The organism is Actinoallomurus sp. CA-150999 (assembly GCF_050942425.1).
Taxonomy (GTDB): domain Bacteria; phylum Actinomycetota; class Actinomycetes; order Streptosporangiales; family Streptosporangiaceae; genus Actinoallomurus.
Genome location: NZ_CP192063.1, coordinates 3,093,413 through 3,315,420 on the forward strand (window position 1 = coordinate 3,093,413; position 222,008 = coordinate 3,315,420).

Sequence of the window (222,008 nt, forward strand, 5' to 3'; positions counted from 1 at the left end):
GCTCCTTCTTGGGCACCCCGATCCCGATCCCCTGCAACCCCAGGCCGATGAGCAGGAACATCATCACCCACCACGCCTGGACGACGCTCTCCGACAGGAAGTCGGCGCCGATCGCCATGAGCGCGCAGAACAGCAGCGAGTGCGTCGCGTGCCGGTGCCCGCCGGACACCACGCTGATGCCCTTGCACAGGACGCGGGTGACCGGGCCGAACGTGTTGGCGATCGTTCCGTCGTGGTGGTCGAGGTCGGGAAGCAGCGCCGCCCCGGCGCAGACGACGGCTCCGGCCGCGATCTGGCCGGGAGTCATCCGCATGCCGTAGTCCGCGAGGAACGGCGCGGTCCCGAACCAGGCCGCAGCCCCGGCCAGCGCGTGCGTATGGCCCATCATGTGAAGATCACCCGCTTTGTTGACACGCGCGGACTGTAGCCCGCTTCGGGGAGTACGGACGCGCGACGCGCCGGAGCGGTTCCACGATCGACCCGAATCAGTCCGGAGTGTGGACGCGCCATGGCCCGGACCCGGTCAGGACCGGGTCCGGGGGGACGTGAACGCGTCCCGGAGAGCGCGCTCATCGGAAGGTCAGGCGGGCTCCGGCAGGCGTTCCTCCGTGGCGCGCTCCCGCGCCGGGCCGAGGTTCACCGGCAGGGACAACGGCCCGTGCGTGATGGCGGACGGGTTGTACTGAATGGCGTCGGAGTCGGTGGCCAGGCTGAGCTCCGGGAAGCGCTCGAACAGCGCCTTCAGGGCGATGCGGCTCTCCAGCCGGGCCAGCGGCGCGCCGACGCAGAAGTGCGGGCCGAACCCGAACGCCAGGTGACCGTTCTGCTCGCGCGTGATGTCGAACCGGTCGGCCGTGTCGCCGTACCGTCCGTGTTCCGTCCCGTGGAGCGCCAGGCTCAGCCAGAGGGCCTCACCGGCGGGGACGGGCACGCCCGCCAGGATCGTGTCGGTCATGGTGTACCGGAACGGCGAGCCGAGCACGGGGCCGCCATAGCGCAGGGTCTCCTCGACCACCTTGGGCCACAGGTCCTGTTCGATCGCCAGGGCGAGCTGATCCCGGTGGGCGCACAGGGTGATGATGGCGTTGCCGAGCAGGTGAACGGTCGTCTCGTGGCCGGCGATGAGCATGACCCACAGGGCGCTGACGAGTTCGTCGTCGGAGAGACGGTCCTCGTCGTCGTGCGCCCGGACGAGCCCGGTCGTCAGGTCGTCCCCCGGTTCGCGGCGTTTGAGATCGACCAGCGACGCCAGGTAGGAGTTCAGCGCCGCATTGGCGGCGGCGGCCTCCTCGCCGGTGGCGGTGTGCGACAGCAGCGTGGTCGTCCAGCCGCGCAGCTGGGCCCGTTCGTCGTGCGGGACGCCGTACAGGTCGCAGATGACCGACATCGGCAACGTCTCGGTGAGGGCGGGCACGAGGTCGACGCCGTCTCCGGCCGCGGCGATGCCGTCGATGAGCTCGGCCGTCATCTCGGCGATCCGGGGCCCCATCGCCTCCACCCGGGCGGCCGTGAAGGCCCGGGCGATCAGGGTCCGCAGCCGCCGGTGGTCCACGCCGTCCTTGACCTGAAGGTGGTCGCCGGAGACGAGGGGACGCAGCGGCCAGGTCTCGGGCACCCTGCCGTCGTGCAGGGCGGTCCAGTGCCGCGGGTCCGCGGAGAACACCTTGTTGTCTCGGGCGAACACGTCCGCGAGCGCGTCGTAGCTGTTGACCGCCCACGCGTGGACGCCGTCTGGAAGCTCGATGGGAACGACGGGCCCGGCATCACGGAGCCGGGCATAGGTGTGAAGGATCGGCTCTCCCGGTGTGGGGAAGGGGAAGCGGGAACCGCCCACGTATTGCCTCCAGGTGCATGGGAATGACGACCGTAGCGTAATTAGCCACTGACATTCCGGCTAGGGAGATTTCCGTTTTAATGCTGATTCGTCCTGATTCGGACAGAACGTTTGACAGGATCGGGTCACGACGACGGATCGGGGGTGTCGTCCCTCATTCCGCCGGTATGAGACGCCAGTCGGCCTTCCCCGGGCGGTAGGGCGCGTCGAGACGCTTGGCGACGACCCCGGGCAGACGCTGCTGCCGGGCGGCCGCCCGCACCGCCTCGCCGTCGTCGAAGCAGGGCGCGGTCTGCCACCGGGGCCCGGCGAGACGCAGGCCTTCGAGGAGCTCCCGACGCCGTTGGTACGGTTCGTCGAGCAGCGAGCGGCCGTCCAGGTGGAGCACGTCGAAGATCATGTAGGTCTCGTGGTCCTCGACGACGGCCACCTCGCCGTCCAGGACGACCCGGTGGGCGGCGAGCGACTCCCCGAGCCCGGACGGGGCCTTGGCGGCGTCGCCGTCGGCGTCCTGAGCGCGCGTCGTGCCGCGGTCGGAGAACACGATCAACCGGCGCCCGCCCCACGCGAACTCGAAGCCGTACGCCTCCGCGCGGCGGGGAAGGCGTTCGCGCACCTCGGGCCGTACGGGGTCGACCCTCTCCGGCATCGGGTCGGCGTCCGGGTCGACCGGCGGGTCCATCCGGTGGATCATCCAGTTCTTGCCGTTCGTCCGAAACAGGACGTATCGGCCGGACACCCGGTTTCCGTGCAGGACGACCTTGACCTCGCGGTCGGTCCACTTCTCGGTCTCGTACGTCCCGCGGTCCCAGATGGTGACCTGACCGCCGCCGTACTCGCCCTGCGGGATCTCCCCGGCGAACGACGCGTACTCCAGCGGATGATCCTCGGTGTGCACGGCCAGATGGTTGGTCCGCGGATCGTCCGGTACGCCCTTCGGCAGCGCCCAGGACACCAGCACACCGTCGCGCTCGAGCCGGAAGTCCCAGTGCAGCCGCCGCGCGTGGTGCTCCTGGATCACGAACGTGTCGTCGTTCCCGCGGGGGAGCGGCCCCTCTCCCGGAACCGGCTCCGGCGTACGGCGCGCGTCACGCTTGCTGCGGTACGTCCCGAGTCTGTCGGCCACGGCGCGGTACGTACCCGCGACGCGCTTTATCTCACGGGAGGGTGAGGATCTCCGTGCCCGCGTCGGTGACGAGGAGCGTGTGCTCGAACTGCGCGGTGCGCTTGCGGTCCTTCGTCACGACCGTCCAGTGGTCCGGCCAGATCTCGTAGTCGATCGTGCCGAGCGTCAGCATCGGCTCGATCGTGAACGTCATCCCCGCCTCGATGATCGTGGTCGCGTGCGGGTCGTCGTAGTGCGGCACGATCAGCCCGGAGTGGAACGTCGTGCCGATGCCGTGTCCGGTGAAGTCGCGGACGACGCCGTAGCCGAACCGCTTGGCGTACGACTCGATGACCCGGCCGATGACGTTGAGCTGCCGGCCCGGGCGGACGGCCTTGATGGCGCGCGTCATCGCCTCGCGCGTGCGCTCGACGAGCAGCCGTGACTCCTCGTCCACCTCGCCGACCAGGAAGGTCGCGTCGGTGTCCCCGTGCACGCCGTCCTTGAACGCGGTGATGTCGATGTTGATGATGTCGCCCTCCCGGACGACCGTGTCATCCGGGATGCCGTGGCAGATCACCTCGTTCAGCGAGGTGCACAGCGACTTGGGGAAGCCCCGGTAACCCAGCGTCGAGGGGTACGCGCCGTGGTCGAGCATGAACTCGTGCCCGATCCGGTCGAGCTCGTCGGTCGTGACGCCCGGCCGGATGTTCTTGCCGACCTCCTCGAGCGCCTGCGCGGCGATCCGGCCGGCGACCCGCATCCGCTCGATGATCTCGGGCGTCTTGACGTCCGACTCCCCGGTGCGGGGCACCTTCTTGCCGACGTACTCCGGCCGCGGGATGTCCGCCGGCACTTTGCGCATCGGGGAGACGTGACCGGGGCGGAGTTGCGTCGTCATGCTGTTGGAGTGTAGTCAGCCCGCCGGGGCACGATGACACCATGATCGGAGAGCGCGATGAGTGACGAAGGCAAGTGGTTCTTCTGCCTCAAGCACCGCAGGGTCGAGCACGGGCCCGGCTGCCCGAACCGTGACCGCATGGGCCCCTACGCCACCGAGGAAGAGGCGGCGCACGCGTTCGAGCGCGCCGCGGAGCGCAATGAGGAGTGGCGCCGCAAGAGCTGAGACCAGGGGTTGTCTCACGGGCCCGCCATCCGAATGTCGGGCTCGTGGAACAGCCTTCAGGACACGGTGGGGCCGCTGATCGTCTCCAGGAGACGGGCCAGGCGGTCGCGCAGGCCCCGTTTGGGGAGCGGCTCCCCGGCGGCCGCGCTCACGAGGTGCTGGGCGGCGTCGAACGACACGAGCCGGTCGTCGGCCGGCACGGTCAGCGCCTCGTGCGCGAGGCCTTGCAGCTCCCGGTCGCCGGTGTCCAGCGCGAAGATCGTCGCGCCGATGCGCCGCGCGTCGTCCACCCGCTCGAGCAGCGGCGCCGCCGACTCCTCCTCGGAGACGACGACCAGCGTCTCCCCGCGCCGGGCCGCCTCCAGGCGCTCCAGGCCGACCCGCAGGTGCGGCGGGGCGCCGGGCGGCGGCTCCCAGCGCACCAGCGTGGGCGACAGCTCCGGGACGCCGCCGAGCCGGCTCTCGTCGTCGAGGTGGGCGGCGAGGTGCCACGGCTCGTCGTCGGGCGGGCCGAACACCAGCAGGCCGCCGGGCTCCCGGGTGGACGAACGCAGCGCCCAGGCGAACTCCCGGGTGCGCTCCGGCCAGCCGGTCGTCGCGAGCAGCTCCCGCAGAGCCGCCACCTGACTCGCGTCCATGGCCCCCATGGTGCCGTACGGAGCGTGAGATCACGTGCGCTTTGTTAGGGCCCGGCGATGTCAGGTAGGTATAGCCCTATGGAGATACTCGGTGTCGACATCGGCGGGTCCGGGATCAAGGGCGCGCCGGTCGACGTGGAGAAGGGCGAGTTCGCGCAGGAGCGGCTGCGCCTGGCCACCCCGGAGGGGGCGCCGCCCCGCGAGGTGGCACGGATCGTCGCCGAGATCGTCGCGCACTTCGGCTGGACGGGCCCGGTGGGCGTCACCTTCCCGGGCGTGGTCACCGGCGGCGTCGTCCGTACGGCGGTCAACCTCGGCGAGGCGTGGATCGACCTGGCCGCGGGCGACCTGTTCGCGGAGACCGCCGGGGTGCCCGTGACGCTGCTCAACGACGCCGACGCGGCCGGCGTGGCGGAGATGACCTTCGGCGTGGGGCGCGGCCGGGCCGGCACGGTGCTCATGCTGACGCTCGGCACCGGTGTGGGCACCGCGCTGTTCGTCGACGGGCGGCTCGTGCCCAACACGGAGCTCGGGCACATCGAGATCCGCGGCAAGGACGCCGAGCGGCGGGCCTCCGCGCACGCCCGCGACGTCCACGAGTGGGACTGGCAGCAGTGGGCGAAGCGGCTCGGCGAGTACATGCACCGCGTCGAGGACCTGCTGTGGCCGTCGCTGATCGTCCTAGGCGGCGGGGTCAGCAAGAAGGCCGACCGCTTCCTGCCGTACCTGGAAGAGGTGCGGACCCCGGTCGTGGCCGCCGAGCTGCACAACGACGCCGGCATCATCGGCGCCGCCATGGCCGCGGTACCCGGGAAGGAGCCGGTCTGAGGTGCCCTGGCAGGATCGTCCACTATGAGCACTCAGCACGCAGACGCACCGGATGTCAGTGGCCTGTCCATCGGCATCCTCGGCGGCACCGGCGACCAGGGCAAGGGGCTGGCACGCCGGTTCGCCCTCGCCGGTCATGAAGTGATCATCGGTTCCCGCAACGCCGAACGCGCCCAGCAGGCCGCCGACAGTCTGGGGGAGGGGGCGACCGCTCGAGGCGCGGAGAACGCCGCCGTCGCCCGCGAGGCCGACGTCGTGATCGTGGCGGTTCCGTGGGACGGCCACAAGGCGACCCTCGAGTCGCTGCGCGCGGAGCTGGCCGGCAAGATCGTGATCGACTGCGTCAACCCGCTCGGCTTCGACAAGCAGGGCGCCTACGCGCTGCCGGTCGAGGAGGGCAGCGCCGCGCAGCAGGCCGCCGCCATCCTGCCCGACAGCACCGTCGTGGCGGCCTTCCACCACGTCTCGGCCGTCGTCCTCCTCGACCCGGAGATCGACCAGGTCGACCTCGACGTGCTGGTGCTCGGCGACGACCGGGAGGCCACGAACACGGTCCAGGCCCTCGCGGACCGCGTCAAGGGCATGCGCGGCGTCTACGGCGGCAGGCTCCGCAACGCCCACCAGATCGAGGCGCTGACCGCGAACCTGATCTCCATCAACCGCCGTTACAAGGCCCACGCCGGCCTGCGGGTGACGGACGTATGAGGTTCGTCGTCTACGGCGCGGGCGCGGTCGGCGGCGTGATCGGGGCACGCCTGTTCCAGCAGGGCCACGACGTCACGCTCATCGCCCGCGGCGCGCACTACGAGGCCGTCCGTGACCGCGGCCTGCGCCTCGACACCCCGGAGGAGAGCGTCACGGTGCCGGTCCCGGTCGTCGACCGGCCCTCGGCGGTGACGTTCCGGCCCGGCGACGTCGTCCTGCTCACGATGAAGACGCAGGACACCCTGCCGGCGCTGGCCGAGCTGGCGGCCGTCGCGCCACCGGACATCGTCGTCGCGCCCGCCCAGAACGGCGTGGAGAACGAGCGCCTCGCCCTGCGGCTGTTCCCCCACGTGTACGGCGTCTGCGTCCTACTGCCGTCGGCGTTCCTCGAACCCGGCGTCGTCGAGGCGTACCTGGCGCCCCAGACGGGCGGCCTCGACGTCGGCCGCTACCCCGAGGGCGTGGACGACACCGCGGAGTCCCTCGCGGCGGCCTTCGCGGGTGCGACGTTCGCGTCCGAGGCCCGGCCGGACGTCATGCGCTACAAGTACGGCAAGCTCCTGACGAACCTCGGCAACGCCGTCGAGGTCGTCATCGGCCCCGGTGAGCAGGGCGCGGACATCGCCCGGCTCGCCCGGGAAGAGGGCACGGCGTGCCTGCGCGCCGCGGGCATCGACGCGCCGAGCGGGGTGGGCATCGCGAGCCAGATCCGCCCGGTCCGCGGGCGCAAGCGCTCCGGCGGCTCCTCCTACCAGAGCCTGCAGCGGGGGACCGGCACGATCGAGGCCGACTACCTGAACGGCGAGATCATCCTGCTCGGCCGCGAGCACGGCGTGCCCACCCCGGTCAACGAGCTGCTCCGGCGGCTGGCGAACCGGATGGCCCGCGAGGGCCGGCAGCCCGGCCTGATGACCCCCGAGGAGTTCCTGGCCGCGCTCGACGAGGCCGCCCCCCGATGACCGGATCGCCGCGCGGTGGCCCGGCACCTCCGATGGTCGACGACCTGGGAGTGCTGTTCCGGGCTCCGCGCGGGGTCCGCCGGGTCGTCTCGCTCGTGCCGTCCCTCACGGAGGCGGTCGCGTGCACGGCGCCGGACCTGCTGGTGGGCGCCACCGACTGGTGCGTCGAGCCGCCCGGCCTCGACGTCGTACGCGTCGGCGGGACCAAGAACCCCGACCTGCGGAAGGTCGTCGAACTCGCCCCGGACCTGGTGCTGGCCAACTTCGAGGAGAACCGCGAGGCCGACCTCGACGCCCTGCGGACGGCCGGCGTCGCCGTGTGGGTCACCGTGATCCGCACCCTCCCGGAGGCGCTGACCAGCCTCGAGCGGATGCTGGCCGCGTGCGGGCAGGGCACGCCCGCCTGGCTGGCGGGCGCCCATACCGCCTGGGCCGACGTCCTGCGCGACCTCCCGCCGTCCGGCGCGGTCGCGGTCGTGCCCGTCTGGCGACGCCCCTGGATGGTGCTCGGCCGCGACACCTTCGCCGGGGATCTCCTCGCCCGACTGGGCGTCGGCAACGTCTACGCGCGGGCCGCCGAGCGGTACCCGAAGGTGTCGGTCGAGGAGATGCTGCACCGGCGGCCGGACCTCGTCGTCCTGCCGGACGAGCCGTACGCCTTCTCCGCCACCGATGGGCCGGAGACGTTCCCCGGCCTCCCGGTGGCGCTGGTGAGCGGCCGTCACCTGGAGTGGTACGGGCCCTCGCTCACCGAGGCGCGGCGCGTCCTCAGCGCGTCGCTAGAAGGCTCTGGCCCTGCCTCCAGTCCGTCGCCATGATGTGCCGTGCGCTGGCGAGCGTCATCGAGCCGGCGCAGACCTTCTTCTTGAGCGCGTTCTCCACCGTGTCCTTGTCACCCGCGGTCGATCCGCCGGCGTCGTAGCGCGGCTCGGGCCACAGGTTCTTCGGGTCCTTGGGCGCGCCGCCCAGTTCCAGGGGGATGAGGTGGTCCTCCTCGTAGTCGGCGGTGCTCGTGTCGCTGTAGCCGTACTCGGCGATCTGCTTGACCTTCAGCGGGTTCGTGTACGACGTCGGCGGCCGTACCGTGCTCGTCCAGCCGGACACGCAGATCGTCGAGTTGATGGTGGACTGCGTGACGTCCGGGTTGGTCGCGCCCGGCTGGCAGGACGGGTCGGGCAGCGGCAGGTAGCTCTGCGAGCAGGTGGCGGCGTACGCCGGGGTGGCGACGGCCGAGACGGGAACGACCAGGGCCACGGTCATCGAAACGGTGGTCAAGGCGACTGTCAGGACTCGCGGCATGGCGATGCCTTCCGATAGCGGGGGGTTTGCCCCACCATCCGGACAGTCGTCCCTGACGGCTATGGAACCGGCAGACGAATATGTGGTTATTTAACGGCGAAGTGTGACAAACGCGTAAAAAGCCTCCAGGTCAGGGGCTTGTGTCACCATTGGCGTGCGAGGCCGGCCACCATCGGGCTTTCCGCTCAGGTGCCGTGAAGGTGCAGCGGCCCGACATCCCGCACGATCTGGGCGAGCGCGCGGATGGGATCGTTCTCGGCTTCGGCCCGCCACACCATGGCGTAGGGCAGGGGTGGCATGTCGGGGATGGGCAGCCATCGGATGTGCGGCATGGCCCAGTACCTGGTGACGTGGGCGGGGAAGCTGTGGACGATCTCGCCCGTACCAACGAGGTTGATCAGGTCGTCGCCGTTGGTGATGCTCTGGCTGCGTTCGATGGGGCGGCCCCGCGGGGTCTGGAACGGCAGGTAGCGGTCCTCCCAGTAGTCCGGCATCCGGGGGGCCGTGGCGTGCGGGCGGTCGGCGAGTGTTTCCAGGGATATCGACGATCGTGTGGCCAACTCGTCCTCGATGGAGACGGCGAGCAGCCGGGAGTCGGTGAACAGGACCGGGCCCACGGTGAGGTCGGGTTCTTCCACGGGCAGCCACACGATCAGAGCGTCCAGCCCGCCGTCGCGGAGTGCGGCGAACGGGTCGACGAAGGGGGCGCGGCGGATCTGCAGCTCCCACTGCGGGTGCCGTGAGCGGAAGGTCTTCCAGTAGAGGTGCAGGTCGGCGATGTTGAACGGCAGCATGCCGACGCTCAGCGTGGCGGTGACGCCTTGGGCGGTCAGACGGGCGCGTTCCAGGCTGTCGCGCAGGCCCGCGTAGACCGGCTGCAGGTCGTCGCGGAGCTGGCGGCCGAGTGGGGTGAGGTGGATCCGGCGGCGGTTGGAGCGGTCGAACAGCAGGCCGCCCAGGCGGCGTTCCTGCTGGCTGATCGCCTGGCTGATGCGGGCCGTGGAGACGAGGAGCCGGGTGGCGGTCCGGCCGAAGTGCAGTTCCTCGGCCAGGGTCAGGAAGATCTCGATGTCCCGCAGTTCCACCGATGCTCCCCTTCCGTCTTAACCCTCCGGTTAACAGTACGTGCGCGAAGTTTACGTTGATCCACGCCGGCGCCTGGATCAGGGTTGGTGACGGTCACAGCGGCGGCCCGCCACCCTGGCGGGGCCGTATACGAGGGGATTCATGATGGGAAATGGCAACAGCGGTTTTTCTGAAGCAGGGCTGCGCAGAGTGCGTGACGTGCTGGCGCGGCATGTCGAGTCCAAACGAATTCCCGGGCTTGTTGCGCTGGTCGGCCGGGGCGGTGAGACGCATGTGGAAGCGCTCGGGACGATGCGTCATGACGGTGGCGCGTCGATGAGTCGGGACACGATCTTCCGGATGGCCTCGACGTCCAAGCCGGTCACGATGGCGGCGGCGATGGTCCTGCTGGATGAGTGCAGGCTGCGGCTGGACGACCCGGTGGAGTCGTGGCTGCCCGAGCTCGCCGATCGTCAGGTGCTGAGGCGGATCGACGGTCCGTTGGAGGACACGGTGCCGGCGCGGCGGCCGATCACCGTGCGGGACGTGCTGACCTCCACGTTCGGGCTCGGCATGGACATGACGGCGCTGGGCACTCCGATCATGGGTGCGGTCTTCGAGCAGGGGCTCACGCCTAATCTGCCGGAGCCGATGCCCGAGCCGGACGAGTGGATGCGCCGACTCGGCGAACTGCCGCTGATGCACCAGCCCGGAGAGCAGTGGCAGTACCAGATCAGCAGCGATCTGCTCGGCGTACTGGTGGCCAGGGTGACAGGGCAGTCGTTCGAGACGTTCCTGCGTGAGCGGATCTTCGATCCGCTGGGGATGAAGGACACCGGTTTCCACGTGCCCGCCGACAAGATCGACCGGCTGCCTCCCCTCTACACTCCCGACCCGCAGACCGGGGAGTTCCTCGTGTGGGACGAGGCCGAAGGAGGACGCCACAGCAAGCCTCCGGCGTTCCAGGACGGCGGCGGTGGCCTGGTCTCCACCGTCGACGACTACCACGCCTACTTCCAGATGCTGCTGAACCACGGCGTGCACGGCAGTGAACGGATCCTGTCCCGGCCGGCCGTGGAGCTGATGACCACCAACCGCCTCACGCCCGAGCAGAACGCCCCCCGAACCGCCATGGCACGCGACAACGTCCATATCTCGTTCGGCCAGGGGCAGCACGGCGGCTGGGGCTTCGGGATGGCGGTGCGCACCTACCGCGGCGACTACGCGCCCATCGGCCAGTTCGGCTGGGACGGCGGAAGCGGCACCTCGACCTACGCCGACCCGCACAACCGGCTCACCGGAATCCTGCTCACCCAGGTCGGAATGTCCACCCCGGATTCCGCGCGGGTCATCCACGACTTCTGGACCACGCTCTACCAGTCACTCGACGACTGACACCAAGCCAGCGTCCCGGTGGACGCGACGAGAGGGTGGGCGGACGCCGTCGGCCCCCGGCGGACCGGGGGCCGACGGTGAAACGTCGGGAAGGTCAGCGGTAGGCGTGCTCGGGGCCGGGGAAGGCGCCCGAGACGACCTCGGCCGCGTACTCCTGGACGGCGCCGCGCAGGACACCGGCCACGTCCGCGTACTTCTTGACGAACTTCGCGGTGTGCGGCGTGAGGCCGGCCATGTCCTGCCACACGAGCACCTGCGCGTCGGTGCCCGGGCCCGCGCCGATGCCGATGGTCGGGATCGACAGCGCGGCGGTGACCCGGTCGGCCAGTTCGGAGGGGACGCATTCGAGCACGACCGCGAAGGCGCCCGCGGCCTCGAGGTCCTTGGCGTCGGCCATGAGGCGTTCGCCGTCCTCGCCGCGTCCCTGGACGCGGTAGCCGCCGAAGGCGTTCACCGACTGCGGCGTCAGCCCGAGGTGCGCCATGACCGGGATGCCGGCGGCGACCATCGCCTCGACCTGGGGGAGCACCCGCCGGCCGCCTTCGAGCTTGACCGCCTGCGCGCCGGCCTCCTTGAGGAATCGGGCGCCGTTGTGCAGGGCCTCGGGCACGCCGGTCTGGTACGCGCCGAAGGGCAGGTCGGCGACGACCATGGCGCGGGAGGTGCCGCGCACCACCGCCGCGGTGAGGGGGATGAGATCGTCCACGGTGACGGGGATCGTGGATTCGTGGCCGAAGACCACCATCCCGGCGGAGTCGCCGACGAGCAGCACCGGGATTCCGGCGTCGTCGAAGACCCGCGCGGTGAGCGCGTCGTACGCGGTGAGCATGGGCCACTTCTCGCCGCGTTCCTTCGCCGCCGCGATGTCGCGGACGGTCACGCGGCGTCCCGTCTGGCCGCCGTACAGGGTGGTCGGCCGACCGGTCGATACAGACATCGGAAACCTCCTGCCTCGAGGCGCCACGGTGGCGTCCCCGGACGGAATCGATGATCCCACGAGGTCAACGACGCGTACAGCCCGGACCTTCCCGACGTCTGATATGAAACGCTACGGTTGCGTATCGGATCGGGAATAACCTAAGGTTGGCAGCGTTAAGAAACGCAACAGCATCGTATCGATATCTCTGAAGGGCCTCATGGATCCGCAGACCATCCACAAGAGGCGCTGGACGATCCTCGGCGTCCTGATCGTCAGCCTGCTCGTGATCGTGCTCGACAACACGGTCCTCAACGTCGCGCTGAAGACGATCGCGGACCCGCGCGACGGCCTCGGCGCCACCCAGGGCCAGCTCGAATGGGCGATCAACTCCTACACCCTCGTCTTCGCCGGCCTGCTGTTCACGTTCGGCGTGCTCGGCGACCGGATCGGCCGCAAGCGCATGCTGATGATCGGCATGCTGCTGTTCGGCCTGGCCTCGCTGCTCTCCTCGTACGCCCAGACCCCCGGCCAGCTCATCCTCGCCCGCGCGGCCATGGGCTTCGGCGGCGCGGCGGTCATGCCGCAGACGCTGTCGATCATCACGAACGTCTTCGAGCCGCAGGAGCGCGGCCGGGCCATCGGCGTCTGGGCCGGCGCGGTCGGCATCGGGATCGCCGTCGGGCCCATCACCGGCGGCCTGCTGCTCGACCACTTCTGGTGGGGCTCGGTCTTCCTCATCAACGTCCCGATCGTCATCGCCGGCGTGATCGGCATCGCGATCGTCGTGCCGGAGTCCAAGAACACCGTGCGCGCCAAGATCGACTTCGGTGGCGTGCTGCTGTCGATCGCCGGCCTGATCCTCCTGACGTACGGGATCATCGAGGGCGGCGACAAGGCGACCGTCACCGCGCCGACCGTGTTCGGCCCCGTGCTCGCCGGAGCCGCGCTGCTCGCCCTGTTCGTCTGGTACGAGTCCCGCATCGAGCACCCCTCGCTGAACGTCCGGCTGTTCCGCGACGGGCGGCTGTCGGCGTCCGTCGGCGCCATCGCCCTCGTGTTCTTCGCGCTCGGCGGCGTGTTCCTGTTCATCTCGCTGTACCTGCAGGACGTCCGCGGCTACTCGCCGCTGCAGGCGGGCCTGCTCACGCTGCCGCTGGCCGTCGGCCAGATGATCTTCTCGCCGCGCAGCGCCGGGCTGGTCAAGCGGTACGGAGCCAAGCTGGTCGCCGCGACGGGCCTGACCATGGTCGCGCTGGCGCTGCTCAGCTACCACTTCACCGCCGTCCACAGCCCCATCTGGATCCTGGAGATCACCTTCTTCGTGCAGGGTTCCGGGATGGCCCTGGTGATGCCCCCTGCCACCACCGCCGTCATGGCGGTGCTGCCGAGGGAGCAGGCCGGATCCGGGTCGGCCATCAACAACATCGCCCGCCAGGTCGCGGTCGCGCTCGGCGTCGCCGTCCTGGGCTCCCTGGTCTCCTCCATCTACCGCAGCGGTCTGAAGCCGCACCTGACCGCGCTGCCCGAGCGCGTGCGCGACGTCGCCGGAGCGGACATCGGCACGACCACGGGCGTGGCGGAGAAGTTCGGCGCGGCGGGCCGGGCGATCCTCCCGCCGGCGCACCACTCCTTCGTGCACGCCATGCACATCACGTCCGCGATCTCGGCCGCGGTCGCCTTCGTCGGGGCGCTCGTCGTCCTGAAGTGGATGCCCGGCCAGCCGGAGCGGGACGTCGAGATCCCGCCGGTCGAGCAGCGTGAAGCCGTCGAGGTATGAGACGGTGATGCGCGATGACGCAGACGAGTGATCAGCTCGCCGCGCGGCCGCCGGGCCGGCCGCGCAGCGAGCGTGCGGACAAGGCGATCGTCGACGCCACCCTGGCCATCCTCGCCGAGGAGGGCGGGGTGGCCGGCGTGTCCATCGAGGCCGTCGCCGCGCGGGCGGGAGTCGGGAAGACGACGATCTACCGACGCTGGCCGAACAAAGAGGCCCTCATCATCGACGCGCTCGCCGCGTTGAAGGAGCCGATCGCCGAGCCGCGCGGCGAGTCGGTGCGCGAGGACCTGATCGTCTGGGCCCAGGCCCTGATCGCGGACAAGACCCAGAAGAAGCGCGTGGACTGCTACTGGAGCATCCTCAGCAGCGCCGAGCGCTACCCGGAGCTGATGGACCGGTTCAACCGCGAGGTCATCGAACCCCGGCGCGAGATCATGCGGAAGGTGCTGCGACGCGGCATCGCCACCGGAGAGCTGCGCCCCGACCTCGACATCGAGCTGGCCCTGTGGATCGTCACCGGAGCCATGGCCCATCGGGCGAGGGCGGTCGGCGCCGGACCCGTCCCGGAGGACTTCGCCGAGCGGGTCGTCGACGAGCTCATCGCCGGTCTCGGGCGGCCCTGAGCATGAGACGCGTGATCTTCCTTCCCTCCAGTCCCCTTTTGGTCATACTTTTACTCGAGGGCTGATGGGCCACAGGAAGGACTCCGGAGGATGGCCGATTCCTCGGCAAGGACCCTCGTGCTCGGCATCGGCCGGGCCGGCGAGGTCCTCCAGTGCGGGCAGAACTCCTCCGGCGTCCTCGACCGGCCACCGGAGGAGGTCGTCGGCACCGACGTGACCGGCCTGTTCACCGAGGAGAGCAAAGAGGCCCTGACCGGGCTTCTCGACGCCCTCGCGAGCCGCCACGAGCGGACCGCCGTCCTCGGCGTGCGGACCGGGGACGGCGAGGCGCGCAACGCCGTGGTCACCGTCCAGCCGATGCACGTCGCCGGCGACGACCCGACCGATCTGATGATGATCCGGGTCGCCGTGATGGACTTGGAACGCTTCACCGATCCGGCGCTGATGCGCCGGGCCATGCTCGACGACGCGCTCGTCCGGATCGGGGCGACGCTCGACCTGGACCAGATGGCGCGGGAGCTCGTCGACTTCGTCGTGCCGCACTTCTGCAACGCCGCGGGCGTCCTCATCCAGGAGAGCATCGTCGGCGCCGACGAGCACCCCTCGATCGCCGCCGACGGCACCACGGTGCTGCGCCGCGTGGCGCTCGCCACCGACGCCTCGGACCCGAAGTGGAACGCCGCCTTCCCCACCGGGGAGGTCCTCACCTACCCGCCCGACACGCCGTACACCCGCTGCATGGCCACCGGCGAGCCGGTGCTGGAGGCGCACCTCGACGCCAAGGCGGCCAAGCGGATCGCCCGGCTGTGGCGGCGCAAGCCCGTCGCCAAGCTCCTGGCCGACAGCTCCATGGTGCTGCTGCCGCTGATCGCGCGGGGGACCACGCTGGGGTTCGTCGTCTGCACCCGGAGCGCCGCCCACCGGGCCTTCGACGCGTACGACGTCGAGATCGGCATGGAGTTCGCCGCCCGCGCGGCCCTCTACATAGACAACGCCCGCCACTACAGCCGCGAGCGCGCGACCGCGCTGACCCTCCAGCGCAGCATGCTGCCCACCGGCCTGACGGCCCCGTCCAGCGTGGCGGTACGCCACCGCTACCTCCCGGGCAACCAGCTGATCGAGGTCGGCGGCGACTGGTACGAGTCGATCGCCCTGCCGGGCGGCCGCGTCGCCCTCATCGTCGGCGACGTCGCCGGGCACGGCGTGCGCGCCGCCGTCACGATGGGGCGGCTGCGCACCGCCCTGCGGACCATCGTCAACCTGGAGCTGTCCCCGGCGGACGGCCTGCAGCAGCTCGACGCGCTGATGCGCGAACTCGGCGAGCGGGAGCCCGCCTTCGCCACCTGCATCTACGCCGTGTACGACGCCACGGACGGCACCTGCGAGATCGCCTCCGCCGGGCACCTGCCACCGCTGCTGCTGCGCCCGAACGGCACCAGCGAGTTCCTCGACGTTCCGCCCGCGCCGCCGCTCGGCGTCGGCGAGGGGATGATCGAGACCCGCACGTTCACGATCGGGGACGGCAGCGTCCTGGTGCTCTACACCGACGGCCTCGTGGAGAACCGCGGTCAGGACATCGACGACGGACTCTCCCGGCTGCAGGGACTGTTCGGCGCGGACGCGCTGTTCCGGCCGCTGGAGGAGCTCGCCAAGGCCACCCTCGACAGCGCGTACGCCGACCACGACCGGGACGACATCGCCGTGCTCATCGCCCGCCTGCGGCGGCTGCCCGACGACGAGATCGCCTCCTGGAAACTGCCCGCGCTGCCGTCCGCCGTGCGCGACGCCCGCGCCCGGGTGCGCGAGACGCTCGAACGCTGGGAGTGCGAGGAGCTGTCCTTCAGCACCGAGCTGGTCGTGTCGGAGCTGGTGACCAACGCGCTGCGGTACGCCTCCGGCGACATCGAGTTGCGGTTGCTGCGCGACCGTACGCTCGTCTGCGAGGTCCGCGACGACTCCGACGCCCTGCCCCGGGCCCGCCAGGCGGCCGACGACGACGAGGGCGGTCGCGGCCTGCAGGTCGTCCACCGGCTCGCCAAGCGCTGGGGCGCCCGTCCCAGCGGCGACGGCAAGGTCGTCTGGTGCGAGCTGGACCTGCCCGGCCAGGGCGACGTCTTGGAAGGCTCCTGGCCCGGCGAGGCCCACCACCTCCCCTAGGAAACGCGGCGGCGAAGTTCAGCTCGTCTCCGGGGGCGCGGCGACCTCCTGTTCCAGTTCGGCGGCGACCTGGCGGATCTTCGGGTCGGTGCTGGTGCGCTCCAGCTCGTGGCTGAGTTCGTCCAGTTCGGCGCCGCCGGCCATCAGGCCGGTGAGCTCGTCGCGGGTGATCTCGCCCTTCGCGTGGTAGCCGATGCTGCGGCCGCGGTTGAGCAGCAGGAAACGGTCGCCGACCGGGTAGGCGTGGTGCGGGTTGTGGCTGATGAAGATGACGCCGAGCCCGCGATCCCTGGCCTGGACGATGTAGCGGAGTACGACGCCGGCCTGCTTGACGCCGAGTGCGGCGGTGGGTTCGTCGAGGATGAGGACCTTGGCGCCGAAGTAGACGGCGCGGGCGATGGCGACGCACTGACGTTCGCCGCCGGACAGGGTGCCGATGGGCTGGTCGACGTCGCGCAGGTCGATGCCCATGTTGGCCAGTTCGGTCTTGGTGGTGTGCCGCATGAAGCCGATGTCGAGCCGGCTGAGCGGGCCTGCGCCCTTGCGGACCTCCGAGCCGAGGAAGAAGTTGCGCCAGACCGGCATGAGGGGGACCACGGCCAGATCCTGGTGCACGGTGGCGATGCCCCGGGTCAGGGCGTCGCGGGGCGAACCGAAGCGGACCGGCTCGCCCTCGACCTCGTAGGTGCCCTCGTCCAGCGGATGCACACCCGCGATGATCTTGATGAGGGTGGACTTGCCCGCGCCGTTGTCGCCGAGGACGCAGGTCACCCGTCCGGCGTCCACGTCCATCGACACGTCCGCGAGGGCGATGATGTTGCCGTAGTGCTTGCCCGCCTTGGCCAGCCGGACGAGCGGGGTCTCCGTGGTGGTCATCGGCTGGCCTCCGTCCGGCGGCGGATCCAGAGATTGAACAGGGTGGCGAAGAGGAGCATCGCGCCGAGGAAGAAGAAGAACCAGTCGGGGTTCCATCCGGCGTAGACGATGCCCTGGGTGGTCATCCCGAAGACGAACGCGCCGATCGCCGCGCCGACCGCGGAGCCGTACCCGCCGGTGAGCAGGCAGCCGCCGATGACGGCGGCGATGATGTACCGGAACTCGTTGCCGACGCCCTCACCGGACTGGACCGTGTTGAAGGAGAACAGCAGGTTCATGCCGGTGAACCAGGTCGTGAAGCCCACGGCCATGAACAGGCCGATCTTCACCCGCCGTACCGGCACTCCCACGGCCCGGGCGCTGGTGGAGGCGCCGCCCACCGAGAAGATCCAGTTGCCGGTCCGGGTGCGCAGCAGCACCCAGGTGGCGATGGCGACGAACAGCAGCCACCACAGGACGCTGATGCGGATCGACAGGCTGCCGAAGTCCCACTCGGAGGCGAAGATCTTCTGCGCCGACGTGAAGCCGCTCATGTCGGAGATGTTCGGGCTGGCGACATTGCCGGTGATGATCTTGGTCACCGCGAGGTTCAGTCCCTGCAGCATCAGGAAGGTCGCGAGGGTGACCAGGAAGCTGGGAATCCCGGTCCGGACGACCAGGTAGCCGTTCAGGGCGCCGATCCCCAGCGCCACCAGCAGCGAGACGCCGACGCCGACCCAGATGTTCGCGGTGAGCTGGAAGCTGAGCATCGAGGCGACCAGCGCGGAGCTGGTGACCGCGACGCCGGCCGACAGGTCGAACTCGCCGCCGATCATGAGCAGGGCGACCCCGACAGCCGGGATGCCGAGCGTGGAGCTCGCGTACAGGATCGTCGCCAGGGAGTCGAGCCCGCGGAACGGCTCGGCGACGGCGAAGAAGAAGACGTAGATGACGATCGCGCCGCCCAGCGACCCGATCTCCGGCCGTCCGAGCAGCCGGGCGGACAGCGGCTTGCGGGTGAACCGCTCGTCCCGTACTGGCGGCCGGACGCCGGCATCCAGTGTCTGACTCATCGAAACCTCCAGAGTCCAGGGCGCCCGGGGCGGGCGCCCTGGAGGGTCGTTAGCGCGTCCCCCGGCTTGCGAACTTCAGGACATCGGCGACGTTGCTCTTGTTGACGACGTACGGCCCGGTGGGCGTCGTCTTCCCGCCGCCGATGACGTTGCCGTTGGTCTTGTAGAGCCACAGGGAGTCGACCGCGAGGTAGCCCTGGAGGTACGGCTGCTGGTCGATCGCCCACTCGACGTCGCCCTTCTGGACCGCCTGGACCAGTTCGGGGTTCATGTCGAAGGTGGCGACCTTGGCGCTGCTCCCGGCGTCCTTGACCGACTGCACCGCGGTGAGGGCGAACGGGGCGCCCAGCATGATCACCCGGTCGATGGTCTTGTCCTCCCGCAACTTGGCGGCGACGGTGGTCCGTACCGACGGCATGTTGGTGCCGGTCACGTACACCTTGTCCGTCTTGCCGGAGAAGCCCTTCGCCACGCCGTCACAGCGCGCCTCGAGGGCGACCTGGCCCTGCTCCTGCGGCACGCACAGGACGTGCTTGGCGCCTTCCGCGGCGAGCTGCTTGCCGGCCGTCTCTCCCGCGAGGTGCTCGTCGGAGCCGAAGTACTCCAGTGCCCCGGTCTTCTGCCAGTCGTCCAGCCCGGAGTTGAAGGCGACGACCGGGATTCCCGCGGCCTTGGCCTTCTGCACCACGCCGGTCATCGCGGAGGGGTGGGCGAGGGTGACGGCGATGCCGTCGACCTTGCTGTCGATGGCGTTCTGCACGAGCGTGGACTGCTTGCCGGCGTCCGGGTCGGAGGAGTAGACGAGCTGGATGTTGTCCTTGGCGGCGGCGGCCTGGGCGCCCTTCCGCACGATGTCCCAGAACGTGTCGCCCGGGGCCTCATGCGTGACCATCGCGACCTTCATGCGAGGCGTGCCGGCCTTGCCGGCCGTGACCGCCTCCGCCTGTGCCTGCGCCTTCTTGCCACCGGTGCTGCTGCATGCGGCGGCGGTGAGGGCGAGCGCTGCCAGAAGAGCGGTCCCCGCCGCTCGCTTGGTTCTCCGCATGGACGTCTCCATTGATCGTGTTCCGTCGTTCAGGGGTGGGCCGGTGGTCCGCGGACGGCGCTCACCAGGTGGCGATGAGTCGATCGTTGATCACGGATCGTGGTCGGCTGATGAGGTGTTCGCTGAATCGGGGCGTATCGGAGTTGTCGCCCCGCCGCTCTACGGAGGCGGGCGGCGCGATGCGTCGTGGGCGCTCCCGGGTCACGGGAGCGACTGTCGCTAGAACGCTCTAAGTGGTAGACCGTCACCGGGAGGGTGTTCCCTGGTCGCGGGTGTCCTTCTGGATATTGCGCTTAGAGCGCTCTAGTGCCATCACTATGATGAGCGTCACAGGAACATGTCAACACGTCCGCGGCAACTTGTCGCAACATGTTGGACACGAAGGGGAGGGCTGTGACCGGGCAATCCGCAAGAGGCAGAGGCGCCAAGCGGCCCACGCTGGAGGATGTCGCCGCGCGCGCCGGAGTGTCCCGGGCGCTGGTGTCGATCGTCATCCGTGGAGTCGCCGGCGCGAGCGAGGAGACCCGGGAACGGGTGCTCAAGGCGGCCTCGGAGATCGGCTACCGGCCGGACACGCGTGCGCGGCTGCTGGCCCGCAACAGCTCACGGCTCCTCGGCGTGACGTTCAACGTGCAGCACGCCTTCCACACGGACCTCATCGAGGGGATCTACGCCTCGGCCGACAGCTCCGACTACGAGGTGGTCCTCAGCGCGCTGACCCCACGCCGCGACGAGCGGCGCGCCGTCGAGACGCTGCTGGGCTATCGCTGCGACGCGCTCATCATGCTCGGCCCCGAATCCCCCGCGGCGATGCTGGAGGATCTCGGACGACGGCTGCCGGTCATCGCCGTCGGGCGCCGGCTGCGGGACTCGTCGATCGACCTGGTGCACACCGACGAGGAGGCGGGGATGCGCCAGGCAGTGGATCACCTGGTGAAACTCGGGCACCGCGACATCGCGCACATCGACGGAGGCCGCAGCCCGAAGGCGACCGACCGGCGGCGCGCCTACCGCACCGCGATGCGGAGGCACGGCCTCGGCAACTGCATCCGCATCGTCCCCGGAGGCCAGACGGCCGAGTCCGGGGCCAGCGCCGCGCGGCTGCTCCTGGCGGACGGGGAGTCCCCAACCGCCGTGATCACCTACGACGACGACGGCGCCGCCGGTCTGCTCGACTCGTTCCTGCGGGCCGGGATCGGGGTTCCCGAGGACGTCTCCGTCATCGGCTTCGACGACAGCCGGCTGTCCCGCCTGTCCCACGTCAACCTCACGACCGTCAGCCAGGACGCCGGTCGCATGGCGAGCCTGGCCGTGGACCGGGCCGTCGCGCGGCTGTCCGGTGACGAGATCGCCGACAGGGACCTCGTCATCCCTCCGCACCTGGTCGTCCGCGGCACGACCGCGGCGCGCTGACGAAGGCAACGTGCGCTCCGGCTCTTGACATCGCCGAGTGACCCCGCTCATAGTGAGCGAGAGACTAGAGCGCTCTAGTAGAGCGCTCCAGCCCTGTATCTCAGGCCGGCGCCAGGGGTCGGCTTCCCCGCCGCGGGTTGGGCCTGCTCACCTCTCGAAAGGACTCACGCGATGACGACGATCTCCGGCCCCGTCGTGGGCAACCTGTGTCTCGGCTCGGCACCCGACTCTTGGGGCGTCTGGTTCCCCGAGGACGAACGCCAGGTCCACTTCACCCGCTTCCTGGACGAGCTCGCGCAGGCCGGATACCAGTGGCTGGAGCTCGGCCCGTACGGCTATCTGCCGACCGACCCGGAGCGGCTGGCCGAGGAGGTCGGCTCGCGTGGCCTGAGCGTCTCGGGTGGCACCACCTTCGGAGCCCTGCACCGCCCGCACGAGTGGGACACGACGCTCGCCGAGGTCGGCCGTGTCGCCGAGCTGACCGCCGCCGCCGGCGCTCACCACCTGGTCTTCATCCCGCCGATGTTCCGCGACGAGAAGACCGGCGAGTTCACCGAGGAGCCCACCCTCACGCCCGGCCAGTGGAGCACCCTCACGGCGGCCGCCGACGAACTCGGCAAGATCCTCCTGGACCGGTACAACGTCCGGCTCGTCGTCCACCCGCACGCCGACAGCCACATCCAGACCCAGGCCGAGATCGAACGCCTCCTGGACGGCACCGACTCCCGCTACGTCAACCTGTGCGTGGACACCGGCCACGTCGCCTACGGCGGCGGCGACACGGTCGACCTGATCCGCCGGTACGGCGAGCGCGTCGGTTACGCGCACATCAAGCAGATGGACCCCGAGGTGCTCGTCCAGGTCCGTACGGAGAACCTCGGCTTCGGCGAGGCCGTCCGGCGCGGCGTGTGCGTCTCGCCTCCGGCCGGTGTTCCCGACCCCGCCGACGTCATCGCCGAGTTGTCGAAGCTCGACGCCGAGCTCTTCGTGATCGTGGAGCAGGACCTCTACCCGTGCGCGCCGGACGTCCCGCTTCCCATCGCCGTGCGCACCCGCGACTACCTGAGCCGCCAGGGCCTGTCCGGAAGCCGCCGCCCCGCGATCCGCTAGGACCTGTCTCGAAGTCGCGCAATAGGACAGCGGGACTTCGAGACAGGCCCCAGCCCCACATGTACGGGTCGTGAGCGCGCCCTCCGAGCATCCCCACCCATGGACACCCAGACCGAATGACCGAAGAGGAGGACGCGATGACCTTGCGCGTCGGAGTGATCGGGGCCGGAATGATCGGCCAGGAACACACCCGCCGGCTGACGACCGTCGTCACCGGCGCCGAGGTGGTCGCGATCACCGATCTCACCGCCGACCGGGCCGAGCGGCTCGCCGCCGAGACCGGCGCCCGGGCGTACGCCTCCGGCGCCGAGCTGATCGCCGGTCCTGACGTGGACGCCGTGCTGGTGACCTCATGGGGGCCGACCCACGCCGAGTACGTGCTGGCCGCCATCGCGGCCGGCAAGCCGGTCTTCTGCGAGAAGCCCCTCGCCACCGCCGCGGCCGACTGCCTGCGCATCCTGGAGGCCGAGATCGCGCACGGCGGGCGGCTCGTCCAGGTCGGCTTCATGCGCCGCTACGACGCCGCCTACCGGCGGCTCAAGGAACTCGTCGACGCCGACGGGATCGGCACACCGCTGATGGTGCACTGCGCCCACCGCAATCCCACGGTGCCGGTCTCCTACACGTCCGAGATGGCCATGCTGGACACCGCCGTCCACGAGGTCGACGTTCTGCGCTGGCTGCTGGGGGAGGAGATCGTCTCGGCGCAGGTGCTCACGCCCCGTCCGACCGGACGGCGGTTCGAGCACCTCCAGGACCCGCAGATCATGCTGTTCGCGACCTCCGGTGGCGTCCGCATCGACGTGGAGGTCTTCGTCAACTGCCAGTACGGCTACGACATCCGCTGCGAGATCGTCGGCGAGACCGGGGCCGCCCGGCTGCCCGACCCCGCCCGGCCCGCCGTACGCCACGACGGGCGCGAGAGCACCGCGATCGTCTCGGACTGGCGCGATCGGTTCGGCGACGCCTTCGACACCGAGATCCAGGCCTGGGTCGACGCCGCGGCGGCCGGCACCGCCACCGGTCCCACCGCCTGGGACGGATACGCGGCGACCGCGGTCGCCGACGCCACCGTGGAGGCGCTGAAGACACAGGAGATCGTCGCCGTCGACATGGAAGCCCGCCCCGCCTTCTACACGGGAGCACCGCAGTGAAGATCGCCCTCGACCCGTACATGTTCCGGGCCCTGCCGCTCACCGAGGTGGTGCGTACGGCCGCCGACCTCGGCTACTCCCACATCGAGCTGTCGCCCCGGCCCGACTTCATGCCGTTCTTCCTGCACCCCAGGGCCGACGACGCGAAGGTCGCCGAGCTCCGGACCGCCCTGCGCGAGACCGGTGTGGAACTGGCCTCCATCCTCCCGCTGTACAAGTGGTCCAGCACCGACGAGACCGAGCGGCAGGCCGCCGTGCGCTACTGGAAGCGCATGATCGAGGTCGCCGTCGAGCTGGAGTGCACGCTGATGAACTCCGAGTTGGGCGGCCGTCCCGAGCGCGCCGCCGAGAGCGAGGCCGCGTTCTGGCGGTCCCTCGACGAGCTGCTGCCGATCCTCGAACGGGAGGGCATCGCGCTCAACCTCGAAGCGCATCCCGACGACTTCTGCGAGGTCAACGACCAGGCCGTGAACCTGGTCAGGGCCATCAACAAGCCGTGGGTGAACTACCTGTACTGCGCGCCGCACACCTTCCACCTGTCCGGCGAGGACCCGGGAGCCGACATCGCCTCGATGATGCGCTACGCCGGGGAAAAGCTCGCCCACGTGCACATCGCCGACTCCTTCGACCACAAGGGCTCCTCCGGCCTGCGCTACATCCTCAACCCGCCCGGCACACCGGCTCGCGTCCACCAGCATCTGGACATCGGCCAGGGCGAGGTGGACTGGGACGTCTTCTTCGGTACGCTCCGCGAGCTGGAGTTCGACGGTGTCGCCACGGTCTGCGTGTTCGCCTGGGAGGAACGCGCCCGCGAGTCCTCCGCCTTCATGCTGGAACGCGTCTCCAAGGAGCTGGTGGCACCCTCCTGAGCCCGCCGCTCAGGCATCCGTGACCACCGGGGTTCGCGACTCTCCCAATGGGTCTCCAGCACTATTTCGAGAGTTGGGAATTGGGGTCACAGTCCCTTGTATTTTCACCATTGACATGCGGATCGACCGATGATTGCGGTTCTGGATTAGGGTCTGCCTCGAACGATCCTTGGGAATCGTATTAATTCCATTCCCTGGATCGTGACGAAGGGCCGGTTGAAGTGCGCTCGGTACCACCCTGGGCGCCTGGCCGGAGTACCCAGAGAAAGGACGACATAGTGCAGTCATCGATTCGCGTGGCCCTCGTGGCCGGAGCCATCGCCTCGATCGCGGGGCTCGCCGCGCCGGCGGCCGGTGCGGACACCGTGACGAGGACGCAGACCGCTTCGACGGCCCGTTCTGCCGCGCCGGTCGAGGCCGCGACCAAGTGGCGCTACTGCCAGGGCAAGAAGCCTCAGGTCTGCGGAGCGCAGGAGGGGCGGGCCTTCAAGGCCAGGGCCCTCAAAACCGGCTCCATGATCAAGGGCCACATCGGCATCCGGCGCTGGAATCCGAAGACGAACACCGGAAAGACGTACTGGAAGACCGGTTGGGTGACGCTGGGCGGGTTGTACCCCACCGTGGCCTACTCGAACAGCAAGGCCCCGTGCACGAAGGGCTGGTACCTGCAGGGGGTCTGGAAGCCCCAGCACGGCAGTTACACCTACAGCGCCCCCCACAAGTGCTCGTAGGACGCCGGCGGTCCGTACTGTGATCGTCGAGCGGCGGGCCCGCCACCGGGAATCCTCGGTGGCAGGCTCGCCGCCGCAGGTCGGTCAGGCATCTTTCGCGGTCCGCTCCTTCGCCACGCGGGCGGGGTCGGTGGTGTGCGGGGCGACGACCTCGCGCCACTTGCTGGTGATGGGGAGCCGGCGGTCGCGGCCGAAGTTCTTCGGGGTGATCTTCGGGCCGGGCGGGTACTGGCGGCGCTTGTACTCCGCCGCGTCGACCAGCCGGATCACCCGCTCGACCAGCCCTGGATCGTGGCCCGCCGCGATCAGCTCGTCGCGACCCAGGTCCCTCTCGACGTAGTCGTCCAGGAGCGCGTCGAGGACGTCGTACGGCGGGAGGGAGTCGGTGTCGAGCTGGCCGGGACGCAGTTCGGCGGACGGCGGCTTGTCGATGATGTTCCGCGGGATCGGCGGGGCCTCGGAGGGGCGCGCGAAGGGGTGCCCGCCGTCGGTCCGCTCGTTGCGCCAGCGGGACAGCGCGAACACCGTGGTCTTCGGGACGTCCTTGATCGGCCCGTATCCGCCGGCGGAGTCGCCGTACAGCGTGGAGTAGCCGGTGGCCAGCTCGCTCTTGTTGCCGGTGGTGAGCACCAGGTGGCCGTGCTCGTTGGACAGACCCATGAGGATGTTGCCGCGGACGCGCGCCTGGAGGTTCTCGGCGGCGAGCCCGTGCAGCTCCAGCTCCGCCTCGTAGGCGTCGACGATGCCGCGGATCGGCACGGTGCGCTCGTGGAGGGCCTGCCGCTTGACGAGGTCCTCGGCGTCGGTGATCGAGTGGTCGCTGGAGTAGCGGCTCGGCATGAGGACGGCGTGGACGTTCCCGGGGCCGATCGCGTCGGCGGCGATCGTGGCGACCAGCGCCGAGTCGATGCCGCCGGACAGCCCGAGGATCACCGAGCGGAAGCCGTTCTTGCGGACGTAGTCGCGCACGCCGAGCACCAGCGCGCCGTACACCTCGCCGAGGTCACCGAGGGGTTCGGCGCAGGGCGGCTCTTCGGGGGAGTACGGCTCGACGGGTTCGGCGGACAGCAGCACGCGCTCGATCGTGATGGTCGTCCCGTCGTGGCCGTCGGCGGGCGTCTCGCCCGGCGTGAACTCCGCCGGCGCGGGCGGCAGCTCGAGGTCGGCGACGAGCAGGTCCTCCTCGAACTGCGGACCGCGGGCGATCAGCTCGCCCTCGCCGGTGACGATGACGGAGTCGCCGTCGAAGACGAGCTCGTCCTGCCCGCCGACCAGGTTGACGTACGCGAGGGCGCAGCCGGCCTCGCGGGCCCGGCGCGCGCACAGCGCCAGCCGGACGTCGTCCTTGTCGCGCTCGTACGGCGAGGCGTTCGGGACGACCAGCAGCTGCGCGCCGGCCTCGCGGGTCACGGTGACCGGGCCGCCCTCCTGCCAGAGGTCCTCGCAGATCGCCACGGCGACGTCGACGCCGTGCAGCCGGAACACCGGCAGCCGGTCGCCGCGGACGAAGTAGCGGTATTCGTCGAAGACGCCGTAATTGGGCAGGTGGTGCTTCGCGCTACGGACGACGACCCGGCCCCGGTGGAGCACTGCCGCCGCGTCGAGCGGCGCGCCGGCGGGCTGGCCGACGCGATCGACGACGTCGGCGCGCCGGTCGAGGTGGCCGAGCACGACCGGCAGCCCGCCGAGCCCCTCGTCGGCGAGCCGCCGGGCGGTCGCCTCCAGGGCGGCGATCGACGCGTCCACGAACGACTTGCGCAGCGCGAGGTCCTCCACCGGGTAGCCGGTGAGGAACATCTCAGGGAAGACGACGAGGTGCGCGCCGCGGTCGGCGGCGCGCCGGGCCCACTCGACGGTGCGGTCGGCGTTGCCCGTGAGGTCGCCGACGGTCGCGTTGACCTGGGCGAGTGCGATACGAAGGCGTGCCACGTCTCCGAGACTAAGCCGGGCATGCCCCACCGCGTTTCCACGGATCCCCCGTCGATGGGCCGACCGACCGACCGACCGGTCCGGCCGCCGCATGGCGAGCGCGGCCTATCGAAGGCCCGGGGCGACCGCGACCCGAGCACTTCGCGAAATTTAGGCCGTTCTAACCTATTTCGTTAACGGAGATTTAGCGAAACATCAGATTTGATGCAAATGCCCGTTAGGTGGGCTCTTGTTCCTGCTAGGGATTCTCTCGATCTACCTTCGCCGGTCCGCTCGGACCGCGGTCCCCAGAACCGCACCGTTCCGTCGGACCCGAATCCCCCGGGAGCCCCCTCATGCCTCGTGCCCTCATTCGGCGCGTCGCGCTCGCGGCCTGTGCCACGACGGTCGTCACCGCGACCGCCTCCGGCACCGCCAACGCCTCGGGCACCTTCCGCCTGCTGGTGTTTCCGAACCAGAGCCACTCCGCCGTCTACGGCTTCATCAAATCGGCCGCCCGCTCGATCGACATGACGATGTACGAATTGCACGACAACGCTGTGGTGACAGATCTCGTCAAACGCCGGAAGGCGGGCATCAAGGTCCGAGTCATCCTCGACCGCCGGCGCACCTCGGTCAACGCGTCCGCCTACAAGGCGCTCAAGGCGGGCGGTGTCGGTGTGACCTACTCGTCCTCGGCCTTCGTCTACACCCACCAGAAGACGATCACCGTTGACCGTGCCAGGTCCCTCATCATGACCGGCAACCTCAACTCCAAGGACTACGCCCACTATCGCGACTACGCGGTCTTCGACACGGACACCGCCGACGTCTCGGCCATCGAGCGGGTCTTCAACGCCGACTACGCCAAGACCTCCGTCACCCCGTCCGACGGCCACCACCTGGTCTGGTCCCCGACCGACGCCCAGAAGCGGCTGCTCCCCCTCATCAAGGGCGCACGGCACTCGCTCGACGTCGAGGAATGGGAGTTCGACGACACCGCCCTCGTCGACGCGATCGTGGCGGACGCGAAACGCGGTGTGGCCGTCCGCGTGGTCGGGATGAACCGGAGCAACTACCGGGGCTGGTTCCGGAGCGTCGTCGACGCCGGCGGGAAGGTGGTGACCTACAACGGGAAGACCGGCCGGTACATTCACGCGAAGGCCATTGTCGTGGACTACGGCACCGCGACCGCGAAGGTCTTCGAGGGCTCGGAGAACTTCTCCGACAACTCGCTCAACCACAACCGCGAACTGGGGCTGATCGTCAACGCCTCCGGTGTACTGCGCGGTATCGAGACGGCATTCCGCTCCGACTTCGCCGGCGGGACCCGGTTCGGCGGCGCTGTGCCACTCCTCCGCGACTAAACGGGACGTTCCTGGAGGTGTCCGGCGGTGTTCGGGGCGTCGGATTCGCTGGCGGCCCCGAGGTCGGCGGCGGCCTGGGCCAGGGCGCGGATGAGCGGGCTCTCGTCGTCGGTGCGCCAGACGAGGGCCCACTGGCACGGTGAGGCGTCGTGAATGGGCACGAAGGCCAGGCTGGGCCAGGGGTAGAAGTGAGCGGCCTCGGCGGCGACCCCGGCGGCCGCCTGACCGGAGGAGACGGCGGTGAGCGCCTCCTGCCAGGTGGCGACCTTGGGGTCGTGCCGGATCGGACGGCCCGAGGGGGTGCGGTAAGGCGCGAGGGTCTCTTCCATGTACGCGGGGATCGACCGGCCCCCGACCAGGGCGCAGTCGCCGAGGTCCTCCAGGCCGACGGAATCGCGCCCGGCGTAGGGATGGTCGGCGTCGACCATCAGCAGCACCCGCGAGGTGTGTACAACCGGGCCGACGGTCAGGTCGGGCTCGCGGACCGGCAGCCACAGCACCGCCGCGTCGACCTCGCCGGAGCGGAGCAGGTCCAGCGGGGAGGGCGGCTGGATCTCGCGATGCTGTAGCCGTGCCGCCGGGTGGCGGGTCCGGAACAGGGCGAGAAGGCCGCTGATCATCAGGGTCATCGGGCCCATGGTGCCCAGGGTGAGGCTTCCCGACGTGCCGTGGACGGCGTCCTTCGCGGCCTCGATGCCTTTCAGGATCTGCCGGTATCCCGAGCCCAGTTCATCGCGCAGCTGCTCGCCGAGCGGGGTGAGACGGACCACGCGGGAGGTGCGGTCGAACAGGGGTGCGCCGATGCCGCGCTCTTGTTTCTTGATCGCCTGGCTGACGCGGGACGGGGTGATGTGGAGCCGCTCGGCGGTCCGGCCGAAGTGCAGTTCCTCGGCGAGGGTCAAGAAGATCTCGATATCCCGAAGCTCCATCCGTCCCCCCGGATCGTGAACCTGTAGGTGAACAATCTCTCGATCATGGCGTGCACCGTGAATCTATCGGTCAACGGTTCGTCCCGATACCGCGTTCTGGCAGGTCCCTGGCGCGGCGGGGGTGAAGCGCCGGATGCGGGCGGGCACGCGATGATCCGCGTTCCGAGTGCGGTCAGCCGGGCCGGGACCCCAGCGTCCGCACCTCGGAGAAGAGCAGCGGGGTGAGGACGACGAGGATCTGGAGCGTCCCCGCCGTCCAGAGGGTGGTGTGCAGGCCGACCTGGCCGGCCACGGGCGCCACCAGCGCGAGGCCCAGCGGCTGGCAGGCGATCGCGCCCGCCCATTCGTAGGCGCTGACGCGCGACAGCGCGGTCGCCGGGATGTGCTGCTGCAGGGCGGTCTCCCACAGCGTGTTGAAGACCATGAGGACCACGCCGCCGCAGAACGCCGCCACGGCGATGCCGATCACCGTGAGACCGGCGGCGAGGGCGAGGGTGGGGAAGGCGAACATCGCCATCATCGCCACGCCGGAGCGCAGCGGGAACCGCGGCCGTACGCACAGGGCGATCACGCCGCCGCCGAGGCAGCCGGCGCCGAACATCGCCGAGATCAGCGCCCACGCCCCCGCCCCGCCGAACGACCGGGCGCTCATCGTCGGGCCGAGCACGGAGAACGCGCCGTAGAGCAGGTTGACGAGGGAGGCGGCGACGATGACGCTCCACACCCAGCGCCGGGACCGGAACTCCCGCCAGCCGTCGGCCAGGTCGCGGGTGAACCGTCGCGCCCGTTCGTGACCGGCCCGCCGCAGGCGGAGCCGGGACAGGCAGGCGGCGCTGACGGCGAAGGTCGCGGAGTCGGCGGCGATCGCCCATCCGGGGCCGACGCCGACGACGAGGGCGCCGGCGACCGCGGGCCCGGTGAGCAGTGACGTCGAGAGGGCCAGGACGCGCAGGGCGTTGGCGGACTGCCGCTGCTCCGGCCTGGTCGTCGCCTGCACGATCCCGGGCACGGCCGGCCCGGACAGCGCGGCGGCGATCCCGTGCACCGTCTGGAAGACCAGCAGGTGCCAGATCCGGGCGGATCCGGTGATCAGAAGGGTCGCCGAGACGCCCTGGACGACGGCGCGGACGAGGTCGGTGCCGAGGATCAGCGCGTGCCGGGGCAGCCGGTCGGCGATGACCCCGCCGGCCAGTGTGAACAGGACCTGGGACGCCGACCCGGCGGCGAGGACGACGCCGAGGTCGAAGGCGCGCCCGGTGAGGCCGAGGACGGCGAAGGCGAGCGCCGGCGCGACCATCCCGTCGCCGAGCATCGAGGTGCACTGGCCGAGGAAGAACCAGCGGAAGTCCCGCTCCCGGAGAACGGACAGTCCGCGCGCCAGGACACAGGAGCTCAGAGCCTGCACCATTCAGCTCGTATGCCGCCTCGGAGGGGATTAACCACCTGAAGTTAGACATTCCGGACTGGTGTGGTCAACCCCTCTCCGAGGATCAGGCGCGTTTATTAGTTGAACGCGACAATTCGGGCTGAACCAGCATGTGTTCATGCCTTGACCTCATTTGTCGAAAGGGGGACAGTGAGGCCGCAGCCTCCTGACTGCGCGCTCATGGCCCCGCCCCGCTCTCGAAGAGAGGTCCCGATGAGTGCGTCCCCCGTCAGGCACGACCGGCGCGTGCCCCGTGCCCTCCTCGCCCTCCTGTCCGCCCTGGCCGTCGCGGGCGCCGCGGCGACGGCCGTCTCCCGCCCGGCGCACGCGTCCGCGCCCGGCGCCCCGCCCGGCTGGACGACGGTTTTCACCGACGATTTCAACGGCCCCGCCGGCTCGGGCGTCGACACCGCGAACTGGCAGTACACCACCGGGACGAGCTATCCCGGCGGCCCCGCGAATTTCGGCACTGGGGAGGTGGAGACGATGACCTCTTCGACGTCCAACGTCTCCCTGGACGGCTCGGGGAACCTGCGGATCACGCCGCAGCGCGACGGCGCCGGCAACTGGACCTCCGGCCGCATCGAGACCCGTCGCACGGACCTCCAGCCGCCCGCCGGCGGGAAGCTCCGGGTCGAGGCGCGGATCCAGATGCCGGACGTCACCGGCGCGGCGGCGCACGGCTACTGGCCCGCGTTCTGGATGCTGGGCGCCCCCTACCGCGGGAACTGGTGGAACTGGCCGGGCATCGGCGAGCTCGACATCATGGAGAACGTTCAAGGCATCAACAATGAGTGGGCCACGATGCATTGCGGCACCAGCCCCGGCGGCCCGTGTAATGAGACCACCGGGATCGGCGGCCAGCGGGCCTGCTCACCGACGACCTGCCAGGCCGCCTTCCACACCTACGCCCTCGAGTGGGACCGGAGCACGAGCCCCGAGGAGATGCGCTTCTACCTCGACGGCGTGAACTTCCACACCGTCCGCGCCGACCAGGTCGACGCCACCACCTGGGCCAACGCGACGAACCACGGATACTTCATCATCCTCAACGTCGCGATGGGCGGCGGCTTCCCGGCGGCGTACGGCGGCGGCCCGGACTCCGGCACCGTCCCCGGCCACCCCATGCTGGTCGACTACGTCGCGGCCTGGCAGACCGGCGGCGGAGGCACCACCCCGCCCCCGTCGGGGAGCCACGACGCCTACGCCCCCATCCAGGCCGAGTCGTACGACCAGCAGTCCGGCCTGAGCACCGAGACGACGACCGACAGCGGCGCCGGGCAGGACATCGGTTCCATCGCCAACGGCGACTGGGCGCTGTACAAGGGCGTCGACTTCGGCTCCACCGCCGCCACGCAGTTCTACGCGCGGGTCGCGAGCGGCGCCGCCGACGGGGTGAGCGGTCTGGTCGAGGTGCGCCTCGACAGCCGATCGAACGCGCCGATCGGAAGCTTCGCCATCGCGAACACCGGCGGCTGGCAGAGCTGGCGCACGGTCCCCGCCAACATCGCCGGGGTCACCGGCGTGCACGACGTGTACCTGACCTTCACCAGCGGCCAGCCCGCCGACTTCGTCAACGTCAACTGGTTCGACTTCGGCCACTGAGACGTGCGGGCGCGGGGCGCGAGACTCGGATCCCGCCCCGCCCGCTCCGCGCCCGCGCTCATACCGAGTCACTGATCGGGAGAGCCTGCCGCCGGCGTCGTACGGCCGGGCCGAGCGCGAGGGCGCCGGTGGCGGCCGTCCCGCACAGGAGCGCGCAGACGAGCCACGGCGACCAGGAGGCCACGCCGAGCAGCCAGCCGCCCGCCGGCGGGCCGAGCAACGACGCGACCGAGAACGCCGTGCCGTACAGCCCGCTGTACCGGCCGCGTAGGTGCGGCGGCGCGAGGTCCGCGATGATCGCGTTGGACACCGACGCGAACAGCACCTCGCCCAGCGTCCACACCAGGACCGCCGCCGCGAACGCCCACGCCGACGAGGCGAACGCGGTCAGCCCGAACCCGGCGCCCACCACGGCCACGCCCCCGGCCAGGACCCGGCTGTGGTCGCGGCGGCCGAGCCAGGCGCCGATCAGCGGCTGGACGATGACGATCCCGATGCCGTTGACGGCCATCGCGTAGCCGTACGCCGACGGGGGCAGGCCCGCGTGCCGCATCGCGAGCGGCAGCGTCGAATAGGCCTGCAGGTAGACGAACGCGTAGCACAGGGCGACCAGCACCGAGCCGACCGCGACCCGGTCCCGCAGCACGTCCGCGAAGCCGCCGGGTTCGCGTTCCGCGCGCCGGCCCCGGGTCTCGGGCACCGCCCGCCAGACCAGGACGCCGCACACCACGGAGGTGGCCGCGTCCACCCAGAACAGCCAGGTGAACCCCGCGCGCGCCAGCGTCCCGCCGAGCACCATCGCCACCGCGAAGCCGAGGTTGATCGCCCAGAACAGCAGCCCGAACGCGCGGGTCCGCTCGGCGGGGCCGATCAGGTCGGCCAGCAGCGCCTGCGAGGCGGGACGGTACGCGTCGATGGTCAGGCCGAGCACGAATACCAGCGCGATCAGCACCGGCGTCGTCGTGGCGTACCCGAGCGCGAGCATCGCCGCCGCGGTCGCCAGCATCCCGCCGGTCAGGGTGGCGCGCCGCCCGACCCGGTCGGCGAGCACCCCGCCGACGACCTGCGACACGATCGAGCCGAGGCCGAACAGCGCCAGCACGAGCCCGGTCGCGGCGACCGACAGGCCGCGCACCCCCGTGAGGTAGAAGGCGAGGAACGGCTCGACCATCGTGCCGAGCCGGTTCACGAAGCTGCCGGTCCACAGCACCCAGAAGGCGCGCGGCAGGCCGCCCACACGCGTGTACAGGAAGGCGGGGAGGCGGGTGGGCGGGGGAGCGGGGATCTCCTCGACGGACGTCATAGGGGAATGGTCGACAACCGGTGGGCTCGCGTGAAAATCTTTTAGCGGTGCCTAAATGATCGAGTTTCTCTTCACTCCGGACGACGTCGCGCGCGTCCGGTTCGCGTTCTCTCCGCTCTGGGAGCTCGCGCACAGCCTCCGCGTGCTGGCCGACCCCTCGCGGCGCGCGCTGCACATGCCGTGGGTGCGCGCGGTACGGCCCCGGCTGCGCCGGCTCGACCTGACGCCGCTGCACGCGCTCGTCCCCGCAGAGGGGTACATCCCCGACTTCCTCACGCCGCCGCCGGAGTCCCCGCTGCCCGACTTCGCCACGGAGCTCGCCCTGGTCCGAGCCACGCCCGCCCACCTGGTCGTCGAGGAGATCCGGCACGTCGGGCTGCGCAGCAAGGGCACCGCCCCGCTCGACGAGCGGCGCCAGGCGATGATCGAGGAGCCCGAGCGCACGCTCGCGCACGTCACGGACCTGCTCGCCGCCTACTGGGAGGCGGCGCTCGAGGCGTATTGGCCGAGCATCCAGTCGCTGCTGGAGACCGACGTGCTCCGGCGGTCCCGCGCCCTGACCGAGCGAGGGGCCGAGGGGCTCTTCGCCGGGCTCCACGAGGGGGTCCGCTGGCACGGCGACCGGCTCGCCGTCCAGCGCACGTGGCAATACCGGGGTGCGCTGGCCGGGCACGGGCTGATCCTGGTGCCGAGCGTGTTCGTCTGGCCTTCCGTCTCGGTGATGACCCCGCCGTACCGGCCGATGATGAGTTATCCGGTGAACGGCGTCGCGACACTGTGGGAGACGGCGCCGGCGGCACCACCGGACGCCCTCGCCGCGTTGATCGGCCGGCGCCGGGCGGGACTGCTCCTCGCGCTCGCGGGCCCGGCGTCGACGACGGAGCTCGCCCGGCGGCTCGCGGTGACGCCCGGGGCGATCAGCCAGCATCTCGGCGTCCTGCGCGCCTGCGGCCTGGTGGCGGGCCGCCGGGTCGGCCGGCGCGTGCTGTACGCGCGCACGGCCTCGGGCGACGCGCTCGCGGAGGCGGGCGGCGCGATCGACATGGACGTGACCGAGCGCGACTGATTGACTCTGCTGCGTGAGCGGGACGGATGGAACGTCGCGACCCTCTCGGAGGCACCGTGCACCTGATCACTCTCTCCCGGGCGTCCGCCCTGCCCGCGACGGCGGCGGCCTGCCTGCTGGCCGCCTGCGCGCCGGCCGGCCAGACCCTGCGAGGCGTCCACCTGGTGGCCCGGAGCACGCTGACCACCTGCACCCACCTCCCGTACGCCCCGTTCCAGTTCCAGCGGGACAAGGCGATCGTCGGCTTCGACGTCGACCTGATCGACCTGGTCGCCCGGAGGCTGGGCGTCCGGCAGAAGATCGTCGACACCCGGTTCACCGCGATCACCTCCGGCCAGGTGTTCGCGGTCGCCGCCTGTGACGTGGCGGCCGCCGGGATGACCATCGACCCGCGGCGGGCGGCGGTGGTCGACTTCTCCCGGTCGTACTTCGACTCCGGCCAGGTGCTGATGGCCCGCCGCGGCGAGCGCGTCACGCCCGGCGCGTTCGGGCCGGGCGGGCTGCGGGTGGGCGTGGTCGCCGGCACGACCGGGCAGGCGTACGCACGCGGCCAGGGATGGCAGCCGAAGGCATACGAGAACGCCACGACCGAGCTCGACGCGCTGCGCACCGGCCAGATCGACGTGCTCGTCCAGGACGACCCGGTCGTGCGCTACTGGCTCACCGACGAGGCCAACGCCGACTTCGTCCTCGTCCCCGGGCTGCGCACCCACGAGCAGTACGGCTTCGCCGTGCGCAAAGGACACAACCCCGCCCTCGTACGACTGATCGACCAGGTCATCACGCAGATCCGGCGAGACGGCACCTACCGGCGGACGTACGAGCGCTGGATGGGCCCGATGCCGCCCGACGCGGCAGGCTGACGCGGCCGGACCCGCAGGTCCGGGGCCGACCGGAACCGGTCAGACCATCGCCTTCGCTCGGCGTCGAATGATCGACTTAATGATCGATTCAGACGCCGTCGACGGGGGAGTCCGCATGCGTAAGGTCGTCGTGCTCGCGACCGGGGTGATTCTGCTGGTGGCGGCGGCCGCGTTCTCCTGCGCCGCATTACGGCGGCCGAGCGGGCCGACGACGCCGGAGCAGGCCGCGAGCGCCTACTTCCGCGCCTGGGAGAACGGCGACTTCGCCGCGATGCGGCGGCTGGTCGACGACCCGCCCGGCGACTTCGCCGACCGGCACCGGGACCTGTCGCGGTCGCTGCACGTGGACTCGGTGGAGTTCACCCCGGGCCGGCCGGTGCGGCACGGGGACGAGGCGTCCGTCGACTACGCCGTCACCCGCGAACTGGGCGACGTCGGGGACTGGAGCTTCCACGCGACCCTGCGGCTCGCCCGCCGGAACGGCGCCTGGCGGGTGGTGTGGTCGCCCGCCACCCTGCATCCCGCCCTGGCCGACGGCGGGCAGTGGTTCCTGACGCGGATCGAGGCCGCATCGGCCGACCCGGTCGCCGCGGACGGCAGGCCGCTTCCCAGCGACAGCAGCGTGCAGCCGTACCTCGCCGGTCTCGGCGACGGCTCCGAGGAAGGGAGTCCCGGGTGGGCGGTGCAGATCCGGAACCCGGGGCAGCCGGCCCAGCGGCTCAAGACCTTCGGCGGGAGTGACGCCCATCCCCTCCGTACGACCATCGACCGGCGCGCGCAGGCCGCCGCGGACGCGGCCGTCGGGTCGGCGTCGGCCGCGCTGGTCGCGATCCGTCCGTCGACGGGCGAGATCCTGGCGGTCGCCGACCGGCTGCCGGTGGCCAAGGGCGCGTTCCTGGGCCTGTATCCGCCGGGGTCGACCTTCAAGGTGGTGACGGCGGCGGCCCTGCTGGACGGCGGCATGACCCCATCCAGCCCGGTGGACTGCCCGGCGGTCACGGTGGCGGGGCAGCGCACCATCCACAACCACGGCGATCTCGCCCTGGGACGCGTGCCGCTCGCCGACGCGTTCGCGGAGTCCTGCAACACGACGTTCGCCACGCTCGGCGTGGGCGCCGGTGCCGGGCGGCTCGGCACGAGCGCCACCGCCTTCGGGTTCGGCGCCCACTTCGCCCCGGGGACGGACGCGTACGCCGGCGACTTCCCGGACCCGGGGAACGACAACGGGCTCGCCGAGGCGTCCATCGGCCAGGGGAAGGTCCAGGCGAGCCCCCTCGCCATGGCCGTCGTCGCCGCGGCCGTGGCCGACGGCTCGTACCGCTCTCCGCGCCTGGTGCCCGAGCGCCTCGTCGCGAAGGGGACGGTCCGGCCGCTGCCGTCGGCGGCGGTGGCGGGGCTGCGGTCGATGATGGGCGCGGTCGTCGCGCGGGGAACCGCGGCGCACGCCGGGCTTCCGGCCGGCACGGCGGGCAAGACCGGGACCGCCGAATATGATGCCCAGGGCCGTACCCACGCGTGGTTCATCGGCTACCGGGGTGATCTGGCCTTCGCGGTGTTCGTTCTGCACGGCGGCGACGGCGGGCAGGTGGCCGCGCCGGTGGCGGCCCGCTTCCTGACTGTGATCAAGTCGTGACCCACTGGAGTATCTGCAGGTGGTGACTGATATGACATAGTCGGACAGTTGTTTTCATGGCTTATGGAGGAATTGTGGCTATTCGTCGCCGGCTTGCCGCCGCCACCGCAGGGCTCTGTGCGGCCGCTCTCGCCCTGACCGCCTGCAGCAGCGGGGGAGACGGGGCGACGGTGCAGGGCGCCAAGCTGGTGAAGAAGGGCAAGCTCACCACCTGCACCCACCTGCCGTACCCGCCGTTCCAGTCGGCTCAGGGCGGCAAGGTCGTCGGTTTCGACGTGGACATGATCGACCTGGTCGCCAAGAAGCTCGGCGTGACCCAGCAGGTCGTCGACACGCCGTTCGAGACCATCAAGGGCGGGGCGGCGCTGAATGCCGGGAAGTGCGACGTCGCCGCCGCGGGTATGACGATCAAGCCGGAGCGGGCGAAGTTCATCGACTTCACCAAGCCGTACTTCAACGCGACCCAGGCGCTCATGACCAAGAAGGGCCTGAGCTTCCCGTCGCTGGACGAGGTGAAGGCGCAGAAGCTGAAGGTCGGCTCCCAGGCGAGCACCACGGGTGAGGACTTCGTGCACTCCAAGGGCATCGACTCGAAGTCCTTCAAGGACTCCGCGAGCCTGCTCAACGGGCTGCGCAGCGGCCAGGTCGACGTGATCATCGAGGATTACCCGGTCGTGCAGGGCTGGCTGAAGGACCCGGCGAACGCCAAGTACGCCGTGGCGGCCAGCCTCAACACCGGTGAGCAGTACGGCTTCGCCGTCCGCAAGGGCAAGAACCCCAAGCTGCTCGCGCTGATCAACGGGGCGATCGACGAGGCGCGGCAGAACGGCGAGTACAAGAAGATCTACGAAAAGTGGATCGGCCCGATGCCGGCGAACGCCTGAGCGCGCCGCTGAACGATCCGAGAGGCCGCAGATGACTCAACACGCGGAGGCGGCGCCGCGGCTGACCCGGAGGCAGCGCCGCCGGCTCATCCTGGGCGGCGAGTACGGCATCTTCATCGTCGTCGTGGTGCTGTTCGCGTCCCTGGCGGACTGGGGTTCGCTGAAGACCAACTTCGCCGAGTGGCATGTCGCCAAGACCCTGTTCCCCGACATCATCACGGTCGCGCTCCGGAACACCGTGCTGTTCACGGTCACCGGGTTCGGGCTCGGCCTGGCGGCCGGGCTGCTGCTGGCGCTGATGCGGCTGTCGTCGGTGCCGCCGTACCGCTGGTTCGCCCTCGCCTACATCGAGGTGTTCCGTGGGCTGCCCGCGCTGCTGATCTTCATTTTCGTGGGCACCGGCGTCCCGATCGCCTTTCCGGGGGTCAACATCCCCGGCGGCGTGTACGGCCAGGCCGCCCTCGCCCTCGGGCTGGTCTCGGCGGCGTACATGGCCGAGACCATCCGGGCCGGCATCGAGGCGGTGCCGCGCGGTCAGATGGAGGCGGCGCGCACGCTCGGCATGTCGCACGGGCGGGCGATGCGCACGATCATCGTCCCGCAGGCACTGCGCATCGTGATCCCGCCGTTGACCAACGAGCTGGTCCTGCTGGTCAAGGACTCCTCGCTGGCCTTGTACCTCGGCGTCACGCTGCAGCAGCGGGAGCTGGCGAAGCTGGCCCAGGACGTGACCGGCCAGAAGGGCAACGCCACGCCGATCATCGCCGCCGCCATCTGCTATCTGATCATCACGATCCCGCTCAGCCACGTGGCGCGGCGGCTGGAGGCCCGGCAGAAGAGGGGGCAGCGGTGACGATCGTGAACGACGGCGCGGCGGTCCAGGTCATCGAGCTGTACAAGGCGTTCGGGGATCTGGAGGTGCTGCGCGGCATCGACTTCGAGGTCCGGCGCGGCGAGGTCGTGTGCGTCATCGGGCCGTCCGGCTCCGGCAAGTCCACGCTGCTGCGCTGCGTGAACCTCCTGGAGGAGCCCACCGCCGGCGAGGTGTACGTCGGGGGTGTGCAGCTGACCGACCCGGAGGTCGACATCGACGCGGCGCGCCGCCGCATCGGCATGGTGTTCCAGCAGTTCAACCTGTTCCCGCACCTGTCCGTGCTCGGCAACGTGACCATCGCCCAGCGCAAGGTGCTGCGGCGCTCCGCGGAGGAGGCCGACCGGGTCGCGCGGGACAACCTCGAACGCGTGGGCCTGGCCGACAAGGTGGACGCCTACCCGGCGCAGCTGTCCGGCGGCCAGCAGCAGCGCGTGGCGATCGCCCGCGCGCTGGCCATGGGCCCGGAGGTCATGCTGTTCGACGAGCCGACCTCCGCCCTCGACCCCGAGCTCGTCGGCGACGTGCTCGCCGTCATGCGCAAGCTCGCCCTGGAAGGGATGACCATGCTGGTCGTCACCCACGAGATGAGCTTCGCCCGCGAGGTCGCCGACCGGGTCGTGTTCATGGACGGCGGCGTCATCGTCGAGGAGGGGCCGCCGTCGAAGGTCGTCGGCGACCCGGAGCACGCGCGGACCCGCCGGTTCCTGTCCCGCGTCCTCGACCCGGCCGCCGCCGACGTCGAGGACTGAGAGACCTCACCGGGTGAGCCGCTCACCCGGTGAGGTGGACACCTCAGGCGCGCGTCACCGGGGCAGCGGGCGGGTGCCCTCGATCCGTACCGCCTGCAGAGCGTCGGGCCGGAGGCCCAGCAGCGTCAGGATGCTCGGTGCGATCTGCGTCGTCCGCACGTGCCCGCCGATCGTCGTGTGCCGGAAGCCCGGACCCGCGGCGACCAGGGCGACGTGGGCGTCGTCCGCGCTGAAGCCGCCGTGCTCGGCGATCTTGCTGCCGGGCTTGGCGTAGATCACGCCGGGCTTGGCGATCACGACCAGGTCCGGTACCCGGGGGTCACGGCGCGGGTCGCCGAACCGCTTCAGGATGTCCTCGCCGGCCAGCACGCGGGCGATCCCGGCACTGGCCGCCCGCTCGCGCAGCGCGGCCGCCGCCGCGGCCGTCTTCGACTGGTCGGTCAGCCAGATCAGCGCGACGTCGTCCTGCGTCGCCTGGGCGACGAGCCCCGGCTTGACCGCGTTGACGATGCCCGGCACGACGTCCTTGCCGATGATCTTGAGCTTGCTCTTGTCGATGGGCGACTGGCCGTGCTTGGCGGTCACGATGACGTCGGTCGAGCCGAGCAGGTTCCTGCGCCCCAGTTCGGCGACGATGCGGCCGATCGAGGCGTCGGTGTGGTCGAGCGCCGCGGCCACCTCGGAGCCGGGAGCGCCGCCGGCCTGGTAGCCGCCGGCCGGGTCCTTCTGGGCCACGCTCACGGCCTGGAAGTTCATGCCGAAGACCGCGGGCACGTCGGCGCGGTGGGTGCCGGTGTGGTCGTATCCGTCCACCTCGTGCAGGATCCCGGCCACCTTCAGGTCGTCATTGCCCGCGGTGCCGGACGCCGGCACCGACGCGATCTCGGGCGTGTACAGGTCGTCGACGCCCTTGCCGGACGGCCCGTTGACGATGTCGTAGGCGAGGTGCTTGTCGCTCCACGCCGTGCGGAGACCGGCCTTCTTGACCACCTCGAAGACGGTGTCGACCCGCAGGTACGCGTGCGGGGCGACCGGCGCGCAGTTCTTCGCCGGGTCGCGAGGGAACTTGGCGGGGTCGAGCCCGCCTCCGCCGTCGACCTTGGTCGAATCGCGGTCGACGGACTCGTCGTAGACGACCTCGGTGCCCTTGCTCGTGCAGGCCGACCCGGGGGCGGACAGCGACCGGTCGTAGCTGTCGTCGTAGTAGACGCCGGTGCTGCGCGGGGTGCCGCCGGTCACCATCGACAACAGCCCCGGGAAGGAGTCCGACGGGGTCGTCGTCCTGGCGTGCGGGTACGACGTCCCGCGCCGCAGCAGCCCGGCGAGGGCGGACTTCGGATGCGCGGCGGCGTAGCGGATGAGGTCCGACTCGTGCAGGCCGTCGACGCTCAGCAGCAGAACGTGCCGTGCGGTCGGGCCGGCCTGCGCGGTCGTCGGCGCGACGAGTGCCGCGGCGGCGAGCCCGGCGGCCGTGCCGGCGATGAGACGTTTTCGCATTGAGGCTCCCTCGGTGAGGGCCGGAGATCGGCAACGCCCACGTGTACCGACCGGGGACGGACATCCGGCGTGCGGCACGGGTCCGGCGGTTGAACGCGGTCCGGAACGGGGGCGTACGGCCGGTCAAGAAACGGCAAAACGGAGACGGGGGAGACATCCGCCGAGGCAGGAGGTCTGAACGCTCCTCCTCACGGCCGGTCAGGCTCCGGAACGTTGTAACGTGACCGAAACATGGACGCGGCACACTGATACGAGGTCAGAGTTGTCGTCGCAGGTTGCTAAGGGGATCTAGTTTTGGACCGTCAGCAGGAGTTCGTGCTCCGCACGCTTGAGGAGCGCGACATCCGCTTCATCCGGCTGTGGTTCACCGACGTGCTCGGATTCCTCAAGTCCGTCGCGGTCGCGCCCGCCGAGCTGGAGCAGGCGTTCGCCGAGGGCATCGGTTTCGACGGATCGGCCATCGAGGGGTTCGCCCGCGTCTATGAGGCCGACATGCTCGCCAAGCCGGATCCCTCGACGTTCCAGGTGCTGCCGTGGCGCGCGGAGTCGCCGGGCACGGCCCGGATGTTCTGCGACATCCTCATGCCGGACGGCTCGCCGAGCTTCGCCGACCCGCGCTACGTCCTCAAGCGCACCCTCGGCCGCGCCGCCGACCTCGGGTTCACCTTCTACACCCACCCCGAGCTGGAGTTCTACCTCCTCGGCGACCGCCCCGACGACGGCAGCGAGCCGTCGACCGTCGACTCCGGCGGCTACTTCGACCACACGCCGCACCGGGCCGCGCACGACTTCCGGCGCAACGCGATCATGATGCTGGAGTCGATGGGCATCTCCGTCGAGTTCAGCCACCACGAGGGCGGTCCCGGCCAGCAGGAGATCGACCTGCGCTACGCCGACGCGCTCACCACGGCCGACAACATCATGACGTTCCGCCTGGTGATGAAGGAGGTCGCGCTCGAGCAAGGCGTGCACGCCTCCTTCATGCCCAAGCCGTTCACCGACCAGCCCGGGTCCGGCATGCACACCCACATGTCGCTGTTCGAGGGCGACCGCAACGCCTTCTACGAGCCCGGCGCGGAGTTCCAGCTCTCCAAGATCGGACGGGCGTTCATCGCCGGGCTGCTCCGGCACGCGGCCGAGATCACCGCGGTCACCAACCAGTGGGTCAACTCCTACAAGCGCCTGTGGGGCGGCGTCGGCGCGTCCGCCGGCGCCGGCGGTGAGGCGCCGCCGTACATCTGCTGGGGCCACAACAACCGCTCGGCGCTGGTCCGCGTCCCGATGTACAAGCCGCAGAAGGGCCACGCGACGCGCATCGAGTTCCGCGCGCCCGACACCGCCTGCAACCCCTACCTCGCCTTCGCCGCGATCCTGGGCGCGGGCCTGAAGGGCATCGAGCAGGGCTACGAGCTGCCGCCGGGCGCCGAGGACGACGTGTGGGCGCTGACCGCGGCCGAGCGCCGTGCGATGGGCATCGAGCCGCTGCCGCAGAGCCTCGACGAGGCCATCGCGGCGATGGAGCGCAGCGAGCTGCTCGCCGAGGTCCTCGGCGAGCACGTCTTCGACTTCTTCCTGCGCAACAAGCGTGCGGAGTGGGAGGACTACCGCCGCCAGGTCACCGAGTACGAGCGCCGCCGCTACCTCTCGGTGCTGTAAGCGCTGCTCAGCTCTCGCCCGACCCGGAGACCAGTTCCAGCGCGACGGCGACCCCGGCGGCCCGCCGTTCCTCGTCCGTGATGTCGCCTTCCTCGAAGGCGAAGTGCGCGACGTTCAGCGTGAAGGGCGCCATGGCCGACTTGAGCTGGTCGGTCAGCGGCGCCTTCGGGTCGACGAGCAGCTCCCGCAGGCCCTTCATCCGGGACTTGAGCTTCTCGCCGACGGCGAGGTCGCGCATGGTGCCCTGGTTCTCGTGCGCGAAGCGCATGATCCCGGGCCCGCTGCCGTACAGATTGTCGGCGTATCGGCGGACCAGCTCCTGCCGCATCTCCCGGGTCGCCGGCTGTTCCCGGCCCCAGGCGATCAGCTCGTCGAGCCTGCCCAGGTGATCGTCGAACAGGCTGACGATGATGTCTTCCTTGGTCTTGAAGTGGTAGTACAGCGCCGCCTTGGTCACGTTGAGCCGCTCGGCGATCTCCCGTAGCGACGTCTTCTCGTAACCCTGTTCAGCGAACAGCTCGAGCGCGACCGCCTGGATCCTCGCCCGGGTGTCGCCGCGGTGTTCGCCCATGATCAATCTCCACTCAAACTAACTTGACGACCGGCTAGTTTGTAGCTTACCGTACGGCAAGTAAGTTTCACTAGCCGGTCGGCAAGTAAGAACCAAGGCCATCAGAGAGAGGCTACCCATGTCGGGGACGAAGACTGCGGACTCCGCGCCACCGGGCGCGGCCGAGTCGAGAAGCGCGCGATCGATCTACATCGCGATCATCGGCCTGATGCTCGGCATGTTCCTCGCGATGCTCGACAACCTGATCGTCGGCACCGCACTGCCGACGATCGTCGGTGATCTGGGCGGCCTCAGCCATCTGGCCTGGGTCGTCACCGCTTACACCCTCGCCACGGCGGCCGCGACGCCGATCTGGGGGAAGCTCGGCGACCTGTACGGCCGCAAGGGCATGTTCATGGCGTCCATCGTCATCTTCCTTGCGGGATCGATGCTGTCCGGGCTGTCGCAGAGCATGAACCAGCTCATCGGGTTCCGGGCGCTGCAGGGCTTGGGCGCCGGCGGCCTGATGGTGGGCGCGTTCGCGATCATCGGTGACCTGGTTCCGCCGCGGGAGCGCGGTCGCTTCCAGGCCATCATCGGCGGAATGATGCCGATCGCGTTCGTCGGCGGCCCGCTGATCGGCGGGTTCCTCACCGACCACCTCAGCTGGCGCTGGACCTTCTACGTCAACGTGCCGATCGGCGCGGTCGCCCTGCTCGTCACCGGCCTGGGCATGCGCCTGCACACGCCGCACATCAAGGCGAAGATCGACTTCATCGGCGCGTTCCTGCTGACGGTCGGCGTCGTCTCCCTCACCCTCGTCGCGAGCTGGGGAGGCACCCAGTACGACTGGGGGTCCGCGCAGATCATCGGCCTGGCGGTCACGTCGGTCGTCGCCCTTGTCCTGTTCGTCTTCGCCGAGGCCCGCGCCGCCGAGCCGATCCTGCCGCCGCGGCTGTTCCGCAACCGCAACTTCACGGTCGCGCAGATCCTCAGCTTCTTCGTGGGCGCGGCGATGTTCGGCGCGGTCAACTTCCTCCCGTACTACATGCAGGACGTCCAGGGCGCCTCGGCGACGACGAGCGGCCTGCTGCTCCTGCCGCTGATGTTCGGCATGCTCGTCGTCATGCTGACCACCGGTCAGCTGATCGCCCGCAACGGCCGCTACAAGCTGTACCCGATCATCGGCGGCGCGATCATGACCGCGGGCATGCTCGTCCTGCTCATGCTCAAGGTGGACACCAGCACGGCGATGAGCTCCGCCCTGACGCTCGGCGTCGGTCTCGGCATGGGCTTCATCATGCAGAACACCACGCTCATCACCCAGAACAGCGCCGAGCTGCGGGACATGGGCGCGGCGAGCGGCTCGGTCACCCTGTTCCGTACGGTCGGGGGCTCGCTCGGCGTGGCGCTGTTCGGGTCGATCTACACCAACCGCCTCGAGCACACCGTCGGTGACCGGCTCGGCGCCGAGGCCGCCCACAAGATCTCCTCTGGCGGCGCCCACCTGACGCCGGCGATGCTGCACACGCTGCCCGCGCCGGTACGGGAGGCGTTCGAGGCCGGTGTCACCAGCGGCCTGCACGGGACGGTCATCGGCGGAGCGGTCGTCGCCTTCGCCGCGTTCATCGTCGCCTGGTTCGTCCGCGAGGTGCCGCTGCGCGGCTCCGGGCCCAAGGGCTCGAAGGAGCAGGCCGCCGAGACCATCGCCGAACCGGCGATCTGATCTCGTCCACGACAAAAGGGGGTTCCCGCCAGGGAACCCCCTTTCGCTACTCCGGGACTCCCGTCAGCCGGGGAGCGTGCCGAAACGCGCTTTGGCGCCGAGGCCGAACGCGCTCGCCTTGATCAGTTTCGTTCCGGTGCCGATCCCGGACGCGGTGCCGGGCGTCACGGCGATGGCTCCGGCGAAGTCGTTCAGGCCGGGGATACCGGTGACGAGCTCGGCCCGGCCGTCGCCGTTCACGTCCGTGAGCGCGATCGAGAACCCGAACCAGTTGTTCTGGTTCGGCGTGATGCCGGCCTTCGTCTCCGTGAGGGTGCGGACGTTCGAGGACGGGCCGCTCGCGGAGCCGAGACGTGTCGCGACCAGGTCCTCGGGACCGTCCTCGGGTGACAGGCCCGACGCGATGTCGGCGTATCCGTCGCCGTTGACGTCCCCGACCGCGACCGGCTTGCCGCCCTCGCTGCCGGAGGTCCCGTGCGCCTGGTCCATCCCGTTCTTGGTGCCGGGATAGACGCGGTAGCCGCCACCGTCGAGCCCGCCGATCACGACGTCGCCGCGGCCGTCCTTGTTCAGGTCGCCCACGGCGACCCCGTACGTCTCGCCGAGCTCGATCGTCGGGCCGACCTTCTTGCCCAGCCCCTTGGCCGAACCGGCGAAGACGCTCGTGACGCCCTCGTCGGCCGGGTCGTCGTAGTACCAGCTCACCGCGAGGTCGGCGTAACCGTCACCGGTCACGTCGCCGGACGCGACGTTGTGGACGTGGCCGTCCTTGCCGGGGCTGATCCCCACCGCGCGCGGCTTGGCGGACGTGGTCCCCGGCACGACCCAGATCTTCGTGCCGTCGATGGCCGCGATGGCGAAGTCGGTACGGCCGTCCTTGTTGAAATCGCCGGCCGTCAGCGTGTCGCCGCCGACCGAGTCCACCGAGACCGCCTTGGTCGACAGCCCCTTCTTGGAACCGAAGACGATCGTGAGCGAGCCGGCGTCCTTCTTCTTCCCGATGTCCTCGCCGGGCGCTCCGATCGCCAGATCGGAGTAGCCGTCGCCGTTGAAATCGCCGACCGCGAGCGCCGAGCCGAAGTGGTCGCCCTTCTCGGCGGTGCCCGGCACGCCGGCGCTGTTCTGGCTGATGACCTGGCGCCGCGCCGTGCTGAGCCCGTTCTTCGAGCCGTACGCCACCGCGACGGCGCCCGCCTTCGCGGCCTTGCCGACGGTGGCGTCCGGCGCGCCGATCGCCAGGTCGGGGTAGCCGTCGCCGTTGAAGTCGCCGGGCTTGGCCGCTTTCACGGTCGCCGAGACGGCGCTCCGCGTCACTGTCGGCCGGCCCGGTGCCGCCAGCGCCGCCGACGCGAGGCCGACCGTGACGGCTGCCGCCACGGCGGCCGCACTTGTGGTGACTATTTTCACCAAGCATCCTCCTCGTGAAGGTTTCTCATGAATTAGGTGACGCGCTGCCCACGACGATGGTTCGGGAGCGCTCGTGATTACCTTTCTTCGTGAGCGAACGCCGTACGGAGACCACGACCGCCCGGCTGGCCCGGCTCGGGATCACGGACGTCGCCGAGGCCGAGCGCCGCCTGACGGGCCACGGGCTCGGCGACGGCCTCCTCGACGCCCTCGGTGCCGCCGCCGACCCGGACCTGGCCCTCGCGGGCCTGCTCCGGCTGCTGGAACGGACCGATGTCCGGGACGAGCTGACCGCCGACCCGGACGCCCTCGGCCGGCTGATCGCCGTTCTCGGCGTCAGTGCCGCGCTCGCCGACCACCTCGTGCGGCATCCCGGCCACTGGCGGGTCCTCACCGGCCCGGCGGCGCTCCAGCGCCCGACCGCCGACGACCTGCGGACCGCGCTGCTGGACGCCGTCGGCGCCGATCCGGCCGACCCCGCGCCACGCGCCGGAGAGCCGGACGCGATGATCGCGCTCCGGGTCGCGTACCGGCGGGCACTGCTGCACCTGGCGGGCCGCGACCTGACCGGCGCCGCGGACGTCGAGGAGGTCGCCGCCGAACTCGCCGACCTCGCGGCCGCCGCGCTCGAGGCCGGCCTGGCCATCGCCCGCGCCGAGCTCGGCGAGCAGGCCGACACGTGCCGGCTCGCGGTGATCGGAATGGGCAAGTGCGGCGGGCGCGAGCTGAACTACGTCAGCGACGTCGACGTCATCTTCGTCGCCGAGCCCGTGCCCGGTCAGGACGAGACGGCCGCGCTACGGGCCGCGACCCGGCTGGCCTCCGGGATGATCCGGGCCTGCTCGGCGAGCACCGTCGAGGGCGCGCTGTGGGAGGTCGACGCCGCGCTGCGCCCGGAGGGCAAGGCGGGACCGCTCGTACGGACGCTCGCCAGCCACCGCGCCTACTACGAACGCTGGGCCAAGACCTGGGAGTTCCAGGCGTTGCTGAAGGCCCGGCCGGTCGCGGGGGACCGGGAGCTGGGCGAGGAGTACGCCGCGACCCTCGCCCCGCTCGTCTGGCGGGCCGCCGAGCGGGAGAACTTCGTCGAGGACGTCCAGGCGATGCGCCGCCGGGTCGAGGAGCACATCGACCCGGACAAGGCGGGGCGCCAGCTGAAGCTCGGCCCCGGCGGGCTGCGGGACGTGGAGTTCGCGGTCCAGCTGCTCCAGCTCGTGCACGGGCGTACGGACGAGGGCCTGCGCGGGCCGAACACGCTGATCGCCCTCAAGAAGCTGTCCTGGGGCGGGTACGTCGGCCGGGCCGACGCCGCCGCGCTCGCGAACGCCTACCGGTTCCTGCGGCGCGTCGAGCACCTCATCCAGCTCCACCGGCTGCGGCGCACCCACCTGGTGCCCGAGGACCCGGCCGACCTGCGGCGCCTGGGCCGGGCGCTGGGCTTTCGCACCGACCCGGTGGGGGAGTTCACGGCCGAGTGGCGGCGGCACGCCCGCGAGGTCCGGCGCCTGCACGAGAAGCTCTTCTACCGGCCACTGCTGCTGGCGGTGGCCCGGCTGCCGGGCGACGAGGCGCGTCTGACCCGGGAGGCGGCCCGCACGCGGCTGGAGGCGCTCGGCTACGCCGACCCGGACGGCGCGCTGCGGCACCTGGGGTCCCTGACGTCCGGGGTCTCCCGGCGCGCGGCGATCCAGCGGACGCTGCTGCCCGTCATGCTGGGCTGGTTCGCCGACGGCCCGGACCCCGACGCCGGGCTGCTCGGCTTCCGGCAGGTCAGCGACGCGCTCGGCACCACCCCGTGGTACCTGCGGCTGCTGCGCGACGACGTCACCGTGGCGGAGCGGATGGCGCACGTGCTGTCCTCCAGCCGCTACGCCACCGACCTGCTGCTCCGCGCGCCCGAGGCCGTCAAACTGCTGGCCGGCGACGCCGAGCTGACGCCGCGGTCGCAGGAGGCGCTGCGCACCGAGGCCCTCGCAGCGGTGGGCCGGCACATGGGCGCGTCCGCAACCCGCCTGCAACTCGATCCGGCGGCGGACGCGGTCACCGCCGTGCGCGGCGTCCGCCGCCGCGAGCTGCTGCGCGTGGCGGTGGCGGACCTGCTCGGCCGCCTCGACGTCCGCGCGACCGGCGAGGCGCTGACCGCCATCGCGATGGTCACGCTCGAGGCGGCGCTGTCGGCCGCCATCGCCAAGATCGAGATGGAGCGCCGCGCGCCGCTGCCGACGCGGTTCGCGGTCGTCGCGATGGGCCGCCTCGGCGGGTACGAGCTCGGCTACGGCAGTGACGCGGACGTCATGTTCGTCCACGACCCGCTGCCGGGCACCGAGCAGGAGGCGCCGGCCGCCGCGCACGCGGTCGCGGAGGAGCTGCGCAGGCTGCTCGCGCTGCCCGCGCCGGACCCGCCGCTGGTGATCGACCCGGGGCTGCGGCCGGAGGGGCGGCAGGGCCCGCTCGTGCGCACCTTCGACTCCTACGCCTCCTACTACCGGCGCTGGTCCTCGCCCTGGGAGAGCCAGGCGCTGCTGCGCGCGGCCCCGGTCATCGGCGACGAGGGGCTCGGCGCGCGCTTCCGGGAGCTGATCGACCCGCTCCGGTGGCCGCAGGGCGGCATCGACGACCGCGCGCTGCGGGAGATCCGCCGGCTGAAGGCCCGCATGGAGGCCGAGCGGCTGCCCCGCGGCGTCGACCGCCGCCTGCACACCAAGCTGGGGCCCGGCGGCCTGTCCGACGTCGAATGGGTCGCCCAGCTGCTCCAGCTCCAGCACGCGCACGAGATCCCGGAGTTGCGCACCACGCGCACCCTGAAGGCGCTCGACGCGGCGGCGGCGGCCGGTCTGCTGGACCGCGAGGACGCCGTCCGGCTCTGCGACGCCTGGCGGCTGGCCACGCGCATCCGCAACGCCGTCATGCTCGTACGCGGGCGGGCCTCGGACATGCTGCCGACCGAGCACCACCGCGCGCGCTCCGCCGTGGCGGGCATCCTCGGCTACCCCGCCTCCGGCGACATGCTGGAGGACTACCGACGCCACGCCCGCCACGCCCGATCCGTCGTCGAGCGCGTCTTCTACGGCGACAGCGGAGGTTCATGAAGGGTCAACGCTAGGTTAATCCCGGGCCGCGCTCAGCCTGCTATGCGGGAGAATCCGGCGCGTGATCGTTAACCGGGCCGCCGCCGTACTCGCCGTTCTCGCGCTGCTGGCCGGATGCGGCGGGGGAGGCGGGGGAGGCGGGAAGGCGCCGACCCGCCACCGGGTCGCCACGTCCGCGCCCACGCCCGCCGTCGCGGAGAACGCCCGGCCGGGCACCAAGGACTGGAAGGTCCGCAAGGCCGGCGCCGAGCACGCCATCGAGGGCTTCGCCGACCGTGTGAGCGTGCTGCCGGGCGAGTCCTTCCGGCTGTTCGTGTCGACGACCGCCAAGGGCTACACCGTCAGCGCCTTTCGCATGGGCTGGTACGGCGGCGCCCAGGCGCGGAAGGTGTGGGCCTCCCCGCGCCAGGCCGGGCAGAAGCAGGCGGGCGCGAAGACGACCGGCGCCACCCACACGATCACCGCGCCGTGGCAACCCTCCCTCACCGTCTCCACCCGGGACTGGCCCGAGGGCTCCTACCTGCTGCGGCTCGACGCCGACTCCGGAGCCCAGCGGTTCGTGCCGGTCACCGTACGGTCGGCCGGCACCGCCGGCAAGGTCGTCATCCTCAACGGCACGACCACCTGGCAGGCGTACAACATGTGGGGCGGCCGGGACCTGTACCAGGGGCCGGGCGGCTTCGACGGCCGTTCCCGGGCGGTCAGCTTCGACCGCCCCTACGACGGGAACGGCGCGGTCAAGTTCCTCGCCTTCGAACAGCCCGCCATCGCGCTCGCCGAGAAGACCGGGCTGCCCCTCGCGTACGAGACCGACAACGACCTCCACCACGACCCGCGGCTGCTCGACGGCGCCCGGGCGCTGGTGTCCCTGGGCCACGACGAGTACTGGTCGACCGCGATGCGCGACGAGGCGACGAAGGCCCGCGACGCCGGCATGAACATCGCGTTCCTGGGCGCCAACGCCGTGAACCGGCACATCCGGTTCGAGGCGACCTCCCTCGGCGCCGAGCGCCTCGTCGTCTGCTACAAGAGCGCCGACGAGGATCCGATCAAGGATCCGGCCGAGAAGACCCAGGACTGGCGCCTGTCGCCGAAGCCCCGCCCCGAGAGCGCCCTGATCGGCATCATGTACACCTGCTTCCCCGCCGACGGGGCGTGGAAGGTGTACCGGCCGGACAACTGGGTGTTCGCGGGCACCGGCGCGCGCGAGGGCGAGGAGTTCCCCGGCGTGATCGGCCCGGAGTCCGACGCGGTCACGAGGGGCGGTCCGACGCCGCGGCCGATCGAGGTGCTGGCCCACTCCACCGTCGGGTGCGGCACGTCCACGACAACCTCCGACGCGACGTACTACACCGCCAAGAGCGGGGCCGGGGTGTTCGCCACGGGAACGATGCGCTGGGTCTGCTCGATGCGCGGCAGCGCCTGCGGCCACGGCGTCACCGGAAAGGCGGCGACCTTCGTCTCCAAGGTCACCGAGAACGTCCTGCGCGCCTTCGCCGTCGGTCCCGCCGGCCGGGCCCATCCGGCACGGGACAACCTGAAAAAGATCAAGCCGGCCGGGCTCGGCGCGGCCCAGGGCGCGGACCTCGATTAGGCGCGATCCAGGTCCAGCAGCGCTCGCCGGCGTTCGAGCTGCGCGGAAACGAAGGTGTTGCCGTTGCGGGTGTCGTATCGAGCGGCCAGCGTTCGCAACGGCACCGCCAACCGCTCGGCCAGTGCGACGGCCTCGTACCGGCCCGACGGCTCGTGCGCGTGATGCCACTCGGGCAGCCGCAGCGTGATCGTCGCCGTCCCCTGTCCGGCGAGCGCCTCCACCACCAGCCACACCGCGGTGTCCAGCTCGTATCGAAGGTGATCGGTGCGTGCGCCGGCCAGTGCCAGATGCTGTTCGAGCAGCGGCAGCGCCTGAACGGCTTGACCGGTGGCGGCCAGGAAGGTCAGGTGGGGCGCGAGCTCGTCAAGTGCACTGGGATCTCCGGTGACCAGGCGAAGACCACGCCGGTGCTGAACGCCTGCCTCTTCCGCCCTTCCCTGCCGGAGCAGGGGGGCCAGCGCGTGGGCGAGTATCCACTCCCGCATCCCATCGCAGCTGCCGTCGAATGACGGCGCGGTGTCATCGAGGACCGGCTGGGCCGCGGCGAGCGCCTCCTCGTCGTGGCCGATGGCCAGGAGCCATTCCATGACGCCCGCGGCTTCGCAGGTGTCGCAGTCGTACAGACAAGACCTGTTCGAGTTCATCACCTCCTTGTCGCGAGGCAGTGACCGCCAGGCCGCGAACATGTCCGCCGCCCGGTCGAGGTCGCCGACGCACATGAGGACGTACTGGCCCCGTTCCAGCATGCCGCGGGGCGGATACCCGGCGCGGCGATGGCGCTGCGTCAGATCGTCGAGGAGCCGGTCGATGTCGATCCGGGAGATCTCCGGAAGGTGAGGCATCTTCTGGAGAATGGAAATGGCGATCTCCAGCAGACGGCCTCCGTAGAAAGCGGGCAGCTCCGACCCCCTGCTGTCGAAGGTCGCCAGGCACCAGGAGAGTGGTACCAACGCCCGCTCGACGAGATGCAGATTGCCCAGCACCCCGGCGAGCTGGATCCGGAAACGGAAGCCGTGCCGCAGGTCGCCGATGCTGTCGGCCAGGGATATGCCTTCCTCCAGCAGGGGCACATGGCGCGGCAATGACTGCCCGTTCCACGGCAGGTCGCGATGCGCCTGCCACAGGGTCTGGATCCGCTCCTGTGCGGTCACGGCCTCGGCTCCTCGGGTTGTTCCACGAGCCCGATGACGACGTCGTTGAGCAGCCCGAGCTCGAGCTCACGCAGTGTGTGGTGCCCCAACAGCAGTGCCTGCAGGTACAACAGCTGAACCGCGCGGCGGACACGTGCGCCCCCGGCCGCGGCCGCGCCGGCCTTCGCCTCGGCAGCGGCCTGGGCTTGGGCCTGGGCGGCGAGGGTACGCACGACCGGGTTGTTCAGGTTGAGGAGGAGCCGCGTCGCGGGAACGCGGGGAAGCCCGCCGGACATCGCGTCGAGCACACCGCCCCAGGGGCTTTCACCCGGTGTGAACATCTCCCGGGTGAGGTCGAGCTCCCGGTGGAAGCGACCATCGCTCGTGGTGATGTACATGGCGGGAAGGTTGTCCGGCGCGAACGCACGCGCCTCCACGGCACAGCCGAGCGGTTGCAGCGTCAGGTCCGCGGTGCGCACCAGGTCGTGCACCTGCGCGCGCTCCTCAAGGGTGAGGCCGGCGAACGTGTCGGCGACGTCGGTCGGGTCGAGCTCGGCGATGCCGAGTTCGGGCCGCACCGACGCGAGGCGTTCCAGGAGGTCGGCGAGGTGGACGTAGCCGGCGTTGACCACGCAGCGTCCCTGAGCGGCCGCGATCGGCGCGATCTGGCGGAAGTCGTCGACCCGGCGGAGGAAGCGCAGTTCGCCGAACCGGCGAGCGTGTTCGCCAACGGTCATCTGCCCGAGGGACGTCTCCAGCGGCAGCCAGTCGGCGAACAGGCGGAGGCATTCGGTGTCGTGCACGGCGAGTGCCGCGATGCTCTCGTGGTGCGTCCTCAGGATGGCTTCCAGCCGATCGGGCCGGATGCGGGCCAGCTCGACGAGATGGTCGCGCACGCAACGCCCCAACTGCTCGCGTACGGCATCGAGCCGTTCGTCGTCGCGAAAGCCGTCACGGGCCGCAGTGGGTTGCAGGTCGTCGGCATCGACCACGCAGCGCACGAAGAACGCCCAATCGGGGAGCAGCCGATCGGCGGACTCGGTCAGCAGCATGCGCCTGAGGTACACGCGGTGGGTCTGCCGGTGCGCCGGGACGGCGGTGTACGGCAGTACGAAGGCCACTCCCCGCACGCCGTCGGCGTGCAGGTGGATCACCTCGAGCGGGTCGAGATCGAAGACCCGCCGGGCATAGCCGCGCGCGATGGTGCGCCGCTGCTCCAGGGAGGCTCCCTCGGGCTCCCACGGCGGTGTTCCCTCCCCGGTGATCTCGTGCACGTCACCGGTGCCGTCGTGGAGGCGAACGGGCACCGGCAGCAGCTCGCCATAGTGCCGGGCAAGGCCGAGCACGTGGTCGCGCGCGACCTGATGCGCACAGCCCGGCCGGGCACGCACGTGCACACGGGTGCCCGGAGTGAGGTCGGCGTCGAGGACGGAGGTGTCGTAGGTGCCGTCCGCCCGTCCTCGCCAGCGCAACACCGGGGAATCCGGGGCTGCCGCCGAGCGGGTGATCACGGTGATCTCGTCTGCGACGAGGAAACAGGCGAGCAGGCCGATGCCGAAGCGGCCGATGAAGTCGGCTGGTGGTTCCAGGCCATCGGGTCCGACGCGCTTGGAACTGCGCCCGATGGTGGCGAGCAGGCTGTGCAGCTCGGCCTCGGTGAGCCCGATGCCGTTGTCGGTGACGATGAGTGTCGGTGGGTCGCCGTGGGACTCGCGCACCTCCAACTCGACCGTGCCGGCGTGCTCGGGCTCCAGAAGGCGGCGAGCGGAAATGGCGTCGACGGCGTTCTGGAGCAGTTCCCGCACGTAGACATCGGGGCTGGAGTACAGATGTTGCGAGAGCACCTCGACCAGGCCTCGCAGGTCTACCTGGAACGTGTGGTCGGTAGCGCCGGTCAGCGACACGTCGTCAGAGCCTTCGGTGCGGTATCGGAGGGCAGGTCAAGATCACGCCGATTGTAGCCACGGTGCAACGGGCCGGTGGACGGCTTGAAGGCGCCGGTCCGGTGCGGCTCTGAGGAACGATCTGAAGCCGGGCGTCTTCAGGCGGTCGTCGACGTGCCGCCCGTGTCGGTGGAGAAGACGCGGGCGGCCGGGCCGAGCCGGGGGATGATCATCCGTACCGTGCGCGTGGCCGCGTAACCGGCGCCGAGGGTGACGACACCGCCGATGGCGTCGAGCATGTAGTGGTTCGCGGTGCCCAGGATCACGAGGACGGTCGCGACCGGGTAGCAGTAGGCCAGCCACCGGAACCTGTTCGGCCGAGTCACGTCGGCGATGGCGATCGCGCACCACAGCGACCACCCCGTGTGCAGCGACGGCATCGCGGCGTACTGGTTCGACACCGAGGCGATCGGCGAGGCGCCGGACTCGTACAGGCCGCCGGAGTGGAACAACTGCACCGTGTCGACGAAGCCGGGAACCATGCGCGGCGGCGCGAGCGGATACAGCCAGAATCCAATGAGGGCCAGCACCGTCGTCGCGAAGATCAGTCGCCGGTAGAACACATAGCGTTCCGGATGGCGCAGGTAGAGCCAGACGAGCACGCCGATCGTGAGGACGAAGTGCAGGCTGGCGTAGTAGTAGTTCGCGCTGACCCCGAGCCACCGCACATCGGTGAAGAGCCGGTTGATCGGCAGCTCGACGTTGAGGTGCAGCAGCCCCTCGAGGTGGAGGATGTCGTGCCCGCGCTGAAGCGCCGCCGTGTGGTTGGGCGGCACGAGATTGCGGACCAGGGAGTAGGCGCTGTAACAGAGCGCGATGAGCAGAATCTCGCGGTAGAACCGGGGGCGTTTCGCGGTCTGCCCTTCCGCGCGCGCCCCCGTCGTGTCGCCCGTGGCGACTGGCGCAACGGCCGACCTCGACATGATCCCCATGGTCTCAGATCGAATCGGGTGAGCCGTCACTATTCCTTGTCTTGTTTGTCACTTTGTGATCTTTCAGTCGTCCGGTCACGGTCATCTTGAGATGCGGGAACATGCAGGTGGCCAGCGCACCGGCCGTGATCACGATGCCGACCGCCGCGTCCAGCAGGTAATGATTGGCGGTCGAGAAGATCACCAAAATTGTCACAATTGGGTAAAGGGTCGCGATCGCTCGTACCCATGGACGGCGCGAAAGCGTCACCACCGCGACCGCGCACCACAATGCCCAGCCCGCGTGCATTGAGGGCATTGCCGCGAACTGATTCGTCAACGAACCCGCCTGTGGCGACGAATACAGGCCGAACGTGTGCAGTGCCGTCACCGGGTCGATGTAACCGAGACCGCTGAGGAAGCGCGGCGGCGCCAGCGGGTACACCCAGAAGCCGATCAGCGCGATCCCCGTGGCCACCATGAGGGAGGTGCGCAGCCGGCGGAAGTGCTGCGGCCGCCGCCGGTAGAGCCACACGAGCACCGTGAGCGTGACGGCGAAGTGCGCGGTGGCGTAGAAGTAGTTCGCGAGCCGGGCCAGTGACGGCTCCCGCATCAGCCCGTGGTTGAGGTTCAGCTCGACGTCGATGCCCAGCGCGTGCTCCAGCCGCAGGATCTGCGTCGCGTGCGCGTACGCCGCCGGCTCGTCGTGTGGGATCAGCAGCCGGACGAGCGTGTACGCGCAGTAGAACGCGGCGGCCAGGGCGATCTCCCGCCACAGCCGCAGCGACGACGGCGCCGAGGACGGAGCGCTGGGCGGCCGGCGCGTGGGATGAGGGCGGGGGGCGGCGAGCTGGGCCATGATGTCAATCTTGGACGAGCCGCACCATTCTGTGATCATCTCCAGGAATGGTCTGTGACTCGGCCCAGGAGAGTACGGGCCTAGTCCTCAGGGGGGATACCGGCCGCTATCGGTCCCACCAGATCGTGACCAGGGTACGGCCGATCGTGCCGGGAAACGCCACGCGCCCGCCCGGCGGGCACGGATCCACGCCGAGCTCGAGCAGCGCCGCCGTCACGTCGTCCGTCCGCTCGGGCGGCAGGCCGAGGCGACGGCGTACGCGCTCCGTGAGGGCGGCCAGGTCGGGGTAGCCGCCCCATCCCTGTTCGTCCACCCACGTCTCGCACTCGGGGCGCACACCGGCGGCGCGAAGCGCCTCCACCGCGTCGTCCGCCGTCGGCGGCGCGGGCCGCGCGACGCCGTGGAACCTCTCCCACAGCGGGCTCAGCGCGTGCTGCGGATGCCGCTCGGGGATCTCGATGACGACCCGGCGGCGGGCGTGCCCGGTGAGCGCCGCGGCGAACGGCGCCAGGTCCGCCGCGCCGTACAGCACGTGATGGCAGACGACCACGTCCGCCGGTGGTACCTCGACCTCCGGCCACGAGCCGCGTACGGTCCGGACCGGCACCCCTGCGCTCTCGGCGTTGCGGCGCAGCGCGGCCAGCAGGTGCTCCTCACGGTCGACGCCGACGATCAGACCGGCGTGCCCGGCGAGCGGAAGTGAGGCCCCGCCGGAGCCGCAGCCGACGTCCAGCACGGTGCCGCGATCGGGCAGCGCCTCGCACTCCCGGGCGAACGACCGGCTGCCGGGCGGCACGGTGGTCTCCGCGTCCGCCGACCGCGCCTCCCGGCGCACGCGAGGCCCGCCGGAGGCGTTCCACGCGACGACGGCGCGCCGCCACCGCTCGAGGCCGTCCACGCCCACACGATACGGCCCCGGCGGGTCAGGACGGGTCGGGCAGCACCTGCACGGAGGGGGTCTCCTCACGCAGCGCACGGCCGACCGTGCAGTGGTTCTCGTGCACGCGGTGCGCCACGTCGGCGAAGACCTGCGCGGCCTTCTCGTCCCCCTCAGGGAGCTCCACGTCGTACGTGACGGTGATCGTGCCGAGCTTGGTCGGCGCGACCTTCTCCGCCGCCACGGTCGCGGCCAGCCTCACCAGCCGGTGGCCGCGCTTGGCGGTCAGCGGCTCCACCGTCACGATCTCGCAGCCGCCGAGCGCGGCGAGCAGCAACTCCACCGGAGTGAAGACGCCGTCCTGGCCTGCGTCGCCGAAGGCGACCTCCGCGCCGCGGTCGTTGCGGGCGACGAAGCCCCCGTCATCCGTGCGCTCCACCCGAACCGAAGCCATGGCCCCTCCTCTGCAGTCGCTGGTCACTAACCATGGTCCCCGGTGAGTTGTTCCAGCCACGTACGCGCCTGGGCGATGTGCGTCTCGGTGAGCCCGTGGAGCGGATCCACCGGGACGATGAGGTACGGCCCCAGCCCGGAGTCCTCGGCGAGCACCTCGGGGACGTCGGGCTCATCCTCCAGCCACACGAACGGCCGCTCGCCGACCCACGAGGCCACGTGCCGGGCCTTCCACGCCCCGAGCGAGAACTCCGGGTCATGCCGCGGGATCGGAACGTACCGCAGCTGGGGAAGCCCGACCCGCGGGCCGATCCAGTCGTTGGCCGCGTCCGTCCAGTAGCTCGCCCACACGATCTCCGCGCCCGTGTCCGCCGCGAGCCTGGTGAGCAGCGGCCCGTGCGCGGGGTTGAGCAGCAGCCGGTAGACGACGCCGTTCGGCGAGGCACGGTACCGCTGATAACCGGGGGAGCGTTGTAGAGGGTTGAGAACACCGTCCACGTCCAGAAGCACCAGCGGCGTGTCCATGACTTCGGACGCTATGCCAGTCGCCCCGGTCTGGACCAGTGCCCGCCGAAAGAACAATTGATCAATTCCCCAGCGACGCCGGGAGGGGGCGAGGCAGGCCGTCCTCATCGAGCGGGTTCACCGCTTCCTCGCGGGCTCACCGAGGCCCTCGCGTGGGCCTATCGCGTCCGTCGCGTGGGCTTATCGCGGCCCTCGTGTGGCCGGAAGATCGCGAAGGCGTCCTCCTCGGTGCACCGGGCGTTGAGGCAGTAGTCGGCCCATGCTGCGGCCTGCTCGAAGGTCGAGTCCGCGGCGATGCGGGCGGCCGCCGCCTCCACGTCCAGCAGGGTGCGCCGCAACTCGACACCCGGCCCGAGCAGCGCCCAGTGCGCACCGGCCCGGCCGTACGGCATGCCGGCGCTCCCCGGGTTCACCACGAGCCGGCCCGCGGCGAGCCGGGTGAACGGCATGTGGGTGTGGCCGCACACGACCGTCGTGACCGCGGGATCGACATCGGCGAAGACCTCCGCCCACCGCTCGACGCCCGAGTCGACCAGCACGACCTCCGCGTCGTCCCGGGGCGTGGCGTGGCAGAACAGCACATCGCCGAGTCCCTCCACCGGGAGAGTGAGAGAGGTCGGCAACCCCGCCAGGAGGTCGACCTGATCGTCGCGGAGGCTCTCGGCGGCCGATGGGCCGATCGGGTCGGGGATCGACATTCGCAGCCCGCGCCGGTACTCGACGAGTTCCCGGTCGGCGTTGCCCCGGATCCAGGCCACCCGGTCGCCCAGGCCGACGAACAGGTCCACGACCTGGGCCGGTTGCGGCCCGCACGCGATGTCCCCGGTGAGCACGATCAGATCCGCGGCCGCAACATCGGGTTCCGCCAGGACCGCCTCGACGGCGGGCAGCACACCGTGGACATCGGAAAGCACGGCCACACGGTTCACCATGCCCCCAGTATCCAGGGCCCAAGATCGCGGGACGGCCGACGAGGCTCGGCGTCGTAGCGCCGTGGATCGTCGTTGCTGGAGGCACGACAAACCGCGGCGAAAGCTCGCGGAGATGGCGCCGGAGCCGATCCGGGTGGTTCCTCGAGGTACTCGGCGATGAGCCGTCGCAGCCGGGCCGTCGTGCCCGCGGACCGAAGGCGGCCGACGATGGGCGCCTCGAGCGCCTCGCGGAGCGAGGTCATCTCGTCGGCGACGCTCACTCCGGCCCCGCCTCGGAGACCTGTGGCTGCGCCACACCACCGGCGACCATGGCGAGCTGCTCCTGCAGTGCCTCGTCCAGCCGCTCCGCCGTCGCTCGCATGACGGTCGGCCACACCCCGGCCCCTGAGTCGAGCCGCGTCGCGATCCAGTCACCGGTGCGCTCGTCGCCGACGTCGCAGTACCGCCGCCCCCGCCAGAGCTTCCAGCCCCAACTCCACTTCGTTCGCAGCTCGATGAGCTGCGCTTCGTCACCCGCAGTCATGAGACGGACACTACGCTTTCCTGTATACACCTGTCACCTCATGTATATCGATAGGTGCACCTGTTGAGCATTGTCGCAGGTCAAATAGCGTTGTTACCCATGGAACTTGATCCGCTCGGACCGATGCCGATCTACCGGCAGATCGCTGCTGTGATCGCTGAGCGCATCGATAACGGCACCTATCCGCCGAACCGGGCGATCCCCTCAGAGGCGAAGCTCTGTGAGGAGTTCGACGTGTCGCGGAAGACCGTCCGCGCCGGCCTGACGCTCCTCATCGATGAGAAGCGGCTTCTTCCCGTCAAAGGCAAGGGCGTGTACGTCGTCGACCGCCAGAACAGTGACGTTGAGGGCGCTTGAGCCGGGCGGCACGGGCGGCGTCGTACCGCCGTGGAATGTCGTTGCTGGAGGCACGAGAAATCGCGGCGAAAGCTCGCGGAGATGCGAAAGGCCGCCGGCCGGACCCTGGACGGACAGTCGGCGGCTTCACCGAGCCTGGCCCAGCGCCCACCGACATCGCATCCACCTCAAGCGACCGGGCCACGGGGGAGCAGGTCTGGCGCCCGGCCGATGCCCGCGCCGGCCTGGTGTTCACGGCCTGGTGTGCCGCGTACGCCCACGCCGATCACTGGGGCCAGGACCAACGGATCCATAAGAAACCGACCTGCCGCCCAGAGGGCGACAGGCCGGCCATTTGTAGCTGTTGGCTAGGCGTGCTTGCCGCTCGTGCAGATCCACGAGTCTCCGCGCTGCTCCATTGGCTCTCCACACTGCCCGCAGTTCATTCGGGTACCCCTCTCGTTTGAGGTCCTTCGCCAGATGGCTCACTGGCGATACATACCGTGCCTCTTCAGCCAGGGGCGGCAAGCCGGTGTGAGCAGGGTCATACCTGGAGCGCCTCGCGGAGCGGGCCATCTCGTCGGCGACGCTGGCAACGCTTGAGCCGGGCCCGCAGACCGGGCGATTCCGCCGTGGATTGTCGTTGCCGGAGGCACGGAAGACCTCGGCAAAAGCTCGCGGAGATCGGTTGCTCCTCTCACGACTCCGGTCGCAGGGCTTGGGCCGGCCGGCCGCCTCGGCGTCCTGAAGTACGTCGGCACGTTGGAAGATCGCCCGGCCGCCTGCGGCGACGATGCGGCGAAGCGTCTCCGCGCCGCCTGCCTCGTCGAGGTCGGTGAGGCAGGCGGCAGCCCCCTCGGCCGCGAGGCGTTCACCGATCGCCCGCCCGATGCCGACCGCCGCTCCGGTGACGACGGCGACCTTGCCGTCGATGACCATGTGCCCCTCCATCGTCTTCCACACGCGTCTGCGGAAGAGTCTGATCGCCGCGTGGTCAGGCGCTCTCGGCGTCGGTGCGGATCAAGCCTGGACCCGCGTCGATGACCGAGTCCCCGGGGGCGATGTCGTGGCCGTTCTCGCAGCGTAGTACGGCGTGTACGGGGGCGCCGCAGTCCCGGTGGCGGACGATCACTGGCGGTCCCTGCTCGTCGGTGGCCCAGGTGTCGCCCCATTGCCGCAGCGCCATGATCACGGGGTACAGGTCGCGGCCCTTCGCGGTCAGCCGGTAGGCGGAGCGGGTTCGCTGGCCGGGCTCCCGGTAGGGGAAACGCTCCAGCAGTCCCGCGGCGGTCAGTTCCTTCAGGCGGGCCGCGGTGGCGGGCTCGCCGATGCCCACCCGCCGCGCGAAGTCGTCGAATCGGCGCGTGCCGAAGAACGCCTCCCGCATGATCAGCAGCGCCGACTTGGTGCCGACGACCGCCAGCGTACGGGCGATCGAGCAGTTGGCCATGGACCAGGCGTCGCGGTCCTCCAACAGGTCACTCATGTCTTGATCTTAACCTGACTTGTGTGGATATAAGCCAGGGTTGTAGCGTTGCAGCTGGCTTTCGTATGCATTAGCCAGGTGGCCGTGCGGGCCGCCCGAACATGTCGAGGAGAACGCACATGACTGCGATCGAAGGTTCTGTCGCCCTGGTCACCGGAGGCCGGCGCGGCATCGGCAAGGCGTTCGTCGAAGAGCTGCTGGCCAGGGGGGCGAAGAAGGTCTACGCCACCGCGCGCGAGCCCGGCCCGAGCCACGATGAGCGGGTAGAAGTCCTCGCCCTGGACGTCACCGACGACACCTCGGTCGCAGCCCTGGCCGAGCGCGCCCGGGATGTCGACACGGTCTTCAACAACGCCGGTGTCCTGTACCGGGCACCACTGCTCACGTCGGACATCACGCAGGTCAAGGAGATGTTCGACACCAACGTCTTCGGCCCGCTTCGGATCGCCCAGGCGTTCGCCCCGGTGCTGGCGGACAACGGCGGCGGCGTCCTGGTCGACATGCACTCGCTGCTGTCCTGGTCGGCCGGAGGCGGCGGCTACGGAGCCTCCAAGGCAGCCCTGTGGTCCCTGACGAACTCCCTGCGCATCGAGCTCGCCGCGCAGAACACGCAGGTCGTCGGCGTCCACCTGGGCTTCGCGGACACCGACATGGTCGCGGCCATCCCCGTCGAGAAGATCTCCGCCGCCGACGTCGCCCGCATCGTCCTGGACGGCGTCGAACGCGGCGACAGCGAAGTGCTCGTCGACGACGTCACCCGCAAGATCAAGTCCGTGCTCTCCGGCCCCGTGGAGGGCCTCAGCATCGGCATCGGCCGCTGACCCGCAGCGCCCTCAGCGCTCCACCCGACCTGGGAGAGAACAATGCCGCTCTGGCACGTCTACCACCCGCCCGGCACCTACACGCCCCAGCAGAAACAGCAGCTCGCCGATGACATCGCCGGGTTCTACACCGGCCGCGGGCTGCCGAAGTTCTACGTCGTCACGCTCTTCCACGAGATCGACGCGTCCTCGTTCTACGTCGGCGGCGAGCCCTCGCGGAACGCCGTGCGCTTCGTGATCGAGCACATCGCCCGGCACGCCGAAGACCCGGCCGGGCGCAAGCGGACCGGCGAGGCCCTCGCCCGGCTGCTCGCCCCGCACACCAAGGACCGTGGCCTGTACTACGAGTTCCACGTCGACGAAACGCCCCGGGACCTCTGGATGACGGACGGAATCGCGCCGCCCCCGTCGGGGAGCGAGGCCGAGCGGCACTGGGTGAGGGAGAACCGCCCGATCCCCTACGGACCGGACGGCGAAAGGCCGCCGACCGCGTCCTGAACGGACGGACGGTCGACGGCCTCACGCGGACGTCAGTGCCCCAGGCGATCGCCTGAGAGTCGATCAGACGTCGTAGTACAGCTCGAACTCGTGCGGGTGCGGGCGGAGCCGGATCGGGTCCAGCTCGTTCTCGCGCTTGTAGGCGATCCACGTCTCGATGAGGTCGGGCGTGAACACGCCGCCCTCGAGGAGGTAGTCGTGGTCGGCCTCGAGCGCGTTGAGGACGGCCTCCAGCGAGCCCGGCACCTGCGGGATGTTGCGGGCTTCCTCCGGCGGCAGCTCGTACAGGTCCTTGTCCACCGGCTCCGGCGGCTCGACCTTGTTCTTGATGCCGTCGAGGCCGGCCATCAGCATGGCCGAGAACGCGAGGTACGGGTTGGCGGACGGGTCCGGCACCCGGAACTCCAGGCGCTTGGCCTTGGGGTTCGACCCGGTGATCGGGATGCGGACGCAGGCCGAGCGGTTGCGCTGGGAGTAGACCAGGTTGACCGGCGCCTCGTAGCCCGGGACCAGGCGGTGGTAGGAGTTCACCGTCGGGTTGGTGAAGGCCAGCAGCGACGGGGCGTGCTTGAGCAGGCCGCCGATGTAGTAGCGGCCGATGTCCGACAGGCCCGCGTAGCCGACCTCGTCGTAGAAGAGCGGCGAGCCGTCCTTCCACAGCGACTGGTGGCAGTGCATGCCGGAGCCGTTGTCACCGAAGATCGGCTTGGGCATGAAGGTGACCGTCTTGCCGGCCGCCCGGGCGACGCTCTTCACGATGTACTTGTAGAGCATCAGCTTGTCGGCCATCGCCAGCATCGGGCCGAAGCGGATGTCGATCTCCGCCTGACCGGCCGTGCCGACCTCGTGGTGCTGCATCTCGGTCTCGATGCCGCACTCGATCAGCTGGCGGACCATCTCCGAGCGCAGGTCGGTGAAGTGGTCCATCGGCGGCACCGGGAAGTAGCCGCCCTTGTACCGCGGCTTGTAGCCGAGGTTGCCGCCCTCTTCCTTGCGGCCGGTGTTCCACGCGCCCTCGATGGAGTCGATGTGGAAGTACGACTCGTGCTGCTTCGTCTCGAAGCGCACGTCGTCGAAGATGTAGAACTCCGCCTCCGGGCCGAAGAAGGCCGTGTCCGCGATGCCGGTGCCGCGCAGGTAGTCCTGGGCCTTGCGGGCGACGTTGCGCGGGTCACGGGTGTACGCCTCGCCGGTCAGCGGGTCGTGGACGAAGAACGTGATGTTCAGCGTCTTGTGCTGGCGGAACGGGTCGACCACAGCCGTCGACGGGTCCGGCAGCAGCAGCATGTCCGACTCGTGGATCTCCTGGAACCCACGGATGGAAGAACCGTCGAACATCAGCCCGTCGGTGAAGACGTTCTCTCCGAAGTTCTCCACCGGGAACGTGAAGTGCTGGGTCGTGCCGGGCAGGTCCGTGAACCTGACATCGACGAACTGCACCCCTTCGTTCCTGATGTAGGACAGGACCTCTTCGGCGCTGTTGAACATCCAACCTCCTTGGGGCGCTTTTTTGCGTTTAGAACGCTAGGTGCCCGCCGTTTCCGAGCCGTGTCCCATGTGTTTCGCGTGTGTTACGGCGGGCCTGGAATCGGCCCGCCGGGGTTGCCCGGATAACTTTGAGGGTATGAGTGAACGTCGGCGCTCGGCCGGATCATGGATCGAAGGGGCCCGCGCGGCGGGCGTGGACCTCGGGTACCCGGGCGAGCGCCTCGGCCTTCCCCGCGAGGGGGCGGGCTCCGTCGCGGGGTACGGCCGCCGGCTGGGGGCCCTGGTGATCGACTGGCTGATCGCGCTGCTCGTCGCCGCCGTCCTGGCGGGCGCGCTGCACTGGAGCGCGCAGGCCCGCAGCCTCCTCACGCTCGGGGTGTTCGGCGTGCTGACGTGGCTGCTCACCGGCCTCATCGGCACGACGGCCGGCAAGGCGCTGTGCGGCCTGCGCGTGGTCCGTACGGACGGCCGTCCGCTGGGCCCGCTCTGGGCGTTCGTGCGCGCGCTGCTGCTGGTGCTGGTCGTGCCCGCGCTGATCTGGGACCGGGACTACCGCGGCCTGCACGACCGTGCGGCCGGCGGCATCGTCGTGCGCCGCTGACCTAACGCGTGCGGGGCTTGGGGCCCTTCGGCACGCGGGCGCCCTTCGGGATGGGGCCCTTGGGCATCTGCATCGCCTGCGGCAGCGCGTTGAGCCGGTCGATCAGCTCGCTGACCTGATCCTTCTTGAGGTTGCGCGGGAGCCTGGTCAGGTGGCGCTGCAGCTTGCTGATCGGGATCTGGCCCTCTTCCGAGCCGACCTGGATGTCGTAGATCGGCACCTCGGAGGCGGCCCGGGAGATGCGCTTCTTCTCGGCGCCGATGAGCTTGCCGACGCGCGAGGGCGGCCCCTCGGCGAGCAGGATCACGCCCGGCTGCCCGATGACGCGGTGCACGACGTCCATGTTGCGGTTGGCCTGGACGGCCGGGGTGACGACCCAGCGGCCCCGCATGTTCTCCACGAGGGACGCGGCCGCGCCCGGCTGCCCCTCGATCATGGAGTACTGGGTGCGCTGCGCCATCTGACCGAAGATGATCATGCCGACGGCGATCGCGACCAGGACGCCCAGCGGGATCATGAAGAGGGCCTGGCCGAGGACCAGCCCGAGGACCACGAAGAGGACGAGGGTGCCGATCGCCGCCGCGAAGACGATCGGCATCGCCTTCGGGTTGGCTTGGTGGACCAACGAGGCGACCATGCGGATCTGCTTGAGGCGACCGGGGCGCTCGTCCTGCGCGCCGTCCTGGGGCTTCTTTGCCATGGATGGAAGGATACGAGGGTTCGGGTACCGAGTCGAAAGCGGGCCATGCCGGTCGTTAACAAATTTCGATCCAGCCACAGGACCCGTAAAGCGTTGACATGATCGAGTGCGCCGTCCTAGCGTCCCGATGCAGGTTTCCGCTGACCTTGGAGTCGTCATGGCCTGGTCCGATGTCCGTGCCTCGGCATGGAAGGTTCCGCTCCTCGTGTCCGTCGGTCTCGCCACGGTGGCGGCGACCCCGGCGACCGGTTCGGCCGCGGTGAGCGCCGCTGATCAGCCGCGCGTCGCCTACCACCAGTGGACGTCGGCCCGTGACTTCGCGGCCGGCTCCTCGGAAGGCGTCCGCCCGTACGGGGCCGGAGCCCTGACGATCGCGCATCCGGTCGGCAGCACCACGTACGCCGACCCGTTCGGCGGCGGCACCAAGACCTGGGACTACGCCCGCTGGACCTCCCCGACCGTGCCGGTCGGCTTCGGCGCGAGCCAGCTGGTCGCATCGTGGACCGCGAGCACTCCGCACGGCAGCTGGCTGCAGGTCGAGATGCGCGGGCACACCGGCACGGGCACCGAGACCAAGTGGTACGTCATGGGCCGCTGGGGCGCCGACGACCCGAAGGCGGGCGGCGACATCCACCGCACGTCGGTGCCGGGGCAGAAGGACGACGACGGCAACGTCGACATCGACACCTTCGTCGCCAAGAACTCCCTGACCTCCTACCAGCTGCGCGTGACGCTCTACCGGCTGCCCGGAAAGCACGTACGGCCCGTGCTGCGCTCGGTCGGCGCGATGGCCTCGCTGCTGCCGTCCCGTACGACGGTGCCGGTCAGCCCGCTCGGCGGCGCGGAGGGCATCGAGCTGAAGGTCCCGGCCTACTCCCAGGAGATCCACAAGGGGCAGTACCCCGAGTACGACAACGGCGGCGAGGCGTGGTGCAGCCCGACCTCGACGTCCATGATCGTGGCGTACTGGAAGCGCGGGCCGTCGAAGCGCGACCTGTCCTGGGTCGACCCGTCGTACGCCGACCCGCAGGTCGACCACGCCGCCCGCAACACCTACGACTACAACTACCAGGGCGCCGGGAACTGGCCGTTCAACCCCGCGTACGCCGGACGGTTCGGCCTCAACGGCTTCGTGACACGGCTGCGCACGGTCGCCGAACTCGAGCAGTTCATCAAGGCGGGCATCCCCGTCGCGACCTCGCAGTCGTTCAAGGCCTCCGAGATGCCGGGCGCCGGGTACAGCACGAACGGCCACCTGTTCGTGGTCGTCGGGTTCACCAAGAGCGGCGACCCGATCATCAACGACCCGGCGTCAGCCTCGGACGCGGCCGTGCGCCACGTCTACCCGCGCGCCAACTTCGAGAACGTCTGGCTGCGCAGCTCCTCCAGCGGAGGCGTCGCCTACATCATGTACCCGCCCGGCCACCGGCTCCCGCCGAACGTCCCCGGACTCGACAAGAACTGGTGACGTCGCGCCCCTGAGACTTCTGTCCCCCCGGAAGGGAAGAACGCCCCGGCCACGCGCCGGGGCGTTCTTCTGCCCGATGGAAATGAGGAGGGCCGACCGCGACCGGGCGGTCAGGGGCGGCGGAACACCTTCACCGAGTCCACCAGCATCTGAGCCGCGTCCACGTTCGCGGGCGGCGCGGCGTGGTAGTGCCCGTCGGCGACGGCCAGGTCGACGACGAGATAAGCCCCGTCGCTCTGGAAGCCACGCTTGTCGGAGAAGGCGAGCCTGCCGTCGTAGTACCAGTCCACGCTGGAGGCGCCGAGGTAGGCGCCGATGTGGTGCCAGCCCGCCGACACGTCGGACCCGGTCTCGTGGTACTCGGCGGCGCCTTGTCCGGTGTGGTTGGTCAGCTCCAGAATCCCGGGGTTGTCCGGGTGGTACTCGAAGACGTCGACCTCGTTGCCACCCGCGTTCCAGGTCCAGAATGCCGGCCACATGCCGAGCCGGCCCGGAAGCCTGGTGTGGACCTGGATGTAGTCCCCCTTCTTCACGAAGGCACCCGCCGAGGGGGCATGACCGCAGGCGTCCCCGGTCGCGATGAGACCCGATGTCCACTCGTACGGCGTGCCGCCGGGCGAGGTGTGCGACTGCCGCCGTGCCGTGATCGTCAGCCGGCCGTTCGCCACGGACAGGTTGGCGGGCAGGTTGTACTCCAGCTTGTGATCGGGCTTGTTGCCCCGGCAGGCGTCCGAGTACGACGCGCTCCACGTGGTCCACTTCGAACCGTTCAGGGTGGAGCCGTCGAACTCGTCCTGCCAGGTGACCGACCAGTGCCCCGGGGGCAGCGGATCGGCGGCCCGCGCCGATCTCGGAGTGCCCGCCACGGCGCCCGCCAGGGCGATAGCGCAGCCGGCGGCACGGAGGGTAGGCCGCATTCGGTCGTCCTTTCCGATGAGTCGGGTCCCCTCCCTGGGGATCTCCCCGACCATGATCGCAGCCGACCGTGGTTCTGTGACTACTTTCCGCGAAGTTATCGATCTTGTATGGAATTCGCCTAGTCGGCCTGGCGGGCGGTGATGGCCTGCTGGTAGAGGCGGCCGGCGCGGTAGCTGGAGCGCACCAGGGGCCCGGACATCACTCCGGCGAAGCCGATGGCCTCGGCCTCGTCGTTCAGTTCGACGAACTCCTCGGGCTTGACCCAGCGTTCGACGGGGTGGTGGCGGGGGGAGGGGCGCAGGTACTGGGTGATGGTCAGCAGCTCACATCCGGCCGCGTGCAGGTCCCGCATGGCTTCGGTGATCTCTTCGCGGGTTTCGCCCATGCCGAGGATGAGGTTGGACTTGGTGACCAGTCCCGCTTGCCGGGCGGCGGTCAGCACGCTCAGGGAGCGGTCGTAGCGGAAGCCGGGGCGGATGCGTTTGAAGATCCGTGGGACGGTTTCGAGGTTGTGGGCCAGGACTTCGGGGCGGGCGGAGAAGACTTCGGCCAGCAGGTGGGGGGTGGCGTTGAAGTCGGGGATGAGGAGTTCGACGCCGCAGCCGGGGATCGCGGTGTGGATTTGGCGGACGGTTTCGGCGTAGAGCCAGGCTCCGCCGTCGGGTAGGTCGTCGCGGGCGACGCCGGTGACGGTGGCGTAGCGCAGGCCCATGGTCTGGACGGAGTCGGCGACGCGGCGGGGTTCGTCGGGGTCGTAGGCGGCGGGTTTGCCGGTGTCGATCTGGCAGAAGTCGCAGCGGCGGGTGCATTGGTCGCCGCCGATGAGGAAGGTGGCTTCGCGGTCTTCCCAGCATTCGTAGATGTTGGGGCAGCCGGCTTCCTGGCAGACGGTGTGCAGGCCTTCGGAGCGGACCAGGTCGGTGAGTTCGCGGTATTGCGGGCCCATCGACAGCCGGGTCTTGATCCAGGGTGGTTTGCGTTCGATCGGTGTCGCGGCGTTACGGGCCTCGACACGCAGCAACTTCCGGCCCTCAGGAGATACGGCTGTCACTTGTTCAGGGTATGTCCGGATTCGCCCGTGTTGCGCAAGTGGTTGGCATAGTGGACTATCTCCGGGGTGTTTTATGTCGTTCTCACCATACGTAGCTGTGGATCTCTCTAAGGTGACGTGGGTGTCGCGTATAGAGGGCGTATGACGGAGGTCAGGCGTGCGAGTGGCCATGACGTACCTCAGGCTTCCGGAGGCCGAGGGCGCAGGCGATCCGGGGACCCGCGCACGCGCGGTGTTCGGAGGCGGGAACTGGCGGGAGAAGCATCCCGTGCTCCCCGTCGCGGGTGCGTGGCAGGCACTGCACTACCTGCTCACCGGTGACCCGTGGGACGGCCCGCACCCGGCCGCCGACGTGGTGTGCGGTGGGCGGCTGCTCACCGAGGACGGTGCCGAAGAGCTCGGTGTCGACGTCATCTACCTGACGGCCGAGCGGGTCAAGCTGGCCGCCGATCACCTCGCCGCGACCGAGTTCGCGTCGATCTCCGGCCGCTACGACGCCGAGCGGATGGCCGAGCTCGGCGTCCAGGGCGCCGACGACTGGGTGGGCGAGCCGGCCGAGGCGATCCGTGATGGGGAGCTGCGCGTGGTGTACGAGCGGCTCACCCGTTTCTTCGAGGCCGCTTCGGCGGAGGGTCAGGCCATCTTCAAGGCGATGGGCTGACCTCGGGCGGGTCGGCCCATCACGACGGGTCGATCCCGGTCGAGGACGGGCCGACCCTCGGGACGAGGGACCGGCCGTCTACGAGGCTGAGCGCGGGCGGCGCGTCAGGACGGGATGGGGCCGCCGAGCATCGCTTCCAGTGAGCGGTGTGCGGTCTCCGTGGCGCCGAGCACCTCGGTGAGCCGTCGCTCGGCCAGGCCGAGGACCTCGGCGACGGTGATGTCGCGGCCGAGCTCGGCGGAGAGCGACGTCGTGCCCGCGTCGCGGATGCCGCAAGGGACGATCCGGTCGAACCATCCCATGTCGCAGTTGGCGTTGATCTCGAACCCGTGCATCGTGACACCGCGTGACACCCGGATGCCGATCGCGCCGACCTTGCGGTCGGGAACGCCCGGCACCCACACGCCGCTGCGGCCCTCGACCCGCTTGGTGGCCAGCCCGAGGTCGGCGCACGTGTCGATCAGCGCCTCCTCGATCGTACGGACGTAGGCGACGACGTCGACGGGCTCCCGCAGCTTGACGATCGGGTAGCCGACCAGCTGACCCGGGCCGTGCCAGGTGATCTTCCCGCCCCGGTCGACGTCGATCACCGGCGCGCCGGGGTCCCCGATCGGCCGGTCCAGCGGCTCGGTCCGCTTGCCCGCCGTGTAGACCGGCGGATGCTCCAGCAGCAGGCAGACGTCGGGGATCTCGTCGGCGACCCGGCGCTCGTGCAGCCGCCGCTGCAGCTCCCACGCCTCCTCGTACGGGACGGCGCGCTCGCCGAAACCGGCGTGGATGAAGACCAGGTCGCTCGTGCCGACGGCCGCCGGGCGCTCGCCGACGACCGTGGTGGTGGATTCTTCGCTGGCGCTCACGCCCCTCAGCGTACGACCTCATCGAAGGAGGCCAGCAGCCGAGGCTCGATCCGCGTCTCCTTGACCCCGCCCGCGCCGTCCGCGCCGATCTGGTACGCGCCCTGGCCCGCCACATAGGTCACGGCCTGGACGAACTCCGTCCCGACGTAGTGCAGCCCGACCGCCTCGTCGGCGGCGTACGCGTCGGGCAGCGTGCCCTCGGCCACGAGCCGATGCAGCAGCGGCCGGCGCTGCTCGTCGCTGTCGTAGTGGACGCCGCAGGCGTACGGCAGCAGGCCGAGCCCGTCGGTGAGCGGCCGCAGCTCCGGGCCGAAGGAGTCGGTCGTGCCGCCGACGTGCCAGCACAGGGCGCCCGCGCTCTGCCCGCAGAGGACGACGCCCGACCGCCAGGCCTCCGCGAACACGTCGGTGAGGCCGTGCAGCCGCCACAGGGCCAGAAGGTTCGCGACGCTCCCGCCGGAGACGTACACGAAGTCCTGGGCGAGCAGATGCGCCGCCGGGTCCTCGTGGTTCGGCATCGGGAACAGCGCCAGGTGAGTGACCTCGGCGTCCACCCCGGCGAAGGCCGCGTAGAAGCGGGCGACGGCCTCGGCGGAGTCGCCCAGCGCCGTCGCGAGGAAGCACACCCTGGGGCGGTCCTGCCCGGTGAGGTCCAGCGCGTACCGCACGAGGGGCCCCGGCGTCACGCCGTTGCGGCCGTCGGGGACGAACCCGCCACCGCCGATCGCCACGATGTGCGGTTCACCGTCTGTACTCATGACTCGCTCACCCTCCTCACTCGCTCCGCGGGCGGCTCGTCCCTCACCGACCACTCCGCTCGCTGCGTCGGGTCGCTCGGGCTCATCGCTCGCTCCTTCGCGGTCGTTCTTCACCATCACCCGATGCGGTCACCCGTCACGGTACGGCCGCGGGCCGGGCGGCGCAGCGAGGGTGGGACGTTTCTTGCTACTTCCTGGGCGAGACGACACCTTCCGGCGCGGACGTCACGGGAGGAGGTCGGCGAGCGCGGTGTCGAGGTCCGGATGCCGGAACCGGAATCCCGCCGCCGTGAGGCGGGCGGGCAGGATGCGCTGGCTCACGAGGGCGCCCTCGTCGGCCAGTCCGCCGAGCGCCAGCCGCAGTACGGCGGGCGGCACGGTGAAGAACGTCGGGCGGTGCAGCGCGCGGCCCACGGCGGCCGTGTAGGCGGCGTTGGTGACGGGGTCGGGGGCGGTGAGGTTCACCGGGCCGACGACGTCGCCGTCGATCAGGAAGCGCAGCGCCGCGATCTGGTCGGCGAGGGAGATCCAGCTCATCCACTGGCGGCCGGAGCCGAGCCGCCCGCCGAGCCCGGCGCGGAAGACCGGCAGCAACCGGCCGAGAGCGCCGCCCTCGCGGGCGAGGACGATCCCGGCGCGGGGGAGGACCACCCGGATCCCGGCCTCGGCGGCGGGGGCCGTGGCGGCCTCCCAGTCGCGGCAGAGCGCGGCGAGGAAGCCCTCGCCGGAGGGCGAGTCCTCGTCCACCGTACGGTCGCCGGTGTCGCCGTAGTAGCCGCTCGCCGACCCGGACACCAGGACCGCCGGCCCGTCGCGGAGCGCGGCCAGGGCGCGGGAGAGGGTACGGGTGCCCTCGACGCGGCTGTCGCGGATCTCCTGCTGGTAGCAGGCGCTCCACCGGCGGTCGCCGATGCCCGCCCCGGCGAGGTGGACGACCGCGTCGACGCCCTCCAGCGAGGCCGTGTCGACCTCGCCGAACGGGTCCCAGCGGATCTCGTCGTCGGCCGCCGGCCGTCGTCGTACGAGCCTGAGAACGGTACGGCCCTCGCCGCGCAGTGCGCGAACGAGGGCCGTACCGATGAGTCCGGTCGAACCGGTAATGGCGATCTGCACGATCGCAGCTTAGTTTTCGGCTGTGCTCAAAGTCCGAGCTCGGCCTCGAAGTTTCCTTCCTCGAGACGGTTCTTCACCGTCGTGAGGAATCGGGCGGCGTCGGCGCCGTCCACCAGGCGGTGGTCGTAGGTCAGCGCGAGGTACACGATCGAGCGCACCGCGATGACCTCACCGAGCTGCGGGTCGTCGATGACCGCCGGGCGCTTCACGACCGTGCCGGTGCCCAGCATGCCGACCTGCGGCTGGTTGAGGATCGGCGTGTCGAACAGCGCGCCCCGGCTGCCGGTGTTGGTGATCGTGAACGTGCCGCCGGTCACCTCGTCCGGGCTGACCTTGTTGGTGCGGGTGCGCTCGGCGAGGTCGGCGATCCGCTGGGCCAGCCCGGCGAGGTTCAGCTGGCCGGCGTTGTGGATCACCGGGACCATGAGGCCCTTCTCGGCGTCCACCGCGATGCCGAGGTTCTCGACGTCGTGGTAGGTCACCTCGTTGGTCTCGGAGTTGATGACCGCGTTGAGCTTCGGGTGCACCTTCAGCGCCTCGATGGCCGCCTGCGCGAAGAACGGCAGGAAGCTGAGCTTCACGCCCTCCCGCGCCAGGAAGTCCGCCTTGGCGCGGTCACGCAGCCGCGCGAGCTTGGTGACGTCCGCCTCGACGACCGTCGTCAGCTGCGCCGACACCTGAAGCGACTCGACCATGTGCCGGGCGATCGACTGACGCGTCCGGGTCATCTTCTCGGTCGTCCCGCGCAGACGCGACACCTCCGCCGGCACCGTCACGGCCGGACGGGCCGCCGGAGCCGCCGGGGCCTGCGCCGCGGCCGGAGCCGGAGCGGGCTGGGCGGGCGCCGGAGCGGCCTGCGGGGCCGGGGCGGGCGGCGGCGGCGCCTGCTTGGCCCGCGCGGCCTCGAGGACGTCCTGCTTGCGGATGCGCCCGCCGACGCCGGTGCCCTTGACGGCGGCCAGGTCCACCTCGTGCTCGGCCGCGAGCTTGCGGACGAGCGGCGTGACGTACGGGCTCTCGCCGGACGGCTGCTCGGCGGCCGGGGCCGGCGCGGACGCCGGGGCCTCCGGCTGCGGCGCGGCGGCGGCCGGCTGCGCGGCCGGGGCGGGCGGCGGCCAGGACGGCGCGGCCGGCTGCTGCGGCGGCTCGGGCTGCGCCGGGGCCGGCGGCTGCGGGGCCGGAGCGGCCTGCGGAGCCGGGGCAGGCTCAGGCTGGGCCTGCTCCTGCTGCGGAGCGGCACCGCCGGTCGCCTCGCCCTCCTCGGCGATGACGGCCAGCTCGGCACCGACCTCCACGGTCTCGTCCTCGGCGACGGTGATGCTGCTCAGGACACCCGCGGCCGGCGACGGAATCTCGGTGTCGACCTTGTCCGTCGACACCTCGAGAAGCGGCTCGTCGGCCTCGACGCGCTCACCCTCCTTCTTGAGCCAGCGGGTGACGGTGCCCTCGGTCACGCTCTCGCCGAGCTGGGGCATGGTTACGGAGACCGGCATGGTTCTCTGCGACTCCTCTAGATACGTCTGATCGGGTAGTGATGGGTCAGCCGTGGACGTGCAGCGGCTTGCCGGCGAGCGCGAGGTGAGCCTCGCCGATCGCCTCGGACTGGGTCGGATGCGGGTGGATGAGCTGGGCGACCTCGGACGGCAGGGCCTCCCAGTTGTAGATCAGCTGGCCCTCGGTGATGAGCTCGCCGACGCGGCTGCCGACGATGTGCACGCCCAGCACGGGGCCGTCCTTCTGGGCGATCACCTTGACCTCGCCCTGCGTGCCCAGGATCTTGCTCCGGGGGTTGCCGGCCAGGTCGTAGGTGACCTCGACGATGTCGTGGCCCCGCTCCCGGGCGATCGCGGACGTGACGCCCACCGACGCGACCTCGGGCTCGGAGTAGGTGATGCGCGGCACACCGTCGTAGTCGATCGGCGCGGGGTCCAGGCCGCCCAGCCGCTCGGCGACGAGGATGCCCTCGGCGAAGCCGACGTGCGCCAGCTGGAGCGTCGGGACCAGGTCGCCGACCGCGGAGATGGTCGGGACGGTCGTGCGGCAGTACTCGTCGACCTTGACGAAGCCGCGCTCGGTCTGGACGCCGACCTCCTCGAGGCCCAGGCCCTCGGAGACCGGGCCGCGGCCCACGGCGACGAGCATGAGGTCGGCGTCGAGGGTCTTGCCGCCCTCGAGCGTGACGATGACCCCGGACTCGGTGTGCTTGACGCTGTCGAACCGCGCGCCGAGCTCGAACTTGATGCCGCGCTTGCGGAACGCCCGCTCCAGCCGCTTGGAACTGGACTCCTCCTCCAGCGGCAGCAGGTGCGGAAGCGCCTCGACGATCGTCACCTCGGCGCCGAAGGAGCGCCAGACGCTCGCGAACTCGACGCCGATGACGCCGCCGCCCAGGACCACCACGGACTGCGGGATCCGGTCGAGGACCAGCGCGTGGTCGCTGGAGATGACGCGCTCGCCGTCGATCTCCAGGCCGGGCAGCGACTTGGGAACCGAACCGGTGGCCAGCACGATGTGCCGGCCCTCGTACGTCGTGTCGCCGACCTGGACGGTGGTGGGGCCGGTGACGCGGCCCTCGCCCTCGACGATCGTGATGCCCTTGGACTTGATCAGGCCCGTCAGGCCCTTCACCGTCGTGCTGACGACCTTGTCCTTGTAGGCGTGCACGCCCGGGAGGTCGATGCCCTCGAACCGGGCCTTGATCCCGAATGTGGCCGACTCGCGTGTCTGGTCGGCGACCTCGGCGGCGTGCAGCAGCGCCTTGGTCGGGATGCAGCCGCGGTTGAGGCACGTGCCGCCCAGCTTGTCCTTCTCGATGAGCACGACGCTCAGGCCCAGCTCGACAGCCCGTAGGGCGCACGCGTATCCGCCGCTGCCGCCACCTAGGACGACGATGTCGTAGGGGCTATTCGACACAGGACGCTCCTTCGATGCCCGCTCGGGCACCTTCGGCCCGGCGCGATTTCTGTTCCGGCACGCATCTTTCCACTTCCGGCCGTCCGGCCGTCACAGCGCCCCGGCGGCGACGTCCTCGGCGACCTGCACGAGCGTGCGCACGGCGGCTCCGGTGCCGCCCTTCGGGGTGTAACCGTACGGCTGGCCCTGGTTGAAGGAGGGACCGGCGATGTCGAGGTGCGCCCAGCGCACCCCCTCCGGCACGAACTCCTTCAGGAAGATGCCGGCCGTGAGCATGCCGCCCCAGCGCTCACCGCTGATGTTGGCGATGTCGGCGACGGCCGAGTCCAGGTTCTTGCGCATGTCGTCGGGCAGCGGCATCGGCCAGGCGGACTCGCCGGCGCGGCCCGCGGCGTCGACGACCTTCTCGCGCACGTCGTCGTCGTTGGCCATGACGCCGGCCGTACGGGTGCCGAGCGCGACGAGCTGGGCGCCGGTCAGGGTGGCGACGTCGACGATCAGGTCGGGCTCGTCCTCGCCGGCCCGCACGATCGCGTCGGCCATGACGAGGCGGCCCTCGGCGTCGGTGTTGAGGACCTCGACGGTCTTGCCGCCGTAGATGGTGAGAACGTCGGAGGGGCGCTGCGCCGTGCCGCTGGGCATGTTCTCCGCGATGGCGAGGTAGCCGACGGCCTTGACCTTCGGGCCGAGCGCCGCGATCGCCTTCAGGGCGCCGAGCACCGCGGCCGCGCCGCCCATGTCGGACTTCATCCAGTCCATGGAGTCGGCGGGCTTCAGCGACAGGCCGCCGGAGTCGAACGTGATGCCCTTGCCGACGAACGCGACCGTCTTGGCCGCCTCGGGGTGCTCGTAGGCGAGCCGGACCAGGCGCGGCGGGTTGACCGAGCCCTGGCCGACCCCCACGATCCCGCCGAAGCCGCTCTCGACCAGCTCCTTCTCGTCGAGGACCTCGACCGACAGGCCGGACTCCTCCCCGACCTGGCGCGCGGCGTCGGCGAGGGCTTCGGGGTTGAGGTCGGACGGCGGGGTGTTGACCAGGTCGCGGACCAGGGTCACGGCGTCGGCGAGGGTCTGGGCGCGCTCGAGAGCGGCCCGGGCGTCACCGGTCGCCACGGCCTCGGACACGACCGTGATCTCCTCGACCGGCCGCTTGTGACCGTCACCGGTCCGGTAGTTCAAGTAGGCGTAGTTGCCGAGCAGGGCGCCGGTCGCCACGGCGGCCACCTCGTCCGGGGTGGCGGCGGGCAGCAGGACCGCGACCGAACCGGAGCCGGCGAGCGAGCGCAGCGCGGCACCCGCGGCCCGGCGAAGGGCCTCGCCGTCGTACGACTCGCCCAGGCCGACCGCCACCACGAGCGGAGCGGCCAGGTTGCCGAGCGTCGGAACCTTCGTGACCTCACCCGCCTTGCCGGCGGCACCCAACCCGCTGAGCGCGTCGATCAACCGGCCCTGGAAGGCCTGGTCGACCCCTGCGGCGCCGGGCGCCAACACCGGGCCGGAGTCGTCGGACACGACACCGATCACGACGGCGTCGACATCAAGAGAAGCGGATTCCGCACTGGTAAGGCTGAGGTTCGTCACACAGCCCGATGGTAGTCCTGCCCCGCAGTTCTTTGTTCGAATGGCCCGGACTTCGGTGATCTTCGGCGGGCGCTGGGAAGGACGTACGTCGCCGGCTCGTCGAATACCATTCGTCGGATGGCCGGCCGCGGGTCACGTCCTGCCGCGGGCGATCGCGGACCGGTTCCCTCGACCCCGTCGTCCTGGGAGATCGAGGGTCGCCTCTGGCCGAGGGGAAGCGGCTAGCGGCGACTCGTCCCCAGGACGGCGGCCCGCGGAGCGCCGCCGCATGGTTCGCGGCCACGGCGGCGCGTTCCGCGACCGGCGCGGGAGCTCCACAGGGACGCTCCCGCGCCGAGGCGGGCCACGGTGGCTGCACCATCAATGGCCGCACACACCCTCAGGCGACGGACATGACGAGAAGCGCGGCGGTGACCGACGTCTCGACGAGAGCGCCGAGAACGTCACCGGTGACGCCCCCGAGGCGGCGCACGGCGTGCCGGAGCAGCGCGGCCGCGACCAGGAGCCCTGCCGCCACCGCGACCGGGGCGAGGACGGCCGGCCGTACGCCTCCCGCGAGCAGACCCGCGACGGCCGCGGCCACCATGACGACCGCCGTGACGGCGACCGCGTCCCGGCGCCGTACCGTCCGGGCGACCAGCGCGCCGAGCCCTTCCGGGCGGGCGGGGGGCACCCCCTCACGGCAGGCCCAGGTCACCGCGAGCCGTCCGGTGACCACGGCGACCGTCACGGCGACCGCCCGGTGGGGTGCCTGTGCCAGGGCGGCGACCTGGATCAGCAGGGTGAGCAGGAGGGTGATCACCCCGAACGGCCCGATGTCGGACCGCTTCATGATCGACAAGGCCTCGTCGGCGGGGCGCCCGCTGCCCAGCCCGTCGGCGAGGTCGGCGAGCCCGTCCAGGTGCAGGCCGCGGGTGAGCAGCGTGGTGGCCGTGACGGCCAGGGCCGCGCCGAGCAGCGGGCCGGCGCCGAGCAGGCCCGTCACGGTGACCACCAGCGCCGCCGCCACGCCGACGATGAGCCCGGCAACGGGAGCGAGCGTCATCGCCCGGCGGGCGATCTCCCGGTCGACGCGTTCGCACCGGACCGGTACGACGGTGAGCAGCGACACCGCGAGCCGCAGCCCGTCACCGCCCCCGATCCGCTTCGCGTCAGATCTCACGGCGTCCTCCGCCCTCGCGGCATCCTTGGAGCTCGCGGTGCCGTCCGCGCCCGTGCCCAGGCCTCGCGGCGTCTCGCGCCCGGGGTCCTCGGGCTCGCGGCGTCGCCTGCACCCGGGCCTCGCGGCGTCGTCCGTGGTCGTGCCCGGGTCTCATGGCATCCTCCGATCACGGCAGGTCGATGACGCGGCCGGCGACGACGAGGGCGGTCTCCTCGGACTCGGCGGCCAGGCGCTGGTTGAGGCGTCCCAGCGTGTCTCGGAACGCGCGCCCGCTCGCGGTCTCGGGGACGACCGACAGGCCGACCTCGTCGCTGACCGCGACGACGTGGGCTCGCGCGCTCCGCCAGGCGTCGACCAGTTCGTTCAGGCGCGGGACGACCGCCTGCGGATACTCCCAGGCGCCCAGCGCGTCGAACACCGCCGTCAGCCACGTCCCCATGCCGTCGATGAGGAGCGTGCCCGCCGAGCCGCGCAGCAGGCCCGCCAGGTCGATCGTCTCGGCGGTCTCCCACCAGCGGGGACGGCGCTGCCGGTGCGCGGCGATCCGATCGTGCCACTCCGGGTCGTCCGCGTGCATGATCCCGGTCGCGACGTACGTCACGTCCGGGTGGGCCATCACCCGCAGCTCGGCCTCCTCCGACTTCCCGGATCGGGCGCCGCCCAGGATCAGCGACCGCCACGGCCCGGACGCCGGGCGGGTCCACAGGCCGATCCGGCGGTCGAGTTCGGCGGGGGTGGCGATGCGGTGGTCGACGTGGACGGCCTCGATCCGCGTCGCGTCGGTCACCGCGCCGGCGCGCCGGAGCCGTCCCAGGTGCGACGGGTCGCCGATCAGGTCGAGGAGCACGGCGTCGTACGGTTCGGGTCCGGCGGGCTCGGGACGGGCACCCGGACGGGCCGCGAACAGGACCCGGTGCCCACGCGGCGTGCGGACGTCGTACCCGCCGGGCACCTGGCGCCGGCGGCACTGGTCGAGCGGCACGCCGTCGAGGAGCACACGGGTCGGTTCGATCCGGCGGTGCGCGGCGCGCATCCGGGTGCAGGACGCGCAGCGGCAGCCGGGCTCGGGCCAGCCGCGCGGCCCGGCCGTGCCGAGCAGGTGGATCTCCATACCGTCCATCACACACTCCGGTCGTCGAACCCGGCCGGGGCCTCGAACGCCGCCCGGCGGGCGGCCCGGCGCAGGGCGAGCAGCACCGGACGGCCGGTGACCGCCACGAGGATCGCCGTGAAGATCGCTCGTGGCAGGTCGAAGCCCAGAGAGGTGGTGAGGCTGAACGCGACGAACCTCCCGAGATTGTCGCCGAGCGGAGCGCCCGGGTGATAGGAGATCGAACTCGACGTTCCCCCCAGGAACGGCCACAATCCCAGATTCTGCAACCAGCCATAGGCGAACGCGGCCACCGCTCCGTACCCCGCGAGCATCGCGATCTCCACCCGCCCCCGGGCGCGTGGCAGGCACCCGGCGAAGAACCCCACCCATGCCGCCCCGAGGATCTGGTACGGCAGCCAGGGGCCGACGCCCGCCGTGATCAGCGCGCTGGCGAACATCGCCACCGCCCCCAGCAGGAAGCCGAACCCGCGCCCCAGCACCCGCCCGCCGTGCACGAGGACGAAGAACATCGGCTCGAAGCCCGCGACATTCGTGCCCAGCGGCCGGAGCGCCGCACCGACCGCCCCGAGTACGCCCAGCAGCGCGATGGCCTTCGCGTCGATGCCGCCCTCGGCCACCTCGGCGAGCGCCACCGCGAGGAGGAGGGGGAGGAGCAGCACGAACATCCACGGCGCGATGCTCGACTGGGCGATCCGCGCGCCGGGCGTGACGAACAGCGGCCAGCAGAACGCCGCCACGCCCGCGGCCGACACCAGGAACAGTGCGGCCCCGGACCGTGCCCGCAGGCGAATCGCCGTCACGCCCATGCCGCCACCGCCCCGGACCGCGCCCGCGGGCTGATCGGGCTCACGCCCATGCCGCCACCCCGGACCGCGCTCGCGGGCTGATCGGGTTCGCGTCCGTGCCACGGCCCCGGACCGCACCCGCGGAGATCGGGATCAATCCCATGCCATCGCCTCCCGCACCTGGTCCACCGTGAGGATCGGGACCGGGGCCAGGATCTTGCCGACCTGCGGGGCGAACGCGGGAGAGCCCACCACGACCTCGCCGGTCGGCCCGTCGGCGACGATCTCGCCCTCGGCGACGACGACCGTCCGCGTCGCGACCTCGGCGACCAGTTCGACGTCGTGACTGGCCAGGACGACCGCGTGGCCGTCGGCGGCGAGGTCGCGGACGATCTCCACGAGGCGGCCCTTGGCGGTGTAGTCGAGGCCGCGCGTCGGCTCGTCGAGCAGGATCAGCGGCGGCCGTCCGGTGAGGATGACGGCCAGCGCGAGCGCCAGCCGCCGGCCCTCCGAGAGATCCCGCGGGTGGAGCGCGTCGTCGACACCGGGCGCGAGGCGGTCGAGGAGCGCGCGGCAGGCACCCGGCTCCGCCCCCATGTCGCGGTCGGCGGCGGCGCACTCGGCCGCGACCGTCTCGGCGTACAGCAGGTCGGCGGCGTCCTGCGGCACCAGGCCGGCCTTCCGCACCATGACCCGCGGCGGCGTCTCATGCGGCACCACGCCCCCGACCCGGACCCGCCCGCCGGCCGGGCGGACCAGGCCGACGAGGGCACTGAGCAGCGAGGACTTGCCGGCACCGTTCCGCCCCATGAGCGCGATCACCTCTCCCGGCGCGACGGACAGATCGACGCCGCGCAGCGCCGTCACCGAGCCGTACCGGACCTCCAGCCCGCGTACCTCCGCCGGCGACCGACCGTCCTCTTGACCGGGCGACCGCGGCCGACTGGTTCCCTGACCTGACGTTGGCGACTGGATGCCCTCGTGACCTGACGCCTGTGGTCGGCCGCTCTCGAGATCAGGCGCAGGCGAGCGCATGTCCTGGTGATCGGGTGGCGGCGGGTCGGGGAGATCCTTGCGGGGGGATGCGGCGGCGGTACGCCGTTCGTTTCCGTGACCTGGCGCCTGCGGCCGACCGTTCTCGGGATCGGGTGCGGACGAGCGCCCGTCCCTGTGATCGGGTGACCGCGTGGGCGGTGGTGCGTCGGCGAGGGGCTCGCGGGGCGGAGCGCCGGTGCGCGTGTCCGGTACGGGCGGCGCGGCGGCGAGGCGCTGACGGAGGGAGGCGGCGGCGCGCCGGGCGTCTCGTACGGACAGGGGGAGCGGCGACCAGCCTGCCAGGCGGCCCAGCCGTACGACGGGCGGCGCCACCGGGGAGTCCGCCATGATCTCCGCGGTCGGGGCGTGGACGGGCGGTGACCCGTCGCCGGGCAGCAGCACCGTCGTGTCGGCCAGGTGAACGACCCGCTCGAGCCGGTGCTCGGCGAGGATCACCGTCAGGCCCAGGTCGTGCACCAGGCGCTGCAGTGTGGCCAGGACGTCCTCGGCCCCCACCGGGTCCAGGGCGGACGTCGGCTCGTCCAGCACGAGGACCTTCGGGTGCGTGGTCAGCACCGAGCCGATCGCCACCCGCTGCGCCTGGCCGCCGGACAGCGTGCTCAGGGGCCGATCCCGCAGCCCGGCCAGCCCGAGCAGGTCCAGCGTCTCCTCGACACGGCGGCGCATGACGTCCGGGGGCAGGCCGAGGGATTCCATCCCGTACGCCAGCTCCTCCTCGACGACGTCGGAGACGAACCCGGCACGCGGGTCCTGCCCGACGTAGCCGACGACGTCGGCGAGTTCACGTGGCGGATGATCCCGGGTGTCCCGCCCCGCGACGGTCACCCGGCCGGTCAGCACGCCGCCGGTGAAGTGCGGGACCAGGCCGTTCACGGCGCGCAGCAGCGTGGACTTGCCCGTCCCGGTCCGCCCGGCGACGAGGCACAGCTCGCCCTCTTCGATCTCCAGATCGACGTCCGAGAGGACCGGCGTCGTGCCGTAGCGGAAGCCGACCCGGTCGAATCGGATCACGCTCTGCCCCCACGGAGGAGAAACCGGATCACGCTCTGCCTCCTCGGAGGAGAATCGGGGCGAGGGCGAGCAGCACTCCGGCGGCCGGCAGCGGCGGGAGCCCGGGCGCGGTCCCCGGCGGGGGCCGCAGGCCGTCGGCGCCGACGAGACCCGCGACGGTCATCGCGGCGGCGGCCAGCACGCCGGAGCCGCCGGTCGCCCACTCGGGCAGCGCCCAGGGGTCCGGGCGGTAGCGGGTCCGCGGCGAGCGGCGGCCGCCGAGCCACAGCCCCGCCGCCGCGCAGACCGATCCGAGGACCAGCATCGGCGTTCCGAGCACCGCGGGCGCCTGCCCGTCCAGCAACCCGTACAGTCCGGCGCACACCGCGAGCAGCCCGCCCAGGACCAGCGCGGCGGTGGCCCGCCGTCGTGCCCGCGGCACGGCGGCCGTGCGGCCGTACCCGCGCGCGTCCATCGCGGCGGCCAGCTGCACCGACCGGTCCAGCGCGCCTTCCAGGACCGGCATGGCGAGCCGCCCCAGGCCGCGGATGCCGCGAGCGGAGCGGCCGCGCAGCCGCTGCGCGTTCCGCACCCGCCGTACGTGCGCCACCGCCTGCGGCGCGAACGTCATCGCCACCACCACCGCGACGCCCACCTCGTACAGCGCCCCGGGAACGGACTTCAGCAGCCGGCTCGGCGCCGCCAGCGCGTTGGCGGCTCCCACGCAGACCAGGACGGTCGCGAGCCGCAGCGCGTCGTACCCCGCGACGGCCAGGCCCTCGGCGGTCACCGGCCCGCCGACGCGGATCCCCGCCAGCCACGACGGCAGCGTCACCGAGGGGAGCGTGACCAGCGTCGTTCCCGGGACCTGCGCCGCGAACACCGCGCCGAACATCACCCGGATGACGATCACGACCAGCCCGATCCGCAGGAACATCCCGTACGCCCGGGCCCACGGGTCATCCGTGCGGCGCACCGCCACGACGGTTCCGGTGACCGCGCCGACCAGCAGGAGGAGCAGGGGGTTGGTCGTCCGCGTGGCCGCCGTCGCGAGCCCCAGCGCCCACAGCCACCAGGCACCGGGATGCAGCCGCCGGCTCACCGGCGCCACGCGACCCCCCTGCTGATCACGACCAGCCCGATGCAGCCGCCGATTCATCGGCGGGACCGGCGCAGGGCGACGATCCCGCCGCCCGCGGCGACGATCACGACCAGCCCGACCCCGACGTACAGGCCGACGGGGGCGCCGGACCCGCCCTTGTCCTTCTTGCCGGCGGCGGGCGACGCGGTCGCGTGCAGCGTGACGCTTTCGGCTCTACCGCACGGTCCGAACGCATTGATGGCGCAGATCAGCCCGCTTTTGTCAGCCTGCGTCAGCAGGCCCGCCGTCGCGAGCACGTCCGTGCCGGTGGCGTTGTCCGCGACGGTCGCGCAGGTTCGCGTGGTGGCCTGCGGATGCTGGTCCTTCGGAGCGTCGGCGGGCTCGCCGAAGTCGACCACGACGGCGACGCGCTTTTTGCCGGCCGGAGCGGAGCCAGGGCCGCAGATCGCGGCGAAGTCCGGCTTGTCGCGTGGTGGCGTGCCGGTGTTCCCGCTGGACTTGGCGAACCGCCAGCCCTCGACCGCGCCGTCCTTGGGCCGGGCCTGGGCCGGACCCGTCGTGGCGAAGGCCCATTTATCGCCCTTCGCCTGCCAGTACCCCCAGAACGCCACGCCGTCGGCGCGCGCGGCGGGCATGAGGGCGAACGACAAGGCTGAGACGAGGAGACCGGCTGCGATCTTCGGCATGGACGCCTTTCTGAGGGCAAGGCGGTCTCCGATGAAGCGGGCGCACCAAGTGCCGCACGCGCCCGGACTCCATCCGCAGACCACGACGGAACAACGGAGCCGCTCGCGCCGCCGCGGGCATTCCGGCTCGCCACCGGGCGGGTGCCCGGGCGGCCTACGGTTGCGGGTCAGCGCCGGACTTGGACCGGCTTCCCCCGCGACGGCGCGTGTGCTGCTGCCGATGAGTTGACCACGGCGCGCTAAACACGTCAAAACCACCAGGAAGGTAGCGTCTCTGATTGGCTAAGCGTTCCTGAGGACCCCAGGAACGGCGCCGACTGGAGGCCGGTGTGTGCCAATCGTCTTCGTGCCCTGGTGCCGTTAGACAAAGCCGTCGGCCCGCGTGGCACGTCCCTCCGGACGCTGTCGGTCCAGCGTGCACGGCTATAGGACCGAGGAGGGTGCCCCGCGTCGCCTGGGCACGGGGCGTGCTGATGTCGGAACGTTACCACGGAATCACAAAAGGTGACTAAGGAAGAATGGGCCGACCATGAACGACATCCCCCGAGATCCCTGGCAGCCGCCGGAGGGCACCCCCTCGCCCGGAGGCCCGCAGCCGGGGCCCTCGCCCTACGGGCCACAGCACGGGGGACCCTCATACGAGCCACCGTCCGGGCCGAGCCCATATCCGCCCCCCGGCTCCGGACCGGTCCCGTATCCGCCTTCCGGCCCGGGATCCGGTCCGTATCCGCCTCCCGGTGCCGGACCGCCGTATGGACCGCCGCCGGGGCCGCACGGTCCGGGTGCGCAGTACGGCGCGTACGGGCCGGGCATGCCGCCGGGAGGACCGGCGCCGTACGGCAGCCCGCCCGGTGGCCGGGGCGGACGGGGCGGGCTGATCATCGGACTGGTCGCGGGCGGACTGGTCCTGGTCGTCGGCGTGGCGGTCACCGCCTTCCTGCTGTTCCGCAAGGATGACGGCGGTGGCCGGTCGGCCACGCTGCCCGGCGGGGTCACGGTCACCATGGACACCGGCGGCACTGTGACGATGGCCGCCTCGGGGGTGTCCCGTCCGGTGGTGGACGTCTACGAGGACTTCCAGTGTCCGCCCTGCAAGACGGTCCACGACACCAACGACGCGACCCTCAGGAGCCTCGCGAAGGAACGCAAGGCCAAGGTCGTCTACCACCCGATGGTGATCTTCAGCGTCGAGCCGATGGCGAGCAGTTCCACGCGCGCGGCGGCCGCGGCCCGTTGCGCTCCCGACGGCGTCCGCTGGCTCGCCTACCAGGACCAGCTCTTCGCGCACCAGCCGGCGGAGAGCTCGAACGGGTACCCCGTCGCCGACCTGGTGTCGTACGGCTCCGGCGCCGGCATCACCGGCGCCGACTTCGCCTCCTGCGTGCGCGGCCAGCGGTTCGCCTCGGACGTGCGGACGTGGAGCCGGACGGCCATCCAGGGCGGCATCACCGGCACTCCGACCGTCATGGTGAACAACACGAAGCTGACCATGAGTGACATGCTGAGCTCGGACGGGCTGCGGCGCGCGGTCGAGGCCGCCGGCTGAGCCGGACGAGCCCGTACGAGAGTGAGGAGAACGATGCCCTGGAGCTGGCGGTACGAGAAGGCCGACGGGACGCCGGTGGAGCCCTCCGGCTTCGGCGACGAGACCTGGACCACCCAGGCCGACGCGGAGTCCTGGGTGGGGGAGAACTGGCGGGGCCTTCTGGCGGCGGGCGTCGATCAGGTCACCCTGCTGGAGGACGGGCGCAAGGAGTACGGCCCGATGAGCCTGCACCCCGAAGGCGGCTGATCACGAGGGCGCCCGGCACCCGGCCGCGTCCGCTCTGACCTGCGCCCTCACCATGTCGGCGGAGTAGGGTGAGCAGCATGGCGGGTCACGCGCTCGCACGGCGCCCGTGGCGATGGGACAGGCCGGTGTCCGCCGTCGCCGACATCGACCGCGGACGGCTTCGGCAGGCGGCCTGCGTGGGGTCGTGGATCCTGGTCACCGCCGCCCTCTACTACGGGACGGCGCGGCTGGGGCTGCTGCTGGCCCTCGTGCACCAGCAGGTCACCCCGCTCTGGCTGCCGACCGGTGTCGCCGTCTGCTGCCTGATGCTGCTCGGCCTGCGGACCTGGCCGGGCATCGCCCTGGCCGCGTTCGCGGTGAACGCCGGGCTCGGCCCGACGTTGCCCGCCGTCCTGATGATCACCGCGGGCAACACCCTGGCCCCCGTGTGCTCCGTCCTCCTGCTGCGCGCGGTGGGCTTCCGCTGCGAGATGGACCGGCTGAGAGACGCCCTGGCGCTGATCTTCCTCGGCGCCTTCGCCGGCATGCTCGTCAGCGCCGCCGCGGGGACGCTGGCCCTGGCGCTGGCCGGAGCGGTGCACGCCGCGGGATCGCCCTCGACGCTGGCGGTGTGGTGGACCGGCGACACCATGGGCGTGCTCGTGGTGGTGCCGCTGGTGATGGCCGTCCGGCTTTCGGGCGTGCCCAGGTTCGGCGCGGCCCGCTGGGCGGAGGCCGTGGTGCTGCTCGCCGGCACGCTGGGCGTCACGATCTTCGTCACCCAGGTCTCGCTTCACCTGCTGTTCCTCGTCTTCCCCTTCCTGATCTGGGCCGCTTTCCGCTTCGGGCACCTCGGCGCCGCGTCCTGCGTCCTTGCCGTCTCGGTCAGCGCGACGTTCGCCGCGGTACACCACGCCCACCCGTTCGTGAACGGCGGGCTGCTGCACGCCATGGTGAACCTGCAGCTGTTCAACGGCACCGTCGCGCTGACCACGTTCCTGCTCGCCGCGGTGATCACCGAACGCGACCTCGCGCGGCAGGACCTGGAGCACGTGGCCGCGCACCTCACAGCCATGGCCGCCGAGCTCGAGCGCGGCCAGCTGACGCTCAAGACCATGGTCCTGGACGTTCTCCGTGCCCGGCACGGAGCGGTGGCGCGAGCCCTCCGCCCGGACCAGGAGGGCGGCCCGGGCGGCGTGGTTCCGGCCGCCGGGAGCGGCGCGGACGAACCGACCGCACGGAGGCGCCGCCGGGCGTGAGGGCACGCACGGCCCGTCGCGGCGAGACGGCGCCTACCTACCCGCGGACGGAGGAACCTCGGGCTACGGGCGTCGCGACGGGCTGACCGTCTTGGCCGGGTCGCGCTCGGTGACCGGCGCGAGGATCTCGTCGATGCGCCCCAGCAGTTCGGCGTCGAGGGTGACGCCGGCCGCCTTCACGTTGTCCCGCACCTGCTCCGGGCGGGACGCGCCGATGATGGCGGAGGAGACGTTGGGGTTCTGCAGGACCCAGGCGATGGCGAGCTGCGCCATCGACAGGCCCGCCTCCTCGGCGAGCGGCTTGATCTGCTGCACGCGGGTCAGCACGTCGTCGTTCAGCAACCGCTGGATGAACGCCGCGCCGCTCTTCTCGTCGGTGGCGCGCGACCCCGCGGGCGGGGCGGCGCCGGGCTGATACTTGCCGGTCAGCACGCCCTGGGCGATCGGCGACCAGACGATCTGCCCGACGCCCTCCTTCTCGCACAGCGGGACGACCTCGGACTCGATCACCCGCCAGATCATGTTGTACTGCGGCTGGTTCGACACGATCCGGTCGAAGCCCATCTCGTCGGCGATCTTCAGGGCTCGCGCGATCTCCTCGGCGCGCCACTCCGACACGCCGATGTAGAGCACCTTGCCCTGACGTACGAGGTCGTCGAAGGTCTTGAGGGTCTCCTCGAGCGGAGTCTCGTGGTCGAACCGGTGCGCCTGGTACAGGTCGACATAGTCGGTCTGAAGGCGGCGCAGCGAGCCGTGGATCGACTCGACGATGTGCTTGCGGGACAGGCCGCGGTCGTTCGGGCCGTCACCGGTGGGCCAGTAGACCTTGGTGAAGATCTCCAGCGACTCCCGGCGCTGTCCCTTCAGCGCCCGGCCGAGGACCTCCTCCGCGCGCGTGCCGGCGTAGACGTCCGCCGTGTCGAAGGTGGTGACGCCCTCCTCGAGGGCGGCCTGGACGCACGCCTTCGCGGCGTCCTCCTCCACCTGGGAGCCGTGCGTGATCCAGTTGCCGTACGAGATTTCGCTGACCTTGAGGCCGCTGCGGCCCAAATGACGGAACTCCATGCCGAAACCCTAGAACGGAGGGGTCAGACCTGATCCTTCTGCCCTGGCTTCAGGCGAGGCTGCGGCATCCGGAACCGGCGGATCTGCATCGACCGGGTCGCGGTGTAGAAGCCGAGCCCCCGCAGGTTGTCGTCGGGGAAGCGCTCCAGCGCGAGCTTCTTCACCCGGCGGCCGAGGAGGATCGACTCACCGATGATCAGCACGAGCATGACCGGCCAGGCGAACTGGTAGACGTAGGCCTTGATCGTTACCGGCGCGACCATGGCGACCAGGAGGATCAGCAGGGTGAGGTACATGAAGAACTCGCCGAACGTGCGCCGCGAGTCGACGAAGTCGCGGGCGAGCCGGCGGGCCGGGCCCTGGTCGCGCTTGGGCACGTAGCGGTCGTCGCCGCGGGCCATGCCCTCCTTGGCCTTCTGACGATCCTTGGACTGCCGCTGGCGGGCCTGCGCGTAGGCCTCCTTGCGGGTGCGCGGCGCGGTGATCGGCTGGCGGTTGCGCTTCTGTGCCTCGCTGCGCTTGGGCGTGGGGCGGCCCTTCCCTCCCGATTTGACGACCTCGGGGGTGGTGGAGGGCTCCTCGGTGGCGGTATCAGTACGACGTCGGAACACGCAGATCAGCCTACCGGCGCTCGCGGCGAACATAATGACTGTCTTGAGCGTTAACGCGTAGGGTGGTCAGCGAACCCCAGCAGCGTTTGCGAGGCATCAGCAGAAGGGACCGGCCACGCGCGATGAGCGTGATGAAGCGTATGTCGATGATCTTCAAGTCCAAGGCCAACAAGGCGCTGGACAGAATGGAAGATCCTCGAGAGACCCTTGACTACTCCTATCAGCGTCAGCTTGAGATGCTGCAGAAGGTACGGCGCGGCGTCGCGGACGTCGCCACGTCCCGTAAGCGCTTGGAGCTGCAGATCAACCAGCTCGAGCAGCAGCAGAACAAGCTGACCGAGCAGGGCAAGAAGGCGTTGCAGGTGGGCCGGGAGGATCTCGCCCGCGAGGCGCTGACCCGCCGGTCGGGCCTGGACAGCCAGCTCGGCGATCTGCGCGCGCAGTACCAGCAGTTGCAGGGCGAGGAGGAGAAGCTCACGCTCGCCTCCCAGCGCCTGCAGGCCAAGGTCGACTCCTTCCGTACGCGCAAGGAGACCATCAAGGCCACCTACACCGCGGCCGAGGCGCAGACCAAGATCAATGAGGCGTTCTCCGGCATCTCCGAGGAGATGGGCGACGTCGGCCTGGCGATCCAGCGCGCCGAGGAGAAGACCGAGAACATGAAGGCGCGCGCCGGCGCCATCGACGAGCTGCTCGCCTCGGGCGCTCTCGAGGACTACTCTGGCCCGCGCGACGACATCCAGGCCGAGCTGGACCGCATGGGTTCCGGCCCCGGGGTGGATCTCGAACTGGAGCAGATGAAGGCCGAGCTCGGCATGGCCGAGGCGCCCAAGCAGCTCGACGCCGCGCCGGGACAGGCTAAGCCCCAGCAGCACGCCCCGCAGCAGGCTCAGCGGCCGCACCAGCCGGGGGAGGGCCAGTGATCGTCCGGCTGATGGGCGAGGGCCAGCTCGACGTCGCCGACGGCGACCTGTCGGCCCTCAACGATCTTGACGCCGAGCTCGAGAAGGCGATCGAGTCCGGCGACGAGGCGCAGTTCCGCGGCGCGCTGCACGCGCTGCTGGAGCGCGTGCGCAAGGTGGGCAAGCCGCTGCCGCCGGAGGATCTGGAGCCGTCGGACCTGATCCTCCCGCCCGCGGACGCGACCATGGACGAGGTCCGCGCGATGCTGGGCGACGAGGGACTCATCCCCGACTGATCCCGCAGGCACAAAGCAGGCCAGTCCGGACGTTGTAATTGCAAAGCGTGTCGGACGGGGAGGAAGGGGACACAATGGAGCGCTCGCGCTTCGCGCCCGATCGAGGGCTCACATCGCGCATGCTGCTGACGATGTTCCTGCTGGGGTTGCTGTACGTCGCCTTCGTCGGGTTCTTCTTCGTGTTCCTGCCACAGCTCTGGCTGATCGTCCTGGTCATCGCCGTGGCCTTCCTCCTCGCCCAGTACTTCTTCTCCGACCGGCTCGCCCTGTTCGCCATGCACGGGCGGATCGTGTCGGCGGAGGAGGCACCGGAGCTGCACGGCGTGATCGACCGGATCTGCGCCATGTCCGATATGCCGAAGCCGCGGGTGGCGATCGCGGACACCGACGTGCCCAACGCCTTCGCCACCGGCCGCAACCAGGAGAACGCCGTGGTGTGCGTCACCACGGGCCTGCTGCGGCGGCTCGACCCGGTCGAGCTCGAAGGCGTGCTCGCCCACGAGCTGTCCCACGTCGCGCACCGCGACGTCGCGGTCATGACGATCGCGTCGTTCCTCGGCATCCTGGCCGGCCTGCTGACCCGCTTCGGCCTCGAGTGGGGCCTGTGGGGCGGCTTCAGCAGCCGCGACCGCAACAACAACGACCAGAGCACCGCGATGGTGCTGCTGATCGTCATCGGCGTCAGCGCGGCCGTCTACGCCATCAGCTTCCTGCTGACCCGCGCCCTGTCGCGCTACCGCGAGCTGTCGGCGGACCGGGCCGCGGCGCTGCTCACCGGCCGGCCGTCCGCCCTGGCGGCGGCCCTGACCAAGGTCACCGGTGAGATGTCCCGGATCCCGACCAAGGACCTGCGGGCCGCCGAGCCGTTCAACGCCTTCTACTTCGCGCCGGCCTTCACCAAGGGGTTCAGCATCTCGACGCTCTTCTCCACCCACCCGTCGCTGGACCAGCGGCTGCAGCAGCTCGCCAAGATCTCCGCGCAGCTCGGCCAGGGAGTCTGAGATGGGCGTGGGGTACGCGCCGCTGCCGGGCCAGGGAGTCTGACATGGGGTTCCTCGACACGCTGCTGGGCCGGTCGAAGCCGAAGAAGCCCGACCTCGACCGGCTGTTCGCGCTGCCGACCGCGGCCGTCACCCTGGAGGCCGCAGCCGGGCTGACCCCGACCGGGGTGGGCGCGGTCTGCTTCCGGGCCGCCGAGGGCGCGGCGTTCGCGCAGATCGAGAAGGACGTACGCGAGCTCCTCGACGCCGGCGACGGGCCCAAGGTCGAGCTGAGCACCGACTCCTACGGCTACACGTGGCTGGTCTCCCGGCACGCGGCCGACGACCTGGAAGGGCTCGTCACCGACATCCACGCGGTCAACGCCGCGCTGGAGTCCGGCGGGTTCGGCCCGCAACTGCTGTGCTCGCTGGTGGTCTTCACCGGGCCGGACGCCAAGCGCTTCGGCCTCGTCTACCTCTACAAGCGCGGCACCTTCTACCCCTTCGCCCCGCTTCCGGGCGAAAAACGCGACAATTCCCTCGAGCTGCAGGTACGCGGTGCAGTCGGCGCGGACCTGCCGGTCGAGGATGACCTGGGCCGGTGGTTCCCGGTATGGGGCGCACCCGGGCTGTGACCTTCGTTCTGGAGGCCGTGGGCGTGCGCCGCGGCGACACCGCCATCCTCCAGGACATCACCGCGACCATCCGGTCCGGGTGTTGCACGGCGATCGCCGGGCCCAGCGGTGCCGGCAAGTCGACGCTGCTGCGCCTGCTCAACCGGATGCTGGACCCGACCACCGGCCGCGTCCTGCTGGACGGCACGCCGCTCCCGGCGCTGGACGTCCTGGCGCTGCGCCGCCGCGTCGGCCTCGTCGCCCAGCAGCCGACCCTGCTGACGGACACCGTCCTGGACGACCTCCGGGTGGGCCGCCCCGACCTGACGGAGGAAGAGGCACGCTCCCTCCTCGCGGAGACCGGCCTGCCACCCGGCTTCGCCGAACGTCGGACGGCCGGGCTCTCCGGAGGGGAGGCGCAGCGGGTCTGTCTCGCCCGCGCGCTGGTCCTCCGACCGGAGGTGCTCCTGCTGGACGAGCCGACCTCGGCGCTCGATCGGGCCAGCGCCGAGGCGATCGAGCGCGTCATCGGCGACATGCGCGCCGCCGGGGGCACGGCCGTGCTGGTGAGCCATGACACCGGCCAGGCGCGCCGGCTCGCCGACGACGTGCTGGTGCTCCGCGCGGGACGCGTGGAGGACCAAGGACCGCCGGACGCCGTCGCCTACCTGCGGGTCGCGGCGCCGTGACCCACCAAAACGTCCACGTCCCGTCCTGGCCGGGCGTCGTGGCGTCCTTCATCCTGGTCGGGGTCGCCCTGGCCGTCGTCGCGCGGGCCCGACTCCACATCACCCGGGAACTCGTCGTCGCCGTCGTACGGGCCGCGGTGCAGTTGATCGCCATCGGAGCGCTGCTGCTGGCGATCTTCCAGTACACCGGCCTGCCCGGAGCGTTCGCCTGGGCCGCGATCATGGTCGTCATCGCGGGTCAGGTCGCGGGTCGGCGCGGCTCGGGGGTCCCCCGATCCCGGGTGGCCGCCACAGTCGGCCTGGCCGTCGGCGGCGGGACCACCCTCCTCGCCTTGGTCCTCCTCGGCACCATCGCCACCCAGGCGCGCGTCGTCGTCCCCGTGGCCGGCATGATCATCGGCAGCTCGATGCAGGCCACCGGCCTGGCCCTGCGGCGGGTACGCGACGCGGTCATGAGCGGACGACCCAAGATCGAGGCCCGCCTGGCGCTCGGCCTCCCCGCCCGCGACGCGTTCGCCCCGCACACTCGCGACGCGTTGCACACCGCGCTCCTGCCCATCATCGACTCCATGAAGGTGGTCGGTCTGATCACGCTGCCGGGCGCGATGACCGGCCTGATCCTCGGCGGCGTCGACCCGCTGACCGCGATCCGCTACCAGATCGTCGTGATGTACATGCAGCTCGCGGCCGCCGCCGTCAGCGCGTACGTCACCACCCGCCTCGCCGAGTCCGCCCTCTTCGACGAAGCCCACCGCCTCCGCCTCTAGGGGGCTCGGACTTCGCTGAAGCCGGGTTCCCTGGCGGAGGCGGCGGACAGGGAGCGTGACCGCCAGGGATCGAGGGCTTGCCCGGCCTACGGGAGGGCGAGCATCTGGTCGAGGGCGGCGCGGGCGTAGCTTGCCGTCTCCGCGTCGACCGTTATCTGGTTGACGACCTCGCCCCGGGCCAGGGACTCCAGCGACCAGACCAGGTGCGGCAGGTCGATGCGGTTCATCGTCGAGCAGAAGCAGACCGTCTTGTCGAGGAAGGCGATCGTCTTGTCCTGGTGCCGGTCGGCGAGGCGCTTCACGAGGTTCAGCTCGGTGCCGACGGCCCACGCCGATCCGGCGGGCGCCTCGTCGAGCATGCGGATGATGTACTCCGTCGACCCGATGTGATCGGCCTCCTTCACCACCTCGTGGCGGCACTCGGGGTGCACGAGGACGTTCACGCCGGGGATCCGCGCCCGTACGTCGTCGACGGACTCCTTGCTGAACCGGCCGTGCACGGAGCAGTGCCCGCGCCAGAGGATCATCGTGGCGTCGCGCAGTTCGTCCGTGGCGAGCCCGCCGTCCGGCCGGTGCGGGTTGTAGACGACGCAGTCGTCCAGCGAGAGGCCCATCTCCAGCACGGCGGTGTTGCGGCCCAGGTGCTGGTCGGGCAGGAACAGCACCTTCGAACCCTTGGAGAACGCCCACTCGAGCGCACGGCGCGCGTTGGACGACGTGCAGACCGTGCCGCCGTGGCGGCCGACGAACGCCTTGATGTCGGCCGAGGAGTTCATGTACGTGATCGGCACGACGTCGTCGGCGATGCCCGCGTCCTCCAGGGCCTCCCAGCACTCCTCGACCTGGTCGTAGGTCGCCATGTCGGCCATCGAGCAGCCCGCGGCCAGGTCCGGGAGCACGACCCGCTGGTCCGGCGAGGTCAGGATGTCGGCGGACTCGGCCATGAAGTGCACGCCGCAGAAGACGATGTACGGGGCCTGCGGCCGGGCCGCCGCCTCCTGGGCGAGCTTGAAGGAGTCGCCCGTCACGTCGGCGAACTGGATGACCTCGTCGCGCTGGTAGTGATGGCCGAGCACGAACAGCCGGTCGCCCAGGGCGGCCTTCGCCGCGCGGGCCCGCTCCACCAGGGCCGGGTCTGAGGCGGGCGGCAGGTCACCGGGGCAGTTGACGCCGCGTTCGCTCGCCGGGTCGGCCCCGCGGCCGAGGAGCAGCAGAGGACTGCCGATGTCGATGGTCACTGGGAGGCTCCCTTGGCAGGACTTATCGTCTTTCTGACGATACGTCATCATGTGCGGCGGTGGTCAAGCCGCTTGAGACCGCCGTGAAAGAACCCGCCCATTGGGGAATGCCTCCCCACAGCGGGTACGTTGTGCGAAGAGGCAAGCAACGACGACGGCCGCCACGGAGCGACCGAGCCAATCGGGAGTCAGCACATGACGGTTCCAGCCGAGACCGGCACGCAGCAGGGCGTGGTCCTCACCGACGACGCGGCGGCGAAGGCCAAGAGCCTGCTCGAGCAGCAGGGCGAGGAAGGCCTTGCGCTTCGCGTGCAGGTCCAGCCGGGGGGGTGCTCGGGCCTGATCTACCAGCTCTACTTCGACGACCGCGAGGTGGACGGTGACCTCGTCCAGGACTTCAACGGCCTCAACGTCCGCGTCGACCGGATGAGCGTGCCGTACCTCGCGGGCGCCACGATCGACTTCGTGGACACCATCGAGAAGCAGGGCTTCACGATCGACAACCCGAACGCCGGTGGCTCCTGCGCCTGCGGTGACTCGTTCCACTAGGCCTTAAGGTCTCCTGACATCGAGTCTTAAGGGCTGTGCGCGATGATGCCCGTGACCGGGTCCTCCCGGACACGGGCATCTGGCGTGTTCGGAACCGGTGAGGCAGTAACCTTGCCGGGTTTGGACCGCCATTCGAGACGGCCTCGCGGCAATGACGGGGCCGCCGAACCGACGAGGAGATCGACGTCGTGCGCATCGCTGTTGCCGGCTCCATCGCAACCGACCATCTGATGAGCTTCCCGGGTCGATTCGCGGACCAGCTCATCCCCGATCAGCTGCACACCGTTTCCCTGTCGTTCCTCGTGGACGAGCTCGACATCCGGCGCGGCGGCGTCGCGGCCAACATCTGCTACGGCATGGGCCTCCTCGGCCAGCGCCCGATCCTCGTCGGCGCGGTGGGCGACGACTTCGCCGACTATCGCTCCTGGCTGGAGCGGCACGGCGTCGACACGTCGTCGGTGCACGTGTCGGAGCTCCATCACACGGCGCGCTTCCTGTGCACGACCGACCTGGACCACAACCAGATCGCGTCCTTCTACGCGGGCGCGATGAGCGAGGCCCGCCAGATCGAGCTGCAGCCGATCGCCGACCGGGTCGACGGCCTCGACCTGGTCCTCATCGGGGCCGACGACCCCGAGGGAATGATCCGGCACACCGAGGAGTGCCGGACCCGCGGCATCCCCTTCGCGGCCGACCCCTCGCAGCAGCTCGCCCGCATGGACGACGTGCGTGAGCTCATCGACGGCGCCGCGTACCTGTTCACCAACGAGTACGAGAAGTCCCTCTGCGAGCAGAAGACCGGCTGGTCGAGCGAGGAGGTCCTGTCCCGCGTCGGGGTCCGCGTGACCACGCTCGGTCCGAAGGGCGTCCGGATCGACCGTGTCGGCGAGCCGAGCCTGCACGTCGACGCGGCCCCCGAGGTCAAGAAGGTCGAGCCGACGGGCGTCGGTGACGCGTTCCGCGCCGGCTTCCTCACGGCGCTGTCCTGGGGCCTGTCCCTCGAGCGCGCCGCCCAGACCGGCAACCTCCTCGCCGCGCACGCCCTGGAGGTCGCCGGGCCCCAGGAGTACACCCTGCACGGCGAGCACTTCGTCGAGCGCTTCGCCGACGCGTACGGCAAGGACGCCGCCGGCGAGGTCGCCGAGCACCTCTGAGCCGTGTGGCAGGCGCTCGCTCGGCTCCCGGCGGAGCGAGCGCCCAGATCGGCCACGGCCGCGAAGACCCAAGGCGGATCGCTCGGTAAGATCATGTAGAGATCGACATCTCCGCGCCACGACCCGGTCGACGATCTGCAGGGGGTTTCACCATTGACGGCGTACGCAGCGGCTCTTCCGGTTCTGGCGTGCATGCTTCTCGCCCTCGCCGGGCTGGAACGCGCCTGGGTCAGAGTCACCGGCCGTGGGATATTGCCATGGCTTCGCCGGCGCTCCGGAACCCCTCTGTCGGCGACCGGGTTCGACGAGTTCACCGCGGCCTTCCAGGGCAGCAAACGCACTGAACTGGAGCACCGGCAGGTCGAACTCGTCCTACGCCAGGATGACAGCGACGGCGCGCCGCCCGTCAACCGGGTCGACCTCGATCAGGGTGTCGCCTTCATCACCCGGCCAGGCGGCTCTCCGGAGCGATGAGCGCTGAACACGGTCGGGTGCGATGGGCCGCCTACGGCGCCTGCGTCTGCACTGCGGCGTACGGGCTGATGAAACTGGCCCAGGCTCTCGGCGCGAAGGCTCTGGCCGACAAGGACCCACTCCGCCCCGACCTGCGCGAGCGGCTCCTCGCCCGCGACCCGCTCTTCGTCGCGAGCCACTGGATCCTCTTCGCCGCCGCGGTCATCGGCGTCCTGCTGGCGCTGGCCACCGTCAGCCCCTGGGGGGACCGTCTTCCCCGCAGACTCATCGCCTTCACGACCTGGGCCCTCGGGGTGTTCATGATCATCCGGTCGATCGGGCCGGTCGGCTTCGGGTTCCTCGGTGATGCCCTCGTTCTCACCGGTCTGCGCCCACCGCCGGCCCGGTATGCGGAGTTGACCCGCCATCTAGCCCATTGGGATCTCATGCTCTGGTCCCCGTTCTTCCTCACCTGGGGAGCGCTCTGGATCGCCACCGCCTGGCACTTCACCCAGCGAAAAGGCGTGCCACGGACGGGGACCCGGCACCTGCCCGAGCCTGCGCCCTGAGGCCCGAGAGACGCCAACGGGGCGAGCGCCGCGAGGACATGGCGGACGGTACGCCGGGTGCCGCCGGACGCGGCGCCTCGCGGGGGCGACGTGTTCAGTACGTACGGCGTATGTGGAACGCCCAGCCGCGGGGGAGTGTCTCCTCGCGGACGAAGTCCTGTGACTTCATGCGGCACCAGGCCGGCACGTCGGTGCGCGCGGCGACGTCGTCGGCCTGCACGGCGATGATCTGGCCGACCGGCACCTCGTGGATGCGCTCGGCCAGCATGATGATGGGGATCGGGCACTTGCGGCCCAACGCGTCGATCGTCAGGACCGGCATGGGTCCGTGGTACGCCGGGGGGGTCGCCTCCCGGGGGGTCTCCCGCTCGGCCCGGCGGCGCCTCAGCCCCATCGCATGATCTCCCTATTCACTGACTGGTCACCCCTGCCGTGCGGCGGAGGCGGGCCACGGCGCCGGGCAGAACCGCCAGAAACCGGTCGACATCCGTCGCGCTTGTGCCGCGAGGGAGCGATACCCGGACGTTCCCATGGGTAATCACCCCCATCGCCTCCAGAACATGGCTGGGACGCAGCGTATCGGCCGTACAGGAACTGCCGGAAGAAACGGCGAAACCGAGTCGGTCGAGTTCGGTCAGGAGCGCCTCGCCCTCGACGTACAGGCACGAGAAGGTCACCAGGTGGGGAAGGCGGTGTACGGGGTCGCCGATGACCTCGACGTCCTCGATGAGGTGGGGCACGCGTTCGCGGATCCGGTCGACGAGCGCGGACAGGCGGGGCCCGTCGCGGTCCATCTCGGCGGCGTACGCCTCCAGGGCCGCCGCGGCGGCCACCGCGCCCGGGACGTTCTCGAACCCGGGGACCCGGCGGCCCTCCCGCTCGTCCTCCGGCAGCGGCGACCGCCACCGGGTGTTCTTGCGGACGATGAGCACGCCGACGCCCGGCGGACCGCCCCACTTGTGCGCACTGGCGGCCAGCAGCGACCAGCCGGCGGGGACCTCGACGCGCCCGGCCGACTGGGCGGCGTCGACGAACAGCGGGACCCGCGCCCCCCGGCACGCCTCGGCCACCTCGGCGACGGGCTGGACGGTGCCGACCTCGTGGTTGGCCGACTGCAGGCAGGCCAGCGCCGTGTCCGGGCGCAGCGCCGCCGCGAACTCCTCCGGGTCGACGCGCCCCGTACGGTCGACGCCGACCGTCGTCACCTTCCCGCCGTCCCGTTCGTGCAGCGCGGCGGTGTGCAGCACGCTGGAGTGCTCGACCGCGCTGACGACGAGGTGCCGGCCGGTCCGCCGGCGCGCCGACAGGGCGCCGAGCATCGCCAGGTGCACCGCCTGGGTGCCGGAGGTGGTGAAGAACGTCTCGTCGGGACGAACGCCGAACGCGACGGCGATCCTGGCTCTCGCCTGGTCGAGCAGGAGCCGCGCGCGCCGCGCGTCGCCGTAGAGCCGCTGCGGGTCGGCCCAGCCGCCGTCCAGGGCTGTGATCAGGGCCTCCCGGGCCGCCGGATGCAGAGGTTCGGTGGACGCCGCATCGAAGTAGGCCACGGAACAGACACTAATGGGGGTCCCACATGGGTGTCCGCGACCCTCACGCTAATGTTTGGTCGACAAGCGTGAACATCGAACTGATCGCCCGGTGATTCGGGCTTCATCGTGGGAAGGCAATCCGTGAGTCCGACCCGCCGTAGGAAGCGGCACATGCCCGCGCGCACTGGAGCGCCGAGCCCGCGTCGGCGCATCCTGCTGGGCGCTGCGGCGCTCTCGATGCTGGCGCTCGCCACGACGGCGTGCTCCGACCAGGAAAAGCGTCTCGGCCTGCCGACGCCGGTGACCGAGCAGGCCAAGCGCGTCGTGACCCTGTGGCAGGGGTCCTGGATCGCGGCGTTCGCCGTGGGTGCGCTGGTCTGGGGGCTGATCATCTGGGCGGTGCTGTTCCACCGCAAGCGTTCCGACCAGCTGCCGCCGCAGGTGCGGTACAACCTGCCGATCGAGATGCTCTACACCGTCGTGCCGTTCATCATCATCGCGGTGCTGTTCTACTTCACCGCGCGCGACGAGACGTATCTCAACAAGGTCAGCAGCAGCACGTCGACGAGCCAGGTCACCCAGGTGAACGTGACCGCCTTCCAGTGGAGCTGGCAGTTCGACTATCCGCAGTACCACACCAAGCCGATCGTCGGTCAGCCCACGTCCCCCGACGGCAACGACAAGCCCGTCCTCGTGATCCCGGTCGGACAGAAGGTGCGTTTCCACCTCGTCTCGACCGACGTCATCCACTCCTTCTGGGTACCCTCGTTCATCTTCAAGCGGGACATCCTCCCCGGAGCCAAGACCGGTCAGGACTTCGAGGTGACCCCGACCAAGACGGGAACGTTCGAGGGACGCTGCGCTGAGTTCTGCGGTGTCGACCACAGTCGGATGCTCTTCCAGGTGAAGATCGTCTCGCCGCAGGAGTTCCAGCAGTTCATCTCGAGCCACCAGGCGAGCGGGAGCGCTCAGTGACCACCACCATCACTCATTCCACCCCCTCCGCCCCGGCCTTCCGGCCGCGGCCGAGCAAGGGCCGCGTCCTCGTGTCGTGGCTCTCCTCCACGGACCACAAGGTGATCGGGTACATGTACCTGATCACGTCGTTCGTGTTCTTCGGCATCGGCGGCATCATGGCGCTGCTCATGCGTAGCGAGCTCGCCAAGCCGGGCCTGCAGATCATGAGCGCCGAGCAGTTCAACCAGCTGTTCACCATGCACGGCACGATCATGCTGCTCATGTTCGCGACGCCGCTGTTCATCGGCTTCGGCAACGTGATCATGCCGCTGCAGATCGGGTCGCCGGACGTGGCGTTCCCGCGCATGAACATGCTGAGCTTCTACTTCTTCCTGTTCGGCAGCAGCATCACGCTCATCGGGTTCCTCACGCCGGGCGGCGCCGCGAGCTTCGGCTGGTACGCCTACACGCCGCTCTCGGACATCGTCCGGTCCCCGGAGGTCGGCGGCGACCTGTGGATCATGGGTCTGACGCTCTCCGGCCTCGGCACGATCCTCGGTGGCGTCAACTTCATCACCACGATCTTCTGCATGCGGGCGCCGGGCATGACGATGTTCCGGATGCCGATCTTCACGTGGAACATCCTGCTGACCTCGGTCCTCGTGCTGATGGCCTTCCCGGTGCTGGCCGCCGCGCTGCTGGCCCTGGAGGCCGACCGTAAGCTCGGTGCGCACGTCTTCGACCCGGCCACCGGCGGTGCGATGCTCTGGCAGCACCTGTTCTGGTTCTTCGGCCATCCCGAGGTGTACATCGTCGCGTTGCCGTTCTTCGGCATCATCACCGAGATCCTGCCGGTCTTCAGCCGCAAGCCGGTCTTCGGCTACGTCGGCCTGGTCGGCGCCACGATCGCGATCGCGGGCCTGTCCGTGACGGTGTGGGCGCACCACATGTTCCCCACCGGCCAGGTGCTCCTGCCGTTCTTCTCGTTCATGACGTTCCTGATCGCGGTCCCGACCGGCGTGAAGTTCTTCAACTGGGTCGGCACGATCTGGCGCGGCCATCTGACGTTCGAGACGCCGATGCTCTGGTCGCTCGGCTTCCTGGTGACGTTCCTGTTCGGCGGTCTGACCGGCATCATCCTGGCCTCGCCGCCGCTGGACTTCCAGCTCAACGACTCCTACTTCGTCGTCGCGCACTTCCACTACGTGCTGTTCGGCACCGTGGTGTTCGCCATGTTCGCGGGCTTCTACTTCTGGTGGCCCAAGATGACGGGGAAGATGCTCAACGAGACGCTGGGCAAGATCCACTTCTGGCTGCTGTTCATCGGCTTCCACACCACCTTCCTGGTCCAGCACTGGCTGGGCGCGGAGGGCATGCAGCGCCGGGTCCCGGACTACGCCAAGCAGTTCACCTCGCTGAACGTCGTCTCGACGATCGGCGCGTTCATCCTCGCCGTGTCGATGATCCCGTTCCTGTGGAACGTCTTCATCACCGCCAGGAGCGGCAAGCGGGTCGACGTCGACGACCCGTGGGGCTTCGGCGCCTCGTTGGAGTGGGCGACCTCCTGCCCGCCGCCGCGGCACAACTTCACGTCGATCCCGAGGATCCGCTCCGAGCGGCCGGCGTTCGACCTGCACTACCCGCACCAGGAAAAGCCCGCGGTGACCACCGCCGCCGGGGCGGAGGACTGACATGAAGATCGAGGGTTACCTGTTCGTCTTCTGCGCCCTGTTCTTCGCGATCATGGACGTCATCTACTGGCTGTGGTCGCACGACCCGACCGGTACGACGGCCCTGGCCCTGACCATCGGGCTGGCCGGGCTGACCGGCTTCTACCTGCTGTTCACCGGCCGGCGGATCGACCCGCGACCGGAGGACGACAAGGAGGCGGAGATCGCCGAGGGCGCCGGCGAGCTGGGCTTCTTCAGCCCGCACAGCTGGTGGCCGCTGTTCACGGCGCTCGCCGCCGCGACCGCCGCTCTCGGCGCCGTGTTCGGCTGGTGGCTGCTGATGATCGGCATGCTCGGGGTCGTGCTCGCCGCGATCGGGTTCGTCTTCGAGTACTACCGGGGCCACTTCTCGCACTGAGCAGCCCCCGTACGCACGGAAGGCCGGCACCGCGTCTGCGGTGCCGGCCTTCGGCCGTAGAGGGGGTCAGGCGGCCAGGGCGTGGCCAAAATCGCCTGGACGCGGCGACAGGCGAGGCGCCGCGCAGCCGGACGGGGGATTCGTCAGGAACGCGCCTGGCGCTGCGTGGCGGCGATCCAGCGGTCCAGCAGAGCGGTGGCCGCCCCGGAGTCGATCGCCTGCAGGGCGCGTGCGTACGCGTCGGCGAGCGTCGCGGTCAGCGCGTCCGCCGGTGGGGTGCCCTCCGCGGCCACGAGCGCCGCAGCGGCGTTCAGAGCCACGATGTCGCGTACGGGCCCGTGCTCGCCGCCCAGCACCGCGTGGGCCACCCGGGCGTTGTGGGCGGCGTCCGCGCCGCGCAGGTCGTCGGGGGTGGCGCGGGGGATGCCGAGGTCGGCCGGGTCGAAGACGGTCTCGGTGGCGGTGCCCTCGCGGACCACCCAGATGATCGACGTCGACGTGGTCGTCAGCTCGTCGAGCCCGTCGTCACCGCGGAACACCAGCGACGAGCAGCCCCGCTCGGCGAACACCCCGGCCATGATCCCCGCCATGCGCGGGTGGAAGACCCCGACCGCCTGAGCGGAGGGACGCGCGGGATTGGTGAGCGGCCCGAGGAAGTTGAAGACGGTTGGAACCCGCAGCTCGCCCCGGGTCTTGGAGGCGTACTTCAGCGCGGAGTGGTAGAGCGGCGCGAAGCAGAACGTGATGCCGACCTCGTCCGCGACCTTCGCCGTCGCCTCCGGGGGCAGGTCGATGACGACGCCGAGCTCCTCGAGGAGGTCGGCCGCTCCACAGGAGGAGGACGCGGCGCGGTTGCCGTGCTTGACCATGCGCGCGCCCGCGGACGCCGCGACGATCGCACCCATCGTGGAGACGTTGACGGTGTGAGCCCGGTCACCGCCCGTGCCGACGAGGTCGACCGCCGGCCCCGGGATGGTGATCGGCCGTGCGTGCGCGAGCATGCCCTCGGCGAGCCCGGCGACCTCGGCGACGGTCTCGCCCTTGGCGCGCAGCGCCACGGCGAAGCCGGCGATCTGCACGTCGGTCGCCTGGCCCGACATGATCTCGTTCATCGCCCAGGCGGTCTCGTCCGACGACAGCGACTCTCCGTCGATCAGCGCGTTGAGCAGCGCGGGCCACGTCGTACGCGGGTCCATGGGTGCCCCTTCGGGGATGGACGGCTACTGGAGGGACAGGCGGGGGTCGGAGTCGCCGACGTGCCCCTCGAGGCGGCGGCGCATCAGGTCGGCGACGCCCTCGGCGAGCGCGACCGGGTCGATCGGCTGGCTCGCCACGGCCTCGGCGCGGGACCAGGTCGCCAGCCAGCCGTCGTCGCGGCGGGCGATGATCACCATGATCGGCGGGCAGTGGTAGATCTCGTCCTTGGCCTGCCGGGCGATGCCCATGCCGCCGGCCGGGCGCGCCTCACCGTCGAGGATCACCACGTCGATGTCGCCCCGGTCGAGGTGGACGAACACCGCGGGCTCGGTCGCGACCTCGACGAACTCGACCTTCGGCAGGCCGGGCGCGGGACGGCGGCCGATCGCGAGCATGACCTCATTGCGGGTGTTCGCGTCGTCGCTGTATACGAGGACCTTCATGGTCTCTTCGGTGCTCATCGGCTCATCCATGGGTGACGTGGTCGCGGGATACGAGCCGATGCTACCGGGAGATGACACCGCGAGTCGGGCCGCCCGCCCTGGCGTGCCCGGATGCGCCTCGTGAGGAGCGGAATCGCCTCCACAGGGGGGTCCTGCACGGAGCACCGACAGGTGCCGCAATAATGCTGCCCGTGGCAACAGCAACCGCGACAGAAACGGCACCCCGGTCCCACGCCAACCGGCCCAACCTCGTAAGCGTGGGCACGATCGTGTGGCTGTCGTCTGAGCTCATGTTCTTCGCGGCGCTGTTCGCGATGTACTTCACGATTCGGTCGGTGACCAAGGGGGACGGCGGCCCGTGGCCCCAAGCCCACTTGGACATCCCGTACGCCTCGGCCAACACCTTCATCCTGCTGATGTCCAGTGTGACCTGCCAGATGGGCGTGTTCGCCGCGGAGCGCGGGCAGGTCAGGCGCCTGGGGTCGCTCTTCAACCTCAAGCGGTGGGGCCTGCGCGAGTGGTACGTCCTGTCCTTCCTGATGGGCGCGGTCTTCGTGGCCGGCCAGCTGAATGAGTACCGCACTCTCATTCACGAGGGCACGACGATCTCCAGCAGCGCGTACGGCTCGGTCTTCTACCTGACGACGGGCTTTCACGGCCTGCACGTGACCGGTGGACTGATCGCGTTCATCTTCATGCTTGGACGCACGTACGCCGCGAAGCGCTGGACACATGAGCAGGCGACGAGCGCCATCGTCGTGTCCTACTACTGGCACTTTGTCGATGCGGTCTGGGTGGGGCTGTTCTTCACCATCTACGGGATCGACAAGATCTTCACCTGACCCAGAACGAGGGATCTTTCGTGAAATGGATCACCGCATGGCGACGGCGCCCGTGGGCGGGCTACGCCGTTGTGCTGGCCGCGCTCGCGATCATCGGCGTCGCCTACGCCGGTGTTTCGCCGAACTCTGACCGGGCACAGGCGGCCGCCGCCGCGGCGTCGGACCAGGACGCGGCCAAGGGCAAGCAGCTGTTCAACCAGGCCTGCTCGAGCTGCCACGGCGCGAACGCCGAGGGCACGAAGAACGCGCCCAGCCTTCTCGGCGTCGGCGCGGCCTCGGTCGACTTCCAGGTCAGCACCGGGCGCATGCCGGCCATGAACCTCGGCGCGCAGATTCCGCGCAAGAAGCCGGTCTTCAACGAGGAGCAGACGCGGCAGCTCGCCGCGTACATCGCCTCTCTCGGCGGCGGCCCCGCGGTCCCGTCGAAGGACCAGGTCAACCCGGACACCGGCGACGCGGCCATGGGCGGGAGGCTCTTCCGGGCCAACTGCGCGCAGTGTCACAACTTCGCCGGCTCGGGCGGCGCGCTGACCGGAGGCAAGTACGCTCCGCCGCTGGACAAGGCGACGCCCCAGCAGATCTACGAGGCCATGCTCACCGGTCCGCAGGCGATGCCGGTCTTCAACGACACGACGCTGACGCCCGAGCAGAAGCGCGCCGTCATCGCGTACGTCACCCAGACCCGTAGCGAGCCGAACCCGGGCGGCAACGGCCTCGGCCGCGTCGGCCCGGTGGCCGAAGGCCTCGTCGGCTGGCTGGTCGGACTCGGACTGATCATCATCGCGGCCATGTGGATCACCGCCAGGAAGCCCAAGAAGAAGAACAATGTCTGATACCAACGACACTCACGGCGCGCCCTCCGAAGAGGAGGAGCGGACGCCCAAGCGCGTCATCGGCACGCCGCCGCAGGTGCAGAACCATGACCTGCTGCCGTCTGCGGAGAAGGGCGGGGAGAGCGGCCACGACCAGTACGAGCTCGACCCGGTCAAGGCGCGCAAGGCCGAGCGCGCGGCCGCGTTCTTCTTCACGCTGACGTTCCTCGCGGGCATCGCGTTCATCGTCTTCTACGCCGTCTGGCCGGGCCACGTCGGCAACGACGACATCGACCGCGCGATGCACTCGAACTACGCGCTGGGCACCGCGCTGACGGTGATCTTCCTCGGTCTCGCGGTCGGCATGACGATCTGGGTCCGTCACCTGATGACGACCAAGGAGATCATCCAGGAGCGGCACGAGCTGTCCTCCCCACAGGAGGACCGGCAGGTCTTCAACAAGTACTTCATGGAGGGCACCGAGGAGAGCGGCCTCACCAAGCGGCCGCTTCTCCGGCGCTCCCTACTGCTGGCCTCCGCCCCGCTCGGCCTGCTGCCGCTGATCCTGCTGCGCGACCTGGGCCCGCTCCCGGAGAAGAAGCTCCGCCACACCGTGTGGAAGAAGGGCACCCGGCTCATCGTCGACGGCACCGGCCAGCCGCTGAAGCCGTCCGACTTCAACTCGCCGGGCGGCATCATCACCGTCATCCCGGAAGTCCCCAAGGACAAGGATCACCCGGACGGCGAGCCCACTCTCGACGAGCTGGCCAAGGCCACGGTCGTGCTGATCAACGTTCCGGAGGACCAGCTCAAGGTCAAGAAGGGCCGGGAGAACTGGAACGTCGGCGGGATCATCGCCTACTCCAAGATCTGCACGCACGTCGGCTGCCCGGCCGCGCTGTACGAGCAGACGACGCACCACATCCTGTGCCCGTGTCACCAGTCGACCTTCGACGCGCTCGACGCCGCGAAGGTGATCTTCGGCCCGGCGGCCCGGCCGCTGCCGCAGCTGCCCATCGGCGTCGACTCCGAGGGCTATCTGATCGCGACGAGTGACTTCCACGAGCCGGTCGGACCCAGCTTCTGGGAGCGGGGAAGGCCCAAGGCATGACAACACTCATCTGCGACCGACTCGGTGAGCGAGGATCGGTGAGCGACCAATGACGACACAAGCACCCCCGCAGGCGGTCGACGCCCCGATCGGCTGGCTCGACGAGCGCTTCGGCACCGTGGGATTCCTCCGCGGCAAGATGAAGAAGGTCTTCCCTGACCACTGGTCGTTCATGCTGGGGGAGATCGCGCTCTACTCCTTCATCATCCTGCTGGCGACCGGCACGTTCCTGACGCTGTGGTTCAAGCCCAGCATGTCGGAGGTCGTGTACCAGGGTCACTACATGAAGCTGTACGGCGTCAAGATGAGCGAGGCGTACAGCTCGACGCTGAACATCAGCTTCGACGTGCGCGGCGGTCTGCTCATGCGGCAGATCCACCACTGGGCCGCGGTCATGTTCGTGGCCTCGCTCACGGTGCACATGCTGCGCGTCTTCTTCACCGGTGCGTACCGCAAGCCGCGTGAGGTCAACTGGCTGATCGGCCTGGGTCTGTTCACCCTCGCCCTGCTGGAGGGTCTGTTCGGCTACTCGCTGCCGGACGACCTGCTGTCCGGCACGGGTCTGCGGATCACCCAGGGCGTCATGCAGTCGATCCCGCTGGTCGGCACGTACCTGTTCTACTTCGCGTTCGGCGGCGACTTCCCGGGCCACGACTTCATCCCGCGTCTCTACACGGTGCACGTGCTGCTGATCCCCGGCATCCTGCTGGCGCTGGTCGGCGCGCACTTCATGATCCTGTGGCACCAGGGGCACACGCAGTTCCCCGGTAAGAACCGCGAGGAGAAGAGCGTCGTCGGCAAGCCGTTCTACCCGGTGTTCATGATCAAGGCCGGTGCCTTCTTCATGTTCACCTTCGCGGTCATCGCGCTGCTCGGGACGTTCGCCCAGATCAACCCGATCTGGCTGTTCGGTCCGTACACGCCCGACTCGATCACGGCGGGCTCACAGCCGGACTTCTACATGGGCTTCCTCGAGGGCGCGCTGCGCATCATGCCCAACTGGGAGACCAACCTGTGGGGTCACACGGTCTCGTGGAACGTCCTCGTTCCCGCGCTCGTGCCGCTGGGCCTGATCATGACCGGCGCGGCGCTGTGGCCGTTCATCGAGCAATGGGCGACCGGTGACAAGCGGATCCACCACATCGCCGACCGTCCGCGCAACGCCCCGTTCCGTACGGCCGTGGGCATGACCGCGGTCACGTTCTACGGGCTGCTGTGGCTGGGCGGCGGCAACGACGTCCTCGCCGACAAGTTCCACGTGTCCCTGTACGCGACGACGTGGTTCTTCCGGGTCGCGGTCTTCGTCGGGCCCGCCCTCGCGTTCTTCGTCACCAAGCGGCTCTGCCTGGGTCTGCAGCGCAAGGACGCGGACATCGCGCACCACGGGGTGGAGTCCGGCATCATCAAGCGGCTCCCGAGCGGCGAGTTCATCGAGGTGCACGAGCCGGCCGGCGAAGAGCAGCGGGCCGTCCTCACCGGCAAGGTCCCGCTGCCCGAGCTGAAGCTGGAGGAAGAGGACGAGAACGGCGTCCCGGCGCCGTCGGCGCGCAGCCCGCTGGGCAGGCTGCGCAAGGGCCTCAACCGCGCCCTCACCGAGGACGAGGTGTCCGTCAACGGCCACGACGAGGGTCACGACGACGGGAGCTCGCACCACGACGAAGAGGTCGAGTCCGGCGACAGCAAGGCGATCAGCCGCCACTGACGGTCGCCGTCCCACGTGATCGGCCCGCCACCCGGATCCGGGTGGCGGGCCGATTCGCGTCTCGGGCCCGCACCGCAGGGGCGGACCGTTCCGCTGAGGGGGTGTCCGGTGGATCTTGTTCGTAGCGAGCCGCGCGGCCGGCCGGAGATCCGCCGGACGTCGCCAAGGGCGGGCGTCGGCGCCGAGGAGGCGGTCAGTCCGAGTCGGGCAGGCCGAGCGCGAAGGCGGCCTCCAGGTCGTGCTGGGAGTACGTGCGGAAGGCGATGTGGGTCTCGGTGTGCGTCACGCCGGAGACCTTGTTGAGGGCGCCGGGGATGACGTCCGCGATCTGCTCGTACTGGCGCACCCGCACGAGCGCGACCAGGTCGAACTCGCCGGTCACGGAGTAGACCTCGCTCACTCCGTCGAGCCCGGCGATGGTCTCGGCGACCTCCGGGATGCGCGAGACGTCGGCCTTGATGAGCACGATGGCGGTGATCACGGAATGCCTCCTGCGGTGGTTGCGCGCGGCGTCGGGTCGCCCGAGGCAAGACTAGTAGAGGCCCTCCGACGCCCGTTCGCGGGCGCGCGTCCTGGAGCGTGAGCGGCGGGCGTCGTCTGGACTGAGGAGCGCAGGGAGCGGCGACCGGACGAGGGAGGACGGCGCGTTGGGCGCCGCGAACCGCGCTCGCGGAGCGAGCGTCATCTAGCAGGGTTTCACTGCCAGCTCAGGGCGGCCGACTTGCGGGCGACGGTGCCGCGCCGCACGAGCAGGCCGACGATCATTCCGGCGACGAAGCCGTAGATGTGCGCGACGTACGCGGTCTGGCTCTGGCTGTCGCCGAGGCTGAGCCACTGGAACACGAAGAACTGGGCGAGCAGCGCCCACGAGGGCAGCCGGAACGGGAAGATCGACAGGATCAGCGCGATCGTCCGCGACCGGGGGTAGAGCACCAGGTGCGAGCCGAGCACCCCGGCGATGGCGCCGGACGCCCCGACGAGCGGGGTGTACGAGTCGGGGTAGGTGATCGCGAAGCCGTACGCCGCGATGTAGCCGACGAGGAGATAGAAGACCAGGAACCGGAGCCGTCCGAGCCGGTCCTCGGTCGCCGCGCCGAAGATGAACAGGTAGACCATGTTGCCGAGGATGTGGGCGACGCCGCCGTGCAGGAACATCGACGACAGCGCCGACAGCCACGGCCGCTTGTGGTACGGCTTCGGGTGGCAGGCGGCGGCCACCTCCTCCGGCACCGGGTTCTGCCGCTCGGAGAGCAGTTCGTTCGGGACCGCGCCGTACTTCAGCAGGAACGTCACCTGCGCGCACTTGCGCTGCTCCGCGCTCTCGTCGTGGTGCCCGATCGAGGCGATCGGGGAGAGCAGGAAGACGACGACGTTGGCGGCGATCAGGAAGTAGGTGACCAGGGGCGCGCGCCGCGTCGGCTGGTTGTCGTACAGCGGCAGCGCCACACCTGCTCCTATCGCATCGGCCGACCGGCGCGGTCAACCTTACGGGAATCGGCGCCCTGAACGGCATTTTCGATCCACCGGCGGACGCTTTCGGCACCGTGGGGCGGGCAGGTCCACGTGCCGTCGACCTCGACCAGGCGCACGCCCGGGGAGTCCAGCCAGCGCAGGACGCACTCCATCTCCTCGGCGGAGGCCCGTGGGGTCGCCCCGATGCCGGGACGGACGGTCTCGGCCGTGGCGACGAGCGCCTCGACGTACGGGACGGGGTGGGCGTTCGGCGGGACGGTGCCGGCGGCCGCGAGCCGGCCGTGGCGGACGACGTGCAGCTCCCAGCCGCCGTCGAAGGCCGGGCGGGCCACGACCAGCTGCGCGAGCCCGGCCAGGGCCGACAGGCGCTGGCAGCGGGCGGCGCCGCGGACGAAGGCGGCCAGTCGGTCGCGCTGGACGGCGGCCTCCTCGTAGCGCTGCTCGGCGGAGAGCCGGTCGATGCGGGCCCGCGCGGCGGCGACGACCGGCCGGACGTCGCCCTCCAGGATCGTGCGGGCGAGGGACGCGTGCCGGGCGTACTCCTCCGGAGGCTGGCGGCCCTCACACGGTGCCCCGCAGCGCCCGAGCTCGCCCAGCGCGCAGGTGGCGGCGCGGCCGCTCTCGATGAGGCGCAGGGTGAGCCGCTGGGTGCACTGACGGAGGGGCACGGCGTCGTGCACCGCGGCGCGCGCCTCCTCGGCCGTCCGGACGCTGCCGAACGGGCCGAGGTAGGTGGCGCCGTCGTCGCGCACCTCCCGGACGATCGACAGCCGGGAGAACGCCTCGGCGGTGAGCTTCAGCCAGACCGCCCGCTCCGGGTGGCGCGACCGCCGGTTGTAGCGCGGCTTGTGCGCCGCGATGAGCCGGAGCTCGCGGACCTCCGCCTCGAGCGGGCTGGCGCACACGATGGTCCGGACCCGGTCGGCGATCCCGATCATCTCGCGGACGTGGCGGCGGGTCTCCGACGCGGTGAAGTACGAGGTGACGCGGCTGCGCAGCCGGCCGCTCTTGCCGACGTACAGCACCTCGCCGCGGGCGTCCTCGAAGAGGTAGACGCCGGGCGCGGCGGGCACGCCGTCGGCCAGGTGGCGCTTGCTGCGCTGCTCGGGCGTCGGCGCGCGGGTGAACCCGGTCAGCTCCTCCAGGGTGTCGACGCCGAACGCGCCGGCGCGCTCCAGCAGCCCGTGCAGGACGTCGACGGTGGCCTGCGCGTCTCTGAGCGCGCGGTGGCAGGGCTCGACGGCGGTCCGGAAGAAGCGGGAGAGGGTGGCGAGCTTGCAGTTGGGGACCTCGTCGCGGGTGAGGAGGCGGCGTGCGAGGTCGGCGGTGTCCACGACCGCCGGCGCCGGCCAGGGCCGCTCCTGCGCGGCGCAGGCGGCCTTCAGGAAGCCGATGTCGAACGGCGCGTTGTGCGCGACCAGCACGGCGCCCCTGGCGAACTCCAGGAACGAGGGCAGGACCTCGCCGATCGGGGGAGCGGCCACCACCATCTGCTGCGTGATGCCGGTGATCACCGAGATGAACGGGGGGATCGGCATCCCCGGGTCCACCAGCGTGGCGAACTCGCCGACGACCTCGCCGCCGCACACCTTGACCGCGCCGATCTCGGTGACCGCGTCCTCCTTGGCCGAGCCCCCGGTGGTCTCGAGGTCGACGACGACGAAGGTGACGCCGGCCAACGGGGTGCCGAGGTCATCGAGGGTGCCCTGCACGGCAGGACCGACGGAGGCCATGGCGGCACCGTACGCGCGGCGACCGACAAACCCCGCGCCGGACCGGTGCCGGATACTGCGGGGTATTCGTCGAGGGGATTGCGGACCGAAGGTCGCCAAGGCGTCTACGCTGGGCAGCGACGGCGACACGGAGCCCGGTGCACGCGTCCCGCACCAGCCCCATCCGCTCGACTCGTGAGGAGTAGATCATCGACACCGGCCCGGGCGAACACCTCGATCAGCCGCTCCCCGAAGCGGTCCGGCAGCGCGTCGTCGAGGCCGCGGCCGACGTGATCGGCGCGCTCCGGCCCGACGAGATCCCCCCACCGCTCCGGCGCGTCGCCCGCTTCGAGCCGCGCCGCCGCGCCCGGCTCGCCGCCACCCTGATCGCCACCCAGCTCGAGGACGACGACACCTTCCGCGAGCGCGTCGCCGACGTCGTACGGGAGAGCGAGCCCGTGCTGGGCGAGGCGATCCTGGCGGGGACGGTGCCGCCGGCCGCCGACCCCGTCACCGTCGCCGCCCTCGCCTACCTGCTCCGCCCGGCAGGCTGGACCGAGCGGGTGGACACCGCGCGCCGCGATCTCGAGCAGTCGGCGACGGCGGCCGAGGAGGCAAAGGTCATCCGGCAGGTGGCCGAGCTGCGCGAGCAGATCGCCGCCGCGAAGGCCACCCGCTCCGAGGAGACCGACCGGCTCCGCTCGGAGCTGCGCGACCTCCGCGGCGAGAACGCCGAGCTCCGCAAACGCCTGCACGAGGCACGGGGCAAGGCCAAACGCGAGCACGCGCGCGCGGAGGACCTCGATAGCCGTCTCGGCGAGGAGCGCACCGCCGCGTCGGTCGCGGCGGCCACCGCCGAGGCCGAGCTGCGCCGGCTGCGCAACCGCCTGTCCCACGCCGAGTCGTCCGCGGAGAACGCCCGGCGCGCCGCCCGGGAGGGCCGCAACGTCGACGAGGCCCGGCTGCGGGTCCTCCTGGACGCCCTCACCGACGCCGCCAAGGGCCTCCGCGACGAGATCGCGCTGCCCCCCGGCATCACCCGGCCCGCCGACAGCGTCGGGGGCATCACGCCGACCCGCCCCGGGCACCGCACGCTGCCCGGCCGCGCCCTCGCCGACAGCGACCCCGCACTCCTCGACCAGCTGCTCACCCTCCCGCAGGTCCACCTCATCGTCGACGGATACAACGTCACCAAGACCGGCTACGGCGACCTGCCACTGGCCGACCAGCGGACCCGCCTGGTGTCGGGCCTGGGCGTGCTGCACGCCCAGACCAAGGCGGAGGTGACGTGCGTGTTCGACGGCGCGGAGCTGAACGCCCCGGTCGCCGTCCAGGCGCCCCGCGGCGTGCGCGTGCTGTTCAGCGCGCCGGGCCAGACCGCCGACGAGCTCATCGCCCAGCTCGTACGCGCGGAGCCCAGCGGGCGCGCCGTCGTGGTCATCTCCTCCGACCAGGAGGTCTGCGACTCCGCCCGGCGGGCCGACGCCCGGCCGGCCCCCTCGTCCCTCCTCCTGCGCCGCCTCGGCCGCACCTGACGGCCGAAACCGCGCCCGGCACTTTTGTCGGTGGGGCCTCTTAACGTCTCGTCATGACGAAGACACGAGGAGGAATTCGTGCTCATCGACTGTGAGAAGTGTGAGGTACGCAACGTCGGCTGCGACGATTGCGTCGTTTCCGCCATGCCGCTGATCCCGGCGTCCGGCCTCGAGATCGGGCCGCTGGAACGTCGGGCGCTGCGAGTTCTCGCCGCCGAGGGGCTCGTCCCGCCCCTGCGGATGACGATCTCCGTCGACCGCGCATCGTGACGATTCGCGCGCACACTGTTGCGTGAATGATATGAATTGCTGGAATTCCAGGAGAAGCGGTTGTTACCAGCGTGAGACTTGACTAGTCTCACGCGCTGAGCCGTTCGCTGGTTCGTCGCCCCCCAGGCGACGGCGACGGCCACCGCCGAGTCGTCACGTTCGGTGAGGTCGCCCGCAGTTCGGGCCCCAGCCTCTCACCGGCACGACGAGCCGGGGAACCAGGTTTCCGGGGTGAATCGGAGCGCCACACGCTCCGTAGGGCGCCTTCCACGCCCGAATCCGTCAGCTAACCCGGTAGGCGGTCAGTGGGAGAGGGGCGTGCCGCAATCGTGGCAACACAGCGCAGTGCCGACGACTCAGCCGTCGGATGGTCGGTGAGCGGCGGCATCGGCGGTCGCCTCCTGGCCACCCTGTGCATCGCCGCCTCAGCGGCCCTGGTTTTGCCCGCCGGCACGGCGGAGGCGAAGCCGAAGCAGACGCTGAGCGAGGCGAAGGCCAAGCTGACCAAGCTGAACTCACAGGCCGACCAGCAGGACAACGTCTACAACAAGGCCAAGTCCCAGTGGCAGGCGGCCGACAAGCGACTCAAGGCGCTGAACGCCTCGGTCAAGCAGCAGCGGCAGTCCTGGGCGGACCTGAGGGTCCGCGTCGCGCAGATGGCCGCGTCGGCGTACAAGAGCGGTTCGAACGACGCGGACATCCCCACTCTGGTGTCGGCCAAGGACCCGCAGGCCGTCCTCGACCAGATGTCGGCGTTCGCGCAGGTGTCGAAGAACCGCTCCACCGAGCTCACCCAGTTCCTGAACGTCGCGCAGCTGCTGCAGCGGCAGGAGTCGCAGGCCAAGCAGGCCGCGACCGATCTGGCGCAGAAGAAGAACGCCGCTCTCGTCCAGAAGAAGAACATCGAGAAGACGATCGCGCAGCAGAAGGCCCTGATCAAGAAGCTGGGCCCTGCGGCCGGCACCGGCAGCGGTGACGACAGCGGTCCGATGCCGAGCAACTGTGGCGGCGGCTACACGGGGTCGGCGACCGGCAAGGCGCGCACCGTGCTGGTGTGGGCCTACAGCAAGTGCGGAACCCCGTACCTCTACGGCGGCAACGGCCCGCGCTACGACTGCTCCGGTTTCACGATGAAGGCTTACGCGGAGGCCGGGGTGAGCATCCCGCGCGTCGTCCCCGACCAGTACAACGCGACCAGCCGGGTCTCGCGGGCCAACCTGTCGCCCGGCGACCTGGTGTTCTTCGACAATCTCGGGCACGTCGGCATCTACGTCGGCGGCGGCAAGTTCATCCACTCGCCGCACACCGGGTCGTACGTGAAGATCGACAGCCTGAGCAACCCCTGGTACAGCTCGCACTACGTCGGCGCGGGCGCGCTCTAAGGACACGATCACCATGGCCAAGGAGCGTACGATCATGTCCAGAACCGCGCGCTGGTCCGTGACGACCGCCGGGTTCATCGCCGTCGCCGGGCTGTCCCTGCCCGCCGTTCCGGCGCACGCCGACCCGGGCAACTCGCTGAGCGCGGCGAAGAAGTCGCTCGCGAAGCTCAACGACCAGGTCGACCAGCTGGGCAACCAGTACAACAAGACGAAGGCGGACTACAAGGCCGCCCAGGGGCGGGTCAACGCCCTCTCCAAGTCGGTGCAGGCGGAGCGCAAGACGTTCCAGGCGCTGCGGCTGCGGGTCGCCCAGCTGGCCGTCGACGCGTACAAGACCGGGGACAACGGCTCGATCCCCCAGCTGCTCGGCTCGAAGGACCCGGACGCCGTGCTGTCGCAGATGTCGGCGTTCACGCAGATCGCGCACAACCGCACGGCGGAGTTCCAGCAGTACCTCGCCTCCGCCCAGCGGCTCGAGCGCGAGCAGGCGCTGCGCGTACAGGCGGCTCAGCAGCTCAAGTCGAAGAAGACCCAGCTCGAGCAGCAGAAGTCGCAGGCCGACGCGGCCGTCAGGAAGCAGCTGGCGCTGATCCACAAGCTCGGCGGCAACATCGACCCGGGCAGTTCCACGGAGAACTGCTCGATCCTGGCCACGGGCAAGGCGGAGATCGTCCTGAAGTTCGCCTGCGCCCAGCTCGGCAAGTCGTACGTCTTCGGCGGCGCGGGCCCGAACGTCTGGGACTGCTCCGGGATCACGATGGTGGCGTTCGCCAAGGTCGGTATCAAGCTCAACCACTGGGTGCCGGACCAGTACGACGCCAGCAAGCGGGTGTCCAAGGCGGACCTGCAGCCCGGCGACCTGGTCTTCTTCCACGACCTCGGGCACATGGGGATCTACGTCGGCAACGGCAAGTTCCTCCACGCCCCGCACACCGGCGACGTCGTGAAGATCTCCAACCTGAGCGACGCCTGGTACAGCTCCACCTGGGTCGGCGGCGGCCGGCTGCTCTGAGGACCGCCGGGCAACTGAACAGCGGACGAGGGCGGGCCGGGCGGAGACTCCCGGGGCACGGAGAGCATCCGGCCCGCCTGCAACGTCATCGCGATCTTCCGCACCGATCCACGGTGCGGGGTGTCACCTGCGGCACACGCCATGCGCCGCTCGACCGGAAGCGTTTCCGCCGGCGGCGGCGCTAGGGACAGCGCCCCCGATGGTGGACCGGTTCCGGTTTGTCAGGAATGCAGAGAAACGGTCATCACCGACGTGGTCCAACGGGGGCCATGGGTGGCCGTGAGCGCCTAATCCGCGGGCACGCGGAACCGGGGAACCAACCGCGCACGAGCGCGGCTTCACGGGGGTGAATCGGGGCGCCTGTTCTCCCACAGGCATGCCGTAGGGCGGCTTCCACGCCCGAACCCGACAGCTAACCCGGTAGGCGTAGTGGAAGGAGAGACCCCTGTCTCGCAACCCCTCGACCGCTTCGTCCCTGCGCCTTCGCCTCGCCGGAGGCATGGTGGCCGCGGGTGCGGTCCTCGCACCCGTCGCCCTGACGGTCCCCGCGGCGCACGCCGCGACCCCCCAGTCGACCGTCACGGCGCAGAAGAAGCACAAGTCCTGGAGCCAGCGTCACAAGGCCGGTCTGAAGGCGGTCGACATCGCCCGCAAGCAGATCGGCAAGTGGTACCGGTACGGGGGCGCCGGCCCCAGGACGTTCGACTGCTCCGGGCTGGTGCAGTACTCCTACCGCAAGGCGGGCATCCGCCTGCCGCGCACCGCGGGCCAGCAGCACCGGCACATCAAGCGCCACGTCCGGTGGCAGAACCTCGCCGTCGGCGACCTGGTGTACTTCAACTACAACAACCACACCGGGATCATCTCCAAGGTGAAGGGTCACAAGATCTGGATGATCCACGCGTCGCACACCGGCACGCAGATCAAGCAGGTCCGGATCGACAACAACAGCTACTACCGGAGCGAGTTCTACGGCGCGGCTCGCCCGTACTGAGCCGGCTGAACCGGCTCGATCCGCCGGGGTCGTCCAGATGGGCGGCCCCGGCTTTCTCAGCTTCGCCCGCTACTATCGCGCGCATGTCGTCGGCGCGCTCCGGGCAGGCACGGGTCGCCGCGCTGGCCGGGGTGGCGATCGTGTTGCACCTGGTCACCGCGGTTGGCTACGTCGCGCTGCACCACGGCGCCGACCGTACGGCCGCGTCGTTGCGCAGCGCCACGGCGGCGCCCACGCCCAGCACGGCCACGGTGACGGCCATTCTGCAGCGCCGTTCCCGCGCGATCCTCGCCCATGACCGCGCGGCCTTCCTCGCCACCGTCGACCCGTCGGCCCAGGCGTTCCGCGCCGGGCAGGAGACGTTGTTCGACAACCTGACGAAGATCCCCCTGGCGACCTGGCGCGAGTCGCTCGCGGACACCCGCGCCGCGGCCGCCGCCGACGACGGCTGGACGGCCCGGCTGACGCTCACCTACCGGCTGCGCGGTTTCGACGCGGCCGACGTCGCCTACACCCAGTACCTCACCTTCGGCCGGAGTAAGGACGCGGGCTGGGTCGTGTCCGGCGACGGGTCCACGCACGGCCTGCGCGACGACCCGCAGATCTGGGACGGCGGCACCCTCACCGTCATCCACGGCCGGCGCAGCCTCGTCATCGGCGAGGACGACTCCGGAGTCGCGGACGGCACCGGGGCCACCGACGGGCCGCAGACACGGACCGCCGAGCTGCGCGACATCGCCAACCGGCTCGACACCGGCATCGGCCTGGTCTCCGACGTCGTCGGCGACCGCTGGTCACGCCAGGTCGTCGCCTTCGCGCCGGCGACGGAGCAGGAGGCCGAAGAGCTCGTCGGCGACGTCCGGAACCTCGGCGACATCGCCGCGCTCGCCACCGTCAGCGGCGCGGCGGGTGACTCGGGGCAGGGTGCGGATCGCGTCATCATCACCCCCACGGCGTTCGACCGCCTCAACGGACTGGGACGGCACGTCGTGCTCACCCACGAGCTCGTGCACGTGGCGATGGGCGGCGCCCGCGACAGCCGCACCCCCATGTGGCTGATCGAAGGACTCGCCGACTACGTCGGTTACAAGAAGGCCGGCGTCTCGACGCGTGCGGCGGGACGCGAGCTCGCCGCGCAGCTGGCCGCCGGCGACGTGCCGGCCGCGCCACCGGGGCGGAGCGCGTTCAGCGGCTCGGGCGAGCGCCTGTCCGCCGCGTACGAGGAGGCATGGCTGGCGTGCCGGATGATCGCGGAACGCTATGGTGAGAGCCGGCTGGTGCGGCTGTACCGGACCGCGGAGGCGGAGCCCGGCGACGCGGGGGACCCGCGAATCGAGGACCGCGCCCTGCGGGCCGTGCTCGGCATAGGTTCGAGCGAGTTCGCCGCGCAGTGGCGCGCCTACCTACGCAAGGAGCTCACGTGACCGAGCCGGGCGGTTCGAGGCTCACTGTGGAGTCTGTGGTGTGGTGGCGGGGCGGCTGTCCGTGTGAGGAGCTCACGTGATGATGTGGGGCGGTTCGAGGCCCACTATGGAGTCTGCGGTGCGGCGGCGCTCTCCGCGCGAGGAGGGCGCGTGACGGAGCCGGGCGGCGCGTCGCCGTCCGCTCTCGTGTCCGATCGCGAACCCGGCCGCGCAGCGCCGTCGGAGGGCTCCCGGCGGGCCGCCGCCATCGCCGCGGCGGTGCTCGGCGCGCTGCTCGTCGCCGTGATCGCGGTGGTGACGCCCTGGCATCCGCTGCCCGGCGGCCGGACCGCCGCCGACCCGGCCCTCGACTTCACCCGGGACCAGATCGCGCGCAGCGAGGCCTTCAGCGCCGCGCTGGATCCCCCCGCGTACGCCTCGATCGTCGTCGGCCTGGTCGTCGTCCTCGCCCTGGGCCTGACGCCCTGGGGCGCCCGGCTGCTCGGACTGGTCACCGGATCGCGCCGGTCCGCCACGGCGGGTGCGAGCGTCCCGCTGTGGCGGCGGACCGTGCGAGTGGTCGCGGTCGCCGTCGTGCTGTCCGCGCTGACCCAGCTCATCGCGCTGCCCTTCGCCGCGTGGTCGGAGTCCGTGCTGCGGCGGTATCACCTGTCGACCCAGAGCTGGGGGTCGTGGCTCACCGACCAGCTCATGGGATTCGGGGTGAGCCTCGTCATCTGGGTCGTGGCGCTCGTGGGTCTCCACCTGCTGATCCACCGCTTCCCCCGCCACTGGTGGGCGGCGGCGGCCGCGGGCGGCTTCCTGCTCGTCACGGCGGCCTCGTACGCCTACCCGGTGGTCGTCGAGCCGCTGTTCAACTCCTTCACCTCGATGCGCGCCGGGCCGCTGCGGACGGATCTGCTCCGGATGGCCCGCGCGGACGGCGTGCCGGTCCGCGACGTGCTGGTCGCCGACGCGTCCAAGCGCACCACCACGCTGAACGCCTATGTCTCCGGGTTCGGGTCGACTCGGCGGATCGTGGTCTACGACACCCTCCTCGTGTCGGAGTCACCGAAGGAGGTCGAAGCCGTCGTCGCGCACGAGCTCGGCCACGCCAAGCGCAACGACGTGCTGACGGGGACCCTCGTCGGCGGTGTCGGGGTCGCGACCGGCGCCTGCGTCCTCTACCTGGTGATGACCTCGCCGCGGCTGCTGCGCCGCGCGGGCGTGCGCTCGGTGGCCGACCCGCGCTCCACCGCGCTGCTGCTGGCCGCGGTGACCGTCCTGGCCCAGATCGCCGCGCCCGCGGAGAATCTCATGAGCCGCCGCATCGAGGCACGGGCCGACGTGCACTCCCTCGACCTGACGCGCGACCCGGCGACGTTCACGGCGATGCAGCGGTCCCTCAGCCTGAGCGACCTCGACGATCTGTCGCCGAACCCGTTCGCCTACGCGCTGTGGAACACCCATCCCTCGGGGCCGGAGCGCATCGCGATGGGACGGGCCTGGGCGCGCCTGCACCACGTTCCCGTGCCGCCGCCCGCACGCCACTGAGCTTCGGGCTCAGGGGCGTACGGGCGGTGAGCGTGCCGGCTACTCGGTGACGGGGCTGGTCGTGGCGGCGGCCGGGCGCGCGCCGAACGGCGAGCCGACGGGCAGGGCGTACCGGCCGCCCATTCCGTTCACGACGCCGGCCGCCGAGGCGTACCAGGCGACCAGCGCGGTGAGGACGCCGACCCAGCCGCCGAACTTCACCATGCCGCTGCTGTGGGAGAGGTTGCCGATGAACAGGATGATCTCGGTCAGCTCGAGGGTGAGGAACACCCCGAACACCGCCGCGTTCACCTGGGTGCTCCACAGGAGCATGTACGCGTTGAAGATCGCGAACGCCAGCAGGATCCAGCCGAGGTCGTTCTGAATCAGGTCCTCAGGGTTCGCCTTGGTCGCCGCCGCGGTGGCGGCGGCCGTCGGCGCGACCCAGCGGACGTACAGGGCCAGGCCGATCCAGAACCCGCCGTACGACGCGAAGGCGGTGGCTCCGAAGACGTTCCGGTTGCGGAACTCCCACATGCCGGCGAGCAACTGGATCAGGCCGCCGTAGACGAACGCGTATCCGAGCCAGGCGTCCGTGCCGTCGGTCCACCCGGCGTTCTTGGCGGAGAGAAGGAACGTGGTGAGGGCGAACGCCGCGAGCCCGAGCGGGGCGGGGTCGGCGATCCCGGATAGCGGGGTGGACGGGGGTTGGGGGGTCTCGGTCATGGGTGGCTCCTCCTCGTCGTGAAGCTCCCACCGCCGTGCCTCGTCAGGTCCGTAACATCGCGGGCCCGGCGGGGATGGGCGGCCACAAATGACGCGCCCTAACACTAACTCCCTGTTTCGCATTGGTCACGGGGGTGCGTCAGGTCAATCTGATCACTCGTGCGATGCTGGCAATGATGAGGAAGACGCTCGTCGTGACCAACGACTTCCCGCCCCGGCCGGGCGGCATCCAGGCGTTCGTGCACAACCTGGCGGTCCGCCGGCCGGCGGGCTCGCTCGTCGTGTACGCGCCCGCGTGGGAGGGCGCGGCGGAGTTCGACGCCGCGCAGCCGTTCCCGGTGGTCCGGCACCCGACGACGCTGATGCTCCCCGTGCCCGCGGTGCTGCGCCGCGCCCGCGAGATCGTCCGGGCGGAGGGCTGCGACTCGGTCGTCTTCGGCGCGGCCGCGCCCCTCGGACTGCTCGCCGCGCCGCTGCGGCGGTCGGGCGTCGAGCGGTTCGTCGGCCTCACGCACGGCCACGAGGCGGGCTGGGCGGCCCTGCCAGGGTCGCGGCGGCTGCTGCGCCGGATCGGCGACGAGGTGGACGTCCTGACCTACCTGGGCGACTACACCCTCAGCCGGATGGCCCGCGCGCTGTCGCCCGCGGCGGTCACGCGAATGCGGCGGCTGGCCCCCGGCGTGGACGAGACGGTCTTCCGCCCCGGCGCGGGCGGCGAGGAGATCCGGGCGCGGCACGGCCTGGCGGACCGCCCCGTCGTCGTGTGCGTCTCCCGCCTGGTCCCGCGCAAGGGCCAGGACGCGCTGATCCACGCCTGGCCGCACGTGCTGCGCGCGGTCCCGGACGCCGCCCTGCTGATCGTCGGCGGCGGCCCGTACCGTGCCGACCTGGAACGACTCCGCGTCGAGCTGGACGTCGCCCACGCCGTACGGCTGACCGGCGCCGTCCCCTGGGAAGAGCTGCCGGCGCACTACGACGCCGGCGACGTGTTCGCCATGCCCTGCCGGACCCGCCGGCGGGGCCTCGACGTCGAGGGGCTCGGCATCGTCTACCTCGAGGCGTCCGCCACCGGGCTCCCGGTGGTGGCGGGCGACTCGGGCGGCGCGCCCGACGCCGTCCTCGACGGCGAGACCGGCGTCGTGGTCGACGGCCGCTCCGTCCGCGCGATCGCCCAGACCGTCATCGGCCTCCTGCGCGACCCGTCCGCGGCGCAGGCGATGGGCAAGCGAGGACGTTCCTGGGTGGAGCGAGAGTGGCGCTGGGAGGTCCAGGCCGCCCGCTTCTCCGCCCTCCTGTGACGACCCGTTGATCAGCAGCCGCAGACCGCGCCCGCCCCCACCGGGGCGGTCAGGGGGTCGGGGGGTGTGCTGACCCGCCCGGTCGCGGTCTCGACGGCGAACCCCTCGCGCGTCCAGTACTCGTAGCCGCCGATCATCTCCTTCACCCGGTAACCCAGGCGGGCGAAGGCCAGCGCGGCGCGGGTCGCCCCGTTGCATCCGGGACCCCAGCAGTAGGTGACGACGGCCGCGTCGCGGGGGACGAGCAGGGGCGCCCGCTCGGCGATCAGCGCCGTCGGCAGGTGCACGGCCCCCGGCAGATGACCCTGTTCCCAGGACTCGGTGCTGCGGGAGTCGACGACGACCAGGCCGGGCACGCCGGCCTCCAGGTCGGTGTGGACGTCGGACACGTCCGTCTCGAAGGCCAGACGTGCGGCGAAGTGGCGGGCGGCCTCCTCCGGAGGAGCCGGCGCGGTGGCGAGAACATTCGACATGCCGACGATCGTGGCCGACGGCGTGCGTCCTCGGACAGTGGCGTGGATGTCGCCCATCGATAGGATCCCGCCATGCGGATCCAGCCGAGGCCCGGTTCGACGGTCGCGGTGCTCGCCTACGAGGGGATGTCCCCGTTCGAGACCGGCATCGTCACCGAGGTGTTCGGCCTGCCGAGGCCGGAGCTGGACGTGCCGTGGTACCGCCTGACGGTCTGCGCCGAGCGGCCCGGCCCGGTGCCCATCGTCGGCGGTGCGACCGTCCACACCGAGCACGGCCTGGACGTCTTCGCCGCGGCGGAGACCGTCATCGTGCCCGGCGTGAGCGACGTACGGGGCGAGTGCTCGCCGGCACTGGTGGCCGCATTGCGCCGGGCGCACGACCGGGGCGCCCGGATCGTCTCCATCTGCTCCGGGGCGTTCGCGCTGGCCGCCGCCGGTCTGCTGGACCACCGCCCGGCGACCACCCACTGGCAGTACGCCGACCTGCTGCGCCGCCGATTCCCGCTCGTCCGGGTCGATCCCGACGTCCTCTACATCGACGACGGAGACGTGCTGACCAGTGCCGGAAGCGCGGCGGGCCTCGACCTGTGCGTGCACCTGGTCCGCCGGGACCACGGGCCGAGCGTCGCCAACGCGGTGGCGCGGCGGCTCGTCGTCCCGCCGCACCGCGACGGCGGGCAGGCGCAGTTCATCGAGGCGCCCGTGCCCAGGGACGCCGGAGACGACCGGATCGCCCAGGCCATGACCTGGGCGATCGCCAACCTGCGCGCGGAGATCACCGTCGACGTCCTCGCACGCCGCGCGCACATGTCCGCCCGCACCTTCCTGCGCCACTTCGCGCGGTGCACCGGGACCAGCCCCACCCGCTGGCTGATCGACCAGCGCATTCAGGCCAGCCTGCCGCTCCTGGAGAAGACCACCGCGCCGGTCGAGGAGATCGCCCGCACCGTCGGGTTCGCCAGTCCGGTCACCTACCGTTCGCACTTCGTACGGGCGATGCGCACGTCACCGTCGGCCTACCGCCGCGCCTTCACAGCGACGGTGTGACGGGGGTACGGCCGAGCGGACCGGGTTTGAATTGAGGCCGGAAACTGTCCGCATGGCCCCGTAGTGTCGTCTCCGACGGACCTTCCCGATGGCCACGGAGGCAGCGATCATGACGACGAACGGCGAGACCACCCTCACGGGCGAGCGGGCGGACCTCCTGGCGGGCCTGCGGAAGAGCCGGCACTTCCTGCGGTTCACGCTCCGCGACCTGACGGACGGGCAGGCCTCCCGGCGCACGACGGTCAGCGAGCTGTGCCTCGGCGGGCTGATCAAGCACGTCACCGAGGTCGAGCGGCGGTGGGCGGGCTTCATCGTCGAGGGACCGAGCGCCATGGAGACCGACGATCCGGAGGAATGGGCGGAGCAGTTCCGCATGGGCGAGGGGGAGACCGTCGCCGGGCTGCTCGAGGCGTACGACGAGGTGGTGCGCCGTACCGAGGAGATCGTGGGCACGCTGCCCGACCTGGACGCCACCTGGCCGCTGCCGGAGCGGCCGTGGTTCGAGCCGGGCGCCCGGTGGTCGGCGCGCACGGTGCTGCTCCAGATCATCGCCGAGACCTCGCAGCACGCCGGCCACGCGGACATCATCCGCGAGGCCCTCGACGGCGCGAAGTCCATGGGCTGAGCTCCGGCACGCACCAGGTCCGGGAGATCCCGGACCCGGTGCTCGTGTCAGCGGCGGGCGGCCAGGGTCAGCGTCGCGCCGAGGGCGAGCAGGGCGCCGAGGACGTACGCGAGGGCGGGCAGGCCGTGGGCGCTCAGCGCCCCGGCGACCTGCGGGCCGACGCTGGCGCCGACGAACAGGATGAAGGTGAACAGGGAGACCGCGGTGCCTCGTGCGGGACCGGCGTGGCCGCCGATGGTCTCGATGAGGGCCGGAGCGGTGAGCCCGACGCCGGCGACGAAGGCGTTCAGGAGGATGGCGAGGCCCAGCGTGCCCGGGTGGGTGAACCCGATGAGCGCGGCGGCCACGGCGGTCAGCGTCAGGGCGCCGGTGGCCCGGTGCGCTCCGGCGAAGCGCTGCAGCGCGGGCGTCACGAAGGGGATCGCGAGGATCGCGGGCAGCGCCGCCGCGCGTAGCGTGAGCAGGGCCGCCGCTCCGCCGGCCGCGCCGGTCAGGGCCAGGCCGGTGTAGAGGGCCACGAACGAGCCGAGGACGACCGGCGTGGCGAGGTAGAGGGGGATGAGCCGCCGGTGGGCCAGGAGCCCCGGCATGGCGCGGTAGGCGTCCAGCGGGGAGCCGGCGGTGCCGGGGCGGCCGGGCAGCATGACCTTCCGGAGCGCCGCCGCGACCAGGGCGAAGGCCACCGCGAAGACGGCGAACACCGCGCGCCAGCCCGCCACCGCCGCGATGCCCTGGGCCGCGAGCTGACCGAACACCGCCGACGCGAGAAACGCTCCGATCACCGCCGACAACAGCGTGGCGCGGTGCCGCTGTTCGGCGCGTTCGGCGATGTAGGTGAACGCGACGGGCGCGAAGGCGGCCGTCGTCGCCCCCTGCAGCACCCGCAGGGCGAGCGCCGCGCCGAGGCCGGAGGCCAGGCCCACCAGGGCGGTCGTCACCGCCGTCGCGGCGATGCCCGTCACGATGATCCGGCGCCGCCCGAAGCGGTCCGACAGCGGCCCGAACACGAGGAACCCGGCGGCGTATCCGAAGCCGAACGCGCTCGCCATCCACGTCAGCGCGGAGGCGGGGGCGTGCCACTCCCGGCCCATGGCGCCCAGCAGGGGGATCACGCCGTACAACTGGCCGGTGGCCAGGAGCGCCGTCGCCACGAACGTCACCAGGGTCGGCAGGAACGGGGCGTGGGCCGTCGTCGCCGGGGCGTCGCCCTCCACGGCGGCGGCGCGGTTCGAGGAGATCAACGTCGTCATGGCCGGAACAATAACCAACCAACTAGTTGGAGGTCAACCAACCAGTTGGACGGAGAAATCCGATAGGCTCGTGCCATGCCGAGATCCACCGCCGAAGCCACCCGAGAAGCCCTGCTCACCGCCGCGCGGGCCGAGTTCGCGGCCTACGGCATCGCCGGGGCCCGGGTCGACCGCATCGCCGAGCGCGCGGGAGTCAACAAGGAGCGCATCTACGGGCATTTCGGCAACAAGGAGAAGCTCTTCGATGCCGTCATGAGCCAGGTGCTGGACGAGGTCATCGAGATGGTGGCCCAGGACGTCGACGACGTCGGTGACTATGTCGCGCGCATGTACGACTACCACCGGGCGCACCCGGACCTGCTGCGCCTGATGCTGTGGGAGGCGCTGCAGTACGGCGACCAGCGGGACTTCGAGGAGGGGCGGCGCGATCACTACCGCGGGAAGCTGGAGAGGCTGGCGACCGGCCTGGGGGCCGAGCCCTCGGGCGACGTCGGACGCACCCTGCTGACCCTGTGCGGCATGGCGACCTGGCCCAACGCCGTGCCGCAGATGGCACGGCTCATCCTGGGGCCGGACGCCGACGACAAGGACGCGATTCGCGCCCATCTGATCGACTTCGCCCGGTCGGCGGTCGCCCGGCGCACGTCGGTCTGAGCCTCCGCCCGGACGACCGGATCACACCGGAGCAGCCGGTCAGGCGTAGAGCGCCTCGATCTCGGCGGCGAAGTCCCGCTCCACGAGGTTCCGCTTGACCTTGAGCGTCGGGGTGAGGTGCCCGGACTCCTCCGTGAAGTCGACGTCGAGGAGGCGGTACTTCTTGATCGCCTCCGCCCGGGAGACCGTGGCGTTGGCGTCGGCCACCGCCGCGTCGATCTCCTTGAGCACGTCCGGGTCCTTGACCGCCTCGGCGATCGACAGCGACGTCCTGCCGTGCTGCTGCTTCCACTGCTCCAGCGCCTCGGGGTCGAGGGTGACGAGACAGCCGATGAACTTCCGGCCGTCCCCGACCACCATGCACTGGCTGATCAGCGGGTGGGCGCGCAGGCGATCCTCGAGCGGCGCGGGTGCGACGTTCTTCCCGGCGGCCGTGACGATGATCTCCTTCTTCCGGCCCGTGATCCTCAGGTAGCCGTCGCCGTCGAGCTCGCCCACGTCGCCGGTGTGGAACCAGCCGTCCTCCAGGGACTGCTTGGACGCCTCTTCGTTGTGCCAGTAGCCGGCGAAGACGTTCGGCCCCTTGGCGAGGACCTCACCGTCGTCGGCGATGCGGACCGTGGTGCCGGGGATCGGCTTGCCGACCGTGCCGATGCGGTTGCCGCTGGGCATGTTGACCGCGATCGGTGCCGTCGTCTCCGTCAGGCCGTACCCCTCGAGGATGCTGATGCCGACGCCGTCGAAGAAGTGGCCGAGCCGCTCGCCGAGAGCCGCGCCGCCCGACACCGCGTGGGTGACGTGGCCGCCGACCGCGGCGCGCAGCTTGCCGTACACGAGCCGGTCGAACAGGGCGTGCTTGAGCCGCAGCCCGAGGCCGGGGGACTCGGCCCGGCTGAAGGCGATCGCGGTGTCGGCCGCGATGCGGAAGATGCGGCCCTTGCCGTCGGCGACGGCCTTCTGCTCGGCGCCGATGTAGACCTTCTCGAACACGCGCGGCACCGCGAGCAGGAACGTCGGCTGGAATGACCCCAGGTCGTCGACGAGGTTCGTCACGTCGGGGGTGTGGCCGAGGGTGACCCCGGCCTCGATACAGCCGACCTCGATGAGGCGTGCGAAGACGTGGGCGAGCGGGAGGAACAGCAGCGTCGAGCCGTCACGGAGGCCGAAGACCTCGGTGAGCGCGCCCTCGGTGGTGTTCCGCGCCGTCGCGAGGAGGTTGGCGTGGGTGATCTCGCAGCCCTTGGGGCGGCCGGTGGTGCCCGAGGTGTAGATGATCGTCGCCAGGTCGGCGGCGGCCCGCGACTCGCGCCGCTCCGCCAGGTCCTCGTCGGAGACCTCGCCGGTCGGCAGGGTGTCGATCCGCCAGACGTGCGCCAGCTCGGGCAGCCGCTCCCGGACGGTCTCGACCGCCTTCTCGTGGTCGTCGGTCTCGACGAAGATCGCCTTGGTGCCGGAGTCGCCGAGGATCCATTCGACCTGCGACGCCGAGGACGTCTCGTAGATCGGCACGGTGATGCCGCCGGCGGTCCAGATCGCGTAGTCGGCGACGGTCCACTCGTACCGCGTGTGCGACATGATGGCGACGCGGTCACCCGGCTCCACGCCGGCGGCGATCAGCCCTTTGGCGACACCGGTGACCTCGTCGGCGAACTCCCGGGCGGTGACGTCGCGCCACCCCGCGCCGTCCTTACGGCGGAGGACGACGCGGTCCGGTTCCTCGGCGGCCCGCGAGAAGAGCGTGCCGGTGAGGTTCGCCGAATCGACGATCGTCACCTGCGCGGGAACGCTGTACTCACGCACGACTACTCCTCAGCTGAGTGCGGCGGCCATCGGTCGCACGGACGCTACCGCTTCAAGATACTGATCGGTAGCCTTCGACGCGTGACACGTCTCGCATTTCTTCTTACCACGCGTGAACGAGTCCGTTGATCGCTGTTCCCCTTCCCGTCGTCCGGGAGTGATTGGCGCGAAGCCACGCGAGAGCGGGCGCGCGTCGTCTGGACTGAGGAGCGCCGGGAGCGAAGCGACCAGAGCGACGAGGGAAGACGGCGCGTTGGGCGCCCGCTCCCGCGCTCGCGAAGCGAGCGCCGTCGAACGCGGTCCCGGTCCGGAGACGGGTCCGGTAACGGGATCGCCGGGAAACGCCAAAGGCGGGCCAGGTCAGAGGCATTGCGGGCCGGGCGGGGGCGAGAATACGCGTCGGCCGCGGTGGTCGTGGGGGCCGGACCCGGGGGAGACGATGGCGCTGCTCGAGGTGGTCGCGATGAACGAGGTGGACGCCGAGGCGGCCGAGACGGGAGGCGCCGACCGGATCGTGGCCGTCGCCGAGCGGCAGTCCGGCGGGTTGTCGCCCGATCCCAAGACGGTGGCCGCGATGCGCAAGACGACGTCGCTCCCGATCCGCGTGATGCTCCGGGCCAAGAGCGGCTTCCGCACGACCGAGCCGGAGCTCGCCCGGCTCTGCCGCGCCGCCTGCGCGCACGCGTCCGCCGGGGCGGACGGCTTCGTGTTCGGCTTCCTCCACGCCGATGGGACCGTCGACCTGTCCGCGACCGCACGGCTCGCCGACGCCGTGCTGCCGCTGCCGTGGACGTTCCACCGCGCGATCGACCACGCGGTGGACCCCGTGGCCGCCTGGCGCGAGATGCGCGTGCTGCGCGGGCTCGACTCCGTCCTGTGCGCCGGAGCGGCGGGTGGCGTCGAGCCCGGGATCGACGCGCTGGTCCGCCGGGCCGCCTGCGACGCGCGGCTCATGCTCGTGGGGGGCGGCCTGCGGCGCCGGCACGTGGCGGTTCTCGCGGCGGCCGGCGTGCGCGCCTTCCAGGTCGAGGACGCCGTACGCCCGGCAGCGGCGGGACAGACGCCCGTCGAGGCCGTCCGTGTCCGCGAGTGGCGCGCCCTCGTCGACGCCGCCGCCGAGCGTTGATCCCGACAAGTCATACAGTTGGCGCATGCGGGTTCATGTGGTGAGCGACGTGCACGGACGGGCCGACGCGCTCGTCCAGGCCGGCGACGGGGCCGACGCGTTCATCTGTCTCGGCGATCTGATCCTGTTCATCGACTACGAGGACCACGGCAAGGGCATCTTCGCCGAGCTGTTCGGCCAGGAGCACGCCGAGACCTTCATCGAACTCCGCACCCAGAAGCGCTTCGATGAGGCACGGGCGTTCTCCCGGTCGATGTGGGCGACGCTGGAGGGCGACGCCGGGCCGTACATCGAGGCCGCGGTGCGACGGCAGTACAAGGAGCTGTTCGGCGCGATGCCGACGCCGGCGTACCTCACCTACGGGAACGTCGACATCCCCCGCCTGTGGCCGGAGAGCCTGCGGGCCGGCCAGCGGGTGCTCGACGGGGAGACGGTCGAGCTCGACGGCCTGCGCTTCGGCTTCGTCGGCGGCGGACTGCGCACCGAGTACCGCACCCCGTACGAGATCGACGACGACGTCTTCGCGGCCAAGGTCGCCGCGGTCGGCGAGGTCGACGTGCTGTGCTGCCACATTCCACCCGCCGTGCCCGAGCTGCTGTACGACACGGTCGCGCGGCGTTTCGAACGCGGGAGCGAGGCGGTCCTGCGCATGATCCACGAGGCTCAGCCGAAGTACGTGCTGTTCGGGCACGTCCACCAGCCGCTCGTCCGCCGGACCCGCATCGGGCGGACAGAATGCGTGAACGTCGGACACTTCCGCGCGCGCGGGGTTCCGTACGTTCTCGAGTGGTAGCCGCTACGCTCCGCTCAAGGCGGTGACGCGGTGCCCATTTCCGCCCGATAATCAGCTTGAAAGAGGGATACGCCGATGGCGGACCGTACGAGCTCCAGCATCACGATCAAGGCTGGAAAGCCGGAGATCATGGCGGTTATCGCCGATTTTGCGGAATACCCTGAATGGGCGGAAGGAATCATCGCGGCCGAGGTCGTCGCCACCGGGGACGACGGCCGCGCCGAACAGGTGCGGATCACGCTGGAGGCCGGACCGATCAAGGACACCTACGTCCTGGCCTATGACTGGGACGACGACGAGGCGGTGCACTGGCACCTCGCGGAGCGCGGCACGATGCTGACCGGCATGACCGGCGCCTACCGGCTCGCCGAGCACGGCGGCGAGACCGAGGTGACGTACGAGCTCGCCGTCGACGTGCGCGTGCCCATGATCGGCATGGTCAAGCGGAAGGCGGAGAAGCGCATCATCGACACGGCCCTCAAGGGGCTCAAACGACGCGTCGAGGAATAGCCATGCGACGGGATCCGACGATGGGCGAGGCCGCGGCCGCCGGCACCCCATGGCGCGGGCATACGCCGCGGGGCGGTACGGTTTCACGCCGAACGATAGGTAGATGATGACCAATGAGTGAGCAGCCACCATCCGTGCTCTTCGAGGCGGTGCGTCTCGTCGACACGCTCCGCCGGAAGTGGAACGCCGGCGGCGCCCCCAAGGGCGACGTGTGGAGCGATGCGACCAGCGAGGCCTGGGGTGAGCACACGGGCGCGGCGGAGTGCCGCTACTGCCCGGTGTGCCGCGCGATCGCGGCGTCCCGGGAGTCGGGGCCGGAGGTCCTCTCCCACGTGATGGCGGCGGGTGAGCAGCTCTACTCGGCGGTCCGCGAGGCGATGGCAGGGTTCGAGCGCACGCGGCCGCGCCCCCGCGCGGCGGGCGACGACTCTGCGGGCGCCGGCACGGCGACGGGTTGACGGAGGAGAAGCGTCCATGACGCTGACCATTGGTGTTGATGTCGGCGGTACGAAGGTCGCCGCCGGTGTGGTCGACGACCATGGGCGGATTCTGGAGAAGGTACGGCGCCCGACGCCGTCCACCAGCCCGCACGAGACGGCCCGCGTGATCGCGGAGGTCGTCGACATCCTCAAGGCGAAATTCGGCGAGGTCGAGGCGGTGGGCCTCGGCGCCGCCGGGTTCGTGGACGAGAGCCGGTCCACGGTGCTGTTCGCGCCCAACCTGGCCTGGCGCGACGAGCCCATCAAGAAGAAGGTCGAGGGCGTGGTCGGCCTGCCCGTCGTCGTCGAGAACGACGCGAACGCCACCGCCTGGGGCGAGGCGAAGTTCGGCGCCGGCCGGGGCGAGGACCACATGGTCCTCATCACCCTCGGCACGGGCATCGGCGGCGGCCTGATCCTCGGCGGCGAGCTCTACCGCGGCCGGTTCGGCATCGGCGCCGAGTTCGGGCACTACCGCGTCGTCCCCGACGGCCGGCGCTGCGGCTGCGGCAACCGCGGCTGCTGGGAGCAGTACGCCTCCGGCAACGCCCTGGTCGCCGAGGCCCGGGAGCTCGCCCGGGTGTCCCCGGCGCTCGCCGGCCGGCTCCTCGAACTCGGCGGCAGCCCCGAGGGCATCAGCGGCCCGGAGATCACCGAGGCGGCGCGCGAGGGCGACAGCGCGGCGCTGGAGTGCTTCCGCAGCGTCGCCCGCTGGGTCGGGCAGGGCCTGGCCGACCTGGCCGCCATCCTCGACCCCGGGGCGTTCGTCATCGGCGGCGGCCTGTCGGAGGCGGGCGACCTGCTGCTCGAACCGGCGCGCGCCGCCTTCGAGAACGCCCTCACCGGCCGGGGCCACCGGCCCTTCGCCGACATCAGGATCGCCGAGCTCGGCCCGGACGCCGGCATCGTCGGCGCCGCCGACCTCGCCCGCTCCCGGTAGGGGGTGTCCGGTGGATCCCGTTCGTAGCGAGCGGCGCACTCTGGACGCCGTACGGCCGGACGTAGATCCACCGGGTACCCGCTGAATGGCGACCGTCCGACTCGTCAGCTACAACATCCGGTCGATGCGGGACGACCGGGCGGCGCTGGCCCGCGTCGTCCGGCGCCTGCGGCCGGACATCCTCTGCGTGCAGGAGGCTCCGCGCTTCCTGTTCTGGCAGCGGAGACGGATCTGGCTCGCCCGGCACGCGGCGCTGGTCCCGATCGCGCTCAAACGGGCCGCCGGGCTGGAGCTGTACGCCGGGCCTCGGACCACGGCCGCCAGCGGGCGGCACCGCCTGCTGTCGCCCGTGCCCGGTCTGCACCGTCGCGGGCTCGCGCTCGGCCTGTTCGACGTCCGCGGCGTCCGCCTGCTCGCCGCCAGCGTCCACCTCGACCTTGTCGCCGAGCCGCGCCGCCGGCACGCGGAGGAGGTCGCCGACGAGCTCGACCGGGTCCGCGCGGAGACCGGCGCGCCCGTCGTCCTCGCCGGGGACATCAACGAACAGCCGGGCGGCCCCGCCTGGGACCTCCTCGCCGGGCGCTTCCAGGACGCGGGCGCGACCGCGCCGTACGGGCTGCCGGAGACCTTCAGCGCGGCAGACCCGAGGCGCCGCATCGACGGCGTCTTCGCCGACGAGGGCATCGAGGTCCTCCGCTGCGGAGTGCCGGACGACCCCGATCTGCTCGCCGACTACCCGGTCGCCACCGACCACCGCCCCGTCCTCGCCGAACTGCGCGTCTGAGGGCGCTCGCCGACGCGAGCGCGGTTCGCGGCGCCCCACGCGCCGTCTTCCCTCGTCGCTTCGCTCCCGCCGCTTCTCAGTCCAGACGACGCGCGTCGCTCACGCTGTGGTCCCGTTGCTCGCCGGAGTCAGACGACGGCGCCGTCGTCGTCCGGAGGGTCGTCGCCCATGCGGAGGACAAGTGCGACGAAGCCGCCGATGAAGGCCGCGACCGCGGCGAACGCCGCCCAGCTCGGGACCGTCCAGCTGAGGAACACCGACAGCACCAGGTACAGCGGCCCGCCCAGCAGCGCGATCCACGCGAACTTGGTCATCGGGTCCGCCTTCGGCAGCGGCGGCGGGGGCGGGGGGATGAAGTGCTCTTCCTCGTCCTCGGAGGCGGGCTTGACGACCCGGGCCGTCGCGGTGCGCTCCGGACCGGTGTCGTCGCCGGACCCGCCGGCGGACTCCTCGGGAGCCTCGTCGATGTTCTCCTCGGCGGGCCAGGGCACCTCGTCGCCGTCCGCGGGCAGGTCGAACCCGGCCACGATCTCGGCGAAGATCTCGTCCTCGTCGCGCGAGTTGGCGTAGTCCGCGCGTAGCTCGGGGAGGCGTCGTTCGAGGATGTCCTCGGCGGCCTGCTTGGCCGCCGCGTCGGCGTACAGCCGGTCGGTGGGCTCCTCGGGCAACCGCACGTCGAGGTAGCCGCCGGTCGTGCCCGGTGCCGGCACCGCGTAGGCGGCGATGCCCGCCTCCCGGAGCGCGGCCAGCATCGCGTCGGCGAGCTGCGGAGCCAGGTCGGCCAGCGGAATATAGGAGTCCGCCGTGAGCCCGTTGCCGCGCCGACTCATACCCCGGTCTCCCGTCGCATCGTGGCCAGGTCGTCGTGCGGCACGTCGGTCGTGTACGACCGAACGTACGGCGTCAACGCCATGGCGCCTCCCCTCGAAACTGCCGTCGGCCGACGCTTCAAGATGAGCTTATGGCCCCCGCGCCGCGCAATGACGAAAACGTGCCGTGTGTGGATGTGGGTGTGTCCGGCCTGAGATGGGAAGATGATTATCATCCCACGGACGGGTTAACGGCAGGGGGTAGGGGAAGGCGGGACGTTGTTCTACTGGGTCGTCAAGGCGATCTTGGGTCCCTTCCTGTACCTGGTCTGGCGACCACGGGCACAGGGGACGCGTAACGTGCCGCGCCGTGGCCCCGCGATCCTGGTCGGCAACCACCTGTCGTTCGCCGACCACTTCTTCGGGCCCCTGCCGCTGCCGCGCAAGGTCACCTTCCTGGCGAAGGCGGAGTACTTCACCGGAACCGGTGTGAAGGGCCTCGTCAGTCGGATGTTCTTCCGGGGCGTCGGGCAGGTGCCCATCGACCGTACGGGCGGCCGGGCGAGCGAGGCCGCACTGCGGACCGGCCTCCGCGTCCTGGCGGAGGGCAGGCTGCTCGGCATCTATCCGGAGGGCACGCGCGCGCCGGACAATCGGCTCTACCGCGGCAAGACCGGGGTGGCCCGGCTCGCTCTCGAGTCGCGTGCGCCGGTCGTCCCGATGGCGATGATCAACACGTTCGAGCTGATGCCCTCCGGGCGGACGCTGCCACGCCTGCGCCCGCGGCCGGAGGTGCGGTTCGGCGAGCCCCTCGACTTCTCCCGGTACTACGGGATGGCGCACGACAGGGCCGTGCTGCGCGCGGTCACCGACGAGATCATGTACGCCATCATGCGGCTGTCGGGCCAGGAGTACGTCGACCGGTACGCCTCCGACGTCAAGAACGATCCGACGGCCGAGGAGGAGGCCGAGCCGGCGGGCGACGGCGGATCGCAGGTGCCGGAGGCCGATGCGGGCGGGCGGGAAGAGCGGGAGCCCGGCGCTCGCGGGCCGCGAGAGCGGCGGGAGACCGGCGGACCGGAGGAGCGCGACGCCGAGCGGGTGGCCTCCGACGCGCGGGCGCGCGGCACCACGGGCGGAGAGTGACGATACTAAGACCCTGGAAGGGCTGATCAGAGCCCTCTCAATCCGATATGGTCTAGACCAATCGGGATGGTCGTGTCCTGAGGGCGCACCGCGTCTAATACGTCCTACCCGCACCACTAGTCTGGTCGGGTGAACCCAGGGTTACAAAGAGGAGTTGGGCATGCGTGTCGGAGTGCTGACCGGTGGCGGTGACTGCCCCGGCCTGAACGCCGTCATCCGCGCGGTGGTCCGCAAGGGCATCCAGGTCTACGGATATGAGTTCGTCGGCTTCCGCGACGGCTGGCGTGGTCCGCTCGAGGGCGACACCGTGCCGCTCGACGTTCAGGCGGTGCGCGGCATCCTGCCGCGCGGTGGCACCATCCTCGGATCGTCCCGGACGAATCCGATCAAGATCGAGGGTGGCGTCGAGCGGATCAAGGACAACCTCGCGGGGCTGGGCGTCGACGCGCTCATCGCCATCGGCGGGGAGGACACCCTCGGCGTGGCGCGCCAGCTGTACGACAGGGGCGTGAAGGTCGTCGGCGTCCCCAAGACGATCGACAACGACCTCAACGCCACCGACTACACCTTCGGCTTCGACACCGCGGTGAACATCGCGATGGAGGCCATCGACCGGCTGCACACCACGGCCGAGTCGCACCACCGCGCGCTGATCTGCGAGGTCATGGGCAGGCACGCGGGCTGGATCGCGCTGCACGCCGGCATGGCGGCGGGCGCGAACGTCATCCTCATCCCGGAGAAGCCCTTCGACATCGAGAAGGTCTGCGGGTACGTCGAGAGCCGTTTCAAGACCCGCTACGCCCCGATCATCGTGGTCGCCGAGGGCGCCCACCCGGTCGACGGCCAGATGGACACGCAGACGCAGGAGCTCGACGCCTTCGGCCACGTGCGCCTCGGCGGCATCGGCGAGCGGCTCGCCGCGGAGATCGAGAAGCGCACCGGCAAGGAGGCCCGTACGACCGTCCTCGGGCACATCCAGCGCGGCGGCACCCCGACCGCGTTCGACCGGGTGCTGGCCACCCGGTTCGGCGTGCACGCGATCGACGCGGTGCACGACGGGGCGTTCGGCAAGATGGTCGGCCTGCAGGGCACGGAGATCGTCCGGAACGACCTGAGCGCCGCCACCGACGAGCTCAAGACCGTCCCGGTCCAGCGGTACGAAGAGGCCGAGGTCTTCTTCGGCTGACCGGCGGCCGGGGCGACCCGGCCCGTACGGTCCTGGTCACCGGCCCGTGGCACGCGGCGTGCCACGGGCCGGTGCCATGTTCGGGCCGTCACGTCCCTGAGTGCGTCATGGGCTCAGAAGCGCGGATCGCGTGCCCCGGTGTACACGACGACGACGGTGTAGACGGCCGGGACGTCGCCGTCGTTGCGGTAGCCGTGGGGCCGGTCGCCGCGCAGGGTGAGGCCGTCGCGGGCCGGGACGGCGAAGGTCGCTCCGCCGACGTCCACCTGCAGGATTCCCTGCGTGACATGGATGATCTCGCGGGTGCCGGGCGGGTGCCCGGTGTCGTGGATCGGGTGGCCGGCGTACAGCGCGTGCTCCCACAGCTCATGACGCCCGTCGCTCATCAGCAGTGCGGCCGTGCTCTGTCCGTGACGGGTGACCGTCGCGTCGGCGTAGGGGGCGGGGCTGCCGAGTTCGGCGGGCATCTCGACGAGCTCGCTGATCGGCACGTCCAGCGCGGCGCAGAGCTTGGCCAGAGTGGCGACGCTCGGGTGAGTGCGGGCGGTCTCGATCTGATGGATCATGCCGCGACTGACTCCGCTCGCCGCGGCCAGATCATCGAGCCGCCACCCCTGCCGGGCGCGGGCTGCCCGGAGATTCGCCGCGAGGGTGCGTTCGACTTCTTCGACGACGTCCATCGTGTCAGTATATTGTCATTGACGTGCATCATAATATAACTGCATGACGTATGAGGCAGTGCTGTTCGACCTCGACGGGGTGCTGGTCGATTCGCTCGGAGTGATCGAACGGATCCTGCGCGACTGGGCGGCCGCCCACGGCGTGGACGGCGATCGGGCGGTGGCCCTGTCGTACGGACGGCGCGACATCGATCTGATCCGGATCCTGACGCCGCACCTGGACGCCGAGGCGGAGACGGCTGAGATCGTCGCGCGTGAGGAACGTGAGACGACGGGGCTGCGGGCGCTGCCGGGAGCCGATGTTCTCCTGGCCTCGCTGCATCCCGAAGCCTGGGCGGTCGTGACCTCGGGAACCCGCGCGGTCGCCACCGCGCGGCTGGCCGCCGTGAGTCTCCCCTCACCGAAGGTCCTGGTCGCCGCCGAGGACGTATCGGCCGGCAAGCCCGATCCCGCGGGCTACCTGCGCGCCGCGCGCCTGCTGGGCCGGAGTCCGGCGCGTTGCCTGGTCGTGGAGGACGCCGTCGCCGGTGCGGAGGCGGCCCACGCCGCGGGGATGGACTGTCTCGGCATCGGGTCGGCCTTCGACGACCGGCGCGACCTGGTGATCGCCCACGTGCCGTCCCTGGCCCAGGTGCACGCCATCGCGACCGCCGAGGGCATCGCGGTCACCACGCCTCGCGGAGCGGGAAGGGCGGGCGCGTAGCCCGGGTTGGTACGGGTAGTCGCCATCGTGCGCGACACTTGAGGGGCACCCGTCAGTGTCCGTTGGAGGTAGGACGCATGCCCACGCTCGAAACCGTGACGCAGCCCCAGAACGCCGAGCGGCCCGCCGTCGCCGGTGAGCCCTGCGTTCTGCTCAAACTGGGCGAGATCGTCCTCAAGGGTAAGAACCGCGAGCTGTTCGAGCGGCGGCTGCAGAACAACATCCGCGCCGCCGTCAAGGGGCTCGGCATCAAGATCCAGATCTGGCCGCGCGAAGGCGTCATCGTCGTCCGCGCCGAGAGCGGCGAGCTGTCCGACGTCGACGCCGTCGCCCGGCGGCTCACCGACGTGATGGGCATCGTGTGGGTGCACCGCGCCTGGCGGGTGGCCAAGGACGTCGACGCGACCGTCCAGGCGGCCCTGGACCTGGTCGCGCAGCACCCCGCGCTCGCCCGCAAGGGCGCGTTCGCCATCCGGGCGCGCCGCCGCGACAAGCGTTTCCCGATCACCTCCTCCGACCTCAACGCCCTCGTCGGCTCGAAGGTCAAGGAGCGCTACGACCTGCCGGTCAATCTCAAGCACCCGGACCTCGCCGTGTTCATCGAGGTCGACCAGCGCGAGGTGTTCGTCTTCACCGACGGCATGCCCGGCGCGGGCGGCCTGCCGGTCGGGATGAGCGGCCGGGCGCTGGTGCTGATGTCGGGCGGCATCGACTCGCCCGTCGCCGCCTACCGCATGATGCGCCGCGGCCTGCGAGTCGACTTCCTGCACTTCTCCGGGATGCCGTTCACCGGCCCCGAGTCGATCTACAAGGCGTACGCCCTGGTGCGCGAACTCGACAAGTTCCAGGGCGGCTCACGGCTGTTCGTCGTGCCGTTCGGCAAGGCGCAGCAGCAGATCAAGTCCTCCGGCGCCGACCGGCTCCAGATCATCGCGCAGCGCCGGCTGATGCTGAAGACCGGCGAGGTCGTCGCACACAACCTCGGGGGCGCCGCCCTGATCACCGGTGACTCGCTCGGCCAGGTCAGCAGCCAGACCATGCAGAACATCACCGCGCTCGACGACGCGGTGAGCCTGCCGATCCTGCGCCCGCTCATCGGCATGGACAAGACCGAGATCATGGCCGAGGCGCGGAAGATCCACACCTTGAGCATCTCGGAGCTGCCCGACGAGGACTGCTGCACCGTGCTCACCCCCCGCCGCGCCGAGACCCGCGCCAAGATCGACGACCTTCGTCAGATCGAGAAGCGGCTCGACGCGGGGGAGATGGCCGAGCAGCTCGCCGCCAACCTCCAGGAGCACCGCCCCTCGTACGGCGAGCACAGCGCCTGACGGGTCAGCGGCGCCGGTGCCGCGGCAGCAGCACGCTGACCACCGCGATGGCCAGGCCGAGCCCGGCCGCCATGAGGAAGACGTGGAGGGTGCGCTGTCGGCTCGCCGTCTGCCCGGGCGAGATGTTGTCTCGCCCGGGCAGACGGCGCGTACGGAGGTGGGAGAGGAAACTAGTGGCAGGTCTTGCCCGAGCACTTCTCCAGGCGGTGCAGCAGCGAGGTGAGCTGCTTGAGCCGGGCCGCGGGTAGGCGGGTGACGGCGTTGTCGAGTTCGTTCGGGTCGCGGCTCAGGTCGTAGTACTCGCGCTCGCCGTCGGCGTACTCGACGTACACCTCATGCCCGGTGCGCACCGCCTCGTAGCTCGGCGGGTTGCCGCTCGCGGCGGCCTGCAGGTCCGGGTCGCCCGCCAGGTGGTCGGGGCCGTGGTGCTCGATGAGGACCCCGTCGCGGCTCTTCTGCGTGGGCTTGGCCTTGAAGAACGGCGTGAGGGGCCGGCCGTCGACCGCCGCCGGGACCTTCACGCCGGCGAGGTTCTCGAAGGTCGGGCACAGGTCGGTGTTCTGCGCGAGGGTGTTCGTCGTGTGGCCCGCCGCGACGCCCGGGCCCTTGACGACCAGCGGCACCTTGATGTCGGTGTCGTAGGCGGTCATCTTGCCCTGCGCGAGCCGGTGCTCGCCCAGGTGGAAGCCGTTGTCCGAGCTGAAGACGAGGTAGGTGTCACGGTCGACGCCGTTGTTCTTCAGCGCCGTCTGAATGTTGCCGATCATCCGGTCGACGGCCTGCACGGCCTGCGCCCGCTTGCGGAACACGTTGTCGATCGTGGTGATCTGCTTCGCGGTGAGCTTCTTGTGGTTCTTGATCCATGCCGGTTTGTCGGACATATCGGCCTCGTTGAACGCCGGGCCGCGCGGGGCCTTCAGGCCGGGGAACTTGTTCTTGTCCTGCGGGGCCGGCGTGTACGGGGCGTGCGGGGCGAAGGTGGCGAGCTCCAGCACGAAGGGCTTGCCCGCCTTTGCCGACTGGCCGATGAACTGCCGGCCCTTGCTGCTCAGGACGTTGGTCAGGTAGTCCTTCGGCTGGTGGCCGTACTTGACGACGTGGCCGTTCTCGTTGAGCGAGTAGTTGAACTCGGGGTAGCCGTTGCCCGCGACGTCCCACTCGCTCCAGCCCGGCGGCACCGGGTCCGTCGGCTGGTAGCCGTTGAGGTACTTGCCCATCATGGCGGTGCGGTAGCCGGCCGCCTGAAGCGCGGTGGCGAAGGTGTGGTTCTGGTTCCCGCGGGCGTTGAACGTCTGGTATCCGCCATCGTTGCCGCCGTTCGTAAAGACGCCGGTGTTGTGCGGGAAGCGCCCGGTGAACGTCGTTGTCCGCGACGGGCAGCACAGCGAGTCCGTCACGAAGTAATTGCTGAACGTGGTCCCCTGCTTCTGCATCTGCTGGACGTGCGGCATGTACGGGACGAGGTTCATCGCGAGATCGTCGGTGAGGACGAAGACGATGTTGGGTGGGGCCTTTTTGGGAGCCGCCACGTGGTTTGAACTTCGCTCGGCAGCCGCCGCGCTACAGGCGGAGAGCGCGAGGCAGGCCGCAGCGGTGAGTGCCATGATCCGCTTCATTGTCAGACCTTTCGTCGACTGCGGTCAGGCTGTCGTAAGACTCTTGGAAAATCATCGGAACGGGCTGGCACGATCATGGGAGTACGGCATCGAGAGAACGCCTATTTCGGGCCTGCGGCTTTGTGTGCTCCCGAACCTCCGAAATTGCCGACACGTGCCGCGTTGCCGCTGAAATACGACGTTTTATGCCTGGGGGGAGCGCGGCGGGACGCTGAGGATGGAGTGGTAGTAACCGGGCGGGTCAGGCTCGTCGACGGGGCGCCCGTCGGCCTCCACCCAGGCGTGCGCCATGAAGGGTTCGGTACGGACACCCACGTGCCAGGTGGGCCAGACACCGTACGCGCGGCACAACAGCGCGGTGGCCAGTGACCGTTGCAGGCACCCTTCGCCCGCGCACAGCACGCTCGTCGTCACGACGGCGTGGCGAGCCCGGCGGGCCCGGTCGAAGTCGGCCGGCCTGGCTCCTGCCCGCAGGAGCACGAGGATCACCCGGATGCGCCGTGGTGGCAGCCGGGCCAGCACCCGCGCGGCGCCGACCGCCAGGAGCGCGAGCGAACGCAGGACCAGCGGCAGCCTGCCGCCGCCGGTCACCGTGACCGGAGCGCTCACAGCGCGGTCTCCTCGACCACCTTGGCGGCGCGCAGGCTCTCCACGAGGGCGGTGACGTCCGTGCCGGCGCGCTCGACGTCGACGGCGTGCCGCGCGGCCAGTGTGCGGGCCACCTCGGCCTCGGTCGCCCCGTCGAGGAGCATCCGCAGGACCAGGGCGCCGGTGGGGTTGAGCTGCCAGTACCGGCCCGCCGCCTGGTCCAGCAGCACGAGCCCGGTCCCGGTGTCGGCGGTGGACACGTCCCGGCGAAGTCGCAAGGTCATGGTCGTCCCTTCACTGCGGCGTCGCGTGACGTACGGGCAGCGCGCAGCCACACCTCGCACGCGAGAGTCGCGTCCAGCGCGGGCAGGCCCAACGTCGGTGGGTAGAGCGAGAGGCAGGCGGAGCGCAGCGCGTCGGCGTCGACCAGTCCGAGCCGGGCCAGCAGCGGGTCCTCCAGCAGTTCGGCGATGCGAGCGCGGAACCGGCGCAGCCCGGCGTGCCCGTCGACCGCGTAGTGGCCCTTGGTGGTCCTCTCCAGGAGATCCCGCGGGACGGTCCCGTCCATCGCCCTGGTCAGCAACGGCTTGTAGAGGCGAGGGTCGGTCCGTTCCTCCATGCGCACGGCGAGGCACGCCTCGAGCACCCGGTCGTCCAGGAACGGCACCGCGAGCGTCAGTCCGGCGCGGCGGGCCTGCCGCACCGCCTGGCGGTACGTCCTCGCGCCTTGGCGGGCGAAGACGAGCGCTTCGTGCCGGGCACGGTCGGGGGCCAGCGGCGCCGCCGTCCCGGCCGCCTCACGGATCAGGTGGCGTACCGTCTCGACGGCCTGATCGGTGGCCCAGGGCGGCAGCCGGAACGCGGGCTCCCAGCGATGCGGCTCTCCGGCGAGAGACCCGGGCCGGTCGACGTCCTCCGCGGCCTCTGCCAGCCAGCCGCCGTACGGGCGTGTGTCCGCGAGCGCCCGAAGCGATCCGCCGAGCGGCCATCGGTACCGGGCGCGGTATCCGCGCAGGTGGGACAGTGCGGTGAGGGAACGCCGGCGCGCGAGCGTATGCAGGTAGGCCGGCGGGCACTGCAGGACCTCGTCCCCGCCGAAGCCGCTCAGATGGACGCGCGATCCTCGTCCGGCCATCCGCTGCCAGACCGCGTCGGAGCGGGCGACGTCCCGGAAGGCGCCGAACGGCTCGTCCATGGGCGGCACCGCGACGATGCCCTCGTACGGCAGGGGGACCTCTCCCGGGTCGATGAGATCGTGGACGACTCTGCCTCGCGTCGTCAGACGATCGGCGGCACGTACCGCCCACGCCACGTCGTCGTTGCCCGGGTCGGTCGTGGCGACCGTCGCGCCGAGCAGGTCGACGCCTCGTTCGGCCGCCAGAAAGCACAGCGCCGTCGAGTCCAGGCCGCCGGAGAGGTCGGCGCTGACGATGCCACCGCCGGCCGTACGGATGGCCACCGCCTCGGCCAGTCGGTCGGCCAGAACCCCGGCGCCCTCGGCCAGCGGGAGGTCCGGCTCGGGAGGTCGCCACCACGGGACCGCCCGTTCGTCACCGTCGTCGCCGAGGAGGAGGTAGTGGCCGGCGGGTACGCCCTGTACGCCGCGCCATGGCGTCCTGTCCGCCAGCGCGAAGGGGAGCCACGGATAGAGCAGGTACAGGGCCAGGTGTTCTTCGTCCACCTCGGCGCCGACCAGCGCGGCCAGCGTGTCGGACCGGTCACTCGCCACCGTCACCCTGCCGACACGGGTCCGGAAGACCCGCCTGAGCCCAGAGGCGCTTCCCTGCACGCGGACGCGGCCGTCGACGCTCGCGATCAGGTGGAAGCTGCCGGCCATGGTGGAAGCCGGGCGGTCGAGGTCGGCCACCGCACGCGTGCCGGCGACCCGGTCGGCGAGGAGGGCGGCGGTGCCGCGGCACTGCCCCAGCACCGCCACCCGTACACCGTCGGTACCGGCGAGCCGTAGTTCATCCGGCGACCAGCACCCGATGAGAAACGGCCGCCCGGAGGGATGAGGCACCTCTTGCGAGGCCCCGGGCCGTAGGACGGCCGCCGTGTCCGCGGCATCCTCCCGATCGGGAAGGGCCACGAACCATGTCTCGCCGGAACCGTTCATGACCGGTCTCAGTGGGGGATGTGGCCGTGGAACTCGGGGATCAGACCTCCGGCACCCTTCGTCTGTTCTGCGAAGGATCCCGCTTCGGCCAGCATCGGGGGTTCGTAGGGAAGCGGCTCGTCGGGAATGCGGTCCATGGTCCTCCTCAACCTTTCGCCGGACCGTTTCCCCGGTTTTACCCCGGCCGCCACGAGGTGATCAATTTCCCTTTGCCGAATCTTTGCGGTCAATGAGCACCAATCCTCTCGGCCGCGGTTCAGCGTGAGCGCGCGGGCAGGGTGAGGATGACCAGGCTGGCGGCGAGGAGGGCCAGGCCGGCGAAGGCGACGACGCTCAGGTGCTCGCCGAGGACGGCCAGCCCCAGGACCGCCGCGACGGCGGGCTCGGCCAGGGTGAGCGTGGTCGCGGCGGCGACCGGGGTCGTCCGCAGGCCCCGGCCGTACAGCAGGTAGCCCACCCCGGTCGTGATCACGCCGAGGTAGAGCACCGCCGCCGCGCCCGAGCCGGTGAGCAGCCAGCCGGAGCCCGCGAACAGCAGGACCGGCAGCAGCAGCACCCCGGATCCGCCGAACAGCGCGCCGAGCACCGCGCGGCTGTCGTCGCCCCGGGTGATGAGGTACGACGCGACGGTGGCGTACGCCGCGTAGCCGCAACCGGACAGCAGGGCCAGCGCGACGCCCACCGGCTCCACGCCGGCCGCCTGGCCGCCGAGGGTGAGGGCCGCGCACCCGGCGACCGCGCCCGCCGTGGACAGCAGCCAGCGCGGGGTCAGCGTGCCCATGCGCAGCAGCCGGGACAGCAGGCCGGCGAAGACGGGCCCGCTGCCGATCGTGACGACCGTGCCGGTGGCCACGCCGGTACGGGCGACGGCGCTGAAGAACGCCGTCTGGTAGACGGCGGCGAGCGCCGCGCCCAGCAGGAGGAGTAGGCGGGTCCGCGTGCCGCGGGCGAGCAGGGGCCGCAGGCCGCCGCCGCGCAGGGCCATGGCGAAGAGGAAGGCGCCGCCGATGAGCAGGCGAGCGGCGCCGACCGCCACCGGGCTCGCGTGGATGAAGCTGCGGACGGTGCCGGTCGTGCCCCACAGGGCGGCGGCCAGGACGATGTCGGCGGATCCGCCGTGCCTCCGGCGTACGGGCAGGGCGGAGGAGACCTCAGAGATGGTCAAGGAGAACGCTCCAGATCAGGAACCGTATCGGGGTACACGAATCCGGGGCGCGCCGAAACAGCCGCGTCAGCGCGGCGTCAGAGAAAATGCCCGGCGGTGCCGGGCGTGCGTGCGGTGGCCCCGGTCAGAACCGGGGCGGCCCGAGCTGGGCGGTGTAGTACGCCATGCCGGAGAGCCTACCGGGAGGTCGGCCTGGGCCAGGAGGCCGGTCGGGGCCGGGAGGCCGGTCGGGGCCGGGAGGTCGGTCGGGAAGGATCGGTTGGTCGGGTGAAATCCCGCCCGCCGGCCGCGGCGCGCCGCCCGGGGTTCGGACGGCACGCCGCGGCGCGGGGATCAGACCTGGGTGAGGGTGCGGCCGACCACGGGCGGCAGGTCGCGTACGGTCGCGGCCAGCTCCCGTACGCCGCCGTCCACGAGGGCCTGCGGGCCGTCGCACAGGGCGCTCTCCGGGTGCGGGTGCACGTCGATGATGACGCCGTCGGCGCCGACCGCGATGGCCGCGCGGGTCAGCGGGAGGACCAGGTCGCGCCGCCCGCCGGAGTGCGACGGGTCGACGATGACGGGCAGGTGCGACAGCCGCTGGGCGACCGGGACGGCCGAGATGTCCAGGGTGTTGCGGGTGGCCTTCTCGAATGTGCGGATGCCGCGCTCGCACAGCACGATGTCGAGGTTGCCGCGCTGGGCGATGTACTCGGCCGCCATCAGCCACTCCTCGATGGTGGCGTTCATGCCGCGCTTGAGCATGACCGGCTTGCCGGCACCGCCGACCGCCTGCAGCAGCGCGAAGTTCTGCATGTTCCGGGTGCCGACCTGGAGCATGTCGGCGTAGGAGGCGACGAGCTCGACGTCGCGCGCGTCGACGACCTCGGTCACGATGGGCATGCCGGTCTCGGCGCGCACGTCGGCCAGGATCCGCAGGCCCTTCTCGCCGAGTCCCTGGAAGGCGTAGGGGGAGGTGCGCGGCTTGAAAGCGCCCCCGCGCAGGAGGGTCGCGCCCGCCGTCTGGGCCATCCGCGCCGCCTCGAGGGTCTGCTCCGGCGTCTCGACCGCGCAGGGCCCGGCGATGAGCGTCATGGTGCCGGGGCCGATCGGAACCCCGCCGACCCGGACGACCGAGCGGTCGGGGTGGTTCTCCCGGCTGACGAGCTTGTACGGGACGGAGATTCGCACGACGTCGGTGACGCCGGGCAGGGCGTGCAGGTTCAGCGTCCCGAACTGCTCGACGTCGCCGACCAGCCCGATGATCGTGCGGTTGACGCCCCGGCTGACGAACGCCTCGCCGCCCGCCGTCTCCACCAGCGCGACGACCGCCTGAACATGTGCTTCCTCCGCCTCGGCGGACATGACCACGACCATGGTGCTCCCCTTCGTAAAACGACAGATGCCCCGGACCCATCGGGCCCGGGGCATCTGTCAGTGGTTGCCTTTTAGCGCAGCGTCCTCCTGGCAGCCACCCGTGTCCCGGGCCCGCCATAGGTAAAGGAGAAGACGTTGCTCACGGAGCACAGCCTAACCGATGCGCCGACCGCCCGTGAGGGAGGGGCTCGGCGCGTACCGTCGGCGGGGGGTGGCAGGATGGCCGATGACCATGAGCGGGCATTCGGAGAGGCGAGGACGACGCGGTGGGGCCTGAGGATCGCCTCCCGCCGGGGCAGTACGTCCCGCGCGGCTGGCCCGTCCTGCACTACGGCCCGGTGCCGAAGTTCCGGCCCGAGCGCTGGGACCTGCGCGTGTACGGCGCGACCGAGGCGGGACGCGAATACCGGTGGACCTGGCCGGAGGTCGCGGCGATGCCGCACGCGAAGGTCACCGCCGACTTCCACTGCGTCACGAAGTTCACCGTCCCCGACGTGGGGTGGGAGGGCATCCTCACCGCCGCCCTCGTACGCCTGGCGCCGCCGGCCGGCGAGGCCACGCACGTCATGGTGTGGGCGGAGTACGGCTACAGCGCGAATCTCCGGATGACCGACTTCCTCGCCGAGACGACGCTGCTGGCCACGCGCCGGGACGGCGAGCCGCTCGCGCCGGACCACGGGGCGCCGCTGCGGATGGTCGTGCCGCACCTGTACGCCTGGAAGAGCGTGAAGTGGGTGCGCGCCATCGAGTACCTCACGGTGGACCGCCGCGGTTTCTGGGAGGAACGCGGCTACCACAACGTCGCCGATCCGTGGCGCGAGCAGCGGTACTCCTACCAGGAAGACGACCTTCCAGCCTGAGGGAGTTGCCGAAATACCCGCGTTTCCGTGACGGTGGCATTACCGTCTGTGGTCATGTTAGGGATTTCGGTCGAGGCCGTACTCGCTGCGACGGCGGCCCTGATGGCGGCCGCCGCCGGCTGGTCGCTGGGGTCGGCGCGCCGCCGTGACGAACACGACGTACCGGGCGGCGAGGCGTCGTTCGCCGTCCTGCACACCATCTCTCTCGCGTCGGCCTCGCTGCGCACCGGCCTGAGCGAGGAGTCGGCGCGGCGCGCAGCCCGTCACCTGCGGGAGCTCCTCGGTGTTCCGGCCGTCGCGGTCACCGACACCGAGCGGCTGCTGGCCTGGGAGGGCTCCGGGGGCGACCACGCGGGGCAGGTGCTCCGGCTCGCCTCCCCGGTGCTCGGCACCGGTCGGCCACGCGTCGCGGCGCCGGCGCAGGTCGCCTGCGGCGACCCCGGCTGCCCGCTCCGGGTGGCGGTGATCACGCCGCTGACCATCGAGGGGCGCGTCGCCGGGGTCCTGGCCGCCTACGGAGAGGGCGTCCGCGACGAGCGCCTGCAGACGCTCGGGGAGGTCGCCCGCTGGGCCTCCGGGCAGCTGGAGCTGGCCGAGCTGGACTCGTCCAAGACGCGGCTCATGGAGGCGGAGATGCGGGCCCTGCGCGCCCAGATCTCCCCGCACTTCGTCTACAACTCGCTGACCACGATCGCCTCCTTCGTCCGCACCGACCCCGAGCGCGCTCGAGAGCTGCTGCTCGACTTCGCCGACTTCGCGCGGTACTCGTTCCGCGACCGTCGGGACTTCACGACGCTGGCCGAGGAACTGCGGTCGATTCACCGGTACCTGCTGCTCGAGCGGGCCCGCTTCGGCGACGAGCGGCTGCGGTTCAGCGTCGAGATCGCGCCCGAGGTGCTGCCGGTCGCGGTGCCGTTCCTGTCCCTGCAGCCGCTCGTCGAGAACGCCATCCGGCACGGCATGCAGTACGGGACCGAACGGTTGCACGTACGCATCACGGCGCGGGACGCGGGCGCCGAGGCGGAGATCAGCGTGGAGGACGACGGGGTCGGCATGGACCCCGGAAAGCTGCGCGCCATCCTCGCGGACGGGGGAGAGGACGCGGCGTACGGCGGCATCGGCCTGGTGAACGTCGACCACCGCCTGCGTCAGGTCTACGGGGAGGAGTACGGACTGGTCATCGAGACGGCCGTCGGAGCGGGGATGAAGGTCGGCCTCCGCGTGCCCAAGAGCCACCCGGGTGTCGCCGCAGGGTAAAAGAAACCGACTACTTGGTGAAACGAGTTGCATACTGACGGTAAAAGAGGGAGTCTCCTGCCATGCTTCGCGTGCTCGCAGCCGACGATGAGGCCCCCGCTTTGGAGGAGCTCACCTACCTGCTCCGCCGACACCCGCGGATCGAGCACGTCAAGCCGGCCCGCGACGCCGCCGAGGCGCTCCGCGAGATCGGACGGATGATCAAAAGCGGTGAGCGGCTGGACGCGGTGTTCCTCGACATCTGCATGCCCGCGCTCGACGGCCTCGACTTCGCCCGCCTCGCCGCCGGCTTCGCCGACCCGCCCGCCATCGTCTTCGTCACCGCCCACGACGAGTTCGCCGTCACCGCCTTCGAGTTCGGCGCCGTCGACTACATCCTCAAGCCCATCGACCCCGACCGCCTCGGCGAGGCCGTCCGCCGCGTCGACGAGGCCGTCCACCGGGAGATCACGCCGTACGAGCCGGAGACGGACGAGGTGATCCCGGTGGAGCTCGGCGGGCGCACCCGCCTGATCTCCCGCGCCGACGTCACCCACGCCGAGACGCAGGGCGACTACATCCGTCTGCACACCGCCGACGGCAGCTACCTCCTCCGGATGCCGCTGGCCGCCCTCGCCGAGCGCTGGCGGACCGCCGGCTTCATCCGGATCCACCGCAAGACGCTCGTCGCCGCCGCGCACATCACCGAGCTCCGCTTCGACGAGGGCCGCGCGCTCGTGCAGGTCGGCGACCTGCTGCTGCCGGTGAGCCGCCGCCACACCCGGGAGGTGCGCGACCTGCTCATCCGCCGCTTCCGGCAGAGGCCCCCATCGCCAGATGAGTGAACGCGTCACCGTCACCAGCCCGCGCGGACGCTCCACGCCCCTGCGCCGTGTCACCGGTGACCGGAGCCGCGTCGACGCGGCGCCCGTCCGCGCGCTCATGCGCATCCAGGCCGGCCACGCCGCCGTGACCTGCGCGATCGTCGTGTTGATCGCCGGCGGGCTGCCGCTGTTGTTCGCGTGGGAGCCCGCGTTGTCACGGGTGCGGCTGTTCGGCGTGCGCCTGCCCTGGCTCGTGCTGTGCGTGGTCGTCCCGGTCGTGTGGGCCGCCGTCGCGCGCCGGCACGTACGCCTCGCCGAGCGTGCCGAACGCGACTTCGCCGCCATGGCCCGGCACGAGTGACCCCAGCCCTGGCCCGCGCCGACGCCGAACCCCCCGGAAGGTGGTGGGACTCGCCGCCCGGCGAGGAGAACACATGATCACAATGCTCGCGATGGCCCTGCTCATCGCATCCCTGGCGACCGTGCCGGCGCGTGGCCGGCCTGCCAAGGTATCCGACCTGTACGCCGCCGCCCGCGAGGTGTCGCCCTGGTGGAACGCCTCGGCGATCAGCGGCGAGTACGTCTCGGCGGCGGCCTTCCTCGGCATGGCCGGTCTCGTGCTCGCGTACGGCGCCGACATGCTGTGGCTGCCGATCGGCGCCGCCGCCGGTCACGTCGTGCTGCTCGCCCTCGTGACGGCCCCGCTGCGGCGCTCCGGCGCGTACACCCTGTCGGACTTCGCCGAATGGCGGCTGGGCTCGCGGCGGGTGCGTCGCGCGGTCAGCGCCTGCGTCCTCGTCATCGGCTGGTTCTACCTGCTGCCGCAGTTCCAGGGGGCCGGAGTGACCCTCGCGGTGATCAGCGGGCTGCCGGTGTGGATGGGCTGGCTCGTGGTGATGGCCGCCGTCGTCGTGCTCGTCCTCCCCGGCGGAGTGCGCAGCATCACCGGTGTCCAGGCCGTGCAGTTCTGGCTGAAGCTGACCGCCGTGACCATCCCCGCGCTCGTCTTCCTGGCCGTCTGGCGGCTGCAGAACGACGCCGACGCCGCCCGGCCCCCGTACTTCCACCGCGAGACCACGGTGACGGCCGACACCACCGCCGGTATCCACCTGACGGCGCCGGCAGTCGTCGCGGTCACCGGCGTCCTCGACGGCCGGCGGCACACCGGTGAGCGGCTGCGCCTGTCGGCGGGCCGCCACCGCGTGCGCTCCGGGACCCGGCTCCGGTTCCCGGCGGGCGCCGCGGTGCCCCACACGTCCCGGATCGCGCTGCTGCGCGGCGACCGCTGGGCGACGCCCTTCGCGGGCGGCCGGCAGCATCCGCTCGCCGCCACCTACTCCGTGCTCCTGGCGACGATCCTCGGCACGATGGGCCTGCCGCAGATCATGGTGCGCTTCTACACGAACTCGTCCGGGCGCGCCGCCCGGCGCACGGCCGGGCTCGTCGTTCTGATGTTGGCGGTCTTCTCGCTGTTCCCGGCGTTGTTCGGCACGCTCGGCCGGCTCTACACGCCGGAGCTCCTGATGACCGGGGACACCGACGCGACGCTGCTCCTGCTGCCGCACCGGATCGTGCCCGGCGTCACCGGAGACCTGCTCACCGCCCTCGTCGCGACGGGCGCGTTCGCGGCCTTCACCTCCACGTCCTGCGGCGTCGTGGTCGCCGTGTCCGGCAGCATCGCGCGGGGGCTCGGGGGCGGTGTACGCGGCTTCCAGACGGCCGTCTTCGTCGCCGTGGCCGTGCCGCTGCTGCTCGCGCCCTGGGCCTGCACCCCGCAGTCGGCGGCCCTGGTGACGGTCTCATTCGCCGTCGCGGCCTCGTCGCTGTGCCCTCTGCTCGTCCTCGGCGTGTGGTGGCGGCGGATCACGCCGCCCGGCGCGCTCGCCGGGCTCCTCGCCGGCGGCGTGCCGGCCACCGCCGCCGGGCTGGCGCGGGTCCTCGGCGACCCCGGCACCGGCTCCGGCTGGCTGGGCACCCTCCTCGAGCAGCCGGCGATCCTCACCGTGCCGCTGGCGTTCGCCGTGACGGTCGCGGTCTCACTCCTCACCCCCGGCTGGATCCCCGACCGCACGGACCGGGCGATGGCCCGCATGCACCTGCCCGAGGACCTCCTCCCGGAGGGGCCGCCGTGAACCGTTCGTCGCGTCGCACCGACCGCTCGGCATTCGATTACGGAACGTATACCGCTTGCTACTGACCGTTTGCCGAGGCAAGGCCAATATGGGTTTCGCGGGGCTGCGCGGGGACTCTAGGGTTTCGGACACAGCAACGTTCTCGGGACGGCCGCCAGGCTCCGACTCGGGGGGGTGGACGCCAGGCGGCGCGCCTGGGTGCTGCTGAACGGTCGGGGGGTTGTTCAGCGGCACCCAGGCCTTTTTCATGCCGGGGCCGTGTCCGAATCGGACGCGCGGGGGGCCGAGCGTCTCTCCCTCGCCAGGCCGGCGTGGGAGAGGCCGGGGCTCGCCCGGAAAGGCCTGAGCGGGGCCTCGAGGCTCACCTGGACGCGTCGAGGCGGGCCGGGAGGCTTACGCGTCGCGGAGCTTCTTGAGGGTCTCGATGTCGGCGCGGTGCGGCTCGGCGCTGCGGCCCGGGGTCTCGATGATCAGGGGCACTCCGCGGCTCACCGGATGGCGGAACAGTTCGGCGAACGGAGCGGCGCCGATCAGGCCGGCGCCGATGTTCTCGTGCCGGTCCTTGCAGGAACCGCAGGCGTCCTTGCTGTCGTTGGCGTGGATCAGCTTGAGCCGGCCGTCACCGGCGCTCTCCGCGAGCGCGTCGAGGGTCTCGGCCACGCCGCCCGGCGCGCTCAGGTCGTGCCCGGCGGCGAAGGCGTGACAGGTGTCGAGGCAGACCCCGGCCCGCGGGTGACGGTCGACGGCGTCGAGGTACGGGCCCAGGTCCTGCACGGTGGCGCACAGCATGGCGCCCTGGCCGGCCATCGGCTCCAGGAGCAGGTCGGGGCCGTCGTCGGGGATCTCGTCGAGCAGCGGCATCAGGTGCTCGTGGATCTGCCGCATGGCGTCCTCGCGCGGCTGGGACACCGCAGAGCCGGTGTGCACGACCACGCCGCGCGCGCCGATCGCGGCGCCGCGTTGCAGGGCGTGCCGGATCGAGGCGACGGAGTTGGCGATGGTCTCGGGGCTCGGCGAGCCGAGGTTGATGAGGTACGGCGCGTGCACGAACACCGGCAGGTCGTGCTCCTCGCCGTGCTCGCGCAGCCGCCGGTCCTCGTCGGGCTTTCCGGCCGCACGGGCCCAGCCCCGGGGGTTGCTGACGAACACCTGGACGGCTTCAGCGCCGATCTCGGCGGCGTAGCGCAGCCCGCCGGTCGCGAGCCCGCCCGCCACCGGAACGTGCGCCCCGATCGGATTGATGCGTTCAGTTGCCATGACCGGTTCAGCTTAGTGCCGCGTCGCTGCTCCTCAGGCGAGCGCCGACGCCGCTCCGCCGGTCGACGACCGACGCCGCCTCTCAGGTGTGCACCGGGGAGGCGGCGTTCAGTGCCAGATCTTGACGACGGTGCCCTTCGGCAGCGGGGTGTTGGCGGGCGGGTCCTCACCGGTGACGATGTCGCTTGCCTGGCCGCCGGTGACCTGAGGCTGGAAGCCGTTGTCCATGAGCGTCTGGGCCGCCTGAACGATCGGCTGGCCGACGACATTGGGCACGGGGGCCGGCTGGCCGCCCTGGTCGTTGCCGTTGCCGTTGTTGCGCTGCTTCCACTGGCAGATGAAGTCCAGGGGGTCGCATTTCTGCTTGGCCTTGGTGACGGTGATCTGGACGATCTGGCCACGGGTGACGCCCTGACCCGCGGGCGGGTTCTGCCCGACCACGGTGTTCGGCTGCTGGCCGTCGGCCGGGTCCTGCTCCTGCCACTGCACGGTGAGACCAAGGGGCGCCAGCTTCTGGGCGGCCTTGTCCCGGTTGAGATTGACCAGGTTGGGCATCTGCATGCCCTTGCTGACGACGAGGGTGACCGGGTCATCCGGGCTCTGCATGGTGCCGGCCGCCGGACGAGTCTTGATCACAGAGCCGTTCGGCACGGTGGTGCTGCTCTGCTTGGCCACATCGCCGTCGACCGTCAGCCCCACCTGCTGCAGCTGCTGCTTGGCCGCGTCGGCCGTGGCGTTCTTGACGTCGGGGATTCTGACCGGCTGCTTGCCCCTGGACAGGATCAGCGTGAGCAGGGTGCCCTTCTTGACCTCCGTGCCCGCCGCGGGCTGGACCTCGGCGACCTTGTCCTTCGGGACCTTCGGGTCGAAGCGCGAGGAGCCCACCTTGACCTTGAACCCGACCTTGGCGGCGTTGACGCGGGCCTGCTCCTCGGACAGCCCCGCCAGCGTCGGCACACGCTCCTTGTTGCCCACGGTCTGGAACCACACGACCCCGCCGAGCAGCAGCACGACGACGAGACCGGCGGCGATCAGCCCGTACAGGCCCGGCGGCCGCAGCAGCCGGTCCCGCATCGTCGGAGGCGGTGGCGGCGGCTGGTGCTGGATCGCCATCGTGTTCGGGCCGAACGCCTGCGTTCCCGCGTGCGGCGGCGGGTAGCCGCCCGGCTGGTGGCCGAACATCTGCGTCGAGCCGTCGGCGACCGTGGCGCCGACGGGAGCGGCGGGCGGAAGCTGAGCGGGAGGAGGCGGCGGGGCCGCCGCGACGCCGGCCAGCGCCGCGTCGACCTCCGGCGGAAGTATGCGGTAGATCTCGCCGGCCGCGGCGTGGAAGTGGTCGGCGTCGGAGGGCCGGCGGGCGGGGTCACGGTTGGTGGCGCTCGCGACGAGCGCGTCGAGCTGCGGCGGAAGGCCGACGATGACGCTCGACGGCAGCGGCACCGTCTCGTTGACGTGCTTGTAGGCGACGGCCAGCGGTGTGCCGCCGTCGTACGGCTGGCGGCCGGTGAGCAGCTCGAACAGCATGATGCCCGCGGCGTAGACGTCGGTGCGGGCGTCGGCGTCACCGGAGATGACCTGCTCGGGGGCGAGGTATCCGACCGTGCCGATGATCATGCCGGTCTTGGTCTGCTTGCTCGCCGTCTCCGCCCGGGCCAGGCCGAAGTCGGCGACCTTGACCTGCCCGTCGGAGGTGAGCAGGACGTTTTCGGGCTTCACGTCGCGGTGGATCAGCCCGGCGCGGTGCGCGGCGCCCAGCGCGGACAGCACCGGCTGCATCACCTGCAGCGCCTCGCGCGGGCCGAGCCGGCCGCGCTCGGTCAGCAGGTCGCGCAGCGTGCGCCCCGGGACGTACTCCATCGCGAGGAACACATAGCCCTTGTCGGTGCCCTGGTCGTAGACCGCGACGACGTTCGGGTGGGACAGGGCGGCGGCGTGCTTGGCCTCGCCGATGAAACGCCGGACGAACTCCTCGTCCCCGGCGAGGTTCCCATGCATGACCTTCAGCGCCACCGTACGGTCGAGCTTCGTGTCGTGACCTTCGTAAACGGTGGCCATGCCTCCGCGGGCGACACGTGACCGTACGAGGTAGCGCCCGTCGAGCACCTGCCCGACGAGGGGGTCCGCAACCGTCGTATCCATCAGGGGGAGTGTATTAGGGATCGCGGCGCATACTCGTCATCACTCCGGATCAAAGCATCAATCCTTGTACGATCGAGACCATTCTTCCCGGCGAATCGCCTGCTGAGCCGTCCACCGAGTGAGCCGAACCACTTCGGAACGGATTCCGGTTAGACGGTACGCGAGGCGGAGGCGTTCCCGGCCGCGAGGGGCACGGGGACGGCCGGTTCACCCGGCCGAGAGGGCGCGTTCACCCGGCTGAGAGGGCACGTTCACCCGGCTGAGCTCAGCCCCTCCCACGGCGAGGACGCGTGGGCGTAGCGGCGCTTGGGGATCCGGCCCGCGAGGCGGGCCAGCCGGCCGGCCTCCACCGCGCGCCGCATCGCCTCGGCCATCAACGCGGGCGACTGGGCGCGGGTGACGGCGGTCGCGAGCAGGACGGCGTCGCAGCCGAGCTCCATGGCGAGGGCGGCGTCGCTGGCCGTCCCCAGACCGGCGTCCAGGATCACGGGCACCCCGGCCTGCTCGACGATCAGCTCGATGTTGTGCGGGTTGCGGATGCCCAGCCCGGAGCCGATGGGGGAGCCGAGCGGCATCACCGCGGCGCAGCCGGCCTGCTCGAGCCGCCGAGCGAGCACCGGATCGTCGTTGGTGTACGGCAGCACGACGAACCCGTCGTCGACGAGCCGCTCCGCCGCGTCGAGCAGCTCGATCGGGTCGGGGAGCAGCGTCCGCTCGTCGGCGATCACCTCGAGCTTGACCCAGTCGGTCCCCAGGGCCTCGCGGGCCAGCTTGGCGGTGAGGACCGCCTCGCCCGCGGTGAAGCACCCGGCGGTGTTCGGCAGGATCCGGATGCCGCATCGGCGGAGCACGTCGAGCACGGAGCCGGGGGCGTCCGCGCCGACGCGGCGCATCGCGACGGTGGTCAGCTCGGTGCCCGACGCGGTCAACGCCTCTTCCAGGACGTGCATGCTCGGCACGCCGCCCGTGCCCATGATCAGCCGCGAATCGAAGCTCTCACCCGCGATCACGAGCGGCTCCGGCCGGGCCGCCGTGGGGCCGCCTTCGGCGTGTTCCTGCATGTCAACCTCCTTGCACGGCGGTCAGCACCTCGATGCGGTCCGCCTCACGCAGAATCGTGGTCTTCCAGTCGGCGCGCGGCACGACCTCGTCGTTCAGCGCGACGGCGACCCCGGCGGGTCGCTCAGTGAGCGACGCGACCACGCCCGCCACGGACGACCCGTCGGGGGTGTCCCGTTCGGCGCCATTCACGGTGATCTTCAATCGTGGAACCTTCCAGCTGAGAACGGCCGGATGACCTCGGGCGGCTCTCCGGTCGCGATGGTCTCCGCGAGGGCGTCGGCGGTCACCGGGGTGAGGAGCACGCCGTTGCGGAAGTGACCGGTGGCGAGCAGCAGACCGGGCACGGACGACGGCCCGAGCACCGGGGCGTTGTCCGGCGAGCCGGGCCGCAGGCCGGCGCTCACCTCCTCGAACGCCAGCTCGGTCACGCCGGGCACCAGCTCGCGGGCGTCCCGCAGCAGCTCCCACAGCCCGCCCGCGGTGACCGTCGTGTCGTAGCCCATCTCCTCCTGGGTCGCGCCGATGACGAGCTCGCCGTCGGCGCGGGGCACCAGGTAGACCGAGGAGCCCCGCACCAGGCCGCGGACCGTACGACTGAGGAAGGGAACCGGGCTGCGCAGGCGCACCACCTGGCCCTTCACCGGGCGGACCGGGGGGACGGCGTCCGGCGGCAGCCCCTTGATCTCGTGGCTCCAGGGGCCGGCGGCCAGGACGACCTGGTCGGCGGCGAGGGCGTCGCCGCCGGCGAGGCGCACCCCGGCGGCACGGTCGTCGATCAGGATCTCGGCCACGCGGTCGCGGACGAGGGTCCCGCCGAGCCGGTCGACGGCCGCCAGCAGCGCCGCCGACAGGCGACGCGGATCGACGGAGCCGTCGTCGGGCGCGAACAGCCCGCCGCGCGCCGACGGCGCCAGCATCGGCTCCCGGCGCCGGCACTCCCGGCCGGTGAGCGCCTCCGCGGCGAGGCCGAGCGACTCCTGGAACCGGCGCAGCTCGTCCAGGACGGCCAGGTCGTCGGCGTCGAGGGCGACCTGCAGCACCCCGTCACGCCGGAACGCGGTGTCGACGCCGGAGACCTCCTCCAGCTCGGCGACGAACGAGGGGAACCGGTCGCGCGAGACGATCCCGAGACGCAGCAGGGCGTCCTCGCCGTACCCGAGCTCGGTGACGGGGGTCAGCATCCCGGCGGCGACGCGCGACGCCTTGCTCGCCGGTTCCGGATCGACGACCGTGACGCGGACGCCACGGGTCAGGGATCGCCACGCGATCCCGAGACCGATCACTCCGCCGCCCACGATGACCACGTGACGCACGCATGCGCTCCCTTCGCCGGCATGATCCGGATCAGGTCCAGAGCCCGCTGTGGACTCATGCGGTCGGCGGCCGCTGTGCCGCCCTCTCAGCCCGGTGCGCCGGACTCCCGCGCTTACGCTTACGTATCCAGACTATAAGGTCACGACCATGGAACGGGTGATCGTCGCAGGTGGCGGACTGGCGGGAGTCCGGACCGTCGAGGCCCTGCGGGCACAGGGCTACCCGGGCCGGCTGACGCTGGTCGGGGCCGAGCCCCACCGCCCGTACGACCGGCCGCCACTGTCCAAGGCCGTCCTGCGCGGCGAGGCCGACGACACGACCGTCGACGCCGACTGGGCCGCGCTCGACTGCGAGCTGCTCCTGGGCCACCGTGTGACCGGACTCACCGACGTCCTGGAGACGACGGCGGGCCCCCTCGGCTTCGACGGCCTGGTGATCGCGACGGGCGCGTCGCCGATCCGGCTGCCCGGAGATGGCCCGCAGCACGTGCTGCGCACGATCGACGACGCCCGCGCCCTTCGCGCCGTCCTGCGCCCCGGCGCCCGGGTGGCCGTGGTCGGGGCCGGCTGGATCGGCGCGGAGGTCGCCACGGCGGCCGCCAAGGCCGGCTGCCGGGTCACCGTGGTCGAGGCCGCCGACACGCCGCTCGCGGCCGCCGTCGGCGCCGAGGTCGGCGCGAAGACGGCGGCCTGGTACGCCGAGGCGGGGGTCGAACTCCGTCACGGCGTCAAGGTCGCCTCCGTGGAGCGAGGCGGCCTCGACCTGGCCGGCGGCGGCTCGATCGAGGCGGACGCGGTCGTGACCGGCATCGGAGTCCGCCCCGAGACGGCCTGGCTGGAAGGCTCCGGTCTCACCCTCGACGACGGGATCGCCGTCGACGAGCGGCTGTACACCGGCCGCCCCGGCGTGTTCGCGGTCGGCGACTGCGCCGCCTGGTGGTCCTCGATGTTCCGGCGCCGCCTGCGCGTCGAGCACTGGGACACGGCGCTGAACGCGCCGGAGGTCGCGGCCGCCAATCTCCTGGGCGGCGAGCGGGTCTATGATCCGGTGCCGTACTTCTGGTCGGAGCAGTTCGGGCACATGGTGCAGTACGCCGGGCATCATCCGGTCGCCGACACGATGATCTGGCGCGGGGACCCGGCAGCGGGCGGGTGGGCCGCCTGCTGGCTCACCGGCGATCGGCTCGCCGCGATCGTGACGGTCGACCGGCCGCGCGACCTGGTACAAGCGAGGCGTATCATCGCAGCTCAGAAGCGGATCGACCGGTCAGCGCTGGCGGATCCCGCCATTCCGGTCAGAGACGCTGCCCCGTGAGTGAGGTTTCAGAAGGTGCCGAAGGTGGTAGGCAGGGTTCCGTGACGCACACCGTTGCCGAAATCGAGATCGACCGAAAGACCGACGCACTGGTGGGCGAGTGGCTCACCCTGCGCGAGGCGGCCGACAGGCTGGGCCTCGATCTCAAGCGAGTGAAGCAGCTACTACGCGACCACAAGCTCCTGGGGGTGCAGCGGGCCGACGGCCTCTGCGTCCCGGCGGCGTTCATCGCCGGCGACCAGCCGCTGAAGGGACTCCAGAGCACCCTCACGGTGCTCGCCGACTCCGGCTTCGACAGTGTCGAGGCGCTGCGCTGGCTGTTCACCGAGGACGCCTCGCTGCCGGGCACGCCCGTCCAGGCGCTCACCCAGCACCGCGTCAAGGAGATCAACCGGCGCGCCCAGGCGCTCGCTCTCTGATCCGTTCAGGGCGGGTGGCGGGGTGCCCGCGGAATGACCGAAAGGCCACCCAGTGCCCAGTCACCTGCTCTCTGAACGCGCCGTGACCCTGCGGGCCCGGCTCGACCGGGCCCGCCTCTACCTCTGTACGGACGCACGGGAGTCCCAGGGCGACCTGGAGGAGTTCCTGGACGCGGCCCTCGCCGGCGGCGTCGACATCGTGCAGCTCCGGCAGAAGGGCCTCGAGGCGCGGCAGGAGATCGAGTACCTCTCGGCCTTCCGCGCGGCCTGCGACAGGCACGGCGCGCTGCTGGCGGTCAACGACCGGGCCGACATCGCCCACGCCGTACGCGCGGACGTGCTCCACCTGGGGCAGGACGACCTCCCGGTCCCGGCCGCGCGCCACATCGTCGGCCAGGACGTGCTCATCGGCCGGTCGACCCACTCGGAGGCGCAGGCGTCGGCCGCCGCCGCCGAGCCCGGCGTCGACTACTTCTGCACGGGCCCGACGTGGCCGACGCCGACGAAGCCGGGCCGCCCGGCGCCCGGACTCGGCCTGCTGGAGTACGTGTCCCGGCACGGCTTCACCCGCCCGTGGTTCGCGATCGGCGGCATCGACGCCGGCAACCTCGACCAGGTGCTCACGGCGGGGGCCCGCCGCGTCGTCGTGGTCCGCGCGATCACCGAGGCGGACGATCCACGCGCCGCCGCGGCCGAGTTCGCCCGCCGCCTCAACGCCGCCGACCCGGTGTTCTGACCTCCTGGGGACCCGGCTGGGGTGGCCCGGCCGTCTTCGGGACGGCGACGCGCTCCGGCCGACCCGGTCTCGGAGCACCCGCGCGATGCGCGACAATGGGTCGCGTGATCGGCAACCCTGACGATGAGCGCTTCGTTGAGCTGGCCGACGACGACGATCTGGCGGTGCTACCCGACCAGACGCGCGACGAGTCCGAGCTCGGCTGGGGCGGTTACTCCCTGGACGATGACGACGACGCCCGCCTGCTGGAGGACCGCCCGCCGCACTGGTAGCAGACCCGGCCCGAGCGCGCCAGAGTCCTCCTGACCATTCTCCCGCCGCCGGCGCGGGAGCCCGTGATTCACCCTCTTCACGAGGTCCGATGGGTTTGGGCGATGAGTCTTCCGGACTATTCCGGTCTTCTTGGTAGGGGACTTCTGGATCAACTTCGCCGCGAGGTCTTCCAAGCAAGATCAAAGAGCTTGTAACTTCGCGTCCGGCCGCGGGCAAGGGTCGCCCGGGACACGGCCGAATCCCCTTTCGCACAAGGAGAAGCGCATGTCGCTCGTTCGCAAGACGGTCGCCGCCACGATCGTGTCGGGCGTCGCCCTCATGGGCGCCGCCGGCACCGCCGAGGCCGCCACCGCCAAGCCCAAGCCGACCAAGCCGGTCACCAGGCACTACACCGTCTCCAACGCCGCGAAGAAGGCCACCGCGCGGGTCAACGGGACCGTCACCTTCGCGGCCAAGACCACGGTCGTGACGGCCAAGGGCCTCAACAGGTCCAAGGCCACGGTCGTGCTCACGATCAAGGTCTACAAGGGCAAGAAGGCCGTCGCCACCCGCCTCGTCCCGGTTCGCCCCGGGGTTTTCGTGCTGAACCCCAAGGGCGGCCTCTTCAAGACGGCGGCCACCGAGGTGACGCTGAAGCTCGGTAAGGGCAAGCTGGTGCACGTCACGCCGAAGCGCGTGTTCTGAGCCCTCCCCGCATGACAGGAGCCCCCGGACCGCTCTCCGGGGGCTCTTCGTTGTGTCGGGTTGGTGGCCGGTCTGGCCGGCGTCTGCTCGGGGAACGCGCCGCCGCGTCAGGCGAGATTCAGGGATGGGCCGGCAGGCCCAGGCCCAGCAGGAACCCGGCGACCGCCACCAAGGCCAGCGCGAGAATCAGTCTCCGGCTGCGGGGGCTCCGTCGCGGCGCGGGCGCGGAAGCGCACACTCGGGCCACGGGTTCGGCGATACGCGGCGGGTACGGCGTGTCGAGCTTCATGCGTGCAATCGGTTTGTCATGCCCTCATTCTTAAGCACTCAAACCCCGCTTGTCCGGCGAATCTGGATCTTGTGCGGAGGTCCAGGTCAGGAGGGGTCAGACCTTCCGGGCCGTGGCGGCGATCGTCAGCTCCGACAGGGCCGCGCGGGCCTCTGCCGTGAGCGGCGCGCTCGCCAGCGCGCTCGACGCCTCGTCGGTGTACCGCTCGATCATCCGCTCGCAGGCGTCCAGCGCGCCGGTCTCCACGATGATCGACCGGAGCCGCTCCACCCCGTCGGGACCGAGCGCGGGGTCGCCCAGCAGCCGCTCCACGGTCGCCGCCTGCGCCGGATCCGCCCGCTCGAGGGTCAGCGCGATCAGAACGGTCCGCTTGCCCTCGCGCAGGTCGTCGCCCGCGGGCTTGCCGGTCTCGGCCGGATCCCCGAACACCCCCAGGACGTCGTCGCGCAGCTGGAACGCGATCCCCAGCGGCATGCCGTACGCCGACAGCTCCTCCATCGCCCCGGAACCGGCCAGCGCCGCACCCAGCTGCAACGGCCGCTCGACGGTGTACTTGGCGGCCTTGAACCGGACGACGCGCAGCGCCGCCTCCACCATCGCCCGGCCGTCCACTCCCGACCCCCGTGCCTGCCCGACGAGATCGAGGTACTGCCCGCACATCACCTCGGTGCGCATGACGTCGAAGATGGGCCGTCCACGGCGCAGCGCCTCCGGTGACAGGCCGCTGCCCTGGAACATCTCGTCGCACCAGGACAGGCACACGTCGCCGAGGAGGATCGCCGCGCCCGCGCCGAACGCCTCGGCCGAGCCGCGCCAGCCCGACTCGGCGTGCAGCGCCTCGAACCGGCGGTGGGCGGCGGGCTGACCGCGCCGCGTGTCGCTGCCGTCCATCACGTCGTCGTGGATCAGCGCGCTCGCCTGCAGGAGCTCGAGCGAGGCCGCCGCCGCGAAGATCTCCGGCCGGTCCTCGCCGCCCGAGCCGCGCCAGCCCCAGTAGCAGAACGCCGGCCGCAGCCGCTTCCCTCCGGCCAGTAGCGCGTCGAGTGCGGTCAGCATCGGGGTCAGGTCGCGGCCGACATCGCTCAGTACGGGGCGCTGCCGGTCGACGAAGGCGTACAGCGCCGCGTCGACCTCCTTACGAACGCGACTGGGGGTCATACGAATGAGACTAGTGGGCCTTAACGCCCGTCCCGTTACCCTGGTCTGCATGACGTCCGCTCGCCCCACGATCCGGGAAGTGCTCGCCGCGGGCGAGCCCACGTTCTCCTTCGAATTCCTTCCACCCAAGACCGAGCAGGGTGTCCGCAACCTGTGGCAGGCGATCCGCCGGCTCGAGGTGCTGCAGCCGACGTTCGTCTCGGTCACGTACGGGGCCGGCGGCGGCACCCGCGACCGTACGGTCGAGATCGTCGAGCGGATCGCGGCCGATACGACGCTCACCCCCGTCGCGCACTTCACCGCCGTCAACCACTCGATCCGCGAGCTGCGGCAGCTGATCGGCAGGTTCGCCGCCGTCGGCGTGCGCGACCTGCTCGCGCTGCGCGGCGATCCGCCCGGCGACCCGATGGGGGAGTGGGTCAAGCATCCCGACGGCGTCGAGTACGCCGAGGAGGTCGTGCGGCTGATCAAGTCGGCGGGCGACTTCAGCGTGGGCGTCGCCGCGTTCCCGTACAAGCACCCGCGGTCGGCGGACATCGACAGCGACACCCTGCACTTCGTGCGCAAGTGCCGGGCCGGCGCCGACTACGCCATCACGCAGATGTTCTTCCGGGCCGAGGACTACCTGCGGCTGCGCGATCGTGTCGCCGCGCACGGCTGCGACGTGCCGATCATCCCGGGCATCATGCCGGTCACCAAGCTCAGCACGATCGAACGCTCCGAGCAGCTGTCCGGCGCGCCGTTCCCGCCGGAGCTGGCCGAGCGGTTCGAGGCCGTCGGCGACGACCCGGAGGCGGTGCGCCGGCTCGGCATCGACCAGGCCGCGGAGCTGTGCCAGACGCTGCTGGACGAGGGCGTGCCCGGCATCCACTTCATCACGTTCAACAAATCGACCGCGACGCGCGAGGTCTACGACCGCCTGGAGGTCAGCGGGAGCCGTCGCAACCTGTTGGTGCCGTAGGCGCTGCTCAGGCCACTAGTCGGGCACATGCGACGGCTGGGTCCGGCGGTCCGGCGAACCGTCGGCCGCCGGCCGGTCACATGAGCCGGTCTCGTCCCAGGGCGCGGGTGCCCGTACGCCTCGCGCGAGGGCGATGCCGAGACTCAGACAGGCGAGGGGAATCGCGGGCAGGACGTACCGGTAGTCGAAGTCGATCGTGGCCGGCGGCAGGATGAGCAGCACCATCGCCGCCGCCCACGGAAGAAGCGCGGGCCCGCCCCAGGAGCGCCAGGCGGCGACGATTCCGGCCAGCCCGCCCAGCAGCATGAGACCGAGGACCGGTCCGGGCAGATAGACGTGGCGCTGATATCCGCGGATCCAGCCCGCGTAGGGCTCGATGACACGCGGTGCCTGCGGTGGCCGGTGGTCGTAGGCCGCCATGTCGTTTCGGGCGTTGTCCATGGTGCTGGAGTGCACGATCGGAGGTGCCGGCTCCTTCTGATGGAACTCATAGCGCAGTGCGACGCCGTAGTCCTCTGTGGGGCTCCAGCGAAAGCTTCGGGTGACACTGTGAGCGACCGCGGACAGGTAGTCGCCGGGCTGGGCAAGGATCGCTCGCTCCGCGAAGTCCTGTGCGAGTGTGTTGTTCGAATCGCTGAACCGGAACGTGGGAAGTCTGTTGATCGGCGAGGACGCGTTCCAGACGTAGGTCTCCGGCCGCATGCGCGGGAGTCCGGGCACGGGGCACAGCGCCGTCTCTCCGGCGGGAGGGTGGATCTTCGCGCAGTCGGCGAACGACATCGCGCGCGACCACAGGAACACCCCGCCCGCGCCGCTCAGCGCGTACCGGTGGTAACGGGAGTGGTACGAGATGGCGTACGCGCCCAGCGGCAGCACGGCCGTCAACGCCGTGACGGCGAGCGCCCGCCAGCCCGCGCGTCGCACGATCAGCCAGCATGGCAGCAGGACCAGAAGGGCGAACCCGACGGTCCGCGTCAGGGTGGCCAGTGCCAGCAATACGCCTGCGGCGGTCGCGAGCGGAACGGTGGGGCGCTCATGCCAAAGAAGCGCGGTGAGCGCCGACACGACCAGGAATATGAACAGGATGTCGGACAGCAGAAGGTGCTCGAGCTGGATCAGGTAGGCGTCGAACAGTACGGGCAGCACGACCAGGGTGGCTCCCCAGTCGGGCAGTCCGCGGCGCCGCAGGAGGACATAGATCATCGCAGCCGTGGCCAGCGTCAACGAGTGCTGCACCCCGACCACCACCACGAAGCTGTGAAAGGGCTCCAGCGCCCGCAGCATCAGCGGGTAGCCGCCGGGGCGCTCCGGCCGTAGCGCCGAGCGCAGCGTCATCGCGAGGTAGGTGTACGAGTCGCCCACGAACCACAGGGCGGGCCGATAGCCGAGCATCGCCAGCATCCGGAGCGCGATCCCACCGAGCATGGCGAGGGAGAAAACTCCGTATCGATGGACAAATCGCATCAAAGCAGACTAGTCAAGCCGAGGATAACGTCAGATTACGGCAGGTTTCTGGACAATTCGGCGGCAGGCGGACGATCCGCGGGCGGCCTGCGAGTGCCTTGATCGCCGCCAGGGGTGGTACGGGCCTGGCACGCCGGTTCGAATCCAAGATCACCATCGACGCGGCCCAGATGAGGCCGTTGACGGTCAGTGGCACCAGGCGAGCGCTCGTGCCCGACTCGCCGTGGGAGTGCACGCAGGCGTGGCGGTGGGAGATGATCGCGGCGACGAGGTCTACGAGCGCCTGGAGGTCAGCGGGAGTCGCGCGCCCATCACCGCGTAGAGCGGCCCGCCCCCGGGAAACTGGAATTCGGTGAGCAGGTCCGTCATGCCGAGGGAGCGATAGAGGTTACGGGCGGGCGTCTGGGCGTCGAGCGTGGACAGCACGACCGTGTGCTCCGGGCGCTCCGCGCACAGCGTGGTGATCAGCCTCCGGCCGAGCCCCTGGCCCTGACTGTCCGGGTGGACGTGCAGCTCGGCGACCTCGAACGTGTCGTCCATCCACTGCCGGGCGTGCGCGGCGCCACCGGTCTCGGTGAGCGCCGCGTGGACGACGTCGTGCCACCACTGCCCGGGCTCGCCGTGGAAGCCGTACGCGAAGCCGTTCACGTCGCGGCGACGCCCGGCGACGAACGCGCGGAAGCCGGGGTACGCCGTGTGGCGCTCCATGATGGTGCGGCGGCCCGGCATCTGCTCGGTCGGCGGCTTCATCGCCGCCGCATAGGTCGCCAGCATCGCGTCGAGCCGCCGGAAGAACGTCCTTTTGTCGATCTCCCGTATCTGTGGCGCGGTGTCCCGCCGGGCTCCGAAGGCTGATCTCACGTGGCTCACTTTGGTAGATATGGCGGGACTTTCGACAGTGCGCCGTAAATGTCCCACAGAATCTGGGCCGCCGCCTTCTTCAGCTGACCGCGCTCCGTCTCGAGCTGCTGCTGCCACGTGCGGGCGGCCGGACCCACCCAGGCGTCGCCGGCCGTACGGAACGGCGGATCCAGCGCGGCCTCCAGCGAATCCGCGCTCGCGTAGGCGCGCTCGTACGCGGCGTACAGCTCGGCGTACTCCGGGTTGGGCTGCTGGGCGGGACTGCCCGGCGGACCGGCCGGCGGCTCCGTAGGCGGACGGAGGGTGCCCGGAGAGGGCGGATAAGCGGTCATGGGTCCTCCTGCGTCGAAGGAATGACCAGGGATGCTGTGCTTTCGATTCGTTCGCTTCGCTCGCTCATGGGCCCTCCTTCGTCGGAGGAGTGGTCAGGCGCGCTGTGCTTTCGATTCGCTCCCTCATGCGTCCCTCCCGGCGTCGTGGGCGGCCACACCGTCGGCGGTCAGGGCCTGAATCCCCGGGTCCTGAGCCGCCGGCGCTCCCGAGGCAGGTGCGTCGTGCCCGGCGGCACCGGTGGCCACCACCTGGTCGGCCGCGCGCGAGGCACCGATCGCGTGGCCGGCGTCGGTCGCCGGGGCGGGACCGGCGGTGTGGGCGCCCACCGTGGCCGCGCCGCGGGCGTCGGCAGGATGGGCGGCCCCGACGTGGGTGGGGGCGTCGGTGGCCGCATGGTGGGCGTCGGCGGGGTGGGCGGCCGCGACGTGGGTGGGGGCGGCGGTTGTGGCGGTCTGGGTGTCGGTGGTCGCATGGTGGGCGTCGGCCGGGTGGGCGGCTGCGGCATGACCGGCGGTGGCGTGGGTGGCCGCGGCATGATCGGCGGTGGCGTGGGCGGTCGTGGCGTGGCCGACGAGGTGCTGCAGCGCCGCCGAGCTCGGGCAGGCCGCCAAGGCACGGTGCACGGTCCCGGAGTGACGGGTGTAGAGCTCGGCCGCAGCCTCGGGGTCCGTGGCGGCCGGGCGGATCATCGCCTCGTGCGGCGGGCGCGGAGTGGGGATCCGGTGCCCGGATGGGATCGCGGCCAGGTGCGTCAGCCCGATGTGGCCGAGGGCGACCTTTGCGCGCCGGTCGAGCCCGGCGTGCTCCAGCACGTGGACGACGTCGTCGTGCACGCCCTTCCGCGAGGCTTCGGCGAGGAGTTCGCGGAGCCACTTCTCGTCCATTCGCAGATGATGGCTCGCCAGGCCCAGCGACTCCCGGACGGCGGCGAGGCGCGCCTCGTGGCCCGGCGCCGCGGCGATCAGGTCGGCGCTGCCGGCCGGGCCGAGACGGGAGTAGAGGCCCTTGACGTAGTCGGGGTCGTCGGCGTTGGCCGACAGCCGCTTCCAGACGTCGGCCGGGATCGGCCGGTGGGCACTGATCGCCCCGTGGATCGCGGCGGCGTCGGCGGCCCCCGCTCGGGTCGCCGCGTGTGCGTCGGGGAAGTGGCCGACCGTGTGTCCGGCGCCCGCCGGCGTCGTACGGCCCGGACGGCCGCCGAGCCGGCCCACGCCGACCCGGGGCATGTCCGCGGCGCCCTTGCTCAGGTGCGCGTCGGCGTAGGCCCGTCGGCGGCCCAGCATGCCCGGCTGGGCGCGGACCCAGCTCTCGACCGCCGCGGCCTGGCGGAGGCCGGTGCGCGGGACGCTCGGGGGCAGCGCGGCGTTGGTGCGCAGCCAGGCGGTGATGGCGTTCGAGGCGCTCGTCATCTGCTGGATCAGCTGAGCCATCGCCGCCGTGTCGATGCCGACGAAATCCTTGTCGCGCGCCGCACTGGCACGCAGACCGTCCTGTCCAGCCATAGGGCACCAGCTCCGGAGAGTGCGCTAGAACCTCCGGTGACCGTTGTATCACCGCCTGTCGGCCGTTGTCCCCGACGACGCGGTCCCGATGCCGTGACCGACCGTCCGGCTCCGGTCACGCGGACAGGCCGCCGCGGCGTCGCCGGAATTCGCGCATCCGTGCGTTGGCCCCGCACCCCGCCACGTCGCACCAACGGCCCGAGCGGTTCCGCGTGTGGTCGTAAAAGGCATGGCGGCAGTCATCGGCCGCGCATGCCTTCATCCGCCGCCATGAGCCATCGGTCATCGCCGCGACCACGGCCGAGAGAAGGACGCCGAAAGTAGCGTCACCCGCCCGGCCGGGGCTACACCGCCGAGGGCGGTCACATCCTCGCGCTCGAATCGCCCGGTGAGTTCGTCGCCGCGATCCGCGCGGCGTTCCGGGCCCATCACGGCGCCCGCTGATCCCCGTGGATCCCGCTCACTCGACCTCGACGGGCGTGCCGCCCGTGAGGCGGAGCAGTTCCTCGTACGAGGTGGGGAAGACGGTGTGCGGGTGTCCGGCGGCGGCCCAGACGACGTCGTACTTGGCCAGCCATTCGTCGACGAGCGTGCGGACCGGCTGAGGATGGCCGAGGGGCGCGACGCCTCCGATGGGCTGTCCGGTGGCCGCCCGCACGAACTCGGGGTCGGCCCGCTTGATCCGGGCGACGCCGATCCGCTCGGCGAGCCCGGTGGTGTCCACCCGGTGCGCTCCGCTGGTCAGTACGAGCAGCGGCTCGCCATCGGCGGCGAAGATCAGGCTGTTCGCGATGGCGCCGACGTCGCAGCCGAGCTGAGCCGCTGCGGTGGCGGCCGTCGGGGCGGCCTCCGGAAGCTCGCGGACCTGTCCGGTGGCGCCCAGTTCGCGCAGGCGGGCGGCGACATGTTCGACGTTGGGGTGCATGGCAGCACCCTACGGCCGGTGGCGAGGTAAGAGGTTCCGAACTGCGACGACACATCTATTCGAACGCGTTGACGAATGCGGCGTCGGACGCTTTACTGAGGTACGTACTCGAACCTGTGTTCGAGTACGGCGCGGGACTCGCGGCCCGCGCCGAGGGGATCGTCTCTCGCGGGCAGCGCATGCCGGGCGAGATGCGACGGCCGGGCGGGGCGAGGGGAAGCGCTTCGCCCGGCCTCCCCAGGGCCCTCGGGCCCGCCGAGCGGAAGGAGGCATGTCATGTCCGCAAGGTCGTCAACTGCCGCCCCCCTTCGTCCCGCGCCACGGCGCAGGCCCGCCGCATCAGCGATGTCACTCCTTCAGACGGCCCGGCGCGGCCTGATCGAGGCCGCGGAGTCGGCCGCCCCGGCGCTGCGCTATGTCGCAGCCCATCTGGCCGCGTTGCGCGCCGCCGCAGCCGTGCTCGCCGAGCGCGCCGATCCCGGATCGCGCACCCGTGGTAGACCGCGCAGCGTCTGGGTGCTGCTCCCCGAGGCCGAGCCCGCGCTGCGCGAGTGGGCGGCGTTCTTCGCCGCCGGCGCGGACAAGCGCGCCGCGGCGGAGGCCGGCCTGCCGCGCGCGGTCACCGCGGATGAGGCCGATGAGCTCCTGCGCGACGCGGAGATCTTCGTGTCACTCGTCGAGACCACGCTCGGCGTCCCGGGCCAGCCCATGCTGCCCGCCGCCGGCTAAGACCCCTTCTGGGGACCGGCTCTTCACCGGAGCACGGTTCGTGCCCGCGGGTCCCGTCGTGGACCTCCCCCCGAAGCGACGGGACCCGCGCGGCCGCACACCATGCCCGGCTGCCGCCGGGCGGCGCTCCGCCCGTCGCAGGCCGAAAGCCGCGTGCTGCGTGCCATGCGTTGCACGCCGCGAACCTCGGGCCGCGTGCCGTTCCCCCACGCCCCGCGCCCCCGTGCCGTGCCTCCGCACCGCGCATCCCGCACCGCTGTCACCGAGCCGGCCGCCCGATGGGCTTGGAGGCCGGTGCCTCCTCGCGCGGTGCGGTCCGAACGCGCCGTACGGCCTGGGCGAGGCCCGCCGTGCCGAAGGCCGCCGCGACGAGCAGGGCGCTGACCCACGGCGGCGAGCGGTAGCCGAGCCCGGCGGCGATGGTGCCGCCGCCGATGGCGGGACCGGCGGCGGCGCCCACGTTGAGCGCCGCGGTCGCGAAGGATCCGCCGAGTGAGGGCGCCTCCGTCGCCGCGTACAGAATCCGGGCGATCAGCGTCGAGCCGACGGCGAACGAAAGGGTTCCCTGGACGAAGACGAGAACCAAGACGGCGACCGGGCTGCCGGCGGTCACGGCCAGGAGTACCCACCCGGCGAGCAGGGCGATCCCGCCCGGAACCAGGACCCGCATCGGCCGCGTGTCGGACAGGCGCCCGCCGATCGTCACCCCGGCGAACGACCCGAGACCGAACAGCGCCAGCATCCCCGGCACCCAGTCCTCGGAGAAGCCGCTGACGTCGGTGACGAGCACGGCCAGGTAGGTGAACGTGCAGAAGGTGGCGGCGTTCACCAGCGCGGCCAGCAGCAGTACGACCAGCAGCCGCGGGCTCCGCAGGGCCCGCAGTTCGCGCCGGGCCCTGGGACGGGTCCCGCCGCCGGTCGCCCGCGCGGCGTCCGGCACCGAACGCAGCACGGCGAAGACGGCCGGAAGGCAGACCAGGGCCACGGCCCAGAACGCCGACCGCCAGCCGAGCGCCTGACCGAGCACGGCTCCGGCGGGCACGCCGGCGACGCAGGCGAGCGTGATGCCGCCCAGGAGGACGGACGTCGCCCGCCCCTTGGTGTTCGGCGGGACCAGAGCGGTGGCCGTCGCGAGGCCCACGGCGAGGAAACCGGCGTTGGCCAGCGCCCCGAGCACCCGGGTCACCAGGAGCACGGAGAGGCTGCCGGTGATCGCTCCGATGACGTGCGCGAGCATGAACGCGATCAGGAAGACGAGCAGCGCCCGCCGCCGGGGCCAGCGCAGGCTGAGCACCGCCATCAGCGGCGCGCCGACGATCATTCCCATGGCGAAAGCCGACGTCAGCGCGCCGGCGGCCGGGATGGGCACTTTCAGGTCACGGGCGATGTCCGGGATCAGCCCGGACAGCATGAACTCGGACGTCCCCTGGGCGAACACCGTGAGGCCGAGGACGTAGATGACGAAGGGCATGAGCGGAGACTCCAGAACCGCGTCGGAACGAGGACACGGCGCGCCGACACGGCGTCCGGGACCGGCCGCGTGACGCGGCGGGGAACGGGGCGGGCGCTACCGGGTGAAGGAGGCCGGGCTCGGCACGACGAAGACGGCCGAGGCCATGGGCCTCCTGGGGAGAACCGATCCGTACGACGGTGATCCGGCGGCGAAACGGCGCGCGGCCTCAGCCACGGCGCTGCCGCGGGACATCACGAGAAGCCACCGACGGACCGGTGGCTAGCGTCTGGACGCCTCAGGACCCGACATGGGGCGCACGATAGCGACGGGCGGCCCGGCTCGTCCACCGCATTACACCCCCTGGGCCCGGCGCACACGGTGGCCCGGCGGACGGCGCCACCATTCCGCAGGCCCGCTGAGCTGGTAGGCCGCGTCGGTGTCGGCGGCCTCGTTCGGGATCCCCCGCCCGTTGCTCGGCCGCCGCGCGTACGCCGGGCTCGGCATGGTCGGCAGCCGGCACCCGACGCTGCAGAAGGGTGCTTGTGGCAAGGCGGTGATCTCGGCGGCGAAGACGGTCGGCTCCGCCAACGGCCACGGGTGGCGCTGAAGCCGGGGAGCACGCCCCGAGAGGCGTGCAGGCGTGCGCGGGCATGAAGAAACCCGCCCGGTGGAATGCCGGACGGGCTCCGTCACGACGCATCGATCATGCGGCGATCCGAGGTGCCGCATGACCAGGAGATTGGATCAGAACGCCTCGACGGCGCGGCGTGCCTCAGGATCGAGAACACCCCAGCCGATCAGCTCCTCGGTGAGCTCTGTCGGTGACTTGTCGTAGATCACCGCCAGCGAACGCAGATCCTCCTGCCGGATGGACAGGACCTTTCCGTTGTAGTCGCCCCGCTGGCTCTGAATCGTCGCGGCGTAACGGGCGAGGGGACCGGCCTTGTCCTTCGGAAGCTGTTGGAGTCGCTCGAGATCGATCACGAGCTTCGGCGTCGGGCCGAGCGGGCTCGGCGCGGCTCCACCGGGGAGCAACTCGGATACCGGCACGCCGTAGAACTCGGCGAGCTCGGCCAGCTTCTGAACGGTGACGGCGCGGTCGCCCCGCTCGTACGAACCCACGACGACGGCCTTCCAGCGGCCACGTGATTTCTCTTCCACACCGTGCAGGGACAGGCCCTGCTGGGTACGGATGGCGCGAAGTCTCGCGCCGAGAGCCTTAGCGTATTCAGACGGCATCGCGGCCCCCAGGCTCACTTTCTCGTCGTCGATAGTGGCCCCGGGAGGGGACCCGGACGGGGAACCCCCGCCGCCCCGAGACGGGTGTGCCCATGCAGGCGCACTCTCAGCCGGCCGGGGGGCCGACTGCCCGAGGGGTCCATCTCCAGGGATGGTTACGGACAGTGACGGTAAAACGGGTAGAGCCCCAGGTCAAGCTGATTGGAAAAAAGCGGCGAAACAGTCGGCGCTCGGAGGGGCTCCGACGAGGGGCTCGGAGGGCCCGGAACCCCTTGCCCGCACGGGCTCGCGGGATCCGGTGGGCCGACGCCGTGGGGGCCGCCGACCGTTGGGTAAAAGCTTGCCATATCCCCGGCCCGGCGTCCGGCGGCCCGCTTGCGCAGCGTCGTCACCAGCGAAAACGTGACGGTGCCGGTGCGGGGCGTGTACGTCCGGGCTGCTACCGTGATAGCGCCCGACGTCCTTTAAGACCCGTCCAGAGAGGCGGGAAAGGAGGTTATCGAGGTGAGTGCTGCCTCCGTGCCCGCGCACGGACCGTCACCCGATAGTGATGTGAGTCACAAGACCGTTCTCGAGGCCCCCGACATCCGGCGCGCGCTCACTCGGATCGCTCACGAGATCCTCGAACGCACCAAGGGTGGCCGCGACATCGTCCTGCTCGGAATCCCGACACGCGGGGTCACGCTCGCCGCCCGGCTGGCCGAGCGGATCACCGACGTCGAGGGCACCCCCGTCCCGTGGGGCTCGCTCGACGTCACGATGTACCGCGACGATCTGCGCCTGCGCCCGGCGCGCGCCCTCGGCCGCACCGAGCTGCCGCCCGAGGGGGTCGACGACCGCGTCGTCGTCCTCGTCGACGACGTCCTCTTCTCCGGCCGTACCGTCCGGGCGGCCCTCGACGCGCTGAACGACCTCGCCCGCCCGCGCGCCGTGCAGCTCGCCATCCTGGTCGACCGCGGCCACCGGGAGCTGCCCATCCGCGCCGACTACGTCGGTAAGAACCTTCCGACCAGCACCCGCGAGAAGGTCAAGGTGCTGCTCGCCGAGACCGACGGCCGGGACGCCGTCGTGCTGGAGGTCCCCAAGTGAAGCGCCACCTGATCTCGGCGGCCGATCTCACCCGGGACGACGCGCTGCTCATCCTCGACACCGCCGAAGAGCTGTCCCGGATCGCCGATCGCCCGATCAAGAAGCTGCCCACGCTGCGCGGGCGCACCGTCGTCAACCTCTTCTTCGAGGACTCCACGCGCACGCGCATCTCGTTCGAGGCCGCCGCCAAGCGGCTGTCGGCCGACGTCATCAACTTCTCGGCCAAGGGCTCCAGCGTGTCGAAGGGCGAGAGCCTCAAGGACACCGCGCTGACCCTGGAGGCGATGGGCGCCGACGGCGTCGTCATCCGCCACAACGCCTCCGGCGCGCCGCAGCGGCTCGCCGGCTGGGTGCGCGGCAGCGTCGTCAACGCCGGCGACGGCACGCACGAGCACCCGACGCAGGCGCTGCTCGACGCGTTCACCATGCGCCGGCGGCTCGGCGACCTCGACGGCCGCCGGGTCACCATCGTGGGCGACATCCTGCACAGCCGGGTCGCCCGCTCCAACGTGCTGCTGCTGAACACCCTCGGCGCGGAGGTCACGCTCGTCGCGCCGCCCACGCTGTTCCCTGTCGCGGTCGACACGTGGCCGTGCGAGGTCGCGTACGACTTCGACGCGGTCCTGCCCAAGAGCGACGTCGTGATGATGCTGCGGGTCCAGCAGGAGCGGATGACCGACGCCTTCTTCCCGACCGTCCGCGAGTACAGCCGCCGGTACGGCCTGGACGCCCGGCGCCTGGCCGCGCTCCAGGACCACGCGATCGTCATGCACCCCGGCCCGATGAACCGCGGCGTCGAGATCGCCGCGGAGGTCGCCGACTCGCCGCGCTCGACCATCGTCGAGCAGGTCGCCAACGGCGTCACTGTCCGGATGGCCGTGCTCTACCTCCTGCTGGGCGGCTCCGAGCCGGCCATCGGCGGCGACGTCGCCCGGGGCGGCGACGCCTCCCGCCAGGACGACGCCTCCGGCCGCGGTGAGGTGTCGCGCGACGGCGACGGGGCACGGACCGGCGGCGACGCATCGAGAAGGGAAGAGGCGTGATGTTCCTCATCAAGGGCGCGCGGATCGTCGGCGGGGCGCCCGCCGACATCCTGCTCCGCGACGGCGTCGTCGCCGAGATCGGCGCGGGCCTGACCGCGCCGGAGGCGACCGTCGTCGAGGCCGGCGGCCTGATCGCGCTGCCGGGCCTGGTCGACCTGCACACCCACCTGCGCGAGCCGGGCCGGGAGGACGCCGAGACGGTCGAGACCGGCACCCGCGCCGCCGCGGCCGGCGGCTACACCGCGGTCCACGCCATGGCCAACACCGAGCCCGTCGCCGACACGGCCGGCGTCGTCGAGCAGGTGTGGCGCCTCGGCCGGGAGGCCGGCCACTGCGACGTCCACCCGGTCGGCGCGGTCACGCGCGGCCTGGAGGGCGAGCGCCTCGCCGAGCTCGGCGCGATGGCCGACTCGGCCGCGCGGGTCCGGGTGTTCTCCGACGACGGCCACTGCGTGTCCGACGCGGTGCTGATGCGCCGCGCGCTGGAGTACGTCAAGGCCTTCGACGGCGTCGTCGCCCAGCACGCGCAGGAGCCCCGGCTCACCGAGCACGCGCAGATGAACGAGGGCGAGGTCTCCGGGCGGCTCGGCCTGGCCGGCTGGCCCGCCGTCGCCGAAGAGGCGATCATCGCCCGCGACTGCCTGCTCGCCGCGCACGTCGGCTCCCGGCTGCACGTCTGTCACGTCTCGACCGCCGGTTCGGTGGAGATCCTCCGGTGGGCGAAGAGCAAGGGCTGGCAGGTGACGGCCGAGGTCACGCCGCACCACCTGCTGCTGACCGACGAGCTCGCCGAGACGTACGACCCGGTCTACAAGGTGAACCCGCCGCTGCGCACCAAGGCCGACGTCGAGGCGCTGCGCGAGGCCCTCGCCGACGGCACGATCGACTGCGTCGCCACCGACCACGCCCCGCATCCGGCCGAGGCCAAGGAGACCGAGTGGGCGCCGGCGGCGATGGGCATGATCGGGCTGGAGACGGCCCTGTCCGTCGTCCAGGAGGCCATGGTCGAGACCGGCCTGCTCGACTGGGCCGGCGTCGCCGACCGCATGTCGGTCCGGCCGGCGCACATCGGCCGCCTCACCGGCCAGGGCCAGTCGATCGAGGTCGGCGCCCCGGCGAACGTGACGCTGTACGACCCGGCCCCGCGCACGGCCGTCGACCCGGCGGCCTTCGCCTCGAAGAGCCGCAACACCCCGTTCGTCGGGCTCACGCTGCCGGGCCGGGTGCGCGCGACGTTCCTGCGCGGCCGCCCCACCGTCCTGGAAGGAAAGGTCATTTGAGTTCCGCGACCAAACCCGCGCTGCTCGTCCTGGAGGACGGCCGGACGTTCCACGGCACGGCGTACGGCGCCGAGGGCGAGGCGTTCGGGGAGATCGTCTTCAACACCGGCATGACGGGCTACCAGGAGACGCTGACCGACCCGTCGTACCACCGGCAGATCGTCACGATGACCGCGCCGCACATCGGCAACACCGGCGTCAACGACGAGGACCCGGAGTCCGGCCGCGTCCAGGTCGCCGGGTACGTCGTCCGCGAGCCGTCCCGGATCGTCTCCAACTGGCGGGCGCGCCGCTCGCTCGACGACGAACTGCGCGAGTACGGCGTCGTCGGCATCGCGATCAACGGCACCCGGGCGCTCACCCGCCACCTGCGCGACAAGGGCGCCATGCGGGCCGGGGTCAGCACGGCCGAGACCGACCCCGAGGCGCTGCTGGAGCGCGTGCTGGCCAGCCCGGACATGATCGGTGCCGACCTGGCCCGCGTGGTGTCCACGCCCGAGCCGTACGTCGTGCGGCCCGAGGGGGAGGTGCGCTACCGGGTGGCGGCGATCGACCTCGGCATCAAGGCGATGACCCCGCTGCGCATGGCCGAGCGCGGCTGCGAGGTGCACGTGCTGCCCGCGACCGCGACCGCCGAGGAGATCCTCGCCGTCGGGCCGGACGGCGTCTTCTACAGCAACGGGCCGGGCGACCCGGCGGCCTGCGGCTACGCCGTCGAGTCGATGCGCGGCGTGCTGGACTCCGGCACGCCGGTGTTCGGCATCTGCCTCGGCAACCAGATGCTGGGCCGGGCGCTCGGCCTCGGTACGTACAAGCTGCGCTTCGGCCACCGGGGCGTCAACCAGCCGGTGCAGGACCGTGCCAACGGGCGGGTGCACATCACCAGCCACAACCACGGCTTCGCCGTCGAGGCGCCGCTGGACGGCCCGTTCGACACGCCGTACGGCCGCGCCGAGGTCAGCCACGTCGACCTCAACGACGGCGTCGTCGAGGGGCTGCGGCTGCTCGACCGGCCGGCGTTCAGCGTCCAGTACCACCCGGAGGCCGCGCCGGGCCCGCACGACGCCACCGGCCTGTTCGACCGGTTCTGCGAGTTGATGGCCTCATGAGTGAGCGAAGCGAACGAATGAGGCTGGTTTTGCCGGGGGGTGCGGGGGGTCGTCCCCCCGCGAGGAGGACGCAATGAGTGACGTCTCCGGCCATGAGGCCGACCACGCCTCCGACAGCGCGTCGCACGGCCACGTGCCCGTCGACCCGAACGACGCCGTCGTACGGGCCCGTCCGCCGTCTCCGCTCGCCCTCATCCTCACCGCCGCCGCAGCCGTCTTGACCGCGCTCGCCCTCGTGGCCCTCGTGGTCGCCTCCGGACAGGGAACCTGATGCCGCGCCGTACCGACCTGAAATCCGTCCTCGTCATCGGCTCGGGCCCGATCGTCATCGGCCAGGCCGCCGAGTTCGACTACTCCGGCACCCAGGCGTGCCGCGTCCTCAAGAGCGAGGGTCTGCGCGTGGCCCTCGTGAACAGCAACCCCGCGACGATCATGACCGACCCGGAGATCGCCGACGCGACGTACGTCGAGCCGATCACCCCGGAGACCGTCGAGAAGGTCATCGCCAAGGAGCGCCCCGACGCGCTGCTGCCGACTCTTGGCGGGCAGACCGCGCTCAACACCGCCGTGGCCCTGCACGAGTCCGGCGCCCTGGAGCGGTACGGCGTCGAGCTGATCGGCGCCAACGTCGACGCCATCCAGGCGGGGGAGAACCGCGAGCGGTTCAAGCAGATCGTCGCCGACATCGGCGCCGAGTCCGCGCGCAGCGTGATCTGCCACACGATGGACGACTGCCTGGCCGCCGCCGAGACCCTCGGCTACCCGATGGTCGTGCGCCCGTCGTTCACGATGGGCGGCGCCGGGTCCGGCATGGCCTACGACGAGGACGACCTGCACCGCATCGCCGGCGCGGGCCTGGCCGCCAGCCCGACCAGCGAGGTGCTGCTGGAGGAGTCGATCCTCGGCTGGAAGGAGTTCGAGCTGGAGCTGATGCGCGACCGGCACGACAACGTCGTGGTCGTCTGCTCCATCGAGAACGTCGACCCGATGGGCGTGCACACCGGCGACTCGATCACCGTCGCGCCGGCCATGACGCTCACCGACCGGGAGTACCAGCGGATGCGGGACGTCGCCATCGACGTCATCCGCGCCGTCGGCGTCGACACCGGCGGGTGCAACATCCAGTTCGCGATCGACCCGGCCACCGGCCGGATGATCGTCATCGAGATGAACCCGCGCGTGTCACGTTCCAGCGCACTGGCTTCCAAGGCGACCGGCTTCCCGATCGCCAAGATCGCCGCCCGGCTCGCCGTCGGCTACACCCTCGACGAGATCCGCAACGACATCACCGAGGAGACGCCCGCGAGCTTCGAACCGAGCCTCGACTACGTCGTGGTGAAGGCGCCGCGGTTCGCGTTCGAGAAGTTCCCCGCGGCGGACAAGACGCTGACGACCCACATGAAGTCCGTCGGCGAGGCCATGGCCATCGGCCGGTCCTTCCCCGAGGCGCTGCAGAAGGCCCTGAGGTCCCTGGAGAAGGCCGAAAGCCCCTTCTCCTGGGCTCCGGGCCCCGAGGCGCTCACGGAGGGCGAGCGGGCCGCGCAGAAGGCCGAGCTGATCGAGCGGGCCCGCCGGCCGCACGACGGGCGGCTGCGCGACGTCCAGCAGGCGCTGCGAGTGGGCGCGACCGTTGAGGAGCTCCACGAGGCGACGCGGATCGACCCGTGGTTCCTCGACCAGATCGCCTCCCTCGACGAGGTCGCCGCCGCCGTGGCGGGCGACCAGCTCGACCCGGAGGCGCTGCGCGAGGCGAAGCGGCACGGCTTCTCCGACGAGCAGATCGCCGAGATCCGCGGCACCTCCGCCGAGGTCGTCCGCGAGCTGCGGCAGGCCCTGGGCATCCGGCCCGTCTACCTGACCGTCGACACCTGCGCCGCCGAGTTCGAGGCCCGCACGCCGTACCTCTACTCGACCTACGACGAGGAGACCGAGGTGCCGCCGGGCGACAGGCCCAAGGTGATCATCCTCGGCAGCGGGCCGAACCGCATCGGGCAGGGCATCGAGTTCGACTACAGCTGCGTGCACGCCTCGTTCACGCTGACCGACGCCGGCTACGAGACCGTCATGGTCAACTGCAACCCCGAGACCGTCTCGACCGACTACGACACCTCCGGCCGGCTCTACTTCGAGCCGCTCACCCTGGAGGACGTCCTGGAGGTCGTGCACGCCGAGCAGGAGACCGGCGAGGTCGCCGGGGTCATCGTGCAGCTCGGCGGGCAGACGCCGCTCGGGCTCGCGCAGAAGCTCAAGGACGCCGGGGTGCCGGTCGTCGGCACGTCGCCGGAGAGCATCCACCTCGCCGAGGAGCGGGGCGCGTTCGGGCAGGTCCTGGCCCGCGCCGGGCTGCCCGCGCCCAAGCACGGCACCGCGACCTCGTACGAGGAGGCGGCCGCGATCGCGGCCGAGATCGGCTATCCGGTGCTCGTCCGCCCGTCGTACGTCCTCGGCGGGCGCGGCATGGAGATCGTCTACGACGAGGACACCCTGAAGTCGTACATCGAGCGCGCAGGCGGCGGGCAGTGGAACCCCGAGCACCCGGTGCTCGTCGACCGGTTCCTCGACGACGCCATCGAGATCGACGTCGACGCGCTGTACGACGGCGAGGACCTGTACCTCGGCGGCGTCATGGAGCACATCGAGGAGGCCGGCATCCACTCCGGCGATTCGGCGTGCGCGCTGCCGCCGATCACCCTCGGGCACGAGGACATCGGCCGCATCCGCGCCTCCACCGAGGCCCTCGCCCGGGAGATCGGCGTACGCGGCCTCATGAACGTCCAGTACGCCCTCGCGGCGGGCGTCCTGTACGTCCTGGAGGCCAACCCGCGCGCGTCCCGTACGGTGCCGTTCGTGTCCAAGGCCACGGCCGTGCCGCTGGCCAAGGCGGCGGCCCGCGTGATGATGGGCGAGAGCGTCGCCAAGCTGCGCGCCGAGGGCATCCTGCCCGCGACCGGCGACGGCGGGGACCTCCCGCTCGACGCGCCGATCTCGGTCAAGGAGGCGGTGCTGCCCTTCGACCGGTTCCGCACGCCGGAGGGCGTCGGCGTCGACACCATCCTCGGCCCGGAGATGCGCTCCACCGGCGAGGTCATGGGCATCGACGCGGTCTTCGGCACGGCGTACGCCAAGTCGCAGATCGCGGTGTACGCCTCGCTGCCCACCAAGGGCCGCGCGTTCGTCTCCGTGGCGAACCGGGACAAGCGAGCCATGATCTTCCCGGTGAAGCGGCTGGCCGACCTCGGCTTCGAGATCCTGGCCACCGAGGGGACGGCGGAAGTCCTGCGCCGCAACGGCGTGCGTGCCAAGATCGTGCGTAAGCACAGCGCCGGCTCCGGGCCGGATGGCGAGCCGACGATCGTGCGGCGCATTCTCGACGGCGAGGTCGACCTCATCGTGAACACCCCGTTCGGCAGCCCCGGACAGTCCGGGCCGCGGCTCGACGGATACGAGATCCGCACCGCCGCCGTCCTGCGCGGCGTGCCCTGTCTCACCACCGTCCAGGCGCTCGGCGCGGCGGTCCAGGGCATCGAGGCCATCGCCGCCGGCGTCGTCGGCGTCCGGTCGCTGCAAGAGCACGCGGAGCACCTCTGGGGTGGCAAGGAGGACAGTTGACCGACTCACCGGTCGCACCGGTCCAGGTGCCCGGAACGGTCCTGACAGTACGGCGGACCGGGGCCTACCACACGATCACCCTGGTGGCCCCGGGCGTCGCCGAGCGCTTCCGGCCGGGCCAGTTCGTCGCCCTGGCCGTCGGCGGCGACGAGTCGAGCATGCTGACGCGAAGATGCTTCTTCGTCCACGAGGTCAAGCCCGAGTACGGCGGCACCGTCGAGATCGTCTTCGCGGTGCGCGGCGCCGGCACCAAGTGGCTGGCCGCGCTGCGACCGCGTGACATCCTCGACGTCGCCGGCCCCCTCGGCCGTCCCTTTCCGCTGCCGCGCCACCCCGTGCGCTGCGTCCTCGTCGGCGAGGGGCACTCCGGGGCGGCGCTGTTCCCCCTCGCGGCCGTGCTGCGCCAGCGCGACTGCGCCCTCCACTTCGTGCTCGGCGGCGCCGACTCCGAGCACGTGTACGGCACGCGCGCGGCGCGCCGCTCCGCCGACTCCACCTCCGTCACCACCGAGGACGGCTCGCTCGGGCAGCAGGGCCGGCCCGAGGACCTGGTGGCCGCCGTCGTCGAGGAGGTCGGCGCCGAGGTCGTGTACGCCTGCGGGCCGACGGAGACCCTCCGTTCCGTCACCCGGACCGCCGCGAAGTACGACCTGCCCGCCCAGGTGGCGGTCGAGGAGCCGATGTCCTGCGGCACGGGCGTCTGCATGGCCTGCGCGCTCCCCGTGATCGACGGCGAGGGCGTCACCCACATGGCGCGCTCGTGCGTCGAGGGCCCGGTGTTCCGCGGCGAGCGGGTGCGCTGGGACGACCTCGGCACGATCCCGTTCGACGCCTACGGCGCCCCCCGCTCCGTGCTCCCCGGATCCCTCTCATGATCGACATGGCGACCCGGATCGGCGACGTCACGCTGCCGAACCCCGTCCTGACCGCGGCGGGCTGCGGCGGCACCGGCCGCGAGCTGGGCCGCTTCTTCGACGTCGGCCGGCTCGGCGCTCTGGTGACGCCGTCCATCACGCCCAGCCCGCGCGCCGGGCGCCCCGCGCCCCGGCTCACCGAGACCCCCAGCGGCGTCCTCAACGCCGCCGGGCTGCAGGGCCCCGGGATCGAGGACTTCCTGACCCGCGACCTGCCCTGGCTCGCCGAGCGGGAGGCACGCGTGATCGTCTCGATCGGGGGCGGCAGCGTCGGCGAGTACGCCGAGGTCGCCCGCCTGCTCGGCGACGCCCCCGGCGTTACGGCGATCGAGATCAACACCTCCTGCCCCAACGTGGAGGACCGGGGGTCGATGTTCGCGGCCCACCCGTCCGCCGCCGCCCGCCTCGTGCGCGCGGTGCGGGCGAGCGCGCCGCGCCGCCTCCCCGTGCTCGCCAAGCTGTCCGCGGACGTCACCGACATCGTCGGCGTGGCCATGGCCTGCGCGGACGCCGGCGCCGACGGCCTGTCGATGATCAACACGCTGCACGGCATGACCATCGACACCGACACGCTCCGCCCGCGGCTCGCCGGCGTCACAGGCGAACTGTCCGGACCCGCGATCCGCCCCGTGGCGGTCCGCTGCGTCTACCAGGTGCACGCGGCACTGCCCGAAGTGCCCATCGTCGGGATGGGCGGGATCCGGACCGGCCTGGACGCCCTGGAGTTCGTCCTCGCGGGCGCCTCGGCCGTCGCGGTGGGCACGGCGACCCTGCACGACCCGTCCGCCTGCGTACGGATCCTGCGCGAACTCGACGGGGCGTTGAAGGAGCGCGGCATCGACCGGCTCGCCGACGTCGTGGGGCTCGCCCACAAGCCGGCGGGGAGCCTCCACCGCCGCATCGACCCCAACGTCGGCCTGGCGGGCGCCGGTGGGGGCGCGACCGAGCCGATCGAACAGGAGACCACCCAGTGAACACCGCTCCCATCGCCGTCGCGCTCGACGCGGCGGACCTCGAGACCGCCGCGCGCTGGGCCGCGCTGGTCACCCCGCACGTCAGCACGGTCAAGGTCGGCCTGGAGCTGTACCTGCGGTACGGCCCGGACGTCGTCGCCAGCGTCCGCGGGGCGAGCGGAGTGCAGGTCTTCCTCGACCTGAAGCTGCACGACATCCCGGCGACCGTCGCGGGCGCCGCGCACGCGGTGGCCCGGCTGAAGCCCGCGTACCTCACCGTGCACGCCGGCGGCGGCGCCGCCATGATCCGCGCGGCCGTCGAGGCGGCCCCGCAGACCAAGATCGCCGCTGTAACGGTCCTCACGTCCCTCTCGGAGGCCGATCTGGCCGGGGTCGGGCTCACGGGTCCGGCGTCGGACGTCGTGCGCCGTATGGCCGCTCTCGCGGTCGAGGCCGGGGCCCAGGCGCTGGTGTGCTCGCCCCGCGAGGTCGCGGACGTCCGTGCGGAGGTCGGTCCCGGCATCACGCTCATCACGCCGGGCGTACGGCCGCCCGGCACCGCCACCCAGGACCAGGCGCGCGTCGCCACGCCCGAGGAGGCCCTCGCCGCCGGAGCCGATCTCCTCGTGATCGGCCGCCCCATCACGGGCGCACCGGACCCGGGCGCCGCGGCGGCGGGCATCGCAGCGGCGCTCCGGCGCACAGGAGCCGTCTGAGGCGCGTCGCTCGCCTGTTCCACGCGGGGAGGCGCTCGGGCGCGTGGGAGCCGCGTGAGGCCCGTCGCTCGGCCATCCGATGCCGGTGCTGGCGTTCTGGCGCGCGAGAGCCGTGTGAGGGCGTCGCTCGCCCGTCGTGGCGGCGGGACGCCGTCGGACCTGCCCCGCCCACGCGCGGTGTCGCCGGGCCGACACGGCAGCGCGCTGAGGCGTATCGGCCGCCTGTCCGATGCGGCGGAGGCGGACCGATGCGGGGGCTGTGTGAGGCGTGTCACTCGTTGTTCCATGCGGCGGAACCGCCAACCGAGTGGAACCGCGACCGACACGCCGCAGACGACCCCCACGCGCTTGGGCCCCTCGGCCGCATCGCGCGGGCATGCGACGCGCCCCCGCGGCGTTCGGGGCGTCCCGTGATGTGTGTCACTCACTCGTCTCGTGTCCGGCGGGGGGACGCCGGCGGATCACTCCGTCCGCACGCGCTATCGCCGGACCGACAGGGTCGCGTCGGAAGCCGCTTGACTGGCCTGTTTTCCCCTCGCAAGAAAAGCCAGGCCGTCGTACGGTTCGGGGTGTAAGAACCCCCTACTTTCAATACAGTGAGTGACCGGGGAACCCCATAGAGTAACATCTGCAACTTAATGACGGGCTATACGGGCTTTCACGTTGCTTTATGGGCCCTGAACTCGCTAGGTTCCCAAGCCGTCCGACTCAATCGAGTGGAAACACGAGGTGACCCGGCGTGGCGCTTCCGCCCCTAACCCCTGAACAGCGCGCCGCAGCCCTGGAAAAGGCTGCAAAGGCTCGCAAAGAGCGTGCCGAGGTCAAGGACCGGCTCAAGCACGGGGGTACCTCCCTCGCTGAGGTTCTGAAGGATGGGCAGGCCGACGACGTCATCGGCAAGATGAAGGTGTCGGCTCTGCTGGAGTCCCTGCCTGGTGTCGGCAAGGTCCGCGCCAAGCAGATCATGGAGCGGCTCGGTATCGCCGAGTCCCGCCGTGTGCGGGGTCTCGGTGCCAACCAGCGCGCCGCTCTCGAGCGTGAGTTCGGCGGCGGTGGAAATCGCTGACCGACTCGCCACGGGCGGGCGCGGCGGGCAGACCGCCGCGGCCGCTTCCGCCACCCCCATGGCGGGCGGCTCCATCCCGTCCAGGCGCCTGACGGTCCTCTCCGGGCCGTCCGGCGTCGGCAAGAGCACGGTCGTCGCCGAGATCCGGCGAGCCCACCCGGAGGTGTGGCTGTCGGTCTCGGTGACAACCCGTTTGCCTCGTCCTGGCGAGGTCCACGGTGTGCACTACTTCTTCGTCGACGGCGCCGAGTTCGAGCGTCTCGTCGCCGAGGGGGAGTTGCTCGAGTGGGCCGAGTTCGCGGGCAATCGTTACGGCACGCCGCGCCGCGCGGTGCTGGAGCACCTCGAAGCCGGCGTGCCGGTCCTGCTCGAGATCGACCTGCAGGGCGCCCGGCAGGTCCACGCGGCCATGCCGGAGGCGCTGTTCGTCTTCCTCGCGCCGCCGTCGTGGGACGAGCTCGTCCGCCGCCTGATCGGCCGTGGCACCGAGCCGCCCGAGGTGATCGAGCGCCGCCTCGACGCCGCCCGTACGGAGCTGGCGGCCGAGAAGGAGTTCGACGTCACACTGGTCAACACGTCGGTCCAGGACGTCTGTTCGGAGCTGGTAGCCTTGCTGGCTGCACAACCACCGAACTCCGACTAGCGGAAGGCGCAGGAGTGGCATCGAATGCCCCTGGTGCCGAAGGCATCACGAACCCGCCGATCGACGACCTGCTGAAGATCGTCGACAGCAAGTACAGCCTGGTGATCATGGGGGCCAAGCGCGCCCGCCAGATCAACGCCTACTACGCCCAGCTCGGCGAGGGCCTCCTGGAGTACGTCGGTCCCCTGGTGGAGACCCAGGTCCAGGAGAAGCCGCTGTCGATCGCGCTGCGCGAGGTCCGCGAGGGCCTGCTGCACTCCGAGGCCATCGAAGGCGCCTGAGTTGTCCTCCGGCGGCCCTGGGGCGTGTCGCGCCCTGACGGGCGGCCGTCCGCGGCGGCCGTACGGCGTCGCGGCATGCCCGGCGGAAGGGCCCGCCGGTGAGTGCGGGAGCTGACCCGGCCGGGCGTCCCCGGGTGATCCTCGGGGTCGGCGGCGGCATCGCCGCGTACAAGGTCTGCGAGCTGCTGCGGCGGCTGACCGAGTCCGGGCATGACGTCCGGGTGATCCCGACGCGTGACGCGCTGCGCTTCGTCGGCGAGCCGACGTGGGCGGCGCTGTCGGGTCAGCCCGTGGCCACGGAGGTCTGGTCGGACGTCGCCGAGGTGCCGCACGTCCGCCTCGGCCAGGGCGCCGACCTCGTCCTCGTCGCGCCGGCCACCGCCGACCTGCTGGCCAGGGCCGCGCACGGCCTCGCCGACGACCTGCTCACCAACACCCTGCTGACGGCGCGCTGCCCGGTCGTGTTCGCGCCGGCGATGCACACCGAGATGTGGGAGCACCCGGCCACGCAGGCCAACGTCGCGACCCTGCGCTCGCGCGGCTGCCTCGTGATCGAGCCGGCTGTCGGCCGGCTCACGGGCGCCGACTCCGGCAAGGGACGGCTGCCCGATCCCGACGCCCTGTTCGACGTCGCCCGCCTCGTCCTGGCGCGGGGCGGCGTCCCCGCCGACCTCGCCGGCCACCACGTCGTCGTCTCGGCCGGCGGCACCCGCGAGGCGATCGACCCGGTCCGGTTCATCGGCAACCGTTCCTCGGGCCTGCAGGGCTACGCCCTGGCGCGGACCGCGCTCGCGCGCGGCGCCCGGGTCACCCTCGTCGCCGCCAACGTGGCGCTGCCGAACCCGGCCGGCGCCGACGTCGTACGGGCCGGCTCGGCGCTCGAGCTGCGCGACGCCGTGCTCAAGGCGGCGGCCGACGCCGACGCCGTCGTCATGGCGGCCGCGGTGGCCGACTTCCGTCCGGCCGGCTACCACGACGTGAAAATCAAGAAAACGGACACCGACGAACCCGCGCCGATCGCCCTGGTCAAGAACCCCGACATCCTCGTCGAGCTCGTCGCCGCCCGCCGCCCGCACCAGGTGATCGTCGGATTCGCCGCCGAGACGAACGACGTGCTCCGCAACGGGCGGGAGAAGCTCGCCCGCAAGGGCTGTGACCTGCTGGTCGTCAACGAGGTGGGCGAGCGCCTGACCTTCGGCGCGCCCGACAACGCCGCCGTGATCCTGTCCGCCGACGGCACCTCCGTCGACGTGCCCCGGGGGTCGAAAGAAGACCTGGCCGACGAGGTATGGGACCAGGTGACAGGGCGGCTACAGTAAAGAACACGGGTCCAGCGTGGCTTGAGCGTGCCTTAATCGCCTCTGGATAGACTGCGCGTCCGATACCCGTAAGAGATCCGCTCTGCTACGTCAGTCAGCAGCCGCTGCAAGGAGTGCACCCACGTGTCACGTCGCCTGTTCACCTCCGAGTCCGTGACGGAAGGTCACCCGGACAAGATCGCAGACCAGATCAGTGACGCGATCCTCGACGCGATGCTGAAGGACGACGCGCGCAGCCGCGTCGCCGTCGAGACGCTGATCACCACCGGGCAGGTCCACGTCGCGGGTGAGGTGACCACCGAGACGTACGTGGACATCCCCGGTGTCATCCGGGAGAAGATCCTCGAGATCGGCTACGACTCCTCCAACAAGGGCTTCGACGGCCACTCCTGCGGCGTGTCGGTCTCCATCGGCGCGCAGTCGCCCGACATCGCGCAGGGCGTCGACGACGCGTACGAGACCCGCGAGGGCGAGGGCTCGGACGAGCTGGACCGGCAGGGCGCCGGCGACCAGGGCCTGATGTTCGGCTACGCCTGCCGCGAGACGCCGGAGCTGATGCCGCTGCCGATCACGCTCGCGCACCGGCTCGCCCAGCGCCTGTCCGCCGTCCGCAACAGCGGCGTGGTCCCCTACCTGCGCCCCGACGGCAAGACCCAGGTCACGATCGAGTACGACGGCGACCGCGCGGTCCGCCTCGACACGGTCGTCGTGTCCTCCCAGCACGCCCCGGACATCAGCCTCAGCGACCTGCTGTCCCCGGACATCAAGGAGCACGTCGTCGACCCGGTCGTCGCCGAGCTCGACCTCGACACCGAGGGCTACCGCCTGCTCGTCAACCCGACCGGCCGGTTCGAGATCGGCGGCCCGATGGGCGACGCGGGCCTCACCGGCCGGAAGATCATCATCGACACCTACGGCGGCATGGCCCGCCACGGCGGTGGCGCCTTCTCCGGCAAGGACCCGTCCAAGGTCGACCGCTCCGCCGCGTACGCCATGCGCTGGGTCGCCAAGAACGTCGTCGCCGCGGGCCTCGCGGACCGCTGCGAGGCGCAGGTCGCCTACGCCATCGGCAAGGCCCACCCGGTCGGCCTGTTCATCGAGACCTTCGGCACCGAGAAGGTCCCGGTGGAGCAGATCCAGAAGGCCGTGCTCCAGGTGTTCGACCTCCGCCCGGCCGCGATCATCCGCGACCTCGACCTGCTCCGCCCGATCTACTCCCAGACTGCGGCCTACGGCCACTTCGGCCGCGAGGAGCCGGACTTCTCGTGGGAGCGGACCGACCGCGCCGAGGCCCTGCAGGCGGCCTCCGGGCTCTGACCCACACGCTGCTTCACACTGCGGCCGTCCCGGATCTCCGATCCGGGACGGCCGCGTCGTTTCCGGCGCCTTAGCCGTGATCGGAGCCGTTCGGGCCCGCTCATGAGGATCTCAAGTCCGTTGAAAGCGCTTCTCAGATGCGTCTCATGCCCGGCCCATGAGCGCGAGCGATGCTGACCGGAACGTTGCCACGTGAAGGGACAGCATGATGCCTCGTATCCTCTCGGTTCTGCTCGCCGCTCCGTTCGTCGGCGCCGCGATGGTGCTCTCGGGGTGTGCGGCGAGTACGCAGCAGACGAAGGCCTCTGCGGCGGTGGCGGCCGCGCCGGGCGGCCCCGGCGGGTCCGGAGGCGGTCCCGGGTCGTCGTCCCCGAAGTACACGCCGACCGGCGCCTACACGCTCACGGGAGGCAACGCGTCGAAGACGGACACGAGGCTGTCGGCCGGCAAGGTCGACCAGTCCGCGGTCCTCGTCTCGAAGTCCGGATCGCTGACGCTGACCGACCCGGCGATCCGCAAGACCGGGAACACCAAGTCGACGGACGAGAGCAGTTTCTACGGACTGAACGCCGGTGTTCTCGCCGAGTCCGGCGGCACAGTGAAGATCTCCGGCGGTTCGGTCACGACGCGCGGAACCGGCGCCAACGGCGTCTTCGCCTACGGGTCGAAGTCGTCGATCTCGCTGTCCAACACGACGATCAAGACGGTCACCAATGAGTCCGATGGGGACGCGCACGGGGCGATGGCCAGCGGAGGCGGCAGCATCACCCTCCGGAACGTGAACATCTCCACCAAGGGCGCGCACTCGTCCGACGTCGCGACGGACCGAGGCGGAGGGACGGTGACGGTCGTCGGCGGCACGATGACCGCGGACGGCGACGGATCGCCGGGGATCTATTCGACGGGGAAGATCACGGCTACCGACGCGACGTTCACCGCGGCGAAGTCGGAGGGGGCCGTGGTGGAGGGGAGCAACTCGGTGTCGGTGAGGAACACGAAGCTGACGGGTGCCAAGAACGGCGTCATGCTCTACCAGAGTTTCTCCGGCGACGCCCAGGTGGGCACCGGGGCGTTCGTCATGGACGGCGGCTCGCTGACCGCGAAGGGCGGCGACGCATTCTTCATCAAGAACACCAAAGCGGTCGTGATCGTGAAGAACGGCGCGGTCGTCCGGCAGAGCAGCGGCAACCTCATCGACGCCGCGAGCAAGGGCTACGCGACCTTCACCGCCGACGGTGAGCGGCTGACCGGCGATGTGATCACCGACGCCTCCAGCACGGCCGCGGTCACGCTGAAGAACCATTCGACCCTGACCGGAAAGATCAACAAAGCGGCTCTGACCCTCGACTCGACGAGCACGTGGGTCGTGACGGCCGACTCGACCCTGACCGGCCTGACCGACACCGCGGGCATTTCGGGCGGCAAGGTCACGAACATCGTCGGCAACGGGCACAACGTGTACTACGACTCCGCCGCGAACAGCGGCCTCGGCGGAAAGACCTACTCGCTCGTCAACGGAGGTCAACTGATCCCGAAGTAGCCGCGAGTATCGCGCCACGGCTTTCCCGTTCGTGCCCGCGTGGCCGCCCTGGATCTCGGATCCGGGGCGGCCGGTCGTTCCAGTGCGTGGCCTCGGTCATCGGCCCCGCCGGTAGAGTCCTCGCCGTGGAGATCACCGTACTGGGCGGGTGCGGCGCGTGGCCGACCGCCGGAGCGGCGTGCAGCGGGTTCCTGGTGGAGCACGACGGGCATCGGCTGCTGCTGGACCTCGGGTACGCGACAGTGCCCGAACTGTTCCGGCACGTCACGGCCGACCAGGTCGACGCGGTGGTCATCAGCCACGGGCACCCGGACCACTGCGCGGACCTCAACCCGCTCCTGCGGGCCCGCGGCCTGGCCGCGGAGCCGGTCCCGGCGCTGCCGGTGTACGCGCTGCCCGGCGCCCTGGACGCGGTGCTGGCGCTGGACCGCCCGGGAATGCTCGACCACGCCCTGGCACTGCGGGAGTTCTCCGCCGGTGACCGCCTGAGCATCGGGCCGTTCACCGTCGACACCCGGCTGCTCCCGCACTGGGTGCCCAACGCGGGGGTACGGGTGACCGCCGGCGGAAAGGTCCTCGCCTACACCGGCGACACCGGCCCGAGTCCGGAGGTGGTCGAACTCGCCTGGGACGCCGACCTGCTGATCGCCGACGCGACCTATCCGGAGGTCGTACCGCCGGAGGACGCGGCCTTCCTCACCAGCGCCAGGCAGGCGGCGCGCCAGGCCGCCGACGCGGGCGCCGCCCGTCTGATGCTCACCCACCTGTGGCCCGGCACTCCGCCCGAGACCGCACGAGAGGCCGCTCTCCGGGAGTTCACCGGCCCGGTGACGGTCGCCGCGAGGGACGCCGGGCTGAGCCTCTGAGACGGTCGGCCCGAGCGGTGGCGGTCCAGGGCCGCGAAGCTTGAGGTCGGTCTCCGGCGGGCAGGTCCAAGGGCGTACGGGCGGTGCGCTTCTGGTCCCGTACGGCCGCGTGAGCTGAGTCTCTGAGACGGCCGTGGCGGTCCCGGGCGACGCGCCCGTGGTCGCGAACGCGAAGCTTGACGCTGGTTCCGGCGGGCAGGTCCAAGGGCGTACGGGCGGTGCGCTTCTGGTCCCGTACGGCCGCGTGAGCTGAGTCTCTGAGACGGCCGTGGCCGTCCCGGGCGACGCGCCGGTCGCAGTCGCGAACGCGAAGCTTGAGGCCGGTTTCCGGTGGGCAGACCCAAGGGCGTACGGGCGGTGTGTACGGCCGCGTGAGCGGAGGCGCGGCCCGGACGGCGGACGTCGCCGCCGTCGTGACCGGTTCGGGGGTACCGGATGCGTGAGCCGATCGTTCTGCCGCATGAGGATCCGGCCTTCGTGGCCGACCCGTTCCCGCTCTATCGCCGGCTCCAGGAGGACGGCCCGGTCCGCCGGATCGTCACCGTGGGCGGGCTGGAGGCGTGGCTGGTGACCCGCTACGGCGATGCCCGGGAGGCGCTCACGGATCCTCGCCTGACCAGTGATCTCCGCGGTGCCACGGACCCTCGGCTCCTGGAGCAGTTGCCGTCCGCGGAGCGGAGCTCCGCGATGCGCAGCCTGATCCGCCTCGACCCGCCCGATCACACGCGGCTGCGCCGTCTCGTGTCGACGGCGTTCACGGCCCGCCGGGTGGCGGAACTCGAACCACGCGTGCAGGAGATCACGGATCGGCTGCTCGACGCGGTCATCCCGGCCGGGCGGGCGGACCTGATCGAGGATTTCGCCCTGCCGCTGCCGGTCACAGTGATCAGTGAGTTGCTCGGCGTGCCCCTGACGGACCGGGATCGCTTCCAGGCGTGGACGAACGTCCTGCTCGCCTCGCGCCCGGACCGGTCGGCCATGGCGGCGACGGAGCGGGCGTGGGGGCAGATGTGGTCCTATCTGGAAGGGCTCCTGGCGGCCAAGCGGGCGGACCCCGCCGACGATCTGCTCGGCGCATTGATCACCGCCCGGGACCAGGACGAGCGGCTCGATGAGGGCGAGCTGGTGGCGATGGCCTTCCTGTTGCTGGTCGCCGGCTACGTCACCACGGTCAATCTGATCGGCAACGGCATCGCGGCGTTGCTCACCCACCCCGGCCAGCTGAAGCTCCTTCGCGACGATCCGGGTCTTCTCCCGGGTGCCGTCGAGGAGTTCCTGCGATACGACGGCCCGGTGAACCCGGGCATCCTGCGCGTCGCGGCGAAGGACCTGGAGATCGGCGGAGTGGCCGTTCCCCGGGGCGCGACCGTCATCATCGCCACCGCGGTCGCCGACCGCGACCCGGCGGAATTCCCTGAGGCGGACCGTCTCGACGTCGCACGAGCTGGCAACGCCCACCTGGCGTTCGGGCACGGCATGCACTACTGCCTCGGTGCGCCGCTGGCCCGGCTGGAGGGACGGATCGCCATCGGGACGGTGCTGCGGCGACTCGACGATCTCGCCCTCGCCGTGCCGTACGGAGAACTGCCCCGGCAGATCGGCGGACTGCGCGGGCTTGAGCACCTGCCGATCACGTTCACGGCGGCCTGAGAGCCGCGAGGCAACGAAACAATTTTTCACGTTTTGGAATATTCACGAATGATCTTGCGCTAGGGGATACGAGGGATACACGCCGCCTTCCGATGAGCGTGTGTCATCGCGAACCCCTGGAGGTCATCTGTGAACAACAGCATCCCCCAGCGCAGGACCCGGGCCGCGAGCCCCCGGCAGCACCTGGTGCGGTCGCACTCGCTGCGGGCCCTCGCCGTGGCCGCCCGGCTCGAACGCCATCACGCCCCGGCGGGACCGCCGGGCCGGGCCCGTACGGAGGAGGCCCCCGACGAGATGGAGCTGACCTGCTCCGCGCCGGACTGCTGAGCCGTACGCGGCCGTGGGGAGGGGACGGGCGGGGATGGTCACGGTCGAGGACGTACGGCGCGTGGCATCGACGTTGCCGCGCACCGAAGAGCACCTGATCAGGGACCGCATCAAGTTCCGCGTCGGCAAGATCGTCTACCTCGCGTTCTCCCGCGACGAGACGGAGATGGGCTTCGCGTTCCCCAAGGAGGAACGCGAAGCCCTCATCGCCGCGGAGCCGGAGAAGTTCTTCATGCCCCGGCTCTCCGACCAGCGCTTCAACTGGGTCGAGGTCCGCCTGGCCGCCCTCGACGAGGACGAGATGCGCGAGCTCGTCGAGGAGGCCTGGCGCATGGTCGTGCCCAAGCGCGTCGCCGCCGCACGGCTCGGACCGGCCCCGGCCACCGGCACTCGCCGGCGGTGACCGGGGCGCCGGCGGACCGGCCGGCCGGGAGCCGAGGTTCCCATCCTGGAGCTACTCGACCCCGAGATCGGTCTCGGCTCGCCGCGGCAAATGACCCACGCCGGCCGCGGGCCTGGTAGGGCCGACTCGCTCTCGGTGACGTCGACGGTTCAGCCGAGCTGTACGCGGGGGTCGAGGACGCAGTAGACGATGTCGACGGCGACGTTCGCGAGCACCGTGAAGAACGCGCCGATCAGCACGACGGCCATGATGACCGGGAGGTCACCACTGATCATCGATCGCGTGGTCAGCTGACCGAGCCCCTGCAGGCCGAACACCGACTCGGTGACCAGCGCGCCGCTCATCACCATGCCGGCGTCGACGCCGAACTGCGTGACGACGGGAGTCAGCGCCGCCCGGAGACCGTGCCGGAAGATGACGCGATGTTCGGCCAGGCCCTTGGCGCGTGCGGTGCGGATGTAGTCCTCGTCGAGCACGTCGAGCAGCGCCCCCCGGGTCAACCGGGTGTAGACGGCCGCCTGCGCGATCGCGAAGGTCGCCCAGGGCAGGATCAGGTGTTCGCACCATCGCACCGGATTCTGTCCGATGGGGACGTAGCCGCTCTGCGGAAAGATCGGCAGTGCCGCGGTGAACAGATAGAGCAGCGTCATCGCGACGATGAACGCGGGTACCGAGATGCCGAGCAGAACGCCGACCGCGATCCCGCGGTCGAGGAGCGTCTGCGCCCGCCTGGCGCTGGCGACTCCGCACACCAGGCCCACGAGCAGCCACAGAGCGGACCCTCCGGCCGCCAGGGAAACGGTGACGGGAAGGGCGTCTTTGATCAGGTCGTTGACCGGAGTTCGCGTGGCGTACGAGTAGCCGAAATCGCCCTCGAGCGTTCGGGTGAGAAAGTGCCAGTACTGCACCGGTATCGGATCGTCCAGGCCCATCCGGTGCCTGAGCAGGGCGAGCGTCTGAGGCGTGGCCAGCTTGCCGGCGAAGCGGGTGGCCGGATCGCGAGAGGTGGCGAAGAAGACGATGAAGACGCCCGTCGTGACGATCCAGAGGACTAACCCGCCGGTCAGGATTCGGCGGACCACGAAACGGATCACCCGCGCCAACCTACGGCATCGACGCCGGTTCCGATCAAGCCTCCGGCGGCTCGTGGCGATGCCGGAGGACGATCCAACGCCATGAGAAGAGCCCGGCGGCGACCTACGGCGCGTGGGTGCCGCCGCGTACCGAAGGTCAGCCCTCCCCGGGTGCGAGGTGCTCGCCGGTGACGGGGAGCAGCGCGGCGGCCCGTTCGGCGGCGAATCGCGGGCATCGCACGGCGGCCTCGTCCACCGTCATTCCCTTCTCCTCGCCCGGGTCGTGCAGCGCCCGCGCGAGCCGTGGCCATTCCCTGGCCTCCACGGCGATCTCCGGGTGTCCGTCGGAATGCGGGCACGGTGCGGCGAGCGGGGCCTGATCCACCGACTCGAGCGCCCGGTGGTAGAGCTCGGCCGTCGTCGCGGGGACCGCCTCCCACGTGGCGTTCCGCACGGCGAAACCGACCGTGAGCAACAGCGGAAGCCGCTCCTCCACGGGGGCGCCATGGGCCAGCCGGTGGGCGGCCAGGACACTGGCCTTCTCCGTCAGCCCGGGAGAGCCGCCGTAGTACGCGTCGCCGGCGTCGCGGGTCAGACGAGAGATGTCGAGCCGGCCGTCGGGCCTCCGGTAGACGTTCTCCAGGGCGTCGATGTCCGGGGGACCGAACAGCTCGTCCCGCCCATCACGAAGCGTCGCCAGCGTGCTCGCGGCGATGCCGCGGAGGAACCCGGGGCAGGACCAGCCGGCGCGTTCCTCCGCGCCCTCGGCGAAGTCCGTCCCGTAGTAGTCCTTCCACTCCTCCTCGTCGTAGAGCGGCAGGATCAGGGACACGATCGTGTCGGCACTCTCGTCCGTCAGATCGGGATGGCCCTCGCCTCCGGGGTGCGGGCAGGCGCCCGCCTCGTAGGCGGCCGCCGCACGCTCCACGGCCTCGATCATCGAGCCGACGACCTCGGGATCGTCGATCCGCCCCGACACGGCGTACCAGGACGCCGCGTGCAGGGCGAGCAGGAGACCGGGCGCATCGTCGCGGCCCGAGTGCCCGGCGTCCTCCACCCTGGTCTGCAGATCCCACGCGGCGACCTGCAGGACGGAGGCGGGATCGCAGTACGGGTAGTCGCACACGATCCCGTCGAGGTCCCGGCACAGATCCGCGAAGTCGATCCGGTCGGCAACGGTCTCGGTCGTCTGCTCTGAATCCATGATCGGTGTGACGAGCCGGCCGGATCACGGGTTCCCGCCGGTCCGCGGCGGCGTCGGTGTCCATGCGATCTGGTAGGACGGGGGAGTGGCGAACGACGGCGGGGGGCCCGGGACCACTCCCCAGATCCCCGGGATGGACGACGTGACGGCCGTCGTCTCCGAGGCGGCCCCGCGCGCCGGACGCAAGAAGGCGTCGCGGAAGGGCGCGCGGCGGCCCGCGGAGACGCTGAAGGTCGCGAGGGTCGCCGTCGACATGTCCCTGCCCCACCTGGACCGGCCGTTCGACTACCTGGTCCCGTCCGACCTGGACGAGAAGGCCGTGCCGGGCTGCCGGGTACGGGTGCGGTTCGCCGGTCAGCTGGTCGACGGCTTCCTGCTCGAACGCGTCGAGGAGAGCGACCACGACGGGCGGCTGTCCTTCGTCGATCGCGTCATCTCACCTGAACCGGTGCTGACCCCGGAGATCGCCGCGCTCGCCCGCGAGGTGGCCGACCGCTACGCCGGCACCCTCGCCGACGTCCTCCGCCTCGCCGTCCCGCCCCGGCACGCCCGTGTCGAAGCCGAGCGGAGGCCCGCTGTGGCGGAGGCCACCGTCCGGATCCCGGGAGGGGCCCGGAAGGCGGCCGCCACGGAGGCCGACGATGCCGGGCAGGGCACTGCTCCGGCGGGGGAGGAGGCCGGCGGCGCCGAGGGGGGCACTGCCGAGGCTGAGGTGAGCAGTGCTGGACGGAGCGCGGACCCGGAGCGGGAGGTGGCCGGTCCCGAGACCGGCGGCGCGGAGCGGGGCACGGAGCCGGCGAGGGGCGCGGCCGACGATCAGGCCGGTGCCATGGACGGAGGCGCCGGTGGCGATGCCGGCGCTCTGGGCGTGGGCGCGGATGCCGGAGGCGGGAGCGGCGGCACGGGCCAGGGCGCGGACGCCGAAGGGGATGCGTCCGGGACGGAGGGCGACCGGACCGGTCGGGAAAGCGCCGCGACACTGAGCGAGCGGGTCGATCAAGTGGCGGGCGGCGCGGGTCGGGCGGTGCCCGAGGGGGAAGGCCGGTTGGCGGGTGGCGGTGCGGGTCTGGTGGCGCCTGGTACCGCGGGTGGGGCGGTGCCCGAGGGGGAAAGCGGGACGGCGGGCGACGGTGCGGATGCCGTGGGCCGGAGCGGCGGCTCGGGCCGCGGCGCGGACGCCGTCGGAGACGCGGTCGAAGCGGAGGCGGGCGGCGGCGAGCCGCGCGCTGAGGAGGGACAGCAGGCGCGCGGCGTCGGATCGCGTGCCGACGTGGGGCGGGAGGCGGAGGACCCCGGGCCACGTGCGGAGCGGGAGACGCCTGGAACGGAGAGCGGATCGGCCGGTCGGGCCGCGTCGGAGGCGGAGAGCGACCCGGTCGAGCGGGCGTCCTCCGGGTCGGAGAGCGACGCCGCCGTTCAGGCGGCGTCCGAGCGGCGGAGCGGGACGGCGAGTGGTGGGGCCGGTCAGAGGACGGCCGCGCCCCTCGACCCGGGGCCGTGGGAGGCCTATCGGGCGGGTCCGTCCTTTCTCGCGGCGCTGACGGCGGGGCGTGCTCCCCATGCCGTCTGGACCGCCCTCCCCGGAACGGACTGGACCGCCTTCGTCGCCCGTGCCGCCCGTGCCACGCTCGACGGCGGGCAGGGGGTCCTGATCGTGGTCGCCGACGGCCGGGAGGTGGCGCGGGTCGACGCGGCCCTGCGGGCGGAGGAGGGCGTGGAGGGGCACGTCGCGCTCACCGCCGAGCTCGGTCCGGCCGAGCGCTACCGCCGCTGGCTCACCGTTCTGCGCGGTGAGGTGAAGGTCGTCGTGGGCACGCGCGCCGCGATGTTCGCGCCAGTGCGCGACCTGGGGCTCGTGGTGCTGTGGGACGACGGGGACGACGTCCACGCCGAGCCGCACGCCCCGTACCCGCACGCCCGCGAGGTCCTCGCGCTGCGCGCCCACCGGGCCGGCGCCGGTGCCCTCATCGGCGGGTTCACGCGTACGACGGACGCCACCCAGCTCGTCGAGACCGGCTGGGCGCACGCCCTCGTCCCGGACCGGGACCGGCTGCGCCGGTCGATGCCGTACGTCCGGCCCGCCGGTGACGACGCCGAGCTCGCCCGGGACGAGGCGGCCCGCACGGCGCGACTGCCGCACCTGGCGTTCCGGGCGGCCCGGCAGGGCCTCGAGACGGGTCCGGTGCTCGTCCAGGTGCCACGACGCGGCTACGTGCCCGCCCTGGCCTGCGCCCGCTGCCGTGGCCCGGCGCGCTGCCCGGAGTGCGAGGGGCCGCTCGCCCTGACCTCGGGGCACGCGGCGCCGTACTGCCGGTGGTGCGGGCGGATCGCCGGGATGTGGCGCTGCCCGGAGTGCTCGAGCCCGCACGTCCGGGCAGTGGTGGTCGGGGCGCGGCGCACCGCCGAAGAGCTCGGCCGGGCCTTCCCGGGCGTGCCGGTCCGCACCTCGGGGCGGGACGGCGTGCTGGACTCGGTGGGCCCCGAGCCGGCGCTCGTCGTCGCCACTCCGGGCGCCGAGCCGGTGCCCGCCGACGGCTACGCCGCGGCGCTGCTGCTCGACGGCTGGGTGCTGCTCGGCCGCGCCGACCTGCGGGCGGGGGAGGAGGCGATGCGCCGCTGGACCGACGCCGCCGCCCTCGTACGCTCCGGCGGCCCCGTCATCGTGCTCGCCGACGGCGCCCTCACACCCGTGCAGGCGCTGATCCGCTGGGACCCGGTGACGTTCGCCGAACGCGAGCTCGCCGAACGCCGCGAGCTCGGCTTCCCGCCCGCCGTGCGCATGGCGTCCCTGACCGGGAGCCCGCAGGCCATCCGCGAGCTGGTGGAGGCGGCCGGGCTCCCGCCCGACGCGGAGGTGCTGGGGCCGGTCGAGGTCGGCGACGGCCAGGAACGCGCGCTCGTCCGGGTCGACCGCGCCCGGGGCGTGGCCCTGGCGCGATGCCTCAAAGCGGCCCAGGCCGCGCGCAGCGCGCGCAAGGCCGCCGACGTCGTCCGGGTTCAGGTCGATCCGCTGGAGCTGATCTGACTGTCCGGGTCGCACGGAGTGCCGCAGGGCGGCCGAGGTCGTACGGGTCCAGATCGATCCGCTGGAGCTGATCTGAGCGCTTCCGGTGTCCGGACGTCCGTAGACTGAGGTGTTCAAGCCCCAGAACGTCGAAACGGAGCCGTACGTGGCAGTCAAGCCCATCCGCCTCTTCGGTGACCCGGTCCTGCGGACCCCGGCGGATCCGGTCAAGGACTTCGACAAGGAGCTCCGGACGCTCGTCAAGGACCTGTCCGACACGATGCTCGAGGCCCCGGGCGTCGGGCTGGCCGCGCCCCAGCTCGGGGTGGGCCTGCGGGTCTTCACGTACTACGTCGACGACCAGCTCGGCCACGTCGTCAACCCCACCCTCGACCTGTCGGATGATCAGGAGGAGGGCGACGAGGGCTGCCTGTCGCTGCCCGGCCTGGTCTTCCCGACGAAACGCGCCATCGGCGTGGTCGCCAAGGGCTTCAACATGTACGGCGAGCCGATCGTGCTGGAGGGCACCGACCTGCTGGCCCGTTGCGTCCAGCACGAGACCGACCACCTGGACGGCATCATCTTCATCGACCGGCTCGACCAGGAGCAGCGCAAGGCCGCGATGAAGGCGATCCGCGAGGCCGAGTGGTTCGGTGAGCCGAAGCCCATCGTCAAGGAGTCGCCGCACAGCACGTTCGGCAAGGCTCTGTGAGCGCGGACGGAGACCGCTAGTGCGCCTGGTATTCGCCGGAACGCCGGAGACCGCGGTGCCCGCCCTGGCGGCGCTGCTGGAGTCCCGGCACGAGGTCGTCGCCGTCGTCACCCGGCCCGACGCGCCCGCCGGGCGCGGGCGCCGGCTGACGCCGAGCCCTGTCGCCCAGAAGGCGGCCGAGGCGGGCGTCGAGGTGCTCAAGCCCGCGAAGGTGAAGGAGCCGGAGTTCCTCGACCGGCTGCGTGAGATCGCGCCGGACTGCTGCCCGGTCGTCGCGTACGGCGCGCTCATCCCGCGTTCGGCGCTGGACATCCCGCGGCACGGCTGGGTCAATCTTCACTTCTCGCTGCTGCCCGCCTGGCGCGGTGCGGCGCCCGTGCAGCACGCCGTGCTGCACGGCGACGACATCACGGGCGCGGCGACGTTCCAGATCGAGGTGGACCTCGACACGGGGCCGGTGTACGGCGTCGTCACCGAGCCGATCCTGCCCGAGGACACCAGCGGCGACCTGCTCGGCCGCCTGGCGCTGACCGGCGCGCACCTGCTCGTCGCGACGATGGACGGCATCGAGGACGGCAAGCTAGAGCCCCGCCCGCAGCCCGCCGACGGCGTCTCGTACGCCGCGAAGCTCACCCCGGACGACGCCCGCGTCGACTGGAGCAGCGCCGCCCTGCACGTCGACCGGCGGATCCGCGCCTGCACGCCGGCGCCGGGGGCCTGGACGACGTTCCACGGCGAGCGACTGAAGCTGGGCCCGGTCCGGCCCGCACCGGACGCCGAGCCGCTCGCCCCGGGCCGGCTGCGCGCTTCAAAGCACGAGGTCTTCGCCGGAACCGGCACCCATCCGGTGCTGCTCGGGCAGGTCCAGCCGCAGGGCAAGCAGCGCATGGACGCGGCGGACTGGGCGCGCGGCGTGCACCCGACCGACGAGGACGAGCTGATCTGATGCCTCCCCGGCATTCCCACCGCACCCCCGCACCGGGGGCGAGCCGTCGTCCCGCGCAGCGTCCACGCCGTCCGCGCGACCCCGTGCGCCGCACCGCGTTCGACGTCGTCCAGGCGGTCGACGACCGCGACGCGTACGCCAACCTGCTGCTGCCGTCCCTGCTGCGCGAGCGCGGCCTGACCGGCCGCGACGCGGCGCTGGCGACCGAGCTGACCTACGGCACCCTGCGCGGGCGCGGCACGTACGACGCCATCCTCGACGTGTGCAGCGACCGCCCGGTGGCCAAGATCGATCAACCGCTGCTCAACGTCCTGCGGCTCGGCGCCCACCAGCTGCTGCGCACCCGCATCCCGGCGCACGCCGCCGTCGGCACGACCGTCGACCTGGCCCGGTCGGTGGCCGGCCCCGGCCAGGCGAAGTTCGCGAACGCGGTGATGCGCAAGGTCGCCGCCCGCGACCTGGACGCCTGGCTGGCCATCGTGGCGCCCGAGAACGAGACGGCCCGCCTCGCGGTCGTGCACAGCCATCCGCGCTGGATCGTGAACGCGCTGCGCGACGCCGTCGGGCCGGCCGAGATCGAGGCGCTCCTCGCCGCCGACAACGACCGGCCCCGGGTCACGCTGGTCGCCCGGCCCGGCCGCGCGACCGTCGAGGAGCTCGGCGGCGAGCCCGCCGCGTACTCCCCGTACGCCGCCTACCTGGCCGAAGGCGACCCCGGCGCGATCCCCGCGGTCGCCGAGGGCCGCGCGGCGGTCCAGGACGAGGCCAGCCAGCTCGTCGCCCTCGCCCTCGTCCGCGCCGAGCTCGACGGCCCCGACCGCCGCTGGCTCGACCTGTGCGCGGGCCCGGGCGGCAAGGCCGGCCTGCTGTCGGGCCTGGCGGGCGAGCGCGGCGCGCACCTGCTCGCCTGCGACGTCCAGCCGCACCGCGCCCGCCTCGTCGCGGGCAGCGTCGACGCGGCGGGCGCCACCGCCGTGGTGGACGGCACCCGGCCCGCCTGGCGACCGGGCTCGTTCGACCGCGTGCTCGTCGACGCTCCGTGCACCGGCCTGGGAGCGCTGCGCCGCCGCCCGGAGGCGCGCTGGCGGCGCGGCCCGCAGGCGGTCGCCGAGCTCGGCCCGCTGCAACGGCGGCTGCTCACCTCTGCGCTGGAGTCGGTACGCCCCGGCGGCGTCGTCGCGTACGTCACCTGCTCACCGCACCTGGCCGAGACCAGGGTCGTCGTCGACGACGTGCTACGCGACCGCGACGACGTCGAACGCCTGGACGCCCCCGCCCACCTCACGGAGGTGCCGGACCTGGGCGACGGCCCGTACGCGCAGTTCTGGCCGCACCGGCACGGCACCGACGCGATGTTCCTCGCCCTGCTCCGCCGCCGCGCCTGACCCAGAGGCGGGTTTGAGCGCCGTGGGTCACCCGGCCCGGGCCGCGCCCGCCTGGGGGCGTCGGCCCGGGCGCGCGACGTCAGGCGGAGATCGGGACCGGCTCGCGGACGCTTGAGGACAGGTCCGTGAGCACCTCGGTGGCACGCTCCAACGCGTCCGCGATCCAGGGCAGCGTGAGCGGGTCCGGGGTGAGGAGCGCGGCCTCGCGCTCCTCGTGGGTCTCGCCGTACAGCAGGCTGGTCGCGACGCGGAGGCGCAGCGCCTCAGGATGGTCGCCGAACGCGCTTCCCGGCAGGACGCCGACGCCGTACTCGTCGAGGAGGAACTCCGCCAGGTCCGTGTCCGTCTTGACGCCGAACCGGTCGCCGAGATCCGCGAACGCCGGTTCGTCGAGGCTCGGATAGCAGTAGAAGCCGCCCTGCGGCATCGCCACGCGCGCCCCGGCGTCGGCGAACCGCTCAGCCACCGCGGTCGCCACCGTGGCGTGCAGCCGCCGGCTCGCCGCGATCCGGTCGACGATCTCCGCCGGCTCGCGGAAGGCGTAGGCGGCCGCCTCCTGAACGGGGCCGGAGGCGCTCGACCAGATCTCGCTCGCGACGGCGGCGAGCCGGTCCCGCAGGCCACTGAGCTCCTCCGGCAGCAGCGCCACGCCGATGCGCCAGCCGCCGAGCGCGAGGCTCTTGCTCAGCGCCGTGGTGATCACCGTCCGCTCCGGCGCGACCCGCGCCGGGGACGGGAACCCGGCCCCCTGGTCGAAGACGAGGTCGCGGTAGATCTCGTCGGCGATGATGATCAGGTCCAGCGCGCGGGCGGCCTCGCAGAGCCGGCGTACGGTCTCGGGACGGGCCAGGGTGCCCGTCGGGTTGTCGGGGATGGTGACGACGACGCTGCGGACGGGCTGCCCGGCGGCGCGGGCGCGCGCCACGACCTCCGGCAGGGCGTCGGGGTCGGGCACCCCGCCCTCGCCGGGCCGGGTCGCGACGAAGATCGGTTCGGTGCCCATCAGGCGTGTCTGCGCGGCGTAGCTGACCCAGCTGGGGCGCGGGACGACGACGCTGCCGCCGATCGCGAGCAGCAGGGCGTACAGGAGCGGTTTGCTGCCGGGGCCGGCGACCACCAGGTCGGGGTCCGCGCGCAGCCCGCGACGGCGCCAGTAGCCCGCGGCCGCGCCGCGCAGGGCGGCACTGCCCGCGACAGGGCCGTACGCGCCACGGCCCGCGGCGGCGGCGAGCTCGCGTTCGAGCGACGGGTGGACGTTCAGGCCGGCCTCGCCGAATGCGAGGGGCAGCACCGGCAGGCCGGCCCGTCGTCTGTCTTCGAGCGCCTCGTTGGCGGCAAGAGTCGCGGATACTGCGACTGGCATCTTCGCTCCTGATGGATGCGGGGCGTTTGTGTGAGGTGTTGTTCGCGGCGCGCCGTACTCCTCAATCGTCGAGTCTCGCGGTGCATCATCACAAGCGAGGCTTTCCGCTGCTATGCATAAGATGAGCTTATGCTTGACGTCCGGCGGCTCCGGCTGCTGCGTGAGTTCGCCGAGCGCGGCAGCATCGCCGCGACGGCGAAGGCCCTGGGCTACACCCCGTCGGCGGTCTCCCAGCAACTCGCCGTGCTCGAGCGCGAGATCGGCACGGCGCTCCTCGACCGCACCGCCCGCAGCGCCGAACTGACCGATGCCGGACGCCGGCTCGCCGGCCACGCCGAGCGCATCCTCCGGATGATCGAGTTCGCCGAGGCGGACATGGCCGAGCCGGAGCCGTCCGGGCACGTGGTCCTGACCGCCTTCCCCACGGCGGCGATCGCGTTCGCCCCCGCCCTCGCGCACAGCCTGCGCCGCCACTCGGGCCTGACGTTCCAGCTCCGCCAGAGCTCCGGGGACGGGCTGCCCCAGGTGCGGTCCGGCGAGGTCGACGTCGCGCTGATCGACGACTGGACGGGCCGGCTCCCCACCCGCGGGGGCGGCAGCCTGCGCTTCTCGCTGCTGATGCACGACCCGCTCGTCCTCGTCGTGCCCGCCGACCACTGGGCGGCCGACCCGGCCGTCTCGCTCGATCTGCGGCGGCTTCGCGAGGAGCCCTGGATGGCGGCCCCGCCCGGTGAGCCGTCACGGCAGGCGTTCGACCGGCTCCTGGCCGACGTCGGCGGCGCCCCGTCGGTGCCGTGGGAGTTCGAGGGGCTCGGCACGATCCTCGGCCTGGTGGCCCGGGGCGTCGGCATCGCCGCCATCCCCAGTCTCGCCCTCACCACCGACGTTTCGGGGATCGCCGTACGCCGGCTGCCCCGGGCGATGACCCGCTACGTCTACGCGGTCGTGCGCACGGCGAGCGTACGCCGCCCCTCGGTCGCGGTCACCGTCCAGGCGCTGAAGTCCGCCGCGGCCGCCGTGGACGTCGACCGCGTCGACCGACGGCGCTGACGGCGGACACGGCCGGGCACCGAGGACGGCGCGGCACACGGCTGACACGGTCGGGGGTCGAGGACGGCGCGGCACACGGCTGACACGGTCGGGGGTCGAGGACGGCGCGGCACACGGCTGACACGGTCGGGGGTCGAGGACGGCGCGGCACACGGCTGACACGGTCGGGGGTCGAGGACGGCGCGGCACACGGCTGACACGGTCGGGGGTCGAGGACGGCGCGGCACACGGCTGACACGGTCGGGGGTCGAGGACGGCGCGGCACACGGCTGACACGGTCGGGGGTCGAGGACGGCGCGGCACACGGCTGACACGGTCGGGGGTCGAGGACGGCGCGGCACACGGCTGACACGGTCGGGGGTCGAGGACGGCGCGGCACACGGCTGACACGGTCGGGCGCCGAAGACGGCACGGCACACGGCTGACACCGCCGGGCGCCGAGGACGACGCGGCGGGCACCCGCGAATCGGGGCGATCGTCAGGCCAGCAGGTCGGCCATGACAGGTGCGAACGGGAGGTCGACGACGGCCCGGGACGCCCGGCCCGGCGGATATCGGACGGTGACCTCGGCGCCGGTGGAACAGGCCTTCTCGAACTCCGAGGATCCCTTCCCCATGAAGCGATACCAGCGCCGGAACCGGTGCCCGGCCCCGGTTTCGGGATCGATCCACTCCAGGCGCACGATGTAGGACGTGCTGCCTGGTCCCTTGGGGTTATAGCGGTACCGCCGGTCCACGGCGGCCACGCGTGCCGTCGCCCTGCTCCCGCGCTTTCGCAGTCGGCGCAGTCGCGCTCGCTGGACCCACATGCGAGCGTTGTGGATGACGGTGAGGCCGACGGCGAGTCCAATGATGAACCCGACGGGCAGGCCACCGACGCTGTGCCGGATGCCCAGGAGGTGAGGCAGCAGCGTCCAGGTCACGGATACGCCCGCGACTCCGCCCCAGAAGAGGCACAGCGCGAGGATGACCGGCTGCAGCAGGCCCCATCCGATGCCGACCGCCCACCAGGTCTTGCGCCGGGGGATGTCGACCCAGGTGACGTCGGCATGGCCGCGCCGGGCATCGGTCACGCTGATCACCTCCGGCTCCGGAGCACGGGCCATCCGTGGACGGGCGCCTGTGATCCTCCCATGTGCGCAGATGACGCTTGACTCCCATGTGCGCAGATGACGCTCGGCGGCTCTCTACACTTGAGCGCATCATGGCCGTGCAAATCGCTCCCAGCATCCTGTCCGCCGACTTCGCCCGCCTCGCCGACGAGGTGACGGCCGTCGCAAGCGCCGACTGGATCCACGTCGACGTGATGGACAACCACTTCGTGCCCAACCTCACCATCGGGCTGCCGGTGGTCGAGTCGCTGCTCAAGGTCACGCCGCTGCCGCTGGACTGCCACCTGATGATCGAGGACCCGGACCGGTGGGCCCCCGGCTACGCCGAGGCGGGCGCGTCCAGCGTGACCATCCACGCGGAGGCCGCGAGCGCCCCGATCCGTACGCTGCGGGCGATCCGTTCGGTGGGAGCGCGTGCCGGGCTGGCGCTGAACCCGGGCACCGCCGTCGAGCAGTACGCCGACCTGCTGCCCGAGATCGACATGATGCTCGTGATGACGGTCGAGCCGGGCTTCGGCGGCCAGTCTTTCCTCGACGTGGTGCTGCCCAAGGTGCGGCGTGCCCGGGAGCTGATCAAGGGCCGGAAGCTGGACGTCTGGCTGCAGGTCGACGGCGGCGTCAACGCCGAGACGATCGAGCGCTGCGCCGAGGCGGGCGCGGACGTCTTCGTGGCGGGCTCGGCGGTCTACTCCGCCGACGACCCCGCCGAGGCCGTCCGCTCCCTGCGCGAGCAGGCGAGCGCCGCCTACACCGCGTAGCCTGCGCCTGCCTGAGCGAGCCGCGAGCGCCGCTCGCACAGCGCCGCTCGCACAGCGCCGCTCGCACAGCGCCGCTCGCACAGCGCCGCTCGCACAGCGCCGCTCGCACAGCGCCGCTCGCACAGCGCCGCTCGCACAGCGCCGCTCGCACAGCGCCGCTCGCACAGCGCCGCTCGCACAGCGCCGCTCGCACAGCGCCGCTCGCACAGCGCCGCTCGCACAGCGCCGCTCGCACAGCGCCGCTCGCACAGCGCCGCTCGCACAGCGCCGCTCGCACAGCGCCGCTCACACCGGGTCGCGGCGTCCGCGTCGCACCGTCCGCGTCGCGCCGAGGCCGCGCCGTGTCTGCCTCGTCGCCGTCGCGCGAGCGGGTCACGAGTTCGCGGGCCGCCGCCTCACACCGCGCCGCCCGCACCGGGTCGCACCGCACCGCACCGCACCGCGTCGCACCGCACCGTGCCCGCATCGCACCTCCCGCGTCACGCCGCCTACGCCCGCGTCGCACCGCTTACGTGCACCGCTTACGTCCGCTCACGCTCGCGTCGCACCGCACCGCGTCCGCGTCGCGCCGCTCATGCCGCACCGCCCACGCCCGCGCCTCGTCGGCCTCGTCGGCGTCGCGCGAGCGGGTCGCGAGTTCACCGGGCCGCCGCGTATACCGAGTAGGCGCCGGTCGGCGTCGCGTGGGTGGGCCACGGGTTCACCGGCCATGAGGCCGCCGCTTGCGTCTCGGCGGCTGTCACGGTGCGTCCGTGCGCCTCGCCGGCCGTGACGGCGCGGTCCTACGCTTCGTAGACCACGGCGCCGTCGCCGTTCGGGTGGCTGCGCAGCCGGCCTTGGGTGACGAGCACCAGCAGGTGCGCCTGGGTCTCGGTGGTGGCCAGCATCTGGTTGAACATGTCGAGGTCGTCGAAGTGGCGTTCTCGCCGGGTCCAGGTCAGGGCGCGGGCCGTCTCGTACGCCGTGCCCGAACCCGCGGTGACGGCCGCCGCGCAGGCGTCGAGGCGGTCGGCGTGGTGGGCCAGGAGGGCGTCGACGCGGGCGTGCACGCTGTCGGTGACGGGGCCGTGGGCGGGGAGCAGCCGCAGGTCGGGGAGTTCCCGGACGATCCGGAGGGAGTCCAGGTACGCGCCGAGGGGGGACGCGCCCGGAACGCTCTCGAAACCGATGGACGGCGTGATGTGGGGCAGGACGTGGTCGCCGGCGAACATCAGCCCGTCGTCGAGGTCGGCGAAGACGAGATGCCCCCGGGTGTGGCCCGGCGTGGGGACGGCGAGGAGGTCCCGGCCGCCCAGCGGCAGCTCCGTACGGCCGTCGATCCAGTCGTCCGGCATCTCCCACTCGAGGACGTCGTGGCCGCCCTCCCGCCAGGCGGCCTTCAGGCGCTCGACGAGCGGGCGCGCTCCGCACACAAGGAGTTGCGCGAGCTGCGGGGAGTCCTCGCGCCGGAGCGGCCCCGTGAGGAGCTCCAGGGTCGGGCGTTCGCCGATGCCGAGGCTGACCCGCGTCCCGAACTCCCGGCGGACGGCCACCGCCTGCGTGTAGTGGTCGCGGTGGACGTGGGTGACGAGGAACCGCGTGATGTCCCCGAGGCCGTACCCGATCTCCTTCAGCGCCGTTTCGAGCTGCCGCCGGGACTCCTCGAGGGCCCAGCCGCCGTCGATCAGGACCAGCCCGTCCTCGCCCGCGACCGCGTAGACGTTGACGGCGCGGAGGCCGTCGCTCGGCAAGGGCAGGGGGATGCGGTGCACGCCCGGTGCCACCTGGAACGCTCCAGGCTCCGTCCACTGCGTCCGCTGCGTCATCGGCCCGCCTCATCTTTCGCGCTAGAACGACATTCGATCTATATCGGACCAGGGGCGGCCCGCGCCATCGTTAGCCTAGCCAAGTTTCAAAATTAACCAAGCGAGCGCTTGCTTGGCCGGATGTGGACGTGCGCATCCTCACATATGGCGTGGAATGCCCGGCGTGGCACACTGGTTGGGAGTCAGTAAGCGTGCTCCGGGGTCGGTGAAATTCCGAACCGGCGGTGACAGTCCGCGACCCGGCCGAAACCATCGGCCGGTTGACCCGGTGAAACTCCGGGACCGACGGTTAAAGTCCGGATGGGAGGCAGCGCGCGGCCGTGCCCTTCGTGGGCATGGCATCTGTGGCCTTGCCACACACCCGGAGCCTGATGAGGGAGGCCCGGGTGACCGATCATCCCGCGCAGGAGCGGGCGATGCGCCGGGCGCTGGCGCTCGCCGTCCGCGCCCGCGGTGAGACCAGCCCCAATCCCGTCGTCGGCTGTGTCGTCCTCGACGCCGCCGGAGAGGTCGTCGGCGAGGGGTACCACGCCTACGCCGGCGGACCGCACGCCGAGATCGTCGCGCTCCGGGAGGCCGCGGGCCGTGCCCAGGGCGGCACTCTCGTCGTCACCCTCGAACCCTGCGACCACCAGGGCCGTACCGGCCCGTGCACCCTCGCCGTCATCGACGCCGGCGTCCGGCGTGTCGTCTACGCGGTCGCCGACCCCGACCCCGTCGCGGGCGGCGGAGCCCGCCGGCTCGCCGAGGCGGGCATCGAGGTCGAGGGCGGGCTGCTCGCCGACGAGGCCGAGCGGGCCAACGCCGAGTGGCTCACCCGCACCCGGCTGAACCGGCCGCACGTCACCTGGAAGTTCGCCGCGACGCTGGACGGCCGGTCCGCCGCCGCCGACGGCACCAGCCAGTGGATCACCGGCCCGGAGGCCCGGCACGACGTCCACGAGCTCCGCGCCCGCTGCGACGCGATCGTCGTCGGCGCCGGGACCGTGCTGGCCGACGATCCCCGCCTGACCGTACGGGGCGTGCAGCGCCACGATCACCTGCTCATGTCCCGCAGGCCGTTGCGCGTCGTCGTCGACGGCCGGGCGCGTACGCCGCTGACCAGCCGGATCCTGGACGACGAGGCCCCCACGCTGATCGCCGTCGCGGAGGACGCCGACACCACGGCGCTGGAGGCCCGCACGGCCGTCGTCCGCCTGCCGCGCGGCGACGGCGGGCTCGACCTGGCCGCCCTCCTCGCCGAGCTGCGCGACCGGCAGATCGTCTCGGTCCTCCTCGAAGGCGGCCCGACGCTCGCCGGCGGGTTCCTGGCCGCCGGACTGGTCGACCGGGTCGTCGCCTACCTCGCCCCCACGCTCCTCGGCTCCGGCACCACCGCGCTCGGCGCGGCGGGCGTCGGCACGCTCGCCGAGGCCCACCACCTGCAGATCGAGGACGTCACGCGGGTCGGCCCGGACCTGCGCGTCACCGCCGTACCGCAAGCCGCCGAAACCCCCACCCGGCCGGTAGCGGCCCGAAGGGAGCACTGAATGTTCACCGGAATCGTCGAGGAACTCGGCGAGGTGGTCGCGCTCGAACCGGCGGCGGACTCCGCCCGGCTCACCGTCCGCGGCCCGCTCGTCGTGTCCGACGCCGTGCACGGCGCGTCCATCGCCGTCAACGGGGTCTGCCTCACCGTGACCGACGTCAAGGACGACGCCTTCACCGTCGACGTCATGAAGGAGACGCTCGACCGGTCCAGCCTCGCCGGCCTGAAGCCCGGATCGCCGGTCAACCTCGAACGCCCCGTACGGCCGACCGACCGGCTCGGCGGCCACATCGTCCAGGGCCACGTCGACGGCGTCGGCCGCGTCGTGTCCCGCGAGCCCGGCGACCGCTGGGAGGTCGTGACGGTCGAACTGCCCCCGCAGCTGGCCCGCTACGTCGTCGAGAAGGGCTCGATCACGGTCGACGGCGTCAGCCTCACCGTCGTCGAGGCCCGCGACGACGCCTTCACGATCGCGCTGATCCCGACGACGCTCGAGCTGACCACCCTGGGACGCAAGGGCCCCGGCGACCCGGTCAACCTCGAGGTCGACGTCGTCGCCAAGTACGTCGAGCGGCTCGTCACGGCCGGTGGGTCCCGGTGAGCTCCTGGACCCAGGCGGGCGTCACCGTCCTCGGCGAGAAGGTCCTGTGGACCGACCTGGTGGGCAACGTCCTGTCCCTGGGCACGGTCCTGCTGGCGATCCGCCGCACGATCTGGACCTGGCCCGTGCAGATCGCCGGCGCGGCGCTCCTCCTCGTCGCCTCGCTCAGCGCGCACGCGCCGGGCAACGCGCTCAAGCAGGTGATGTTCCTGGCACTGGCCTCGTACGGCTGGGTCCGGTGGCTGCGCGGCCTCCGGAAGAGCCGGGAACTGGCCGTGCGCCCGGCCACCCCGCGCGAACGCACCGCGCTCATCGGGGTGCTCGCGGCGGGCACCGTCGCGGTGGCCCTGCTGTTCGCGAACATCCCCTGGCTGCAGATCTCCTGGTCGCCGCTGGCCAACGCGTACATCTTCGTCGGCAGCGCGGTCGCGACGTTCGCGCAGAGCCGCGCGCTCGTCGACTTCTGGGTCATCTGGGTCCTCGTCGACCTGGTCGGCGTCCCCCTGGCGTTCAAGTCGGGGCTGTACGTCTCCGGCGCGGCGTACGGGATCTTCTTCATTCTCGTCCTCGCCGGTTTCCGTGACTGGCTGAAGCAGTACCGCCGGCAGCGGCGGCACACCGAGCCCAAGGTGGTGGCGGCATGAGTTTCGACAGCGTCGAAGATGCGATCGCGGACATCGCGGCCGGCAAGGCGGTGGTCGTCGTCGACGACGCCGACCGGGAGAACGAAGGCGACCTCATCTTCGCCGCCTCCAAGGCGACGCCGGAGCTGGTGGCCTTCACGATCCGGTACAGCAGCGGCGTGATCTGCGTGCCGATGGAGGGCCCGGACCTCGACCGGCTGCAGATCCCCCTGATGACGGCGCACAACAACGAGCGGATGCGCACGGCGTACACCGTCAGCGTCGACGCCCGCGACGGCGTGGACACCGGCATCTCCGCCGCCGACCGCGCCCACACGATCCGCACGCTCGCCGACTCGGCGACCGAGCCGTACGAGCTGGTCCGGCCCGGCCACATCTTCCCGCTGCGCTACCGCGACGGCGGGGTGCTGCGGCGTCGCGGGCACACCGAGGCGGCGGTCGACCTGGCGCGGCTGGCCGGGCTGACCCCGGCCGGGGTGCTGGCCGAGGTCGTCAACGACGACGGCACGATGGCGCGGCTGCCGCAGCTGGAGATCTTCGCCAAGGAGCACGACCTCAAGCTGATCTCGATCGAACAGCTCGTGGAGTACCGCAAGCGGACCGAGCGGATGGTCGAGCGCATCACCGAGACCCGGATCCCCAACCGCCACGGCATGTGGCGCGCGGTCGGCTACGCCAGCGAGGTGGACGACGGCGAGCACATCGCCCTCGTGTACGGCGACCTGGGCGACGGCGAGGACGTCCTCGTCCGGGCCCACTCGGAGTGCCTGACCGGCGACGTGCTCGGCTCCGAGCGCTGCGACTGCGGCACCCAGCTCGAGGCCGCGATGGCCGCGATCGCCGCCGAAGGCAGGGGAGTGCTGCTGTACCTGCGCGGCCACGAGGGCCGGGGCATCGGCCTGCTGGCCAAGCTGCGCGCTTACCAGCGCCAGGACGACGGCTCCGACACCGTCGACGCCAACCTCGAGCTCGGCCTGCCCGTGGACGCCCGCGAGTACGGCAACGCGGCGCAGATGCTGCTCGACCTCGGCATCCGGTCCGTCCGGGTGCTGACCAACAACCCGGCCAAGGTCGCCGGGCTGGAGAGCTTCGGCGTCGAGGTACGCGGACGGGAGTCGCTGCCCGTCTCCGTCACCGAGCACAACCGGCGCTACCTCGCCGCCAAGCGCGACCGCCTCGGCCACACGATCGGAGACCTGGGATGACCGAGCGGAGCGAAAGCACGGCGCGTCCCACGAAGGAGAGCGCATGAGTGGAGTCGGACGTCCGGACGAGACCTTCGTCGACGCCTCAGGGCTGCGGCTGGGCATCGTCTGCACCCGGTGGCACGCACAGGTCACCGACCAGCTCTTGGAGCGGGCCGTCGCGACGGCCAAGGAGTGCCGCGTCGCCGAGCCGGTGGTCGTGCGCGTGGCCGGCGCGCTCGAGATCCCGGTCGTCGCCCAGCAGCTCGCCCGCGACAACGACGCGGTCGTCTGCCTGGGAACGGTCATCCGCGGTGGAACCCCGCATTTCGACTACGTCTGCGACTCCGTCACCGCGGGTTTGACGAGGGTTGCCCTGGACGAAGGCACCCCGGTGGGCAATGGGGTACTAACATGTGAGACGCTCGACCAGGCATTGGACCGATGCGGGCTGGACCACAGCCACGAGGACAAAGGGATGGAGGCGACCGTGGCCGCTCTTGATACGGCACTGACCCTGCGAGGTCTTCGGCACCACGGTCACGCGCGGCATGACGCGGAGCATCTGGGCTCCTGAGCGTCGACGCCGCGATACCCATCTCTCGCAGAAAGGTTCATCAACCGTGCTGTCACTCGTGCTGCCCAAGGGCTCTCTGGAGAAGGCGACGTTCGAGCTGTTCGACGCCGCCGACCTGACCGTCCGCCGCGGCTCCGATCGCGACTACCGCGCCTCGATCGACGATCCGCGGATCGACCGGGTCCGCGTCCTGCGGCCGCAGGAGATCCCGACCTACCTCGAGCAGGGTCTGTTCGACCTCGGCATCACCGGGCGCGACTGGATCACCGAGACCAATGCCGACGTCGTCTCGCTCGGCGAGCTGAAGTACTCCAAGGCCACGTCCAACCCGGTGCGCGTCATCATGGCCGTGCCGAACGACGCGCCCTGGCAGACCGTCTCCGACCTGCCGGAAGGGGTGCGGATCTCCACCGAGTTCCCCGCCCTGACCGAGCGCTTTCTCGCCAAGCACGGCGTCAAGGCGCGGGTCGTGCCGTCGTACGGCGCGACCGAGGCGAAGGTCCCCGACATCGTCGACGTGATCGTCGACCTCACCGAGACCGGCTCCTCGCTGCGCAAGAACGGCCTGCGCATCCTCGACACCCTGCTGACCAGCTACACCGAGCTGGTCGCCAACCGCGAGGCGTACGAGGACGCCGACAAGCGCGCGGCCATGGAGGACATCGCGCTGCTGCTGCAGGGCGCGATCCGGGCCCGCGGCAACGTCCTGCTCAAGCTCAACGTCGAGAACGGCGCGCTAGAGTCGGTCCTGGAGATCATTCCGTCGATGTCGTCGCCGACGGTCACCCCGCTGGCCGGTGGTGAGATGCACGCGGTCGAGAGCGTCGTCGCCAAGCACGGCGTCAACACCCTGATCCCGGCGCTCAAGGCGGCGGGCGCCCGCGACATCCTCGAGATCCCGATCTCCAAGATCGTCGACTGATTCCTGCGTAAGGCGGATCCCTCATGACCACGGCGACGTGGCGGCCACGACGGGCCAGAATCGTCCCGTACGTCCTTGCGACGGTGGTCGTCGTCGGCATGATCGCCCTCGCCGTGGTCATGCCCGCCCTCTGGGGCCTCGGCGACCGGATCGGCCTGGTCGCGATCGGGCTGATCGTCGCCGGGATCCTGCACATGCTCGCCCGCAGCCGCGTGACGGCCGACCCCGACGGGGTGACGGTCGTCAACGGGCTGCGCACGCACGAGTACGAGTGGGCGGAGGTGCTGGGCGTGTCCATGGCCGAGGGCGCACCCTGGCCCTCCCTGGACCTGGCCGACGGCTCCACCGTCGCGGTCATGGGCATCCAGTCCTCCGACGGCGAGCGCGCGAACCGCGCTCTGGGCGAGCTGGCGGCCTTGATCCGCGAACGCGGCGAGACGACGGGCCCCTGACGTCCCGTTTCCGCCGAGGATTCTCGTGGTTTCGACCCCGGAAACCCTCGGCGGGAGACCGGGCCGCAGGCCGCCTCTTCCCACCCGGGCTCACCCGGTAGCGTCCGCGTGGTGAATCTTGATCTGATCAACGACGTGCCTGAGGGGCTGACTCTGAGAGCCCGGTCCTTCGTCAGCGCCCACGGCATCAAGGTCGATGTCCGGCCGGTCGAAGACCACAGGCAGTGGTGGCTTGAGCGAGAGATCCCGGCGGCGGTGATCGACCGAATGGCGGCGTATCAGGAGCGATGGGGCGGGCTCCTCTTGCCGCCCGCATCGAAGTACGACGGAGGCCCCAAATACTTCAATCCTGACGTGCCAGAAGGCTCATCCTCTGAAGGGTGGTGGTTCGAAGCAGGGCTGCAGCGGACCGCGGTCCCCTATGCATTCATGATCGGGCCCTCTGGCGAGTTCGGCATCCATGGGGATCGGTGGACGCCCCTTCATGCGACCGTCGAGGGATGGGTGGAGTCGCTCGCGCTGGCCCGCCACGCATCCATGTGGGCGAAGCAGATCACGAAGGTCACCGGCGATGATGTCGATGGCGTTGTGCTGGACGCCTACGAGCCGGTGCGAGAGGTGATGGGGTTGGCGGACACCTGGTGGCGGGGAACCGACTCGTTGGTGGCGATCTATTCGGGAGAGGCCGAGTGTCTCTCCTTTCCCAGGGCGCGCACCGCGTTCATCTACTCCGGTCTTGACGAGTGGGGCCTACGCGGGGGAGTCGAGGACCGTGATAGCACTGGCTGAGACGCGCACGGCCGCGATCGCTCCCGAGCCGATGGTGGCCGCGTTGGGTAACACGGGGGATGAGTGAGACCTGATCAATATGACGAGGCCGCTGACGCTGCGGCGCTGCGTGCACGACTGCGGCACGTCTACTGGATCGGCGGTGGCAGCGGCGCGGGCAAGTCGACGATCACCCGGCGCATCGCTTCCCGGCACGGCCTGCACGTGTACTCGACCGACGAGACGATGGCGGACCACGCCGGCCGCAGCACGCCCGCGGACGCCCCGTACCTGAGCAGGTTCATGACCATGGACATGGACGAGCGCTGGGTGAACCGGTCTCCGGAGATCATGCTCGAGACCTTCCACTGGTTCCGGGGCGAGGGCTTCGGCCTGATCGTCGAAGACCTGCTGCGCCTGCCGGCGGAGACCGGCGTCGTCGTCGAGGGCTTCCGGCTGCTGCCGCATCTCGTCAAGCCGCTGCTCGCCGCGCAGGACCACGCGGTCTGGCTCCTCCCGACCCCAGAGTTCCGCCGGACGGCGTTCGACGGCCGTGGCTGGGAGATCCCCCGCAAGACCAGCAACCCGGAGCTGGCCCGGCACAACCTGCTCGAGCGCGACCGGATGTTCACGGACCGCCTCTTCGAGGAGACGAAGCGCCTCGAACTGCCCGTCATCGAGGTCGACACCGCGATGAACGAAGCCGAGCTGGTCGGCCGAGTGACGCGGGCGTTCGGACTTTAGACCCGGGGGCGGACGTGCCGGCGCATCCGGGTATCGACGTCACCCTCGCCCTTTCCACGAGGCGACGCCTTACTGGCCGGTAGAACCACTTTGGTCAGTTCGTCCGGTAGGTGGTCGCCGCCGTCGCGGTCATCGGCCGCTGAGCCCGACCGCGGCGCACCATGTGACCGCCCGGACGCGTACGCGTCCCGATCAGCGGCGGATGAGGCCGAGGTCGGTGGCGACGGCAACGGCGGAGGTGCGGGATTCGACACCGAGCTTGGCGTAGACATGGGCCAGGTGGGACTTGACGGTGCCCTCGGTGAGGTGGAGCCGTCGACCGATCGCCTGGTTGGACAGGCCGTCCGCGACGAGGGCCAAGACCTCGGTCTCGCGTCGGGTCAGGGCGGTCGCCGGGCTGCGCAACCGGTTCATGAGCCGGCCGGCGACGGAGGGGGCCAGCATGGTGCGGCCTGCCGCGGCGGTACGTACGGCGGCGGCGAGTTCCTCGGGCGGAGCGTCCTTGAGAAGGTAGCCGGTGGCGCCCGCCTCGATGGCGGCCAGAGCGTCGGCGTCGGTGTCGTAGGTCGTGACGATCAGGACACGGGGGGCTCCGAGACGGGCGGTGATGGCGGCGGTCGCCTGCGCGCCGCTCATTCCCCGGCCGAACTGCAGGTCCATCAGGACGACGTCCACATCGCCGTCGGCGGCGCGGGCGACGGCCTCCTCCGCGGTGGCCGCCTCCGCCACCACCGTGATACCGGGCTCGGTCTCCAGCACGGCGCGTAGCCCGGCCCGTACCACCGGGTGGTCGTCGGCCAGCAGCAGGCGGATGGTGGCGTCGGTCATGGGTTCGCCTCGGCCTCGGGGGCGGCGGTCCGGGGGAGGGCGAACCGGGCGGTCAGGGCGGTGCCGTTCCCGGGGGTGGACTCGATCGTGAGGATGCCGTCGAGAGCGCGCACTCGGGCACGCATGGCCGCGAGCCCGAAGCCACCGCCCTCCGGATGGGGGACGGGCGGCCGGTCCGGGTCGAAGCCGACGCCGTCGTCGACGATGTCCACGGTGACGTGGTTCCCGAGGTAGCCCAAGGTGACCTCGGCGGTGACGGCGTCGGCATGCTGGACGACGTTGGCGAGGGCGGACTGGGCCACGCGGAGCAGGGCGACCTCGTGCGCGGTCGGCAGGGGCACCAGGTCGCCGGCCAGGTGGAAGCGCGCGGTGAGCGGATGGCGGGTGGAGGTGGTGGCGCACAGTCGCTCCAGCGCGTCGGCCAGCGTGGTGCCCTCCAGCACGGGCGGGGCGAGGGCGGCGACGAAGCGGCGGGCCTCGGCGAGGTTGTCCACTGCGGCCTGACGGGCCTGACCCACGTAGCGGGCGGCGGCGCCGGGCCGGTCGGGAAGGGCCCGTTCGGTGGCGCGCAGGAGGAGCTGGATGCTGGACAGTCCCTGGGCGAGGGTGTCATGGATCTCTCGGGCCAGGCGCTCGCGCTCGGCCAGCACCCCGGCGGTGTGCTGGGCGGCGGCCAGATCGGCGCGGGTGGCGGTGAGCTCCTCGATCAGCCTCCGGCGGCGTTCGCCCTCCCGGTACAGGGCCTGATACCCCCACACGACCGCGACCGCCACGGCGGCGCCGAGGGCCGGGCCGATCGCGGCGGCCGGTGTGAAGGTGCCCTGGTGGGCGGCGAAGGCCGTGATCGCCGCGAGCGCGGTGGCGATCACCGTGGCGAGGCCGGCACCGCGGGGCAGCAGGTGCAACTGCAGGAAGTACAAGGGAAAGGCGACCCACACCGCGTCGGCGGACAGCGTCAGCAGCACCAACCATACGACTCCCACGGCGCCGAGCCACAACATCGCCGCCGTGCGGGATCGCCGGACACGGGGCAGGACCGGCCCGGCCGCGTACACCAGTCCCAGCGCCGCGGCCGCCGCCACGACAGGGGCGGCATGCGGCCCGCCGCCGGCCACGGCCCGGGCGGCGGCGAGGGCGAGCAGGCCGGCGACCAGGAGGTGCAGGCACCAGGTCAGGGCCCGGATGGTGAGGGCCAAGGTGGGCGCGGTGCTGTTCACGATCTGTCCAGCCTAGAAGCCGAGGCCCATGGGTGCCTCCATCGAAAGTTAGAACCCGTCCGCCACCCTTCGGGCCGGGAAGTCCCGTCCTGGGCCGGATGCCGTGGCCGGGCGGGGCGGCGACGGTGGAGGTGTACCGCTTCCACCGTCGAAAGGGCAGGTCCAAGCCGTGTTCGTGGCCTGGAGAGACCTGAGGTTCGCCAAGGGGCGCTTCGCCCTGATGGGGACCGTCATCGTGCTGATCACCGTGCTGGTCGGGCTGCTGTCCGGGCTGACCGCCGGCCTGGGCAGGCAGAACATCTCCGCGATCAGCAATCTGCCCGCGGACAGGATCGCCTTCGGCGCGCCCGGCGGTGGACAGGGCCTGTCGTACTCGAACTCCACCGTCGCCGCGCGGCAGTGGCGGCAGTGGGCCCAGACGCCCGGCGTGACCAGCGCGGAGCCGCTGGGCATCACCGTGACGCGGGCCGTCGCCGGAGACAGGAGCGTCGGCGTCTCGGCCTTCGGCGTGCGGCCCGGCTCCGCACTCGCGCCGGACGGCGACCGGATCGACGAACGCTCGGTGGTGGTCTCCACGTCCGCCGCCGAGGACCTCGGTGTACGGCCCGGAGGCACCCTCACGCTCGCCGGGCGGACACTGACCGTCGCCGCCGTGCGGGGGGACGCGCACTTCAGCCACACTCCGGTCGTCTGGACCAGCCTGGACACCTGGCGGAAGACCGCACCGCCCACCCGTTCCACGGACGGGCCGACGGCCACCGTCATCGCCCTGAAGACCACCACGCGCACCCACGTGAAGGCCGCCGACACAGCGGCGGGCACCAGGACGGTGTCCAAGGGCGACTCGCTGACCGCGATCGGCTCCTACACCTCCGAGAACGGCTCCTTGCAACTGATGCGCGGCTTCCTGTTCGCCATCTCCGCGCTCGTCATCGGCGCCTTCTTCACCGTATGGACCATCCAGCGCAGCGCCGACGTCGCGATCCTCAAGGCGCTGGGCACCTCCACCGCCTACCTCCTGCGTGACGCCCTCGGCCAAGCCATCGCCGTGCTGACCGGCGGCACCCTCGTCGGTACCGCCATCGCCGTCGCCCTCGGCGCCGTCGTGGCGGGCTCGGCCGTGCCGTTCATCCTCACTCCGGCGACCATCCTTCTCCCCGCGACCGTGATGATCCTCCTCGGTGCGCTCGGGGCCGCCTTGTCCGTCCGCCGCATCACCTCAGTCGACCCGCTGACCGCCCTGGGGAGCGCCCGTTGAGCCTCACACTGACCGACATCACCCTCACCTACCCTGACGGCGACGGTCGCCTGACCGCCCTGGACCACGTCGACCTGGAGGTGCCCAAGGGCGGCCTCACCGCCCTGGTCGGCCCCTCCGGCTCCGGCAAGTCCAGCCTGCTGGCCGTCGCCGCGACCCTCATCACCCCCGACGCCGGCACCGTCACCATCGACGGCATCGTCACCACCGGGCTGACCCGCGGCGAACTGACCGCCGTGCGGCGCCACAAGATCGGCATCGTCTTCCAGCAGCCGAACCTGCTCCCGTCGCTCACCGCCGCCGAACAGCTCCAGGTCATGGCCCGGATCGACGGTCGCTCCCCGGCCAGAGCCCGGCTCCGGGCGATGGAACTGCTCGACGCGGTCGGCCTGGCGGACCAGGCCGACCGCCGCCCCCACCGGCTGTCCGGCGGTCAGCGTCAGCGGGTCAACATCGCCCGTGCCCTGATGAACGATCCCACTGTCCTCCTGGTCGACGAACCCACCAGCGCCCTCGACCATGAACGCGGCGCCGCGATCATCGATCTGATCACCCGTCTCACCCGCCAACGGGCCACCGCGACCGTCCTGGTCACCCACGACCGTGCCCACCTCGCCGTCGCCGACCGGGTCGCCGAAGTCCACGACGGACGCCTCCAGATCCCGGCGGCCCACTGAGGCCCGATCCAGGCGATCCAGCCACGGCGAGCGGGCCGCACGGCTCGACCGAAAGGTCCGTGGACCGGTCGACGCTCACGTTGCTTCGGCGCTGAGGGTCTGTGCGACGGATCTGCGGGCTGCGAGGCGGGCGGGTACGGCGGTGAGTGCGGCTGTTGCCGGTAGGGCGGCGAGTGCGGTGGTGAACAGCAGCCATGCGGGCGGCCAGACCACGTTTCCGGCGCTGAAGGGCAGACACAGGACGATGCCCATGGGAATGCCGGCGAGGGCGCCGGGCAGCGTCGGAAGTAGTTGCGCGGTGGACAGTCCGGCGGTGATCTGTCCGGGGGTGGCGCCGAGGGTGCGTGCGATGGCCATGGTGGGGCGGGCTTCCTGCGCTGTGGTCCACGTGATGGTGATGGTGTTGATGACGGCGAGGATGATCAGCGCGGCGGTGACGGCCAGCATCATGTGGCGTCCTTGGTCGGCCTTCAGATTGGTCAGGCTGGAAGAACCGTCCAGGCCGTAGCCCCTGGCGGGCTGGACGTATTGAATCAGCAGGGCGGTGATCGTGGTCAGTGTGGCCGTCATGTTGCAGGCGTGCAGGAACGCGCGGCCGGGTCGGCGGGCGATCAGTCGTAGCCCGAGCAGGAGTGGGGTCGGCAGCAGCGCGGAGATTCTGGTCAGGTGGGCTCGGTGCTGGGGCTGGTGGGCGGTGTCGGCGAGTGCGGCGATGGTTTCGGTGCGCAGTGCCCGGATGGTCGGGCCGAGGGTGGTGAGGGCCGCCACGGCCAGGGCGATGACGGTCGTGACGGCGATGGTGGTGCCGGTCGGTCCGGTGGCGGCGGTGATCAGGCTGGCGGTGGGGTTGATGATGGCGGGCTCGGCGAGCCGAGCGACCGTCAGCCCGAGCGCGTCGGCGATCAGTCCCAGGGGCAGGTATTCGGCGAGCAGGACGGCGGCGATGAGGCCGGGTGTGGCGCCGACGGCCTTGAGCAGTCCCACCCGGCGGGTCTGCTTGGCGGCGCGTCCCGCGGCCAGAGTGGCCACGCCGGCGATGGCCAGGAAGCAGAGCAGCCAGCTGCCGATGACCAGGATCGGCTGGCTGTCCTTGAGCATGACGGAGTCCTGGGTGGCCATGAACTGCCAGGTGACGAAGTGCGTGGTGGTCTGGTCGGGATCCACGGACGCCCTGTGTGAGTCCAGGAACGCTTGGGTCGCGGCGGGGTCGCGCAGCTTCAGGTAGATGGCGGAGGTCACCGACAGTTTCGCGGAGACCAGCGTCCGAGTGTCCGGCTCGCTCAGCCAGACCAGACCGCTGTTGTCGCTCGGTCCCTCGGCCCCCATCTGCGCGAACGGGTAGACGGTGTAAGCCGCGGTCACGGCGATTCCGGCGATCGGAAGCGAGCGGCCGGCGACGGTGACGTGGTCGCCGACGTGGACGCCCAGAGCGTTGGCGAAGCCGCGTTCGATCACGACGCCTCCGGGGCGTACCCAGGTGCCCGAGGTCACCAAGGGGCGGTCGATCGGGCCCGGTGTCGCGTCGGCGCCTTGTACCACCACGTTCGACGTGGCGCCGTGCGCCGTGAGGGTCGTAGAGAACTGGCGGTACGGTCCGCTGTGGGCGACGACTTCGGGAGCGTGTGCCAACGAGGTCAGGGCCGAGGTCGCGGTCCGGTCGGTGCCAGGGGAGAACGCCACGAAGTCCGGACCGGCGGTGGCCGCACGGGTATGCCGGTAGAGCGTGTCGGTCGCGCCGTGCAGTGACATGCCCAGGCTCAGCATGGCGGTGGCGGCGGTTATCGAGATCACGAGCATCACCGCCTGGGCGGGATGTCGGCGCACGTCGGCCAGGACGAGGCGGAACACGAGCAGGATGCGGCCCACGGCCTTCAGCCCTCCAGTCCGAACAGGTCGCTGAGCCGCCTGGTGCCGCCTGCCGGTCGGATGTCGTCGACCAACACTCCGTCGCGCATCGAGACCAGCCGGTCCGCGATGGCCGCGACCCGCTCGTCATGCGTGACGACCACGAGGGTCTGGCCCGCGGCACGCAGGTCCGCGAAGAGCCGCAGCACATCGAGCGTCGCCGCGGTGTCCAGGTTCCCGGTCGGCTCGTCGGCCAACAGGACCAGCGGTTCGTTGGCCATGGCGCGGGCGATGGCCACCCGCTGACGCTGGCCCCCCGACAGCTGCCAGGGCAGATGCCGGCCGCGGTCGGCGAGCCCGAACCGCTCCAGCAGAAAGGCCGCGCGGCGCCTGGCCGCGCGCGCCGAGCGCCCGGCCAAGAGCACGGGCAGCTCCACGTTCTCCGCCGCCGACAGCTCCTCCACCAGATGGAATGCCTGGAAGACGAACCCCACCGACCGGCGCCGCAGCCGGGCCAGGCCCCGCTCGTTCACGGTGTCGATGCGCCGGCCGGCCAGCCACACCTGCCCATCGGTGGGCCGCTCGAGGCCTCCCAGCAGGTGCAGCAGTGTGGACTTCCCGCAGCCGCTGGGCCCCATCACCGCCAGCATCTGTCCCGCCCGTACGTCCAGGTCGACTCCACCGACCGCGCGAACCAGACTCTGCCCCTGGCCATGCTCCTTGAACAGGCCACGGACCTGCAGCACACCGCCCAACTCGTTCATGCGCCTTGCACGCCTCCCTAACGGCTAGCTAATAGATAGCGGTTAGCCAGTATGAGCGTCAAACGGAGTCCGCTGATTTCTCAACAATCGACCACAGAGAGTGTTCACGTGCGTACGCTAAGGAGCGCTCCACTGTTACCGGGCGAATAGGGCGCTCACCATTTCGTACGAAGGGACGCGGGCCGATGAGCGGAAATCGGATGACGGCGCGGGTGTTCGTCGCCAAGGAGCTTCGCCGCGCTCGCGAGGCGAAGGGGCTGACGCGGGCGGCCGTGGCGAAATCCCTCTACGTCTCGGACTCCCTGGTCGCCTCGTGGGAGACCTCCCGGATCCTGCCGCGGCCGGAGCACCTCGAGCGTCTCCTGCCGATCCTGGGCCTGGGCGACATCCTGGTCCGCGTCATCGACGAACTCGTCGCCGGGGAGGTCCCGCCCGAGTGGCTGGACAAGTGGCTCGCGGTCGAACGCCGGGCCACCTCGCTGCTGTCGTTCCAGTCGACCGTCGTCCCTGGTCTACTGCAGAACGAGGACTACGCACGTGCGGTGCTGCGGGCGGGTCCGTACGACATCGCTGACCTGGACGACATGGTGGCCGCGCGGCTGGACCGCCAGAAGATCCTCACCCGGGAGGACTCCCCGCCCGTCCTCGTCGCCGTCATTGCCGAGAGCGTGCTCGGCCAGAACGTCGGCGGAGCCAAGGTCATGGCCGATCAGCTCCTGCACCTTGCGACCATCGCCGAGCGGGAGAACGTGCTCGTCCAGATCGTTCCGGCGAGCGCCGAGACGTGCGCCGGGTTCACCGGTCCTTTCGCGATCGCGACCCTCGACGGCGGCACAGAGCTGGCATACGTTGACAGTCAGCTCAGCGGAGAGGTGGTCGAGCGCCAACACGAGGTGGCAACGCTGCGGCGTATGTTCGAAGTGTTCCGGGCGGACGCCCTCCCAAGGCGGCAGTCGATCGAGCTCATCCGGAGGAAGTCGGAGCAATGGACGACCTGACGTGGCGGAAGGCCGCACGTAGCACGGCGAACGGCGGCAACTGCGTGGAGCTGGTGGTGGCGTGGCGGAAGGCCACGCAGAGCACGGCCAACGGCGGCGACTGTGTCGAGGTGGCCGTCGTCGAACGGGCCGGCTAGGAACTGGTTGTTTCACTCACTCGCACCCCCGCCGGCCGGCACGGCCGGGCGGGGGTGTCTGCTTTGCGGGACGGACCGGTGATTCAGACCTGAGCCGGGGACACGTCGATCAGTGGGAGCCCCGTCACGCGGGCGCGCTCCTCGGCGACGATCTCGGCGCGCCGGTGCGCGCCCAGCTTGGCGTTCTGGACCTTGTCGTGCAGTTTGACGATCGCGTCCAGCAGCATCTCCGGGCGCGGCGGGCAGCCGGGCAGGTAGATGTCGACCGGCACGATGTGGTCGACGCCCTGCACGACGGCGTAGTTGTTGAACATCCCGCCCGACGAAGCGCAGACGCCCATCGCGATGACCCACTTCGGCGCGGCCATCTGGTCGTAGAGCTGCCGCAGCACCGGTGCCATCTTCTGGCTGACGCGCCCGGCGACGACCATGAGGTCCGCCTGGCGCGGCGAGCCGGACGGGCGCTCCATACCGAATCGGGCGAAGTCGTGGCGCGGATCGCCGACGGCCATCAGTTCCATCCCGCAGCACGCGAGGCCGAACGTCATCGGCCACATCGACGACTTACGCGCCAGGCCGGCAACCGCCTCGACCGTCGTGAGCAGGAAGCCCCCGGGAAGTTGCTCTTCGAGTCCCATAGTCCTTCCAGGCTCGTCGCCCCGAGACCGCTGATCAACGACGGATCGCGCCACGATCGTTAATCAGGGCGACACAATGGGCGTATGGAGATCCGGGAGATCGAGGCGTTCCTGGCGGTGGCCCGCGAGCTGCACTTCGGGCAGGCAGCGGCCCATCTGGGCATCTCCACTCCTCGTGTCAGCCAGGCGGTGCGCGCGCTCGAACGCCGGGTCGGCGGTCCGCTGTTCGAGCGGACGAGCAGACGGGTCCGGCTGACGCCGCTGGGCGAACGGCTGGAGGAGGAGCTGCGGCCCGCGTACGACCGGATGGAGCGGGCGTTGTCCGAGGCCCAGCGGAGCGTACGGCCCGGCGTGCTGCGCGTCGGCGTTTCGACGAGCCTGCCCGAAGGTGTGGCCGACCGGCCGATCAGGGCCTTCGAGCGGGCCCATCCCCAGTGCGCCGTGGTGCGGTCCGCGCACCCCAACACCGACCCGTCCCGCTGGGGCGACGAGTGGCCGGTGGACGTCTTCGTCGGCTGGCTGCCCGCCGACCTCGCGATGGTCCGGGACCTGGGCGTACGCGTCGGACCCGTGTTGCTGCGGGACGAGCGTGCGGTACTGGTGGGGACCGGGCATCCGCTGGCCCGGCGCGCCGTCGTCGACGTCGAGGAGCTGGCCGACCACGATCTGCTCTACCCGAGCAGCATGCCGGAGCGGATCGCCGACCTCTGGATTCCTCGTACCACTCCGAGCGGAGTGCCGCTCCGACGCGTCGCCCGCTACGCCTCCGCGTCCATCGAAGAGGCGATCATCCTGGCGGCCGAGGGGGACGCGGTCCACCTGACGGTCGCCTCGCTGCGCCCCGACAACCCCCACGTCGTCAGCGTGCCGGTGTCCGGCCTACCGCCGATGATCTGCGCGCCCGCGTGGCTCGCCGGCGCGCAGAACCCGATGATCCGCGAGTTCGCCCGAGTAGCCGGTATGAGCGAAGCCCGATCGAGATGACCGCCTCCGCTCGGAGGACGCCGTCCCCGCTCCACCCGTGATCGATTTTCTAACCCAGATTCACGCAGGGGTAATTCACCATCTTTGCGGATATAGTCGGGCATTGCATGTGGTCGTGGGCTGTCCCAAAATTGGGCATGACCCGGGTCGGCTCTCTCGATCGCTACAGTAATGACATGACAAGTGAAACTTTCCTGTCGGTGGGACATCCGAGTGCTGCAGCCTTCATCGATGAGTCGGGGAGTGTCAGTAATGATCGTTTTTTCGTTCTCGGATGCATGAAAACCTGGGCTGCGGCGGAGCTCGCCCGAAAAGTTCGTCTGTACCGTGATCGCGCCCATTTCTACCAAGAGATTCATTTTGCGCGGATGACGGCCGCGACGCGTCGGCATCACATGGGGATGGTCGATCTTCTGGTCGCCGCACTCGCGGAAGGGACCCTGAGCTTCAGCTCCTGCATCGTCGATCGCGAAGACTTCGACGTGGTCGCGTACTGCGGAGGTGCCTACAACGCGTATGAGGCGGTCGCTACGCGCTTGCTCATCGATGCGGTGGACGGCGCAGAGTTGATCTCGGTGATCGCGGACGACTACTCATCCCCCAAAGGGGTCACCTTCGAAGAGAACGTCCAGGTCGCCGTCAACTCGACGCTTGGTCGCCTGGTGATCCCGTCGCTGATCCGGATGGACTCGCGAGCATCCGACCTTCTGCAACTCGCAGACCTTCTCACCTCTCTGGTTGGATTCGACTACCGAGCAGATGCGGGACTCGCGTCAAAGGTGAGTCCAAAGGGAAGGTTTGTTGCCGAGGCACGGAAACGTCTCGGTTGCCCCACGTTTGTCAATGCGTCCGCTTCAGGGTTTCGGGTACGTGGATTCCCGGCCCCATTCCTTGATCGAGGTTGACCTTTCGGACTGAGGCGGATACGCTCATAACAGAGCGGGTGAGGACTTCGGGTCTTTAGCCCGCTCTTTCTTTTGGGGATCTTCGCTCCATGAGAGCGGGTGGAGCGTGGGTCGACGCCGCCGGTAGACGGGCTGGGGCGGTCGTCGGCCGCAGGCGGGTCGTTACGATGATCGCTGTGGAGCATCGATACCTGGGGCACAGCGGGCTGAAGGTCAGCGAGATCATCTTCGGGAACTGGCTGACGCTGGACGGTCAGATCGCGGAGGACGCGCAGGCGGCATGCGTCCGGGCGGCGCTGGACGCCGGCATCACGACGTTCGACACGGCCGACATCTACTCCCAGGGGCGCGCCGAAGAGGTGCTCGGCCGCGCGCTGGCCGGGGTCCGCCGCGAGTCGCTCGTGATCGCGACGAAGGTGTGCCTGCCGACCGGTCCGGGCCCGAACGACCGGGGACTCTCGCGCAAGCACATCATGGAGAGCTGCCACGCCTCGCTGCGGCGGCTCGGCACCGACTACGTCGATCTCTACCAGGCGCATCGCTTCGACGAGGACACTCCGCTCGAGGAGACCATCCGGGCGTTCGCCGACCTGGTGCGGCAGGGAAAGGCGCTGCACATCGGGGTGTCGGAGTGGACGGCCGCCCAGATCGAGAAGGGGCAGGAACTGGCCCGTCCGCTGGGGGTGCCGCTGGTGTCCAACCAGCCGCAGTACTCCATGCTGTGGCGCGTCATCGAGCCGGAGGTCGTGCCCGCGTGTGAGCGTCTCGGCCTGAGCCAGATCGTGTTCTCCCCGGTCGCCCAGGGCGTTCTCGCCGGCAAGTACCTGCCCGGCCGGGAGGCCCCCGCGGGGTCGCGGGCCGATGACGCGCGGGGTTCGCGCTTCGTCGGCCGCTACATGTCCGACGCGGTGCTCGAACGGGTCCAGCGGCTGCGGCCGATCGCCGAGGAGGCCGGGCTCACCATGGCCCAGCTCGCCGTGGCGTGGGTCCTGCAGAACCCGAACGTCGCAGCGGCGATCATCGGCGCCTCGAGGCCGGAGCAGGTCGCCGAGAACGCCGCCGTCAGCGGGCGGCGGCTCGACGACTCGATCATGAAGCGGATCGACGAGGTGCTCGACGAACTCGTCGACCGCGATCCCGCCAAGACCGCGGCGATGTTCGACGTCATGCCGTCCTGGCGGCGCTGACCTTCCATACGAGCCGTGCGACGTGCCGTATCCGCCTGCCGGGGCCGTCGGCAGGCGGAACCCGAGGATCCGTGACGGCATGACGCGAGCCGACCACCCGATGAGGGGCGGCCGGCCCTAATAGCCGTCTGCATCACACGGGCGTGGCCCGGTGTCTGCAAGCGATAGGTCAGTGCTTGGCGGCGGCCGTGACCGGCGCCTCCCAAGTGGCCTTCCAGGTGATCGGCCCGACG

221 protein-coding genes, 1 pseudogene and 3 riboswitches (2 of these 225 running past the window's edge) are annotated in these 222,008 nt (G+C 71.3%); of the genes and pseudogenes, 127 read left to right on the top strand and 95 right to left on the bottom strand.

Annotation, left to right across the window (positions count from 1 at the left end):
• The 4 genes from ACQP2O_RS14695 to map form a co-directional block, all read right to left on the bottom strand.
• Positions 1-385 carry the 5' portion of a metal-dependent hydrolase gene (locus ACQP2O_RS14695; RefSeq protein WP_433184331.1) on the bottom strand. Its footprint begins 353 nt before the window's first position, so the window shows 385 of its 738 coding nt (coding positions 1-385); the start codon lies at positions 383-385; the stop codon falls past the left edge of the window.
• Positions 386-580: 195 nt separating this feature from the next.
• Entirely contained in the window at positions 581-1,834 is a 1,254-nt protein-coding gene (locus tag ACQP2O_RS14700; protein WP_433184334.1) for a cytochrome P450 family protein, read from the bottom strand.
• Between the two features lie 154 nt (positions 1,835-1,988).
• The gene (locus ACQP2O_RS14705) at positions 1,989-2,960 is read right to left on the bottom strand and encodes a DNA polymerase ligase N-terminal domain-containing protein (RefSeq protein ID WP_433184337.1); all 972 of its coding nucleotides are present in this window, start codon (positions 2,958-2,960) and stop codon (positions 1,989-1,991) included.
• 31 nt (positions 2,961-2,991) lie between these two features.
• On the bottom strand, positions 2,992-3,840 hold the full coding sequence (gene map, locus ACQP2O_RS14710; protein WP_433184340.1) for a type I methionyl aminopeptidase: 849 nt from the start codon (positions 3,838-3,840) through the stop codon (positions 2,992-2,994).
• Between the two features lie 57 nt (positions 3,841-3,897).
• On the opposite strand from map, the gene ACQP2O_RS14715 reads away from it, so the two are divergent.
• Positions 3,898-4,065: a hypothetical protein gene (locus ACQP2O_RS14715; RefSeq protein ID WP_360902678.1), complete on the top strand. Its 168-nt coding sequence runs from the start codon at positions 3,898-3,900 to the stop codon at positions 4,063-4,065.
• A 56-nt stretch (positions 4,066-4,121) separates the two neighbouring features.
• Here ACQP2O_RS14715 and ACQP2O_RS14720 read toward each other — a convergent pair whose 3' ends face one another.
• Positions 4,122-4,703, bottom strand: a complete 582-nt coding sequence (locus ACQP2O_RS14720; RefSeq protein ID WP_433184343.1) for a hypothetical protein — start codon at positions 4,701-4,703, stop codon at positions 4,122-4,124.
• Positions 4,704-4,781: 78 nt separating this feature from the next.
• Between ACQP2O_RS14720 and ppgK the strand changes: the two genes are divergently transcribed.
• Genes ppgK through ACQP2O_RS14740 form a run of 4 tightly spaced genes read left to right on the top strand, consistent with a single transcriptional unit; the run spans position 4,782 to position 8,013 of the window.
• Entirely contained in the window at positions 4,782-5,531 is a 750-nt protein-coding gene (gene ppgK / locus ACQP2O_RS14725; protein ID WP_433184346.1) for a polyphosphate--glucose phosphotransferase, read from the top strand.
• A gap of 24 nt (positions 5,532-5,555) precedes the next feature.
• Complete coding sequence (gene npdG, locus ACQP2O_RS14730) at positions 5,556-6,236, top strand: NADPH-dependent F420 reductase (RefSeq protein ID WP_433184349.1); 681 nt, start codon at positions 5,556-5,558, stop codon at positions 6,234-6,236.
• Positions 6,233-7,195, top strand: a complete 963-nt coding sequence (locus ACQP2O_RS14735) for a ketopantoate reductase family protein (RefSeq protein ID WP_433184353.1) — start codon at positions 6,233-6,235, stop codon at positions 7,193-7,195. Before npdG ends, ACQP2O_RS14735 begins: the two co-directional genes overlap by 4 nt.
• Complete coding sequence (locus tag ACQP2O_RS14740) at positions 7,192-8,013, top strand: helical backbone metal receptor (RefSeq protein ID WP_433184356.1); 822 nt, start codon at positions 7,192-7,194, stop codon at positions 8,011-8,013. Before ACQP2O_RS14735 ends, ACQP2O_RS14740 begins: the two co-directional genes overlap by 4 nt.
• On the opposite strand, the gene ACQP2O_RS14745 is transcribed toward ACQP2O_RS14740, so the two are convergent.
• The gene (locus tag ACQP2O_RS14745; protein WP_433184359.1) at positions 7,964-8,455 is read right to left on the bottom strand and encodes a hypothetical protein; all 492 of its coding nucleotides are present in this window, start codon (positions 8,453-8,455) and stop codon (positions 7,964-7,966) included. The two genes, ACQP2O_RS14740 and ACQP2O_RS14745, sit on opposite strands and share 50 nt — an antisense overlap.
• Positions 8,456-8,679: 224 nt before the next feature.
• Positions 8,680-9,579 carry a LysR family transcriptional regulator gene (locus tag ACQP2O_RS14750; protein ID WP_433184362.1) on the bottom strand — a complete coding sequence of 300 codons (900 nt, stop codon included), beginning with the start codon at positions 9,577-9,579 and terminating at the stop codon, positions 8,680-8,682.
• Between the two features lie 145 nt (positions 9,580-9,724).
• On the opposite strand from ACQP2O_RS14750, the gene ACQP2O_RS14755 reads away from it, so the two are divergent.
• Positions 9,725-10,954: a serine hydrolase domain-containing protein gene (locus tag ACQP2O_RS14755; RefSeq protein WP_433191023.1), complete on the top strand. Its 1,230-nt coding sequence runs from the start codon at positions 9,725-9,727 to the stop codon at positions 10,952-10,954.
• Between the two features lie 94 nt (positions 10,955-11,048).
• Here the strand turns inward: ACQP2O_RS14755 and panB are convergent, their stop codons facing one another.
• Positions 11,049-11,891 carry a 3-methyl-2-oxobutanoate hydroxymethyltransferase gene (gene panB, locus ACQP2O_RS14760; RefSeq protein WP_433184365.1) on the bottom strand — a complete coding sequence of 281 codons (843 nt, stop codon included), beginning with the start codon at positions 11,889-11,891 and terminating at the stop codon, positions 11,049-11,051.
• 199 nt (positions 11,892-12,090) lie between these two features.
• On the opposite strand from panB, the gene ACQP2O_RS14765 reads away from it, so the two are divergent.
• The 3 genes from ACQP2O_RS14765 to ACQP2O_RS14775 all read left to right on the top strand — a co-directional run bounded on the left by ACQP2O_RS14765 (position 12,091) and on the right by ACQP2O_RS14775 (position 16,430).
• Entirely contained in the window at positions 12,091-13,650 is a 1,560-nt protein-coding gene (locus tag ACQP2O_RS14765) for an MFS transporter (RefSeq protein ID WP_433184368.1), read from the top strand.
• A gap of 14 nt (positions 13,651-13,664) precedes the next feature.
• The gene (locus ACQP2O_RS14770) at positions 13,665-14,273 is read left to right on the top strand and encodes a TetR/AcrR family transcriptional regulator (RefSeq protein WP_433184371.1); all 609 of its coding nucleotides are present in this window, start codon (positions 13,665-13,667) and stop codon (positions 14,271-14,273) included.
• Between the two features lie 90 nt (positions 14,274-14,363).
• The gene (locus ACQP2O_RS14775) at positions 14,364-16,430 is read left to right on the top strand and encodes an ATP-binding SpoIIE family protein phosphatase (RefSeq protein WP_433184374.1); all 2,067 of its coding nucleotides are present in this window, start codon (positions 14,364-14,366) and stop codon (positions 16,428-16,430) included.
• Between the two features lie 18 nt (positions 16,431-16,448).
• Here the strand turns inward: ACQP2O_RS14775 and ACQP2O_RS14780 are convergent, their stop codons facing one another.
• Genes ACQP2O_RS14780 through ACQP2O_RS14790 form a run of 3 tightly spaced genes read right to left on the bottom strand, consistent with a single transcriptional unit; the run spans position 16,449 to position 19,403 of the window.
• Complete coding sequence (locus tag ACQP2O_RS14780) at positions 16,449-17,306, bottom strand: ATP-binding cassette domain-containing protein (RefSeq protein ID WP_433184377.1); 858 nt, start codon at positions 17,304-17,306, stop codon at positions 16,449-16,451.
• Positions 17,303-18,358, bottom strand: coding sequence for an ABC transporter permease (locus tag ACQP2O_RS14785; RefSeq protein WP_433184379.1), 1,056 nt, complete (start codon positions 18,356-18,358; stop codon positions 17,303-17,305). Before ACQP2O_RS14785 ends, ACQP2O_RS14780 begins: the two co-directional genes overlap by 4 nt.
• 49 nt (positions 18,359-18,407) lie before the next feature.
• Positions 18,408-19,403: a sugar ABC transporter substrate-binding protein gene (locus tag ACQP2O_RS14790; RefSeq protein ID WP_433184381.1), complete on the bottom strand. Its 996-nt coding sequence runs from the start codon at positions 19,401-19,403 to the stop codon at positions 18,408-18,410.
• Between the two features lie 393 nt (positions 19,404-19,796).
• On the opposite strand from ACQP2O_RS14790, the gene ACQP2O_RS14795 reads away from it, so the two are divergent.
• The 5 genes from ACQP2O_RS14795 (at position 19,797) to ACQP2O_RS14815 (ending at position 24,680) form a co-directional block, all read left to right on the top strand.
• Positions 19,797-20,816, top strand: a complete 1,020-nt coding sequence (locus ACQP2O_RS14795; RefSeq protein ID WP_433184384.1) for a LacI family DNA-binding transcriptional regulator — start codon at positions 19,797-19,799, stop codon at positions 20,814-20,816.
• Between the two features lie 171 nt (positions 20,817-20,987).
• Positions 20,988-21,926: a sugar phosphate isomerase/epimerase family protein gene (locus ACQP2O_RS14800; RefSeq protein ID WP_433184387.1), complete on the top strand. Its 939-nt coding sequence runs from the start codon at positions 20,988-20,990 to the stop codon at positions 21,924-21,926.
• A 137-nt stretch (positions 21,927-22,063) separates the two neighbouring features.
• Complete coding sequence (locus tag ACQP2O_RS14805) at positions 22,064-23,080, top strand: Gfo/Idh/MocA family protein (RefSeq protein WP_433184389.1); 1,017 nt, start codon at positions 22,064-22,066, stop codon at positions 23,078-23,080.
• Positions 23,077-23,949, top strand: a complete 873-nt coding sequence (locus tag ACQP2O_RS14810) for a sugar phosphate isomerase/epimerase family protein (protein ID WP_433184392.1) — start codon at positions 23,077-23,079, stop codon at positions 23,947-23,949. Before ACQP2O_RS14805 ends, ACQP2O_RS14810 begins: the two co-directional genes overlap by 4 nt.
• Before the next feature lie 278 nt (positions 23,950-24,227).
• Entirely contained in the window at positions 24,228-24,680 is a 453-nt protein-coding gene (locus ACQP2O_RS14815; RefSeq protein WP_433184395.1) for a hypothetical protein, read from the top strand.
• Between the two features lie 84 nt (positions 24,681-24,764).
• Here ACQP2O_RS14815 and ACQP2O_RS14820 read toward each other — a convergent pair whose 3' ends face one another.
• Complete coding sequence (locus ACQP2O_RS14820) at positions 24,765-26,609, bottom strand: NAD+ synthase (protein WP_433184398.1); 1,845 nt, start codon at positions 26,607-26,609, stop codon at positions 24,765-24,767.
• A gap of 335 nt (positions 26,610-26,944) precedes the next feature.
• Between ACQP2O_RS14820 and ACQP2O_RS14825 the strand changes: the two genes are divergently transcribed.
• On the top strand, positions 26,945-27,955 hold the full coding sequence (locus ACQP2O_RS14825) for a phospholipase D-like domain-containing protein (RefSeq protein ID WP_433184401.1): 1,011 nt from the start codon (positions 26,945-26,947) through the stop codon (positions 27,953-27,955).
• Here ACQP2O_RS14825 and ACQP2O_RS14830 read toward each other — a convergent pair.
• Positions 27,952-28,884: a LysR family transcriptional regulator gene (locus ACQP2O_RS14830; RefSeq protein ID WP_433184403.1), complete on the bottom strand. Its 933-nt coding sequence runs from the start codon at positions 28,882-28,884 to the stop codon at positions 27,952-27,954. The two genes, ACQP2O_RS14825 and ACQP2O_RS14830, sit on opposite strands and share 4 nt — an antisense overlap.
• Before the next feature lie 172 nt (positions 28,885-29,056).
• The gene (locus ACQP2O_RS14835) at positions 29,057-30,292 is read right to left on the bottom strand and encodes an MFS transporter (RefSeq protein ID WP_433184406.1); all 1,236 of its coding nucleotides are present in this window, start codon (positions 30,290-30,292) and stop codon (positions 29,057-29,059) included.
• 231 nt (positions 30,293-30,523) lie between these two features.
• On the opposite strand from ACQP2O_RS14835, the gene ACQP2O_RS14840 reads away from it, so the two are divergent.
• Positions 30,524-31,915 carry a glycoside hydrolase family 16 protein gene (locus ACQP2O_RS14840; RefSeq protein WP_433184408.1) on the top strand — a complete coding sequence of 464 codons (1,392 nt, stop codon included), beginning with the start codon at positions 30,524-30,526 and terminating at the stop codon, positions 31,913-31,915.
• A 58-nt stretch (positions 31,916-31,973) separates the two neighbouring features.
• Here the strand turns inward: ACQP2O_RS14840 and ACQP2O_RS14845 are convergent, their stop codons facing one another.
• The gene (locus tag ACQP2O_RS14845) at positions 31,974-33,218 is read right to left on the bottom strand and encodes an MDR family MFS transporter (protein WP_433184409.1); all 1,245 of its coding nucleotides are present in this window, start codon (positions 33,216-33,218) and stop codon (positions 31,974-31,976) included.
• A gap of 55 nt (positions 33,219-33,273) precedes the next feature.
• On the opposite strand from ACQP2O_RS14845, the gene ACQP2O_RS14850 reads away from it, so the two are divergent.
• The 6 genes from ACQP2O_RS14850 (at position 33,274) to ACQP2O_RS14875 (ending at position 39,287) form a co-directional block, all read left to right on the top strand.
• Positions 33,274-34,284 (top strand): DUF5937 family protein, encoded by a 1,011-nt coding sequence (locus ACQP2O_RS14850; protein WP_433184410.1) that lies wholly within the window; start codon positions 33,274-33,276, stop codon positions 34,282-34,284.
• 56 nt (positions 34,285-34,340) lie between these two features.
• Positions 34,341-35,147, top strand: a complete 807-nt coding sequence (locus ACQP2O_RS14855; RefSeq protein ID WP_433184413.1) for an ABC transporter substrate-binding protein — start codon at positions 34,341-34,343, stop codon at positions 35,145-35,147.
• A gap of 79 nt (positions 35,148-35,226) precedes the next feature.
• A complete protein-coding gene (locus tag ACQP2O_RS14860; RefSeq protein ID WP_433184416.1) occupies positions 35,227-36,780 on the top strand; it encodes a penicillin-binding transpeptidase domain-containing protein in 1,554 nt (517 codons plus the stop codon).
• A gap of 74 nt (positions 36,781-36,854) precedes the next feature.
• Positions 36,855-37,664 carry an ABC transporter substrate-binding protein gene (locus ACQP2O_RS14865; protein WP_433184419.1) on the top strand — a complete coding sequence of 270 codons (810 nt, stop codon included), beginning with the start codon at positions 36,855-36,857 and terminating at the stop codon, positions 37,662-37,664.
• A gap of 31 nt (positions 37,665-37,695) precedes the next feature.
• Complete coding sequence (locus tag ACQP2O_RS14870; RefSeq protein ID WP_433184422.1) at positions 37,696-38,517, top strand: amino acid ABC transporter permease; 822 nt, start codon at positions 37,696-37,698, stop codon at positions 38,515-38,517.
• Positions 38,514-39,287 (top strand): amino acid ABC transporter ATP-binding protein, encoded by a 774-nt coding sequence (locus ACQP2O_RS14875; protein WP_433184425.1) that lies wholly within the window; start codon positions 38,514-38,516, stop codon positions 39,285-39,287. The genes ACQP2O_RS14870 and ACQP2O_RS14875 overlap by 4 nt, the downstream gene beginning before the upstream one ends.
• 54 nt (positions 39,288-39,341) lie before the next feature.
• Here ACQP2O_RS14875 and ACQP2O_RS14880 read toward each other — a convergent pair whose 3' ends face one another.
• Positions 39,342-40,784 carry an alkaline phosphatase family protein gene (locus ACQP2O_RS14880; RefSeq protein ID WP_433184428.1) on the bottom strand — a complete coding sequence of 481 codons (1,443 nt, stop codon included), beginning with the start codon at positions 40,782-40,784 and terminating at the stop codon, positions 39,342-39,344.
• 294 nt (positions 40,785-41,078) lie between these two features.
• On the opposite strand from ACQP2O_RS14880, the gene glnA (ACQP2O_RS14885) reads away from it, so the two are divergent.
• On the top strand, positions 41,079-42,440 hold the full coding sequence (gene glnA, locus ACQP2O_RS14885) for a type I glutamate--ammonia ligase (protein WP_433184430.1): 1,362 nt from the start codon (positions 41,079-41,081) through the stop codon (positions 42,438-42,440).
• Between the two features lie 7 nt (positions 42,441-42,447).
• On the opposite strand, the gene ACQP2O_RS14890 is transcribed toward glnA (ACQP2O_RS14885), so the two are convergent.
• Entirely contained in the window at positions 42,448-43,011 is a 564-nt protein-coding gene (locus tag ACQP2O_RS14890; RefSeq protein WP_433184433.1) for a TetR/AcrR family transcriptional regulator, read from the bottom strand.
• A 118-nt stretch (positions 43,012-43,129) separates the two neighbouring features.
• Between ACQP2O_RS14890 and ACQP2O_RS14895 the strand changes: the two genes are divergently transcribed.
• Positions 43,130-44,716, top strand: coding sequence for an MDR family MFS transporter (locus ACQP2O_RS14895; RefSeq protein WP_433184436.1), 1,587 nt, complete (start codon positions 43,130-43,132; stop codon positions 44,714-44,716).
• A 63-nt stretch (positions 44,717-44,779) separates the two neighbouring features.
• Here the strand turns inward: ACQP2O_RS14895 and ACQP2O_RS14900 are convergent, their stop codons facing one another.
• Positions 44,780-46,123 (bottom strand): FG-GAP-like repeat-containing protein, encoded by a 1,344-nt coding sequence (locus ACQP2O_RS14900; RefSeq protein WP_433191025.1) that lies wholly within the window; start codon positions 46,121-46,123, stop codon positions 44,780-44,782.
• Positions 46,124-46,212: 89 nt separating this feature from the next.
• On the opposite strand from ACQP2O_RS14900, the gene ACQP2O_RS14905 reads away from it, so the two are divergent.
• Both ACQP2O_RS14905 and ACQP2O_RS14910 read left to right on the top strand, forming a co-directional pair.
• Positions 46,213-49,212 carry a bifunctional [glutamine synthetase] adenylyltransferase/[glutamine synthetase]-adenylyl-L-tyrosine phosphorylase gene (locus ACQP2O_RS14905; protein WP_433184438.1) on the top strand — a complete coding sequence of 1,000 codons (3,000 nt, stop codon included), beginning with the start codon at positions 46,213-46,215 and terminating at the stop codon, positions 49,210-49,212.
• 61 nt (positions 49,213-49,273) lie between these two features.
• Positions 49,274-50,806 (top strand): N,N-dimethylformamidase beta subunit family domain-containing protein, encoded by a 1,533-nt coding sequence (locus tag ACQP2O_RS14910; RefSeq protein ID WP_433184441.1) that lies wholly within the window; start codon positions 49,274-49,276, stop codon positions 50,804-50,806.
• On the opposite strand, the gene ACQP2O_RS14915 is transcribed toward ACQP2O_RS14910, so the two are convergent.
• From ACQP2O_RS14915 to ACQP2O_RS14955, 9 genes are all read right to left on the bottom strand, one after another.
• A complete protein-coding gene (locus tag ACQP2O_RS14915) occupies positions 50,803-51,957 on the bottom strand; it encodes a hypothetical protein (protein WP_433184443.1) in 1,155 nt (384 codons plus the stop codon). The two genes, ACQP2O_RS14910 and ACQP2O_RS14915, sit on opposite strands and share 4 nt — an antisense overlap.
• Positions 51,954-53,840: an HSP90 family protein gene (locus tag ACQP2O_RS14920; protein ID WP_433184446.1), complete on the bottom strand. Its 1,887-nt coding sequence runs from the start codon at positions 53,838-53,840 to the stop codon at positions 51,954-51,956. The genes ACQP2O_RS14915 and ACQP2O_RS14920 overlap by 4 nt, the downstream gene beginning before the upstream one ends.
• Before the next feature lie 137 nt (positions 53,841-53,977).
• Positions 53,978-54,802: a phosphatase PAP2 family protein gene (locus ACQP2O_RS14925; protein WP_433184449.1), complete on the bottom strand. Its 825-nt coding sequence runs from the start codon at positions 54,800-54,802 to the stop codon at positions 53,978-53,980.
• A gap of 13 nt (positions 54,803-54,815) precedes the next feature.
• A complete protein-coding gene (locus ACQP2O_RS14930; RefSeq protein WP_433184451.1) occupies positions 54,816-55,688 on the bottom strand; it encodes a phosphatase PAP2 family protein in 873 nt (290 codons plus the stop codon).
• 67 nt (positions 55,689-55,755) lie between these two features.
• Complete coding sequence (locus ACQP2O_RS14935; protein WP_433184453.1) at positions 55,756-56,547, bottom strand: class I SAM-dependent methyltransferase; 792 nt, start codon at positions 56,545-56,547, stop codon at positions 55,756-55,758.
• A 25-nt stretch (positions 56,548-56,572) separates the two neighbouring features.
• Positions 56,573-56,980, bottom strand: coding sequence for an OsmC family protein (locus tag ACQP2O_RS14940; protein WP_360902854.1), 408 nt, complete (start codon positions 56,978-56,980; stop codon positions 56,573-56,575).
• Between the two features lie 26 nt (positions 56,981-57,006).
• The gene (locus ACQP2O_RS14945; RefSeq protein WP_433184457.1) at positions 57,007-57,504 is read right to left on the bottom strand and encodes an HAD domain-containing protein; all 498 of its coding nucleotides are present in this window, start codon (positions 57,502-57,504) and stop codon (positions 57,007-57,009) included.
• A 158-nt stretch (positions 57,505-57,662) separates the two neighbouring features.
• The gene (locus ACQP2O_RS14950; protein ID WP_433184460.1) at positions 57,663-58,436 is read right to left on the bottom strand and encodes a metallophosphoesterase family protein; all 774 of its coding nucleotides are present in this window, start codon (positions 58,434-58,436) and stop codon (positions 57,663-57,665) included.
• A 256-nt stretch (positions 58,437-58,692) separates the two neighbouring features.
• Positions 58,693-58,959, bottom strand: a complete 267-nt coding sequence (locus ACQP2O_RS14955) for a hypothetical protein (RefSeq protein ID WP_433184462.1) — start codon at positions 58,957-58,959, stop codon at positions 58,693-58,695.
• Between the two features lie 99 nt (positions 58,960-59,058).
• On the opposite strand from ACQP2O_RS14955, the gene ACQP2O_RS14960 reads away from it, so the two are divergent.
• Positions 59,059-59,316: a GntR family transcriptional regulator gene (locus tag ACQP2O_RS14960; protein WP_433184465.1), complete on the top strand. Its 258-nt coding sequence runs from the start codon at positions 59,059-59,061 to the stop codon at positions 59,314-59,316.
• Positions 59,317-59,547: 231 nt separating this feature from the next.
• On the opposite strand, the gene ACQP2O_RS14965 is transcribed toward ACQP2O_RS14960, so the two are convergent.
• Both ACQP2O_RS14965 and ACQP2O_RS14970 read right to left on the bottom strand, forming a co-directional pair.
• Positions 59,548-60,246 carry an SDR family NAD(P)-dependent oxidoreductase gene (locus ACQP2O_RS14965; RefSeq protein ID WP_433191027.1) on the bottom strand — a complete coding sequence of 233 codons (699 nt, stop codon included), beginning with the start codon at positions 60,244-60,246 and terminating at the stop codon, positions 59,548-59,550.
• A 43-nt stretch (positions 60,247-60,289) separates the two neighbouring features.
• A complete protein-coding gene (locus tag ACQP2O_RS14970) occupies positions 60,290-60,781 on the bottom strand; it encodes a winged helix-turn-helix transcriptional regulator (protein ID WP_433184467.1) in 492 nt (163 codons plus the stop codon).
• 119 nt (positions 60,782-60,900) lie between these two features.
• On the opposite strand from ACQP2O_RS14970, the gene ACQP2O_RS14975 reads away from it, so the two are divergent.
• Positions 60,901-61,602 (top strand): SDR family oxidoreductase, encoded by a 702-nt coding sequence (locus ACQP2O_RS14975; protein ID WP_433184470.1) that lies wholly within the window; start codon positions 60,901-60,903, stop codon positions 61,600-61,602.
• 42 nt (positions 61,603-61,644) lie between these two features.
• On the top strand, positions 61,645-62,100 hold the full coding sequence (locus ACQP2O_RS14980; RefSeq protein ID WP_433184473.1) for a tautomerase family protein: 456 nt from the start codon (positions 61,645-61,647) through the stop codon (positions 62,098-62,100).
• Positions 62,101-62,163: 63 nt separating this feature from the next.
• Here ACQP2O_RS14980 and glnA (ACQP2O_RS14985) read toward each other — a convergent pair whose 3' ends face one another.
• The gene (glnA, locus tag ACQP2O_RS14985) at positions 62,164-63,588 is read right to left on the bottom strand and encodes a type I glutamate--ammonia ligase (RefSeq protein WP_433184475.1); all 1,425 of its coding nucleotides are present in this window, start codon (positions 63,586-63,588) and stop codon (positions 62,164-62,166) included.
• A gap of 136 nt (positions 63,589-63,724) precedes the next feature.
• On the opposite strand from glnA (ACQP2O_RS14985), the gene ACQP2O_RS14990 reads away from it, so the two are divergent.
• Complete coding sequence (locus ACQP2O_RS14990; RefSeq protein ID WP_433184478.1) at positions 63,725-64,189, top strand: RDD family protein; 465 nt, start codon at positions 63,725-63,727, stop codon at positions 64,187-64,189.
• Position 64,190: 1 nt separating this feature from the next.
• Here the strand turns inward: ACQP2O_RS14990 and ACQP2O_RS14995 are convergent, their stop codons facing one another.
• Positions 64,191-64,889, bottom strand: a complete 699-nt coding sequence (locus ACQP2O_RS14995) for a DUF4191 domain-containing protein (protein WP_433184481.1) — start codon at positions 64,887-64,889, stop codon at positions 64,191-64,193.
• Between the two features lie 157 nt (positions 64,890-65,046).
• Between ACQP2O_RS14995 and ACQP2O_RS15000 the strand changes: the two genes are divergently transcribed.
• Positions 65,047-66,357, top strand: coding sequence for a C39 family peptidase (locus ACQP2O_RS15000; protein WP_433184484.1), 1,311 nt, complete (start codon positions 65,047-65,049; stop codon positions 66,355-66,357).
• Positions 66,358-66,467: 110 nt separating this feature from the next.
• On the opposite strand, the gene ACQP2O_RS15005 is transcribed toward ACQP2O_RS15000, so the two are convergent.
• Both ACQP2O_RS15005 and lipA read right to left on the bottom strand, forming a co-directional pair.
• Entirely contained in the window at positions 66,468-67,274 is an 807-nt protein-coding gene (locus ACQP2O_RS15005) for a glycoside hydrolase family 16 protein (RefSeq protein ID WP_433184487.1), read from the bottom strand.
• A gap of 119 nt (positions 67,275-67,393) precedes the next feature.
• The gene (lipA, locus tag ACQP2O_RS15010; RefSeq protein WP_433184489.1) at positions 67,394-68,326 is read right to left on the bottom strand and encodes a lipoyl synthase; all 933 of its coding nucleotides are present in this window, start codon (positions 68,324-68,326) and stop codon (positions 67,394-67,396) included.
• Positions 68,327-68,483: 157 nt separating this feature from the next.
• Here lipA and ACQP2O_RS15015 point away from each other — a divergent pair, with 157 nt between their 5' ends.
• A complete protein-coding gene (locus ACQP2O_RS15015) occupies positions 68,484-68,987 on the top strand; it encodes a DUF1877 family protein (RefSeq protein WP_433184492.1) in 504 nt (167 codons plus the stop codon).
• Positions 68,988-69,091: 104 nt separating this feature from the next.
• On the opposite strand, the gene lipB is transcribed toward ACQP2O_RS15015, so the two are convergent.
• The 12 genes from lipB to ACQP2O_RS15075 all read right to left on the bottom strand — a co-directional run bounded on the left by lipB (position 69,092) and on the right by ACQP2O_RS15075 (position 83,104).
• Complete coding sequence (gene lipB, locus ACQP2O_RS15020) at positions 69,092-69,775, bottom strand: lipoyl(octanoyl) transferase LipB (protein ID WP_433191029.1); 684 nt, start codon at positions 69,773-69,775, stop codon at positions 69,092-69,094.
• Between the two features lie 74 nt (positions 69,776-69,849).
• Positions 69,850-70,602: a Type 1 glutamine amidotransferase-like domain-containing protein gene (locus ACQP2O_RS15025; RefSeq protein ID WP_433184495.1), complete on the bottom strand. Its 753-nt coding sequence runs from the start codon at positions 70,600-70,602 to the stop codon at positions 69,850-69,852.
• 225 nt (positions 70,603-70,827) lie between these two features.
• Positions 70,828-71,715 (bottom strand): TIGR01777 family oxidoreductase, encoded by an 888-nt coding sequence (locus tag ACQP2O_RS15030; RefSeq protein WP_433184498.1) that lies wholly within the window; start codon positions 71,713-71,715, stop codon positions 70,828-70,830.
• A 26-nt stretch (positions 71,716-71,741) separates the two neighbouring features.
• Positions 71,742-73,208, bottom strand: coding sequence for a 2-oxoglutarate dehydrogenase, E2 component, dihydrolipoamide succinyltransferase (gene sucB / locus ACQP2O_RS15035; RefSeq protein ID WP_433184500.1), 1,467 nt, complete (start codon positions 73,206-73,208; stop codon positions 71,742-71,744).
• A gap of 46 nt (positions 73,209-73,254) precedes the next feature.
• Positions 73,255-74,628, bottom strand: coding sequence for a dihydrolipoyl dehydrogenase (gene lpdA / locus ACQP2O_RS15040; RefSeq protein ID WP_433184503.1), 1,374 nt, complete (start codon positions 74,626-74,628; stop codon positions 73,255-73,257).
• Positions 74,629-74,718: 90 nt separating this feature from the next.
• Complete coding sequence (locus ACQP2O_RS15045) at positions 74,719-76,209, bottom strand: leucyl aminopeptidase (RefSeq protein WP_433184506.1); 1,491 nt, start codon at positions 76,207-76,209, stop codon at positions 74,719-74,721.
• Between the two features lie 379 nt (positions 76,210-76,588).
• On the bottom strand, positions 76,589-77,371 hold the full coding sequence (gene cobS / locus ACQP2O_RS15050) for an adenosylcobinamide-GDP ribazoletransferase (protein WP_433184509.1): 783 nt from the start codon (positions 77,369-77,371) through the stop codon (positions 76,589-76,591).
• 166 nt (positions 77,372-77,537) lie between these two features.
• Positions 77,538-78,491: a bifunctional adenosylcobinamide kinase/adenosylcobinamide-phosphate guanylyltransferase gene (locus ACQP2O_RS15055; RefSeq protein ID WP_433184512.1), complete on the bottom strand. Its 954-nt coding sequence runs from the start codon at positions 78,489-78,491 to the stop codon at positions 77,538-77,540.
• The gene (locus ACQP2O_RS15060) at positions 78,491-79,291 is read right to left on the bottom strand and encodes an ECF transporter S component (RefSeq protein ID WP_433184514.1); all 801 of its coding nucleotides are present in this window, start codon (positions 79,289-79,291) and stop codon (positions 78,491-78,493) included. Before ACQP2O_RS15060 ends, ACQP2O_RS15055 begins: the two co-directional genes overlap by 1 nt.
• 132 nt (positions 79,292-79,423) lie before the next feature.
• A complete protein-coding gene (locus ACQP2O_RS15065; RefSeq protein ID WP_433184517.1) occupies positions 79,424-81,337 on the bottom strand; it encodes an ATP-binding cassette domain-containing protein in 1,914 nt (637 codons plus the stop codon).
• Between the two features lie 28 nt (positions 81,338-81,365).
• Complete coding sequence (locus ACQP2O_RS15070; protein WP_433184519.1) at positions 81,366-82,427, bottom strand: energy-coupling factor transporter transmembrane component T family protein; 1,062 nt, start codon at positions 82,425-82,427, stop codon at positions 81,366-81,368.
• A 44-nt stretch (positions 82,428-82,471) separates the two neighbouring features.
• Entirely contained in the window at positions 82,472-83,104 is a 633-nt protein-coding gene (locus tag ACQP2O_RS15075) for an SCO2322 family protein (RefSeq protein WP_433184522.1), read from the bottom strand.
• Between the two features lie 811 nt (positions 83,105-83,915).
• Here ACQP2O_RS15075 and ACQP2O_RS15080 point away from each other — a divergent pair.
• From ACQP2O_RS15080 to ACQP2O_RS15090, 3 genes are all read left to right on the top strand, one after another.
• Complete coding sequence (locus ACQP2O_RS15080) at positions 83,916-84,650, top strand: DsbA family protein (protein ID WP_433184525.1); 735 nt, start codon at positions 83,916-83,918, stop codon at positions 84,648-84,650.
• Between the two features lie 33 nt (positions 84,651-84,683).
• Positions 84,684-84,896, top strand: coding sequence for a hypothetical protein (locus ACQP2O_RS15085; protein WP_360877653.1), 213 nt, complete (start codon positions 84,684-84,686; stop codon positions 84,894-84,896).
• Positions 84,897-84,973: 77 nt separating this feature from the next.
• Positions 84,974-86,134 (top strand): MASE1 domain-containing protein, encoded by a 1,161-nt coding sequence (locus ACQP2O_RS15090; RefSeq protein ID WP_433184529.1) that lies wholly within the window; start codon positions 84,974-84,976, stop codon positions 86,132-86,134.
• Positions 86,135-86,197: 63 nt separating this feature from the next.
• Here the strand turns inward: ACQP2O_RS15090 and ACQP2O_RS15095 are convergent, their stop codons facing one another.
• Together ACQP2O_RS15095 and ACQP2O_RS15100 are read right to left on the bottom strand one after the other, a co-directional pair.
• Positions 86,198-87,199, bottom strand: a complete 1,002-nt coding sequence (locus tag ACQP2O_RS15095) for an aldo/keto reductase family protein (protein ID WP_433184532.1) — start codon at positions 87,197-87,199, stop codon at positions 86,198-86,200.
• A gap of 23 nt (positions 87,200-87,222) precedes the next feature.
• Complete coding sequence (locus ACQP2O_RS15100; RefSeq protein ID WP_433184534.1) at positions 87,223-87,810, bottom strand: DUF3043 domain-containing protein; 588 nt, start codon at positions 87,808-87,810, stop codon at positions 87,223-87,225.
• A 122-nt stretch (positions 87,811-87,932) separates the two neighbouring features.
• On the opposite strand from ACQP2O_RS15100, the gene ACQP2O_RS15105 reads away from it, so the two are divergent.
• The 6 genes from ACQP2O_RS15105 to ACQP2O_RS15130 all read left to right on the top strand — a co-directional run bounded on the left by ACQP2O_RS15105 (position 87,933) and on the right by ACQP2O_RS15130 (position 92,058).
• On the top strand, positions 87,933-88,733 hold the full coding sequence (locus ACQP2O_RS15105) for a PspA/IM30 family protein (protein WP_433184537.1): 801 nt from the start codon (positions 87,933-87,935) through the stop codon (positions 88,731-88,733).
• On the top strand, positions 88,730-89,008 hold the full coding sequence (gene pspAA / locus ACQP2O_RS15110; protein ID WP_345431406.1) for a PspA-associated protein PspAA: 279 nt from the start codon (positions 88,730-88,732) through the stop codon (positions 89,006-89,008). Before ACQP2O_RS15105 ends, pspAA begins: the two co-directional genes overlap by 4 nt.
• A 74-nt stretch (positions 89,009-89,082) precedes the next feature.
• Positions 89,083-90,009 (top strand): zinc metalloprotease HtpX, encoded by a 927-nt coding sequence (htpX, locus tag ACQP2O_RS15115; RefSeq protein ID WP_433184539.1) that lies wholly within the window; start codon positions 89,083-89,085, stop codon positions 90,007-90,009.
• Between the two features lie 44 nt (positions 90,010-90,053).
• A complete protein-coding gene (gene pspAB / locus ACQP2O_RS15120) occupies positions 90,054-90,623 on the top strand; it encodes a PspA-associated protein PspAB (RefSeq protein WP_433184542.1) in 570 nt (189 codons plus the stop codon).
• Positions 90,620-91,291, top strand: a complete 672-nt coding sequence (locus ACQP2O_RS15125; protein WP_433184545.1) for an ABC transporter ATP-binding protein — start codon at positions 90,620-90,622, stop codon at positions 91,289-91,291. Before pspAB ends, ACQP2O_RS15125 begins: the two co-directional genes overlap by 4 nt.
• On the top strand, positions 91,288-92,058 hold the full coding sequence (locus ACQP2O_RS15130; RefSeq protein ID WP_433184548.1) for an ABC transporter permease: 771 nt from the start codon (positions 91,288-91,290) through the stop codon (positions 92,056-92,058). Before ACQP2O_RS15125 ends, ACQP2O_RS15130 begins: the two co-directional genes overlap by 4 nt.
• An 86-nt stretch (positions 92,059-92,144) precedes the next feature.
• Here ACQP2O_RS15130 and nadA read toward each other — a convergent pair whose 3' ends face one another.
• Entirely contained in the window at positions 92,145-93,296 is a 1,152-nt protein-coding gene (nadA, locus tag ACQP2O_RS15135; RefSeq protein ID WP_433184550.1) for a quinolinate synthase NadA, read from the bottom strand.
• A 195-nt stretch (positions 93,297-93,491) separates the two neighbouring features.
• Between nadA and ACQP2O_RS15140 the strand changes: the two genes are divergently transcribed.
• The 4 genes from ACQP2O_RS15140 (at position 93,492) to ACQP2O_RS15155 (ending at position 96,021) form a co-directional block, all read left to right on the top strand.
• Positions 93,492-93,845: a HesB/IscA family protein gene (locus ACQP2O_RS15140; RefSeq protein WP_433184552.1), complete on the top strand. Its 354-nt coding sequence runs from the start codon at positions 93,492-93,494 to the stop codon at positions 93,843-93,845.
• A gap of 188 nt (positions 93,846-94,033) precedes the next feature.
• Positions 94,034-94,999, top strand: a complete 966-nt coding sequence (locus ACQP2O_RS15145) for a carbohydrate kinase family protein (RefSeq protein WP_433184555.1) — start codon at positions 94,034-94,036, stop codon at positions 94,997-94,999.
• A 192-nt stretch (positions 95,000-95,191) separates the two neighbouring features.
• Entirely contained in the window at positions 95,192-95,473 is a 282-nt protein-coding gene (locus tag ACQP2O_RS15150) for a DUF6191 domain-containing protein (protein WP_433184558.1), read from the top strand.
• A complete protein-coding gene (locus tag ACQP2O_RS15155; protein WP_433184561.1) occupies positions 95,470-96,021 on the top strand; it encodes a DUF3995 domain-containing protein in 552 nt (183 codons plus the stop codon). The genes ACQP2O_RS15150 and ACQP2O_RS15155 overlap by 4 nt, the downstream gene beginning before the upstream one ends.
• A gap of 94 nt (positions 96,022-96,115) precedes the next feature.
• Here ACQP2O_RS15155 and ACQP2O_RS15160 read toward each other — a convergent pair whose 3' ends face one another.
• Both ACQP2O_RS15160 and ACQP2O_RS15165 read right to left on the bottom strand, forming a co-directional pair.
• Entirely contained in the window at positions 96,116-96,343 is a 228-nt protein-coding gene (locus ACQP2O_RS15160) for a sulfurtransferase TusA family protein (RefSeq protein WP_433184564.1), read from the bottom strand.
• A gap of 88 nt (positions 96,344-96,431) precedes the next feature.
• Positions 96,432-97,568 (bottom strand): cysteine desulfurase family protein, encoded by a 1,137-nt coding sequence (locus ACQP2O_RS15165; protein WP_433184567.1) that lies wholly within the window; start codon positions 97,566-97,568, stop codon positions 96,432-96,434.
• Between the two features lie 153 nt (positions 97,569-97,721).
• Between ACQP2O_RS15165 and ctaC the strand changes: the two genes are divergently transcribed.
• From ctaC to ACQP2O_RS15180, 3 genes are read left to right on the top strand one after another with little or no spacing between them, the layout of a single operon-like run.
• Positions 97,722-98,525, top strand: coding sequence for an aa3-type cytochrome oxidase subunit II (gene ctaC, locus ACQP2O_RS15170; protein ID WP_433184570.1), 804 nt, complete (start codon positions 97,722-97,724; stop codon positions 98,523-98,525).
• Positions 98,522-100,198, top strand: coding sequence for an aa3-type cytochrome oxidase subunit I (gene ctaD / locus ACQP2O_RS15175; protein WP_433184573.1), 1,677 nt, complete (start codon positions 98,522-98,524; stop codon positions 100,196-100,198). Before ctaC ends, ctaD begins: the two co-directional genes overlap by 4 nt.
• Before the next feature lies 1 nt (position 100,199).
• A complete protein-coding gene (locus ACQP2O_RS15180) occupies positions 100,200-100,595 on the top strand; it encodes a cytochrome c oxidase subunit 4 (protein ID WP_433184576.1) in 396 nt (131 codons plus the stop codon).
• Positions 100,596-100,738: 143 nt separating this feature from the next.
• Here ACQP2O_RS15180 and trpD read toward each other — a convergent pair whose 3' ends face one another.
• On the bottom strand, positions 100,739-101,791 hold the full coding sequence (gene trpD / locus ACQP2O_RS15185) for an anthranilate phosphoribosyltransferase (protein WP_433184578.1): 1,053 nt from the start codon (positions 101,789-101,791) through the stop codon (positions 100,739-100,741).
• A 24-nt stretch (positions 101,792-101,815) separates the two neighbouring features.
• On the bottom strand, positions 101,816-102,253 hold the full coding sequence (locus tag ACQP2O_RS15190; RefSeq protein WP_433184580.1) for a hypothetical protein: 438 nt from the start codon (positions 102,251-102,253) through the stop codon (positions 101,816-101,818).
• A gap of 164 nt (positions 102,254-102,417) precedes the next feature.
• On the opposite strand from ACQP2O_RS15190, the gene ctaE reads away from it, so the two are divergent.
• Genes ctaE through qcrB form a run of 4 tightly spaced genes read left to right on the top strand, consistent with a single transcriptional unit; the run spans position 102,418 to position 106,702 of the window.
• Positions 102,418-103,077: an aa3-type cytochrome oxidase subunit III gene (ctaE, locus tag ACQP2O_RS15195; protein WP_433184583.1), complete on the top strand. Its 660-nt coding sequence runs from the start codon at positions 102,418-102,420 to the stop codon at positions 103,075-103,077.
• Positions 103,078-103,097: 20 nt separating this feature from the next.
• On the top strand, positions 103,098-103,910 hold the full coding sequence (gene qcrC, locus ACQP2O_RS15200; protein ID WP_433184585.1) for a cytochrome bc1 complex diheme cytochrome c subunit: 813 nt from the start codon (positions 103,098-103,100) through the stop codon (positions 103,908-103,910).
• Complete coding sequence (gene qcrA, locus ACQP2O_RS15205) at positions 103,903-105,000, top strand: cytochrome bc1 complex Rieske iron-sulfur subunit (protein ID WP_433184588.1); 1,098 nt, start codon at positions 103,903-103,905, stop codon at positions 104,998-105,000. The genes qcrC and qcrA overlap by 8 nt, the downstream gene beginning before the upstream one ends.
• A 49-nt stretch (positions 105,001-105,049) precedes the next feature.
• The gene (gene qcrB / locus ACQP2O_RS15210; protein WP_433184590.1) at positions 105,050-106,702 is read left to right on the top strand and encodes a cytochrome bc1 complex cytochrome b subunit; all 1,653 of its coding nucleotides are present in this window, start codon (positions 105,050-105,052) and stop codon (positions 106,700-106,702) included.
• 193 nt (positions 106,703-106,895) lie between these two features.
• Here the strand turns inward: qcrB and ACQP2O_RS15215 are convergent, their stop codons facing one another.
• From ACQP2O_RS15215 to ACQP2O_RS15225, 3 genes are all read right to left on the bottom strand, one after another.
• Positions 106,896-107,183, bottom strand: coding sequence for an Lrp/AsnC family transcriptional regulator (locus ACQP2O_RS15215; protein ID WP_433184593.1), 288 nt, complete (start codon positions 107,181-107,183; stop codon positions 106,896-106,898).
• A gap of 215 nt (positions 107,184-107,398) precedes the next feature.
• Positions 107,399-108,148 carry a rhomboid family intramembrane serine protease gene (locus ACQP2O_RS15220; protein ID WP_433184596.1) on the bottom strand — a complete coding sequence of 250 codons (750 nt, stop codon included), beginning with the start codon at positions 108,146-108,148 and terminating at the stop codon, positions 107,399-107,401.
• An 8-nt stretch (positions 108,149-108,156) separates the two neighbouring features.
• Positions 108,157-109,908: a DEDD exonuclease domain-containing protein gene (locus tag ACQP2O_RS15225; protein WP_433184599.1), complete on the bottom strand. Its 1,752-nt coding sequence runs from the start codon at positions 109,906-109,908 to the stop codon at positions 108,157-108,159.
• Between the two features lie 269 nt (positions 109,909-110,177).
• Between ACQP2O_RS15225 and ACQP2O_RS15230 the strand changes: the two genes are divergently transcribed.
• From ACQP2O_RS15230 to ACQP2O_RS15260, 7 genes are all read left to right on the top strand, one after another.
• Complete coding sequence (locus ACQP2O_RS15230) at positions 110,178-111,422, top strand: NYN domain-containing protein (protein WP_433184601.1); 1,245 nt, start codon at positions 110,178-110,180, stop codon at positions 111,420-111,422.
• Positions 111,423-111,500: 78 nt separating this feature from the next.
• Positions 111,501-111,692, top strand: a complete 192-nt coding sequence (locus ACQP2O_RS15235) for a hypothetical protein (RefSeq protein ID WP_433184604.1) — start codon at positions 111,501-111,503, stop codon at positions 111,690-111,692.
• A 185-nt stretch (positions 111,693-111,877) separates the two neighbouring features.
• Positions 111,878-112,009: riboswitch (cyclic di-AMP (ydaO/yuaA leader) on the top strand.
• Between the two features lie 57 nt (positions 112,010-112,066).
• Positions 112,067-113,074, top strand: coding sequence for an NlpC/P60 family protein (locus tag ACQP2O_RS15240; RefSeq protein ID WP_433184607.1), 1,008 nt, complete (start codon positions 112,067-112,069; stop codon positions 113,072-113,074).
• A 34-nt stretch (positions 113,075-113,108) separates the two neighbouring features.
• The gene (locus ACQP2O_RS15245) at positions 113,109-114,086 is read left to right on the top strand and encodes an NlpC/P60 family protein (protein WP_433184610.1); all 978 of its coding nucleotides are present in this window, start codon (positions 113,109-113,111) and stop codon (positions 114,084-114,086) included.
• A 274-nt stretch (positions 114,087-114,360) separates the two neighbouring features.
• Positions 114,361-114,528: riboswitch (cyclic di-AMP (ydaO/yuaA leader) on the top strand.
• Between the two features lie 60 nt (positions 114,529-114,588).
• Positions 114,589-115,080, top strand: a complete 492-nt coding sequence (locus ACQP2O_RS15250) for a C40 family peptidase (RefSeq protein WP_433184613.1) — start codon at positions 114,589-114,591, stop codon at positions 115,078-115,080.
• An 83-nt stretch (positions 115,081-115,163) separates the two neighbouring features.
• Complete coding sequence (locus ACQP2O_RS15255) at positions 115,164-116,504, top strand: hypothetical protein (RefSeq protein WP_433184616.1); 1,341 nt, start codon at positions 115,164-115,166, stop codon at positions 116,502-116,504.
• 150 nt (positions 116,505-116,654) lie between these two features.
• A complete protein-coding gene (locus tag ACQP2O_RS15260; RefSeq protein ID WP_433184618.1) occupies positions 116,655-118,037 on the top strand; it encodes a M48 family metallopeptidase in 1,383 nt (460 codons plus the stop codon).
• A 39-nt stretch (positions 118,038-118,076) separates the two neighbouring features.
• Here ACQP2O_RS15260 and ACQP2O_RS15265 read toward each other — a convergent pair whose 3' ends face one another.
• On the bottom strand, positions 118,077-118,742 hold the full coding sequence (locus ACQP2O_RS15265; RefSeq protein ID WP_433184621.1) for an acetate uptake transporter: 666 nt from the start codon (positions 118,740-118,742) through the stop codon (positions 118,077-118,079).
• A 176-nt stretch (positions 118,743-118,918) separates the two neighbouring features.
• On the opposite strand from ACQP2O_RS15265, the gene ACQP2O_RS15270 reads away from it, so the two are divergent.
• Positions 118,919-120,040 (top strand): glycosyltransferase family 4 protein, encoded by a 1,122-nt coding sequence (locus ACQP2O_RS15270; RefSeq protein ID WP_433184623.1) that lies wholly within the window; start codon positions 118,919-118,921, stop codon positions 120,038-120,040.
• Between the two features lie 11 nt (positions 120,041-120,051).
• Here ACQP2O_RS15270 and ACQP2O_RS15275 read toward each other — a convergent pair whose 3' ends face one another.
• Positions 120,052-120,513 carry a rhodanese-like domain-containing protein gene (locus ACQP2O_RS15275; protein ID WP_433184626.1) on the bottom strand — a complete coding sequence of 154 codons (462 nt, stop codon included), beginning with the start codon at positions 120,511-120,513 and terminating at the stop codon, positions 120,052-120,054.
• Between the two features lie 72 nt (positions 120,514-120,585).
• Here ACQP2O_RS15275 and ftrA point away from each other — a divergent pair, with 72 nt between their 5' ends.
• Together ftrA and ACQP2O_RS15285 are read left to right on the top strand one after the other, a co-directional pair.
• Positions 120,586-121,560 (top strand): transcriptional regulator FtrA, encoded by a 975-nt coding sequence (gene ftrA, locus ACQP2O_RS15280; protein ID WP_433184629.1) that lies wholly within the window; start codon positions 120,586-120,588, stop codon positions 121,558-121,560.
• Positions 121,561-121,648: 88 nt separating this feature from the next.
• On the top strand, positions 121,649-122,185 hold the full coding sequence (locus ACQP2O_RS15285) for a DinB family protein (RefSeq protein ID WP_433184632.1): 537 nt from the start codon (positions 121,649-121,651) through the stop codon (positions 122,183-122,185).
• A 47-nt stretch (positions 122,186-122,232) separates the two neighbouring features.
• Here ACQP2O_RS15285 and ACQP2O_RS15290 read toward each other — a convergent pair whose 3' ends face one another.
• A complete protein-coding gene (locus tag ACQP2O_RS15290) occupies positions 122,233-123,435 on the bottom strand; it encodes an MFS transporter (RefSeq protein ID WP_433184635.1) in 1,203 nt (400 codons plus the stop codon).
• A 75-nt stretch (positions 123,436-123,510) separates the two neighbouring features.
• Here ACQP2O_RS15290 and ACQP2O_RS15295 point away from each other — a divergent pair, with 75 nt between their 5' ends.
• Positions 123,511-124,089: a TetR/AcrR family transcriptional regulator gene (locus ACQP2O_RS15295; RefSeq protein WP_433184638.1), complete on the top strand. Its 579-nt coding sequence runs from the start codon at positions 123,511-123,513 to the stop codon at positions 124,087-124,089.
• A gap of 39 nt (positions 124,090-124,128) precedes the next feature.
• On the opposite strand, the gene ACQP2O_RS15300 is transcribed toward ACQP2O_RS15295, so the two are convergent.
• Complete coding sequence (locus ACQP2O_RS15300) at positions 124,129-125,889, bottom strand: AMP-dependent synthetase/ligase (protein WP_433184641.1); 1,761 nt, start codon at positions 125,887-125,889, stop codon at positions 124,129-124,131.
• Between the two features lie 439 nt (positions 125,890-126,328).
• Between ACQP2O_RS15300 and ACQP2O_RS15305 the strand changes: the two genes are divergently transcribed.
• The 6 genes from ACQP2O_RS15305 (at position 126,329) to ACQP2O_RS15330 (ending at position 130,521) form a co-directional block, all read left to right on the top strand.
• On the top strand, positions 126,329-127,015 hold the full coding sequence (locus ACQP2O_RS15305; protein ID WP_433184643.1) for a copper homeostasis protein CutC: 687 nt from the start codon (positions 126,329-126,331) through the stop codon (positions 127,013-127,015).
• A 25-nt stretch (positions 127,016-127,040) separates the two neighbouring features.
• Complete coding sequence (locus tag ACQP2O_RS15310) at positions 127,041-127,808, top strand: metallophosphoesterase family protein (RefSeq protein ID WP_433184645.1); 768 nt, start codon at positions 127,041-127,043, stop codon at positions 127,806-127,808.
• 75 nt (positions 127,809-127,883) lie between these two features.
• Positions 127,884-128,318: an SRPBCC family protein gene (locus ACQP2O_RS15315; protein ID WP_433184647.1), complete on the top strand. Its 435-nt coding sequence runs from the start codon at positions 127,884-127,886 to the stop codon at positions 128,316-128,318.
• Between the two features lie 113 nt (positions 128,319-128,431).
• On the top strand, positions 128,432-128,776 hold the full coding sequence (locus ACQP2O_RS15320) for a hypothetical protein (RefSeq protein WP_433184650.1): 345 nt from the start codon (positions 128,432-128,434) through the stop codon (positions 128,774-128,776).
• A gap of 16 nt (positions 128,777-128,792) precedes the next feature.
• The gene (locus ACQP2O_RS15325; protein WP_360877778.1) at positions 128,793-129,737 is read left to right on the top strand and encodes an ROK family glucokinase; all 945 of its coding nucleotides are present in this window, start codon (positions 128,793-128,795) and stop codon (positions 129,735-129,737) included.
• 85 nt (positions 129,738-129,822) lie between these two features.
• Positions 129,823-130,521, top strand: a complete 699-nt coding sequence (locus ACQP2O_RS15330; RefSeq protein WP_433184654.1) for an endonuclease/exonuclease/phosphatase family protein — start codon at positions 129,823-129,825, stop codon at positions 130,519-130,521.
• A gap of 128 nt (positions 130,522-130,649) precedes the next feature.
• On the opposite strand, the gene ACQP2O_RS15335 is transcribed toward ACQP2O_RS15330, so the two are convergent.
• Complete coding sequence (locus ACQP2O_RS15335; protein ID WP_433184657.1) at positions 130,650-131,351, bottom strand: hypothetical protein; 702 nt, start codon at positions 131,349-131,351, stop codon at positions 130,650-130,652.
• Between the two features lie 258 nt (positions 131,352-131,609).
• Between ACQP2O_RS15335 and ACQP2O_RS15340 the strand changes: the two genes are divergently transcribed.
• Positions 131,610-132,476, top strand: a complete 867-nt coding sequence (locus tag ACQP2O_RS15340; protein ID WP_433184660.1) for a lysophospholipid acyltransferase family protein — start codon at positions 131,610-131,612, stop codon at positions 132,474-132,476.
• A 160-nt stretch (positions 132,477-132,636) separates the two neighbouring features.
• A complete protein-coding gene (locus ACQP2O_RS15345; RefSeq protein ID WP_433184663.1) occupies positions 132,637-133,662 on the top strand; it encodes a 6-phosphofructokinase in 1,026 nt (341 codons plus the stop codon).
• Positions 133,663-133,775: 113 nt separating this feature from the next.
• On the opposite strand, the gene ACQP2O_RS15350 is transcribed toward ACQP2O_RS15345, so the two are convergent.
• On the bottom strand, positions 133,776-134,342 hold the full coding sequence (locus ACQP2O_RS15350; RefSeq protein ID WP_433184666.1) for a helix-turn-helix domain-containing protein: 567 nt from the start codon (positions 134,340-134,342) through the stop codon (positions 133,776-133,778).
• Between the two features lie 43 nt (positions 134,343-134,385).
• Between ACQP2O_RS15350 and ACQP2O_RS15355 the strand changes: the two genes are divergently transcribed.
• Positions 134,386-135,045 (top strand): HAD-IA family hydrolase, encoded by a 660-nt coding sequence (locus tag ACQP2O_RS15355; RefSeq protein WP_433184669.1) that lies wholly within the window; start codon positions 134,386-134,388, stop codon positions 135,043-135,045.
• A gap of 77 nt (positions 135,046-135,122) precedes the next feature.
• Positions 135,123-136,376, top strand: a complete 1,254-nt coding sequence (gene thiI, locus ACQP2O_RS15360) for a tRNA uracil 4-sulfurtransferase ThiI (protein ID WP_433184672.1) — start codon at positions 135,123-135,125, stop codon at positions 136,374-136,376.
• 170 nt (positions 136,377-136,546) lie between these two features.
• Here thiI and ACQP2O_RS15365 read toward each other — a convergent pair whose 3' ends face one another.
• The 7 genes from ACQP2O_RS15365 to aroF form a co-directional block, all read right to left on the bottom strand.
• On the bottom strand, positions 136,547-137,905 hold the full coding sequence (locus ACQP2O_RS15365) for a sulfatase family protein (RefSeq protein WP_433184674.1): 1,359 nt from the start codon (positions 137,903-137,905) through the stop codon (positions 136,547-136,549).
• A 270-nt stretch (positions 137,906-138,175) separates the two neighbouring features.
• On the bottom strand, positions 138,176-138,601 hold the full coding sequence (locus tag ACQP2O_RS15370) for a lasso peptide biosynthesis B2 protein (RefSeq protein WP_433184677.1): 426 nt from the start codon (positions 138,599-138,601) through the stop codon (positions 138,176-138,178).
• Positions 138,598-138,864, bottom strand: coding sequence for a lasso peptide biosynthesis PqqD family chaperone (locus ACQP2O_RS15375; protein ID WP_433184680.1), 267 nt, complete (start codon positions 138,862-138,864; stop codon positions 138,598-138,600). Before ACQP2O_RS15375 ends, ACQP2O_RS15370 begins: the two co-directional genes overlap by 4 nt.
• Positions 138,861-140,516: an asparagine synthase-related protein gene (locus tag ACQP2O_RS15380; RefSeq protein ID WP_433184683.1), complete on the bottom strand. Its 1,656-nt coding sequence runs from the start codon at positions 140,514-140,516 to the stop codon at positions 138,861-138,863. The genes ACQP2O_RS15375 and ACQP2O_RS15380 overlap by 4 nt, the downstream gene beginning before the upstream one ends.
• 188 nt (positions 140,517-140,704) lie before the next feature.
• The gene (locus tag ACQP2O_RS15385) at positions 140,705-140,833 is read right to left on the bottom strand and encodes a lasso RiPP family leader peptide-containing protein (protein WP_360877816.1); all 129 of its coding nucleotides are present in this window, start codon (positions 140,831-140,833) and stop codon (positions 140,705-140,707) included.
• Between the two features lie 119 nt (positions 140,834-140,952).
• Positions 140,953-141,861 carry an EamA family transporter gene (locus ACQP2O_RS15390; protein ID WP_433184686.1) on the bottom strand — a complete coding sequence of 303 codons (909 nt, stop codon included), beginning with the start codon at positions 141,859-141,861 and terminating at the stop codon, positions 140,953-140,955.
• A gap of 333 nt (positions 141,862-142,194) precedes the next feature.
• A complete protein-coding gene (gene aroF / locus ACQP2O_RS15395; protein ID WP_433184689.1) occupies positions 142,195-143,217 on the bottom strand; it encodes a 3-deoxy-7-phosphoheptulonate synthase in 1,023 nt (340 codons plus the stop codon).
• 266 nt (positions 143,218-143,483) lie between these two features.
• On the opposite strand from aroF, the gene ACQP2O_RS15400 reads away from it, so the two are divergent.
• The 5 genes from ACQP2O_RS15400 to ACQP2O_RS15420 all read left to right on the top strand — a co-directional run bounded on the left by ACQP2O_RS15400 (position 143,484) and on the right by ACQP2O_RS15420 (position 148,269).
• Positions 143,484-144,077, top strand: a complete 594-nt coding sequence (locus tag ACQP2O_RS15400; protein WP_433184692.1) for a sulfite oxidase-like oxidoreductase — start codon at positions 143,484-143,486, stop codon at positions 144,075-144,077.
• Positions 144,078-144,131: 54 nt separating this feature from the next.
• Positions 144,132-145,334, top strand: coding sequence for a histidine kinase (locus tag ACQP2O_RS15405; protein ID WP_433184695.1), 1,203 nt, complete (start codon positions 144,132-144,134; stop codon positions 145,332-145,334).
• A gap of 62 nt (positions 145,335-145,396) precedes the next feature.
• The gene (locus ACQP2O_RS15410; protein ID WP_433184698.1) at positions 145,397-146,158 is read left to right on the top strand and encodes a LytR/AlgR family response regulator transcription factor; all 762 of its coding nucleotides are present in this window, start codon (positions 145,397-145,399) and stop codon (positions 146,156-146,158) included.
• On the top strand, positions 146,151-146,498 hold the full coding sequence (locus ACQP2O_RS15415; RefSeq protein WP_433184701.1) for a hypothetical protein: 348 nt from the start codon (positions 146,151-146,153) through the stop codon (positions 146,496-146,498). The genes ACQP2O_RS15410 and ACQP2O_RS15415 overlap by 8 nt, the downstream gene beginning before the upstream one ends.
• Before the next feature lie 73 nt (positions 146,499-146,571).
• Positions 146,572-148,269, top strand: coding sequence for a cation acetate symporter (locus ACQP2O_RS15420; protein ID WP_433184704.1), 1,698 nt, complete (start codon positions 146,572-146,574; stop codon positions 148,267-148,269).
• Between the two features lie 393 nt (positions 148,270-148,662).
• Here ACQP2O_RS15420 and ACQP2O_RS15425 read toward each other — a convergent pair whose 3' ends face one another.
• From ACQP2O_RS15425 to thiO, 5 genes are all read right to left on the bottom strand, one after another.
• The gene (locus ACQP2O_RS15425) at positions 148,663-149,526 is read right to left on the bottom strand and encodes a deoxyribonuclease IV (protein ID WP_433184707.1); all 864 of its coding nucleotides are present in this window, start codon (positions 149,524-149,526) and stop codon (positions 148,663-148,665) included.
• A gap of 108 nt (positions 149,527-149,634) precedes the next feature.
• The gene (gene pknB / locus ACQP2O_RS15430) at positions 149,635-151,665 is read right to left on the bottom strand and encodes a Stk1 family PASTA domain-containing Ser/Thr kinase (RefSeq protein ID WP_433184710.1); all 2,031 of its coding nucleotides are present in this window, start codon (positions 151,663-151,665) and stop codon (positions 149,635-149,637) included.
• 251 nt (positions 151,666-151,916) lie between these two features.
• Positions 151,917-152,726 (bottom strand): thiazole synthase, encoded by an 810-nt coding sequence (locus ACQP2O_RS15435; RefSeq protein WP_433184713.1) that lies wholly within the window; start codon positions 152,724-152,726, stop codon positions 151,917-151,919.
• Between the two features lies 1 nt (position 152,727).
• Entirely contained in the window at positions 152,728-152,928 is a 201-nt protein-coding gene (gene thiS / locus ACQP2O_RS15440; RefSeq protein WP_433184715.1) for a sulfur carrier protein ThiS, read from the bottom strand.
• Positions 152,925-154,040 (bottom strand): glycine oxidase ThiO, encoded by a 1,116-nt coding sequence (thiO, locus tag ACQP2O_RS15445; RefSeq protein ID WP_433184718.1) that lies wholly within the window; start codon positions 154,038-154,040, stop codon positions 152,925-152,927. Before thiO ends, thiS begins: the two co-directional genes overlap by 4 nt.
• 148 nt (positions 154,041-154,188) lie before the next feature.
• On the opposite strand from thiO, the gene ACQP2O_RS15450 reads away from it, so the two are divergent.
• The 5 genes from ACQP2O_RS15450 (at position 154,189) to ACQP2O_RS15470 (ending at position 157,467) form a co-directional block, all read left to right on the top strand.
• Positions 154,189-155,355: an NAD(P)/FAD-dependent oxidoreductase gene (locus ACQP2O_RS15450; protein WP_433184721.1), complete on the top strand. Its 1,167-nt coding sequence runs from the start codon at positions 154,189-154,191 to the stop codon at positions 155,353-155,355.
• Positions 155,356-155,396: 41 nt separating this feature from the next.
• On the top strand, positions 155,397-155,774 hold the full coding sequence (locus tag ACQP2O_RS15455; protein WP_433184724.1) for an Rv2175c family DNA-binding protein: 378 nt from the start codon (positions 155,397-155,399) through the stop codon (positions 155,772-155,774).
• A 52-nt stretch (positions 155,775-155,826) separates the two neighbouring features.
• Positions 155,827-156,510 (top strand): thiamine phosphate synthase, encoded by a 684-nt coding sequence (gene thiE / locus ACQP2O_RS15460; protein ID WP_433184727.1) that lies wholly within the window; start codon positions 155,827-155,829, stop codon positions 156,508-156,510.
• 104 nt (positions 156,511-156,614) lie between these two features.
• Complete coding sequence (locus ACQP2O_RS15465; RefSeq protein ID WP_433191576.1) at positions 156,615-156,782, top strand: hypothetical protein; 168 nt, start codon at positions 156,615-156,617, stop codon at positions 156,780-156,782.
• A 265-nt stretch (positions 156,783-157,047) separates the two neighbouring features.
• Positions 157,048-157,467 (top strand): hypothetical protein, encoded by a 420-nt coding sequence (locus tag ACQP2O_RS15470; RefSeq protein WP_433184729.1) that lies wholly within the window; start codon positions 157,048-157,050, stop codon positions 157,465-157,467.
• A 118-nt stretch (positions 157,468-157,585) separates the two neighbouring features.
• On the opposite strand, the gene ACQP2O_RS15475 is transcribed toward ACQP2O_RS15470, so the two are convergent.
• Together ACQP2O_RS15475 and ACQP2O_RS15480 are read right to left on the bottom strand one after the other, a co-directional pair.
• A complete protein-coding gene (locus ACQP2O_RS15475; protein WP_360877866.1) occupies positions 157,586-157,756 on the bottom strand; it encodes a hypothetical protein in 171 nt (56 codons plus the stop codon).
• 96 nt (positions 157,757-157,852) lie between these two features.
• The gene (locus ACQP2O_RS15480) at positions 157,853-158,914 is read right to left on the bottom strand and encodes a polyprenyl synthetase family protein (protein WP_433184732.1); all 1,062 of its coding nucleotides are present in this window, start codon (positions 158,912-158,914) and stop codon (positions 157,853-157,855) included.
• A gap of 49 nt (positions 158,915-158,963) precedes the next feature.
• On the opposite strand from ACQP2O_RS15480, the gene metF reads away from it, so the two are divergent.
• Positions 158,964-159,875, top strand: coding sequence for a methylenetetrahydrofolate reductase [NAD(P)H] (metF, locus tag ACQP2O_RS15485; RefSeq protein ID WP_433184735.1), 912 nt, complete (start codon positions 158,964-158,966; stop codon positions 159,873-159,875).
• Positions 159,876-159,890: 15 nt separating this feature from the next.
• Here metF and ACQP2O_RS15490 read toward each other — a convergent pair whose 3' ends face one another.
• The 7 genes from ACQP2O_RS15490 to ACQP2O_RS15520 all read right to left on the bottom strand — a co-directional run bounded on the left by ACQP2O_RS15490 (position 159,891) and on the right by ACQP2O_RS15520 (position 164,960).
• A complete protein-coding gene (locus ACQP2O_RS15490; RefSeq protein WP_433184738.1) occupies positions 159,891-161,300 on the bottom strand; it encodes a phospholipid carrier-dependent glycosyltransferase in 1,410 nt (469 codons plus the stop codon).
• 52 nt (positions 161,301-161,352) lie between these two features.
• Positions 161,353-161,574 (bottom strand): hypothetical protein, encoded by a 222-nt coding sequence (locus tag ACQP2O_RS15495; protein ID WP_433184740.1) that lies wholly within the window; start codon positions 161,572-161,574, stop codon positions 161,353-161,355.
• A 38-nt stretch (positions 161,575-161,612) separates the two neighbouring features.
• Positions 161,613-162,200 (bottom strand): GNAT family N-acetyltransferase, encoded by a 588-nt coding sequence (locus tag ACQP2O_RS15500; RefSeq protein ID WP_433184743.1) that lies wholly within the window; start codon positions 162,198-162,200, stop codon positions 161,613-161,615.
• Positions 162,201-162,205: 5 nt separating this feature from the next.
• Positions 162,206-162,532 carry a hypothetical protein gene (locus tag ACQP2O_RS15505; protein ID WP_433184746.1) on the bottom strand — a complete coding sequence of 109 codons (327 nt, stop codon included), beginning with the start codon at positions 162,530-162,532 and terminating at the stop codon, positions 162,206-162,208.
• Positions 162,533-162,655: 123 nt separating this feature from the next.
• On the bottom strand, positions 162,656-164,035 hold the full coding sequence (locus ACQP2O_RS15510) for a hypothetical protein (protein ID WP_433184749.1): 1,380 nt from the start codon (positions 164,033-164,035) through the stop codon (positions 162,656-162,658).
• A gap of 115 nt (positions 164,036-164,150) precedes the next feature.
• Positions 164,151-164,321 carry a CGNR zinc finger domain-containing protein gene (locus ACQP2O_RS15515; protein ID WP_433191031.1) on the bottom strand — a complete coding sequence of 57 codons (171 nt, stop codon included), beginning with the start codon at positions 164,319-164,321 and terminating at the stop codon, positions 164,151-164,153.
• Positions 164,322-164,495: 174 nt separating this feature from the next.
• Positions 164,496-164,960 carry a YbaK/EbsC family protein gene (locus ACQP2O_RS15520; RefSeq protein WP_433184752.1) on the bottom strand — a complete coding sequence of 155 codons (465 nt, stop codon included), beginning with the start codon at positions 164,958-164,960 and terminating at the stop codon, positions 164,496-164,498.
• Between the two features lie 345 nt (positions 164,961-165,305).
• Between ACQP2O_RS15520 and ACQP2O_RS15525 the strand changes: the two genes are divergently transcribed.
• Entirely contained in the window at positions 165,306-165,689 is a 384-nt protein-coding gene (locus ACQP2O_RS15525) for an SAV_6107 family HEPN domain-containing protein (protein WP_345431319.1), read from the top strand.
• Positions 165,690-165,948: 259 nt separating this feature from the next.
• Here the strand turns inward: ACQP2O_RS15525 and ACQP2O_RS15530 are convergent, their stop codons facing one another.
• The gene (locus tag ACQP2O_RS15530; RefSeq protein ID WP_433184756.1) at positions 165,949-167,160 is read right to left on the bottom strand and encodes a Cmx/CmrA family chloramphenicol efflux MFS transporter; all 1,212 of its coding nucleotides are present in this window, start codon (positions 167,158-167,160) and stop codon (positions 165,949-165,951) included.
• A 418-nt stretch (positions 167,161-167,578) separates the two neighbouring features.
• Here ACQP2O_RS15530 and ACQP2O_RS15535 point away from each other — a divergent pair, with 418 nt between their 5' ends.
• The gene (locus tag ACQP2O_RS15535) at positions 167,579-167,749 is read left to right on the top strand and encodes a hypothetical protein (protein ID WP_433184759.1); all 171 of its coding nucleotides are present in this window, start codon (positions 167,579-167,581) and stop codon (positions 167,747-167,749) included.
• A gap of 137 nt (positions 167,750-167,886) precedes the next feature.
• Here the strand turns inward: ACQP2O_RS15535 and bldD are convergent, their stop codons facing one another.
• Positions 167,887-168,381 (bottom strand): transcriptional regulator BldD, encoded by a 495-nt coding sequence (gene bldD / locus ACQP2O_RS15540; protein WP_252782932.1) that lies wholly within the window; start codon positions 168,379-168,381, stop codon positions 167,887-167,889.
• Between the two features lie 552 nt (positions 168,382-168,933).
• Here bldD and pyrR point away from each other — a divergent pair.
• The 19 genes and pseudogenes from pyrR (at position 168,934) to ACQP2O_RS15635 (ending at position 188,506) form a co-directional block, all read left to right on the top strand.
• A complete protein-coding gene (pyrR, locus tag ACQP2O_RS15545) occupies positions 168,934-169,470 on the top strand; it encodes a bifunctional pyr operon transcriptional regulator/uracil phosphoribosyltransferase PyrR (protein ID WP_433184762.1) in 537 nt (178 codons plus the stop codon).
• Positions 169,467-170,375, top strand: a pseudogene (locus tag ACQP2O_RS15550) (aspartate carbamoyltransferase catalytic subunit); the annotation flags it as partial. The gene pyrR and the pseudogene ACQP2O_RS15550, both read left to right, overlap by 4 nt.
• Before the next feature lie 137 nt (positions 170,376-170,512).
• On the top strand, positions 170,513-171,793 hold the full coding sequence (locus ACQP2O_RS15555) for a dihydroorotase (protein ID WP_433191033.1): 1,281 nt from the start codon (positions 170,513-170,515) through the stop codon (positions 171,791-171,793).
• On the top strand, positions 171,790-172,902 hold the full coding sequence (carA, locus tag ACQP2O_RS15560; protein ID WP_433184765.1) for a glutamine-hydrolyzing carbamoyl-phosphate synthase small subunit: 1,113 nt from the start codon (positions 171,790-171,792) through the stop codon (positions 172,900-172,902). Before ACQP2O_RS15555 ends, carA begins: the two co-directional genes overlap by 4 nt.
• 73 nt (positions 172,903-172,975) lie before the next feature.
• On the top strand, positions 172,976-173,173 hold the full coding sequence (locus ACQP2O_RS15565) for a hypothetical protein (protein WP_360877898.1): 198 nt from the start codon (positions 172,976-172,978) through the stop codon (positions 173,171-173,173).
• Positions 173,173-176,511, top strand: coding sequence for a carbamoyl-phosphate synthase large subunit (gene carB / locus ACQP2O_RS15570; protein ID WP_433184769.1), 3,339 nt, complete (start codon positions 173,173-173,175; stop codon positions 176,509-176,511). Before ACQP2O_RS15565 ends, carB begins: the two co-directional genes overlap by 1 nt.
• Positions 176,508-177,386: a dihydroorotate dehydrogenase electron transfer subunit gene (locus ACQP2O_RS15575; protein WP_433184772.1), complete on the top strand. Its 879-nt coding sequence runs from the start codon at positions 176,508-176,510 to the stop codon at positions 177,384-177,386. Before carB ends, ACQP2O_RS15575 begins: the two co-directional genes overlap by 4 nt.
• Complete coding sequence (locus ACQP2O_RS15580; protein ID WP_433184775.1) at positions 177,383-178,399, top strand: dihydroorotate dehydrogenase; 1,017 nt, start codon at positions 177,383-177,385, stop codon at positions 178,397-178,399. Before ACQP2O_RS15575 ends, ACQP2O_RS15580 begins: the two co-directional genes overlap by 4 nt.
• A complete protein-coding gene (gene pyrF / locus ACQP2O_RS15585) occupies positions 178,396-179,094 on the top strand; it encodes an orotidine-5'-phosphate decarboxylase (protein WP_433184778.1) in 699 nt (232 codons plus the stop codon). The genes ACQP2O_RS15580 and pyrF overlap by 4 nt, the downstream gene beginning before the upstream one ends.
• 739 nt (positions 179,095-179,833) lie before the next feature.
• Entirely contained in the window at positions 179,834-180,160 is a 327-nt protein-coding gene (gene mihF / locus ACQP2O_RS15590; protein WP_252782942.1) for an integration host factor, actinobacterial type, read from the top strand.
• Positions 180,161-180,218: 58 nt separating this feature from the next.
• The gene (gene gmk, locus ACQP2O_RS15595; protein ID WP_433191035.1) at positions 180,219-180,803 is read left to right on the top strand and encodes a guanylate kinase; all 585 of its coding nucleotides are present in this window, start codon (positions 180,219-180,221) and stop codon (positions 180,801-180,803) included.
• Positions 180,804-180,817: 14 nt separating this feature from the next.
• Positions 180,818-181,084: a DNA-directed RNA polymerase subunit omega gene (rpoZ, locus tag ACQP2O_RS15600; protein ID WP_252782944.1), complete on the top strand. Its 267-nt coding sequence runs from the start codon at positions 180,818-180,820 to the stop codon at positions 181,082-181,084.
• 134 nt (positions 181,085-181,218) lie between these two features.
• On the top strand, positions 181,219-182,403 hold the full coding sequence (gene coaBC, locus ACQP2O_RS15605; protein ID WP_433191037.1) for a bifunctional phosphopantothenoylcysteine decarboxylase/phosphopantothenate--cysteine ligase CoaBC: 1,185 nt from the start codon (positions 181,219-181,221) through the stop codon (positions 182,401-182,403).
• Between the two features lie 123 nt (positions 182,404-182,526).
• Entirely contained in the window at positions 182,527-183,720 is a 1,194-nt protein-coding gene (metK, locus tag ACQP2O_RS15610; RefSeq protein ID WP_433184782.1) for a methionine adenosyltransferase, read from the top strand.
• Between the two features lie 208 nt (positions 183,721-183,928).
• Positions 183,929-185,260: a hypothetical protein gene (locus tag ACQP2O_RS15615; protein ID WP_433184785.1), complete on the top strand. Its 1,332-nt coding sequence runs from the start codon at positions 183,929-183,931 to the stop codon at positions 185,258-185,260.
• Between the two features lie 125 nt (positions 185,261-185,385).
• Positions 185,386-186,126, top strand: coding sequence for an MBL fold metallo-hydrolase (locus ACQP2O_RS15620; RefSeq protein ID WP_433184788.1), 741 nt, complete (start codon positions 185,386-185,388; stop codon positions 186,124-186,126).
• 435 nt (positions 186,127-186,561) lie between these two features.
• Positions 186,562-187,776 carry a cytochrome P450 family protein gene (locus tag ACQP2O_RS15625; RefSeq protein ID WP_433184791.1) on the top strand — a complete coding sequence of 405 codons (1,215 nt, stop codon included), beginning with the start codon at positions 186,562-186,564 and terminating at the stop codon, positions 187,774-187,776.
• 129 nt (positions 187,777-187,905) lie between these two features.
• On the top strand, positions 187,906-188,103 hold the full coding sequence (locus ACQP2O_RS15630; RefSeq protein ID WP_433184794.1) for a hypothetical protein: 198 nt from the start codon (positions 187,906-187,908) through the stop codon (positions 188,101-188,103).
• 34 nt (positions 188,104-188,137) lie between these two features.
• A complete protein-coding gene (locus ACQP2O_RS15635) occupies positions 188,138-188,506 on the top strand; it encodes an MmcQ/YjbR family DNA-binding protein (protein WP_433184796.1) in 369 nt (122 codons plus the stop codon).
• Positions 188,507-188,655: 149 nt separating this feature from the next.
• On the opposite strand, the gene ACQP2O_RS15640 is transcribed toward ACQP2O_RS15635, so the two are convergent.
• Both ACQP2O_RS15640 and ACQP2O_RS15645 read right to left on the bottom strand, forming a co-directional pair.
• On the bottom strand, positions 188,656-189,600 hold the full coding sequence (locus ACQP2O_RS15640; RefSeq protein ID WP_433184799.1) for an ABC transporter permease: 945 nt from the start codon (positions 189,598-189,600) through the stop codon (positions 188,656-188,658).
• A gap of 136 nt (positions 189,601-189,736) precedes the next feature.
• Positions 189,737-190,783 carry a hypothetical protein gene (locus ACQP2O_RS15645; protein WP_433184802.1) on the bottom strand — a complete coding sequence of 349 codons (1,047 nt, stop codon included), beginning with the start codon at positions 190,781-190,783 and terminating at the stop codon, positions 189,737-189,739.
• Positions 190,784-190,916: 133 nt separating this feature from the next.
• On the opposite strand from ACQP2O_RS15645, the gene ACQP2O_RS15650 reads away from it, so the two are divergent.
• From ACQP2O_RS15650 to ACQP2O_RS15665, 4 genes are all read left to right on the top strand, one after another.
• Positions 190,917-193,808 carry a primosomal protein N' gene (locus ACQP2O_RS15650; RefSeq protein ID WP_433184805.1) on the top strand — a complete coding sequence of 964 codons (2,892 nt, stop codon included), beginning with the start codon at positions 190,917-190,919 and terminating at the stop codon, positions 193,806-193,808.
• A 145-nt stretch (positions 193,809-193,953) separates the two neighbouring features.
• A complete protein-coding gene (gene def, locus ACQP2O_RS15655) occupies positions 193,954-194,499 on the top strand; it encodes a peptide deformylase (protein ID WP_433184808.1) in 546 nt (181 codons plus the stop codon).
• A 19-nt stretch (positions 194,500-194,518) separates the two neighbouring features.
• Positions 194,519-195,445: a methionyl-tRNA formyltransferase gene (fmt, locus tag ACQP2O_RS15660; protein ID WP_433184810.1), complete on the top strand. Its 927-nt coding sequence runs from the start codon at positions 194,519-194,521 to the stop codon at positions 195,443-195,445.
• Positions 195,445-196,830 (top strand): RsmB/NOP family class I SAM-dependent RNA methyltransferase, encoded by a 1,386-nt coding sequence (locus ACQP2O_RS15665; protein WP_433184813.1) that lies wholly within the window; start codon positions 195,445-195,447, stop codon positions 196,828-196,830. The genes fmt and ACQP2O_RS15665 overlap by 1 nt, the downstream gene beginning before the upstream one ends.
• Before the next feature lie 79 nt (positions 196,831-196,909).
• Here the strand turns inward: ACQP2O_RS15665 and ACQP2O_RS15670 are convergent, their stop codons facing one another.
• Positions 196,910-198,193 carry a pyridoxal phosphate-dependent aminotransferase gene (locus tag ACQP2O_RS15670; RefSeq protein ID WP_433184816.1) on the bottom strand — a complete coding sequence of 428 codons (1,284 nt, stop codon included), beginning with the start codon at positions 198,191-198,193 and terminating at the stop codon, positions 196,910-196,912.
• A 129-nt stretch (positions 198,194-198,322) separates the two neighbouring features.
• Between ACQP2O_RS15670 and ACQP2O_RS15675 the strand changes: the two genes are divergently transcribed.
• Entirely contained in the window at positions 198,323-199,243 is a 921-nt protein-coding gene (locus ACQP2O_RS15675) for a LysR family transcriptional regulator (protein ID WP_433184818.1), read from the top strand.
• Between the two features lie 478 nt (positions 199,244-199,721).
• On the opposite strand, the gene ACQP2O_RS15680 is transcribed toward ACQP2O_RS15675, so the two are convergent.
• Entirely contained in the window at positions 199,722-200,315 is a 594-nt protein-coding gene (locus tag ACQP2O_RS15680) for a hypothetical protein (protein WP_433184821.1), read from the bottom strand.
• Positions 200,316-200,446: 131 nt separating this feature from the next.
• Here ACQP2O_RS15680 and rpe point away from each other — a divergent pair, with 131 nt between their 5' ends.
• A complete protein-coding gene (gene rpe / locus ACQP2O_RS15685; RefSeq protein ID WP_433184824.1) occupies positions 200,447-201,112 on the top strand; it encodes a ribulose-phosphate 3-epimerase in 666 nt (221 codons plus the stop codon).
• Between the two features lie 782 nt (positions 201,113-201,894).
• Here rpe and ACQP2O_RS15690 read toward each other — a convergent pair.
• A complete protein-coding gene (locus ACQP2O_RS15690; protein ID WP_433184827.1) occupies positions 201,895-202,917 on the bottom strand; it encodes an MBL fold metallo-hydrolase in 1,023 nt (340 codons plus the stop codon).
• A 187-nt stretch (positions 202,918-203,104) separates the two neighbouring features.
• Positions 203,105-203,235: riboswitch (FMN riboswitch) on the top strand.
• Between the two features lie 68 nt (positions 203,236-203,303).
• On the opposite strand from ACQP2O_RS15690, the gene ribD reads away from it, so the two are divergent.
• From ribD to ACQP2O_RS15735, 9 genes are all read left to right on the top strand, one after another.
• The gene (ribD, locus tag ACQP2O_RS15695; protein WP_433184830.1) at positions 203,304-204,446 is read left to right on the top strand and encodes a bifunctional diaminohydroxyphosphoribosylaminopyrimidine deaminase/5-amino-6-(5-phosphoribosylamino)uracil reductase RibD; all 1,143 of its coding nucleotides are present in this window, start codon (positions 203,304-203,306) and stop codon (positions 204,444-204,446) included.
• Positions 204,447-205,046: a riboflavin synthase gene (locus ACQP2O_RS15700; RefSeq protein ID WP_433184833.1), complete on the top strand. Its 600-nt coding sequence runs from the start codon at positions 204,447-204,449 to the stop codon at positions 205,044-205,046.
• Positions 205,043-205,690 (top strand): nicotinamide mononucleotide transporter family protein, encoded by a 648-nt coding sequence (locus ACQP2O_RS15705; protein WP_433184836.1) that lies wholly within the window; start codon positions 205,043-205,045, stop codon positions 205,688-205,690. The genes ACQP2O_RS15700 and ACQP2O_RS15705 overlap by 4 nt, the downstream gene beginning before the upstream one ends.
• The gene (locus tag ACQP2O_RS15710) at positions 205,687-206,895 is read left to right on the top strand and encodes a bifunctional 3,4-dihydroxy-2-butanone-4-phosphate synthase/GTP cyclohydrolase II (RefSeq protein ID WP_433184839.1); all 1,209 of its coding nucleotides are present in this window, start codon (positions 205,687-205,689) and stop codon (positions 206,893-206,895) included. Before ACQP2O_RS15705 ends, ACQP2O_RS15710 begins: the two co-directional genes overlap by 4 nt.
• A 43-nt stretch (positions 206,896-206,938) precedes the next feature.
• Positions 206,939-207,451 carry a 6,7-dimethyl-8-ribityllumazine synthase gene (gene ribH, locus ACQP2O_RS15715; RefSeq protein WP_433184842.1) on the top strand — a complete coding sequence of 171 codons (513 nt, stop codon included), beginning with the start codon at positions 206,939-206,941 and terminating at the stop codon, positions 207,449-207,451.
• A 46-nt stretch (positions 207,452-207,497) separates the two neighbouring features.
• On the top strand, positions 207,498-208,373 hold the full coding sequence (gene hisG / locus ACQP2O_RS15720) for an ATP phosphoribosyltransferase (RefSeq protein ID WP_433184845.1): 876 nt from the start codon (positions 207,498-207,500) through the stop codon (positions 208,371-208,373).
• 23 nt (positions 208,374-208,396) lie between these two features.
• Complete coding sequence (locus ACQP2O_RS15725; RefSeq protein WP_433184848.1) at positions 208,397-208,825, top strand: PH domain-containing protein; 429 nt, start codon at positions 208,397-208,399, stop codon at positions 208,823-208,825.
• A 111-nt stretch (positions 208,826-208,936) separates the two neighbouring features.
• A complete protein-coding gene (locus ACQP2O_RS15730) occupies positions 208,937-209,614 on the top strand; it encodes a hypothetical protein (RefSeq protein WP_433184851.1) in 678 nt (225 codons plus the stop codon).
• A gap of 63 nt (positions 209,615-209,677) precedes the next feature.
• On the top strand, positions 209,678-210,337 hold the full coding sequence (locus ACQP2O_RS15735) for a hypothetical protein (RefSeq protein WP_433184854.1): 660 nt from the start codon (positions 209,678-209,680) through the stop codon (positions 210,335-210,337).
• Positions 210,338-210,529: 192 nt separating this feature from the next.
• On the opposite strand, the gene ACQP2O_RS15740 is transcribed toward ACQP2O_RS15735, so the two are convergent.
• Positions 210,530-211,165: a response regulator gene (locus ACQP2O_RS15740; protein ID WP_433184856.1), complete on the bottom strand. Its 636-nt coding sequence runs from the start codon at positions 211,163-211,165 to the stop codon at positions 210,530-210,532.
• On the bottom strand, positions 211,162-212,382 hold the full coding sequence (locus tag ACQP2O_RS15745) for a sensor histidine kinase (protein WP_433184859.1): 1,221 nt from the start codon (positions 212,380-212,382) through the stop codon (positions 211,162-211,164). Before ACQP2O_RS15745 ends, ACQP2O_RS15740 begins: the two co-directional genes overlap by 4 nt.
• Positions 212,383-212,551: 169 nt before the next feature.
• On the opposite strand from ACQP2O_RS15745, the gene ACQP2O_RS15750 reads away from it, so the two are divergent.
• Together ACQP2O_RS15750 and ACQP2O_RS15755 are read left to right on the top strand one after the other, a co-directional pair.
• A complete protein-coding gene (locus tag ACQP2O_RS15750; protein ID WP_433184862.1) occupies positions 212,552-213,640 on the top strand; it encodes an ABC transporter permease in 1,089 nt (362 codons plus the stop codon).
• Positions 213,637-214,317, top strand: a complete 681-nt coding sequence (locus ACQP2O_RS15755; RefSeq protein WP_433184865.1) for an ABC transporter ATP-binding protein — start codon at positions 213,637-213,639, stop codon at positions 214,315-214,317. Before ACQP2O_RS15750 ends, ACQP2O_RS15755 begins: the two co-directional genes overlap by 4 nt.
• Positions 214,318-214,392: 75 nt before the next feature.
• Here the strand turns inward: ACQP2O_RS15755 and ACQP2O_RS15760 are convergent, their stop codons facing one another.
• Both ACQP2O_RS15760 and ACQP2O_RS15765 read right to left on the bottom strand, forming a co-directional pair.
• Positions 214,393-216,183: an ABC transporter permease gene (locus ACQP2O_RS15760; protein ID WP_433184868.1), complete on the bottom strand. Its 1,791-nt coding sequence runs from the start codon at positions 216,181-216,183 to the stop codon at positions 214,393-214,395.
• A 5-nt stretch (positions 216,184-216,188) separates the two neighbouring features.
• Positions 216,189-216,926 (bottom strand): ABC transporter ATP-binding protein, encoded by a 738-nt coding sequence (locus tag ACQP2O_RS15765; protein ID WP_433184870.1) that lies wholly within the window; start codon positions 216,924-216,926, stop codon positions 216,189-216,191.
• A 185-nt stretch (positions 216,927-217,111) separates the two neighbouring features.
• Between ACQP2O_RS15765 and ACQP2O_RS15770 the strand changes: the two genes are divergently transcribed.
• Complete coding sequence (locus ACQP2O_RS15770; RefSeq protein WP_433184873.1) at positions 217,112-217,924, top strand: helix-turn-helix domain-containing protein; 813 nt, start codon at positions 217,112-217,114, stop codon at positions 217,922-217,924.
• Positions 217,912-218,061 (top strand): DUF397 domain-containing protein, encoded by a 150-nt coding sequence (locus tag ACQP2O_RS15775; protein ID WP_433184876.1) that lies wholly within the window; start codon positions 217,912-217,914, stop codon positions 218,059-218,061. Before ACQP2O_RS15770 ends, ACQP2O_RS15775 begins: the two co-directional genes overlap by 13 nt.
• Before the next feature lie 83 nt (positions 218,062-218,144).
• Here ACQP2O_RS15775 and ACQP2O_RS15780 read toward each other — a convergent pair whose 3' ends face one another.
• On the bottom strand, positions 218,145-218,699 hold the full coding sequence (locus tag ACQP2O_RS15780) for a NuoB/complex I 20 kDa subunit family protein (protein WP_433184879.1): 555 nt from the start codon (positions 218,697-218,699) through the stop codon (positions 218,145-218,147).
• An 84-nt stretch (positions 218,700-218,783) separates the two neighbouring features.
• On the opposite strand from ACQP2O_RS15780, the gene ACQP2O_RS15785 reads away from it, so the two are divergent.
• The 3 genes from ACQP2O_RS15785 to ACQP2O_RS15795 all read left to right on the top strand — a co-directional run bounded on the left by ACQP2O_RS15785 (position 218,784) and on the right by ACQP2O_RS15795 (position 221,775).
• On the top strand, positions 218,784-219,683 hold the full coding sequence (locus ACQP2O_RS15785) for a LysR family transcriptional regulator (protein WP_433184882.1): 900 nt from the start codon (positions 218,784-218,786) through the stop codon (positions 219,681-219,683).
• A gap of 176 nt (positions 219,684-219,859) precedes the next feature.
• Positions 219,860-220,588, top strand: coding sequence for a DUF3800 domain-containing protein (locus ACQP2O_RS15790; protein ID WP_433184885.1), 729 nt, complete (start codon positions 219,860-219,862; stop codon positions 220,586-220,588).
• A 176-nt stretch (positions 220,589-220,764) separates the two neighbouring features.
• Complete coding sequence (locus tag ACQP2O_RS15795; protein ID WP_433184887.1) at positions 220,765-221,775, top strand: aldo/keto reductase family protein; 1,011 nt, start codon at positions 220,765-220,767, stop codon at positions 221,773-221,775.
• A 169-nt stretch (positions 221,776-221,944) separates the two neighbouring features.
• Here ACQP2O_RS15795 and ACQP2O_RS15800 read toward each other — a convergent pair whose 3' ends face one another.
• A protein-coding gene (locus ACQP2O_RS15800) for a peptidoglycan-binding domain-containing protein (RefSeq protein ID WP_433184890.1) crosses the window boundary here: on the bottom strand, positions 221,945-222,008 show its 3' end. Its footprint extends 158 nt past the window's final position; 64 of the gene's 222 nt are visible here — the last part of the coding sequence; its start codon lies off the right edge, out of view; it ends in the stop codon at positions 221,945-221,947.

What these genes read in the sequence shown, in the direction of transcription:
- map (WP_433184340.1), bottom strand. Translation starts at nt 3,840, where the DNA reads ATGACGACGCAACTCCGCCCCGGTCACGTCTCCCCGATGCGCAAAGTG.
- ACQP2O_RS14715 (WP_360902678.1), top strand. Translation starts at nt 3,898, where the DNA reads ATGAGTGACGAAGGCAAGTGGTTCTTCTGCCTCAAGCACCGCAGGGTC.
- ACQP2O_RS14720 (WP_433184343.1), bottom strand. Translation starts at nt 4,703, where the DNA reads ATGGACGCGAGTCAGGTGGCGGCTCTGCGGGAGCTGCTCGCGACGACC.
- ppgK (WP_433184346.1), top strand. Translation starts at nt 4,782, where the DNA reads ATGGAGATACTCGGTGTCGACATCGGCGGGTCCGGGATCAAGGGCGCG.
- npdG (WP_433184349.1), top strand. Translation starts at nt 5,556, where the DNA reads ATGAGCACTCAGCACGCAGACGCACCGGATGTCAGTGGCCTGTCCATC.
- ACQP2O_RS14735 (WP_433184353.1), top strand. Translation starts at nt 6,233, where the DNA reads ATGAGGTTCGTCGTCTACGGCGCGGGCGCGGTCGGCGGCGTGATCGGG.
- ACQP2O_RS14740 (WP_433184356.1), top strand. Translation starts at nt 7,192, where the DNA reads ATGACCGGATCGCCGCGCGGTGGCCCGGCACCTCCGATGGTCGACGAC.
- ACQP2O_RS14745 (WP_433184359.1), bottom strand. Translation starts at nt 8,455, where the DNA reads ATGACCGTGGCCCTGGTCGTTCCCGTCTCGGCCGTCGCCACCCCGGCG.
- ACQP2O_RS14755 (WP_433191023.1), top strand. Translation starts at nt 9,725, where the DNA reads ATGGGAAATGGCAACAGCGGTTTTTCTGAAGCAGGGCTGCGCAGAGTG.
- panB (WP_433184365.1), bottom strand. Translation starts at nt 11,891, where the DNA reads ATGTCTGTATCGACCGGTCGGCCGACCACCCTGTACGGCGGCCAGACG.
- ACQP2O_RS14765 (WP_433184368.1), top strand. Translation starts at nt 12,091, where the DNA reads ATGGATCCGCAGACCATCCACAAGAGGCGCTGGACGATCCTCGGCGTC.
- ACQP2O_RS14770 (WP_433184371.1), top strand. Translation starts at nt 13,665, where the DNA reads ATGACGCAGACGAGTGATCAGCTCGCCGCGCGGCCGCCGGGCCGGCCG.
- ACQP2O_RS14775 (WP_433184374.1), top strand. Translation starts at nt 14,364, where the DNA reads ATGGCCGATTCCTCGGCAAGGACCCTCGTGCTCGGCATCGGCCGGGCC.
- ACQP2O_RS14780 (WP_433184377.1), bottom strand. Translation starts at nt 17,306, where the DNA reads ATGACCACCACGGAGACCCCGCTCGTCCGGCTGGCCAAGGCGGGCAAG.
- ACQP2O_RS14785 (WP_433184379.1), bottom strand. Translation starts at nt 18,358, where the DNA reads ATGAGTCAGACACTGGATGCCGGCGTCCGGCCGCCAGTACGGGACGAG.
- ACQP2O_RS14790 (WP_433184381.1), bottom strand. Translation starts at nt 19,403, where the DNA reads ATGCGGAGAACCAAGCGAGCGGCGGGGACCGCTCTTCTGGCAGCGCTC.
- ACQP2O_RS14800 (WP_433184387.1), top strand. Translation starts at nt 20,988, where the DNA reads ATGACGACGATCTCCGGCCCCGTCGTGGGCAACCTGTGTCTCGGCTCG.
- ACQP2O_RS14805 (WP_433184389.1), top strand. Translation starts at nt 22,064, where the DNA reads ATGACCTTGCGCGTCGGAGTGATCGGGGCCGGAATGATCGGCCAGGAA.
- ACQP2O_RS14825 (WP_433184401.1), top strand. Translation starts at nt 26,945, where the DNA reads ATGCCTCGTGCCCTCATTCGGCGCGTCGCGCTCGCGGCCTGTGCCACG.
- ACQP2O_RS14830 (WP_433184403.1), bottom strand. Translation starts at nt 28,884, where the DNA reads ATGGAGCTTCGGGATATCGAGATCTTCTTGACCCTCGCCGAGGAACTG.
- ACQP2O_RS14835 (WP_433184406.1), bottom strand. Translation starts at nt 30,292, where the DNA reads ATGGTGCAGGCTCTGAGCTCCTGTGTCCTGGCGCGCGGACTGTCCGTT.
- ACQP2O_RS14840 (WP_433184408.1), top strand. Translation starts at nt 30,524, where the DNA reads ATGAGTGCGTCCCCCGTCAGGCACGACCGGCGCGTGCCCCGTGCCCTC.
- ACQP2O_RS14845 (WP_433184409.1), bottom strand. Translation starts at nt 33,218, where the DNA reads ATGACGTCCGTCGAGGAGATCCCCGCTCCCCCGCCCACCCGCCTCCCC.
- ACQP2O_RS14850 (WP_433184410.1), top strand. Translation starts at nt 33,274, where the DNA reads ATGATCGAGTTTCTCTTCACTCCGGACGACGTCGCGCGCGTCCGGTTC.
- ACQP2O_RS14860 (WP_433184416.1), top strand. Translation starts at nt 35,227, where the DNA reads ATGATCGATTCAGACGCCGTCGACGGGGGAGTCCGCATGCGTAAGGTC.
- ACQP2O_RS14870 (WP_433184422.1), top strand. Translation starts at nt 37,696, where the DNA reads ATGACTCAACACGCGGAGGCGGCGCCGCGGCTGACCCGGAGGCAGCGC.
- ACQP2O_RS14880 (WP_433184428.1), bottom strand. Translation starts at nt 40,784, where the DNA reads ATGCGAAAACGTCTCATCGCCGGCACGGCCGCCGGGCTCGCCGCCGCG.
- ACQP2O_RS14890 (WP_433184433.1), bottom strand. Translation starts at nt 43,011, where the DNA reads ATGGGCGAACACCGCGGCGACACCCGGGCGAGGATCCAGGCGGTCGCG.
- ACQP2O_RS14895 (WP_433184436.1), top strand. Translation starts at nt 43,130, where the DNA reads ATGTCGGGGACGAAGACTGCGGACTCCGCGCCACCGGGCGCGGCCGAG.
- ACQP2O_RS14925 (WP_433184449.1), bottom strand. Translation starts at nt 54,802, where the DNA reads ATGTCGAGGTCGGCCGTTGCGCCAGTCGCCACGGGCGACACGACGGGG.
- ACQP2O_RS14930 (WP_433184451.1), bottom strand. Translation starts at nt 55,688, where the DNA reads ATGATCACAGAATGGTGCGGCTCGTCCAAGATTGACATCATGGCCCAG.
- ACQP2O_RS14940 (WP_360902854.1), bottom strand. Translation starts at nt 56,980, where the DNA reads ATGGCTTCGGTTCGGGTGGAGCGCACGGATGACGGGGGCTTCGTCGCC.
- ACQP2O_RS14945 (WP_433184457.1), bottom strand. Translation starts at nt 57,504, where the DNA reads ATGGACACGCCGCTGGTGCTTCTGGACGTGGACGGTGTTCTCAACCCT.
- ACQP2O_RS14950 (WP_433184460.1), bottom strand. Translation starts at nt 58,436, where the DNA reads ATGGTGAACCGTGTGGCCGTGCTTTCCGATGTCCACGGTGTGCTGCCC.
- ACQP2O_RS14955 (WP_433184462.1), bottom strand. Translation starts at nt 58,959, where the DNA reads ATGACTGCGGGTGACGAAGCGCAGCTCATCGAGCTGCGAACGAAGTGG.
- ACQP2O_RS14960 (WP_433184465.1), top strand. Translation starts at nt 59,059, where the DNA reads ATGGAACTTGATCCGCTCGGACCGATGCCGATCTACCGGCAGATCGCT.
- ACQP2O_RS14965 (WP_433191027.1), bottom strand. Translation starts at nt 60,246, where the DNA reads ATGGAGGGGCACATGGTCATCGACGGCAAGGTCGCCGTCGTCACCGGA.
- ACQP2O_RS14970 (WP_433184467.1), bottom strand. Translation starts at nt 60,781, where the DNA reads ATGAGTGACCTGTTGGAGGACCGCGACGCCTGGTCCATGGCCAACTGC.
- ACQP2O_RS14975 (WP_433184470.1), top strand. Translation starts at nt 60,901, where the DNA reads ATGACTGCGATCGAAGGTTCTGTCGCCCTGGTCACCGGAGGCCGGCGC.
- ACQP2O_RS14980 (WP_433184473.1), top strand. Translation starts at nt 61,645, where the DNA reads ATGCCGCTCTGGCACGTCTACCACCCGCCCGGCACCTACACGCCCCAG.
- glnA (WP_433184475.1), bottom strand. Translation starts at nt 63,588, where the DNA reads ATGTTCAACAGCGCCGAAGAGGTCCTGTCCTACATCAGGAACGAAGGG.
- ACQP2O_RS14990 (WP_433184478.1), top strand. Translation starts at nt 63,725, where the DNA reads ATGAGTGAACGTCGGCGCTCGGCCGGATCATGGATCGAAGGGGCCCGC.
- ACQP2O_RS14995 (WP_433184481.1), bottom strand. Translation starts at nt 64,889, where the DNA reads ATGGCAAAGAAGCCCCAGGACGGCGCGCAGGACGAGCGCCCCGGTCGC.
- ACQP2O_RS15000 (WP_433184484.1), top strand. Translation starts at nt 65,047, where the DNA reads ATGGCCTGGTCCGATGTCCGTGCCTCGGCATGGAAGGTTCCGCTCCTC.
- ACQP2O_RS15005 (WP_433184487.1), bottom strand. Translation starts at nt 67,274, where the DNA reads ATGCGGCCTACCCTCCGTGCCGCCGGCTGCGCTATCGCCCTGGCGGGC.
- ACQP2O_RS15025 (WP_433184495.1), bottom strand. Translation starts at nt 70,602, where the DNA reads ATGAGTACAGACGGTGAACCGCACATCGTGGCGATCGGCGGTGGCGGG.
- sucB (WP_433184500.1), bottom strand. Translation starts at nt 73,208, where the DNA reads ATGCCGGTCTCCGTAACCATGCCCCAGCTCGGCGAGAGCGTGACCGAG.
- ACQP2O_RS15055 (WP_433184512.1), bottom strand. Translation starts at nt 78,491, where the DNA reads ATGGACGGTATGGAGATCCACCTGCTCGGCACGGCCGGGCCGCGCGGC.
- ACQP2O_RS15060 (WP_433184514.1), bottom strand. Translation starts at nt 79,291, where the DNA reads ATGGGCGTGACGGCGATTCGCCTGCGGGCACGGTCCGGGGCCGCACTG.
- ACQP2O_RS15075 (WP_433184522.1), bottom strand. Translation starts at nt 83,104, where the DNA reads ATGCCGAAGATCGCAGCCGGTCTCCTCGTCTCAGCCTTGTCGTTCGCC.
- ACQP2O_RS15080 (WP_433184525.1), top strand. Translation starts at nt 83,916, where the DNA reads ATGCCGCCGGGAGGACCGGCGCCGTACGGCAGCCCGCCCGGTGGCCGG.
- ACQP2O_RS15085 (WP_360877653.1), top strand. Translation starts at nt 84,684, where the DNA reads ATGCCCTGGAGCTGGCGGTACGAGAAGGCCGACGGGACGCCGGTGGAG.
- ACQP2O_RS15090 (WP_433184529.1), top strand. Translation starts at nt 84,974, where the DNA reads ATGGCGGGTCACGCGCTCGCACGGCGCCCGTGGCGATGGGACAGGCCG.
- ACQP2O_RS15095 (WP_433184532.1), bottom strand. Translation starts at nt 87,199, where the DNA reads ATGGAGTTCCGTCATTTGGGCCGCAGCGGCCTCAAGGTCAGCGAAATC.
- ACQP2O_RS15105 (WP_433184537.1), top strand. Translation starts at nt 87,933, where the DNA reads ATGAGCGTGATGAAGCGTATGTCGATGATCTTCAAGTCCAAGGCCAAC.
- htpX (WP_433184539.1), top strand. Translation starts at nt 89,083, where the DNA reads ATGGAGCGCTCGCGCTTCGCGCCCGATCGAGGGCTCACATCGCGCATG.
- pspAB (WP_433184542.1), top strand. Translation starts at nt 90,054, where the DNA reads ATGGGGTTCCTCGACACGCTGCTGGGCCGGTCGAAGCCGAAGAAGCCC.
- ACQP2O_RS15140 (WP_433184552.1), top strand. Translation starts at nt 93,492, where the DNA reads ATGACGGTTCCAGCCGAGACCGGCACGCAGCAGGGCGTGGTCCTCACC.
- ACQP2O_RS15150 (WP_433184558.1), top strand. Translation starts at nt 95,192, where the DNA reads ATGCTTCTCGCCCTCGCCGGGCTGGAACGCGCCTGGGTCAGAGTCACC.
- ACQP2O_RS15155 (WP_433184561.1), top strand. Translation starts at nt 95,470, where the DNA reads ATGAGCGCTGAACACGGTCGGGTGCGATGGGCCGCCTACGGCGCCTGC.
- ACQP2O_RS15160 (WP_433184564.1), bottom strand. Translation starts at nt 96,343, where the DNA reads ATGCCGGTCCTGACGATCGACGCGTTGGGCCGCAAGTGCCCGATCCCC.
- ctaC (WP_433184570.1), top strand. Translation starts at nt 97,722, where the DNA reads ATGCCCGCGCGCACTGGAGCGCCGAGCCCGCGTCGGCGCATCCTGCTG.
- ACQP2O_RS15180 (WP_433184576.1), top strand. Translation starts at nt 100,200, where the DNA reads ATGAAGATCGAGGGTTACCTGTTCGTCTTCTGCGCCCTGTTCTTCGCG.
- trpD (WP_433184578.1), bottom strand. Translation starts at nt 101,791, where the DNA reads ATGGACCCGCGTACGACGTGGCCCGCGCTGCTCAACGCGCTGATCGAC.
- ACQP2O_RS15190 (WP_433184580.1), bottom strand. Translation starts at nt 102,253, where the DNA reads ATGAGCACCGAAGAGACCATGAAGGTCCTCGTATACAGCGACGACGCG.
- ctaE (WP_433184583.1), top strand. Translation starts at nt 102,418, where the DNA reads ATGCTGCCCGTGGCAACAGCAACCGCGACAGAAACGGCACCCCGGTCC.
- qcrA (WP_433184588.1), top strand. Translation starts at nt 103,903, where the DNA reads ATGTCTGATACCAACGACACTCACGGCGCGCCCTCCGAAGAGGAGGAG.
- qcrB (WP_433184590.1), top strand. Translation starts at nt 105,050, where the DNA reads ATGACGACACAAGCACCCCCGCAGGCGGTCGACGCCCCGATCGGCTGG.
- ACQP2O_RS15225 (WP_433184599.1), bottom strand. Translation starts at nt 109,908, where the DNA reads ATGGCCTCCGTCGGTCCTGCCGTGCAGGGCACCCTCGATGACCTCGGC.
- ACQP2O_RS15245 (WP_433184610.1), top strand. Translation starts at nt 113,109, where the DNA reads ATGTCCAGAACCGCGCGCTGGTCCGTGACGACCGCCGGGTTCATCGCC.
- ACQP2O_RS15255 (WP_433184616.1), top strand. Translation starts at nt 115,164, where the DNA reads ATGTCGTCGGCGCGCTCCGGGCAGGCACGGGTCGCCGCGCTGGCCGGG.
- ACQP2O_RS15265 (WP_433184621.1), bottom strand. Translation starts at nt 118,742, where the DNA reads ATGACCGAGACCCCCCAACCCCCGTCCACCCCGCTATCCGGGATCGCC.
- ACQP2O_RS15270 (WP_433184623.1), top strand. Translation starts at nt 118,919, where the DNA reads ATGAGGAAGACGCTCGTCGTGACCAACGACTTCCCGCCCCGGCCGGGC.
- ACQP2O_RS15275 (WP_433184626.1), bottom strand. Translation starts at nt 120,513, where the DNA reads ATGTCGAATGTTCTCGCCACCGCGCCGGCTCCTCCGGAGGAGGCCGCC.
- ftrA (WP_433184629.1), top strand. Translation starts at nt 120,586, where the DNA reads ATGCGGATCCAGCCGAGGCCCGGTTCGACGGTCGCGGTGCTCGCCTAC.
- ACQP2O_RS15285 (WP_433184632.1), top strand. Translation starts at nt 121,649, where the DNA reads ATGGCCACGGAGGCAGCGATCATGACGACGAACGGCGAGACCACCCTC.
- ACQP2O_RS15290 (WP_433184635.1), bottom strand. Translation starts at nt 123,435, where the DNA reads ATGACGACGTTGATCTCCTCGAACCGCGCCGCCGCCGTGGAGGGCGAC.
- ACQP2O_RS15295 (WP_433184638.1), top strand. Translation starts at nt 123,511, where the DNA reads ATGCCGAGATCCACCGCCGAAGCCACCCGAGAAGCCCTGCTCACCGCC.
- ACQP2O_RS15305 (WP_433184643.1), top strand. Translation starts at nt 126,329, where the DNA reads ATGGCGCTGCTCGAGGTGGTCGCGATGAACGAGGTGGACGCCGAGGCG.
- ACQP2O_RS15310 (WP_433184645.1), top strand. Translation starts at nt 127,041, where the DNA reads ATGCGGGTTCATGTGGTGAGCGACGTGCACGGACGGGCCGACGCGCTC.
- ACQP2O_RS15315 (WP_433184647.1), top strand. Translation starts at nt 127,884, where the DNA reads ATGGCGGACCGTACGAGCTCCAGCATCACGATCAAGGCTGGAAAGCCG.
- ACQP2O_RS15320 (WP_433184650.1), top strand. Translation starts at nt 128,432, where the DNA reads ATGAGTGAGCAGCCACCATCCGTGCTCTTCGAGGCGGTGCGTCTCGTC.
- ACQP2O_RS15325 (WP_360877778.1), top strand. Translation starts at nt 128,793, where the DNA reads ATGACGCTGACCATTGGTGTTGATGTCGGCGGTACGAAGGTCGCCGCC.
- ACQP2O_RS15330 (WP_433184654.1), top strand. Translation starts at nt 129,823, where the DNA reads ATGGCGACCGTCCGACTCGTCAGCTACAACATCCGGTCGATGCGGGAC.
- ACQP2O_RS15335 (WP_433184657.1), bottom strand. Translation starts at nt 131,351, where the DNA reads ATGAGTCGGCGCGGCAACGGGCTCACGGCGGACTCCTATATTCCGCTG.
- ACQP2O_RS15345 (WP_433184663.1), top strand. Translation starts at nt 132,637, where the DNA reads ATGCGTGTCGGAGTGCTGACCGGTGGCGGTGACTGCCCCGGCCTGAAC.
- ACQP2O_RS15350 (WP_433184666.1), bottom strand. Translation starts at nt 134,342, where the DNA reads ATGGACGTCGTCGAAGAAGTCGAACGCACCCTCGCGGCGAATCTCCGG.
- ACQP2O_RS15355 (WP_433184669.1), top strand. Translation starts at nt 134,386, where the DNA reads ATGACGTATGAGGCAGTGCTGTTCGACCTCGACGGGGTGCTGGTCGAT.
- thiI (WP_433184672.1), top strand. Translation starts at nt 135,123, where the DNA reads ATGCCCACGCTCGAAACCGTGACGCAGCCCCAGAACGCCGAGCGGCCC.
- ACQP2O_RS15375 (WP_433184680.1), bottom strand. Translation starts at nt 138,864, where the DNA reads ATGACCTTGCGACTTCGCCGGGACGTGTCCACCGCCGACACCGGGACC.
- ACQP2O_RS15385 (WP_360877816.1), bottom strand. Translation starts at nt 140,833, where the DNA reads ATGGACCGCATTCCCGACGAGCCGCTTCCCTACGAACCCCCGATGCTG.
- aroF (WP_433184689.1), bottom strand. Translation starts at nt 143,217, where the DNA reads ATGGTCGTGGTCATGTCCGCCGAGGCGGAGGAAGCACATGTTCAGGCG.
- ACQP2O_RS15405 (WP_433184695.1), top strand. Translation starts at nt 144,132, where the DNA reads ATGTTAGGGATTTCGGTCGAGGCCGTACTCGCTGCGACGGCGGCCCTG.
- ACQP2O_RS15410 (WP_433184698.1), top strand. Translation starts at nt 145,397, where the DNA reads ATGCTTCGCGTGCTCGCAGCCGACGATGAGGCCCCCGCTTTGGAGGAG.
- ACQP2O_RS15415 (WP_433184701.1), top strand. Translation starts at nt 146,151, where the DNA reads ATGAGTGAACGCGTCACCGTCACCAGCCCGCGCGGACGCTCCACGCCC.
- ACQP2O_RS15420 (WP_433184704.1), top strand. Translation starts at nt 146,572, where the DNA reads ATGATCACAATGCTCGCGATGGCCCTGCTCATCGCATCCCTGGCGACC.
- ACQP2O_RS15425 (WP_433184707.1), bottom strand. Translation starts at nt 149,526, where the DNA reads ATGGCAACTGAACGCATCAATCCGATCGGGGCGCACGTTCCGGTGGCG.
- pknB (WP_433184710.1), bottom strand. Translation starts at nt 151,665, where the DNA reads ATGGATACGACGGTTGCGGACCCCCTCGTCGGGCAGGTGCTCGACGGG.
- ACQP2O_RS15435 (WP_433184713.1), bottom strand. Translation starts at nt 152,726, where the DNA reads ATGCAGGAACACGCCGAAGGCGGCCCCACGGCGGCCCGGCCGGAGCCG.
- ACQP2O_RS15450 (WP_433184721.1), top strand. Translation starts at nt 154,189, where the DNA reads ATGGAACGGGTGATCGTCGCAGGTGGCGGACTGGCGGGAGTCCGGACC.
- ACQP2O_RS15470 (WP_433184729.1), top strand. Translation starts at nt 157,048, where the DNA reads ATGTCGCTCGTTCGCAAGACGGTCGCCGCCACGATCGTGTCGGGCGTC.
- ACQP2O_RS15475 (WP_360877866.1), bottom strand. Translation starts at nt 157,756, where the DNA reads ATGAAGCTCGACACGCCGTACCCGCCGCGTATCGCCGAACCCGTGGCC.
- ACQP2O_RS15480 (WP_433184732.1), bottom strand. Translation starts at nt 158,914, where the DNA reads ATGACCCCCAGTCGCGTTCGTAAGGAGGTCGACGCGGCGCTGTACGCC.
- metF (WP_433184735.1), top strand. Translation starts at nt 158,964, where the DNA reads ATGACGTCCGCTCGCCCCACGATCCGGGAAGTGCTCGCCGCGGGCGAG.
- ACQP2O_RS15490 (WP_433184738.1), bottom strand. Translation starts at nt 161,300, where the DNA reads ATGCTCGGTGGGATCGCGCTCCGGATGCTGGCGATGCTCGGCTATCGG.
- ACQP2O_RS15505 (WP_433184746.1), bottom strand. Translation starts at nt 162,532, where the DNA reads ATGACCGCTTATCCGCCCTCTCCGGGCACCCTCCGTCCGCCTACGGAG.
- ACQP2O_RS15510 (WP_433184749.1), bottom strand. Translation starts at nt 164,035, where the DNA reads ATGGCTGGACAGGACGGTCTGCGTGCCAGTGCGGCGCGCGACAAGGAT.
- ACQP2O_RS15515 (WP_433191031.1), bottom strand. Translation starts at nt 164,321, where the DNA reads ATGACCGATGGCTCATGGCGGCGGATGAAGGCATGCGCGGCCGATGAC.
- ACQP2O_RS15520 (WP_433184752.1), bottom strand. Translation starts at nt 164,960, where the DNA reads ATGCACCCCAACGTCGAACATGTCGCCGCCCGCCTGCGCGAACTGGGC.
- ACQP2O_RS15525 (WP_345431319.1), top strand. Translation starts at nt 165,306, where the DNA reads ATGTCACTCCTTCAGACGGCCCGGCGCGGCCTGATCGAGGCCGCGGAG.
- ACQP2O_RS15530 (WP_433184756.1), bottom strand. Translation starts at nt 167,160, where the DNA reads ATGCCCTTCGTCATCTACGTCCTCGGCCTCACGGTGTTCGCCCAGGGG.
- bldD (WP_252782932.1), bottom strand. Translation starts at nt 168,381, where the DNA reads ATGCCGTCTGAATACGCTAAGGCTCTCGGCGCGAGACTTCGCGCCATC.
- ACQP2O_RS15555 (WP_433191033.1), top strand. Translation starts at nt 170,513, where the DNA reads ATGTTCCTCATCAAGGGCGCGCGGATCGTCGGCGGGGCGCCCGCCGAC.
- ACQP2O_RS15565 (WP_360877898.1), top strand. Translation starts at nt 172,976, where the DNA reads ATGAGTGACGTCTCCGGCCATGAGGCCGACCACGCCTCCGACAGCGCG.
- carB (WP_433184769.1), top strand. Translation starts at nt 173,173, where the DNA reads ATGCCGCGCCGTACCGACCTGAAATCCGTCCTCGTCATCGGCTCGGGC.
- ACQP2O_RS15580 (WP_433184775.1), top strand. Translation starts at nt 177,383, where the DNA reads ATGATCGACATGGCGACCCGGATCGGCGACGTCACGCTGCCGAACCCC.
- gmk (WP_433191035.1), top strand. Translation starts at nt 180,219, where the DNA reads ATGGCGGGCGGCTCCATCCCGTCCAGGCGCCTGACGGTCCTCTCCGGG.
- ACQP2O_RS15615 (WP_433184785.1), top strand. Translation starts at nt 183,929, where the DNA reads ATGCCTCGTATCCTCTCGGTTCTGCTCGCCGCTCCGTTCGTCGGCGCC.
- ACQP2O_RS15625 (WP_433184791.1), top strand. Translation starts at nt 186,562, where the DNA reads ATGCGTGAGCCGATCGTTCTGCCGCATGAGGATCCGGCCTTCGTGGCC.
- ACQP2O_RS15635 (WP_433184796.1), top strand. Translation starts at nt 188,138, where the DNA reads ATGGTCACGGTCGAGGACGTACGGCGCGTGGCATCGACGTTGCCGCGC.
- ACQP2O_RS15645 (WP_433184802.1), bottom strand. Translation starts at nt 190,783, where the DNA reads ATGGATTCAGAGCAGACGACCGAGACCGTTGCCGACCGGATCGACTTC.
- ACQP2O_RS15650 (WP_433184805.1), top strand. Translation starts at nt 190,917, where the DNA reads ATGGACGACGTGACGGCCGTCGTCTCCGAGGCGGCCCCGCGCGCCGGA.
- ACQP2O_RS15665 (WP_433184813.1), top strand. Translation starts at nt 195,445, where the DNA reads ATGCCTCCCCGGCATTCCCACCGCACCCCCGCACCGGGGGCGAGCCGT.
- ACQP2O_RS15670 (WP_433184816.1), bottom strand. Translation starts at nt 198,193, where the DNA reads ATGCCAGTCGCAGTATCCGCGACTCTTGCCGCCAACGAGGCGCTCGAA.
- ACQP2O_RS15675 (WP_433184818.1), top strand. Translation starts at nt 198,323, where the DNA reads ATGCTTGACGTCCGGCGGCTCCGGCTGCTGCGTGAGTTCGCCGAGCGC.
- rpe (WP_433184824.1), top strand. Translation starts at nt 200,447, where the DNA reads ATGGCCGTGCAAATCGCTCCCAGCATCCTGTCCGCCGACTTCGCCCGC.
- ACQP2O_RS15690 (WP_433184827.1), bottom strand. Translation starts at nt 202,917, where the DNA reads ATGACGCAGCGGACGCAGTGGACGGAGCCTGGAGCGTTCCAGGTGGCA.
- ACQP2O_RS15700 (WP_433184833.1), top strand. Translation starts at nt 204,447, where the DNA reads ATGTTCACCGGAATCGTCGAGGAACTCGGCGAGGTGGTCGCGCTCGAA.
- ACQP2O_RS15710 (WP_433184839.1), top strand. Translation starts at nt 205,687, where the DNA reads ATGAGTTTCGACAGCGTCGAAGATGCGATCGCGGACATCGCGGCCGGC.
- ribH (WP_433184842.1), top strand. Translation starts at nt 206,939, where the DNA reads ATGAGTGGAGTCGGACGTCCGGACGAGACCTTCGTCGACGCCTCAGGG.
- ACQP2O_RS15725 (WP_433184848.1), top strand. Translation starts at nt 208,397, where the DNA reads ATGACCACGGCGACGTGGCGGCCACGACGGGCCAGAATCGTCCCGTAC.
- ACQP2O_RS15740 (WP_433184856.1), bottom strand. Translation starts at nt 211,165, where the DNA reads ATGACCGACGCCACCATCCGCCTGCTGCTGGCCGACGACCACCCGGTG.
- ACQP2O_RS15765 (WP_433184870.1), bottom strand. Translation starts at nt 216,926, where the DNA reads ATGAACGAGTTGGGCGGTGTGCTGCAGGTCCGTGGCCTGTTCAAGGAG.
- ACQP2O_RS15770 (WP_433184873.1), top strand. Translation starts at nt 217,112, where the DNA reads ATGAGCGGAAATCGGATGACGGCGCGGGTGTTCGTCGCCAAGGAGCTT.
- ACQP2O_RS15775 (WP_433184876.1), top strand. Translation starts at nt 217,912, where the DNA reads ATGGACGACCTGACGTGGCGGAAGGCCGCACGTAGCACGGCGAACGGC.
- ACQP2O_RS15780 (WP_433184879.1), bottom strand. Translation starts at nt 218,699, where the DNA reads ATGGGACTCGAAGAGCAACTTCCCGGGGGCTTCCTGCTCACGACGGTC.
- ACQP2O_RS15785 (WP_433184882.1), top strand. Translation starts at nt 218,784, where the DNA reads ATGGAGATCCGGGAGATCGAGGCGTTCCTGGCGGTGGCCCGCGAGCTG.
- ACQP2O_RS15790 (WP_433184885.1), top strand. Translation starts at nt 219,860, where the DNA reads ATGACAAGTGAAACTTTCCTGTCGGTGGGACATCCGAGTGCTGCAGCC.